General features: G+C 53.4%; 215 protein-coding genes and 2 pseudogenes (2 of these 217 only partly in view). 133 read left to right on the forward strand and 84 right to left on the reverse strand.

What is annotated here, in order from left to right; translation table 11 throughout:
• The 3 genes from IPM31_11430 to IPM31_11440 form a co-directional block, all read right to left on the reverse strand.
• Positions 1-807, reverse strand: the 5' portion of a protein-coding gene (locus IPM31_11430; GenBank protein ID MBK9007591.1) for an aminopeptidase. 432 nt of this gene lie to the left of the window's left edge; the window shows 807 of its 1,239 coding nt (coding positions 1-807); its start codon is at positions 805-807; its stop codon lies beyond the left edge, outside the window.
• A 208-nt stretch (positions 808-1,015) separates the two neighbouring features.
• On the reverse strand, positions 1,016-2,278 hold the full coding sequence (locus tag IPM31_11435) for an aminopeptidase (GenBank protein MBK9007592.1): 1,263 nt from the start codon (positions 2,276-2,278) through the stop codon (positions 1,016-1,018).
• 46 nt (positions 2,279-2,324) lie between these two features.
• Entirely contained in the window at positions 2,325-3,341 is a 1,017-nt protein-coding gene (locus IPM31_11440; protein ID MBK9007593.1) for an IS110 family transposase, read from the reverse strand.
• 327 nt (positions 3,342-3,668) lie between these two features.
• On the opposite strand from IPM31_11440, the gene IPM31_11445 reads away from it, so the two are divergent.
• A complete protein-coding gene (locus IPM31_11445) occupies positions 3,669-4,799 on the forward strand; it encodes a hypothetical protein (GenBank protein ID MBK9007594.1) in 1,131 nt (376 codons plus the stop codon).
• A 1-nt stretch (position 4,800) separates the two neighbouring features.
• Here the strand turns inward: IPM31_11445 and IPM31_11450 are convergent, their stop codons facing one another.
• Positions 4,801-7,074: a GAF domain-containing protein gene (locus IPM31_11450; GenBank protein ID MBK9007595.1), complete on the reverse strand. Its 2,274-nt coding sequence runs from the start codon at positions 7,072-7,074 to the stop codon at positions 4,801-4,803.
• Between the two features lie 47 nt (positions 7,075-7,121).
• Between IPM31_11450 and IPM31_11455 the strand changes: the two genes are divergently transcribed.
• Positions 7,122-9,983, forward strand: coding sequence for an alpha-amylase (locus IPM31_11455; GenBank protein MBK9007596.1), 2,862 nt, complete (start codon positions 7,122-7,124; stop codon positions 9,981-9,983).
• 9 nt (positions 9,984-9,992) lie between these two features.
• On the opposite strand, the gene IPM31_11460 is transcribed toward IPM31_11455, so the two are convergent.
• The 5 genes from IPM31_11460 to IPM31_11480 all read right to left on the reverse strand — a co-directional run bounded on the left by IPM31_11460 (position 9,993) and on the right by IPM31_11480 (position 15,042).
• Entirely contained in the window at positions 9,993-10,340 is a 348-nt protein-coding gene (locus IPM31_11460; protein ID MBK9007597.1) for a DUF5615 family PIN-like protein, read from the reverse strand.
• The gene (locus IPM31_11465; GenBank protein ID MBK9007598.1) at positions 10,340-10,651 is read right to left on the reverse strand and encodes a DUF433 domain-containing protein; all 312 of its coding nucleotides are present in this window, start codon (positions 10,649-10,651) and stop codon (positions 10,340-10,342) included. The genes IPM31_11460 and IPM31_11465 overlap by 1 nt, the downstream gene beginning before the upstream one ends.
• Before the next feature lie 162 nt (positions 10,652-10,813).
• Entirely contained in the window at positions 10,814-12,520 is a 1,707-nt protein-coding gene (locus IPM31_11470) for a caspase family protein (GenBank protein ID MBK9007599.1), read from the reverse strand.
• Positions 12,521-12,544: 24 nt separating this feature from the next.
• A complete protein-coding gene (locus tag IPM31_11475; GenBank protein ID MBK9007600.1) occupies positions 12,545-14,677 on the reverse strand; it encodes a caspase family protein in 2,133 nt (710 codons plus the stop codon).
• Positions 14,674-15,042: a hypothetical protein gene (locus IPM31_11480; GenBank protein MBK9007601.1), complete on the reverse strand. Its 369-nt coding sequence runs from the start codon at positions 15,040-15,042 to the stop codon at positions 14,674-14,676. Before IPM31_11480 ends, IPM31_11475 begins: the two co-directional genes overlap by 4 nt.
• 126 nt (positions 15,043-15,168) lie before the next feature.
• Here IPM31_11480 and IPM31_11485 point away from each other — a divergent pair, with 126 nt between their 5' ends.
• Positions 15,169-15,450 carry a BrnA antitoxin family protein gene (locus IPM31_11485; protein MBK9007602.1) on the forward strand — a complete coding sequence of 94 codons (282 nt, stop codon included), beginning with the start codon at positions 15,169-15,171 and terminating at the stop codon, positions 15,448-15,450.
• Between the two features lie 18 nt (positions 15,451-15,468).
• Here IPM31_11485 and IPM31_11490 read toward each other — a convergent pair whose 3' ends face one another.
• A complete protein-coding gene (locus tag IPM31_11490; protein MBK9007603.1) occupies positions 15,469-15,852 on the reverse strand; it encodes a PilZ domain-containing protein in 384 nt (127 codons plus the stop codon).
• A gap of 134 nt (positions 15,853-15,986) precedes the next feature.
• Here IPM31_11490 and IPM31_11495 point away from each other — a divergent pair, with 134 nt between their 5' ends.
• The 10 genes from IPM31_11495 to IPM31_11540 all read left to right on the forward strand — a co-directional run bounded on the left by IPM31_11495 (position 15,987) and on the right by IPM31_11540 (position 23,296).
• Positions 15,987-16,724 (forward strand): PIG-L family deacetylase, encoded by a 738-nt coding sequence (locus IPM31_11495; GenBank protein ID MBK9007604.1) that lies wholly within the window; start codon positions 15,987-15,989, stop codon positions 16,722-16,724.
• A 135-nt stretch (positions 16,725-16,859) separates the two neighbouring features.
• Positions 16,860-17,330 carry a transcription elongation factor GreA gene (gene greA, locus IPM31_11500; GenBank protein MBK9007605.1) on the forward strand — a complete coding sequence of 157 codons (471 nt, stop codon included), beginning with the start codon at positions 16,860-16,862 and terminating at the stop codon, positions 17,328-17,330.
• Positions 17,331-17,517: 187 nt separating this feature from the next.
• Positions 17,518-19,035 (forward strand): lysine--tRNA ligase, encoded by a 1,518-nt coding sequence (gene lysS / locus IPM31_11505; protein ID MBK9007606.1) that lies wholly within the window; start codon positions 17,518-17,520, stop codon positions 19,033-19,035.
• Between the two features lie 238 nt (positions 19,036-19,273).
• Positions 19,274-19,762 (forward strand): hypothetical protein, encoded by a 489-nt coding sequence (locus IPM31_11510; GenBank protein ID MBK9007607.1) that lies wholly within the window; start codon positions 19,274-19,276, stop codon positions 19,760-19,762.
• Entirely contained in the window at positions 19,762-20,145 is a 384-nt protein-coding gene (locus IPM31_11515) for a DUF3054 domain-containing protein (GenBank protein MBK9007608.1), read from the forward strand. The genes IPM31_11510 and IPM31_11515 overlap by 1 nt, the downstream gene beginning before the upstream one ends.
• A gap of 103 nt (positions 20,146-20,248) precedes the next feature.
• Positions 20,249-20,857 (forward strand): sigma-70 family RNA polymerase sigma factor, encoded by a 609-nt coding sequence (locus IPM31_11520; GenBank protein ID MBK9007609.1) that lies wholly within the window; start codon positions 20,249-20,251, stop codon positions 20,855-20,857.
• Complete coding sequence (locus tag IPM31_11525; GenBank protein ID MBK9007610.1) at positions 20,854-21,579, forward strand: hypothetical protein; 726 nt, start codon at positions 20,854-20,856, stop codon at positions 21,577-21,579. The genes IPM31_11520 and IPM31_11525 overlap by 4 nt, the downstream gene beginning before the upstream one ends.
• 34 nt (positions 21,580-21,613) lie before the next feature.
• Positions 21,614-22,108, forward strand: a complete 495-nt coding sequence (locus IPM31_11530) for an NUDIX hydrolase (protein ID MBK9007611.1) — start codon at positions 21,614-21,616, stop codon at positions 22,106-22,108.
• The gene (amrB, locus tag IPM31_11535) at positions 22,101-22,925 is read left to right on the forward strand and encodes an AmmeMemoRadiSam system protein B (protein MBK9007612.1); all 825 of its coding nucleotides are present in this window, start codon (positions 22,101-22,103) and stop codon (positions 22,923-22,925) included. Before IPM31_11530 ends, amrB begins: the two co-directional genes overlap by 8 nt.
• A 41-nt stretch (positions 22,926-22,966) precedes the next feature.
• Positions 22,967-23,296, forward strand: coding sequence for a DUF433 domain-containing protein (locus IPM31_11540; protein ID MBK9007613.1), 330 nt, complete (start codon positions 22,967-22,969; stop codon positions 23,294-23,296).
• 7 nt (positions 23,297-23,303) lie between these two features.
• Here the strand turns inward: IPM31_11540 and IPM31_11545 are convergent, their stop codons facing one another.
• From IPM31_11545 to IPM31_11555, 3 genes are read right to left on the reverse strand one after another with little or no spacing between them, the layout of a single operon-like run.
• Positions 23,304-24,485, reverse strand: coding sequence for a CfrBI family restriction endonuclease (locus IPM31_11545; GenBank protein MBK9007614.1), 1,182 nt, complete (start codon positions 24,483-24,485; stop codon positions 23,304-23,306).
• Between the two features lie 8 nt (positions 24,486-24,493).
• Positions 24,494-25,684, reverse strand: a complete 1,191-nt coding sequence (locus IPM31_11550) for a site-specific DNA-methyltransferase (GenBank protein ID MBK9007615.1) — start codon at positions 25,682-25,684, stop codon at positions 24,494-24,496.
• A 4-nt stretch (positions 25,685-25,688) separates the two neighbouring features.
• On the reverse strand, positions 25,689-25,904 hold the full coding sequence (locus tag IPM31_11555) for a DUF2283 domain-containing protein (protein ID MBK9007616.1): 216 nt from the start codon (positions 25,902-25,904) through the stop codon (positions 25,689-25,691).
• 79 nt (positions 25,905-25,983) lie between these two features.
• Between IPM31_11555 and priA the strand changes: the two genes are divergently transcribed.
• The 3 genes from priA (at position 25,984) to IPM31_11570 (ending at position 30,191) form a co-directional block, all read left to right on the forward strand.
• Positions 25,984-28,440, forward strand: a complete 2,457-nt coding sequence (priA, locus tag IPM31_11560; protein ID MBK9007617.1) for a primosomal protein N' — start codon at positions 25,984-25,986, stop codon at positions 28,438-28,440.
• Positions 28,441-28,616: 176 nt separating this feature from the next.
• The gene (locus IPM31_11565; GenBank protein ID MBK9007618.1) at positions 28,617-29,528 is read left to right on the forward strand and encodes a hypothetical protein; all 912 of its coding nucleotides are present in this window, start codon (positions 28,617-28,619) and stop codon (positions 29,526-29,528) included.
• A gap of 156 nt (positions 29,529-29,684) precedes the next feature.
• Positions 29,685-30,191, forward strand: a complete 507-nt coding sequence (locus IPM31_11570; protein MBK9007619.1) for a phosphoribosyltransferase — start codon at positions 29,685-29,687, stop codon at positions 30,189-30,191.
• 192 nt (positions 30,192-30,383) lie between these two features.
• On the opposite strand, the gene IPM31_11575 is transcribed toward IPM31_11570, so the two are convergent.
• From IPM31_11575 to IPM31_11590, 4 genes are all read right to left on the reverse strand, one after another.
• Entirely contained in the window at positions 30,384-30,830 is a 447-nt protein-coding gene (locus IPM31_11575; GenBank protein ID MBK9007620.1) for a hypothetical protein, read from the reverse strand.
• A 214-nt stretch (positions 30,831-31,044) separates the two neighbouring features.
• Positions 31,045-31,491 carry a copper chaperone PCu(A)C gene (locus IPM31_11580; protein ID MBK9007621.1) on the reverse strand — a complete coding sequence of 149 codons (447 nt, stop codon included), beginning with the start codon at positions 31,489-31,491 and terminating at the stop codon, positions 31,045-31,047.
• A gap of 21 nt (positions 31,492-31,512) precedes the next feature.
• A complete protein-coding gene (locus tag IPM31_11585; GenBank protein ID MBK9007622.1) occupies positions 31,513-32,679 on the reverse strand; it encodes a glycosyltransferase in 1,167 nt (388 codons plus the stop codon).
• 9 nt (positions 32,680-32,688) lie between these two features.
• On the reverse strand, positions 32,689-35,313 hold the full coding sequence (locus IPM31_11590; GenBank protein MBK9007623.1) for an SMC family ATPase: 2,625 nt from the start codon (positions 35,311-35,313) through the stop codon (positions 32,689-32,691).
• 134 nt (positions 35,314-35,447) lie between these two features.
• Between IPM31_11590 and IPM31_11595 the strand changes: the two genes are divergently transcribed.
• The 6 genes from IPM31_11595 to IPM31_11620 all read left to right on the forward strand — a co-directional run bounded on the left by IPM31_11595 (position 35,448) and on the right by IPM31_11620 (position 40,598).
• Complete coding sequence (locus tag IPM31_11595; protein ID MBK9007624.1) at positions 35,448-35,945, forward strand: hypothetical protein; 498 nt, start codon at positions 35,448-35,450, stop codon at positions 35,943-35,945.
• Positions 35,942-37,003, forward strand: coding sequence for a M42 family peptidase (locus IPM31_11600; protein ID MBK9007625.1), 1,062 nt, complete (start codon positions 35,942-35,944; stop codon positions 37,001-37,003). The genes IPM31_11595 and IPM31_11600 overlap by 4 nt, the downstream gene beginning before the upstream one ends.
• 99 nt (positions 37,004-37,102) lie before the next feature.
• Positions 37,103-38,152 (forward strand): M42 family peptidase, encoded by a 1,050-nt coding sequence (locus IPM31_11605; GenBank protein ID MBK9007626.1) that lies wholly within the window; start codon positions 37,103-37,105, stop codon positions 38,150-38,152.
• Between the two features lie 135 nt (positions 38,153-38,287).
• Complete coding sequence (locus tag IPM31_11610; GenBank protein ID MBK9007627.1) at positions 38,288-39,019, forward strand: Type 1 glutamine amidotransferase-like domain-containing protein; 732 nt, start codon at positions 38,288-38,290, stop codon at positions 39,017-39,019.
• A 105-nt stretch (positions 39,020-39,124) separates the two neighbouring features.
• Positions 39,125-40,132 carry a M42 family metallopeptidase gene (locus IPM31_11615; protein MBK9007628.1) on the forward strand — a complete coding sequence of 336 codons (1,008 nt, stop codon included), beginning with the start codon at positions 39,125-39,127 and terminating at the stop codon, positions 40,130-40,132.
• A gap of 1 nt (position 40,133) precedes the next feature.
• Complete coding sequence (locus tag IPM31_11620; protein MBK9007629.1) at positions 40,134-40,598, forward strand: hypothetical protein; 465 nt, start codon at positions 40,134-40,136, stop codon at positions 40,596-40,598.
• 250 nt (positions 40,599-40,848) lie between these two features.
• Here IPM31_11620 and IPM31_11625 read toward each other — a convergent pair whose 3' ends face one another.
• Positions 40,849-41,382 carry a DUF456 domain-containing protein gene (locus tag IPM31_11625; GenBank protein MBK9007630.1) on the reverse strand — a complete coding sequence of 178 codons (534 nt, stop codon included), beginning with the start codon at positions 41,380-41,382 and terminating at the stop codon, positions 40,849-40,851.
• A 41-nt stretch (positions 41,383-41,423) separates the two neighbouring features.
• Entirely contained in the window at positions 41,424-42,692 is a 1,269-nt protein-coding gene (gene serS / locus IPM31_11630) for a serine--tRNA ligase (GenBank protein ID MBK9007631.1), read from the reverse strand.
• Between the two features lie 589 nt (positions 42,693-43,281).
• Between serS and IPM31_11635 the strand changes: the two genes are divergently transcribed.
• Together IPM31_11635 and IPM31_11640 are read left to right on the forward strand one after the other, a co-directional pair.
• Positions 43,282-43,959 carry a response regulator transcription factor gene (locus IPM31_11635; GenBank protein MBK9007632.1) on the forward strand — a complete coding sequence of 226 codons (678 nt, stop codon included), beginning with the start codon at positions 43,282-43,284 and terminating at the stop codon, positions 43,957-43,959.
• A 110-nt stretch (positions 43,960-44,069) separates the two neighbouring features.
• Positions 44,070-45,434, forward strand: a complete 1,365-nt coding sequence (locus IPM31_11640) for a HAMP domain-containing histidine kinase (GenBank protein ID MBK9007633.1) — start codon at positions 44,070-44,072, stop codon at positions 45,432-45,434.
• A gap of 28 nt (positions 45,435-45,462) precedes the next feature.
• On the opposite strand, the gene IPM31_11645 is transcribed toward IPM31_11640, so the two are convergent.
• The 7 genes from IPM31_11645 to IPM31_11675 all read right to left on the reverse strand — a co-directional run bounded on the left by IPM31_11645 (position 45,463) and on the right by IPM31_11675 (position 52,057).
• Positions 45,463-46,179, reverse strand: coding sequence for a transglycosylase SLT domain-containing protein (locus IPM31_11645; GenBank protein MBK9007634.1), 717 nt, complete (start codon positions 46,177-46,179; stop codon positions 45,463-45,465).
• Positions 46,180-46,271: 92 nt separating this feature from the next.
• Positions 46,272-47,045 (reverse strand): hypothetical protein, encoded by a 774-nt coding sequence (locus IPM31_11650; GenBank protein MBK9007635.1) that lies wholly within the window; start codon positions 47,043-47,045, stop codon positions 46,272-46,274.
• Positions 47,046-47,107: 62 nt separating this feature from the next.
• Positions 47,108-47,386 (reverse strand): hypothetical protein, encoded by a 279-nt coding sequence (locus IPM31_11655; protein ID MBK9007636.1) that lies wholly within the window; start codon positions 47,384-47,386, stop codon positions 47,108-47,110.
• 19 nt (positions 47,387-47,405) lie between these two features.
• Positions 47,406-47,531, reverse strand: a complete 126-nt coding sequence (locus IPM31_11660) for a BrnT family toxin (GenBank protein ID MBK9007637.1) — start codon at positions 47,529-47,531, stop codon at positions 47,406-47,408.
• A gap of 104 nt (positions 47,532-47,635) precedes the next feature.
• Complete coding sequence (locus IPM31_11665; GenBank protein ID MBK9007638.1) at positions 47,636-48,556, reverse strand: pseudouridine-5'-phosphate glycosidase; 921 nt, start codon at positions 48,554-48,556, stop codon at positions 47,636-47,638.
• A gap of 115 nt (positions 48,557-48,671) precedes the next feature.
• On the reverse strand, positions 48,672-50,408 hold the full coding sequence (locus tag IPM31_11670; protein MBK9007639.1) for a hypothetical protein: 1,737 nt from the start codon (positions 50,406-50,408) through the stop codon (positions 48,672-48,674).
• Entirely contained in the window at positions 50,405-52,057 is a 1,653-nt protein-coding gene (locus tag IPM31_11675) for a hypothetical protein (GenBank protein MBK9007640.1), read from the reverse strand. Before IPM31_11675 ends, IPM31_11670 begins: the two co-directional genes overlap by 4 nt.
• A gap of 64 nt (positions 52,058-52,121) precedes the next feature.
• Here IPM31_11675 and IPM31_11680 point away from each other — a divergent pair, with 64 nt between their 5' ends.
• From IPM31_11680 to IPM31_11705, 6 genes are all read left to right on the forward strand, one after another.
• Positions 52,122-52,796 carry a PHP domain-containing protein gene (locus IPM31_11680; protein ID MBK9007641.1) on the forward strand — a complete coding sequence of 225 codons (675 nt, stop codon included), beginning with the start codon at positions 52,122-52,124 and terminating at the stop codon, positions 52,794-52,796.
• Positions 52,797-52,877: 81 nt separating this feature from the next.
• Complete coding sequence (locus IPM31_11685) at positions 52,878-53,090, forward strand: cold-shock protein (protein MBK9007642.1); 213 nt, start codon at positions 52,878-52,880, stop codon at positions 53,088-53,090.
• Between the two features lie 513 nt (positions 53,091-53,603).
• A complete protein-coding gene (locus IPM31_11690) occupies positions 53,604-53,870 on the forward strand; it encodes a 4Fe-4S dicluster domain-containing protein (protein ID MBK9007643.1) in 267 nt (88 codons plus the stop codon).
• Entirely contained in the window at positions 53,867-55,165 is a 1,299-nt protein-coding gene (locus IPM31_11695; protein ID MBK9007644.1) for an NAD(P)/FAD-dependent oxidoreductase, read from the forward strand. The genes IPM31_11690 and IPM31_11695 overlap by 4 nt, the downstream gene beginning before the upstream one ends.
• A gap of 18 nt (positions 55,166-55,183) precedes the next feature.
• Entirely contained in the window at positions 55,184-55,738 is a 555-nt protein-coding gene (locus tag IPM31_11700) for a hypothetical protein (GenBank protein MBK9007645.1), read from the forward strand.
• Between the two features lie 10 nt (positions 55,739-55,748).
• A complete protein-coding gene (locus IPM31_11705; protein MBK9007646.1) occupies positions 55,749-57,011 on the forward strand; it encodes a cytochrome c3 family protein in 1,263 nt (420 codons plus the stop codon).
• 80 nt (positions 57,012-57,091) lie between these two features.
• Here the strand turns inward: IPM31_11705 and IPM31_11710 are convergent, their stop codons facing one another.
• Together IPM31_11710 and IPM31_11715 are read right to left on the reverse strand one after the other, a co-directional pair.
• Positions 57,092-58,357, reverse strand: coding sequence for an MFS transporter (locus IPM31_11710; GenBank protein ID MBK9007647.1), 1,266 nt, complete (start codon positions 58,355-58,357; stop codon positions 57,092-57,094).
• A gap of 11 nt (positions 58,358-58,368) precedes the next feature.
• Positions 58,369-58,755 (reverse strand): CopG family transcriptional regulator, encoded by a 387-nt coding sequence (locus IPM31_11715; GenBank protein ID MBK9007648.1) that lies wholly within the window; start codon positions 58,753-58,755, stop codon positions 58,369-58,371.
• Positions 58,756-58,874: 119 nt separating this feature from the next.
• Between IPM31_11715 and ggt the strand changes: the two genes are divergently transcribed.
• Positions 58,875-60,545: a gamma-glutamyltransferase gene (gene ggt, locus IPM31_11720; protein MBK9007649.1), complete on the forward strand. Its 1,671-nt coding sequence runs from the start codon at positions 58,875-58,877 to the stop codon at positions 60,543-60,545.
• Between the two features lie 4 nt (positions 60,546-60,549).
• Here ggt and IPM31_11725 read toward each other — a convergent pair whose 3' ends face one another.
• Together IPM31_11725 and IPM31_11730 are read right to left on the reverse strand one after the other, a co-directional pair.
• Positions 60,550-62,040: a hypothetical protein gene (locus IPM31_11725; GenBank protein MBK9007650.1), complete on the reverse strand. Its 1,491-nt coding sequence runs from the start codon at positions 62,038-62,040 to the stop codon at positions 60,550-60,552.
• 7 nt (positions 62,041-62,047) lie between these two features.
• Positions 62,048-62,299, reverse strand: a complete 252-nt coding sequence (locus tag IPM31_11730; GenBank protein MBK9007651.1) for a cytochrome b5 — start codon at positions 62,297-62,299, stop codon at positions 62,048-62,050.
• A gap of 77 nt (positions 62,300-62,376) precedes the next feature.
• Between IPM31_11730 and IPM31_11735 the strand changes: the two genes are divergently transcribed.
• Positions 62,377-64,494 carry an SH3 domain-containing protein gene (locus tag IPM31_11735; protein MBK9007652.1) on the forward strand — a complete coding sequence of 706 codons (2,118 nt, stop codon included), beginning with the start codon at positions 62,377-62,379 and terminating at the stop codon, positions 64,492-64,494.
• Positions 64,495-64,793: 299 nt separating this feature from the next.
• Here IPM31_11735 and IPM31_11740 read toward each other — a convergent pair whose 3' ends face one another.
• The 3 genes from IPM31_11740 to IPM31_11750 are packed head-to-tail and all read right to left on the reverse strand — an operon-like array spanning position 64,794 to position 67,511.
• A complete protein-coding gene (locus tag IPM31_11740; protein MBK9007653.1) occupies positions 64,794-66,464 on the reverse strand; it encodes a DUF3048 C-terminal domain-containing protein in 1,671 nt (556 codons plus the stop codon).
• The gene (locus tag IPM31_11745; GenBank protein MBK9007654.1) at positions 66,445-66,930 is read right to left on the reverse strand and encodes an HIT domain-containing protein; all 486 of its coding nucleotides are present in this window, start codon (positions 66,928-66,930) and stop codon (positions 66,445-66,447) included. The genes IPM31_11740 and IPM31_11745 overlap by 20 nt, the downstream gene beginning before the upstream one ends.
• Positions 66,927-67,511, reverse strand: coding sequence for a DUF2726 domain-containing protein (locus tag IPM31_11750; protein MBK9007655.1), 585 nt, complete (start codon positions 67,509-67,511; stop codon positions 66,927-66,929). The genes IPM31_11745 and IPM31_11750 overlap by 4 nt, the downstream gene beginning before the upstream one ends.
• 113 nt (positions 67,512-67,624) lie before the next feature.
• Here IPM31_11750 and xseA point away from each other — a divergent pair, with 113 nt between their 5' ends.
• From xseA to IPM31_11765, 3 genes are all read left to right on the forward strand, one after another.
• The gene (xseA, locus tag IPM31_11755; GenBank protein ID MBK9007656.1) at positions 67,625-68,839 is read left to right on the forward strand and encodes an exodeoxyribonuclease VII large subunit; all 1,215 of its coding nucleotides are present in this window, start codon (positions 67,625-67,627) and stop codon (positions 68,837-68,839) included.
• Between the two features lie 136 nt (positions 68,840-68,975).
• Positions 68,976-69,227: an exodeoxyribonuclease VII small subunit gene (locus IPM31_11760; protein MBK9007657.1), complete on the forward strand. Its 252-nt coding sequence runs from the start codon at positions 68,976-68,978 to the stop codon at positions 69,225-69,227.
• Between the two features lie 2 nt (positions 69,228-69,229).
• Positions 69,230-69,676, forward strand: a complete 447-nt coding sequence (locus IPM31_11765; GenBank protein MBK9007658.1) for a divergent PAP2 family protein — start codon at positions 69,230-69,232, stop codon at positions 69,674-69,676.
• A 4-nt stretch (positions 69,677-69,680) separates the two neighbouring features.
• On the opposite strand, the gene murJ is transcribed toward IPM31_11765, so the two are convergent.
• Positions 69,681-71,297, reverse strand: a complete 1,617-nt coding sequence (murJ, locus tag IPM31_11770) for a murein biosynthesis integral membrane protein MurJ (GenBank protein MBK9007659.1) — start codon at positions 71,295-71,297, stop codon at positions 69,681-69,683.
• 147 nt (positions 71,298-71,444) lie between these two features.
• Between murJ and IPM31_11775 the strand changes: the two genes are divergently transcribed.
• The gene (locus IPM31_11775) at positions 71,445-72,536 is read left to right on the forward strand and encodes a DUF2652 domain-containing protein (protein MBK9007660.1); all 1,092 of its coding nucleotides are present in this window, start codon (positions 71,445-71,447) and stop codon (positions 72,534-72,536) included.
• The gene (locus IPM31_11780) at positions 72,520-73,623 is read left to right on the forward strand and encodes a DUF1669 domain-containing protein (GenBank protein ID MBK9007661.1); all 1,104 of its coding nucleotides are present in this window, start codon (positions 72,520-72,522) and stop codon (positions 73,621-73,623) included. Before IPM31_11775 ends, IPM31_11780 begins: the two co-directional genes overlap by 17 nt.
• A 44-nt stretch (positions 73,624-73,667) precedes the next feature.
• Here the strand turns inward: IPM31_11780 and IPM31_11785 are convergent, their stop codons facing one another.
• From IPM31_11785 to IPM31_11795, 3 genes are all read right to left on the reverse strand, one after another.
• Positions 73,668-75,023, reverse strand: a complete 1,356-nt coding sequence (locus tag IPM31_11785; protein MBK9007662.1) for a hypothetical protein — start codon at positions 75,021-75,023, stop codon at positions 73,668-73,670.
• 251 nt (positions 75,024-75,274) lie between these two features.
• The gene (gene pepF, locus IPM31_11790) at positions 75,275-77,080 is read right to left on the reverse strand and encodes an oligoendopeptidase F (GenBank protein MBK9007663.1); all 1,806 of its coding nucleotides are present in this window, start codon (positions 77,078-77,080) and stop codon (positions 75,275-75,277) included.
• A 470-nt stretch (positions 77,081-77,550) separates the two neighbouring features.
• Positions 77,551-79,083: a PAS domain-containing protein gene (locus IPM31_11795; GenBank protein MBK9007664.1), complete on the reverse strand. Its 1,533-nt coding sequence runs from the start codon at positions 79,081-79,083 to the stop codon at positions 77,551-77,553.
• A gap of 433 nt (positions 79,084-79,516) precedes the next feature.
• On the opposite strand from IPM31_11795, the gene IPM31_11800 reads away from it, so the two are divergent.
• Complete coding sequence (locus tag IPM31_11800) at positions 79,517-85,462, forward strand: sortase (GenBank protein MBK9007665.1); 5,946 nt, start codon at positions 79,517-79,519, stop codon at positions 85,460-85,462.
• 96 nt (positions 85,463-85,558) lie between these two features.
• Complete coding sequence (locus IPM31_11805; protein ID MBK9007666.1) at positions 85,559-92,905, forward strand: sortase; 7,347 nt, start codon at positions 85,559-85,561, stop codon at positions 92,903-92,905.
• Positions 92,906-93,079: 174 nt separating this feature from the next.
• On the opposite strand, the gene IPM31_11810 is transcribed toward IPM31_11805, so the two are convergent.
• The 3 genes from IPM31_11810 to IPM31_11820 form a co-directional block, all read right to left on the reverse strand.
• Positions 93,080-93,442 carry a hypothetical protein gene (locus tag IPM31_11810; GenBank protein ID MBK9007667.1) on the reverse strand — a complete coding sequence of 121 codons (363 nt, stop codon included), beginning with the start codon at positions 93,440-93,442 and terminating at the stop codon, positions 93,080-93,082.
• Between the two features lie 107 nt (positions 93,443-93,549).
• Entirely contained in the window at positions 93,550-93,966 is a 417-nt protein-coding gene (locus IPM31_11815; GenBank protein ID MBK9007668.1) for a nitroreductase family deazaflavin-dependent oxidoreductase, read from the reverse strand.
• A gap of 81 nt (positions 93,967-94,047) precedes the next feature.
• The gene (locus tag IPM31_11820) at positions 94,048-94,626 is read right to left on the reverse strand and encodes a GAF domain-containing protein (protein MBK9007669.1); all 579 of its coding nucleotides are present in this window, start codon (positions 94,624-94,626) and stop codon (positions 94,048-94,050) included.
• Positions 94,627-94,734: 108 nt separating this feature from the next.
• Between IPM31_11820 and ftcD the strand changes: the two genes are divergently transcribed.
• The 3 genes from ftcD (at position 94,735) to IPM31_11835 (ending at position 98,062) form a co-directional block, all read left to right on the forward strand.
• Positions 94,735-96,267, forward strand: coding sequence for a glutamate formimidoyltransferase (gene ftcD / locus IPM31_11825; GenBank protein ID MBK9007670.1), 1,533 nt, complete (start codon positions 94,735-94,737; stop codon positions 96,265-96,267).
• A 253-nt stretch (positions 96,268-96,520) separates the two neighbouring features.
• A complete protein-coding gene (locus IPM31_11830; protein ID MBK9007671.1) occupies positions 96,521-97,402 on the forward strand; it encodes a M23 family metallopeptidase in 882 nt (293 codons plus the stop codon).
• 105 nt (positions 97,403-97,507) lie between these two features.
• The gene (locus IPM31_11835; GenBank protein ID MBK9007672.1) at positions 97,508-98,062 is read left to right on the forward strand and encodes a dCTP deaminase; all 555 of its coding nucleotides are present in this window, start codon (positions 97,508-97,510) and stop codon (positions 98,060-98,062) included.
• 128 nt (positions 98,063-98,190) lie between these two features.
• Here IPM31_11835 and IPM31_11840 read toward each other — a convergent pair whose 3' ends face one another.
• Positions 98,191-99,003: an MFS transporter gene (locus tag IPM31_11840; GenBank protein ID MBK9007673.1), complete on the reverse strand. Its 813-nt coding sequence runs from the start codon at positions 99,001-99,003 to the stop codon at positions 98,191-98,193.
• 1,108 nt (positions 99,004-100,111) lie between these two features.
• Between IPM31_11840 and IPM31_11845 the strand changes: the two genes are divergently transcribed.
• From IPM31_11845 to mazG, 39 genes and pseudogenes are all read left to right on the forward strand, one after another.
• The gene (locus IPM31_11845; protein ID MBK9007674.1) at positions 100,112-104,017 is read left to right on the forward strand and encodes a DNA-directed RNA polymerase subunit beta; all 3,906 of its coding nucleotides are present in this window, start codon (positions 100,112-100,114) and stop codon (positions 104,015-104,017) included.
• 165 nt (positions 104,018-104,182) lie between these two features.
• Positions 104,183-104,599: a 30S ribosomal protein S12 gene (gene rpsL, locus IPM31_11850; protein MBK9007675.1), complete on the forward strand. Its 417-nt coding sequence runs from the start codon at positions 104,183-104,185 to the stop codon at positions 104,597-104,599.
• Between the two features lie 19 nt (positions 104,600-104,618).
• A complete protein-coding gene (rpsG, locus tag IPM31_11855; GenBank protein MBK9007676.1) occupies positions 104,619-105,086 on the forward strand; it encodes a 30S ribosomal protein S7 in 468 nt (155 codons plus the stop codon).
• 38 nt (positions 105,087-105,124) lie between these two features.
• The gene (fusA, locus tag IPM31_11860; protein ID MBK9007677.1) at positions 105,125-107,200 is read left to right on the forward strand and encodes an elongation factor G; all 2,076 of its coding nucleotides are present in this window, start codon (positions 105,125-105,127) and stop codon (positions 107,198-107,200) included.
• Positions 107,201-107,226: 26 nt separating this feature from the next.
• Positions 107,227-108,430: pseudogene (gene tuf / locus IPM31_11865) on the forward strand (elongation factor Tu).
• An 8-nt stretch (positions 108,431-108,438) separates the two neighbouring features.
• Complete coding sequence (gene rpsJ / locus IPM31_11870) at positions 108,439-108,747, forward strand: 30S ribosomal protein S10 (protein ID MBK9007678.1); 309 nt, start codon at positions 108,439-108,441, stop codon at positions 108,745-108,747.
• Between the two features lie 196 nt (positions 108,748-108,943).
• Positions 108,944-109,570: a 50S ribosomal protein L3 gene (gene rplC / locus IPM31_11875; GenBank protein ID MBK9007679.1), complete on the forward strand. Its 627-nt coding sequence runs from the start codon at positions 108,944-108,946 to the stop codon at positions 109,568-109,570.
• A gap of 19 nt (positions 109,571-109,589) precedes the next feature.
• Positions 109,590-110,219, forward strand: coding sequence for a 50S ribosomal protein L4 (gene rplD / locus IPM31_11880; GenBank protein ID MBK9007680.1), 630 nt, complete (start codon positions 109,590-109,592; stop codon positions 110,217-110,219).
• Positions 110,220-110,228: 9 nt separating this feature from the next.
• On the forward strand, positions 110,229-110,531 hold the full coding sequence (gene rplW / locus IPM31_11885) for a 50S ribosomal protein L23 (GenBank protein ID MBK9007681.1): 303 nt from the start codon (positions 110,229-110,231) through the stop codon (positions 110,529-110,531).
• Positions 110,531-111,367 carry a 50S ribosomal protein L2 gene (rplB, locus tag IPM31_11890; GenBank protein MBK9007682.1) on the forward strand — a complete coding sequence of 279 codons (837 nt, stop codon included), beginning with the start codon at positions 110,531-110,533 and terminating at the stop codon, positions 111,365-111,367. Before rplW ends, rplB begins: the two co-directional genes overlap by 1 nt.
• 16 nt (positions 111,368-111,383) lie before the next feature.
• A complete protein-coding gene (gene rpsS, locus IPM31_11895; GenBank protein ID MBK9007683.1) occupies positions 111,384-111,671 on the forward strand; it encodes a 30S ribosomal protein S19 in 288 nt (95 codons plus the stop codon).
• 12 nt (positions 111,672-111,683) lie between these two features.
• Positions 111,684-112,037 (forward strand): 50S ribosomal protein L22, encoded by a 354-nt coding sequence (gene rplV / locus IPM31_11900; protein ID MBK9007684.1) that lies wholly within the window; start codon positions 111,684-111,686, stop codon positions 112,035-112,037.
• Positions 112,038-112,046: 9 nt separating this feature from the next.
• Positions 112,047-112,796, forward strand: coding sequence for a 30S ribosomal protein S3 (rpsC, locus tag IPM31_11905; GenBank protein ID MBK9007685.1), 750 nt, complete (start codon positions 112,047-112,049; stop codon positions 112,794-112,796).
• 32 nt (positions 112,797-112,828) lie between these two features.
• Entirely contained in the window at positions 112,829-113,251 is a 423-nt protein-coding gene (rplP, locus tag IPM31_11910) for a 50S ribosomal protein L16 (protein ID MBK9007686.1), read from the forward strand.
• On the forward strand, positions 113,248-113,469 hold the full coding sequence (gene rpmC, locus IPM31_11915) for a 50S ribosomal protein L29 (protein MBK9007687.1): 222 nt from the start codon (positions 113,248-113,250) through the stop codon (positions 113,467-113,469). Before rplP ends, rpmC begins: the two co-directional genes overlap by 4 nt.
• Positions 113,466-113,753 (forward strand): 30S ribosomal protein S17, encoded by a 288-nt coding sequence (rpsQ, locus tag IPM31_11920; GenBank protein ID MBK9007688.1) that lies wholly within the window; start codon positions 113,466-113,468, stop codon positions 113,751-113,753. The genes rpmC and rpsQ overlap by 4 nt, the downstream gene beginning before the upstream one ends.
• 3 nt (positions 113,754-113,756) lie before the next feature.
• Positions 113,757-114,128: a 50S ribosomal protein L14 gene (rplN, locus tag IPM31_11925; GenBank protein ID MBK9007689.1), complete on the forward strand. Its 372-nt coding sequence runs from the start codon at positions 113,757-113,759 to the stop codon at positions 114,126-114,128.
• 18 nt (positions 114,129-114,146) lie between these two features.
• On the forward strand, positions 114,147-114,485 hold the full coding sequence (gene rplX / locus IPM31_11930) for a 50S ribosomal protein L24 (protein ID MBK9007690.1): 339 nt from the start codon (positions 114,147-114,149) through the stop codon (positions 114,483-114,485).
• Between the two features lie 18 nt (positions 114,486-114,503).
• A complete protein-coding gene (gene rplE / locus IPM31_11935) occupies positions 114,504-115,052 on the forward strand; it encodes a 50S ribosomal protein L5 (GenBank protein MBK9007691.1) in 549 nt (182 codons plus the stop codon).
• Positions 115,053-115,055: 3 nt separating this feature from the next.
• Positions 115,056-115,238: a type Z 30S ribosomal protein S14 gene (locus tag IPM31_11940; protein ID MBK9007692.1), complete on the forward strand. Its 183-nt coding sequence runs from the start codon at positions 115,056-115,058 to the stop codon at positions 115,236-115,238.
• Between the two features lie 13 nt (positions 115,239-115,251).
• Positions 115,252-115,665, forward strand: a complete 414-nt coding sequence (gene rpsH, locus IPM31_11945; protein ID MBK9007693.1) for a 30S ribosomal protein S8 — start codon at positions 115,252-115,254, stop codon at positions 115,663-115,665.
• 14 nt (positions 115,666-115,679) lie between these two features.
• A complete protein-coding gene (gene rplF / locus IPM31_11950) occupies positions 115,680-116,228 on the forward strand; it encodes a 50S ribosomal protein L6 (GenBank protein MBK9007694.1) in 549 nt (182 codons plus the stop codon).
• A 3-nt stretch (positions 116,229-116,231) separates the two neighbouring features.
• Complete coding sequence (locus tag IPM31_11955; protein MBK9007695.1) at positions 116,232-116,597, forward strand: 50S ribosomal protein L18; 366 nt, start codon at positions 116,232-116,234, stop codon at positions 116,595-116,597.
• Positions 116,598-116,612: 15 nt separating this feature from the next.
• Positions 116,613-117,158: a 30S ribosomal protein S5 gene (gene rpsE / locus IPM31_11960; protein MBK9007696.1), complete on the forward strand. Its 546-nt coding sequence runs from the start codon at positions 116,613-116,615 to the stop codon at positions 117,156-117,158.
• A complete protein-coding gene (gene rpmD, locus IPM31_11965) occupies positions 117,151-117,354 on the forward strand; it encodes a 50S ribosomal protein L30 (GenBank protein ID MBK9007697.1) in 204 nt (67 codons plus the stop codon). The genes rpsE and rpmD overlap by 8 nt, the downstream gene beginning before the upstream one ends.
• Before the next feature lie 3 nt (positions 117,355-117,357).
• A complete protein-coding gene (gene rplO / locus IPM31_11970; GenBank protein ID MBK9007698.1) occupies positions 117,358-117,822 on the forward strand; it encodes a 50S ribosomal protein L15 in 465 nt (154 codons plus the stop codon).
• A 16-nt stretch (positions 117,823-117,838) separates the two neighbouring features.
• A complete protein-coding gene (gene secY, locus IPM31_11975; protein ID MBK9007699.1) occupies positions 117,839-119,212 on the forward strand; it encodes a preprotein translocase subunit SecY in 1,374 nt (457 codons plus the stop codon).
• A 14-nt stretch (positions 119,213-119,226) separates the two neighbouring features.
• Entirely contained in the window at positions 119,227-119,883 is a 657-nt protein-coding gene (locus IPM31_11980) for an adenylate kinase (protein MBK9007700.1), read from the forward strand.
• Positions 119,880-120,650 (forward strand): type I methionyl aminopeptidase, encoded by a 771-nt coding sequence (gene map / locus IPM31_11985; GenBank protein MBK9007701.1) that lies wholly within the window; start codon positions 119,880-119,882, stop codon positions 120,648-120,650. Before IPM31_11980 ends, map begins: the two co-directional genes overlap by 4 nt.
• A gap of 89 nt (positions 120,651-120,739) precedes the next feature.
• On the forward strand, positions 120,740-120,853 hold the full coding sequence (gene rpmJ, locus IPM31_11990; GenBank protein MBK9007702.1) for a 50S ribosomal protein L36: 114 nt from the start codon (positions 120,740-120,742) through the stop codon (positions 120,851-120,853).
• An 8-nt stretch (positions 120,854-120,861) separates the two neighbouring features.
• Complete coding sequence (rpsM, locus tag IPM31_11995) at positions 120,862-121,248, forward strand: 30S ribosomal protein S13 (protein ID MBK9007703.1); 387 nt, start codon at positions 120,862-120,864, stop codon at positions 121,246-121,248.
• A gap of 15 nt (positions 121,249-121,263) precedes the next feature.
• Positions 121,264-121,668: a 30S ribosomal protein S11 gene (gene rpsK, locus IPM31_12000; GenBank protein ID MBK9007704.1), complete on the forward strand. Its 405-nt coding sequence runs from the start codon at positions 121,264-121,266 to the stop codon at positions 121,666-121,668.
• A gap of 24 nt (positions 121,669-121,692) precedes the next feature.
• Positions 121,693-122,343, forward strand: coding sequence for a 30S ribosomal protein S4 (gene rpsD / locus IPM31_12005; protein MBK9007705.1), 651 nt, complete (start codon positions 121,693-121,695; stop codon positions 122,341-122,343).
• 80 nt (positions 122,344-122,423) lie between these two features.
• Positions 122,424-123,374: a DNA-directed RNA polymerase subunit alpha gene (locus IPM31_12010; GenBank protein MBK9007706.1), complete on the forward strand. Its 951-nt coding sequence runs from the start codon at positions 122,424-122,426 to the stop codon at positions 123,372-123,374.
• A gap of 6 nt (positions 123,375-123,380) precedes the next feature.
• Positions 123,381-123,758: a 50S ribosomal protein L17 gene (gene rplQ / locus IPM31_12015; GenBank protein MBK9007707.1), complete on the forward strand. Its 378-nt coding sequence runs from the start codon at positions 123,381-123,383 to the stop codon at positions 123,756-123,758.
• Between the two features lie 71 nt (positions 123,759-123,829).
• A complete protein-coding gene (gene truA, locus IPM31_12020) occupies positions 123,830-124,585 on the forward strand; it encodes a tRNA pseudouridine(38-40) synthase TruA (GenBank protein MBK9007708.1) in 756 nt (251 codons plus the stop codon).
• A gap of 169 nt (positions 124,586-124,754) precedes the next feature.
• A complete protein-coding gene (gene rplM / locus IPM31_12025; GenBank protein MBK9007709.1) occupies positions 124,755-125,195 on the forward strand; it encodes a 50S ribosomal protein L13 in 441 nt (146 codons plus the stop codon).
• Between the two features lie 17 nt (positions 125,196-125,212).
• A complete protein-coding gene (gene rpsI / locus IPM31_12030; GenBank protein MBK9007710.1) occupies positions 125,213-125,608 on the forward strand; it encodes a 30S ribosomal protein S9 in 396 nt (131 codons plus the stop codon).
• Between the two features lie 262 nt (positions 125,609-125,870).
• The gene (gene mazG / locus IPM31_12035; protein MBK9007711.1) at positions 125,871-126,980 is read left to right on the forward strand and encodes a nucleoside triphosphate pyrophosphohydrolase; all 1,110 of its coding nucleotides are present in this window, start codon (positions 125,871-125,873) and stop codon (positions 126,978-126,980) included.
• A gap of 98 nt (positions 126,981-127,078) precedes the next feature.
• On the opposite strand, the gene IPM31_12040 is transcribed toward mazG, so the two are convergent.
• The 4 genes from IPM31_12040 to IPM31_12055 form a co-directional block, all read right to left on the reverse strand.
• Complete coding sequence (locus IPM31_12040) at positions 127,079-129,586, reverse strand: DEAD/DEAH box helicase (protein MBK9007712.1); 2,508 nt, start codon at positions 129,584-129,586, stop codon at positions 127,079-127,081.
• 399 nt (positions 129,587-129,985) lie between these two features.
• Complete coding sequence (locus IPM31_12045; GenBank protein MBK9007713.1) at positions 129,986-130,318, reverse strand: SCP2 sterol-binding domain-containing protein; 333 nt, start codon at positions 130,316-130,318, stop codon at positions 129,986-129,988.
• 200 nt (positions 130,319-130,518) lie between these two features.
• Positions 130,519-131,055: a GNAT family N-acetyltransferase gene (locus IPM31_12050; protein ID MBK9007714.1), complete on the reverse strand. Its 537-nt coding sequence runs from the start codon at positions 131,053-131,055 to the stop codon at positions 130,519-130,521.
• Complete coding sequence (locus IPM31_12055) at positions 131,043-131,651, reverse strand: hypothetical protein (protein MBK9007715.1); 609 nt, start codon at positions 131,649-131,651, stop codon at positions 131,043-131,045. The genes IPM31_12050 and IPM31_12055 overlap by 13 nt, the downstream gene beginning before the upstream one ends.
• 67 nt (positions 131,652-131,718) lie before the next feature.
• On the opposite strand from IPM31_12055, the gene IPM31_12060 reads away from it, so the two are divergent.
• The gene (locus IPM31_12060; GenBank protein ID MBK9007716.1) at positions 131,719-132,687 is read left to right on the forward strand and encodes a hypothetical protein; all 969 of its coding nucleotides are present in this window, start codon (positions 131,719-131,721) and stop codon (positions 132,685-132,687) included.
• A gap of 248 nt (positions 132,688-132,935) precedes the next feature.
• Here the strand turns inward: IPM31_12060 and nrfD are convergent, their stop codons facing one another.
• The 11 genes from nrfD to IPM31_12115 all read right to left on the reverse strand — a co-directional run bounded on the left by nrfD (position 132,936) and on the right by IPM31_12115 (position 142,957).
• Positions 132,936-134,201 (reverse strand): polysulfide reductase NrfD, encoded by a 1,266-nt coding sequence (nrfD, locus tag IPM31_12065; protein ID MBK9007717.1) that lies wholly within the window; start codon positions 134,199-134,201, stop codon positions 132,936-132,938.
• Between the two features lie 2 nt (positions 134,202-134,203).
• Positions 134,204-135,040: a 4Fe-4S dicluster domain-containing protein gene (locus IPM31_12070; protein ID MBK9007718.1), complete on the reverse strand. Its 837-nt coding sequence runs from the start codon at positions 135,038-135,040 to the stop codon at positions 134,204-134,206.
• A 36-nt stretch (positions 135,041-135,076) separates the two neighbouring features.
• The gene (locus IPM31_12075; protein MBK9007719.1) at positions 135,077-135,898 is read right to left on the reverse strand and encodes a cytochrome c3 family protein; all 822 of its coding nucleotides are present in this window, start codon (positions 135,896-135,898) and stop codon (positions 135,077-135,079) included.
• A gap of 183 nt (positions 135,899-136,081) precedes the next feature.
• The gene (locus IPM31_12080) at positions 136,082-138,265 is read right to left on the reverse strand and encodes a cytochrome c3 family protein (protein ID MBK9007720.1); all 2,184 of its coding nucleotides are present in this window, start codon (positions 138,263-138,265) and stop codon (positions 136,082-136,084) included.
• A 182-nt stretch (positions 138,266-138,447) separates the two neighbouring features.
• Entirely contained in the window at positions 138,448-138,717 is a 270-nt protein-coding gene (locus tag IPM31_12085; protein MBK9007721.1) for a DUF411 domain-containing protein, read from the reverse strand.
• Between the two features lie 282 nt (positions 138,718-138,999).
• Positions 139,000-139,914 carry a prenyltransferase gene (locus IPM31_12090; protein ID MBK9007722.1) on the reverse strand — a complete coding sequence of 305 codons (915 nt, stop codon included), beginning with the start codon at positions 139,912-139,914 and terminating at the stop codon, positions 139,000-139,002.
• Between the two features lie 3 nt (positions 139,915-139,917).
• A complete protein-coding gene (locus IPM31_12095) occupies positions 139,918-140,685 on the reverse strand; it encodes a methyltransferase domain-containing protein (GenBank protein MBK9007723.1) in 768 nt (255 codons plus the stop codon).
• A gap of 27 nt (positions 140,686-140,712) precedes the next feature.
• Positions 140,713-141,084 carry a hypothetical protein gene (locus tag IPM31_12100; GenBank protein MBK9007724.1) on the reverse strand — a complete coding sequence of 124 codons (372 nt, stop codon included), beginning with the start codon at positions 141,082-141,084 and terminating at the stop codon, positions 140,713-140,715.
• Positions 141,085-141,091: 7 nt separating this feature from the next.
• The gene (locus IPM31_12105; GenBank protein MBK9007725.1) at positions 141,092-141,421 is read right to left on the reverse strand and encodes a hypothetical protein; all 330 of its coding nucleotides are present in this window, start codon (positions 141,419-141,421) and stop codon (positions 141,092-141,094) included.
• A 102-nt stretch (positions 141,422-141,523) separates the two neighbouring features.
• Positions 141,524-142,537, reverse strand: coding sequence for a prenyltransferase (locus IPM31_12110; GenBank protein MBK9007726.1), 1,014 nt, complete (start codon positions 142,535-142,537; stop codon positions 141,524-141,526).
• 21 nt (positions 142,538-142,558) lie between these two features.
• Entirely contained in the window at positions 142,559-142,957 is a 399-nt protein-coding gene (locus IPM31_12115) for an Rrf2 family transcriptional regulator (protein ID MBK9007727.1), read from the reverse strand.
• Positions 142,958-143,201: 244 nt separating this feature from the next.
• Here IPM31_12115 and IPM31_12120 point away from each other — a divergent pair, with 244 nt between their 5' ends.
• From IPM31_12120 to IPM31_12195, 16 genes are all read left to right on the forward strand, one after another.
• Positions 143,202-143,471 (forward strand): metal-sensitive transcriptional regulator, encoded by a 270-nt coding sequence (locus IPM31_12120; GenBank protein ID MBK9007728.1) that lies wholly within the window; start codon positions 143,202-143,204, stop codon positions 143,469-143,471.
• Between the two features lie 31 nt (positions 143,472-143,502).
• A complete protein-coding gene (locus IPM31_12125) occupies positions 143,503-143,919 on the forward strand; it encodes a cupredoxin domain-containing protein (GenBank protein ID MBK9007729.1) in 417 nt (138 codons plus the stop codon).
• A gap of 23 nt (positions 143,920-143,942) precedes the next feature.
• Positions 143,943-144,161, forward strand: a complete 219-nt coding sequence (locus tag IPM31_12130; GenBank protein MBK9007730.1) for a copper ion binding protein — start codon at positions 143,943-143,945, stop codon at positions 144,159-144,161.
• A gap of 218 nt (positions 144,162-144,379) precedes the next feature.
• Positions 144,380-146,491 (forward strand): copper-translocating P-type ATPase, encoded by a 2,112-nt coding sequence (locus IPM31_12135; GenBank protein ID MBK9007731.1) that lies wholly within the window; start codon positions 144,380-144,382, stop codon positions 146,489-146,491.
• Positions 146,492-146,626: 135 nt separating this feature from the next.
• The gene (locus IPM31_12140; GenBank protein ID MBK9007732.1) at positions 146,627-146,818 is read left to right on the forward strand and encodes a YHS domain-containing protein; all 192 of its coding nucleotides are present in this window, start codon (positions 146,627-146,629) and stop codon (positions 146,816-146,818) included.
• Between the two features lie 38 nt (positions 146,819-146,856).
• On the forward strand, positions 146,857-147,060 hold the full coding sequence (locus IPM31_12145) for a hypothetical protein (protein ID MBK9007733.1): 204 nt from the start codon (positions 146,857-146,859) through the stop codon (positions 147,058-147,060).
• 22 nt (positions 147,061-147,082) lie between these two features.
• Positions 147,083-149,530, forward strand: a complete 2,448-nt coding sequence (locus IPM31_12150; protein MBK9007734.1) for a copper-translocating P-type ATPase — start codon at positions 147,083-147,085, stop codon at positions 149,528-149,530.
• Between the two features lie 49 nt (positions 149,531-149,579).
• The gene (locus tag IPM31_12155; protein ID MBK9007735.1) at positions 149,580-149,963 is read left to right on the forward strand and encodes a DUF2203 domain-containing protein; all 384 of its coding nucleotides are present in this window, start codon (positions 149,580-149,582) and stop codon (positions 149,961-149,963) included.
• Positions 149,964-150,022: 59 nt separating this feature from the next.
• Complete coding sequence (gene rarD / locus IPM31_12160; protein MBK9007736.1) at positions 150,023-150,919, forward strand: EamA family transporter RarD; 897 nt, start codon at positions 150,023-150,025, stop codon at positions 150,917-150,919.
• Positions 150,920-151,017: 98 nt separating this feature from the next.
• Positions 151,018-153,075 carry a PAS domain S-box protein gene (locus IPM31_12165; protein MBK9007737.1) on the forward strand — a complete coding sequence of 686 codons (2,058 nt, stop codon included), beginning with the start codon at positions 151,018-151,020 and terminating at the stop codon, positions 153,073-153,075.
• 3 nt (positions 153,076-153,078) lie between these two features.
• Positions 153,079-154,779, forward strand: coding sequence for a PAS domain S-box protein (locus IPM31_12170; protein ID MBK9007738.1), 1,701 nt, complete (start codon positions 153,079-153,081; stop codon positions 154,777-154,779).
• A 284-nt stretch (positions 154,780-155,063) separates the two neighbouring features.
• Positions 155,064-156,305, forward strand: a complete 1,242-nt coding sequence (locus IPM31_12175) for a sugar phosphate isomerase/epimerase (GenBank protein ID MBK9007739.1) — start codon at positions 155,064-155,066, stop codon at positions 156,303-156,305.
• 69 nt (positions 156,306-156,374) lie between these two features.
• Positions 156,375-156,854 (forward strand): S-ribosylhomocysteine lyase, encoded by a 480-nt coding sequence (locus tag IPM31_12180; protein MBK9007740.1) that lies wholly within the window; start codon positions 156,375-156,377, stop codon positions 156,852-156,854.
• Positions 156,855-156,867: 13 nt separating this feature from the next.
• Positions 156,868-157,995 (forward strand): sedoheptulose 7-phosphate cyclase, encoded by a 1,128-nt coding sequence (locus IPM31_12185; protein MBK9007741.1) that lies wholly within the window; start codon positions 156,868-156,870, stop codon positions 157,993-157,995.
• On the forward strand, positions 157,982-158,698 hold the full coding sequence (gene ubiG, locus IPM31_12190; protein ID MBK9007742.1) for a bifunctional 2-polyprenyl-6-hydroxyphenol methylase/3-demethylubiquinol 3-O-methyltransferase UbiG: 717 nt from the start codon (positions 157,982-157,984) through the stop codon (positions 158,696-158,698). Before IPM31_12185 ends, ubiG begins: the two co-directional genes overlap by 14 nt.
• Positions 158,699-158,723: 25 nt before the next feature.
• Positions 158,724-159,620, forward strand: coding sequence for a UbiA family prenyltransferase (locus IPM31_12195; GenBank protein ID MBK9007743.1), 897 nt, complete (start codon positions 158,724-158,726; stop codon positions 159,618-159,620).
• Positions 159,621-159,683: 63 nt separating this feature from the next.
• Here the strand turns inward: IPM31_12195 and IPM31_12200 are convergent, their stop codons facing one another.
• Positions 159,684-160,325 carry a class I SAM-dependent methyltransferase gene (locus tag IPM31_12200; GenBank protein MBK9007744.1) on the reverse strand — a complete coding sequence of 214 codons (642 nt, stop codon included), beginning with the start codon at positions 160,323-160,325 and terminating at the stop codon, positions 159,684-159,686.
• Positions 160,326-160,571: 246 nt separating this feature from the next.
• Here IPM31_12200 and IPM31_12205 point away from each other — a divergent pair, with 246 nt between their 5' ends.
• Positions 160,572-161,627 carry a prenyltransferase gene (locus IPM31_12205; GenBank protein MBK9007745.1) on the forward strand — a complete coding sequence of 352 codons (1,056 nt, stop codon included), beginning with the start codon at positions 160,572-160,574 and terminating at the stop codon, positions 161,625-161,627.
• 3 nt (positions 161,628-161,630) lie between these two features.
• Here the strand turns inward: IPM31_12205 and IPM31_12210 are convergent, their stop codons facing one another.
• Together IPM31_12210 and IPM31_12215 are read right to left on the reverse strand one after the other, a co-directional pair.
• Entirely contained in the window at positions 161,631-162,476 is an 846-nt protein-coding gene (locus IPM31_12210) for a hypothetical protein (protein ID MBK9007746.1), read from the reverse strand.
• Positions 162,458-162,709 (reverse strand): hypothetical protein, encoded by a 252-nt coding sequence (locus IPM31_12215; GenBank protein ID MBK9007747.1) that lies wholly within the window; start codon positions 162,707-162,709, stop codon positions 162,458-162,460. Before IPM31_12215 ends, IPM31_12210 begins: the two co-directional genes overlap by 19 nt.
• Before the next feature lie 54 nt (positions 162,710-162,763).
• Between IPM31_12215 and IPM31_12220 the strand changes: the two genes are divergently transcribed.
• Positions 162,764-163,651, forward strand: a complete 888-nt coding sequence (locus IPM31_12220; protein ID MBK9007748.1) for a hypothetical protein — start codon at positions 162,764-162,766, stop codon at positions 163,649-163,651.
• A 136-nt stretch (positions 163,652-163,787) separates the two neighbouring features.
• On the opposite strand, the gene IPM31_12225 is transcribed toward IPM31_12220, so the two are convergent.
• The 3 genes and pseudogenes from IPM31_12225 to IPM31_12235 all read right to left on the reverse strand — a co-directional run bounded on the left by IPM31_12225 (position 163,788) and on the right by IPM31_12235 (position 167,992).
• Positions 163,788-164,687, reverse strand: coding sequence for an ABC transporter permease (locus IPM31_12225; GenBank protein ID MBK9007749.1), 900 nt, complete (start codon positions 164,685-164,687; stop codon positions 163,788-163,790).
• Between the two features lie 334 nt (positions 164,688-165,021).
• Positions 165,022-166,058, reverse strand: a pseudogene (locus IPM31_12230) (ABC transporter permease).
• Between the two features lie 191 nt (positions 166,059-166,249).
• Positions 166,250-167,992 carry a peptide ABC transporter substrate-binding protein gene (locus IPM31_12235; GenBank protein ID MBK9007750.1) on the reverse strand — a complete coding sequence of 581 codons (1,743 nt, stop codon included), beginning with the start codon at positions 167,990-167,992 and terminating at the stop codon, positions 166,250-166,252.
• Between the two features lie 195 nt (positions 167,993-168,187).
• Between IPM31_12235 and mtnA the strand changes: the two genes are divergently transcribed.
• The 4 genes from mtnA to ahcY all read left to right on the forward strand — a co-directional run bounded on the left by mtnA (position 168,188) and on the right by ahcY (position 172,592).
• Positions 168,188-169,237 carry an S-methyl-5-thioribose-1-phosphate isomerase gene (gene mtnA, locus IPM31_12240; GenBank protein MBK9007751.1) on the forward strand — a complete coding sequence of 350 codons (1,050 nt, stop codon included), beginning with the start codon at positions 168,188-168,190 and terminating at the stop codon, positions 169,235-169,237.
• A complete protein-coding gene (locus IPM31_12245; GenBank protein ID MBK9007752.1) occupies positions 169,237-169,998 on the forward strand; it encodes a site-2 protease family protein in 762 nt (253 codons plus the stop codon). The genes mtnA and IPM31_12245 overlap by 1 nt, the downstream gene beginning before the upstream one ends.
• Positions 169,999-170,161: 163 nt before the next feature.
• Positions 170,162-171,115, forward strand: coding sequence for a carbohydrate kinase family protein (locus IPM31_12250; protein MBK9007753.1), 954 nt, complete (start codon positions 170,162-170,164; stop codon positions 171,113-171,115).
• 145 nt (positions 171,116-171,260) lie between these two features.
• Entirely contained in the window at positions 171,261-172,592 is a 1,332-nt protein-coding gene (ahcY, locus tag IPM31_12255) for an adenosylhomocysteinase (protein ID MBK9007754.1), read from the forward strand.
• A gap of 73 nt (positions 172,593-172,665) precedes the next feature.
• Here ahcY and IPM31_12260 read toward each other — a convergent pair whose 3' ends face one another.
• Positions 172,666-178,353 carry a BMP family ABC transporter substrate-binding protein gene (locus IPM31_12260; protein MBK9007755.1) on the reverse strand — a complete coding sequence of 1,896 codons (5,688 nt, stop codon included), beginning with the start codon at positions 178,351-178,353 and terminating at the stop codon, positions 172,666-172,668.
• 312 nt (positions 178,354-178,665) lie between these two features.
• Here IPM31_12260 and IPM31_12265 point away from each other — a divergent pair, with 312 nt between their 5' ends.
• Together IPM31_12265 and IPM31_12270 are read left to right on the forward strand one after the other, a co-directional pair.
• On the forward strand, positions 178,666-179,058 hold the full coding sequence (locus IPM31_12265; GenBank protein MBK9007756.1) for a hypothetical protein: 393 nt from the start codon (positions 178,666-178,668) through the stop codon (positions 179,056-179,058).
• 30 nt (positions 179,059-179,088) lie between these two features.
• The gene (locus IPM31_12270) at positions 179,089-179,889 is read left to right on the forward strand and encodes a hypothetical protein (protein MBK9007757.1); all 801 of its coding nucleotides are present in this window, start codon (positions 179,089-179,091) and stop codon (positions 179,887-179,889) included.
• Between the two features lie 153 nt (positions 179,890-180,042).
• Here IPM31_12270 and IPM31_12275 read toward each other — a convergent pair whose 3' ends face one another.
• Complete coding sequence (locus IPM31_12275) at positions 180,043-180,510, reverse strand: hypothetical protein (protein MBK9007758.1); 468 nt, start codon at positions 180,508-180,510, stop codon at positions 180,043-180,045.
• Between IPM31_12275 and IPM31_12280 the strand changes: the two genes are divergently transcribed.
• Entirely contained in the window at positions 180,490-180,933 is a 444-nt protein-coding gene (locus IPM31_12280; protein MBK9007759.1) for an adenosylhomocysteinase, read from the forward strand. The genes IPM31_12275 and IPM31_12280 overlap by 21 nt on opposite strands.
• A gap of 114 nt (positions 180,934-181,047) precedes the next feature.
• Here the strand turns inward: IPM31_12280 and IPM31_12285 are convergent, their stop codons facing one another.
• The 3 genes from IPM31_12285 to eno form a co-directional block, all read right to left on the reverse strand.
• On the reverse strand, positions 181,048-181,431 hold the full coding sequence (locus IPM31_12285) for a transposase (protein ID MBK9007760.1): 384 nt from the start codon (positions 181,429-181,431) through the stop codon (positions 181,048-181,050).
• A gap of 645 nt (positions 181,432-182,076) precedes the next feature.
• Positions 182,077-182,328, reverse strand: a complete 252-nt coding sequence (locus IPM31_12290) for a YgiT-type zinc finger protein (protein MBK9007761.1) — start codon at positions 182,326-182,328, stop codon at positions 182,077-182,079.
• A gap of 26 nt (positions 182,329-182,354) precedes the next feature.
• A complete protein-coding gene (eno, locus tag IPM31_12295; GenBank protein MBK9007762.1) occupies positions 182,355-183,653 on the reverse strand; it encodes a phosphopyruvate hydratase in 1,299 nt (432 codons plus the stop codon).
• Between the two features lie 152 nt (positions 183,654-183,805).
• On the opposite strand from eno, the gene IPM31_12300 reads away from it, so the two are divergent.
• The 3 genes from IPM31_12300 to IPM31_12310 all read left to right on the forward strand — a co-directional run bounded on the left by IPM31_12300 (position 183,806) and on the right by IPM31_12310 (position 187,823).
• The gene (locus tag IPM31_12300) at positions 183,806-184,498 is read left to right on the forward strand and encodes a 1-acyl-sn-glycerol-3-phosphate acyltransferase (GenBank protein MBK9007763.1); all 693 of its coding nucleotides are present in this window, start codon (positions 183,806-183,808) and stop codon (positions 184,496-184,498) included.
• Positions 184,499-184,582: 84 nt separating this feature from the next.
• Entirely contained in the window at positions 184,583-185,335 is a 753-nt protein-coding gene (locus IPM31_12305; GenBank protein MBK9007764.1) for a LysM peptidoglycan-binding domain-containing protein, read from the forward strand.
• Between the two features lie 475 nt (positions 185,336-185,810).
• Positions 185,811-187,823 (forward strand): alpha/beta fold hydrolase, encoded by a 2,013-nt coding sequence (locus IPM31_12310; protein MBK9007765.1) that lies wholly within the window; start codon positions 185,811-185,813, stop codon positions 187,821-187,823.
• Between the two features lie 157 nt (positions 187,824-187,980).
• Here the strand turns inward: IPM31_12310 and IPM31_12315 are convergent, their stop codons facing one another.
• Complete coding sequence (locus IPM31_12315; protein MBK9007766.1) at positions 187,981-190,788, reverse strand: pyruvate, phosphate dikinase; 2,808 nt, start codon at positions 190,786-190,788, stop codon at positions 187,981-187,983.
• 160 nt (positions 190,789-190,948) lie between these two features.
• On the opposite strand from IPM31_12315, the gene IPM31_12320 reads away from it, so the two are divergent.
• Positions 190,949-191,362 carry a response regulator gene (locus tag IPM31_12320; GenBank protein MBK9007767.1) on the forward strand — a complete coding sequence of 138 codons (414 nt, stop codon included), beginning with the start codon at positions 190,949-190,951 and terminating at the stop codon, positions 191,360-191,362.
• Positions 191,363-191,600: 238 nt separating this feature from the next.
• Here IPM31_12320 and IPM31_12325 read toward each other — a convergent pair whose 3' ends face one another.
• The 4 genes from IPM31_12325 to hpt all read right to left on the reverse strand — a co-directional run bounded on the left by IPM31_12325 (position 191,601) and on the right by hpt (position 195,449).
• Positions 191,601-192,365, reverse strand: a complete 765-nt coding sequence (locus IPM31_12325; GenBank protein ID MBK9007768.1) for an alpha/beta hydrolase — start codon at positions 192,363-192,365, stop codon at positions 191,601-191,603.
• Between the two features lie 159 nt (positions 192,366-192,524).
• Entirely contained in the window at positions 192,525-193,058 is a 534-nt protein-coding gene (locus IPM31_12330) for a ribonuclease H-like domain-containing protein (protein MBK9007769.1), read from the reverse strand.
• A 107-nt stretch (positions 193,059-193,165) separates the two neighbouring features.
• Positions 193,166-194,818: an HD domain-containing protein gene (locus IPM31_12335; protein MBK9007770.1), complete on the reverse strand. Its 1,653-nt coding sequence runs from the start codon at positions 194,816-194,818 to the stop codon at positions 193,166-193,168.
• Positions 194,819-194,891: 73 nt separating this feature from the next.
• A complete protein-coding gene (hpt, locus tag IPM31_12340; protein ID MBK9007771.1) occupies positions 194,892-195,449 on the reverse strand; it encodes a hypoxanthine phosphoribosyltransferase in 558 nt (185 codons plus the stop codon).
• A gap of 119 nt (positions 195,450-195,568) precedes the next feature.
• Between hpt and IPM31_12345 the strand changes: the two genes are divergently transcribed.
• Positions 195,569-196,432 carry an NgoFVII family restriction endonuclease gene (locus tag IPM31_12345; protein ID MBK9007772.1) on the forward strand — a complete coding sequence of 288 codons (864 nt, stop codon included), beginning with the start codon at positions 195,569-195,571 and terminating at the stop codon, positions 196,430-196,432.
• A gap of 319 nt (positions 196,433-196,751) precedes the next feature.
• Here the strand turns inward: IPM31_12345 and IPM31_12350 are convergent, their stop codons facing one another.
• From IPM31_12350 to rplU, 4 genes are all read right to left on the reverse strand, one after another.
• Positions 196,752-197,321, reverse strand: coding sequence for a thymidine kinase (locus IPM31_12350; GenBank protein ID MBK9007773.1), 570 nt, complete (start codon positions 197,319-197,321; stop codon positions 196,752-196,754).
• Between the two features lie 433 nt (positions 197,322-197,754).
• Positions 197,755-198,222 (reverse strand): 50S ribosomal protein L31, encoded by a 468-nt coding sequence (rpmE, locus tag IPM31_12355; GenBank protein MBK9007774.1) that lies wholly within the window; start codon positions 198,220-198,222, stop codon positions 197,755-197,757.
• 1 nt (position 198,223) lies between these two features.
• Entirely contained in the window at positions 198,224-198,484 is a 261-nt protein-coding gene (rpmA, locus tag IPM31_12360) for a 50S ribosomal protein L27 (GenBank protein ID MBK9007775.1), read from the reverse strand.
• Positions 198,485-198,493: 9 nt separating this feature from the next.
• Positions 198,494-199,000: a 50S ribosomal protein L21 gene (gene rplU, locus IPM31_12365; GenBank protein MBK9007776.1), complete on the reverse strand. Its 507-nt coding sequence runs from the start codon at positions 198,998-199,000 to the stop codon at positions 198,494-198,496.
• Between the two features lie 471 nt (positions 199,001-199,471).
• Between rplU and IPM31_12370 the strand changes: the two genes are divergently transcribed.
• A complete protein-coding gene (locus tag IPM31_12370) occupies positions 199,472-200,131 on the forward strand; it encodes a transposase (GenBank protein MBK9007777.1) in 660 nt (219 codons plus the stop codon).
• A 5-nt stretch (positions 200,132-200,136) separates the two neighbouring features.
• Positions 200,137-200,475 (forward strand): transposase, encoded by a 339-nt coding sequence (locus IPM31_12375; protein MBK9007778.1) that lies wholly within the window; start codon positions 200,137-200,139, stop codon positions 200,473-200,475.
• Positions 200,476-200,519: 44 nt separating this feature from the next.
• Here the strand turns inward: IPM31_12375 and IPM31_12380 are convergent, their stop codons facing one another.
• Positions 200,520-200,990, reverse strand: coding sequence for a hypothetical protein (locus IPM31_12380; protein MBK9007779.1), 471 nt, complete (start codon positions 200,988-200,990; stop codon positions 200,520-200,522).
• A gap of 186 nt (positions 200,991-201,176) precedes the next feature.
• Between IPM31_12380 and IPM31_12385 the strand changes: the two genes are divergently transcribed.
• The 7 genes from IPM31_12385 (at position 201,177) to IPM31_12415 (ending at position 209,604) form a co-directional block, all read left to right on the forward strand.
• Positions 201,177-201,848 (forward strand): dienelactone hydrolase family protein, encoded by a 672-nt coding sequence (locus IPM31_12385; protein ID MBK9007780.1) that lies wholly within the window; start codon positions 201,177-201,179, stop codon positions 201,846-201,848.
• A 165-nt stretch (positions 201,849-202,013) separates the two neighbouring features.
• A complete protein-coding gene (locus IPM31_12390) occupies positions 202,014-204,089 on the forward strand; it encodes a hypothetical protein (protein ID MBK9007781.1) in 2,076 nt (691 codons plus the stop codon).
• Positions 204,090-204,245: 156 nt separating this feature from the next.
• Positions 204,246-205,154, forward strand: coding sequence for a hypothetical protein (locus IPM31_12395; GenBank protein ID MBK9007782.1), 909 nt, complete (start codon positions 204,246-204,248; stop codon positions 205,152-205,154).
• Between the two features lie 166 nt (positions 205,155-205,320).
• Positions 205,321-206,184 (forward strand): hypothetical protein, encoded by an 864-nt coding sequence (locus IPM31_12400; GenBank protein MBK9007783.1) that lies wholly within the window; start codon positions 205,321-205,323, stop codon positions 206,182-206,184.
• A complete protein-coding gene (locus tag IPM31_12405; protein ID MBK9007784.1) occupies positions 206,153-206,701 on the forward strand; it encodes a hypothetical protein in 549 nt (182 codons plus the stop codon). The genes IPM31_12400 and IPM31_12405 overlap by 32 nt, the downstream gene beginning before the upstream one ends.
• 1 nt (position 206,702) lies before the next feature.
• The gene (locus tag IPM31_12410; GenBank protein MBK9007785.1) at positions 206,703-209,180 is read left to right on the forward strand and encodes an ATP-dependent helicase; all 2,478 of its coding nucleotides are present in this window, start codon (positions 206,703-206,705) and stop codon (positions 209,178-209,180) included.
• Positions 209,181-209,277: 97 nt separating this feature from the next.
• Positions 209,278-209,604 (forward strand): hypothetical protein, encoded by a 327-nt coding sequence (locus IPM31_12415; GenBank protein ID MBK9007786.1) that lies wholly within the window; start codon positions 209,278-209,280, stop codon positions 209,602-209,604.
• Between the two features lie 56 nt (positions 209,605-209,660).
• On the opposite strand, the gene IPM31_12420 is transcribed toward IPM31_12415, so the two are convergent.
• On the reverse strand, positions 209,661-209,897 hold the full coding sequence (locus IPM31_12420) for a type II toxin-antitoxin system MqsA family antitoxin (protein ID MBK9007787.1): 237 nt from the start codon (positions 209,895-209,897) through the stop codon (positions 209,661-209,663).
• Positions 209,894-210,217, reverse strand: coding sequence for a DUF4258 domain-containing protein (locus IPM31_12425; protein ID MBK9007788.1), 324 nt, complete (start codon positions 210,215-210,217; stop codon positions 209,894-209,896). Before IPM31_12425 ends, IPM31_12420 begins: the two co-directional genes overlap by 4 nt.
• Positions 210,218-210,617: 400 nt before the next feature.
• On the opposite strand from IPM31_12425, the gene IPM31_12430 reads away from it, so the two are divergent.
• The 3 genes from IPM31_12430 (at position 210,618) to IPM31_12440 (ending at position 212,893) form a co-directional block, all read left to right on the forward strand.
• Positions 210,618-210,854, forward strand: a complete 237-nt coding sequence (locus IPM31_12430) for a hypothetical protein (GenBank protein ID MBK9007789.1) — start codon at positions 210,618-210,620, stop codon at positions 210,852-210,854.
• A 147-nt stretch (positions 210,855-211,001) separates the two neighbouring features.
• Entirely contained in the window at positions 211,002-211,814 is an 813-nt protein-coding gene (locus IPM31_12435) for a hypothetical protein (GenBank protein ID MBK9007790.1), read from the forward strand.
• Positions 211,815-212,065: 251 nt separating this feature from the next.
• A complete protein-coding gene (locus IPM31_12440; protein MBK9007791.1) occupies positions 212,066-212,893 on the forward strand; it encodes a DUF1186 domain-containing protein in 828 nt (275 codons plus the stop codon).
• A 161-nt stretch (positions 212,894-213,054) separates the two neighbouring features.
• Here IPM31_12440 and IPM31_12445 read toward each other — a convergent pair whose 3' ends face one another.
• Genes IPM31_12445 through IPM31_12455 form a run of 3 tightly spaced genes read right to left on the reverse strand, consistent with a single transcriptional unit; the run spans position 213,055 to position 213,741 of the window.
• Positions 213,055-213,282, reverse strand: a complete 228-nt coding sequence (locus IPM31_12445; protein MBK9007792.1) for a DUF2283 domain-containing protein — start codon at positions 213,280-213,282, stop codon at positions 213,055-213,057.
• 7 nt (positions 213,283-213,289) lie between these two features.
• Positions 213,290-213,523 (reverse strand): type II toxin-antitoxin system HicA family toxin, encoded by a 234-nt coding sequence (locus IPM31_12450; GenBank protein ID MBK9007793.1) that lies wholly within the window; start codon positions 213,521-213,523, stop codon positions 213,290-213,292.
• Complete coding sequence (locus IPM31_12455; GenBank protein ID MBK9007794.1) at positions 213,520-213,741, reverse strand: type II toxin-antitoxin system HicB family antitoxin; 222 nt, start codon at positions 213,739-213,741, stop codon at positions 213,520-213,522. The genes IPM31_12450 and IPM31_12455 overlap by 4 nt, the downstream gene beginning before the upstream one ends.
• A gap of 103 nt (positions 213,742-213,844) precedes the next feature.
• Here IPM31_12455 and IPM31_12460 point away from each other — a divergent pair, with 103 nt between their 5' ends.
• A complete protein-coding gene (locus IPM31_12460) occupies positions 213,845-214,504 on the forward strand; it encodes an MBL fold metallo-hydrolase (protein MBK9007795.1) in 660 nt (219 codons plus the stop codon).
• Here IPM31_12460 and IPM31_12465 read toward each other — a convergent pair.
• Positions 214,498-215,550, reverse strand: a complete 1,053-nt coding sequence (locus IPM31_12465; GenBank protein MBK9007796.1) for an IS110 family transposase — start codon at positions 215,548-215,550, stop codon at positions 214,498-214,500. The genes IPM31_12460 and IPM31_12465 overlap by 7 nt on opposite strands.
• Positions 215,551-215,857: 307 nt before the next feature.
• On the opposite strand from IPM31_12465, the gene IPM31_12470 reads away from it, so the two are divergent.
• The 3 genes from IPM31_12470 (at position 215,858) to mutY (ending at position 219,757) form a co-directional block, all read left to right on the forward strand.
• Positions 215,858-216,175 carry a hypothetical protein gene (locus tag IPM31_12470; GenBank protein ID MBK9007797.1) on the forward strand — a complete coding sequence of 106 codons (318 nt, stop codon included), beginning with the start codon at positions 215,858-215,860 and terminating at the stop codon, positions 216,173-216,175.
• The gene (locus tag IPM31_12475; GenBank protein MBK9007798.1) at positions 216,176-218,614 is read left to right on the forward strand and encodes a hypothetical protein; all 2,439 of its coding nucleotides are present in this window, start codon (positions 216,176-216,178) and stop codon (positions 218,612-218,614) included. It abuts the gene before it with no gap.
• Between the two features lie 72 nt (positions 218,615-218,686).
• Complete coding sequence (mutY, locus tag IPM31_12480; protein ID MBK9007799.1) at positions 218,687-219,757, forward strand: A/G-specific adenine glycosylase; 1,071 nt, start codon at positions 218,687-218,689, stop codon at positions 219,755-219,757.
• 18 nt (positions 219,758-219,775) lie between these two features.
• Here the strand turns inward: mutY and IPM31_12485 are convergent, their stop codons facing one another.
• On the reverse strand, positions 219,776-221,422 hold the full coding sequence (locus IPM31_12485; protein ID MBK9007800.1) for a ribonuclease J: 1,647 nt from the start codon (positions 221,420-221,422) through the stop codon (positions 219,776-219,778).
• A 726-nt stretch (positions 221,423-222,148) separates the two neighbouring features.
• On the opposite strand from IPM31_12485, the gene IPM31_12490 reads away from it, so the two are divergent.
• From IPM31_12490 to IPM31_12510, 5 genes are all read left to right on the forward strand, one after another.
• Entirely contained in the window at positions 222,149-223,690 is a 1,542-nt protein-coding gene (locus tag IPM31_12490) for a hypothetical protein (GenBank protein MBK9007801.1), read from the forward strand.
• A gap of 95 nt (positions 223,691-223,785) precedes the next feature.
• Complete coding sequence (locus IPM31_12495; GenBank protein ID MBK9007802.1) at positions 223,786-226,251, forward strand: alpha/beta fold hydrolase; 2,466 nt, start codon at positions 223,786-223,788, stop codon at positions 226,249-226,251.
• Positions 226,217-227,065: an alpha/beta hydrolase gene (locus tag IPM31_12500; protein MBK9007803.1), complete on the forward strand. Its 849-nt coding sequence runs from the start codon at positions 226,217-226,219 to the stop codon at positions 227,063-227,065. The genes IPM31_12495 and IPM31_12500 overlap by 35 nt, the downstream gene beginning before the upstream one ends.
• Before the next feature lie 471 nt (positions 227,066-227,536).
• Positions 227,537-227,986, forward strand: a complete 450-nt coding sequence (gene nrdR, locus IPM31_12505) for a transcriptional repressor NrdR (protein ID MBK9007804.1) — start codon at positions 227,537-227,539, stop codon at positions 227,984-227,986.
• Positions 227,987-228,207: 221 nt separating this feature from the next.
• Positions 228,208-230,686 carry the 5' portion of an adenosylcobalamin-dependent ribonucleoside-diphosphate reductase gene (locus IPM31_12510; GenBank protein MBK9007805.1) on the forward strand. It continues 1,466 nt past the right edge of the window, so the window shows 2,479 of its 3,945 coding nt (coding positions 1-2,479); its start codon is at positions 228,208-228,210; its stop codon lies beyond the right edge, outside the window.

Genomic DNA, 230,686 nt, shown 5'->3' on the forward strand with positions numbered 1-230,686 from the left:
CGGCATCGTGGACGCGACGGTTCCGTCCACTTGATCTTTGTGCGGCGTGGTGAACACTTCCTCGGTGGGGAGGTTGGGGATGCCCGTGATCCCGTTTTTGAATTCGGCTTGCGCTCCCTGCCAGAGATGTTGTTCGGGCAAGCCGATGGTCAAGTCCGTGCCGGGAGATTGATAATGCAGAGCCGTGAATTTTTGAGCGTTCAGATAATTACGATACTTTTTGAGTTTCTCGACGTGTTCCTGCCACGCGGCGACCGGGTCCGCTTCGTAGATTCGACAACTGGCGAAGATCTCCGCCCATAATTTTTCCACCGCTTCTTTCGCAGGGACGGCTGGGAACACCTTCCGCGCCCACGCCGGTGACGCGGTTGCCACCACGCACCAGTTGGTCGTGTTTTCATACTTGCGGAGCGGTTCGAACTTTTCCGCGGATGCTTTGCGATTCTTCGCGATCAACTCCGGGTCAATGCCTGCCAGCAATTCGGGATCGGAGGAATGGATGGCGAGTTCCGCGTCCATGCGTTCGTAATATTCCTCGTAGCGCGTCAGCATCCAATTAGGCACTTCGGTCAGCGACTCATGGTCGGCATGTTCAAAACGGATGCGGGCGATGCGCTCGTCCGTGTAGATCGGCTCGACGTAAACCGCGCCAGCCTTGTACGCGCTTTCGGCTACTTTGCGCATCAATGGCGCGTCTTCAAGGATTCCGCGCAGGAGCAGGCGTTGTCCCTTGCGGAGGTTGAGTCCGATGCGGACAACGACATCGGCGTATTTTGAGAGCAGTTGATCGAATTCTGATTCTGTCATGGAAATCCCTTTTGAACCGCGAAGAAAACCTTTTTGAACCGCTAAGCGCGCGAAGGTCGCTAAGAAAAATCTTTGCGTTCTTAGCGCTCTTCGCGGTTAATTTTTTATCCTTTTTGAACCGCGAAGAAAACCTTTTTGAACCGCTAAGCGCGCAAAGGTCGCTAAGAAAAATCTTTGCGTTCTTAGCGCCCTTCGCGGTTAATTGATTTTACGCCTCGAACGCCCACTCGCCCGATCGCATCACAGGTTCGCGCGCGCCGTCGTCTTTGATCCCGTCAATGTCCATGTGCGGCGAGCCGATCATGAAATCCACGTGGTTGAGGCTGACGTTGCCTCCAGCGGCGATAAATTCCTCGTCGGTCAACTCAGCCCCACCCGTGAGCGTGAAGCGGTAGGCGCGTCCGATGGCGATGTGACAGGAGGCGTTCTCGTCGAAGAGCGTGTTGTAAAAAAGATGACCGCGTTTGCCGATGGGCGAGGTCGCGTTGACCAGCGCCACCTCGCCGAGCCGCGTTGAGCCTTCGTCGGTGTCCACCAGTTTTTGCAGGAGGGCTTGATTCTTTTTCGCGTTCACTTTCACGATGCGCCCGTTCTCGAACGTGACGCTGAAATCTTCGATGAGGCTTCCGCCGTAACTGAGCGGGAAGGTCGCGGCGACGGTTCCCTCCGCGCGGTTGCGATCGGGCAGTGTGAAGATTTCTTCGGTGGGCATGTTGGCGGTGAAGATCACGCCGTTCTCCGCCATCGCCTGCGCGCCGCCCCAAATGTGACCGTAGGGCAAGCCGAGGGTGAAGTCGGTGCCGGGACCTTTGTAATGAAGCGCGGAATATTTTTTTGCTTGCATGTACTTGGCGCGGGCTTTCAAGTTTTTGATGTGCGCTTCCCACGCGGCGACCGGGTCAGGGAGGGTGGCGCGAGTCGTCTCGAAGATGGCTTGCCATAATTTTTCTTCCGCTTCCTCTGGCTTGAGGTCGGGGAAAACTTTCGCCGCCCACGCCGGGCTCCCCGAAGCGACCACGCACCAGTTGATCGCGTTGCGGCTGACTTGCGCTCCGATCGCATTGTAATGACTCAAATGAGTTTTTTGCATTGCCGCGATTCGTTCGGAATCCAGACCAGCAAGCGCGTCGGGATCGTTGGCATAAACCGAAAGCAACGCGTCGCCGTTCTTGATCATGTTCATCGTGGCGTCAACGATATGATTCGAATACTCGTCGAACGAATCGACGGGCGCGTGTTGCAAGCGGAGGCGGAGCATTTCCTCGTCGCCCCAAATGACCTCCACATATTTCGCGCCTGCGGCATACGCGGCTTTCGTCACCGCATAGACGAACTCTCGCCCCGCAGGCGGCACTCCGCGCGAGGTGGCATTGGTGATGATGAGCCGCTGTCCCTTGCGCAGGTTCAGCCCCACGCGCACCACCGCTTCGGCATATTTTTCAAGCAATTCCTGGTGTTGTTTTGATGGCATGGCATCTCCCTTTTATAACCATGTCATTCTGAATACTATGAAGCCGTCAAGGTTTTTTGAAAAACCAGGGGATTGACAGCAACATAGTTGGGAAGGTAGGGTTGTTGCGAGCGGACGACAGCACAAGCAATCTTGAGGATCTTGTTTTGGATGTTGTTGAGGACCAGTTTTTTGTGCTTGCCATCCGCGACTTTGCGGTAAAAGTATTGCTGAAACTGCTTTTGTGCGTACGCACGGAGCAGGCCGCCAGATAAAGGAGTTTGCGTAACTTTGGAGGTCCAAAGTGTCGTGAAGTTGGAGCCGAGTAGACGGAAGAGCCACTTTCATGCTTGATCGGGCAGATGCCGATGAAAGCCGCCAAACTTCTTGGATCGAGTGTTTCCTGCATGAGGATCAGTAAGTGAGCGGCGAGTTGCAGCCCGATGCCAGGCACCGTCATGAGCAAGAGCAGGGTCTGTTTGAAGGTTGGATCGCTTTCAATCAAACGACGGATTTCCTTATCGATCTCTTTGATGGACTTGGTAATCTGCTCGATCATGTTCTGGTGAGAGTGCTTGGCAAGTTCAGACGAGACCTTCTTGCGGTGGATCGCGTGCAAGGCGTTCTTATGTCCCGTCAACTGTACCGAAAAGTGCTGGCGCGTGGTCAACAGTAGCTTGACTTGCTCCAAAATCTCGGCTCTCGGTTTCCACAAGGAGAGTTTGTCCGCATAGCGGCAGGCATACTCGGCGATATACTGGCAGTCCAGTTCATCGGTTTTGGAAGCGTTCACAGGAAACTTGCGCTGGATGTTCAACGGCGGTTCGACCGCCACCGAATAACCACTGGCATATAGGAAGTATGCCAAGCCTTCACTATAGACGCCTGTCGCTTCCATACACACCACGGTGCTTTCGGTCTTCAGGTTGTGTTCCTGCAACCAGCCGAGAAAGGAGACGAAACCATTTTCGTCATTCTCGAATTTCGTTGGTTTGACCGTGACTTTCCAAGGCTGTGTTCCAACACTGGCCATGAAAGAAGCGGATGCAATATCGACACCTACAAAGGATACAAATGTTGTCATTCTGAACCTCTTTTGGACTTGGGTATTGGGTTTGCCAACTTGTGAACGTGCATTCTCCATTACTAGCCTTTCAGGCTTGAATACCGATCGCATAGTTCACAACAAGGGCTGGGTCTGCTTCAGAATTTGAGTTTGACTCGGCGTTTGCCTCGTGAGCGGCTCTAGACTTGTTCAGCCCTTGTTTGGCAACTCCAATACTACTTCAAGTCTAATGGAGCGGAGCGAAGAATCTCCTCATATCACAGGAGACCCTTCACTATGTTCAGGATGACATTTGATTTTTCGCAAGTATAGCACGAACGCTATGATGGATTTATACTTGGCGGCATGCTCACCATCGAACAAGTGGATACAAACAACAAACGGCAAGTAAAACGTTTCGTGGAGTTTTATTACGACCTCTACCGCGATTGCAAACAATGGGTGCCGCCTCTTTTTCTCGACGCCTACCTGCCTCTCAATCGCAAGAAACATCCCTTCTTCAGCCACTCCGAAGCGGATTTCTTCCTCGCCGTTCGCGACGGCGAAGTGGTGGGACGAATCTGCGCCGCGAATAACAAGCCCTTCAACGACTATCACAAGACGAAGAAAGCGCACTTCTACGCCTTCGATTCCATTGACGACCTTGAGGTTGCCCGCGCCCTCTTCGACTCGGTCCGCGCCTGGGCAAAAGAGCGCGGACTCGACACGCTGATCGGTCCAAAGGGACTCTCTCCGTTCGACGGCTATGGGATTCAGATCGAAGGCTTCGAGCATCGCCAGATGATGACGATGATGAATTACAACTACGATTACTATCCCAAACTGATGGAATCTCTCGGCTTCGAAAAAGAAGTGGATTTTGTTTCGTGCTACCTGCCCGCTCACCAGTTCAAAATTCCCGAACGAGTCGAAAGCATCGCCAAACGCGTGATCGAACGCGGCGCGTTGACAGTTAAAAAGTTCAAGAGCAAGCGCGAGTTGATCAAATGGGCGCCGCGCATCGGCGAAGCATATAACAAGGCGTTCATCCACAACTGGGAGTATTATCCGTTCTCGCCCGGCGACATCCAATACGCGGTGGATAACATTTTCCTCGTCGCTGATCCGCGCCTCATCAAAGTTATTTTGGATGGCGAAAAGATCGTCGGCTTCCTCTTCGCCTTCCCCGATGTCTCCGCCGCGTTTCAACGCGCGAAGGGAAAACTCTTCCCGTTCGGCATCTTCGACCTTCTGCTCGAAATGAAACGCACGAAAACGGTCTCAGGCAACGGCATGGGCATCCTGCCGGAATATCAGGGACGAGGCGGAAATGCTTTGCTGTATTACGAAATGGGGAAAACAGTCTTGGGCTTCAACCAGTTCGAAAACGTCGAAATGACTCAGGTGGCTGAAACCACCGAACAAATGCGCGCCGATTTGAAGAACTTGAATGGGGTGGAGTACAAAAATCACCGGGTCTATCGCAAGGCGATTTGAGTTACCCCAGTTGCAATTTCACTTCATTCCCCATCACAACTGTTTTTTCGCCGCTATCGAAAACGCCTAGAGGCAGGATCACGTGGAATTGACTGCCGGGGAAATTTTCCTCATCGTAGCCTTTGCTCTCCACCCAGATGCGCCCGCCATGCGCCTCGACAATGCCTTTGGATAATGCCAATCCCAGCCCGGCGCCGCTCCCTTTGAAGCGCGACTTGCTCGTGGAATGTTTGAGCAGTTCGCCGGGTTGATAAAACTTGCTGAAAATGATCTCGCGCGAATCGGGATCTACGCCCACGCCGGTGTCGCTGACCACGATCTCGAGTCCGCCGTTGGGCATGTCTGCCGTACTGGGGGAGATTTGCCGCGCCTCGATGTTGATCTTCCCTTGATCTGGCGTGAATTTGATGGCATTAGTCAGCAGGTGCTGAAAAAGCTTGAGCAGAAGGTTTGGGTCTGCCTTGACCATGGGCAGGTTGGGAATGTCCAGTGTCAGTGTTTGTTCGCGTTCCTTGAGCGATTTTTCGGAGCCGTTCACCACGTTGCGGATCAAATCGCCGGTATCCACCGAAGTGAGGTGGAGTTGCAGAGTGCGCGAGTCGATTTGCGCGATATCGAACATCGAGTCCATGATCTCGTGCAGGCGTTTCGTGCCTTTGGAAATATTTTTCAACATGGAATGGCTGGGCAAAGGCAGGGAGGTATCTTCGAGCAGCATTTCGGTGTAGCCGATGATCGTTGTCAGCGGGGTGCGGAGTTCGTGCGAGGCGATGCTGATGAAATCGGATTTGGTCTGGTCGAGGCGCTCGAGGTCGCGGTTGGCTTTATCGAGGTTGCGATATGCCTGCCGCAGTTCGGTGTTGACCACCACCAGGTTATCGACGAGACGGGCGTTTTCGAGCGCCACCGCCGTCTGGTTCGATAACGCCGAAAGGGTGACGAGGTCTTCTTCCGTATAGCGCGTGCCGCTGATCTTTGCGCCGAGGGCAAACAGCCCGATCCACTCGCGCTTGGAAAAGATCGGGAGATACACCTCCGCTTCGAGATGATTGAACCATTCCCGCTCGGGCTGAGAAACCGACCGAAAAGCCGGGAGCAGGTCCAAGTCGTATTGAAGAAGCGGGCGGCCCTCCACCACGAGGTATTTCGTCACCGGGTGTTCGCTTCCCAGTGTGGTGATCCGAATCTGCCGCTCGCCCTTGTTGCGGACGGCTCGCAGGCGGTAATTCTTCTCGCCGTTCGGCGTGATATCGGGATCTACAAGAAAGAGGAAGCCGCGCGAAATGTCCATCGCCTCGATGATGAGCCCCACGGCGACATTGGCGAGCCTCTGCATATCGAGGATGTTGCTGATCTGTTCGCTGTAGGCGTGGAGCGTGCGGCTGGCGTCGTATTCCTGCAAGTTGAACCAGTTGTTGACGAGCCGCCGCACGCTGGTCAGCAACGGGGTGAAGATCAACGCCAACACAAGCGCGATCCCCGCGCCGACGACGAGCGGGTTGTAATTCGGCAGAGCATTGAACACCGATTGCGAGGCAGTCGCGCCAGCGACATAAAAGATCAGGATCACCAACGTGGTGATAACGTACGTAAGCACCCGCCGCGCAACATTCCGCAAGTCTGGCGGATCGTGGGTAACAATGATGAGCGCGCCGAGCATAGCCGCGCACAAACGCGCCGGGTTGCCGGGTATGGGCATCCCGAAAAACAGCAAACCATCGTTGAGCGCAATCAGCAGAAACGCCGGCGTCCAGTAATTCAGGCGGTTGCGGAGCAGGGGCTGGCGCGAGCGGTCATGCGCAATACGCACAACCACAAAAGCCCCAGCAGTAAATACCAACCAGCCATACCCTGCCCAGATCGACGCGAGCCGGTCGAAGGTGACAACGAGCGCGCCGTTCGTCCAAACCACTTCGCCGAAACGGAACAGGTTGAAGAGGATGGCAAAAAAGCCAAGCAGCCAGACGCCTCCCACGATCAGCCAGTTGCGAGAATTCCGTCGCACAAAATACAGGATGGCGATCAGGGCAATGAAGGAAAGGATGAATGCGCCGAACGCCTGCAGGTCGATTGCGCTCCGTTCGCCGAGCGCCAATTGCCCCCCGCGTATCAGTCCCTCTACAACGGTCAGGAGCAGGTTGATGATAACGTATACCGAAAAGAATACGGCGGCGGTCTCTTGCCCGGCGCGCTTGCGTAACAACAACGAAAGCACAGGCAGGTGCAATGCCGCTGCGATCATCAATAAGACCATCTCGAAAATTTGGGGTGACATTGAGCAAAAGTATACTCGAAATCATTTTTCGAGGTTATCATTGCCCCATGCGCCTAACAAAACTGTCGCGTGATCATTATCATTTTTCATCGGATTTCTTCCGCGACGACGGCCGCGTCCACTTTGGGGATTTCTCCTCCGCGCGGAAGTTTGCGGCGCAGGCAACAGCGCTTCGTTCGGACCCTCTGCCTGCTTCAGACCTTTATGCTTTATCCCTCATTGACGAGGCTTTGCGCGCCCTCGTGAAGCGGTTCGCCCCTCCGCCGGTGATGAACACAGCGGTCAACTCTGCGAGCGAGCAAGTCGGTGAGGATTCAATTGACCGCACGCAAAAAAAATTCGTCGCAGAGTTTCCGCCTGAAAGCGTGTATCTCGGCGAGCAACAAGTTGATGACTATCTCGCCAAACTCACGAACGGACGAGTCAAGTCGGTCGAAGAGTTGATCTACGTCTTCACGCACAACGCCAACCCGGCAGTGAGTCCCATGCTCGAACTCGTGGACGATGCTCCGCTTGAACCGACCGCTTACAAGAATCTGATCGCCGCGCTCGATTCGTTCTTTGCCCAAATTGTAAAAGATAACGCGAATATTCCAGGCTCGACCGAATCGTTGTTTGAAATCCTGCGCGCGCCTGCCGAAGCCTTCCCTGATTCGCTTGAAGGGCAGTTGCAGTTCATCCTCGAAAAGTGGGGCGGACTACTCGGCGACGAGTTTGTCTCTCGTCTCTTGCGCGGCATGGACTTTTTACGCGAAGAGACTCTCCGTCATCACCTCGCTCACGGCGATTTCAAAGCGGATATCCCCGTCGCAACCTATTCGGGCGGCGACTATGCCGAATACGAAAGATACAGTCCCGACAAAGACTGGATGCCGCGATTAATCCTCATCGCGAAAAATTCCTATGTGTGGCTCGAACAACTCTCGCGCAAGTATGGTCGCTGGATAAAAACTCTCGACCAAATCCCCGATGAAGAACTCGACATTCTCCGTGATCGCGGCTTCACGGGTTTGTGGCTCATCGGTCTGTGGGCACGGAGCCGCGCCAGTCAACGAATCAAACAACGCATGGGCGATGCGGACGCAGTCGCTTCGGCGTATTCACTTTATTCGTATGATATTGCCGAAGACCTCGGAGGCTGGGGAGCATTGGAGAATTTGCGAACTCGCGCGTGGCAGAGAGGTATTCGCCTGTCCGCCGATATGGTCCCCAATCACATGGGCATCGACTCGAAGTGGGTGAGCGAGCATCCCGATTGGTTCCTGTCGCTTCCGTATTCGCCATATCCTTCGTATTCGTTCAAATCCGAAAATTTGTCCGACGATATTCGCGTGGGAATTTATCTCGAAGATCATTACTACAACAAGACCGATGCGGCGGTCGTCTTTCAACGCCGCGACCATTTTACGGGCGACGTGCGTTACATCTATCACGGCAACGACGGCACGTCCTTTCCGTGGAACGACACAGCGCAACTCGATTACACCAAAGCCGAAGTGCGCGAGGCGATCATCCAAACCATTTTGCATGTGGCGCGCAATTTTCCCGTCATCCGTTTCGACGCGGCGATGACGTTGGCGAAGAAACACATTCAACGATTATGGTTCCCCGAACCCGGCTCAGGCGGCGCGATCCCCTCACGGGCAGAGCGAGGCATGACGAGGTCCGAATTTGACGCGTTGATCCCGCAGGAGTTTTGGCGCGAGGTCGTGGACCGTGTCGCGGCGGAAGTCCCAGACACGCTACTCCTCGCCGAAGCGTTTTGGCTGCTCGAGGGATATTTCGTCCGCACGCTGGGGATGCACCGCGTGTACAACTCCGCGTTCATGCACATGCTGCGCGACGAAGACAACGCCAAATATCGCGCCGCGATCAAGAACACGCTGGAGTTCGACCCGCAAATTCTCAAGCGGTACGTCAACTTCATGAACAACCCCGATGAAAAAACCGCCATCGAACAATTCGGCGACGGCGATAAATATTTTGGGATCGCAACTGTGCTGTCCACGTTGCCTGGCTTGCCGATGTTCGGGCACGGACAGGTTGAAGGCTTCCGCGAAAAATATGGGATGGAGTTTCGCAAACCGAAATGGGATGAGACACCGAATGACGCGCTCATCGCTGGTCACGATTGGAAGATCTTCCCGCTTCTTCACCGCCGCTATCTGTTCGCCGACGTGGAAAATTTCTTCCTCTTCGACCTCTTCACCGCCAGCGGTCACGTGGACGAAAATGTTTTTGCCTACTCAAACATATTTCAAGATGAACGCGGACTCGTCCTCTATCACAACCGCTTCGCCGACACCAAAGGCTGGATCAAAACCTGCGCCGCCTATCTCGATAAGTCTACTGGCGACTTGCGCCAAAAATCTTTAGCCGAAGCGCTGGGACTTCCATTCGAAGGCTACGTTATTTTCAAAGATTACGTTACACACTTGGAATACATCCGCTCATGTGAAGAACTTTGGAGCAAGGGACTGTACGTTGAACTGCACGCGTACCAGCATCACGTGTTTATGGATTTTCAGTTCGTGGAAAGTGGCGAGTGGAAAGTGATTTGCGACGCGTTGAATGGCGCGGGCGTGGAGTCTATGTCCGCGAAGTGGGAGGAGATGTTTGGCGTGAAGGATGAAGGTGGAAGGATGAAGGATGAAGAAAGAGGAAAGAAGAAAGAATCCGCGAAGGTGAAGAAACCGAGGAAGAAAGTAGAGAATGGAAAGAAGGCGAAAGCTAGTAAGACTAAATCCGCCGCGAAAAAGTTAGTGAAGAAAAAGGCGGTTGTCAAGAAGAAGCTTGTGGCGAAGAAGGCTATGGCGAAGAAATCTTCTGCGAAGGCGAGTAAGTCAACGCCGAAATCAGTGAAACAGGTTCTGAAGAAAGCAGTGAAGAAAAAATCAAAGAGTAAATAACTCTGCGTGTTACAGCGGCAGAAATACAACTTGATTTTTCAAATCTTCCGTTTCCCCACTTTTGGCGATAATTTCAAGGTCATGGATACAAAGTCCTATCGTCACCCTCAATTGATGCCCATAAATCACGCCTGAAAATTCAATCCCCTCCCGTTGACATTTCGCCGCCTCTGTTAGCAAGTCGTCGTCTTGTGTGAATAAGACCCGCCCCAATTCGTTTACTCGTTTCAGTAATTCATCATCGTCGAGTTGGTCGGCGCCATCCTCATGCGCCGTAACCACATCTACGCCCCGCAAACGCAAACCAACCGTGATCGCTATTGGAACATGGTGATCCATGTATAGCGACACAGTCATTAGATCAGCCCTTTGTCCTTCAGTCGTTTAATTAATGGCGAGGCGGGAGTTGATTTCTGAACTTTGTCAACTTTTTCGATTCGCTTTTCAATGTCGCCATCCAATTCGTCGCGATGATCCCAATAATACGCGAGCGCGGAATAGATCTGCCCCAGCGTCAATTGCGGGAACTGGATGTGCAATTCCTCCGCGCTCCAGCCATATGCTGCCTGCGCAAGGACGAGTTCCACCACCTTCATTGTTGTCCCTGAAATGAGAGGCACACGTGAGTCGCTCAAAACTACATGCTCGTAACGGGTTTCTGCTAACATGGCTAACTCCTGCCCCAATCATACACGATTTTTAGTGAACAGCTCTCTTCCTTTGATCCGTACGCATGCGGTCAATTGCGCCAGACCGGGGTCGGTGTATTCCGTGTTGCCGATGATGAGTGCGAATTTTCCGCTCAATTTATCCTTTTGATGCTACACGGATCATTTCAGGTTTCTAAAAGTAATTTCCTTGTAATTATCAAGGGTGATGATACCTTGATTTGCCTGCACATAAAAAATCCAGTCCGACTCAATCCATGTCGAGTCTTTTTCCTCTCGAAGAAATAGAATATCCGATGGGTTAGCTGGATCCCAAACAGCCACAACAAACTGCGCATCTGTTATAATTGCCATTAATAGCGAATACCCCGTATCTGCATTGAGCGAAATATTCCCTGACAGAGGGGTACTTTGAATGAGTTGATCCCCATCATACTCGTTTGTCAGAATAGAGTTGTCGCCGATGAAAATGCCAAACCGTCTGTACGATTCGTTGCCAAAATCGCCCTGCTCGAAAAACGCTTCAAAAAGCGCATCGTTTGTATATTTGAAATCAACGATAATTCCCTCGCCGTCCTTAAAGTTCTTTTTCCGAGAAACCCCGTCCCAGTTTTCAGTGCCGATGATTTCCAATACACCGTTGTTAATTGCTCCACCGGAAAAAGTTGAACCCGTTACAAGAGGATTATCAAAACCATCAAAATATGAAACTTCTGAATTAATCAAGGATTCCAAGAGGTGGGGGTATGCTGGAAAATTTTGGATGATAGGACTTACGACCGCGGTAGGTGTTTGAAAATTTCCTTCGCTAGGAATGGGTGTGACGGAAACCGAGTCTGTGCTCGTTTGGGGTGGGGATGCAAATAATGAGAATATTCTATTACTGACCCAAAGCGCGCTGATTGCGAAACCGCAAAGTATTAGGAAAATTCCTGTTGGTATTACCCATGACTTGCTTGATGTTGATTTTTTGGATGATAAGCGGAGAGATTCAGATTCGCTAATTCTTGATTCAAGTTCCTCTTTCTCCTGTAACAATTTTTCCTGCCTGCTCTGTATCATTTTCAATCGTTCATGATGCAGGACTCGAAGTTCTTCGGTCCGTGTCTTTTTGTCGCCAACGGGAACATATTGCCGAAGAATGATTTCACCTTGTTCCTTGTATGACCATTTTCCCGGTGTCTGTTTTGTGGTTATGTTGAGAACTTGCTCATAAGCAAAATCGTACAATTCGTCAACAGTGATGTTCCCGTCGCGGTTTCTGTCGGCTTCGCCTTCAAGCCCCCGGATAAGAAAATGGGTGAACAGCGAATTTTCCGTTTCGCCGATGGCCTTGTCTCCTTCCCATGCGAACTGGGTGGAGTCGCTAGCTGTCAAAACTACACGACCATACCCATTCCCTTCAAAAGCGGATGATGTCCCAATACTTGCGCCGGTAGCTGCTTTTGTCCCTTGTTGGAACGCGCCGCTATTGCAGCAGTCAAGGATGAGTACTTGCCGTTTGGAACGACTTTGGTCCATGGACTCTCGTACATAGTCTGATTTAATCGCCGTAGATCTCAAACGAGAACGATTTGTATTTTTTACCGCAAGATACAACGAACCATACTCGTCTCGTACGCCATGACCTGAAAAATATAGCACAAGCAAATCATCTGGTCTTTTAAGATAATAGAGACTGTCAATCGCTTCACGGATTGCAGACTCTGTTTGATTGAATAAAACATTGACTTCATCGAATTTACAAAGACTTTTGTCCTTCAACACGCGCGCAAAATCCTCCGTGTCCTTGCCCGGCGCGGTCAGTTGCGCCAGACCGGGGTCGGTATATTCCGTGTTGCCGATGATGAGGGCGAATTTTCCGCTCATGGGTTCCTCAGGGCAAATATTTCATTACTTGATTACTTTTAGCCAATACAAAATTCTAGAAAGTAAAGCGCCTGCTGGAAGGCCGTACACACCTCCAAATGCAAGCAAGTCATATGGCAAAGATCCTTCTTGACTCTTGGCAATACCTACAACAATGAAACCGCCGATCATCAATGGGATAGTCCATCTGTGTGGAAACGCTATTAATCCAGCCAGACCGCAAGCGACTAACAAGATAATGTGTGGAACATCTAAATAAAAGGTGGAATATGCGTAGGCAAAGTTGTAGGTGGTTTCATTGACTATCCCGTATATTATTCCGAACAATATTCCAAGGATTAATCCAACCAGTACGCCTAGTAGGCTTCGTCCCTTCCATGAAAGAAGAAATACCTTGTGTTTCTCTATGAATTCAGCGATGGTCCATTTGCCTGCGAACTCTTCTTGTGCTGTTTCTTTAGGTGCTTTTAGAAGTTGCCGACCCAAAACGTAACCGCCGATTGCGCCCGAAATTGCCCAGGCGAGTCCCCATCCAGCCGCTTTGCCGATGTAATAATTGAACAAAAACCCATCAGCATAATAAATCCACTTACCGATTGTCCAGCCGACCGCGCTTGAAATTGCCCAGAACAATATCAACCACAGCATGTCTTTCCAACGCGAGCGTAATTTTTCAATACCAAGCGTGCCCGCCAACGCGATCAGAATCCCGATCGTATCTCCAACTACCGCAATGGGCGCCGCCGTGATCATGCTCGTATCTGCCCAACCGATTATCCCGCCGATGACCCAGATAAAAGTTACCAGATAAATATTTTTCTCGCTGGGAAGGATATCTCGGGCTCGCAGGATAATTGTAGTTACGTAGCCACCGATCCCCCAACTGACGATACCGACCAATGGCGTGCTGAATTCGTCCACTGCCCAGAAAACTGTCCTACTAATCGCCCCGGCAACGACCCAGCCCAAAGTGATCCATAAGATCGCTTGCTGATTCGAAATGGATGAGTTTATTATCTCAGGCTCAGGCTTCGAAAGTTCTTTCTTGGCATCAAGGATTCGTGCCACTGATGGTTTGACTTTTTCCTTCTCCAGACGTTCCGCTTCCATGACGCGTTTGTGGATGACGTTCTGCGCCTCTTCCGTTATTCTGTCTGATTCTTCATCTTTGGCTTTTTTCTCGCCCTCGCGCACGGACTCCAACGCCCCCGCCGCCGCACGCTGGACTTGACGGCTGTCATCCTCTTCGGCGATTCTTTCCAACGCCTCTCGCGCGGATCGTGCCAGCCCAAGATTTTTTCCGTTCAATAATTTCGTCAGTTGTTGCACCGCGCCGAGACGAATATCTGAAAATGGATTCTCAATCGAGTCCAACAGGGGAGTGGGCAACGGCACCGACTTGATCTCTTCGACGGATATATTTTGGCGAAGAATGATCTCGCCCTGTTGCTTGCTCGAAAACTTCGACGGGGTTTGTTTCGGTGTCGCATGTTTTACTTTTTCATACGCGTAATCGTACAACTCATCAACAGTGATTCTTCCATCGCCGTCTATATCTGCTTCGCCTTCGAGTCCCTCGACGAGGAAGTGAGTGAAAAGCGAGTTGTCCGTCTCACCAATGACTCTATCGCCTTCCCATGCGAATTGAGTCGAGTCGCTGGCGGTGAGAATGATGCGACCATATCCGCCCTCGAACGCGGTTGCCGTGCCAACGCTCACGCCCGTCGCGGCTTTTGTCCCTTGCTGGAACGCGCCGCTGTTGCAACAATCCAAAACGAGGACTTGCCGCCTCGACCGCGATTGATCCATCACCTCGCGGATGTAGTCAGACTTGATCGCCGTTGATCTCAATCGTGAACGGATCGTATTTTTGACCGCCAGATACAACGAACCAAGTTCATCTCGCACACCGTGACCCGAAAAATACAAAACGAGTAAATCATCGGGTTTCTTTTGGTCGAAGAATTCGTCAATCGCTTCGATAATGGAAGAGGAAACCTGATTCAGCAAAACTTTTACATCGTCAAACTCGCAGAGACCTTTGTCCTTCAACACGCGCGCAAAATCTTCCGCGTCCTTGCCGGGCGCGGTGAGTTGAGCCAACCCCGGGTCGGCGTAGTCCGTGTTGCCGATGACCAAGGCGTATTTGGCGCTCATTTTTTCTTGCTTTTCTTTTGGAACGTGGAGAGAAACTTATCGAATTCTTCGGGCGAGCCTTCGAACTCAAACCCCTTGCCCTTGAACTTCACCGTGCGACCCTGTCCGCGCATGACCCAGGCTTGCACCATCGCGATCAGACTCGGCGCGGCGGCGGGCAACACTTCCAGCGCCAACATGCCGACGGTCACCAAATCGCCTTTGGTTCCCTTCGGGGCGGCTCCCGAGGAGACTAAATCTGCCGACAGTGCGTCACTTCCCCTCAATTCGTTCAGCAAATTTCGGGTGATTTCGTCGAGGTCTTCTTCGCTTATATTCTTCGCGCCGACTTCGATCTCAAATTTGATTGGCTGGTCAGTCGTCATATGGGCTCCACCTGTAAGCTTGAATTCCGACACCGATGCTCCAATTATAGGCTAAAATCCATTAATTGAAACACTCAAATTTTGGTAAGGTTGTTCAGAGGAGCAGGCAAGCAAAGAGAATATTCGATGTACAAGCAACTTCCTAAATTCAAGAACGAGGAAGAAGAGCGCCGATTTTGGGCTAAAAATGATTCCAGCGATCTGATCGATTGGAAGAAGGCTCAACGCGCCGTTTTCCCCAATCTGAAGCCCACCTTGAAATCTATTTCTTTGCGCCTGCCCGAATCGATGATCGCTGAACTGCGCCAACTGGCGAATGAACGCGACGTGCCATATCAATCATTGATCAAGCATTTTCTTCGGGAAAGCATCAATAACGAATATTCGGTGAAGAGACCGAAAGCATAACTCCCCCAGAGTGTAAACTTACCCTACTTCGGGGCGAGGCGGATAGTTCGGCGATTCGCGGCGGAACTCGTAATTTTCCATCACGGCTTCGATGATGCGTTTCTGTTCGTCGGTCACAAGCTCGAACTCAAACCCGATGTTGAAGAATTCAGGGCTGAGGTCTTGTTGGCACCACGCAACGCGGACCGGCAAAGCCATGCGCGTGGCAGAGACATTCGGCAATTCGGGTAGTTGGATCGAGGCGGTCAATTTTGTGTCCAGCGGCATTGGCTCGTCGCCGATCACCATTGCCCCCAGCAGGTTCAGGTCGCCGAGGTAGCCGATGAGCCTGCCTTCGTATAGATCGAAGACCTGCGAATACGACATCAAATTCTTGCGCGGTTGTTTGCGTCTCTCTTGCATGGGGGTAGTGTACTTGAACTAACTTCAACAGACATTGCACTCGCATCTTAAATTTATCGGGCAGGCCGTCCCCCAGGTTTCACCGCGCGCGACAACACCTCCCTAAAAACCTGCGGGACTGTTAAAATTGAATTATGCGATGGATATACCTTTCCCCTCACCTTGACGACGCCGTCTTTTCCGCGGGCGGTTTGATCTACGAACAAACTCAAGCAGGCGTCCCAGTTGAAATCTGGACGATCATGTGCGGCGACCCGCGCCTCACCGAGTATTCTCAATTCGCGCAAAGGCTTCACCAAATTTGGGGATTCTCCTCCGCGGAAGAAACTGTCCGCAAGCGGCGGATGGAAGATACGCTCGCCGCCTCCATCGTCGGCGCGAAGGCGATCCACTTCGATTTTCTCGATTGCATCTACCGCCGCGACAAAAATGGGGATTGGCTTTACCCCTCTGAAATCTTCGGCGCGATTCACCCAGCGGATGCGGATTACCCCGCGCAGATCGCCTCTGCCATTTCCGCCCGCCTCAACCCCGACGATGTGCTGGTCTGCCAACTTGGGCTTGGCTCGCACGTCGACCACGTGCTCGTGCGGCAAGCCGCGGAACTTTTGGGCAAACCCCTCCGTTATGACATTGACGTTCCATACTGGTGCTACAAACCACACGAACTGGAGGCAAAAGCGGCTGGGATGGTCGAGGAAACTGTCAGGATAACTGAACCCAGCCTCACCCGTTGGATCGAAGCGTCGCTCGCTTATACATCCCAATTTCCCGCGCTCGGAGACCAGTTCGATACCCCCGAAAACGTGACCAAATCCATCCGAAATTACTGGGCTGAGCGGCAGGGAATCCGTTTATTGCAATATGATTAGACCGTTGCGACGTACTTGTATTGCCTAAAAAACCATGATATAGTATGCCCGCTTTTTGGGAAACACCAACTGAATCGGCTCTCCCTTGCTTTGTCCCGCGATGCGGGACAAAATTCATAATAGCAGGAATTAAAGATGCCTAACAACAATTTCTTAACTAAAGAAGGTTACCAGAAGCTTCAAGACGAATTGGATTATTTGCGAACCGCCAAACGGCAGGAAGTCGCCAATCGTCTGCACGAAGCCATGGAAGGTGGGGAACTCATTGAAAATGCCGAATACGAAGCCGCCAAGAACGAGCAGGCTTTCGTGGAAGGGCGCATTCAGGAACTCGATTTGTTGCTCGCCACCGCCAAGATCATCGAGGATAACGGCAAGAAAAAAGGCGACGTGGTGCACCTCGGTTCGAAGGTGACGATCAAAGAGGGCAACTTCGAGGCGGAGACGTTTGCCATCGTCGGCGCGGCGGAAGCCAACCCGCGCGAGGGGAAGATCTCGAACGAGTCGCCCATCGGGAAAGCCATCTTGAATCGCAAGGTGGGCGATATTGTCAAAGTCGAAACGCCCGGCGGCACATATAATGTTAAAATCCTGAAAGTCGGATAGACTCAGGAGCGACAGAAACACAATGCCCCGCGTCTTTCGCGGGGTTTTTTTTATTTATTGACCGCGAAAACCTTAGCCACGGATTTCACGAATTTACGCGGATTTTATTAATAAATCAGTGATAATCCGCGAAATCCGTGGCAGAGAATTTGATCGACTCGCGCGTGGTGTAAAATCAGGAATCATTATGACCGAATATACCCAACTCGAAAAAGTCCGTTTGCAGAAACTTGAGGAGCTACGCGCTGAGGGCTTGGAGCCGTTCCCCACGCGCGCCAAGCGGACGCACCTCAGCGCGGAAGCGATTGCCGAATTTGAATCTGCTGAAAAAGATGGCAAGGAAGTCCGAGCCGTGCTCGCGGGTCGCATCCGCGCGATGCGGACGATGGGCAAAATTTCGTTCGCGCACATCGAGGACGGCGCGGGCAAAGTGCAGTTATTCCTCCGCGCAAACGAAGTGGGCAAAGAGCGACTCGACCTTTTCAACAAGATGTTCGACCTCGGCGACTTCGTTCAAGCGGAGGGGGTGATGTTCCGCACAAAAAGCGGAGAGGTCACGCTTCACGTCCACGATTTTCATTTGCTCGCCAAAGCGGTGAGTCCGTTACCCGCCGCAAAGGACGAGACTCTCGAAGATGGGACCGTTGTCCGTCATGCCGCGTTGGAGCATCCCGAATTGCGCGCGCGACAACGTTACGCAGACCTGGCGGTGAATCCCGATGTCCGCGAGACGTTCCGCAAACGCGCGGCGATCATTAAGTCGTTGCGCGAATTTTTGGATGGCAAAGGTTTTCTCGAAGTCGAGACTCCAATCCTCCAACCGTTGTACGGCGGAGCGGCGGCGCGTCCGTTCGTGACACATCACAACGAACTCGAACAAGATATGTATCTACGCATCTCGTTCGAGTTATATTTGAAACGACTGCTCGTCGGCAACTTGGAAAAAGTCTACGAGATCGGGCGCGACTTCCGCAACGAAGGAGTCTCGTTCAAGCACAACCCCGAATTTACGCAACTCGAATTCTATTGGGCATACGCGGACTATCTGCAAGTGATGGAACTGACCGAGCAAATGGTTTCGTTCACGGCTCAGCAAGTCCTTGGCACGATGAAGATCAAGTACAAAGAAAATGAAATTGATTTAACCCCGCCATGGAAACGACTCGAAATGCGCGAGGGCATTAAACAAACCAGCGGCATAGACATTGCCGAGCATAAATCCGCTGAGGAGTTGTTCAAGGCGATCAAAGCGAAGCACCCGAACAAGACTCCCGATCCGAAAGCGACGCGCGGCAAGTTGATCGACTTCCTGCTCAGCGATTTCCTCGAACCCACGTTAATCCAGCCGACGTTCTTGTACAACTATCCGCGCGATATTTCCCCGCTGGCGAAGTCCATCCCTGGCGATGCGCTGACTGTCGAGCGGTTCGAGGGATACGTCGCGGGTTTCGAGTTGTGCAACGCCTTCACCGAGTTGAACGATCCGCTCGATCAGGAACAACGCTTCGTCGAAATGGGACGCGATTACGCGGAGGGCGACGACGAGAAACATCCGCTCGATGAGGATTACCTCCGCGCCATGCGCTACGGTATGCCTCCCAACGGCGGATTTGGCATGGGCGTGGATCGTCTCGCCATGTTGCTGCTCGACAAACATTCCATCCGCGAGGTGCTGTTGTTCCCCGCGTTGAGGAAGGAAGAATAGCAAAGAGCTTAAACACGAAGGACACAAAGTACACAAAGTGGAAAAGTGTGAATTTCACAAAGATTTCCTTCGTGATCTTGGTGTCCTTTGTGTTGAAAAAGGTTTTTCGTTAAAAATAGGAGAGCATGTTTATAGCTTACCTTACGCAGAACGTCCCGTAGGATTGGTTGAATCAATGGAGTTCTGCGAGAAAACCTGCGGGACGGTGCGTAACATCAGTTTATAAAAGGAGTTCACCATGCCAAACCTACAACCTCACCAAGCGCAAAAGATCCACGAACTGATCGACGCCAGCCAGATTCTCATGGCGATCCAAGTCTACCGCGAAGCGACGGGCGTCAGCCTTGCGGAGGCAAAACAAGCGGTGGAACAAATGGCACGGATGGAAGCGGCAAGACCTCCCTCCGATTCGCGCAACTTCGACAATCCCGTGCTTGAAAGTAAGATTCGGTCATTGCTCGGCAAAGGGAAGAAGATCGAAGCGGTAAAGATCTACCGCGAAGAATATGGTGTCGGATTAAAAGAAGCAAAAGACGCGGTGGATCGCATCGAAGCCACCATGCCACGCGATTCGGGAAGCAACATGCCTTATGAATCCGCGATTGGGAATGATCCGTTCGCTAGAGACGATGGAAGCGGCAAGAATGTTGTCTTGCTCTTTGCGGCGATTTTGGGAGTGATTGCCTGTGGAATAGCGGTTGTTGTATTTTTACTCGGAGGAAGTTAATGTCAAAAAAGATGTTGTTCATTAGCGACGCTGTCGCCATTGCGCTGGTCACGTTTGCGGGATTTGCCTTTCACGGCGAGACAGACGCATCCATCCTGCCGCGTTTTCTGTTGAGTTATGTTCCGCTCACCGTTGCGTGGTTCATCATCGCCCCGCTGCTTGGACTATACCAACCAGAGATCACATCCAACCCCAAACAACTGTGGCGACCCGCGCTGGCGATGATCTTCGCCGCGCCGCTCGCGGCTCTCTCGCGCGCCAACATCCTCGGCTCGATGGTGATTCCCGTTTTTGCAAACGTCCTCGCCGCCACATCCGCGTTGGGGATGGTAGTGTGGCGGGGGATTTATCTTTTTATGAAAACAAAAAGGGCGGACACGTAGGTCTACCCCTACTTTCCACTTTCCTCTTTCTTCTTTCCCGTCCCGAAATGATAAAATAATCTCGACGCTAATCGTAAATCGTCAATCTGAAATCGTAAATCGTATGAACGAACAAGCCCTCATCACCGACGCGCAAGGCGGAAACCTCGACGCCTTCAACACGCTCATCTTGCATTATCAAGACAGCGTGTTCAACACCGCCCTCCGCATCCTCGGCGACGAAGACCAAGCCGCCGACGCCTCGCAAGAGGCGTTCATCTCCGCGTTCAAAAGCATCGCATCGTTTCGCGGCGGATCGTTCAAAGCGTGGCTCATGCGCACCGTCACCAACGCGTGCTACGACGAACTGCGCCGACAAAAACGCCGACCCACAACTCCGCTCGAACCCGACACCAACGACGGCGACGAAATGGATTCCCCGCGCTGGCTCGCCGACCCGAACATGACTCCCGCACAGCAAGCCGAAGCCGACGAAGTCGAACACGCGATCCAGCACTGCCTCGATAACCTCCCGCTCGAATTCAAAACTGTCGTCGTAATGGCAGACATTCAAGGCATGGACTACACCGAAGTCGCCGCCACCGTTCGCGTGCCGCTCGGCACCATCAAGAGTCGCCTCGCCCGCGCACGCTTAAGATTACGTGAGTGCCTGCAAGGCTTCGCGGAACTTTTGCCCGCATCGTATCGTCTTGAAAGCGGTGTTGCACAATGAATGACCGCGATCTCGAACTCCTCTCTTCTTATTTAGATGGACAACTGACTCCATCCGATTCAGCGCGACTGGAATCACGCCTCAAATCCGACGGGGGACTTGCCTCAACCCTCGACGATTTACGCGCCGCCCGAACCCTTCTCCGCCAACTCCCCAAGCGACGCGCTCCTCGCAACTTCACGCTCACGCGCAAAATGGTGGGATTGAATCCGCCGCTTCCGCGTTCGTATCCCGCGTTTCGATTCGCGACAGTCGTTGCCACATTATTGTTCTTCTTCACATTTGGAATCAACACATTCGCTCCACAACTCGCGCAGATTTCCCCATTTGGAACGGGAGGCGGCGCGCCAGAAATTTTTTCCGCCGCACCCGCCGCCGCGACAGAAGCGCCCGTGTTTGCTGAAGCCGCCGCGACCGAAGCGCCAGCGACCGAAGCCCCAGCCGCGACGGAAGCTCCTCTTCAATCTTCATCCGATCTTGCGCCTCTGCCAACCATGATGCCTTCATTGGAAGATTCTGCGCGCGTGGCGGAAACCCCGATGACAAAGATCGGAGAGGCAGAGAATGCTGGGGATGTGGATCAGCCTCAAGTCGCGAATGAACCGACGCGTCCCGCGCCGATCATTCCATCCATGTGGCAATCCGCGTTTGCAGTGATCGCAATCCTGAGCGCATCCTTGATGGCGTTATTACGTCGAAGCGCGTCCAATCGTTGGAAGTAAATATGGAGTTGGACAGCTTGCTGTCCGATTTTTTATGTCAACCTCCGAATTCAATTTCTGCCCGCGTTGTGGCGCGTCGGTGATGCCCGTCGAAAAGTTTGGACGTGTGCGCCCCGTTTGCCCGCAATGCGGGTGGATTCATTATGTAGACCCGAAGGTCGCCGCGGCGGCGTTGATCGTGGATGATGGGCGCGTGCTGTTGGTGCGGCGCGTCAACGAACCGCATCGCGGACTGTGGACTCTGCCCGCAGGGTTTGTGGACGGCGGCGAAGACCCAGCCGAAGCGGCGGCGCGTGAATGTTTGGAAGAGACAGGCTTGCGCGTGCGCGTGACGCGCGTGTTCGACATCGTGTCGGGGCGCGAGCATCCGCGCGGCGCGGACTTTGTCATCGTGTATGTTGCCGAAGTTCTCGGCGGCGACATGAAACCCGACGACGACGCGGATGCGGTTGAGTGGTTCGATAAAACTAATTTGCCGCCGCTCGCTTTTCGCGCGACTCAAAAAGTGCTACAATCTTTTTATGCTTGATGTTCGCCCGTCTCCGATCGCTGGGACTTGGTATGAGGGGAATGCAAAGAATTTGGCTCGTGTCGTTGATGAATATTTGAATAACGCGCAATTGCCTGAGTTGAATGGGGAGGTGGTGGCAGTCATCGCGCCGCACGCGGGGCATCGCTATTCGGGCGCGGTGGCTGGGTTTGGATTCGCAACAGTTCGAAATTTGCAATTCGATTTAGTTGTGGTCATTTCTCCATTCCATAACTTATCAAATTATCCATTGCTCACAACCACCCACGACGCGTATGGTACTCCGCTTGGAAATATTGAAGTGGATAAATCCGCGCTGGCGGAGTTATCTTCGCATCTCGATATTCCCATCACTCCAATTCGCGCCGATAAAGAACATTCGCTTGAAATTGAACTTCCATTTTTACAACGTGCATTGACAGGTGAATTCAAACTCTTGCCCATCATGATCCGCGCGCAAGAAGTAGATGTGGCAAAGAAACTCGGTCTTGCGCTTGCACAAGTTTTGAGAAACAAAAACGCTCTGCTCGTCGCCTCCACCGACCTCTCCCACTTTTACGACCAAACCACCGCGAACATGCTCGACGCCGAAATGCTCAAGCGGTTCGAGTCGTTCGACCCCGAATCCATTTTTGAAGCGGAACACACAGGCAAAGCCTTCGCCTGCGGACATGCCGCCGTCGCCGCCGCGTTGTGGGCATCGCGCGAGTTGGGCGCGAACAAAGTGCAAATTTTACGTCACGCCACCTCAGGCGATGTGACGGGAGATTTCACGTCCGTTGTGGGGTATGGGGCGGGGGTGGTTTTGAAGGGATAACTCTCTGTGCTATACTTGCAAACGAAGAAAGACGAGTCGAAATGGCAACCGCAACATTTACTGGAACCATCCCATTGAAAGTTGATAAAGACGGCGTGATCCGCGTCAGCAAAACGCGCGTGACACTGGATACAATCGTTGCCGCGTTTCTCGAAGGCTTGACCGCCGAAGAGATCGCGGTTCAGTATCCCGTTGTCCCCTTGGCAGATGTGTACTCTGTGATCGGTTATTACCTGCATCAGAAAAGCAAAGTTCAGGAGTATCTCAAACGCCGCGAAAAATTTGCCCTAGAAGTGCGGAAACAAAATGAAGAACGCTTCAATCAATCAGGGATTCGAGAGCGGTTGTTAGCGAGACGACAAACAATTTGATGGATTATCATTCGTAATCTGAATTTTCATCAAATAAGTTGTATTGTTCTTGCTCTTCTTTTATAAATTGTCCCCCAAAATTTTTTGATAATCCTATAAACTGTTCCAGTGGAACTTTTCGAATTGCTTTGCGCAGATGTTTCTCCACTTCATTGTCGTTCATACGAAGTAGATCGTGTCTGAATCCAATAGTTTTGTTTAATACTTGGGCAACTTGCTTGGGCCAATAGCCCGCACTCATCTGAATGATTGTCCCTTGCACCTCTTCAGCCATGCGTTCTATTCTGCTGTTTGCTCCGATGCGGTCAACAAGAATGATAGTTGCCATAAAAAATTTTGAGCGACCCAATGAAATTTCTCTTTCAAAGCGTGTTACCTTGTCTAAAGAGATTTCAGGATTTCCTCTCCCAATGAAGCCAATGTCAAATCGTACGCCTTTACCTAATTCGTAGAGCAACGTTGCGTCACTTTCTCGTTTTTCATTTCTTGAAGAAAGCCAAAATACTTTTTCGTACTCTTGTGGGGGAGGCGTAGTGTGTTTGAAGCCTAAAATATGAAGAAGAGAGCCAAGTACCAATTTCTCAAATAGTTTGCCATAAGCAGATTTTTCTGACCCGCGAATTGCAAGTGTTTGCGCTCCGATGGTATTCAGAAGGTAGGTCATCCAAAGCCAATTGATTTGAGCTTTTTGATTTCCATTGATTGTAATTTCGCCACGCAGTGATCCCTTCTCTGTTTTTCTTGTGCCGATAACTTCGTCGCAAATCTGAATATATCTATCCCTGTATTCTGCAATTGCCTCGGGATCATCCCTCAAAACATTTTGAAATGCTTTATCCGTCAACCCAAGAATCCATTGAGCCAGCCATCTTTCGGCTTTGGATAAATTCCCTTTAGAAAGAATGTCAGTAGCGATTTTCGGAAGCTGATTGATAAAGTCTTTGGAGTTTGCCGAACCTCTAATAAATAATTCCATTGTTGCTAAATTCAATGTGGCGATTCTGCGCCGCGTCAACGCTTCGGTTGAATCTCGCAAGTTCTTACCTGTGAGAATATCTAGCACAACACCGCGAACAACGTCCAAGCCTATTTGCTCAACAAGTTGACTTCCGCTTGCTGATAGTAAGTCTAAATCAGCAGGCGAGATTAAGTCAGTTAGGGCATTTAGCGGTTTTTTGTTTTTAGGCATGTAAACCCTCAAAATAACATATTGCCAGAGTCAATTGGTGCGCAGTTGATCGTATGAATTTGCTTTGCTTCTTTACCAAGCCAAGATTTTGCTTCTTCTTGAATAATTGAAATATATTTTGGATTTTGTTCAAGTAATACAAATCGTCGGTGAAGTTTGACGGCGGCTTTTCCGACTGTGCCAATTCCAGCAAACGGGTCAAGTACGACGTCGCCTTTGAATGAATAATATTTGATTACCCTTTCTGCCAATTCGACGGGAAAAATGGCAGGGTGTCTGTGATCATGAGCGGGAGTGATCTTCCAAATATTAGTGCGATCATAACCATCGCCAACTTTTGACGCTTTCACAGTTTCTTTGTCTGGATGAGCGCGGATATTCCAATCAATTAGTTTTTCGGTATGCTTTCGGTATACCAAAATGTATTCTGTGACGGGAACAGGTTTGTATTGCAATGGATTTCTATCCGCTGCAAATCTCCTGCCGCGACCTGTTGCCCAGCCCGCGCCTTCTGGTTTTTCCCAAACGATATCGTCAATAAAGTCATAGCCTTCGTCGATGAATAATCTGTGCATATCAAAAGGCACCGCAATTCTGCGCGAGGCTTCATTGCGGCTTGCTCGACGTACAAGCACGGGGGAAATGTTCATTACAAAGAAACATCCTTCTGCCAAAACCCGATGCGCGTTTTGAATGACCTTTCGGATTTTTAGAAGATATTCTTCGTAAGTAACATAGTCGGTGTATTCTGGACGGGCATTGTAATAAGGCGGCGAAGTGAAAATTAAGTTAACGCTGCCTGCTGGAAGTTCTTGCAATAACTCTTCGCTGTCGCCCTGTGCGATTGTATTTCTCAGAGATGACAAAACGTAGCTACCATTTTGTTTCTTTGATTTAGTTTTTTTATGACCGTTTCGTCCGAGTAGACGTGATTCAAGAACTTCTGTGTTTGTGGATTTGTCTTCAACGATTAAAGAAGTATAGGCGTCAATTACCACTTCGCCAATTCGGTCATTTGATGTTTTCCCCACAAGCGGTACGCGCCAAATGTGATAACGATCGTCAACCTCTGGTAAACCAAAATCAATTGCTTTTTCTAATTTTGCTCGTTCAAGCCAAAAAGTAGCAACCTTCTTGGCAGATTTTACGTCCAAAACATTGTATTTTCTTTTTGTGGCAACCGTAGATTTCGTAAGCATGAATTTATTTTACCATTGGAGAACTTGCAGGAATGTGTTGATAAAGCAATTCATCCATTTCCGCAAACTTGTCAGCGTGTTCGATGGTAATGCTGACAATAAACCCTTGATCGTCAAGATCAATGTAGAGATTTTCGTTTAATTCCCAAGTCTCAACAGATGGATTTTTGGACAATTCCACTATTGCTGTGTCTGTTGCTTCAAAGTGCTTGATACGCATAGTCTTTGCCTAGTACTGAGCATACAGCCAAACCCTTCTTCCCGCAAGACTCCTGAAATTTCAAGATAAAATCATGTCAATGACCTCCTTCGTTCAAATCGTCATCAACGTGCCAGCCATTGCGGGAGTGTTCGATTATGTCGTACCCCAATCCCTCGTGGGGATGGTGGGAGTTGGGCATTTGGTCATCGTCCCATTTGGCAAACAGACCGTGCAGGGAGTTGTCTTCCGCTTCATTGACCAGCCGTCTGTGCGCGATGTGAAAGAGGTCATCGAACTCGTTGACCCTGAGCCAGTTTTGACTCAAGCGCAGATCGCGTTGGCGGAGGCGATGGCAGAGTCCACACTCGCGCCGTTGGCGGCGGTGGTGGGATTGTTTTTGCCAGTGGGGTTAAGTCAACAAGTGGATACGCTTTACGATTTACGATTGTCGATTAACGATTTACGATTACCCGAGGGGAGTGGGATTAGCCCGAAGACTCAACGATTGACAATTGAAGATCGGTTGTTGAATCTGTTGCGAGTTAGAGGCTCATTGCGCGGACGTCAAATTGACACTCACTTCTCCAAAGTGGACTGGCGCAAGACGGCGGGATTTCTCGTGAGAAAAGGCGTGTTGTCGGCGCGGTCTGTGTTGCCGCCGCCGAGGGTGAGATCAAAGTTCATTCGCGTTGCCCAGCTTGCAGTCACACCAGAAGAAGCGGAAGTTGAGATGCCGACTCTGGGGATGAAGCAGACGCTCGCGCGTAGGCAGTCCGCGTTGCGATTCTTGATCCAGCAACCCGACGCGATCAACGTCTCGTGGGTGTACGCCGAAAGCGGATGCAATCTCGCCGACTTGCAAGAACTCGAAGAGCGCGGCTTGATTCGATTGTTCGAGAGCGAAGTGTTTCGTGATCCGTTGGAGAAAACAGGTAAACAGGTAAACAAGGAAACAAGTACACAAGTAATTGAACTTACACCTGAGCAGAGCTCTTCACTCAACGAAATCACAAAAGCAATACGCAGTACGCAATACGAAGTATTTCTTTTACATGGCGTCACAGGTTCAGGTAAAACAGAAATTTATTTACGCGCCGCTGAAGACGTGGTGAAGCGCGGAGGACAAGTGATCGTGCTTGTGCCTGAGATCGCGCTCACACCGCAGACCGTGCGACGATTCTTGAATCGATTCCCTGGGCAAGTGGGGCTTGTCCATTCGAAACTTTCGGAGGGCGAGCGATATGACACGTGGCGTCGCGCGCGCGCGGGCAAGCTCAAGGTCATCATCGGCGCGAGAAGCGCGCTCTTCGCGCCTCTGCCGAACATCGGTCTCATCGTTGCGGATGAATGTCACGACTCGTCGTTCCATCAAGCCGAGCCGCCGTTCTATCACGCGGTGGACGTGGCGCAGACGTACGCGCGTCTCTGCGGCGCGGTGTGTGTGCTAGGCTCTGCCACGCCGACAATTGAACAGCGATTCAAATCCGAAACGAATCAACTTCATAAATTGGATTTACCCAAACGCATCGTCGAATCAGGATTGCCTCCCGTCCACATCGTGGACATGCGCGACGAATTGAAAGCGGGTCAACGCGGGATCTTCAGTCGGCTTCTGCTTCGTGAACTTGAGTCCACGCTTCAGCGCGGCGAACAGGCGATCCTCTTCCTCAACCGACGCGGGACTTCAACGTACGTATTCTGCCGCGATTGCGGACATGTGTTGAAGTGTCCCAACTGCGACACGCCGCTGACATTTCACACGGAAGATAAAGAACGATTGCTCTGTCACCACTGCGGATACGAACGCGGCAAGCCGAAGACTTGTCCGCAGTGTGGAGGGAAACAGATCCGCGAGTTTGGGCTCGGCAGTGAAAAGGTTGAAGCGGAAGTCAACGCGTTGTTCCCCAAAGCACGGACTCTGCGCTGGGACTGGGACACGACACGCCAAAAAGACGCGCACGAAATGATCCTCACACACTTTGCGAATCACAAAGCGGATGTGTTGGTCGGCACGCAAATGCTCGCCAAAGGATTGGACTTGCCGATGGTCACTCTTGTCGGCATCGTGCTTGCGGATGTGGGTCTGCATCTGCCTGATCCGTTCGCGGCGGAACGAGTCTTTCAAGTGTTGACTCAAGTGGCAGGGCGCGCGGGTCGCGGTGAACGCGGCGGGAAAGTTGTCTTGCAAACGTTTGACCCTGCGAATCAAGTCATCCAGTCTGCGGCGGGGCATGACGTGGACGGCTTTTATCAGCACGAGTTGGAGAATCGCAAGCGGCTAGGCTATCCTCCGTTCGCGCGTCTGGTGCGACTCGAATTCAGGAGCGACGACCAAGCGTCGGCTGAGAAAGAAGCGAAACGTGTTGCGGAGAAGTTGTCCATCGTCCATCGTCCATCGTCTAACGTCATTGGACCCGTCCCGTGTTTCTTTTCCAAAGTGGCGGGGTTGTATAGGTGGCAGATCATCCTGCGCGGATCGAATCCAAAAGAATTGTTGCGCGACGTAAAACTCGACGGTTGGCGCATAGAAGTTGATCCGATTAGTTTGCTATAATCAATTTAAATTCGGTGGTCGAGTAGCCCTGAGCGAAGCGTAGCGAAGCGTAGCGAAGACGAAGGGCGTATCGAGACCACCATGCTAGCAAGAATAATTTTGTGACTTGTTGGTCTCGGTACGCCGCGAAGAACAAAAGCGCGGCTACTCGACCAACGAGGTTTAGAGGAGACATAATGCAAGCATTTTCACGTGGTTGGTCGTTTCTCAAACAAGCCTGGGCGATGGCGTTCAAAGATAAAGATTTATTGAAGCCGTCAATTTACGCGTTGATCGTTGGGATGATCGTTTCGGTCATCGGTATCATCCCCATCATCGGCGTGGCGTTCCTGCTCGGCGATTCGCAATTCGGGCAGATTATCATAGGCATTCTCGGCTTGTTGATGATCTTTGTACAATACGTCATCACATATATTTTCTCGGCGATGACCGTGTACTTGATCTACGGCTATCTCGCCGAAGGCGACGGTCGCATGGATCATGCGTGGGCAATTGTGCGCCGCGACTTCTTCGACATTCTCTCGCTCGCGCTGGTGTCCACACTCGTGACGTGGTTCCGCAACGCCACGCGCAACAACCGAGGGCGCAATAATTTATTTGCCAGCCTCGCCACTGGACTCTTGCGTTCGCTCGGCGGCGTGTTGGAAGCGTTGTGGCTCGAAACGTCGTATCTCGTTTTGCCCGCGATGGTCATTGACGATCTGAACTTGAAGAACGGTTTACAACGCATCTGGAACATCACCAAACAAAACTTATTGTTGATCGGCATCGGCTTCGTCGGCATCCGCTGGGTGACGGGACTGATCGGCTTCCTCCTCGGCTTCGGCGGATTCATCATCGCGCTCGCCATCGGCGGCGGAGCAGTGTACGCGACTGGCGGTTTCGGCGTTGTTTCAATTGTGGCAATCGCTGTCGGCGTGTTCATCTTCTTTGCGCTCGTGATGATCGCAAGCGTCATCACTTCATATACAAACGCCGCGTATCACACCTGCCTCTATCTCTGGGCGCGCGAAGCCGAGAAAGCGCAAGTTGCTGGGCAGGATATTCATGTCGCCGCGCCCGCGCCTCTTGCGGCTGTTTTGGGCTAGTTTCCGCGCTGAGCGGAGTGAGACCATGTTTTTTGGTCGAACGCAGTCGAAGCGCATACATCAACAATTGAAAGTTGGAATCACACGTGCCCTTCGACTTCGTTCCTCGTGGCGCTTTGCGCCACTCGTCACTCTGCTCAGGGCGAAAATAAAAATATGCAACCCGAACCTCGACGCGAATTAATTTCATGGGATGAAGTGGATCGTCTCATTGACCATCTCATCCCGCAATTCAAACGCGAATTCACCGCGATGGTCATCATCACGCGCGGCGGCATCGTCCCTGCGGGCATGCTTGCCGAAGCGATGGACATCACGCACGTCCTCACCGCGGCGGTAGACTTCCCCGCGCAACTCGCCAAAGAAAAATCCATCATGGCGTGGCCCGAGTTCATCCAATTCCCCGCCGACGAAAAAATGCGCGGTCGCCCAACTCTCATCGTGGACGACATCTGGGGATCGGGTCGCACCATCACCGCGGTCAAGAATCGCGTCTCTGCCGCGGGCGGCTTCCCCGAAACGTGCGTCCTGCATTTCAACCCGTATCGAAACCTGTTCGGCAACAATCGCCCCGATTACTACGCCGCCGTCACCGACGCCTACATCGTCTACCCGTGGGAAGTGGATCGGGGAACGGATCAAGTTTTGCTCGGAGAAATATAACCATGATCGTTCAGCAGTTGAACTGCTGAACGATCGAAATGGGATAACAAAAAATCCCCGAAAATTCATCGGGGATTTTTTGTCGCTTCCTTCTCGACGGGACGGCTGATTCAGTTTCCTGATTCCTTTTCGCCGCCCCATCCGATCTGTGTAGCCAGCGTCCTCTAACGCTGGCGATTGTTTATCCAACCGTTACGGCAACGCCTCGAAACCTGAGATGCTGTAATACATTTCCTCATCAGCGATTTGCTGACTGATATCAATAGCCACCTCCGCAGGGAAGCCGTACGTCGCATCATACGTCACGTTGACCGAGTCCGCGCCTTCTTTGATTGCCGCGTCGATCTCTGCAAAGAGCAGGTCTATCGTCGCGTGAGGCGCGAAGAACGCATAATTCGGATCGGTGTCAAGCACGAGAGTTCCGTCCGCGGTCGCCATGTGAACGATCTGACCGTCTTTCACTTCAACAGTCAACGGCATCTGGTCGCGGAACGCGCAGAAACAGCTGATGTTCAACTCGAAACGATAATGCGTGATGTTGGCATCCTCCCATTTTTGCTGGTTGCGCGAGAGTTCGCTCCCGCCAGCCGAGCAAGCCACTAGAATAAAAGCGAGTACGATAAGAATTAACTTTTTCATTTTGTCTCCTTGTCCAGAAGGACGACGGTGTATGAAAAAATGTTCCTCGAAATGACGTGAGTTCAATCCCGAAGGGATGGCAGGATTGTTGAACATGACCCGAGTCGCCATCAAATCCCGAAGGGATGACATACCTTCACGAAAAACCCATGACACCCCTTCGGGGTTAGACCGCCTATTTTGTGCTCTACCATCATTTCACTCCTTCGGAGTTTCAACCATCATGCCCGCCATGCTCATCTGCCCCTTCTTGCACGGGGACGTGTAGAACAATATCCTCGCTGTTCTTGAAGTGCAAAACGACCTCCACCATATCTCCTACTTTCGCCTCTTCCTTGAGACCCACCAACATCACATGCAAGCCGCCCGACGCAAACTCCACATCCTCGCCCGAAACCAGCGGCACCGACTCGACCATCCGCATCTGCATCACATCGCCCGCCATGCTCGTCTCGTGGATCTCCACCGCCGCCGCGATCTCCGTCGAAACGCCGACCAGTTCATCGTCCGCCGAATAATTGTGGATCACAAAATACAACGCGCTGTTTCCGCCCTGTGGGGCGGACCTTATCCACGCGTCGCGAATCTCAATCCCCTCCTTAGGCGCGCAGGCGGCAACCAACAGAAAAATACTGAACAGCACGATCGACTTTTTTTTCATTTTAGATTCCTTTTCGTTGAATTATTTGAGTTGGGCATAATGCCTTCCGCGCCAACTGACGCCTTTGCCCGAAAGCGTCAGCCATGCGGATGCGATCATCATCGCGGCGAAGATGCCCGCGCCAAGAGGTGTGGAGAGCGAATAGAGCGGAGAAATTCCCATTTGACTCGCCGCCCATCCGCGCGCGATCAGAATCGCACCCCAAAGGGTCAGCGCTTCGGTGAGAACGATCAGCGCGATCAATCCGCCGCCGTTAATCATCCATAGCAACCCCAATCCCAGCCAGATCGGTAGGAGTAACGCCGCCATCAACGCCAGCGACGCTCCAATGACTCCGAGCCACATCAAGACAGGTTGACCGCGAAGCCCGAGGTACATATTCTTTGTCCAGCCTTCCCACATGGAACTTAACGATGTGTACATTCGTGTGCTAATGAGCGCAGTCCCGTCGGCAAGCGCGAGACGATCCCCGCTCCACTTGACGCGCTCCGCCAGAGCTTGATCTTCGACGATCTGGTCGCGCACGCTGGCATGCCCGCCGATTTTCTCGTAGACCTCGCGGCGGATGAGGATGAATTGTCCGCTGGCGATGGCGTCTTTGTAAGTCGGGTCGTTTACTTTGCGCGGATTAAAACCGACCGACAGCGCGGTGACCACAATGGGCATAACGGCTTTCTCCCAAAACGATCCCATGATCTGACGGTGAAGCGTGGTAAACAAATCCGCTTGAACCTCCATCGCTTTGACGTAGCAGGAGGAGAGCGCTTGCGGCGAAAGAAAAGTGTCCGCGTCTACGAAGCATAGCCACTCGCCTCGCGCCGACGTGGAGGCTTGGTGCAAGGCGTGAGGTTTGCCGACCCAGCCCGAAGGGAGGTCCGACCCGCTGATGGGGTGGAGGCGTGAATCGAGGGTGGCGAGTTCCGCCAAAATGCGAGGAGTCGCGTCGGTAGAGCGATCATCCAGAACGATAATCTCGAAGTTTGGATAATTCTGCATGAGCGCCGATTCGACGCACACCCGGATATTCTGCTCCTCGTTCCGCGCGGGAATGCAGATCGAAATGAGCGGCGCGTTTTGCGGAGGCGACGCGGGTTTGACGATGATGTCAATGCGGGAATGGCTGTGCAGCCAATAGACTACGACAATTCCCCCGATGCAAAAAACTGATGAAAGGACAAGATAGATCATAGCGGGCGGTTAAATAATTTGTAACGTCGAACCTCGTTCGGTCTTCTCGACCTCGATTCTCGTCGGAAACGCGTCCTTCAATTCTTCGAGATGTGTGATGACGAGAATCTTGGCAAAATCATTCTTCACCAGATTGATCGCCTCGACCAACCGCTGACGTCCCAGCGTGTCTTGCGAGCCGAAGCCCTCGTCAATGACCAGCGTTTGCAAGCGCGCGCCCTTCCGCTGGGCAAGGATTTCCGACAGCGCGAGCCGAATCGCAAAGTTGACGCGGAACGCCTCGCCGCCCGAGTACATCTCATAACTGCGGATGCCCGCCGCATCGCTGATCTGAATATCGAGCGTTTCCCTCAAATCCTCGCGCTTCTTATCTTTGTATTCCGACTGCGTCACAAACCGAATGGACATGTTCCCATCGGATAGACGATCTAGCAACTCGTTTGCCTTCTCTTCGATCTGCGGCAATGCCTGCTCGATCAACAAGGCGGGGACTCCGTTCTTGCCGAAGGCTTGTTCGAGCGTCCGATGCCGCGCGATCTGCTTTTGGAATTCTTCGCGCTCTTTTTCATAGTTCGCTTTGCGCGCGCGTTGACTCTTCAACACATCCACGCGTTGTTGCGCCCCGCCGAGTTCGCCCCGCGCGCGGTTTTCCTCTTCACGTAATCGGAACAACTCGCGCTCCGCTTCATCGAGATTCGGCGCGCCCGCTTCCGCCTCTTTCAAAGCCAACGATGCAGCATCGTATTGCTTTTGCCCCTCCTCAACTTCATCTCTCCACTTTCTACTTTCCTCATTCAGATTCGCAATCTCACCCTCGATCTGCCTGTTCACTTCCTTCGCCGAGCCGAGTTCGCGATATTCATTCTCCACTTCTCTTAATTCTCGTTCTTTTCCTCGCGCTTCATCGTGCGCCGACGCGTCGTAGCCAAGTTTGGCTAATTCCTTATCCAGTTTGGCGAGTTGCTTTTGTTCATCCACCGCGAACTTGCCGCCATCCAATGCTTTCTCCACATCCTTCAACCGCTTCCTGCCAGTGGATTCCCAATCTTTTGCCAACGATTGCAACCGTTCCAATCGCTCAGTGAGTTGCGAGATTTCGCTTGCATATTTCACGCGCTCGTTTTCGGCGGAGCCAAGGGAAGTAATTTGTAATTCGTAATTGGTAATTTGTTCGGCAAGGTCAGCCGCTTCTTTTTGATTCGCGCGATACGCGTCACCTTTTTGTTTGCCGTCTTCTTCCAACTGCTTAAGCGTGGACTTGCGATGTTCCTTGCTCAACTCCTGCCCGCATAAAGGGCAAGTCGCGCCGTCTGCCGATTTGAGCGTTTCGATTCGATCTTTCAACGTATTCATGTCCGCTTTGAGCGAATCGTTTTCCACTTTCAACGCGGCTTGCCTCTCGCGTCCCGCGTTGCGTTCGCTTTCAATCTTGGCGCGTTCATTGACCTTTGCCTCCGATTCGCCCAACAGTTTTTGAGTTTTCTCGATCCCGCTTTTCAACTCACTGTTCACTGATAACTGATTACCGATCTCCTCTTCCTCCACCGCCAACGACCGTCGCTCCTCCTCCAACTTCGCCTTTTCGACCGAAATTCTTTCCTGCAACGGCGCGCGCTCTTTTTGATGATCGTGAAACTCTGCCGCAGTCTTCTCCCAATTCTCTAATTCTTTCCGCGCTTTTTGCCACGCCTTATATTCCGCTTCGATTTCCTTTGCGCGATTCACAAGGTCGGCATACGAGGCGCGATCCGATTCTTTCTCAGCGAGTCGACTCTCCAACGATGCGAGAGCCGCGCGTGAGCGTTCGAGTCCCGCCGCGAGCGTGGAGGTCATCTTGCGTTGCTCCTCCACCAGCGCCGCGTTCCGTTTTAGATTTTGCATCACGGATTCTTGCGCCTCCCTCGCCGCCGACAATTGTTTCAGCGACGATTGAAGTTCCCCCAGCCGAATCTTTCGCGCCTCCTCTTCGGCGAGTTCCGCGTCGATCTCCGCCACACGTCCGTCAATGATTTCGACCTCCGATTCAATTGCCTTGCGTTTCTCGGCGGCGCGATTTTTATATTCATCCCAAATTTCAAGCCCAAGGATGTTGCTCAGCACTTCCTTGCGTTTGCTCGCGTTCTGTTGCGTGAACTGATCCGCCTTCCCCTGCAAAAAAAATGACGCGTTGACGAACGTCTCGTAATCCAACCGCAGCGTCTGTTCGATCCGCGCCTGCGTGTCGCGCGTTGTCTTTTCGGTGAGAGGTTTCCATGTCCCGTTGACCATGGACGATTGACCTTTGACATTTGACTTCCCTTCTTGGTCTATCGTCCATCGTCCATCGTCCAGTATCTGAAACTCCAATACCGTACTCTTTCCTCTCGGCAACGACCGTTGCACGCGATAGGTGTTGTCTTCATGCTTGAACGTGAGGATCACCTCGGCGGCTTTCACATCCGCGTGCAGGTTGATCACGTCACTGCTTTTGCCGCGCGCCTCGCCGAACAGACTCCACGTGATTGCATCCAACAGCGACGACTTCCCCGCGCCGTTGTGCCCGGAGATGCACGCAAGATCGAACGAGTTGAAATCCAATTCAACGGGATCGCGATAAGAAAGAAAACCTGAGATGCGGAGATGGAGGGGGATCATTGTTGACGAAGTTTCTTTGTCGCAGAGAACACAGAGACCATTGAGTTATTAAAATTTTTTCTCAAAGAACTCTGCGATCTCTGTGGCTAAAGTGAGTAATTTGCCTTATGATGATAGATTATAATCGAACCACCATGTTCGAAGCCTCCGACAAGATCGCCCAGCGCCGTTTGACTCTGATCATCATCACGCTTGCCACGCTTCCATGTTATTGCGTAGGGTGGATTGCCATGCTGGCGGCGCCCAATTCGAGCATCACGCTGACGCCGACCATCAGTTCTACAGCCGCTAATAACCTAACCGCAACGGGCACGCTTCAAATTACGCCTGCCACTACCACAGCGCCAAATATAATTTCACCGACAGTCACAGACACCCCAACACCGACAGGCACGCCAACCTCCACAGTCACCCCTACATTGTCATTCACACCGTTCCAGCCCGCTAGCCTCACGCCATCGTTCACGCTTACTTCATCCCGCACGCCGTCGCCTACCCCAAGCGTCACATTCACGTTTACTTCCACATTCATTGCTACAAGCACAGACACGTTCACATTTACTCCATCACCGACACAGTCCACGCCAACGAACACATCCACGCCTTCATTGACTCCCTTCCCAACGCCATGACCGATATTCTTCCATTCCTAAAAACATTAATCTCCTCTTCGGGAATCTCAGGCAATGAGACTCCTGTTGCGAAACTCATCGAAGAAAAGTGGCGCCCGCTCGTGGACGAAACGCGCCTCAGCCGCGTCGGCTCACTGCATGGACTCAAACGCGGTTCAGGCAAGAAACATCCCTCGATCATGATCGCCACACACATGGACGCGATCGGCATGAGGGTGAGTCACATCGTGGATGGATTCCTCCGCATCACCAACGTGGGCGGGATCGATGTGCATGTGTTACCGGGCGCGGAAGTAACGATTCACGCCTCGAGTGGGGCTGACTTGCCTGCGGTCATCGCGATGCCCCCTTCGAGATTGCTCCCCGAATCCGCTGGCGACGGCGCGCTCGAGATCGGCTACCTGCTCGTGGACACGGGTTTGACTCCGCGCGAGGTGGAGAGAAAAGTCAAAGTGGGCGACCTGGTCTCCTTCGCGAATGAACCGATGGAACTCGCTGGCGACATCCTCTCAGGGCACACAGTTGACAATCGCGCCTCCGTCGCCGCGTTGACAGTCTGCCTGGAGGAGTTGCAATCGAAGCCGCACGTGTGGGATGTGTGGGCAGTGGCAACCGTGCAGGAAGAGACGAGTTATCTCGGCGCGTACACGTCTGCGTTTGAGATTCGACCGCAAATTGCGATTGCTGTGGACGGCACATTCGCCAAAGGACCCGGAGCGAACGGTTGGCAGACTCACACGATGGGCAAAGGTGTGGGCTTGTGTCTCGGACCGAACATACACCCGTTCTTGCACAAGAAACTCAAAGAACTCGCCGAGCGACTCGAGATCCCATGGTTTTTCGATGTTACCGCCGGTCACTCAGGCACTGATGCCTACCCGATGCAAGTCACCGCCGAAGGGATTCCCACCGCGCTGGTCGAGTTCCCCATCCGTTACATGCACACGCCTGTGGAGTCTGTCGCCGTCAAAGACATCCAACGCGCGGGGCGCTTGCTCGCCGAATTTATTTCTTCGCTTGAAGAAAATTTTGTAGAAACAATAACTTGGGACGATTAAATATGAGGCGGGAGCAGTTCAACTGCTCCCGCAACTAATAATCATTTCTCTAATCATCTAATCATCTAATTCTCCACTCCTCTAATCCTCTGAATCCCAATGCCAACCTCCCCAACCCCTCCCTTCAAACTGCTCGAAAAACTTTGCAACGTCATCGCGGTCTCTGGCGATGAAAGCGAAGTGCGCAAGATCGTCCTCGATGAGATAAAAGACTACGCGGACGATGTTCGAGTGGACGCGCTAGGCAGCGTCCTTGCGACCAGGTTGGGGCGGGGAGCGAAGCGTGTGAAAGTCATGCTCGACGCGCACATGGACGAGGTCGGCTTGATGATCGTCGCTGAGGATGGCGAAGGCATCTATCGTTTTGAAGAGATTGGCGGCATCGATCCGCGGCATCTTGTGGGCAAGCAGGTGTATGTCGGCAAAGAGCGCGCGCCCGGCGTGATCGGCGGCAAGCCCATCCATTTGATGGAGTCGGGTGAGCGCACGCGCAAAGTTCCCATCGACGCGCTGCGCATTGATCTCGGACTCGCGGGCAAAGCGAAGGTTGGCGATCGCGCGGGCTTTGCGACGAAGTTTCGCCGCGTGGGTCCTTCGATCATGGCGAAGGCGCTTGATAACCGCATCGGCGTTGCCACATTGATCGAGTTGTTCAAACACGCGCCGTCGAACATTGATCTGTGCGCGGCATTCACGGTGCAAGAGGAGATCGGTCTGCGCGGCGCGAAAGTCACGGCGCAATATTTCAATCCCGATCTTGCGATTGCAATTGACTCGACGCCTGCGAACGATCTGCCCAATTTTGACGGGAACGAAAACACGACCTACAACACCAAACTCGGACTCGGTCCCGCGATTTATGTTGCGGACGGTTCGACTCTTCACGACCCTCGGCTGGTTCGCTTTCTTCAAACGGTCGCGGCGTCTGCAAAGATTCCATATCAACTCCGCCAGCCCGGAGGAGGCGGCACAGACTCCGCCGCGATCCAGCGCGCGCTCGCGGGAATCCCGACAGTTTCCGTTTCTGTGCCGCATCGCTACACTCATTCGCCCGTCAGCCTCTCGCGCGTGGACGATTGGAAGAACACTCTGGCGTTGTTGCACACGGCATTGAAGAAGATTACGGTGGATCTGATTGGGAAAAGGTGAACGCAAAATGTATACAGGTACACACGTAAACAGGTACACAAGGCAAAAGATGTGTTGCGTTTTGCAACGCCGTGTTTACGTGTTTCCTTGTTTACGTGTTTACTTGTCTCCGTGTCTACCACCCAAAGAGCGCCCATGAACGGACTCATCGCCCTCGTCGGCGCTGGTGAATATCTGCCTGTGATGGAAGAGGTGGATCGCTATCTGCTGTCTAGCGTCAACTCGAAAACACCGCGCGTCGTTTGTCTTCCCACCGCGGCAGGGCAGGAAGGCGACGAGAGCGTCAACCGCTGGTCGCGCATGGGAATGGAACACTTCCAAAAACTCGGCGCGGATGCGCAGGCTCTCCGCATCATTGACAAAGAGTCCGCGAACGATCCGCAATTTGACTCGGCATTGGAAAACGCGGATTTCATTTATTTCTCTGGCGGCAATCCGCTTTACTTGTTTCAAACCATGCAAGGCTCGCGCGCATGGGCGTCCATGAAAAAAGCGTGGAGCAAGGGAGCGGTCTACGCGGGCTGTTCGGCGGGAGCGATGATCCTCTCGAAGCGCGTGCCGAGTTTTCGATTAGCTCAAAACGTGGATGGGTTTGGCGTCATCCCCGCGCAGTTCATTCTTCCGCATTTCGATGAGATGCCGCTCGTGTTCAAGCCAATGATCTTTGCCTTGCGAAAGGGACTCAAGAAAGGCGAGCGCATGCTCGGCGTGGATGAAAACACCGCCCTCGTCGGCGCCCTTCGACTGCGGTCTTCGACCTCCGCTCAGGGCGGCGAATGGAAAGTGATGGGTCGCGGCACAGTCCACCTCATCACCCGCGACAAAGACAAAGTTTTCAAAGTCGGCGAAACCGTGCCGCTCAACTAATTCTCTAATTCTCGAATCCTTCAACTTCGCTCAGGACAAGTCTCCAGTCTCCAATCTCTAATTACCAATTACCAATAACTCAATTCCCTCCCCAAGGAACTCTCCATGAAACCTCTCCTCAAACAACTCACCGAAATCTTCGGACCATCGGGTTACGAAGAGAATATCCGCAAGTTGGTGCGCGCGGAAGTGAAGCCGCTCGCCGACGAGATCAAGGTGGACGCGCTTGGCAACCTCATCGCGCGGAAACGCCCGTCGAAATACACCAAAGACACAAAGAAAATCATGATCGCCGCGCACATGGACGAGATCGGGCTGATGGTGAGTCACATTGATGAGAACGGCTTCGCGCGCTTTTCGAACATCGGCGGGGTGTTTGGGCGGTATGTGCTGGGAGGGCGAGTCCGCTTTTTGAATGGCACGGCAGGCGTCATCGGGTTCGATCGTTTTGACAAAATGAACGAAGTCCCCCCGCTGGATAAAATCTATATTGACGTGGGCGCGACAAGCAAAAAAGATTGTCCCGTGAAAGTCGGCGATGTCGCCGCGTTTGACCGTTCGTTTGTCGAGATGGGAGATCGTCTCGTTGCTAAATCCATGGATGATCGCGTGGGCGTGTTGGTTGCGATTGAGACGCTGCGAGCGTTAAAGTCCACGCCGCATGATGTGTATTTCGTGTTCACCACGCAAGAGGAAGTTGGCACGCGCGGGGCGGGGACATCCGCATTCGGCATTGACCCCGACCTCGGCATCGCGGTGGATGTCACTGCCGCGGCGGACACGCCCAACGCGCTCAAAATGGAAATGAAGTTGGGCAAGGGTCCATGCGTCAAATTTCAAGACGGGGGCATGATCGCTGATCCGCGCGTGGTGAAGTGGATGATCCGCACGGCGGAGAAAAGCAAGATCCCATATCAGCGCGAAGTCCTATTATTCGGTTCGACCGACGCGCGCGCCATGCAACTCACGCGCGCGGGCGTGCCTGCGGGTTGTCTCTCCATCCCTGTGCGTTATGTTCATTCGCCATCCGAAATGGTGGACTATAACGATGTGCAGAATTCCGTCAAGTTGTTGACGGCTCTTCTGCGCGCGAAAGTTGAGTTGAGTGGATAAGATGTCTGATTGGAAACGAACAACAAAAGAGTTGGGATTCGAAAACCTGCGCCCCGAGTTATTGCAGGCAATTAACGGACACATCGAGAAATACAACCTCGGCGAAATTTTATCCGATGCGTTGATGTGCGTTCAAACGGATTCAGAAAAGATCAAAAAGGGATTGTTCGGCGGGGCGGAGGTGGTCTACGCGGGCGCGGTCGTCACTCCGCGCTGGCTGGTGTGGGCGACAAGCGGGACCAAGACCCAAACTTCCGCCTCGTCTGCCCAGTTGAACGATGTGACGATCCAGGATTATGCCGAATCGTCGTTTGCAAACATGATTCCCGATTCGGGACTCAACGTCAGCGGCAGGTTTACCGACGCGTCTGACGACGGGTTAATCTTCATCGGCTTGGACGACAACGCGGCAGGGGCGAAGTTCAAAGAGATCGCGCTTCAAACCGCGCAGGAAGCAAAGCGATAATCAGTGGACTATGAAAATAGTTCTCGACGCGGTTGCGCTGCGTCGAGGCAGGCGGCGCGATGCGCCAAGCCAATCGAGCTGTCGCCTGAACTTTCGTGAAGCGCTGATCATGAATATGGCAGAACTTACGCAGTTGGCGGGCAGTTGTACTGCCGCCGCCGCAGTGCAACTACGGCGCAGCAGGTTCAACTTCGTAAATCCCATATGGAAATCCGCGACAATCCGTGAAATCTGAGGCGATGGTTTGTTTTCACACCCAAGCCCACAGCATCCATAAACCAAGAATCAAAACTCCGATTCCGAAGCGAGCGGCGAACGACCAGCCCCAGCCGACCATGTACGCTTTGGTCGATTCGATGGCGGCCGTTTTATCGCGCAGTCTGTAATATTCCAAGCCGAACAACGCGAGCGGAGCGCTTGCCAGACCAACGATGGGGGTGAGGAACAAACTTGCGACGAGACTTGCCGCGAACGCCAGCAGGATCGAACTCCACGGCACGAACTTGTCGCGCATTTTACGGGCGATGATAATGTTGTCCACGATGTTGCCTGCGATCATCAGGAGGGTGATGACGGCGAACAAGACCCAATCCCAAAACGTCATGCGTTGCGCCACGCTTTGTAGGAGCGCATACACCAGAGTGGCGAGCCACATCACGGTGATGCCCGGGAAGATCGGAATGATCAAGCCTAGCAGCCCGATTATTAAGACGGCAAGTGTTAGCCAGTCAACAATAAAAATCCATGCGACTTGAAAGAAAGAGACTAATTCGGGAGGAAGCATATTCATTCCAGTAGGGGCGGGGTCGCCCCGCCCCTACAAAATTATTCGATCACATCCACGCCGCCCATCCACGGGCGCAGAACTTCAGGGATGCGGATCGAACCGTCGGCTTGCTGGTTGTTTTCCATCACGGCGATCATCGTGCGCGGCAGACCGAGACCCGATCCGTTCAATGTGTGGAGCAAACGCGCTTTGCCGCCATCGGCGGGACGATACTTTATATTCGCGCGTCGCGCCTGAAAGTCGCGCACATTCGAGACCGATGACACTTCCAGCCACTCATTGCATCCCGCCGCCCAGACTTCGATGTCGTACGTGATCGCCGAACCGAATCCCAGATCGCCTGTGCAGAGTTGTTTGACGCGATAGGTGAGTCCCAACGCGGCGCAAGTCGCTTCGGCGTCCTCACGCATTTTTTCAAGCAACGCATCCGACTTTTCGGGTTTGGCGTACATATACATTTCCACTTTATCGAATTGATGTCCGCGTTTGATACCGCGCACATCGCGTCCCGCGCTCATTTTCTCGCGGCGGAAACATGGCGTGTATCCCGTGTACAGCAACGGCAATTGCGCCTCATCGAGAATCTCATCCATGTGCATGCCCGTCAACGGAACTTCGGCGGTCGGCACAAAATACAAATCCTCTTCGTGGTCTTTGTATAAATTGTCGGCGAACTTCGGCAGTTGACCCGCGCCAAACACGGTTTCCGTTTTCACCATGAACGGCAAATATTTTTCGGTGTAGCCTTGCCGAATGTGCAAATCCAACATGAACGCGATCAACGCGCGTTGCAATCGCGCGCCCGCGCCGCTCAACACATAAAAGCGCGAACCCGTGATCTTCGTGCCGCGTTCAAAGTCAATGACGCCGAGCGCGGGACCCAAATCCCAGTGCGCTTTCGGCTCGAAATCAAATTCGGGGAGTTGACCAACTGTGCGGAGGACCACGTTTTCTTCTTCGGATGCGCCTATCGGCGTCCGTTCATCCGGGACGTTGGGCAGGGCGCTCGTTAGCCGCGTTAACTCCCCTTCGACCTCTGCCACCTCCTTGTCGAGCGCGGCGATTTTGTCGCCCACCTCGCGCATCGCAACAATTTTCTTTTCGCGTTCCGCCGCGTCTTTCATTTTGCCGATCTCTTTCGAGACGGTGTTGCGCTCAGCCTTTAACTGCTCCACTTCGGTGAGCAGGGCGCGGCGTTTTTCATCGAGTTGAAGAATCTCCTCGATGGACGATGAATCCATTTGGCGGTTCTTCAACGCCGCGCGGATAACGTCTGGTTTTTCGCGGATCAAATTCAGGTCTAACATGTTGCACCTCCGAGTGCAGAGAATAAAATACGCCCCCGTCCATGTGCAGGACGAAGGGGCGTTTCGTGGTGCCACCTGCTTTTACCTTCCCCCTCCGCCGTTGGCGCCTCCCCCAAATTCGAAGGGGAGTTTTTCTGCCATCCCAAATTCAAATTTCGAATTTGGGGAGGAGGGTGGGGGTCTTGGATCCGCGATAACGGGCGGAGACCGATTCTCTTACGATTGATCGTAGTAGCGACTTTAGTCGCTCTGATGACGACTGAAGTCGTCACTACAATAAATCCCTGCGAGAACAACGTGGTGAAGTGGATTTCGTCATCTGCCCGACCGTCTTGCACTGTTGGTCGAGTAGGCGAGTTCTTCGCCATATCGAGACCCGACGGCTCTCTGAACGGTTCGATGAGTACTTGTCTTCACGCTGTCTTGTTGGCACGATTATACGCGTCGAGATTGTGTTGTCAATGGCTTGGAAGAGAAATGCCGAAGCGTTGGTGAAGTTCGCGCGGGCGAATCAAATTTCCCGTCGAGGGCGAAGCGTGGATTGAATCCGCATGTCAAATTATGGTATATTCTGTTTAGGAGTATCGTCATGAATGAACGAATTCTGATCATCGAAGACGACCAGCAGATTCTCAAATTGCTTCAACGCGGACTCGCGTATGAAGGCTACACAGTGGACTCAGCGACCGATGGGCGGATGGGGCTGATCCTTGCGCGCGACCACACGCCCGATCTTGTGATCCTCGATTGGATGTTGCCCGGCATGGATGGGCTGGAAGTGTGCCATCGTTTGCGCACGGGCGGTTCGATCCCGATTTTGATGTTGACGGCGAAAGATACCGTGCAGGATCGCATTCAAGGCTTGGACGCGGGCGCGGATGATTACATGGTCAAGCCGTTCAATTTGGATGAACTCCTTGCGCGTGTGCGGGCATTGTTGCGCCGAACGCAGCCGGAGCGAATCCCTGTGCTGAAGTTCGCCGATCTTTCGCTCGATACCGGCACGCGCCAAGCCTCGCGCGGAAATCGTACGATCTCGTTGACGGCGAAAGAATACGAACTGCTTGAATTGTTCCTGCGCCACCCGAAACAAGTGTTGACGCGCGAAGTGATCTTCGATCGCGTGTGGGGTTATGACTTCGGCGGTGAGAGCAATGTGCTGGAAGTGTACATCCGTTACCTGCGACAGAAGTTGGAGAGTGATGGGGAAGTCCGTCTCATCCATACTGTGCGCGGGGTGGGGTATGTAATGCGGGAAAATCCGTGATGCAAATGGGCAAATAAGCAAGTGAGCAAATGAGCAAATGAGCAAGTAGGCAAATGAGCAAGTTTGCAGATCTTCAACCGTCAATCCAAAATCGTAAATCGTAAATCGAAATGTCTCTCCGCCTTCGCCTGACCTTGTTATATGCGATCGTTACAGGCGGGATTTTGCTTGTCTTTGGCGCAACGGTGATTTTTGTTTTTAAAGCCGTTCTGGTCGACCAGGTCGATCGTACGCTGGAGAACGCGGTAGATTTAATCGTCAGCGGAATCAACGTCGGCGACCTGGACGAGCTCGAAGGCAAACTCGAATCGGTTGAACTGCGTTCGGATGTCTACGTGCAGATGTGGGACCTTGGCGGCGCCGCGCAGACCGGCTTGCGTACATTGGAAGGATTCACTGACCAACGCCCGTTTTACCCCGCCGGTTTGCGCATCGAAACCCCGAGCTATCGGTATGTGCAGGCAGGGATGGTTCACTTGCGCGTGGTTAGTGTTCCGCTCGAACTGAATGAACGCCGTATAGGCACACTTCAACTTGCCGTGAGTCTGGATGTGGTCGATGCGGCGCGTATAGGGTTGGAAAAAATCCTCGGAGTGATCTGGATCGTTGCGGTTCTGATTTCGGCAAATGTCGCCTGGTTGACGCTTGGAGAAACCCTTCGCCCTTTGAAATCTATAACGCTGGCGGCAGAACAGATCAACCGCGCCGACGATCTCTCGCGCCGCATCCCGTATGATGGTCCCCCTGATGAAATCGGGGGGCTGGTGGATTCGTTCAATCAAACGCTCGAACGTATCGAGGTGTTGTTCACCTCGCAACAACGCCTGCTGGCAGATGTGAGTCACGAACTCCGCACGCCGCTTACGGTCATCAAAGGTAACGCGGATTTGATGCGCCGCATGAAAAGCCTCGACGAAGAATCGCTGACCAGCATAGACCAGGAAGCAGGTCGCCTCTCTCGCCTTGTGGGCGGTTTGCTTTTGCTGGCACAGGCTGAGTCGGGCAAGCTCGCGCTCGTCGAAAAGCCAGTCGAACTCGATTTGCTCGTCACCGAGGTCTTTCAAGAAATGAGTGTGCTGGCTGGCAACAAAGTCCGTTTGCATCTCAATGAGATTGATCAAGTCATCGTCAAAGGCGACCGCGACCGGCTGAAACAAGTCTTCATCAACCTTGTGGCGAACGCGATTCAATACACGCCAACCGGGGGCGAGGTCTTCATCAGCCTCGAAAAAATAAAAGATCAGGCGCGCATCATCTGCCGCGACACGGGCCCGGGCATTCCAGCGGAGGACTTACCTCACATCTTCGAGCGTTTCTATCGCGCCGAAAAATCGCGCACGCGCGGCAGGAGCACCGGCTTTGGGCTTGGGCTTTCCATCGCCAATTGGATCGTCGAACGTCACGGGGGCAGGATCGAAGTCAATTCAAAAGACGGGCAAGGCACGGCATTTGCAATTTGGTTGCCGGTGATGTAGTCGCTTGGTCTTCTGGTCTCTTCGTCGGCTAGTTGTCAATTCCTAATCTCTGCGCGGCTTGGCGGCATAACCCCGCTCCATAATTTTGATACCACTCATCGAGCGTTAAGCTGGATGAAAACCCGCTTCGCGCATCGGTGTAAATTGGTCCGCCATAGCGGACATATCTCTGCGTCTCGGCATGCCACGTCCACTCGCCGCGATGGATCACGCCGATGCCTCCATTGTAGCCAGCCAGCGCAAGGCGCGGATCGCCGTTGGCGGTTTGAAGCGAACGCGCGAGGTATTCGAGTCCGCGCAGGGCGTTGGTCTCGGTGTCGAATCCGTTTTCGCCGTAGTGGAAGTGGAACGGCATCACTTGGAAGAGTCCCATCGCGCCGGAACGCGAGAGCGCGTTTGGGTCGCCGCACGATTCGATCTGCATCACGGTGGCGACCAGATTGGGGTCAAGGGAAGAAGCGTTTGCCCAGCGGACGATGTTGTTGCCCCAGTATTGGACTTCCCGCGTGAAGATGGGGGAGAGTCCGCTTGAAGAGGTTGAAAAGGTCGACGCGATTGAAACAGGCTGAACGATGGGCGAAGCGGAGGTTTGAATCGGCATGTTCGACGCGAGCGCGGCAAGCAGGCACGCGATCAGAATCACCGCGAGAGGCGGCAAGGCATAAAAAGACAAACAGCCGCCGGCATCGTGATCTGCCGCGGCTGTTTGCCGGTCGTCGTATGGTTGTGAGCGAGCGCGGGGCATAGTGGGTTCCTTTAATTTTGAGTAGGGACCCGAGCTCGAAATGAGTTCGGATTATTCAGTTGTCATTGCCTCGCCTTGAGTGAGGTCGAGAGTTAAGCGTTGTAATTGCGGTCGTTGGAAGGCTCATTGACCGAGTGATACGTCGGCTCAGCCCGCATGAATGAAGTTTGTTGCGCGGGTTTCGGCGCGGGACGATAGGATTGATTTTGCGTGGTCTGCACCGGGCGGTTCAAACTGGACGCGGGGCGAAGAATCGGTTGTCCCTGATTCGCCGGGCGATAGGTTTGCTGTTGGGCGGGTCGCGCGTAGTTGTTTCGTTCCGAGGCTGAGCGCTCGGCGGTGGTGAACATGCGGTCTCCGGCGAGCGAGAATGAACCGATGATCAACACGCGGATGAGCAGGATCATCGCGGCGACGAAGATCGGCACAACTTTCGTCATGGTCTCGTTGCTGATGACCGCTCCGCCCGACGCGCTGGTGTGATTGACGATGGCAACCGACACGCCCCACCATGTGAGAATCGCGTTGAAGCCAGCCGCCAACAGCCACGCGCCGAAGAGGTAATACACTTCTTTCGGTTCGTCGGCTCCTTGTTCCGGCGTGAAGACGCGGGCGATGCCGGCAAAGTCGATGCCGCAGAATGCGATGGCGAGAATAGTCGCCCATTGCAAGCCGCCGAAGGAAAGGTCGCCCAGAATATCCCGTAGGGCGAAGCGTGTGGCGTTGAAGTTGGAAACCTCGAAAGCGAGCAGAGCCACGAGGATGATCATCCCCCAAGCCGCGCCGCGGTTGAAGCGCCGTCCGTGCGTGAGATCGCGGAACAAGGCGCGCAGTCCATCCCCTGAATTTCTTCGATACGTAGTCATCTCGACCTCCTTTGTCGAATGGGTGACAATTGGGTCGAGTTTAGAACACTTGTTCTAAATTGTCAAGGGCGAGACGATGCGGTGATTTTACGGGATGCGCGTAGAGCGCCGCGCTTTTTCGGCGCAATGGCGATCAAGGTCCGCAATGCTTTATTCACCGATTCTGCATCGGGGAAATATTCGCGCACATCAGGCTCAAGAAGGATTGCCCCTTCCTCCAGCTTGAAATTCTGGACGATGGTTGTTCCATCTTCTTTGTGAATGACAACGGAATGCCCCTGGCGGTACGCTTCCGCGTGCTTACCGCGGACTCCGCCGGTGAAATCATATTCCCCGCGCATCTCGCCGATTTTTTTTGATTTATTTGGTTTGTTCTTCATAGGTAATCGAAAGAGGGTCTCCAAAAACAGATTTCGCTTCCTCAAAACTGACCGTATGTTTCTTGATATTAATTTTGGCTTTCTCTTCATCCCATTCAAAGAACATCGCCATACTTCGTTTCCTCGACGATTACTTACCTGTAAAGATTATACCTCGCGCTTCGATCGGTAAAAATTCCTCTCGGTGATTGTATCGAGTAATTGCCGTCATCACGCCACTTTCCGCCGCTCGCTCGCGCGCCACGCGCGGGCGATGTGCGCCGCCAGCCTAGCGTTGTTCAACAGCAACGCCAAATTTGCTTTCATTGATTTCCCTTTCGTCAACTCATTGATGCGCTTAAGGAGAAACGGTGTAACTTCCTTCCCGTGGATGCCTTTTTCCTGCGCTTCTTTGGATGCCTTCTCGATCAACGGTTCCATCTCGGACTTGGAAATTGCCTCCGCCTTCGGAATCGGATTCGCCACCAGAACCGCGCTCGTCATACCCGCGTTCCAATGCGCCTTCGCAAACTCGATCACATCTTCCGGCGTGTCAACCTGCGCGCTAACGTCCAGCCCGCTTTCGCGCGAGTAGAACGCGGGGAAGTCATCCGTTCCGTAGCCAACGACCGGCACCCCGTTCGTTTCCAGATATTCCAATGTGGCAGGCAGATCAAGGATCGCTTTTGCTCCCGCGCAGACAACGATCATGGGGATGGTCGCCAACGCTTGCAGATCAGCTGAAATGTCGAAAGAGGATTCGCGGTGCACGCCTCCGATTCCGCCGGTGGCGAAGACTTTGATCCCCGCGTGTTTACATGCGAGCATCGTCCCGGCGACGGTTGTGCCTCCGCAAGCCTCTTCTGTGATCACCGTCGCAAAATCGCGCGGACCCACTTTGTAGGTGTCTTTCTCGTCGGCGAGTCTTTTCAGTTCAGCGCTACTCAAACCAATATGCAATTCGCCGTCCAAAAACGCGATTGTGGCTGGCGTGGCGCCTTCCTCCTGCACGGCGGTTTCCATATCTTGCGCGAGTTCCAAATTTTGCGGACTCGGCAAGCCGTGTGTGATCACCGTCGACTCGAGCGCGACGATGGGCAAACCCGCCCGGTGGGCTCGGCTTACGTTGGCTGAATATTTTTTTTCTTCCATGATGTTTGTCCTTTGATTGACTGAAAGTACGCGCCGTTCTGAAGGCTTGGGCAAAACCCCAACCTGATTCACGAAAACCTTCGGGGCGTTCCGCTTAAGGCGAGTTATTGATTGCTCATCCCAGCGGGAGAGGGTCGTCTCCCTGATTGCCATCATCGGGCGACGGGGGAGGGTCGTCTCCCTGATTGCCATCATCGGGCGGCGGGGGAGGGTCGTCTCCCTGATTGCCATCATCGGGCGGCGGGGGAGGATCGTCTCTAACGCGGAAAATAAAACGATTCAAGTGCTGTATCGCTTCGACAATCGAGTTGGGCGGCGTTTCGCCTTTGTTGATCCAGGTTTCGCTGGCTTGAATTAAAAACTTGCGATAATCTTTCAATACAATGAACATGACCGGGTTTGACGCGCGGGTTTTGCCCATCGCCTGCTCGCACGAAGCGATCGGGATCTCTTGGATCAACCCTGCTACTTTATCCGACGATGTTTCGCGGCTCAATCCTTCGAGCGATTTGGTTGAGTCTAGTCCGTTGGACTCGATGAATATTTTCCAAGCGTCGATGTGCTCTCTGATAACCTTTTCAACTTGCGACGCCCAGGTGCCGACGCCGATCCAGTGCAGTTTGACGCCGCGCCGTTTCGCAAGGGTGGCAAATTCATTTTCCAGTTCCGTGAATAATCGTGTGATCTTTGGTCGTGGAACGAACGTGGGCGCTTCGGGCAATGAGCCGGCCTCCGGCGGGGATTCTCCTCTTGGCGTTAAACCCCGCATAAGTTGCGAGATTGCCTCTTCGCGTTTTGTTGCCAGGTCCACTTCAGGGATGCCGAAATTCGCCAGATACTCGGTCAGGTTTCGTTGCGCCATGAATTTGCCTAACTCGCTATGAATCAGGCTGGTCATATTTTTCACCCAATCTGGCTCGAAAACGGACGGTCGGTCAACATCGTTCGTTACCTTGGAAGTGGCTTTATATACGAGGGTATTCACTGCCTCGTCTGTATATGAGTATGGCAGATCGGCTTTGTCTCTGCTGTCCTCCTCCGCGCGATCGACGCTAAAGGCAATTCGAACGTCCGTCGCCGAAATGGGAATTCCGTCTTTACTTCGGCTCGCCACCGATTTATATTTTTCGCCCATATCACGGAACTCGACAAAATGCTCGCGCAGGTTGAAAGCCTCCCTGAAACGTTCAAACCCTTCGATATTCGCCTGGCTCTTTTTCTCTTTGCCGGTCGGTCCGATCACGCGCGGCGTGCCGTCGGGGAGTTCGAACACGACAACCGTATCCAACTCCACCACCACCTTGCCCGGTCCCCCAATGAGAAAATTGGCTGATTTTATGCTCTCATCGGCGATTGCGCCGCCTTTGAATCGAATCGTCTCGTCACTGCCGCCCAGCGCAACTTCGCGGATATGCCGACGCGCAACCGAAACAACGTCCAGATTGAAAATATCTGCCAGGTAGATGGCGGCAATTTGAATAGATATAAAATACGGAGCAAGCAGGAGAGGAATCAAGCGGAGGTTGCGAGGATCGATGAGCACTTGAATTAAAAACAACAACAGATTTCCGAAAGGGTTTCCGATATAGGTTGCTCGATATGTGGAGTTGAGCGTATAAATTAATACATCCTGGAGGCGCGCCCACCATTCGATTAGGGAGTAATTGAAGAGACTGAGTGAAAACCCGCTGAAGAAGAATAAAAACACGAATGCCCAGAAACGCCGACTGGCGGCGCGGGACGAGAGCGCGAAGAACCGGTTCAGGAACGCATTGGCAAGCCGGGTCAATCCCTCGCGGAAGAGTCGATATTCGCTTCGCAAGGCGGATTCAGGCGCGTTTATTTCGTTCATCGCCCGTTGACCTCGATCCAACGCAGGATGTCTTCGAGATACAGTAACTCGGTTTCCATTTTTCGGCGTATGCCATCCGATCGAATGATCATGGAGCGCGTGCGTTTCAGCAGGGTTTTTAGCGTATTTTTCATATCAGGGGGAGGCGCCTGCATGATTCCCTCGCTGAGCCATTTTCCATAGTCCTGGATCGCCCGGTCTTGCGCGGCTGATTCGTGAAGTTCGCGCTTCCTGTTGATTCGTTTTTGCTCCCCTTTTGCGTATTTTAGCCAGTCAGCCTGCCATTTGCCGATGATGGTTTGATCCACAGCGTCGTTTAACCTAGGATTGCTGATGCTGACGCTGATCACTTTCAACCCGCGCTCCTGCAGTCGTTTAAATTCCCGACTCAACTCCGGGGGGTGACCTTCGATCCAAACGCCATGTTGATCGAAGAATTCTACAAATTCCTGCGTCAACCGCGCCTTGACCATTTCATTGATCGCCTGTAAGGCAGTTTTCTGGGTCGCTTTCTTTTCCTGCGAGGGCGGTTGGGGAGGAGTGACAGGCGGTTGTTTTTTCGGCGGAATTGACGGCTGTTTTTCCACCATGGATATCAGCTTTGCAATACCCCGGTTTGCCGCGCGCAAAATTCGCGCCAGCGCGATTTGGAATGATTCGCGTCGGCTTTTCATTTGAATCGCCCGTGTGAGCGGGTCAATTTCTTCTTCTGTGGGCATGATGGGCGCTTCATAAGGCGGCGGCATCTCGACGCGCGGTTCGAAGAACTGATTCAATGTGAACTTGGAGGCATACTCGCGCCATATATCCACTGCGAGCACGGCAGGCAGTTGATTCCACGCCACGCGGTACCGGGGCGATTCCGGGTTGTAATTTGGGTTAATACTCTCGCCCATGATCGCCTTGCGAATGGCTTCCTGATCCGCTTTTTCATTTTTCTTATCTTTTGGGGTCACGCCGGTGCGATACCCGAATCGCGAGCCGGGTTGTCCTTCCTCCGGAAAGCCTGTGTCGATGCGGAAGGTCACCGAAATATTTGGGACAATCTCGATCCCATCTCGCGTCAATGCGCTGACTTGCATGCGCCGGTCTTGGATCTGTTTATATTCCTCATCCGATTGCGCTTCTGATTTCTCGGCGAACGGTTTTTCCTGAGCGTTAGGTCCTACCGCATGATTTTGAATATGTAAATCTACTGTGCCGGCAATGGTTTCTTTTTTGCCGATGAAGTGAAAACCCGGTCCCAGCGTCCGTTGGATCTTTGTTGCGGTTCGAGTGACCGCCGCGCTGGCTGAATCGAGCCACAGAACTCCTTTGCCTTTCCGCTCTTCCTCCCCCGCTTCTTTTTCCTGTTTGCCATTTTTGATAAATATGGCTGGTCCTTTGCCCCCGACGAGACGGCTAAGCACGCGGGTGAAAATTCTCCAACGGTCGCCGGTTTTGGTTAGCGGTAGGACGAATTGCGAGAAGAACGCCATCCACATGAATAAAAGGATGGGAAATAAACAAAAAGCATCGATCAGGATTCGCACCTGGTTGAATTGAAATCCCCCCGCTCGAACGATCTCCCACAGATAGGCTATTACGAGGATAAACAACCATACAAAGATAAAAAACCACGGTCTTTTATAGATCGGAGTATCGCCCATAGGTTTGAATTTTATTCCAAAACCTCTCAAATCGCCACTGACTCGGTGCGGTAAAATGAGGGATATGTTACGTGTTGAATTTCACTGTCATACCAATGCCTCGAAGGATTCGCTGACGCGCCCGCGCGATTTGGTGGAGGCGTGCCGGCGCAAGGGGATCGATCGCGTCGTCGTCACCGATCACAACTCGATCGCGGGGGCGCGGGCGGCTCAGGCGCTGGACCCGGAACTGGTCATCGTGGGGGAGGAGATTTTCACCACCAAAGGAGAGATCCTTGCGGCGTTCGTGACCGAGGAGATTCCCGCCGGGTTGACTCCGCAAGAGACGATTCGACGGCTGAAGGAGCAGGGCGCGTTCATCAGCGTGTCGCATCCGTTTGATGAATTTCGCCCGGGCGGTTGGGCGGAGGAGGATTTGCTTGAAATTTTGCCGCACGTAGATGCGATCGAAGTGTATAACTCGCGGTGCAGAAATCCGCGCTTCAACCGCGAGGCGCGAGAGTTTGCCGCGAAGCACAACATCGCTGGCACGGTTGGCTCGGACGCGCACGCGGCGTTCGAGGTGGGGAGAAGCCTGCTGAGGCTGGAGCAGTTTGAAGGTCCGGAGGGGATGCGGAAGGTCATCCGCAATGCCCAGTTCGAGACGCGTTGGTCGCCTCCGTGGTTTCATCTTGCCTCGCGGTTTGCCGTCCTCCGAAAGGGGCTGAATCCGAGTCTTGACATGAAAAATCAGGCGTGATAATCTTGCGCTCGCGTGTCCGGCTCGCCGTGAAAGCGAAGGCGGCTGGGCATAAATTTTCTAAGCAGGAGATGTTGTACGATGTCAGAACGATTTGTTGGTACGGTCAAGTGGTTCAATGCCACCAAGGGCTACGGCTTTATCGGCCGTGACAATGGCGAGGATGTGTTTGTTCATTTCAGCGCCATTCAGTCCGATGGCTACCGCAAGTTGGAAGCCGAGCAGAAAGTGGAGTTCTCTGTGGAGGACGGTCCCAAAGGTCTGCAGGCCGCCAACGTGGTGCCTGTCTCGTAAGACGGTCGGCTTGCCGACGTAAGTTTTGCGAACCGAACAGGGTTGTCGTGAGACAGCCCTGTTTTTATTTAATCAGGACTTACGCAGTTGGCGGCAGTTCGATTTGCCAAGCAAATCGTGCCGCCGCCGCAGTGCAAATGCGGCGCAACAGTTCAACCGCAGAAATCCTATTTAACGCCAATAATGGATAACAGAATCATGTCATGCTGAGGGGCGATTTTTGCCCCGAAGCATCTCGGAAAGGCTCATTCGAGACCCTTCGGTCGCTGAAAACCGATCCCTCAGGGTGACATAACGGTAGTTTTGGTTTATCCATTATTCACGTTATTGATCACGACTTACGCAGTTCAAAATCTTTTGCCGCGAATTTCGAGAATTCACGCGAATTGTTTAAAAAATTAGCGATACTTCGTGTAATTCGCGGCTTGTTCTTAGGAGTTTGCGTAAGTCCTGTTTATGACTTAATGATGACATTCGTCGTTTGCTTCAGGCATATAATTTTGTCGTAAAAATATGGCGATTCTAAGTATCTTTCAGCAACGTGCGAGCAAACACACCGTTCTCGCGTCGGGGTATGTGGTTCCTGACCCTGCGCGTTGTGTACAGTGCGGAATTTGCACTTATAACTGCCCTGTCGGTATTGATGTGCGCGCTCACGCCTGGCGCGGCGAACCCGTGATCCACAACCACTGCCTGACGTGCGGCGAGTGCGTGATGCGTTGCCCGCGCGGGTCGCTCCGTTTCGAGAAGACGGATCTGTTCGCGAAGAGGAAGCCATGAAGTATGCGATTGTTGGGTCTGGCGTATCGGGTATCGCGGCAATTGAGGCGATCCGTTCTGTGGACCGTTCGGGTGAGGTTGTGATGATCGGCGACGACCCTCACGGGTTTTATTCGCGCCCCGGTCTTGCGTATTATTTGACCGGCGAACTTCACGACAAAGCTCTATATCCGCGTACGTCGGATGAATACCGCCAGATGAACTTTCGATATGTGAAAGGGCGTGTAAAGGGTGTTCTGCGCGAGGCGCGCGTTCTGGAGTTGGAGAATCAGACTTCCATTCCTTATGACCGGTTGTTGATCGCAACCGGGGCGCAGGCGTTACCTTTGGAGATGCCCGGCGCGAATCTTGAAGGCGTTTTTAAACTCGATCACATGGAAGACGCGAAGCGTATTTTGAAACACGCCCGCCGCGGCAGGATGGCTGTTGTGATCGGCGGAGGAATCACCGCTCTGGAGTTGGTGGAAGGATTGCTCGCGCGGGGTATGAATGTCCATTATTTATTGCGCGGCGATAGATATTGGAGCGGCGTGCTCGATGAACACGAATCAAAGATTGTCGAGGCGCGTCTTCAAGTGGAGGGGGTGACGCTGCATCACCACGCCGAAGTAATCGAGGTAATGGGAAAGAAGAATCGGGCGATCGGCGCGCGCTTGCTCGATGGCAGAACGTTGAAATGCGACATGGTCGCCTACGCGATCGGGATTCGTCCGCGTTTGGAGTTGGCGAGGCAGGCTGGGCTGGCGGTTGACCGGGGTATTCTCGTCAATGAGTTTATGCAGACCAACGACCCTTATATCTTTGCGGCGGGCGATGTGGCGCAAGTGTACGATCCGGTTGTTGGGCGGTCTGTATTGGATAGTTTGTGGGGACCCGCTCGTCAGCAAGGATACGCGGCAGGATTAAACATGGCGGGCAAGACAAGCGCGTATGTCAAAGCGTCTCCCTTCAATGTGACTCGTTTGGCGGGTCTGACGACAACGATCATCGGCGCGGTGGGAGGCGGTCATGACGAAGACCTGGTCGGCATTGCCCGCGGCGACAGCGAAACGTGGCGCAGTCTGCCGGATGCGCTGGTGGCTCAGAGCGGCTTTGACGTGAATCACTTGCGCTTGATGGTCGGCGAACAACGATTGCTCGGCGCGGTGGTAATGGGAGACCAGACACTTTCATACCCGCTCCAGAAAATCGTATCGGAAAGAATAGACATTTCCTCGATCCGTGAAAAATTGCTGGCGGCGGATGCGCGCATCGGGGATGTGGTCGTTGAGTTTTGGGCGGGTTTGAGGAATTAGAAAGTCTTTGGAGGATGTATGCTTCGCGGCAACAAAGAATTATGGCTGGCATTTCTGGCAATGATCCTGATTACTGGGGTTTATGCGTTGGTCGTCCTGTTAACGCGAGAAATTCCGCCCGCGGGTGATTTGTTCGGTCACGGCATCGGAATCGTCGGCTTCGTCTTGATGATGCTGACAGAGACGTTATACAGCCTCCGCAAGCGGAGCCGCAGTGTGAAGTGGGGGAGGATGTCTGCATGGCTTCAATTCCATATTTTTACCGGGATCGTGGGACCGTATATGGTTCTGCTCCATACCTCCTGGAAATTCAACGGCATCGCGGGCGCCACAACGTTGTTGACCATCATCATCGTCGTCAGCGGATTTATCGGACGTTATGTTTTCACCCGCATCCCGCGCACCATGGACGGGTTGGAGATCGAAGGCACGCTCTCACAGGAGGCTCTCAAGCAAGCGCGTCGTCTTTTGGCGCTCTGGCATACCGTTCATATCCCCATCGGCATCGCGTTGTTCATTTCGGCGTTCGTCCATATCGGCGCGGCGTTATATTACGCCACCCTGCTAAAGTAGCGGAGGAAATATGCAAACCAAACGTTTGGGTTGCCTATCAGGAAGCGGCATCATCGCCGCGCTCATCACCACGTTCCTCATTGTTGGATACGTCTACGCTCGCGGCGGTTTGCTGTACAGCCCCGGCGAGTTGAACGCGCAACGCGGGGAGATGTTGGGCGGCGTCACGTCTCACGCGGAGACCGGCGGGGATTGCCAGACCTGTCACACTGCGCCTTGGGAACGCGCCACCATGGCAGACCGTTGTCTGGATTGCCATAGCGATCTTTCGGGACAACTGCAAGATTTTACTTCGCTTCACGGACGGATGATGAAAGATGCCGCCGCCATCACGTGCCGCAATTGTCATCCCGAACATCGCGGCGCCGACGCGTCGTTGACCGTGATGGACGAAATCACTTTTCCGCATGAAGCGCTCGGCTACTCGTTGAAGGGTCACCAGTTCACCGCGGCGCGAAAAGCCTTCACTTGTTCCGATTGCCATGCCGACGATATTTCCCAATTCGATTTGCAGACGTGCGATACTTGTCATCGTCAAATTGATTCGGCTTTCACCGACACGCACGTAGCAAGTTGGGGCGGCGATTGCTTGGCGTGTCATGACGGCGTGGATACCTACGGAAGCGACTTCGATCATAATATTTTCGTATTCCCGCTCGACGGCAAGCACGCGGATATTGCCTGCGCCGACTGTCACGCGAACGCGCGGACGATTGCGGATTTACAAACCGCTTCGCAAGACTGCGCGGCTTGTCACCAAGCCGAGGACGTTCACGCCGGGCAATTTGGCGCAGACTGCGGCTCCTGTCACACGCCCTCCGATTGGAAGGATGCGACCTTCGATCATTCGCGCAGTGACTTCCCGCTGACGGGCGCGCATCAACAAGTGGAATGCGAGCAATGCCACGTCAACGACCAGTTTGCGGGAACGCCCAGCGCGTGCGTTGCCTGTCATGCCGATCCTGTTTTTCACTTGGGGCTATTTGGCACAGACTGCGCGGCTTGTCACACCACCACGGCGTGGACGCCCGCCACGTTCAATGAACCACACACCTTCCCGTTGAATCATGGCGATGGCGGCACAGTCTCATGCGCCACTTGTCACCCAAGCGCTTTTACAACCTATACCTGTTATGGTTGTCATGAACACAACGAACCCAAAATACGCTCGAAGCACATCGAGGAAGGCATCTCCGATTTCCAGAACTGCATGGAGTGCCACCCGACGGGACAAGAGCATGAGGGAGGCGAACGCAAGGAGGGGGATAATTGAGAAAACCGAATCAAGCCGAACCCCCCGTTGCTGACGCAGTTCAACTGCGTCAGCAACGGGGGGTTTTGTCCAATGGAATTTTATTCAGCCACAGGAGTCAACACGGCTTCGCGGTCGTTCTCGATGTTCATGATCGCGGGGATGAAGAACCCGATGACCGTCATCAGAACACAGACCGCGCCGCCGAAGATGAACCAGAAGCGGATCCCAAGGAGATCGGCGATGGGACCCGAGACCAGCAGGCTGAGCGGCATCATGGCGGTCGCGCCCGCGCCGAGGAGCGAAAAGACTCGCCCTTGTTTATCGGGCGCCACCGTGGATTGAAGGATCGCCATCAGCGGTCCGTTGGCAAAGACTTGCGTGAACCCGATGATGAAGTTGGCGGTGAGCAGAAGATAGAATTTGTCTGCTGGCACGAACCCGATCAGGACGCATCCGACGCCGATGCCGATGATGCCGCTGAACGAGGTGATGATGCGGCGTTTGAATCCACCCCAGATGCCGAGCAAGATGCCGCCCGCGATCATGCCGACGCCGAACAATGCTTCGCTCCAACCGAGTTCTTGCGCGCCGCCGTTGAAAACTTTCGTAACCACGAGAGGCAGGAGCGCGGAACTTGGAGTGATCATAAAATTCAAGATCATCGCAAGAATGGTCAAGCCGAGCAATCCGCGCCAGCGCACAACGTAATGAAAACCTTCCCTCAAATCTTCCCAATACGTGGACGGTTTTTGAATCGCGTCGCGGGCAGGTTGCGGCACAGGGATAAATAACAAAGGCAGGATCGCAAGGGCGGCGGTCGCAATATCAATGAGCAAAACATTTTGCGTCGAGAACGCCTCGATCAACAACGCGCCAAGCGGAGGCGCGGCAATGCCGACCAGACCTTGAAGCAATTGATTCGCGCCGGATAATTGCGCGAGATATTTATCGGGAACCATCAGCGAGGTAGAAGCGGTCATGGCGGGCGAATGAAATGCCGTGCCAAACGAACGGATGAACATGATCACGTAGATGTGCCAAACTTGAACTTGCCCAGTAGCGAACAGATAAAACAGGAACGCGGTTGAAAGCGCGATGCTCCCGTCTGCTACGATCATGATCAAGCGGCGGTTCCAACGGTCAACCAACGCGCCGATGAACGGGCCAAAAACGATCTGAGGCAACAGCGCCACCAACGTGGCGGTCGCCAGCACGGTGGCGGAGCCAGTCTCTTTCGTCAGCCACCACACGAGCGCGAATTGAACCAAAGCCGAACCAAACAATGAGAACGCCTGCCCGGTCCAAATGGTGAAGAAGCGCGGCGCCCAGTTTTGCGGGATGGATCTTGACCCGTTGTTCTCCATGAAATGATCTCCTATTTGATCCTGTCTGCCAACGCGGTTTTCACCTTATCGGATGCCTGAAACATTCCGCGCACCTGAATTGATTCAATGACCTCCCGCGCCAGATTGGGCGAAATGTCGCTCGCCAAATGAAGAAGCCCTAATACTTTGATGATGACTTTCTCGCCTTTGGCTTTTTTCTGCTCCAGATCGCCTCGATCATACGTGAGGACGCCAATCACATACGAGTTCCGCGTGATGGACTGCTGAATTTCAAAATTGTGTTTCTCCAATTGCGAGCGGATCGCCGTGCGGATAAAGTCCGTCCGGTTGGAATACAAGCCCTCCTGAACCATGAGGTCTATCTTCCCCAAATCCACGGCGCTCATGTTGATGGTGATTTTTTCGGTCTCTGCCATAACATCTCCTTGCCATCCACATGGATGGTATATGGATGATTTTATGCAGAAAGCGGGAATTGTCAAGATAAAACACAAGGGAATTTGCTACAATCAACCATCCCATATCGAGGCAAAAAATGCAAAACTTCACTTTTCATTCACAAAGATCTTCGGTCTATGGTCGCAATGGCATCGTCGCAACCTCGCAACCTCTCGCCACCGCCGCTGGTTTGGAAATCCTTGCGAAGGGAGGCAACGCGGCAGATGCGGCTGTGGCGGCGGGTGCGGCGCTCAACGTGACCGAACCAACCTCCACTGGGATTGGCGGCGACATGTTCGCCCTCTATTTTTCTGCGGATACGAAACGAGTCACCGCCCTCAACGGATCGGGACGCGCTCCCTCCGCCCTTACGCTTGATCGGCTAAAGACCAGCGGATTCGAATCTTCGATTCCCCCGTTCCATCCATACACGGTGACTGTCCCCGGCGCGTGCGCGGGCTGGTTCGATCTGATTCACAAACACGGCTCGCTCTCGATGTCTGAGATTCTCGCGCCCGCGATTCGACTCGCCAGCGAAGGCTTTCCCGTCGCGCCGATCACATCCTATTTTTGGGGACGCGGCGTACAACGTCAACTCGCCTCCGCGCCAAACGGACAAGAGTTAACCATTGACGGACGCGGACCCAACGCGGGGGAAATTTTCCGCAATCCTGGTTTGGCGAAAACATTTGAAACCATCGCGCGCGAAGGGACGTCAGCGTTTTATCAAGGCGAGATTGCCGAAGCCATCGTCGCTGTGTTGAAAGATGCGGGCGGGTGCATGACAATGGACGATCTCGCGTCGCACACCTCCACGTGGGAAGAACCGATCTCGGTGGATTATCGCGGCTATCGCGTCTATGAATGTCCGCCCAATGGACAGGGTATCACCGCGTTGATCGCCTTGAACATCCTCGAAGGATTTGATCTCGCTTCACTTGAATCTCTCTCCGTTGAAAAGATGCACCTGATGATCGAAGCGATGCGTCTCGCCTTTGCCGATGCGAGTTGGTATGTGACAGACCCGAAGTTTTCAAATATCCCCATCAAAGAATTATTATCTAAAGAATACGCCAACGAACGCCGCAAACTAATCAACACGCAGTCCGCGATACGCAATATCGAACGCGGCGTTCCCGTCTCCTCCTCCGACACCGTCTACCTCAGCGTCGTGGATAAATTCGGCAACGCCTGCTCGTTCATCAACAGCAACTACATGGGATTCGGCACAGGCATCGTCCCAAAAGGCTGGGGCTTCACGCTTCAAAATCGCGGACACAACTTCAGCCTCGACCCAAATCACCCCAACGCCCTCGCCCCGCGCAAGCGACCGTATCACACAATTATCCCTGCGATGGTCACAAGACTCCCTTCTCCCTCAGGGAGAAGGGCTGGGGATGAGGGTGAAAACGAGTCCGAGACTCTCTACGCTTCCTACGGCGTCATGGGCGGATTCATGCAACCGCAAGGACACGTGCAAGTGTTATCCGCGTTGGTGGATGATGGACTGAATCCCCAGTCCGCGCTGGATCGTCCGCGCTTTTGCATTGACGTGGACGAATCAGGCGGGCGCGTTGCTATCGAAGAGGGGATTCCAGAAGGGACATTCGCTGGTTTGCAAAAAATGGGACACCCCGTGTATTCGGTCACTGGCTACGAGCGCGCCTTGTTCGGCAGGGGACAGGTCATTCTCCGCGACGCAGAATCAGGCGTCCTGTGCGGCGGAAGCGATCCGCGCGCGGATGGGTACGCGGGGGCGTTGGCATAGCCAGCTATTCTTCTCTCACAACGCAACTCCTCATGGACTTCCAGACCGGATTGGCATCGTTCATAAAAGACTCCGCCGCCCGGTAGAGTCGCATTTCGATTTGCATGTCGCGCAGAGTTGCCCGTTCTTGCGGCGTGTAGCCTTCGTATTGATACGGCAAAAAGTTATCGGGGTGTTTGGCTGTTAACAACATTTCACCCTCAATGGCGGGATCTGGTTTTGGCGGAACCTCAAATCGCTTGATGTATTCGGCAATGTAACCGTTGTTTTGGCAGAGCGTAGGTGCGCCGAAGATCAGTCGTTTTTCCGAGAATTGGAAATCGGGATACATTGCCTGCGCTGTCTCGGCAAAGTCTCGCGGATACGTTAGAGAGAAGGGTTTCTGATAATTCCACGCGGCTTGTATCACGAGGGCAACCAAGATTCCCTTGACGAGTTTATCGCCGAAGGAAAAACCCTTTTTCAGCTGTACTAGCCCGCCAGCGGCGAGAAGAATTAAGAATGGCATCATCTGCCGCGCCAGCCTGCCGTACACAACGAACGAATGCAAAAACACGGAAGGGATCAGTAAACACAGATACATAAAAATGATGGCGACAACCCAGAGTCCCATCTGTCTGGATGAATAAATGGCAAAGCCTGAAAGCAGAAACAGGAGGATGAACAGCCAATGCTCGGCATGCCAGAAATATTCAAAAGGAAGGCTCCAGCCTTCTTCGAAACTCCCCTGGCTGACAGTGGTTGAAAAGACGCGATATTCGGCGAGCAGGTTGGTCTCCGCGAGCGAGGCAAGCAGGAAGAGCAGGATTGCAGGAAGAGCGAATCCAACCGCGGTTAATGATGCCTTGCGGATCAGGTTACTGGGTTTGCGGTTGCTTCGAAAAACATGGATGAACATCCCAACTCCCGTCAATGCCCAGTATCCGTTGTAGGTGATGAAGCAGAGAAATGCCAATGCGCCGCAAAGCAAGGATGCTTTTCGCGAAGGCTTTTCCGTCAGCGCGATGAACATAGCGAGCAAGCCAAAGGTCATGGCGCTGTCGTACGGAAGAAGATGCCGTGAGAAATACAACAGCGACATACTGGACGCGGCGAAAAAGAGCGCGAATAGCGATTCTTGTTGGGTTGCGCCTGCCTGTTGTGAGATTTTGTAGATCAGAAAAAGATTCAAAACGGAGAATAGGCTGAAGAACAACGCCGGCAAGACGAGGCTTTCGAACGTCAGTCGTTCGAGAAACGCGGGGATGATTCCGATAAGTTTGAACCCGAGGTGCTCGGGAGCGGTGAACAATTGCGCGAATGCCGAAGACGAATCCCCGGCAAGCAATAAATCGACAAATGCCCGCGATGTTTCGTATCGTCCTTCATCTGAAAAATAATATTGCCCGCCGCGTAGGACGAGAACCCATCGCGCGACGATGGAAATTAACAAAATAACCGGCGCGCTCCAGAGGCGATTCGGCACAATCGTGCCCATGGAACTGGAATCCCGCATAGTCCGTCTAACTTTCCAACCTGCCGACCGCTTTCACGCATGGACGGATAAACACATCCTCCTCGTGAGGCGCGTCGGGGAGTTCGCTGGTGAGGTCTTGCCCGGGGAAGTGCAAGTTTTCATGCAGATCGAGCCGCCATTTCGGGCAATCGGTCACATCGTACACGACGCCCTTGTACGCGATAAATTTTCGCGCGCCGCGTTCGCCGTTTTGTTTGCGTAGTTCGCGGGTGGGTATGACGCGCTCGGGAATATCCATATAACGATTATAAAGGGTTTTGAATCGCGCCTCTTCGCTGGTAAAATGTCTGTGCACTATCGACTGAGGAGTCATACATGGCAAATCTCATTGGACCAGATGTCAGTTTCTATCAGGACGCCGAAACCACCCCGCAGGGAATCAATTTTGTAAAGATGAAGCAAACAGCGGGGTATGTCATCATTCGCTCCGGGCAGAATGTGTGGGTCGATTCCGATTTCAGAACCAACTGGACCGGCGCCAAAGGCGCGGGCTTGCCGCGCGGCTCCTATTGGTTTTACGACAGCCGCGCCAACCCGACTGACCAGGCAGACCTGTGGTATTCCACGTTCGATGGCGACCTCGGCGAACTGCCCTTATTTGCCGATTTTGAAGAAGCCTACGGCGGCGCATACACCGGCTGGAAACACTGGAAAACATTTTTAGAACGGATCAAATCGCGCGTTGGCAACCATGAGATCGGAATTTACACCGCGTATTATTATTGGGTGCGGAACGCGCCCAACGCAACCACCGACGCCGCCAACCTAGCCTATTTCAAGCAATATCCCCTGTGGGTTGCGAACTATGGCGTGACCACGCCGCTTGTGCCAAAACCCTGGGATGCCAACGGCTGGACGTTCTGGCAATTCACCGACAGCGGCGACGGAGATTTATATGGCGTGGAAAGTTCGCGCATCGACTTGAACTATTTCAACGGCGATCTTGCCGCCTTCAACACGCGATTCAAACTCGGAACGCCTCCTCCTCCGCCTCCGGGTCCGGTGTGGTACAAGGTTACCGCCTCAGCCCTCAACGTGCGTTCCGGTCCCGGTACCACGTTTGGCGTTATCGGGTTATTGAAACAGGATGAAGTGGTGGAAGGACTCGCCATTTCCGCCGATGGGGCGTGGGCGAAGATTCGGCGCGAGTCGGATGGACTCGTGGGCTGGGCTTCGCGTCAATATCTGATCGTGACATCCGCTCCTCCACCTCCGCCGCCTCCGCCGGGGGACGAGGAGTGGTTCAAGGTCACCGCTTCGGCATTGAACATGCGCGAAGGACCAGGCACGGAATACCGCTCACTGGGTCTGGTATATCGCAATGAAGTTGTGCAACGGCTCGACACCTCGGACGACGGCAAGTGGTATCAGGTCAAGCGGTCGTACGATGGGTTTACCGGTTGGGCGTCGAAAGATTATCTGGAAGCGACTACCGCGCCTCCGCCTGTTTCAGAAGAAAAGTATGACTGGTATCAAGTGACCGCGACCACGCTCAATGTTCGCGAGGGACCCTCGTCGTCATTTAAAGTAATCGGCTATCTGACGAAGGGCGAAACTGTGAAATCGCTGGAGATTTCAACCAGCGGCTGGCATAAGATCGAAAAAGTGGATGGGTTTACCGGTTGGGCTTCCGGACAGTTCCTGAACAACGTGGGGAAAACGCCCGCCACAGCGATGCAGAAGTTGTTCAAAGGCGTGTTGTATTATCGCAAGACGCGCTCCACTCCGCGACGCCTGGTCTCTCACACGCTGGTGCTCGACCTGAAAGGGGCGACGTTCGAGTTCCTTGTCACGCCGCCGCTTCGAGCCACCGAGCCGTTCTTATGCACTCAAACCACCTCGAAGTTCCTTGAGAAGAACAAGTTGCACATCGCCATCAACGCGGACGGTTTTTACACGCTCGACCCCGCCGCTTATCCTCCCGCAACGTATTGCGCGGGCGGCGGCGAGCCGGCCAAACTTGTGGGCATGGCGGCTTCACGCGGCAAGCAATATTCCACAAAAGCGCCGGGCCGCCCGATCATGTACATTAGTCAGAAGAATGTGGTTACATTCGACAAATTAACAGGCGGCGCATTCAATGCGATCACCGGCGACCGCTATTTGGTGACGAAAGGTAAAAAGGTTGCATCGCTTGAATCCAACAGCATGGATCCGCGCACGGCGATCGGCGTCAGTCAGAATGGCCGTTACCTCGTGATCGTGGTGGTGGATGGGCGTGAATTCAGCGAAGGCGCCACCTTCCCTGAATTGGCTGACCTGTTGCTGGCGCATAGCGTCTACACGGGCGTCGCGCTGGATGGCGGCGGCTCATCGGCGATGATCGTCAAAGGCGCGGACGGAAAACCGCGCGCGGCGAACAAGTTGATGAACGATAATATCCCCGGTAATGAAAGAGAAGTCGGCAACCATCTCGGCGCGTTCATTAAATAGAAGCGCGAAGCAGGCGTCTTTGCGATCTCTCTTCAATGGTTCGAAACTTTTGCACGAGATCGAATATACTTTCTTCCTGACGACCTTGCGCAATGGTTTTGGGGATGCAGTTAAACGTTGATTGACGCTGATTCGGAAAGAACAATCTGCGTGTTCAGCGTTCATCTGCGTCTCGATTTTGAACGCGTCAGGTAATCAATTTTCTACTTTTAGAACTTACGCAGGTGAACCTGTTGCGCCGTAGTTGCACTGCGGCGGCGGCAGTACAACTGCCCGCCAACTGCGTCAGTCCTGCTTTGTTATTTCGCCCCTTCAGGTTGCGCGAATCGCAACAACCATTCGCTAGAGAATTCTTCCGTCACCGTTGTCTCAGGCGTGACGACGATCACCCATGTTTGACCAAATTTGAGCGGGAATAATTTATCCTCACCCGCATACAAAAACCGAATCGGCTTGCGAACGCCCGTTTGAATTTCCTCTTCGCTGAGTTCGGTGCTCCAGCGGATGTCGTATCGCAATCCATCGCGGAATAGAATCGCGTCGCCCGTTAGGTTTGCCTCGAGATGAATATCCAAATTGGTGGGGGAAACAACATCGTGTTTCGCAAACAGAACGACCACGTTCTCGAATTGCAGTTGGCGATTCGTCAAACGATCCACTTCGGGATGCAGGATGCCCGCTGTGTCTGAACTTGCATCATCCACCGATCGCCAGTAACTTTGCGAGAGCGCGTCGTATTCCCAGCCCGATTGATTCAAATAAGCGATGAATACATGCAGTTCATCGGCAATCATTCCTCCCGCGGGCGGCTCCTCTGAAAATGTGTTGCTCGTGTAATCAATGGTAATCTTTGGCTCTTTGTAATTTCGCGCAACGGCGGGCAGGTTGTCAATTCCATACATATATCCGCCGCCCTGAATATCATGCGTCACCAGCACGCACTGCGGAAGTTCCGTCAACACTTCGGGCGAGGCGAGCGCGTAGATCAGGCATGAGTTGGTAAACATCGCCGCGATGTCTGCGTACACGAGTCGCCCCGAGCGGATCGGTCCGATCTTGGGTTCGGGGAGAGTCGTCGAAGATGGGAGAATGTCGCTGGACTGAATCAAGCCGACGTCCAGAGAAAGAAGCGTGGATTCGACGTTCACCGCGTCGCTCCACCCCGAGGCTGGATCCACATCGGAATCCCGACTCTCATCCCCGACATGTTTCTGCGCGAACTCCAACTGCGGGGGATTCGCAACCGCGATGTGATATGTGCCCGCGCTCACGTTGAATCCATAATAGCCGTTGCTGTCGGTCGTCGTTTGTTGGAGCAGGTTGAGATTCGCGTCGTAGAGGTTGACGCACACGCCGCCGACGCCGCGTTCCCACGCGTCTTGCATGTTGTTTTGATTCGCATCGAGCCATGCGCGGTTGCCGAGGATGAAATTTGTCTGCGTGAAAATTTCGCGGCGCGTATCGCATCCGCCAGTGACGGGCGATTCGGGCGCGGGGAATTCGCCATAAAAAGTTGTGAGGAACCGCGTCGCGCCTTCGGTGATGTAGATCTCGAACACGAGCGGCGAAAACGACAAGCCCGCCTGCGGCCGCGCGGTGACGGGGAAATGCGAGATCGATACGAGTAGCGCGGGAAGTTCGAGCAGTGACGGGTCTTGCACGTGCAAGCCCGTGAGCGGATTGATGAGTTGCGGAGGTTCGATGGTTTGTGTCGGCGGCGGGGGAGAGGTTGGCTCGAGGGTGTTCGTTGGCGCGGGTTGTGTTGCGGTGGTGGGTGCGCAACTGACGAGGAGGAGAAAAAATACTATGAGCCAATGCAGGTGACTGTCACTTCGTAAGTGACAGTCACCTGAAGCAGGGGCGACCCGCCAATGCCAAACGTGACGATTGTTAGTGTTTGTACGATGCTGTGTATGACGCGCGGGAAGCCCAGACGGGTCGCCCCTACTGTTACAATTTCTCAAACTCATTCTTCACGCGCTCATACGTTGATTCAAGTTCCTCAGGCAGCACCCGCGTTTCCCCCACTGTTGACATGAAGTTCGTGTCGCCCTTCCAGCGCGGCACGATGTGGATGTGGACGTGTTCCTTCACGCCCGCGCCCGCCGCTTCGCCGATGTTCACGCCGACGTTGAATCCCTGCGGGTGGTAGATGTTTTTCAACGCGGTCGTACAGCGCGAAGTCAACTCGATCATTTCGGCGCGGGTCGCTGAATCCAACTCTTCGAGATTTGGCTTATGGACGAAGGGGATGACCATCAAATGTCCGCTCGTGTAGGGATAGCGGTTGAGGATCACAAACGCCCGCTCGCCGCGATACGCGATGAGGTTCTCCGCGCTGTCTTCCATCGCTTGCGCAATGCAAAACACACAGCCTTCTGCTTTGTCGTGATTTTCGATGTATTCCATACGCCACGGTGACCAGAGGTGATTCATTGGGAAATGAAAGAAATCCTTTCCTGTATCTGTTTTCTTAACTCGGTTGGGTCGTACTTTTCTTGTACTTTCATTCGAATAAATGGTAGCCCAATCGCCCTAAATGTTTCATCTTTAAACCTATCACGTTCCGCGTTATAGTATATTTTGTGACTACTGTCATCAAGTTCTATAACAAGTATTGGCTCAATGTTGTTTCTGCTACAAAGTAAAAAGTCAACGTGTTTGCACATAATTTGATTCTCGTGAAATTTACGATTCTCAGGTTCGTTTCTAAGGGTGATGAAATCTCCCATTCGCACCTTCATAAGTATGGTGTATTTATCCTCAACTGCCTGCCGCAGAGATTCCAGCAAGACTTTTTCTCGATATGTAATTACATATTGTTTTTTCTTATATGCTGGCTGGTCGTGGCTTGAGATGCCCAACTCTACTGGTCTTGCTACATCGCGTTTTTCTTCCCGTTCCAGTGTTTGGGAAGGCGTTTCTTGATTATCTCCAATAAGCGAATCTATGAATTCGCGAATTGCTAAAAGAATATTTCGAAGAGCCATGAAAAACTTTTCAAAAAACTTACCCATTTCTACCTCTTTGGATTTGAGCTATAGCCATTATAGGCTAAAAAATCTAACAACCCTGAGTTTTTCATCCTTCATCCTTCCTAATTCATCCTTTTTCGATTATCCTCCCACCAATGCAACCGTCCCTTTTCCCCGCTCAAACGCCGCAAACATTCACTGTTTCCAAACTGACATTCCATATCCGCAAATTGTTGGAGGAGAACGAGATTCTTCAAGATGTGTGGGTGCAGGGAGAGATCTCGAATCTCTCGCGTCCCGCGTCGGGACATGTGTACTTCACTCTCAAGGATGCCAACGCTTCGTTGAAGTGTGTGATGTGGAAGACCAGCGCGGCGCGACTCAACCTTGCGATGCGCGACGGCATGGAAGTGGAAGTCCATGGCAAGATCGGCATCTACGAACCGCAAGGGCAATATCAACTCTACGCGGATCAGATCCGCCCTGTGGGGGAGGGCGCGCTATACCAAGAGTTCATGCGCCTCAAAGCGCAACTCGAAGCCGAGGGATTGTTCGACCCTGAACGCAAACGTTCCATCCCTGAACTGCCGCGCAAGATTGGGATCGTCACCTCCGCAACAGGCGCGGCATTGCGCGATATGCTCAACACACTGCGTAGACGTTTGCCGCTCGTTGAAGTCGTCCTCGCCCCCTCACCCGTGCAGGGAAACGAAGCTCCTCCCGCCCTCGTCAAAGCCATCAATTCTCCAATTCTCCAATCCTCCGATGTAATTATCCTCGCCCGCGGCGGCGGCTCCATTGAAGATCTCTGGGCATTCAACGACGAACGCGTCGTCCGCGCGGTAGCCGCGTCGAGTGTGCCGATCATTTCGGGCGTCGGTCACGAAACGGACTTCACCCTCTGCGATTTCGCCGCCGACCTCCGCGCCCCAACTCCCACCGCCGCCGCGGAACTCGCAACCCAGATCACGATCCAAGACCTAGCCGCCACAATCTCCAATCTCAATTCTCTAATTCTCACCCACACACTAACAACCCTCTCCTCAAAACAATTCTCTCTAAACTCACTTGCCTCCCAACTCCGCTATCTTTCTCCCTCGCGCCTCATCCAATCAGAATCCCAGCGCGTGGATGAATTATCTCGCCGCGCGTCTTCGTCCGCGTTCAATCGTATAATTTTGGAAAGCAAACACCTCGAAGGGACTCGCAAACGACTCGAAGCGTTGAGTCCGCTGGCGGTGTTGGCGCGCGGATATGCCGTGGTGACGCGAAAAGACGATGGCAGTGTTGTATCCCGCGTTGCGCAGGCGAGTGATGAAATGAAAGTTAGAGTCAGTGATGGAGAGTTTGAAGTCAAACACTCGCCCTGAGCGGAGAGACTGAGTGTAAGTCGAAGTCTCGTAGACGAAGGGCGCTATCAGGCAAACAAATATTTGAATCAAATTGCGCTTCGTCTGCGGGACGGAGAAGCGCCGTCCCTCCGCTCAGCGCGGAAAAGGAATAACTATGCCAAAAGCATCAACCAAGAAATCAGAAAGACCTGTGGAAGAATTAACCTACGAAGAAGCGCTGGCTGAACTTGAAGGGATCGTCGAAACGCTGGAAGGGGAGCAGAGTCAACTCGATGAGGCGATCAAACTTTTTGAGCGCGGGCAGGCTCTGGCGGCGCGATGTGGCGTCTTGCTCGAGGCGGCGCAACTCAAAGTGAAGCAAGTCGCGGGCGACGATGTGTCCGCGTTCGAGGAAGAGTCTGAATGAGTGTGTTGGATATTTTGCAAAACAAAGCGCTGATCGCGGGTCTCATCGCATGGATACTCGCGCAGATCATCAAATTGCCGCTCGATTTTTTTCGCACGCGCAAATGGAACTGGTCGTTGATGCTCACGACAGGCGGGATGCCGAGTTCGCATTCATCGTTGATGACCGCCACGACTCTCGCAATCGGTTTGTATCACGGCTTTGCGAATCCATTGTTCGCGTTGGGCGTTGCCATCACGATGATCGTCACGTACGACGCGGCGGGCGTGCGCCAGCAGGCGGGCATCCACGCGCAACGCATCAACGTGTTGTTCGATGAATTGTTGAAGGGGCACATCTTCAGCGAAAAAGATTTGCGCGAAGTGATCGGTCACACGCCGCTCGAAGTGGCGGGCGGAATTTTATTGGGCATCATCGTCGCGACGAGTCAGTGGATGATCTGGAAATGAAATGTCATTGCGAGGAGGGCGCAGTCCGACGAAGCCGCGAAAGCGTCCTCATTACAGCCCTAATTACAATTTGGATTTCTGGGACTTTGAGAATCGTTACCCCCGCCACATAAATGACTCCCCCAAGCGCGACCCCTCCCAACGCGACAAGCCAACGCGTCTGACCTAGGGTGGACTGGGTCCACACCTCTAAGCCGATTCCCATCCCCAGCGCCGCCAGCGCGACTCTCCACGCGCTGTTTGCGATTGCCTTGCCTTCAATTCCATTCAACCGTTTTCGCATGAAGATGAACAACGCGATTGCCTCAAGCGCGGTGGCGAGTGAATTTGCGAGCGCAAGTCCGCCAAGCGGAAACCATCCAATTGACGCGAAATATTTTGAAAATAAGATACTGAACACCACATTGAGTCCCATCGCGATCGTGCCGATGATGACGGGGGTCTTTGTGTCTTGCTGTGCATAGAAGGCGCGCGTCAACACCTCCATAATGGAGTGACCGACGAGTCCCGCCGCGAACCAGAGCAATGCCCACGCTACGAGTTGAACATCGCGCGAATCGAATTCGCCGCGTTGATAAAGGAATGAGATCAACGGCCCGCGCAAGAGGATGAGTCCCACACTGGCGGGGACAGCCATCAACAAGATTCCGCGAAGCGATGCGGCAAGCGAGGCGCGCATCTCGTCTATTTTGCCGAGCGCGTGCTGTGCAGAAAAAGTTGGCATGGCGGCAATCGCAACCGATTGAGCAATCGCGGCTTGCGCCATGAGCATCAATGAGAATGCGTATGTGAGGCTGGCGACACTGCCTGCTTCCATTGTAGAGGCGAGATTCGTGTTGACCCAAAAGTTGAGTTGAACGACGGCGACGCCGAGGAGGCGGGGGAGCATGAGGAGGAGGACATTGCGAACATGAGAGTTAGTAAGACCAAGGGACCAGTAATCAGTGATCAGTAATTGGCGTTCAGTGAGGAGTTTCCATATGGATGGAATTTGTACGACGAGATATAAAACCGCGCCGATGACGACTCCCCAAGCAAGTCCATAAATTCCCATTGAGGGCGCGAGGAAGATTGCGCCGAAGATGATGCCGAGTTGGTACATGGCGGGAGTGAGCGCGGGGATGAGAAAGATTTGATGCGCGTTGAGGATGCCGACGATTAATCCACCCAAGCCGAATAGGACGGCTGAAATCAATTGAATGCGAAGAAGTGATACCGTGAGCGAAAAAAGTTGAGGGTCAGTAGAGAGTCCAGGGGCGAGGGCGAAGCGGACAACTTGAGGGGCGAACAAGGCTATTAATGCCGCGAGCAGGCTGAGGGTGAGAGTGACCGTGTTCGCAAGCGCGGAGGCGAGTCGCCATGCCGAATCCGTATCCTCTTTGGCGAGCAGTCCAGTAAACGTCGGAATGAATGCCGAGCCAAGCGCGCCGCCCGCGACGAGGAGGAAGAGAGTCTCGCTGACGCGGTTCGCGGCGAAGAACGCGTCGAGTTCGGGCGAGGCGCCGAATGTGTCCGCGACGAGGATGCCGCGAGCGAGTCCCGCGAGTTGACCGAAGAGGATCGCGAACATCACCGTCCCCGCGGCGCGCGCGATCTGTTTGTTTGCGTTGGAAGTTGTCACGAGCGGAGATTATAAACGACCCCCTCCCAGCCTCCCCCAAATTCCGCAGAAAAAGTTTGAATGATTATTCATAATTCGCAAGCGGAATTTGGGGGAGGTGCCGCTTCAGCGGCGGTGGGGGTCGGGGTCGGGATTATAATCATGCTTATGAGCGTAGTGACCCAACACGGATATTTGGTCATCGCCGATATTTCGGGATACACATCGTTCCTCGCGGGAACGGAGTTGGAACATTCGCACGAAATACTTTCTGACCTGCTCGAGACAATCTGCGAAAAGATCGAAACGGTTTTGACGTTGCACAAGTTGGAAGGTGACGCCGTGTTCGCGTACATCCCCGAATCAAGGATCACGCGCGGCGAGACGATCCTTGAGTTGATGGAATCAACATATGTGACGTTTCGGGACAAGCAAGTTTCAATGAAGCGCGCAACGACCTGTACGTGCAATGCGTGCCGCAACATCCCAACGCTCGACCTGAAATTCATCGCGCATCACGGCGATTATGTGATCCAACAAGTGCGAGACATCCGCGAGATGGTTGGCACGGATGTCAATCTCACGCATCGGTTGTTGAAGAATCATGTCACTGAATCTACGGGTTGGCGGGCGTACATGCTGATCACTGAACGATGCCTCGACCATTTGAATTTGAATCTTGAGAACACGCATGTGCAGATGGAAGAGTACGAACATTTAGGCGATGTGAAAACCTACAACATTGACTTGCATCAGCGATACAAAGAACTCACAGAAACGCGCCGCATCTTGATTGACGAAAAAGATGCGGACGTGATCGTACGCATTGACTTCCCCACGCCTCCCGCCGTGACGTGGGAATGGATGCAAGACCCGCTCAAGCGCAACTTATGGATGCAGGGTCATGTCAAATGGAGTGTCGGCGATAGACCGCGCGGGCGCGCGGGCAGAGGCGCAAGCAATCATTGCGCGCATGGAAAAAACACCAGCACCGAAGTGACTCTCGATTGGCGTCCATTCGAATACTCCACCATTGATTCGTTTGAGAATGGACAGAAAAAGATGTCTGAGACAATTCGGCTGGAAGCGCTGCCCGACGGCGGGACGCGTGTCCACGATGCGATGGTGATGTATCTACCGCTCCCGCGCTTTCTGCGGCGTCCTCTCGTGCGCTTTCTTTTACTGCGTCAAATGCATTACGACCAATTCCTGAAAAATGCCGTGCAAATGGCTGGGGATGAGCATGCAAAAGATTCGTAGTTTGCTTTGTGTCATATGCTTGTTGATCTCTTCTTGCGGATCATCTACATCAACTCCCAACATCGAGATCACCGAAACATCGACTCCCTCAACCGAACTCACGCCCATTGACTTGCAAACAGGCTACGGCGTGAAAGGCTCGTGGTTCGAGTTATATTTCACCGATCCCGTTGACCCGTTCTCGTCGCAAGGCACGGGCGGCGTGGATGTGCCGCTCGTCGCGGCGATTGACGCGGCGCGGCTGAGCGTTGACGTTGCCGCGTACAGCCTCACGTTGAACAGCGTCCGCAATGCGTTGTTGAACGCGCACGATCGCGGCGTGACGATCCGCATGGTGATGGAGTCCACGAACATGGATTCGTCCGATGTGGAAAAGTTGCTCGAAGCGGGCATCCCGATCATCGGCGATAAACAAGATGGCTTGATGCACGACAAGTTCATGGTGATCGACAAGTCCGAAGTGTGGCTTGGCTCGATGAACTTCACCGACTCGGGCGCGTACGACGACGACAATAGTTTGATGCGCATCCTCTCCACGAAGATGGCGGAGAACTACACAAAAGAATTTGATGAAATGTTTCTGGATAACCGCTTCGGCGAAAACACAACTCCCGAAACGCCTCATCCCACACTGACGATTGATTCGACGCGCGTGGACACTTTTTTCTCCCCCGACGACGGCGTGCAGAGTCAAGTGGCGGCTGTGTTGAGCGGCGCGGAGGAAAGCATCTACTTCCTTGCCTTTTCGTTCACATCGAATGACCTCGGCGACATCGTCCGCGAAAAAGCGGAGGATGGACTCACCGTGAAAGGCGTGATGGATGAAGAGCAAATCTCATCGAATCAGGGAACGGAGTTCGATCCGTTCAAGCAAGCGGGGATGGATGTCCGCATTGACGGCATCGAAGGGCAGATGCACCACAAAGTATTCATCATTGATGAGTCCATTGTGGTGATTGGCTCCTACAACTTTTCGCAAAGCGCCGAAACGCGCAACGACGAAAACCTGCTTATCATTTATAACGAAGCGATAGCCCAGCAATTTTTGATGGAGTTTGAACGCGTGTGGAAAGTTGCTCACGATTAAAAAATAAAGACCTCACAGGTCTGCAAGACCTGTGAGGTCTTCTGTCACATATTCTGTTTCATCGAAAACTTCAACGCGGTCTTGTAGATCGCGTTAATTTTCTCGCCCAGCGCCTTCGCTTCGGGATTGCCTTGTTCTGCGGCTTGATCCACTTGCCCGACCAGTCCGATCAATGCTTGCATGAACTGGTCATTGACCATCGCCTTGTTCGCTTCCAACATGTTTTCGACAGCCGCCTCATCGGGCGCGTCGAGCAATTGTTCAACGAGCGCCACTTCGGGCGGAGTCGAAACTTCGCGTAGCACTTCCACCATCTTTTGCAGTTTGCCCATGCGCGTGTAATCGTTTTTCTCAGACGCCTGCCGCAACATTTGATTCACCAAGTCAACTGAATCTTGTGTGAAGCCGTCGAGATTATCGCGCACGGCTTTGACAATATCCTCCTGCGCAAGAAGCGACTCGACAAACTCTTGCGCCTGTTTGTAACGCGCTTCGATCTGCTTATCCATCTCATCCGTGTATTGAAGCAACTTCTCGCGGATCGATTCGAGTCGCGCCTTTTCATCGCCGCTCGCCTTGTCGATTTTTTCGGTGAGCAGTTGGAAGAATTGATAATCCATTCCCTGCCGCGCCAAGGTGACGTAGCCGCGCAGACGCGCGTCATTCGGGGACTCTAAGACGAAGTCCAGCAGTTTTTCGCGCGTGAGACTTTGCCCCGCCTCTTGCAGGGACTTTTGGGCTGTCTCCAGTTCCCCAACCGACTCGCGCAACCCGCGCCCGAACTCGGTCTCGTCGAGCAGTTGACGTTGCACATCCGCGAGTTGTTTGCCGATGGTGTCCTGTCCGCTTTGCATTGCTCCCTGCGCGAGACGGCTGAACAGCGCGAAGAATTGCTCATCGAACAACGCGCTGTTTTGTTTGATGATCTCGCTCCGCACATCCGCCGAACTGGCTTGGATGAGTCGCTCGACGATCTGCACGCGATCTTGTTGCGCCTTGAGCATCTCAGGCGTGACGCCATCCTTGCCGAGAATCACTTTGATCATTGACTCGTACGTCAAGTTGGGGGAGGGATTGAGCAGATACCCTTTCCGCTTTTCGGCGGGCAGACTATCCGTGATCTTCTTGATGAGCGGACCGATGATCTTCTCCTGCTCGTTCAGCGGCACGTTCAACTCAGGCGGGAAGAAGGTGAGGAGCAATTCTTTGTCGTTGTCGTGATAGACGATCGGCGTGGCGAGTCGTCCCTGAAACCCGCAATGCGGACAACGCGCCATATTTGAAACGCCGCCCAGCAGTCGCTGTTTGGCTTGCGGGTCTTGCGTCACATCAAAGAGTTGTTCAACGTTCGCCGCGATCATCTGGCGGCAATTAGGACATGCGATTTGTGTTTGAGGCATTCTACGATTTTCCGATTTCCGATTTTAGATTTACGATTTTTATTATAGTCGGTGGTTGAGTAGTTCCGAGTGACAGCGAGGAACGTATCGAAACCACCGAGTTCGATTCAAGCGTTTTATTTTCAAGTTACTGCTGGTTTTGATACGTCCCGCGATGCTTCGTCTTCGCTACCGCTCCGCTCAGCGCGCGCGGGACTACTCAACCAGCGAACTATCTAACTATAAAACTACCCAACTACAAAACTATCTAACTACCCAACCAACTCCTCAAGCCGATCAATATAACTCTCCATCACAGCAAACGTCTCCTCCACTGGCTTGGGCGATGCGAGATCAACGCCTGCTTTTTTCAACACATCCAGCGGATACAGTGATGAACCTGATTTCAAGAAGCCGAGATAATCTTGCGCCGCGTTCGGCTCACCGCGCAGGATTCGTCCCGCGAGGGCGTGGGCGCCAGAAATGCCCGTCGCGTACGAGTAGACATAGTAGTCCGAGAAAAGATGCGCGAATGTAGACCAGATCATGCCGACGCGCGGGCGATCCACTTTCACTTTGGGACCGAATCCCTCCGCGAAGAGATCCGCCATCAGTTCCTGCATCGAGTCGGCGGTCAGCGCTTCGCCGCGTTCGACGCGTTGATGAGTCTCTAACTCGAAGCGCGCCAGAGTCGGCATCTGGAAGAAGTAGCGGAAGAAGTTGTGTCCCACCGCTTCTTCGATCAACGCGATCAACAAGTTTTTATCTTTCACCGTCTTGAGCAAGTGACCGCGCATCATCGCCTGATTGAAATTCGACGCGACCTCCGCTACGAACAGCGAGTAATTGTTGTACACGCGCGGTTGGTTTTGACCCGTGAGGTACGAGTGCATCGAGTGACCGAGTTCGTGGGCGAGCGTGCTCATGCTTCCCACTTCATCGGTGTACGACATCATAATGAAGGGATGCGTGTCGGGCGCGATGCCCCATGAGAACGCGCCGTTCTGTTTGCCTTTGTTCGGGTAAATATCCACCCAGCGGTCTTTGAGACAACCCTGCCGCAACACATCCACATATTCTTTGCCGAGCGGCGCGAGACTTTCAGAAATGAGATCGACCGCTTTGGTGTACGGAACTTTCGGCTTGCTTTTGACGATCGGCGCCCACATATCGTAATACGTCACGTCGCGCAGACCTAACGCCTTGCGGCGCAATTCAAAGTAGCGATGCCACACAGGCAATTTCTTTTTGAACGTGTTGATCAGGTTATGAAAAACCGATTCGGGGATGTTGAGTCCGAACAGCGAGGCTTGCAGAGACGTGTCGAACTTCCGCGCGCGCATGTTGAAGATATTGTTCTTGATCGAAGTGTTGAGGTTCGCCGCGAGCGTGTTTCTGAATTCGAGATGTTTGTCCATGTAACTCTCGAACGCGCTCTGCCGCACTTTGCGATCTGGATGTTCCAATAAGGCAAGACTCCCCTGCGTCACCTCGAACTTCCTGCCCTTCTTGTCTTTCGCGGGCGCGAATTTGAAATCGGCATTCACCAACATGCTCGAACTATTTTGCGCGCCGCTGAACGGGTCGCCGACCATGCCGAGCAATTCTTCCACTTCGCCCGAACGCACATGCGCCTGTTGTCGGAACAAATCTTCAAAACTGTGCCGATACACCGCAAGTTTTTCGTTGCCCTTCATCCACTCGTCGAGTTTGGCTTTTCCCATCGCGATCAATTCGGGATTAACAAAAGAAAGCCCGCCAAAGACTTGTCCCCCCACGCCTTGCGCCTTGCCAAACAACGCCGCAGATTTTTGATTCGTCGTATCCACCGAATACGAAAACCCCGCATACATAAAAATTTTATACGTGCGGTTCGCCAGCGCCTCCACCGCGCGCATCCCCTCGAGCAACACGTCCGCGCTTTCGCCGAGCCTGCCCTCGAACTTTTTCACGTTCGGCAAGTCCGCCAAAATCGCGGCAACCTCCGCCTCCCATTCCTTCGCGGATTTAAAAACGCTCTCGGCATTCCACGTAAATTTTTTATTGATCTTGCTTCGAAGAGGGATTGTGTTCGCCATGATTAATTTTCCTTTTCTGGATGTAACCCCGCGTCCTTCTCAGGGTCGGCTTGAGTCGGCTTTCGTTCAAATTTTACCACCCTGACGGTTCCCCTCTCCCAGTAAATAACCTTTGCGTAGTGCGCGTTCAATCCCGAAGGGATGGCAGAATTGTAGAAAATGAACCATTCACCATCAAATCCCGAAGGGATGATATGCCTTCATAGAAAACCCATGACACCCCTTCGGGGTTGGGCGCGTCCGATTTTATGCGCCCTCTATAATCATTTCACTCCTTCGGAGTTGTGACTGCGTAAGATGAATTATTAACTGATGAAATCGATTTGGTTTTCGTAATGCGACATTTATGTCGCTCTTGCGCGAGAACAGCCTAATATGCGAGATAAATCTCGCGTTACGGAGTTAACTGCGTAAGTAAGTTATTAAATTGCAAAGTGTCATTAGGAAAACAAGTTGTAGATGAAAAAGAATTACCTGACTAACGAAAAACAAATCCGCGCCCCTGCATCGGGCTTGGGATCTGCCCAAATCCTCCCGCCGTGCGCCTCGACGATCGCGCGCGCGAGATACAGTCCCAGCCCCGCGCCCTTTGTCTGCTTGACCGCTTTCGTCGAGCGATAGAATCGGTCGAAGATGTGTGGCAAATCTTTTGCATCGATCCCCGCGCCTTCATCGGATACGCAGATCACAACTTGTTCGGGGTACACCGTGCCGCTGATCTTGATCTCGCCTTTCGGCGCATACTTCAAAGAATTGGATACAAGATTAGCAATGACTTGCTCGATGCGTGTTTCATCCGCCAGCACGATGGGGAAATTCTCAGGGAAGTCGGTGACGATAGTGTGATTCTTCGATTGCGTCGAAAATTTCTCGGCGATTCGTTTTGCCAACGCGGGGAGCGAAACATCTGCTCGATTCAGACTCAACCCGCCCGCCTGCAAGCGAGACGCGTCGAGCAGATCATCAACCATCTTGCTCAGGCGGTCTGCCTCCTCTTCGATCACCGCCAGCGAGTCGCTGATCGTGCGCTTGTCCCATTTTGCATCGTCGCGCCGAAGCGTGGACGCGTATCCCTTTATCAACGCGACAGGCGTCCGTAGTTCGTGACTCACTATCGAGATAAACGTTGCTTTGAGTTCATCCGCTGTTCTGAAGTGTGTAATGTCGCGCACGCTGACAATGATGTTGCGAAGTTTCCCATCTGACGAAAGTAATGGGGCGTACGTGACCCCGACTGGCAATGTTGGTGGTAGGTCGCGTTCAAGATCACCCTCCACGTACAACGTTGCATTTGGTGTGAGGGGCCAGCCGTTTGTCATCGCTTCATCCAGTGTCGATCCTTGCGGATCGCCATCCCAACGGATCACATCATTGTGAGGAATGTTCACAAGTTCGGCGTGAGTCTTCCCGTAGATTCGCTCAAAGGCGTCGTTGACGCGCTCGATGGTCAGGTCCGCGTTGAGGATGATGATCCCATCCGCGGCGGAGTCGAGCAGCGCGTCGAGTCGTTGCTTTTCGTACGAGACCTGTCCGTACAGTTGCGCGTTGTACACGGCAATCGCGGCTTGGTCTGCAAAGGATTGTAGGATGACGCGGTCGTTCGGAGTGAATCCACCTTCATAATTTCGGAAAATAAAGATGACACCGATCACCTGTCTGTGGGCAACAAGCGCGAGCGCGGTGCCGTTGAGCAGTCCCATGCTGGCGGTGTACGTCAACTCTTTCAACATGCGGTTGAGTTCCATCACATCCAACTCGCGCATGTCTTCGTCAGCCAGCAGGGGGGTGAGGTAGCTGAGGAAAGCCGGGGCAATCCCATGGGCGGCGGCGACGCGCCAGCCATCCCGTTCTTTGAGCGCGATGATGCCAGCCTGTCCCGCGAGCATTTCAACGGCGATCAGCAAAATCCGCGCGAGGAGTTTTTCGAGGTCGAGTTCTTGCGTAAGCGCGCGCGAGAGTTCGAGGAGGTAGTCGCGCTGTCTGACTCTGAAATCTGGGAGCATTGGGTGATTTTATCACCCCTCTCAAATCACTACTGTAAGAGGTGTGTTGTATCTTTTATGGTAAAGTTTCGTCTTGACGAGCGAACAGATTGTACCTGCTTGGGGAAAGTTTTGGCTGGCACCGAAACATCTCCCTTGCAAACGGGCTTTTTTATACGCAGTTCGCGTTCAATGCTCCGATGCAAGCTGTAGAGTTGATGGTTCAGCCGGTGATTACTCTGTTGTTGTTCACTTCGAAATATGATCTTTGGATTCCACTGCAACGATTTGCTGGCGGCGCTTTTCATTGATCTTGCTCCGACCATCGGCAGAGTGCCGCTTGGGCTGGAGGCGCGAACTTTTCGCTCAGTTGGGAAATTCGTCGCCATTTCTCAAATAGGTAAGATATAATACAAAAATCCGATTCTGTAAGTAATTTGTAAGGTGAGAGAAGATGAACTATCCTATTGCTCGCTCGTTCTCCAAAATCCTGACATTGCTGGTCATATTAGTTTTAGTTTTGGGCGCGCTTGGGACAGGCGTTAAACCCGCCCTGGCGCTTACTACAACTATAGATGATATTCCCGTCGCCGCGGTGTTGATTCCCGACGCGCCCCCAGCGCCGAATTGCACGAATCGGACGATCACCGTCGGCTCGCCGACGCCGATCATTATTGGGGATGTCAACATCGGCTTGAATATTTCCCACCCGCGTCGAAGCGATGCGCGAGCCACCCTAACTTCGCCAGCCGGCACCACAGTTGTTTTGATTTCCGGCGCGGGGTTGGGCAATCCTGTGGTCGCCAGCCCGGATGATTACGATAATTACGATGTGTTGCTCGATGATTCAAGCATCAATTCGTTGTACGACAACGATAACGACGATGTGGCTGCGCCTTTCTACGATCGCAATGCGCGCCCGTTTGAAGCGCTCGTCAACTTCAAAGGCGAAAACGCGGTTGGAAACTGGACTCTCTCACTTTGCGATACCCGGAACGGCGATGTTGGAACCTACAACCGCGCGCAACTCACCATCGTGAGCGCAGATCCGAATACCGTCTCTGGCGTAGTGTTTACAGATTACAACGATAACGGCGTGCGTGAGCAGGGCGATGTGGGCGTGCCGGGCGTAACCATCACAGCGTATAACGCGGCAGGCGCAGTTGTCGCTACCACCACTACGGACGCAAATGGCAATTATTCTTTTGCGGGGATCGCGGACGGCACGCAGTTACGCATTGAATTTACCAACATCCCGTCCAACCTGCGCCCCGGCGCGTTCGGCGTCGATTCGGGAACGACCGTTCAGTTTGTCACCAGCCCCGCCGCGGCAGTGGATATGGGCTTGGCAAAGCCGGATGAGTATTGCCAGAATAACCCCTGGCTCGTTTCGCCTTGCTATATCAATGGAGACCCTCTCGGCGGCGGCACTGCTGGATCGGCAAATGTTTTGATCTCCATCCCCTACGATGCGTATGGGCGCGAAGACAACACCATCGAGAATACGCTTGCCACCGGATCTCAAATCGGCGCCACGTGGGGCTTGGCTTTCCAGCGCGCAACGGGGACGGTCTTCGCCGGGGCGTTGGCAAAACGTCACATGGGTTTGGGACCGAACGGCGCGGGAGCGATTTACTCTCTCGTTTTGAATCCGAACACAGGCGCCGGTTCCGCTCCGACATTGTTTGTTGATCTAGCCACTTTGGGCATTCCCACCGGGGCTGGGTCGTTAGGGTCGAATGCCGCGCGCGGCTTGGGTCCCACCTCATCATTGCCGAATACAGATCCCAACGCCTGGGACGCGGTTGGCAAAGTTTCCATCGGCGATATGGACATGGGCTCGAACGACACTACCCTCTGGGTGATGAATCTTGCCAACCAAACTTTATACGCTATCAACGTTGGCAATCCGCCTGTCACTCCCACAGTCGCCGATCTGACTGCATACCCCATTACTTTGCCGGCGGGAGCGACAGCCTGCCCTGCCGGTGACATTCGTCCGTGGGCGGTGGAAATTTCACGCGGCAACGTCTATGTTGGCGTGGTCTGTTCCGCCGAGAGTACGCAAAACGTGAATAATTTGCGGGCATATGTTTTGAGCATGAGCGAAGCCGCGCCCGGCGCGTTTTCACTTGTTATCGATATTCCCCTGAATTACCCGCGCGGGTTTGTAACCAACCCGGCCTTTGTCGGCAATCCTGTAACCGGCTTCCCGGCGGAGTGGCGCCCCTGGATCCCAACCATGACGTCATTGTGCGCCGCGCCGTGCGCCTCCGTAGCCGACCTGGCGTTTGGGAAGCAAATCATTTACCCGCAACCGGTGCTTTCGGATATCGAGTTCGACGTCAATGGCGATTTGATCCTCGGCTTCATGGACCGTCTCGGGCATCAAACGGGTAATGCCAACTTTGCCACAGCAGACCCATGGGGCACAGTGACTTTGTATAACAAAGATACCTACGCGCCGGCTGTAGTCAACATCCCGGCGACCAACCCGGTGACGACCTATGAAGGCGTATCTGCCGGGGATACGATCCGCTTGTGCAGTAACGGCGGCGGTGGCTTCATCCTCGAAAACAACGCCACATGCGGAAGTGTTACCACGGGCGGAGCCGGTAGCGCCCCGGCGCAAGGTCCGGGCGGAGGCGAATACTACTGGCAGGAAATGCATCCCCCCAGCACCGATCTGAACGGCGGCATCCATCATGAAACCACATTGGGCGGTTTGTTGATGATCCCCGGCACGAACGAGATCGCGGTATCGGTCTTTGATCCATTTGAATTGCGGGCGGGCGGTATTGCCTGGTTCAACAACCTGACCGGTGACCGTTCGCGCGCATACGAAGTGTTTGGCATCGACGCGGGCGGCGGGGCGACTACCTTCGGTAAAGCCGCAGGTTTGGGCGATATCGAAGGCTTCTGCTTTGCCGCTCCCATCGAGATCGGCAACCGCGTCTGGCTGGATGCGGATAACGACGGCATTCAAGATGCGGGAGAAACTCCGCTGGCAGGCGTGACGGTTGAGCTGTATGACCAAAACGGCAACCTGGTTGCAACAACTACGACCGATGCGAATGGAAATTATATTTTCAGTTCGCTGACCACCGGCTTGTTGCCGAATTCGCAATATGAAGTGCGCATTCCGTTGGGACAGCCGGCGTTGAGCGGCTTGACTCTCACCACCAACGACGCGAACGGAAACACAGAAGACCAGCGCGATTCAGATGGAACGCCAGTCGGCACAAATGCCGTGGTGACTGTGACGACCGGCGCGCCCGGCGACAATAATCACACTTACGATTTCGGATTCACCGGCACCTACAGCCTCGGCAACCGCGTGTGGTTGGACGATGGCACAGGCGGCGGTGGCGCTGACAATGGTATCCAGGATGGGGCGGAGGTTGGAATCGCGAACGTCGTGGTGAATCTCTATCGCGACGATAACGGCGACAACATCCCCGATGGACCCATCCTCGCAACAGTGACCACAGACGCCGACGGATATTATCGTTTCGATAATTTGCGCGCGGGCGGTTATGTAGTTGAAATTCCCGCCGCGAACTTCAACTCGGGCAACCCGTTGTTCAGCCTGGCAAGCAGCACACCGGATGAAACCAATCCCAATGTGGACGTCGATCAGACCGACAACGGTATCGGGACGGTACCCGATGTGCTCAATGGCATCCGCAGTAACAACATTGTGCTCGGTCCTCCCGGCCCCGCCGAACCGACCAATGAACCGGATATTCCCACCGGCGGTCCCTTCGCCGGGCAGGGCGCTCCCGATTCGCGCGCCAACATGACCGTCGATTTTGGTTTCGTGCCATCTTACAGCATCGGCAACCGCGTCTGGTTCGACACCGATAACGACAGTGCGCGAGACAACGGCGTGGAAGTGGGCGTGGCGGGCGTGATCGTCGAGTTGTACTCTGTCGACGCGCTTGGCAACTATACGCTTGTTGCCACAACCACCACCGACGCCAACGGCTATTATCGTTTCGACGGACTCCCCGCCGGCGATTACTCGGTCGTCATCCCTGCCGACAACTTCTCACCGGGCGGAGCGGGCAGCGCGTTGGTGGGCTACTGGAGCAGCGCCACAACGATCAATAATAACGGCACAACGAGCGAGACTGTTGCCGCGCCAGCCGATAACGATACCGACGATGATGACAACGGCACGCTTCAAACCGCAGGGACGTTTGCGGGCGCCGTAGTCAGTAGCGTCGTCGCCTTGGGACCCGGTCTTTCCGAGCCAGCCAACGAACTCGACCTTTCACCCACCGGTCAAGGCAACATCGACCAACGCGCCAACATGACCGTGGACTTTGGTTTCTATCGCCTCGAACTGGGTAACCTGGTCTTTGAAGATGTAAATAACAATGGCACGTTCGATGCGGGCGATGTACCTCTGCAAGGCGCGCGCGTGCAACTATTCGCCGCGGACGGTGTGACGGAAATCAATGTTGGTCCCGATGGCATCCTCGGCACGGCAGACGACGCGCCGGGCGGCGTGTTAACTGATGTCAATGGAAACTACCTGTTCAGCGGTTTGCCGCAAGGCGACTATATTGTCCGTGTGACGGGACCTGCCGGGTATACCAGCACGATCGACACATTCGACTCTACCGACAACGCCAACCCCAACATCAACCGCGACAATAACGATAACGGCATCGGCACCGGCGCCGGGGTTGTCTCAAGCGCGATTGTCACGCTTACACCGGGCAACGCGGGCGCGTTGAACAACAATACAGTTACCCAAAACAATGGAACCACGCGCAATCCCACCGTTGACTTTGGGTTTGTGCAGGCAAACAACGGAATTCTGAAAACGGTTAATCCGTCGACTCTCACCATCGGCGAACTGGTAACATATCAGGTGGTGGTGACAATCCCGCCGTCTGTGGCCGGCGCGTACGACAACGCTGTCGTCACCGACACGATGGATCGCGGGCTTGCCCTGTTTGACTGCGTCAGCGTAACCGCCTCGGCGGCTACATTGACAACCAGTGTCGCGCCGGGTGATTTTTCAACGATCTGCGCCAATAACGTGACGACTAACGATACGGGCACAGGTTTGCCGGAAGATATAGATCGCCAGGTTGTTTTCTCGCTGGGCAATATCGTCAACTCCGGTCAAGCCGACGCCACCCTGACCATCACCTACCGCGCCATCGTTCTCGACATTCCATCCAATCGCGGCACGCTCAATAATCAAACGGTTCTCAACAATAGCGCGGTGTTCACCTCCAGCAACGGCACGCTTGGACCGGTGTCGCGCCAGGTGACTCTGATCGAGCCAGACTTGCAGATCGTGAAATCATCGAGCACGAACTTTGTGGCGGCAGGTACACCGGTAGACTTTACGCTGACCATATCTCACACTGCCAACAGTCTCGCCGACGCGTTCGATGTGTTGGTGACAGACCCGATACCGGCCGGGTTGGATTATGTCGCCGGTTCGATCATATGCACTGACGGCGACCAGGATGCCGCGCTCGTGAACTGCGCGTATGATGCGCCAACGAATACGATCATCGGCGAATGGAGCGCTTTCACTCGCCTGCCCACCACAGACCGGTTGATCATCCGCTTCCAGGTAACCGGCAGCGCGACTCTGACACCGGGCACGACCATCACCAATGTAGCCAACGTTCAATGGACCAGCGAGCTTGGTCCGCAGGAAACGCCGGATTCATTCTCCAACCCGCCCAATGGATTTGCCACCGAACGTTTCTACGACCCTGCCAGTCCGAACCCGATCAACACGATCTACGGCGATAGCGATAACCTCGTGTTGAACCCCGTCGGCAACGGCGGAGGTGGCGGGGGCGGGGGCGGTAATACGACCGCAAAGAGCGGCACGGGTCCCTTCATCCTCGTCTCCGGCGGTTTCGGCTTTGCCCCGGATACCGTCACCCCGCTGGATGTTGCCACGAAGCCCACCTACGACTCGTCCAACCTGACCATTAAGATTCCGTCCATCAAGATGTCCGCGCCGATCGTGGGTATGGATTTCAAAGACGGGATGTGGGACGCCTCGTGGTTGCAGAATCAGGCTGGGTGGCTGGAAGAGACCGCCTATCCCACTTGGAGCGGCAACAGCGTCATCAGTGGTCACGTGGTTGGGGCAGACGGCAAACCCGGCGTCTTCTATCGTTTGAAGTATGTGGTTAAAGGCGCGTACGTGTACGTCTATAACTCCGGCTATCTCTATACCTATCAGGTGATCTCCAAAGAGGTTGTCCAGCCGCACTCGGTTGGCGTTCTCGAGCATGCCGATGAGCCCATGCTGACCTTGCTCACCTGCGACCAGTACGATATCAAAACAGGCGCCTACAAACACTGGGTCATGGTCAAAGCCGTGTTGGTGGATGTGACCGCCGCCGATCGGTAATCTGATACTTTAACAAAATGGCTGGCGCGCGCCAGCCATTTTGTGTTAATATTCTTGCACTTCCGTCGCCGGGCGCGCCCGGCTGTGAGGCGTGTTATGAGAACCGCACCCCATGGGTTGGTTATTCGAATACTTTGTTTCGTTTTGTCTTTTGTCTTCCTTTTTAACCCGATGGGGGTGTCTGTTGCGCGCGCATTAACCACCACAGTCAATGATGGGCCGGTCTTTGCTCCAATTACTGATCTCAGTTGCGGCGCTCCGCTGACGCGGAATATCGCCGTTGCCGCGAATGTCGTAATCTCAGATATTAACGTTGGCGTGAATCTTAATCATACCCGCCGCAGTGACGTGCGCGTCACACTCACTTCGCCGGCGGGGACAACGGTCGTCTTGATCTCCGGTGGCGGCTTGGGCGCGCCGACCATCGCCAGCCCGGACGATTACGATAACTACGACATCATGCTGGACGACACGGCGGTTGGCTCGATCTACGATAACAGCAATGACAGCGTCGGCTTTCCTTATTACGATCGACAGACCGCCCCTCCCGGAACATCCGCGCGACCCTATGAATTATTGAGCGCGTTCAAAGGGCAAAATTCTGCGGGAACCTGGGTGTTGCGTATCTGCGATACGAGCGCGGGGCAAACGGGCTTCTACAACCGCGCCCAACTGGTTATCACAAGCGCCAACCCGAACACCGTGAGCGGAAACGTTTTTACCGATTACAACGATAATGGAGTCCGCGGCGCGGGGGATACCGCCGTTGCCGGCATTACCGTCACGGCGTATGACGCGACCGGCGCCGTTGTGGCAAGCGCGGTGACGAATGCCTCCGGGGGATACACGCTCGCCATCCCCAACGGGACGCAAGTCCGCATCGAATTCACGGGGATTCCTGCCGCGCTTCGCCCCGGCGCATTCGGCAGGGACTCGGGAACAACGGTCCAGTTCGTCACCAGTCCCTCTGCCGGTGTAGATTTGGGGTTATCCAAACCGGATGAATACTGCCAGAACAACCCGTTCCTGGTGATGCCTTGTTATGTCAATGGCGATCCATTAGGCGGCGGTTCATCTGGCGCCACCGACGCCATGGTTTCGATACCCAATTCTGCCTATGGGCGCGCGAATAACACGGTTGAACAGATCTTGGCAACCAACGCGCAAATCGGAGCGACCTGGGGCTTGGCGTATCAACGCTCGACCAACACAGTATTTGCCGCCGCGCTGGCAAAGAGACATTCGGGGTTTGGCTCATTGGGCGGCGGCGGAATTTACGCCATTGTCGTAAACCCGGTAACGGGCGCCTCCACATCGGTTTCCACGTTTGTCGATATCGACACCTTCGCCGGCGTGGATGATGGCGCGCTGGATGACACCGCGCGCGGCTTGCCGGCTGTTTCAGCCACCCCCAACAACGATCCAAACGCGTGGGATGCTGTGGGCAAACAAGCGATCGGCGATATGGATATCGGCGCGTCCGACGATACCTTGTGGTTGATCAACCTTACAGACCGTTCACTTTACTCTCTCGATATTGGCATTCCCGCCGTTGCGCCGGCAACCTATAACACGGCAACCGCCATCACTCTTCCCCCCGGCGCGACAGCCTGCGCGGCAAGCGACACGCGCCCGTGGGCGGTGGAAGTGTATCAAGGCAATGTGTATGTGGGCGTGGTGTGTTCGGCTGAGAGCACTCAGAGCGTCAACGACTTGCGCGCGTATATTATTCGCACCAGCGAATCCGCGCCGGGCGCGTGGACGCTGGTGTATGAATTCGCCTTGAATTATCCGCGCGGCGTGGTCAGCGCGGACGCGCCCGGTTACCCGGCAGAATGGCGCCCCTGGTCGAACGTGTTCACCACCCTCTGCGAAGCGCCTTGCGCGCCCGGGCTTTCCTACGGAAATCAATTGATCTATCCCCAGCCGATCCTGTCCGATATCGAATTCGATACAGATGGCGATATGCTCATAGGTTTGATGGATCGCATGGGTCACCAGACCGGCGAGGTCAACTACTCCACCTCCGCGGCAACCACATCGTTCAACTTTTACGATTTTACGACCGGGTACACGATCACTTCGGTGACCATCAACGCCGGCTCCACCTTTGAAGGCACCTCGGCGGGCGATATCTTGCGGGTGTGCAATGTAGCGGGAACTTTTGTGTTGGAGAATAACGCCACCTGCGGAGGCATCACCACCGGCGGGGCAGGGAGCGCGCCCGCGCAAGGACCGGGTGGCGGCGAATATTACTGGCAGGATATGTACGCCGTGTCCGGCGCGCTCAACTCCGGCACCCACAACGAGGTGACATTGGGCGGCTTGGTGCTTATGCCGGGCACCGACGAGATCGCCGTTTCTGTATACGATCCATTCGATATTCGCTCGGGCGGGGTGGCATGGTTCAGCAACCTGACCGGCATGCGCACGCGCGCCTTTGAGTTATTCCCGCGCACCGACAATGCCAGCCTCTTTGGCAAAGCCGCCGGCATCGGCGACGTGGAAGGATTCTGCTACATGGCTCCCATCGAGATCGGGAATCGTCTGTGGATGGAATCGGACGGAGACGGGATTCAAGACCCGGGCGAGTTACCGCTCGCAGGCGTGACCGTGGAACTGTATCAAGGCGGAACTTTGATCGCCACCGCCGTGACCGATGCGAACGGGAGTTATTACTTTAGTTCGGGACCCGGCGCCTCCACCGGCAGTCGCATCTACCTGCTCGACACCCTCGACCCGAATACCACCTACGAGATACGCGTTCCCAATGCGTTGGGCGGGAGCCAGCAAGCCCCGCTTGCCGGGTTGGCGCTCTCCCCGGCAGATGCCGATGCCGATCAGCGCGATTCGGATGGAACCTATAATGGAAACAACGCGGTCATTACGATCACAACGGGAAACGCGGGCGATAATAATCACACCTACGATTTTGGTTTCACACAATCGTATAGTTTGGGCAACCGCGTCTGGTTTGACACGAACAATGACGGCTTGTTGAACAACGCGGAAGTGGGCGTGAGCGGGGTCCGGGTGGAATTATTCCAGGATAACGGCGCAACGCCGGGCGTGTGGGATGCGGGCGACACCTTCCTCTCGTTCGATGCCACCGATGCCGGCGGCTACTATCGGTTTGATAATCTCCCCGCGGGCGACTTTGTGGTTTTGATCCCCGACGATAACTTCCGCGATGTGGGAGTGGGGGATACCGTGCCGGCGAATCCGCTGGCGGGATATTGGAGCAGTCTCACGTCGATGGCGGCGAACGGCGCGATCACCGACGCAACCGCGAACGACCCGGACACAACCGTCCTGGACAGCGACGATAACGGGAGCACAACCCTCACCGGCGCCGCCATCGATTACGTGGCATCTACGGCGGTGACGTTGGGGCCGGGCACATCGGAACCTACGGGCGAGACAGACCCGGTAGCGAATCCTGAAGCGGGCGAGTCGCCGGATAACCGATCCAACCGCACAGTTGACTTCGGCTTTTACCGGGTCGAAATTGGCAACCTCGTCTTTGAAGATGTGAACGGCGATGGCGATTATGATGCGGGAACGGATGCCTTGCTGGCTGGCGCAACGGCGCAATTGTTTGCCTCGGATGGCGTCACTGAGATCCATGTTGGACCGGATGGCATTCTGGGCACAGCCGATGACGCGCCTGGCGGAGTGATTACCGGCGCGAGCGGCGTGTATACCTTCGGCGGGTTGCCCGCCGGCGATTACATCGCGCGCGTCACGCCGCCGGTGGGATTCACCAGCACGGTGGATACTGCCGCGCCTGCCGACACGATCGACCCCGATACGAACACCGACAACAACGATAACGGCATTGGCGTTGCCGGCGGCGCCGTGAATAGCGGGACGCTTACTATGACGCCCGGCGAAGTTGCCGCAAATATCACCGTGACGAACGCAACCGCAACCACATCCGACCCAACGGTGGACTTTGGCTTTGTGCGCGCCTACAGCCTCGGCAACCGCGTTTGGTTCGATACCAACAACAACGGCGCGCTCGATGCCGGCGAACTTGGCATCGATGGCGCGCTGGTCGAGTTATACGCCGCGGATGGAGCGGGCAACCCAACCGGCGCGGCGCTTGCCAATCAAATTACAGCGGGCGGCGGATATTATCGCTTTGATAATCTTGTCGCCGGGGATTATGTGGTCGTCGTCGCGGCGGATAATTTCATCGTCAACGGTTCCAACGACGTGTTGGCTGGTTACTGGTCCTCCGGCACGACTCGCCTCCCGAACGGGGCGCTCAGCGAGCCTGTCGCTCCAGACGCCGACCTTGTTGTCAACGACGCCGACGATAACGGCACGCTTCAAAACGCCGGCGCATTCAACGGGGCAGTCCTCAGCGCGGCGGTCACGTTGGGTCCCGGCTCAGCGGAACCGACCGGCGAGACCGACCTCTCCGGCGGGCAAGGCGCCCTTGATAACCGCGCCGATATGACGGTGGACTTTGGCTTTTACACGATGACTCTTGGAAACCGCGTGTGGGCAGACGCGAACGATGACGGCTTGCTGGGCGTCGAGATCGGCATTAACGGAGTCGATTTAGAATTGCTGTCCGGCGATGGCTTGACGGTCATCGCCACAACCACGACCGCTGGCAATGGCGATTATTCGTTTGCCGGTCTTCCTGCCGGCGATTACATCGTGCGTATTGCCGCGGCAGAATTCAACGTGGGCGGCACGCTCGAAGGGTTGACCTCCAGTTCGGGCGGCGGAATATACGAACCCGCGCCCGATGCGGATGTCGACACGAGCGATAACGACGATAACGGATCGGTCATAGGCGTGTTAGGCGCGGGCGGAGTCATCCAGACTGAGGTGGTCACGCTCACGCCGGGCGCCGAGGCTTCCGCCAACAATGCCACTGGCACAACAGACGAACCGCGCGTCGATCTAGGCGTGGTGACCGTTCCATATAGCCTCGGCAACCGCGTCTGGTTCGATACAGATAACAACAGCGCCATCGACGCGGGCGAAGTTGGGGTGAATGGAGTAACCGTTCAACTTTACGCGGCAGATGGAGCGGGCAATCCCACAGGGGTTGCGCTGGGGACTACCACAACAGCAGGCGGCGGATATTATCGCTTCGATAACCTGATCGCCGGGGATTATGTGGCGGTTCTGCCCGCGAGCAACTTTGCAGGCGGCGGCGCGCTCGAAGGATATTGGAGCAGCGGCACAACGATCAGCGGCGCGGGCGTGATCGGTGAAACAGCCGCCCCGGATGCCGACCTCGTTGTATCGGACACAGACGATAACGGCGCGCGCCAAAATGCCGGCGCGTTCGCTGGGGCGGTGATCAGTTCAGCCGTCACACTTGGACCCGGCTCCACTGAACCAACCGGAGAAACGGATCTGTCCGGGTCGGGTCAGGGCGCGGCGGATAATCGCGCCGATATGACTGTGGATTTCGGCTTTTATCGCCAGCAGTTGGGCAACCTTGTGTTTGAAGACGTGAACATCAACGGCGTGTTCGACGCGGGCGATGTGGCAATCGCAGGCGCGACAGTTCAATTATTTGCCGCAGATGGCGCAACCGAGATCAACGTCGGTCCCGACGGTATTTTGGGAACGGCAGACGATGCGGCAGGCGGCATAATCACCGGCGCGGGCGGAGCGTATCTCTTTAACGGTTTGCCCCAGGGCGATTACATTGCGCGCGTTACACCGCCTGCGGGATACCTCAGCGCCATCGACTCGTTCGACGCCGCCGATTCCACCGACCCCGATGTAAATGCGGACAATAACGATAATGGTATCGGCACAGGTTCGGGCGCGGTTTCGAGCGCGGCGATCACGCTCACGCCGGGGAGCGCCGGCGCGGCATCGAACAACACAGTCACACAGAATAACGGAACCACTTCGAATCCCACACTCGATTTTGGTTTCATTCAACAAGCCAACCCCGGCGGCTTTGCCAAAACACTGCTTTCGAGCAACCAGGCATTTACGATCGACCCGGATGTCGCCATCGGCGAGATCGTTACCTACCGGGTTCAGATCACCATTCCGACCGGAACTTTTAACAACGCGCAGTTGGTGGATACCATGGAGCGCGGTCTTTCGTTCATCGATTGCGCGGCGATCAGCGCCGGAACGTTGATCACTTCCATCGCGGGAGGTTTTGCCGCCATCTGCGCCAACCCAACTGTGGATGATGCCGGCGGCGGAACGCCGGTGGATGTGGGGCGACGCGTCACCTTTAATTTTGGCTTGCTCACCAACCCCGGCGCTCCACAAACCCTGACGATCGACTATCGCGCCGTGATTCTCGATAGCGCGGCGAACGTCTCCGGCGTCGATCTGGACAACAGCGCGGTCTGGAGTTCGGATGCCGGCACAGTGGGTCCGCGCGCAACGACGGTGACCATCGTGGAACCGGATGTGTCGATCCTGAAAACGTCCAGTTCGTCCACTGTGTCTGTTGGTTCTGTGGTCACCCTGACGTTGACGATCAACCATACCGCGGCGAGCGAAACAGACGCGTACGACCTTGTCGTCTCCGATCCGTTGCCGGTGGAACTAGATATGGTTCTCGGCTCATTGGACTGCAACGCCGGCGCTCAACCTGCGGATGTGGGCGCGTGTTTGTACAACGCCGGCACGCGGACGATCTCTGCCGCGTGGAGCAACTTCCAATTGGGCGGCGGCGATGGGCGCATCACGTTTGATGTGACTGTGTTGTCGGCGCCTGCCACGAATGTAGGCACTGTGGCATGGACGAGTCTGCCGGGCGTTCCGCCCAGCCCGGTGGGCAATCCGCCGGGGCAACAGAACAGCAATATATTTTCGACTGAACGCGATTACGACCCCGGCGATCCGATCGATGTCTACGGCGTAAGTTCAACTCTGGTGCTGGGCGCGCCGGGCACCGGTTCATCGAATGCCATCCGGGCAGATATTCCCGCGACCGGCTTTGCCCCGAACGCGGTCACCGACTTGAGCAATGTGCCGCGCGAGTCGTATTCCGAGTTTGCCAACGATATCTGGCTGGAGATCCCCTCGCTCGGCGTGAAGATGAACATCGTCGGCGTGCCGCTCCGCAATGGGGGGTGGAATGTCGCCTGGTTGGGTAAACAGGCTGGGTGGCTGGAAGGAAGCGCTTTCCCAACCTTGCAGGGAAACAGCGTGTTGACCGGTCACGTGGTGTTGGCGAGCGGCTTGCCGGGTCCGTTTGTAAATTTGGGCAAGTTGAAGTATGGCGACCAGGTCATCGTCCATGCCAATGGGCAGAAATACATTTATGAAATTCGCGCGAACCGCGAAGTCAGCCCGAAGGATTCGTCGGTGTTCAAGCACGAGGAACAAACATGGTTGACGCTGGTCACCTGCAAAGATTTCGACGAGAAGACGAATACGTATTTGAAGCGCGTTGTTGCGCGCGCCGTGCTGGTGAAAGTGGAGGCGGAAAAGTAACCGCTTGCAGGTATGAGAGAAACAAACTCGCCAGCGAAACCGATCTTTCGCTGGCGAGTTTGTTTTTTTGGATGCTTTCGTTATTCACTTTGAAATTTGCAGAGATTGGCGTAAAGTAGCGGGCAATAAACCAATGGCGCGTAAGTCTTGGTTAACTCCGTTTGATACGAAGTGTCAATATGCTCCCGAACATTGCCATTCTTCCTCGGGCGTGTAAGCGCAGGTGTTCATGCCAGGACCGAGATAGTGGAAGGAAAAAATGAAACTATCGCCGGTGGAACTGTACGAAAAATCCAACCCGTCAATTTTCTTCGGCGTTTCAGGGATGTAGTCCGGCGTGAGTTCGTCAAGCGTGGCTGGGTAGACGCCATGGTCTGTTTTGTATTCCTCCAGCGCGGCAATGACTGGCTCGCTGAGCGCGTAGCCGCGTTCGGCGGAGTCTCCCACGCCCGGAGGTTCCTCGGTGGGTAGGATGGCGTTGCAGGCGATGGTGAAGACGACGACGGCAATCAATAAAAGAGGGCGAAGAAGTTTCATGTTTTTCTCCGATTGACGAATTTCCGCTCTGTATTTTTTGCCGATGATACCTTAAAACCTCCCAACGAAGTCAGGAGGGAATTGGATTTTACAGAGTTGAAGGAGACTTAATGCTTGCGCTCTAACACGATCACAGGAATGACGCGCTTCGTTTTCTGGCGATAGTCGTTAAAGGCGGGCATCATTTCAGCCATTTTGTTGTAGAGTCGCGTCCGTTCGGGTTCGTCGCTCATCACTTTCGCCTCGGCTTGAAACTTCTCCGTCCCCGCCTCCACAGTGACCGAGGGATGCGCGACGAGGTTGTAATACCAGTCTGGGTTCGTCGGCGCGCCGCCCATGGATGCGATCACCACATAGCGGTCACCGTCTTTCACGTATGCCGCCGGGTTGATACGCGGCTTTTGGCTCTTTGCTCCAGTGGTATGTAAGAGAAGCAATGTTTTCCCTTCAAAATGTCCCCCAACCTTACCTTGATTGGCTCGAAATTCATCAATAATCCCCCGATTCCAATTGTTTGGACTCACATCTGCACCTCGTAAATATAGATTTATATATTTGACGAAGTGCGTGTTTTGATTTTTACCGTTGGTTGTGTATGAGTTGTGTCAGAGATTATCTACACCTAATTTTCCCCTAGATATTGAAGCAATGTGATCTGCCAGAGAGCATAGCTTAACTATTTCTTCTTCCGAAAACTTTGGCTCCACATCGAGATTGATTTCTAGGATCCCGATTATTTTATGATTTGTTTGTATTGGGATAAATAATTCTCCCTGGGTAAGTGGCAACTGAGGACTCCAAAACTTGCCAATTTTCGCTAGGAAATTTCTATTGACAACTTTGCGTTCCATAATTTGATAGCCGAGAATTTCCCCTTTTGCCCAATTTATCAATTGTATTTCATTCGAGTAAACGGCAGTCCCCGCGTGCCATGATTGGTTTTTGCCGTTAACAATCTTGCACTTATGTCCAATTTTCAAAAATGCTTTTCCTGCTTCTCCACTTCCTCCTTTGAAGACCACAAATTTATTATTGGAATCAGATAGGTATATCCCAGCGAAGTAAAAACCTAGTGTCTGGGTAATAACTTCAGCAACATTGTTCCAGTAATTTTCTATACTGGTTTCTTGTTTTACATCAATAAATTGATTGACTACCACATCTATTTTTTCTATATCAAACATAGTTTTCAGTTTCGAAATTATACATTACCTCCCGTAAAAATCTTCTACCCTTTATAATTGCGTCACTAATCCACAACAAACCACCCAACCAACGGACTAACCAACTACATGACTACCCTCATCGAATGCATCCCCAACTTTTCCGAAGCGCGGCGACCTGAAGTGATAGACCAGATCGTCGCCGCCATCCAAGCGGTCAGCGAGGTGAAACTCCTCGACCGCTCCTCCGACCTCGACCACAACCGCACGGTGCTGACTTTTGCAGGTTCGCCCGCAGGCGTGGAGGAAGCCGCGTTCCGCGCGATCAAGACCGCCGCCGAACTCATTGACCTCGACGCGCACACGGGCGAGCATCCACGCATTGGCGCGACGGATGTCTGTCCGTTCGTTCCGCTCAGTGGCGCGACGATGGACGAGTGCGTTGCGATCGCTCAAAGGCTTGGTCAACGCGTCGCGGGCGAACTCAGCCTCCCCGTCTATTTATATGAAGCGGCGGCAACGCGTCCCGAGCGCGCGAATCTCGAAAACATCCGCAAGGGGCAATACGAGGGACTCAAGACCGAAATTGAGTCCGATCCGAATCGCAAACCCGATTATGGTCCGAGCAAACTTCCGAAGGCGGGCGCAACAGTTATCGGCGCGCGCGCTCCGCTGATTGCGTTCAACGTCTATCTCACGAGCGACGATGTGAGCATCGCGAAAAAGATCGCGAAGGCGGTGCGTCATTCATCGGGCGGGCTTCGATATGTGAAAGGTCTCGGCTTGCTCGTGGATGGACGCGCGCAGGTCTCGATGAATCTCACCAACTTTCACGAAACGCCCATCGCGCGCGTGGTCGAGTTCATTCGACGCGAGGCGGGACGATACGGCGTGAACATTCATCACTGCGAACTCGTCGGATTGATTCCGCAAGAAGCGTTGGTGGATGCGGCGGTCTGGTACACCCAATTGGATTCATTCTCTCCCGAACAGATTCTCGAGTCTCGACTCTTTACCTCGTCCTCCGCCGCCGCTTCTCCCCCCCCTCAGCCCGCTTCATTTTTAGACGAGTTAGCGTCCGCCTTGCCCGCGCCTGGAGGCGGATCCGCCGCCGCGTATGCTGGCGCAATGGGCGCCGCGCTGGTCGCGATGGTTTCGGGTCTCACCATCGGGAGAAAAAAATACGCCGAAGTCGAAGCCGAGATGCAAGCCGTGCGCGTGATGGCTGAAAAACTCCGCGCTGAAATGACCCAAGCCGTGGACGACGACGCCGCGTCGTTTGAGGCGGTCATTGGTGCATTCAAATTACCGAAAGAGACTGAAGAACAACAAGTAGCCCGCACTGCCGCGATCCAACGCGCCACGTTGAATGCCGCGCATATCCCTCTTCATTCAGCTGAACGATCCGTCAAGATCATGGAACTCGCGGTCAAGTGCGCCGAGCATGGCAACCTCAACGCCATCAGCGACGCGCTGTCAGGTTTTGCCATGTCGCGCGCATCGCTCACCGCCGCCGCCTACAATGTGCGGATCAACATCCATTCATTGCCAGACAAATCCGCTGGGGATGGATACTTGAGCGAACTCACCGAACTCGAAAAACAAGCAGACACCCTTGAATCGAAAATCCGCAAAGTGATGAAGGAGCGGGGTGGGATTTAGTTAGTGACGTTACGCAAGCAAAGCCGATTTGGCTTCCGTAGCGCGACATTCATGTCGCCCTTTCTCATGAATAACATCAAAATCGAAATACATCTCGCGTCGTAGCATCTATTGCGTAACAACAGAATAGCTACAAAACAATCTATAATCGTTTTACCCCTTCGGGGTTTCTATAGTCCGCATGAGAATTATTTCCAGTTTTCTTTTTTTGATATTCCTCGTATCTTGTTCATCGACTCAAACGGTTGTGCCAGTGGTTAGCGCAACATCAACGATTCAACCTCCTTTCGAACCAACGTCCACTTCTATTCCTCCCACGCGAACAGCAACAGCGCTTCCAACGTCAACACAGACAGCGACTCCAATTCCCTGCAATCCCCTCACCGCCGATTTCTGCATTACCGATGGACATTTCCTCCTCCAGCGACCGATCCACCCTCCTGCGAATGATTCGGTGGAGAGAACGTATCCGTTCGCGTCGACAGGCAACGGGACGCGCGACCCGCATCGCGGCGTGGAGTTTATCAACGAGTTGGGGACTCCTGTCCATGCGGCGGGGGAGGGGGTTGTCGTCTTCGCAGGTCCAGACGAGGTAGCAATTTATTCCCCTTGGACAATTTTTTATGGCAACCTTGTTGTGATTCAACATGACGATGAATTATTCACCTTGTATGCCCACCTGTCCAAAATTGATGTTGCAACAGGCGATCGTGTTGAAGCGGGTGATAAGATCGGCGAAGTGGGGCGCAGTGGCGTGGCGATTGGGAGTCACCTCCATTTTGAAGTCCGCCGTGGGGCTGTGGAGGATTATTTTTCGATGGTCAACCCTGAATTGTGGCTCTTGCCAAGCAAATCAGATTTTGGCGCGTTGGCGATTTCGGTTCAGGATGCGAATTCAACGTTACAAAAAGCGGATATCACTCTCCAGCAGGTTTCTCCCTCGGGCGAAATTCTTGGTTTGATCTACCTTGAAACGTATGATTCAACATTGGCGTTAGGCGAGGAGAATATAGGGATCAACGACCTGTCTGCTGGGCGTTATCGTATTACGTTCATGTATCACGGCGGCCTTTATGAAAGGCGAGTTGAAGTACAATCGGGAAAACTTACGCAGGTTGTGATTGTTGTGAAATAAAATCTAACCCATGTCATTCTGAGCCGCAAAGCGGCGAAGAATCTCCTCGTGGCATTGGAGACCCTTCGCCTAACGGCTCAGGGTGACATCAATTGGAGAATAACTATGGGACTCAAACCCGACCACTGGATTCGCAAGATGGCAAAGGAACAACGCATGATCGAACCGTTTGTTGACAAGCAGGTTCGGCAGGGAGTGATCTCCTACGGCGTTTCGTCGTACGGATACGACATTCGTGTGGCGGATGAATTCATGATCTTCACGAACGTCCACTCGGCGATCGTTGATCCGAAGAACTTCGACCCGAAATCCATGTTCGAGTTCAAAGGCGACGTATGCGTCATCCCGCCGAATTCTTTTGCTTTGGCGCGGACTATTGAATATTTCCGCATTCCACGCAAAGTGTTGACCATCTGTTTGGGCAAATCCACGTATGCGCGGTGCGGGTTGATCGTTAACGTCACGCCGTTTGAGCCAGAGTGGGAAGGCTACGTCACGCTCGAGATCTCGAACACGACCCCGCTCCCTGCGAAGATCTATGCCAACGAGGGCTTGGCGCAAGTCTTGTTTTTTGAGGCGGATGAGGAGTGTGAAGTTTCGTATGCAGACAAGAAGGGGAAGTATCAAGGACAGAAGACGATTGTCCTGCCGAAGTTGTAATAGATGCGATACGCCGCCCCGCAGTTTTTTTTGTATAACACGGCTCAGTCAACCAAACCTGCGGGACGTTCTGAGTAAGGTGCAGTTATAACTTGACGGGCTGAGGAGAAATCCTCAGCCCGTTTTGATTAGTGCGCGCCTTCTCGTTTTGCGTCTTCTATCGCCTTGTCGGTGTTGACGAAGGGCAGGATTGCCAAGCCGACCACGAAGAAGAAGATCAACGCAAGGATGGCGATTCGCAAGTTGCCAAAGATTGTCACTGCGACGCCGAAGACCAACGTCCCCAGCCAGGATGTGCCGCGTTCGCTGATCTCGTAGATCGAGAAAAATTCCGCTTCTTTGTTCTTGGGAATCATCTGGGCGAACAAACTTCGGCTGATCGCCTGTGAGCCGCCGAGGACAAGAGCGATGACGGCTCCAAGAATCATAAACTCCGTCGCGCGCGAGTCGCCTTTCATGCCGCCGTAAGCGTAAATCACAACCGCCGCCCAAATCACAAGGCTGACGATAATGGCGCGCTTGGCTCCGATCCAATTGGCGAGTTTGCCCCAGAACAACGCCCCGAAAAATGCCACGAATTGAATCAACAATATGACAGAGATCAGGGTCGTTTGTCCCAACTCGAGTCCGCCGCGGATCAGAGGCGCGTCGGCAAAGACAGCCGCGACGGCGATCACGGTTTGGATACCGTCGTTATAGATCAAATACGATGTCAGGAATTTGGATGTTTCAGGTGTGGTGCGATACTTGTTACGCAGGAAGCGAACTAACAGGATGATGGGACCAAACAGGGGAACAAAGACCGGCAGAAGCGCGAGGTCCGCATCCAATTGTCCACTGCCGATCAGTTGCGTGATAAAAGGCGTAATCAAGGGCGCCCATATCAATATGAGGAGAGGGGAGAGCAGATAGAAGGCAATGGATTTTGCCGGCACATCCATTGTTTTAGAGAGTTGCTTGAAGGCGACGGTTAATAAATTTTCGCCAGGCGGAATTTCATGGGCGGCATGGCGCGAACGCAACCTTCTCCACGTCACGGTGGAAAAAGCCAGCCACCAAATTCCCGCCGAGGCGAGGTTGATGCGGACCGACATGCTTTCTGAAATCCCGAAACTCTCATGAAGCAGATACAACACCAAGTTGAGGGCGAGCAAGACAAATCCGCCAATGTATCCCAAAGCAAACCCATAAGATGAGACCCGGTCGCGTTCCTCCTCGCTGGCAATATCCGGCAGATATGCGTTGTAGAAAACCAGCGCCGCGCCAAAGGACAGGTTAGCAATGATAAATAGGATCGGACCGAGAGTCCACGTGTCGAGGGTGACAAAGAACATGCCAATTGTCGCCAATGCGCCAATCGTTGCGAAAAGTTGAAGCATTTGCTTGCGGCGATGAGAGTAATCGGCAATGGCGCCCAAAATGGGTAGAAAGCCCGCCTGAAATACAACAGAAAGCGATATGGCAAAAGCGATGACCGCTTCGGGCGCAACTGGAAGGCCGAGGAATTTAACGACCAACGGTTGTCCGCTTGCCTCGGTCCAGGCCGCGCCGGTTCTTGCAAGAAATTCAGATTCCGCAACTGCCGTGGCAAGCCCTCTAACGTACGGTCCCAGAAAAACCGAACCAATTGTGGTGCTGAACGCCGAGTTTGCCCAGTCGTACATTGCCCAGCCAAAAATTTCGCGCCGATCATTTATCGTGGATTGTGCTGTTGTCATTGCGTCCTCCCGGTTTTGAGGTGAGTGTCGTATATCTAAACCCCGTGTAACCTAATCAAGTTGCGAAATATCTTGCTTGTGATAGAATCACCCTAATCGCAATGAGGGAATGGGTTGAAATTCATCTCTTAAATCCCTTGCGTATATCAAACCCTTCATATATAATCAAGTTTTGCTATCCCGCTCATCGCGCGGGATGGCTTCGTGTGTTTACTAACTCTTGAACGCATCCCAAATTTGAATTGCATCTGTTACCCGGCAAGCACTAAATTCAGGGATGAGAGTGGGTACTTCGTAACGGCGCACAGACATATAGCCAGGAGCGAACCAAATGTCTTCCACTTTGCCTCGTAAAACCTACGCCCGTATCCCTGTCAACATCAAACTCCCCAACCTCATCGAAGTCCAATTGGATTCATTCGAACGCCTCAAAAAAGAGGGACTGGGCGACCTCTTCCATGAGGTGTCGCCGATCGAATCGTATAACAAAGGGATGAAGCTGTTTTTTCCCGGTCGGGGACCCGAAGCCAAACAATGGGGCTTAAAATATTGGTTTGGCGATCCCAAACACACCATCGAAGAGTGTGTGGAGCGCGACCTGACCTACGCAAGCCCATTATACGTTTCGGTCTTACTGGCAGGCGCCGATGTGCCTGAGCCGATTAAGCAGGATATCTTTCTTGGCGATTTCCCCGAGATGACCGACAAAGGCACGTTCATTATTAACGGAACGGAACGCGTGGTCGTTTCGCAGTTGATCCGCTCCCCGGGTGTATATTTCGAAGCCCCCACGGATCGCGCGACGGGTCGCCTGCTCGCCATGTCCAAGTTGATTCCAGACCGCGGCGCGTGGATGGAGTTCGAAACCCGAAAATCCGATTACATCATCCTGAAGTTCAACCGCAAACGCACGGTGCCGATTACGGTGTTCCTGCGCGCATTAGCGGCGGTCGATGATGGGATAAAAGATTCGCCGCTCAAACTTGGAACAGATGAAGAGTTGTTGTCGCTATTTCAAGATGTGGACAATAATCCGGAACGTCTATTCCTGCCCTCTACTTTAAAACAGGAACCTGAATGGGACCTTTCCGGCGGACTGACCATCGCCGAAGCGGCGCTCATTGAGTTCTTCAAGAAAATGCGCCCTGGCGATCCTGCCACGCTGGACAATGCCCGGCAGTTCCTCGAGGAGCAGCTATTCGACCAGAGGCATTATGACCTTGAGCGCGTTGGTCGCTATAAATTGAATCAGAAACTCGATCTCAACGTCCCGATTCCGCACCGCACAGTCACCAAGAACGATGTGATTCGGCTCATCCGACGGATGATCCAGATCAATAATGGCGTCGAGCCTGCGGATGACATCGACCACCTCGGTAACCGCCGCGTGAAGACGGTGGGTGAGTTGATCCAAAACAAGCTCCGCATCGGGCTCCGACGTATGGAGCGCGTGATTAAAGAGCGCATGTCCATTCGTGATCAGGAGCAATTATCGCCGGTGACGCTGGTCAATATCCGCCCGGTCGTTGCCGCTCTGCGTGAATTCTTCGGCTCGTCACAGCTTTCTCAGTTTATGGATCAAACCAACCCGCTTGCCGAGTTGCGCCACAAACGCACTCTTTCTGCCTTGGGACCTGGCGGCTTGCGGCGCGAACGCGCTGGTTTCGATGTGCGCGATGTGCATCACTCGCACTATGGCCGCATCTGTCCGATCGAGACGCCTGAGGGTCCAAACATCGGTTTGATCGGCCGCCTTGCGTCGTTTGCGCGGGTGAACGAGTATGGCTTCATTGAAACCCCGTATCGCAAAGTCTTCCGAGTTATGGAAGCGGACGATGAGCGCCTTGAGGGTCGCACCTTGCGTGAAAAAATTGTCGACCCGAAATCGGAAGAAGTGTTGTTCGAGGCTGGCGAAACCATAGATTCGAAGATGATGAAGAAGATCTCCAAGCTGGCGCAGCCGGTGGAGATTGTTCCGTATGTATCAGACCAATTTGATTATCTTTCTGCCGATGCGGAAGACAAATATGTGATTGCCCAGGCGAATGCGCCACTTACAGAGAAAAAAGAATATGTGCGTGAGCGCGTATCCTGCCGATATCACTCCGGTTTTATTTTCTCAGTGCCCGAATCGGTTGATTACATGGATGTTGCGCCCCATCAGGTGGTCGGAATCAGCGCCGCGCTGATTCCGTTTCTTGAGCACGACGACGCCAACCGCGCGTTGATGGGGTCCAATATGCAGGCGCAGGCTGTGCCGCTGGTGCGCCCGGAGGTCCCGCTTGTTTCGACAGGCATGGAATATCACGCCGCGTTGGATTCGGGTCAGGTGGTGGTGGCAGAGGCTGACGGTGAAGTAACGTCGGTAACCGGAAACACGATCACCGTCCGCGAACGAGGCGGAAGTAATCACACGTATCAACTCCGCAAGTATCAACGATCCAATCAATCCACGTGCATTGACCAGCGCCCGGCTGTCGTCAAAGGACAGAAGATCAAGAAGGGCGATATCATCGCTGATTCTTCGTCTACAGAAAGCGGTCAGTTGGCGCTAGGGCAAAATGTGGTGATCGCTTTCCTTTCATGGGAGGGCGGGAATTTTGAAGATGCGATCTTGATCTCTGAACGACTTGTGCAGGAAGACCGCTTCACGTCGGTGCATATTGAAAAATATGAGGTGGAAGCGCGCGATACGAAGCTAGGGCCCGAGGAGATTACCCGCGATATCCCGAATGTCGGCGAGGATGCGATCAAAGATTTAGACGAGAACGGCATCATCCGCATTGGCGCGGAAGTCGGTCCAAACGATATTCTCGTTGGCAAGATCACGCCGAAGGGTGAAAAAGAATTAACCCCGGAGGAGCGGTTGTTGCGAGCGATCTTCGGTGAAAAGTCGCGCGATGTGAAAGACACATCTCTGCGCATGCCGCACGGTGAACGCGGCAAAGTGGTGGATGTGAAAGTGTTCACGCGCGAAGAAAATTCCGATCTATCAGCGGGCGTGGATATGATGGTGCGTGTTTCGGTCGCGCAACGCCGCAAGTTAACCGCGGGCGATAAGATGGCAGGACGACATGGGAATAAAGGTGTCGTCTCGAAAGTAGTGCCTGTGGAGGACATGCCTTTCCTCGAAGACGGCACTCCGGTGGATTTAATTTTGAATCCGCTGGGTGTTCCCGGACGTATGAACATCGGCCAGGTTTTGGAAGTTCATCTGGGCTGGGCGGCGAAGCGGTTGGGGTATCGCGCGGTCACGCCGGTGTTCGACGGCGCATCTGAAGAGGAGATCGAAGCCGAACTCGCCCGCGCCTGGATTATTGATGAGGCTTGGAAGGAAGTGGGAGTGAAAGCGTGGGAATGGATCAAGGAGCAGGAGTATGATCCTGAGTCGATTCAGGACGATGATGAAGTACGGCGCCTCTACCTTGAAGAGTGGCTGAGTAAGCGCAAGTATGATGCCTACGATCTGAACGATGTGGATTATGCTCGCCTTGCCACAGCAACCGAATGGTTACGTGACCGGGATTACGACCCCGATACTATTTTTTATCCGGACGAGATCAACCCGAAAGATCGGACGGAATACAATGATGCGGCAGTGAACGCCTGCTTACGCTTGTGGATCGAAGCCCAGGGTCATGCTGGGCGAGTGGCTGAGGCGCGCTTGATGGATGTTGCTCAGGAGATCGTTAATTCCACGGGTCAGCCGCTGCCGATCCTTGGCAAGCAAACCCTTCGTGATGGTAAAACCGGTATCCCGTATGATCAGCCTGTGACCGTAGGCGTGATGACGGTATTGAAATTACACCACCTTGTTGAAGATAAGGTTCACGCGCGTTCTACCGGTCCATATAGTTTGGTAACGCAACAGCCCCTGGGCGGTAAAGCGCAGTTCGGTGGTCAACGTTTCGGTGAAATGGAAGTGTGGGCGCTTGAAGCGTATGGCGCGGCATATACATTGCAAGAAATGCTGACGGTCAAGTCTGATGATGTGCAGGGACGCGTCAATACATATGAAGCGATCGTCAAGGGCGAGCCGATTGAAGAGCCAAGCATCCCCGCGTCGTTCAGGGTGCTGGTCAAAGAGTTGCAATCGCTGGGGTTGGCAGTGGAAGCTGTTAGCGAAGGCGGTGATGTTGTCAAGTTTGGAAAAGATGAGGAGAAACAGCATCCGCCTCGCATGGATACCGGCTTGCTGGGCATTGGAGACAACTTAACAGCGAAGCGAAAATCTTGACGATTATATTAATAGCGTGATAAAATCTCGCTCCGTTGCCAATTGAAAAAGGCGGCATTACCCCCGCTTGCATGGCATTACCTTGTGAGGCCATCACAGATCGACTTGATGGCCTCATTTTGTGCAAAAAAACTTTGTGAATAATTTTATTATCGGAGGCTGATCGTGCCGACAATCAATCAAATGGTCCGCAAGGGCCGCAAGAGCAAGAAGGCGAAAAGCAAGGCGCCGGCTTTTCAATTCACCTTGAACACTTATAAACAGCGGCGCATCCGCCAGGATAAAGGAGCGCCGCAAAAGCGCGGTGTATGTACGGTCGTTCGTACTATGACGCCGAAGAAGCCGAACTCCGCGCTGCGCAAGATTGCGCGTGTGCGTCTCACAAATGGCTTGGAAGTGACTGCCTATATCCCCGGTGAAGGTCACCAGTTGCAGGAGCACTCCGTGGTTCTTGTCCGCGGAGGTCGTGTAAAGGACTTGCCCGGCGTTCGCTATCACATTGTGCGCGGCTCGCTGGATACGACCGGTGTTGCTAATCGCAAACAGGCGCGTTCCAAGTATGGCGCGAAGCGTCCGAAGTAAACTGATGGAGTAATGACAGATGCGTAGAGCAAAACCTGAAAAACGGGAGATTCTCCCTGATATCCGTTACAACAGCGTCCATGTGCAGACGATGGTTCAACACGTCTTGAAACGCGGTAAAAAGAGCACTGCCATTGGGCTGATCTATGGCGCGATGGATTTGATCAAAGAGCGCACCGAGAAGAATCCAATGGACGTTTTCGACGGCGCTCTTAAAAATGTTTCGCCCGCCATGGAAGTCCGCCCTCGGCGCGTGGGCGGGGCGACATATCAAGTGCCGATGGAAGTTTCGACGGACCGTCGCACCACGCTGGCGATCCGCTGGATTCTGACCGCGGCGCGCGAGCGTTCCGGCAAATCTTTCCCGGACAAACTTGCCGGTGAATTGATCGACGCATTCAACGAAACCGGCGCGGCGATCCGCAAGCGAGACGAAACCCACAAGATGGCGGAAGCTAACCGCGCATTTTCACATTATCGTATTTGAGTGTTTTTGAAATCCTAACAAAAGGTGTTTAACTAAGAATGGCTCGCGAGTATCCGCTTGAGAAATATCGAAATATAGGGATCATTGCCCACATTGACGCCGGGAAAACAACCACGACCGAGCGGATCATGTTCTATACCGGCAAGACTCACCGAATTGGTTCCGTTGACGATGGAACCACGGTGACCGACTGGATGGTGCAGGAACGCGAACGCGGAATTACGATCGTGTCTGCGGCTGTTTCTGCTGAATGGAAAGGCTATCAGTTCAACTTGATCGATACGCCGGGACATATTGACTTCACCGCTGAAGTTCAGCGTTCACTACGCGTCTTGGACGGGGGGGTGGTGGTCTTCGATGCGGTACAAGGCGTCGAGCCCCAAAGTGAAACCGTTTGGCGTCAGGCGGACCGCTACAGCGTGCCGCGGATCTGTTTCGTTAATAAGATGGATCGTGTCGGGGCTTCATATGAGCGCACCATTGACACCATCATTGATCGTCTTGGCGCCAACCCCATCGCAATGCAGATCCCTATCGGATTTGAGGCGACATTCAAAGGCGCCATTGATCTTCTTTCGATGCAAGCAGTCATTTGGGAAGACGATCTCGGTAAAGAGCCAAAAATAACGGATATTCCGGCGGAAATGCAAAAAGACGCCGAGCAAGCCCGCGCAAAAATGGTGGAGAAGATCGCGGAACTCGACGATGAACTGACAATGAAATACCTTGAAGGTCAGGAAATCAGCATTGACGAACTCAAAGCCGCCTTGCGTAAAGGCGTGCTTGCCGTCAAAGCCGCGCCTGTTTTCTGCGGTTCTTCATTAAAGAATAAAGGCGTTCAGGTTCTACTGGATGCCGTAGTTGATTATCTTCCCTCCCCGGCTGATAAGCCGATCGTAACCGTATCGGTTCCCGATGAGCCGGAAAACACTTTTGAGATACCCGCGCAGGATGGTAGCCCGTTGAGCGCGCTGGTATTCAAGATCGTTACCGATCCCTATGTGGGGCGCTTGGCTTATGTTCGTGTGTACTCCGGCGTTGTCAGCCAGGGGCAAACTGTTCAAAACACAACCAAGCGAGGCAAGAAAGAACGTATCGGTCGTTTGATCCGTATGCACGCCGATCGCCGCGAAGATGTGACCGAAATCCGCGCTGGGGATATTGGCGCAGTTCTAGGCTTCAAAGAAAGCTTTACCGGCGATACGCTGTGCGACACGAAAGCCCTCGTTCTTGAAACCATCTCCTTCCCTGAGCCGGTGATTTCGATTGCTGTCGAGCCGAAAAGTTCCTCCGATCAAGAAAAAATGGGAGAAGCTCTTCGTAAACTGGCGGAAGAAGACCCAACACTCCACGTAAATTCGGATGAAGATTCCGGCCAGACTATTCTGCGCGGCATGGGCGAGTTGCATCTCGATATTATTGTAGACCGCCTCCTCCGCGAGTTTAGAGTTCAGGCAAATGTCGGCGCGCCCCGCGTGGCGTTCCGCGAGTCCATCACCAAAGTCGTCAAGGAAGTGGATTACAAATACGCGAAGCAATCCGGTGGTAAAGGTCAATACGGGCATGTCGTATTTTCCCTTGAGCCGGGTGAGCGTGGCAGCGGAATTGTCTTTGAAAATAAGATCGTTGGCGGCGCCATTCCGAAAGAATACATTAACCCGATTGAAAAAGGAATCAAAGAAGCGGCGGATGGCGGCGTGCTTGCCGGTTATCCCGTTGTAGACATCAAAGTGACGTTGTTCGACGGTTCCTTCCACGAAGTCGACTCAAGCGAAATGGCGTTCAAGATGGCGGCGATTTTGGGTTTCAAAGAAGGCGTGCAAAGAGGCAATGCTATTTTGCTCGAGCCGATGATGAAGGTTGAAGTTGTCGTGCCGGAAGAATACCTTGGCGATGTGATGGGACAGATTAATAGCCGCCGAGGGATGATCCAAGGCATGGAAGTCCGTTTGGGCAATGCGCAAGCGGTGCGCGCTATGGTCCCGTTGGCTGAAATGTTCGGCTATGCCACACAACTCCGTTCTGCCACCCAGGGGCGTGGCGTGTTCAATATGGAATTCGATCACTATGCGCCGGTTGCAAAATCGGTCGCGGAAGAAATTTTGAAAGCTTAACTCGTTTTTATATCAAGGAGACTCTTATGGCGAAGGAAAAATACGATCGGAGTAAACCGCATCTGAACGTGGGGACGATGGGGCACATCGACCACGGGAAGACGACATTGACGGCGGCGATCACCAAGGTAGCGGCCTTGGCGATCGGGTCGGGAGAAGTGAAAGCGTACGACCAGATCGACAACGCGCCGGAAGAAAAAGCGCGCGGCATCACGATCAACATTTCGCACGTGGAATACCAGACGGCGAAGCGGCATTATGCGCACGTGGACATGCCGGGGCACCGCGACTACATCAAGAACATGATCACGGGCGCGGCGCAGGTGGACGGGGCGATCCTGGTGGTGGCGGCGCCGGATGGGTCCGATGCCGCAGACGCGGGAACACGTGCTGTTGGCGAGGCAAGTGGAAGTGCCGAGCATCGTGGTGTTTCTCAACAAAGTGGACATGATGAACGACCCCGAGTTGCTGGAGTTGGTGGAGTTGGAGTTGCGCGAACTGCTGAACAGCTACGGCTTCCCGGGCGACACGACGCCGATCGTGCGCGGGTCTGCGAAACAGGCCTTAGACAGCGCCTCGAAGGATCCGAACGCGCCGGAATACGAGAGCATCAAAGAGTTATTGCGGGTGATCGACGAATACATTCCCGAACCCAAGCGTGAGATGGACAAACCGTTCATGATGGCGGTGGAAGACGTGTTCTCGATCAAGGGGCGCGGGACGGTGGTGACGGGACGTGTGGATCGCGGCGTGGCGAAGAAAGGCGACCCCATCGAGATCGTGGGCTTGCGCGAGACCAAGAGTTCGGTCATCACGGGAACGGAAATGTTCCACAAAGAATTGGATGAAGTGGTGGCTGGCGACAATGCGGGCATTCTGCTCAGAGGCATCGAGCGTGAAGACGTGGAGCGCGGGCAGGTGTTAGCCAAGCCGGGCTCGGTGACGCCGCACAAGAAATTTCTGGCGGAAGTGTACGTGCTGAAGAAGGAAGAAGGTGGGCGGCACAAGGCGTTCTTCAGCGGGTATCGCCCGCAGTTCTACATCCGCACGATGGATGTGACGGGCAACATTGAACTGCCGCAAGGCGTCGAGATGGTGATGCCGGGCGACAACGTGAACCTGACCGTGGAACTGATCGTGCCTGTGGCGTTGGAGCAAGGCTCCAAGTTCGCCATCCGCGAAGGCGGCCTCACCGTCGGCGCCGGCGTCGTTACTAAGATCATTGAATAGGCGATGTCATGACGAAACAGAAGATCCGCATCCGTTTGAAGGCGTACGATCATCGCGTCCTTGACTCGACCGCCAAGCGCATTGTCGAAACTGCCGAACGCAGTGGCGCGCATGTTGTTGGTCCCGTGCCCTTGCCAACCAAGACTGAACGGTTTACAATACGGCGCTCGACATTCATAGATAAAGACTCGCACGAGCATTATGAGATCCGCACGCACAACCGCTTGATCGATGTGCTTGACCCGGACTCGAAGACAATCGATATGTTGATGCGCTTGTCATTGCCTGCGGGCGTGGATATCGAAATAAAAATTTAGTTGGTCGTTATACAGAGAGTAGAGACCGGCTCGAATGGAAACTCTACTCTCTCATTTCGCCAGCGCAAGAACGGCGTTGCGCGGGACAACAAAAACCTGTATGTCCCAACAACCCGTTTACTGCGCTGTCCGGAGATGATGCAGCCCAAGCCCGGGCTGACAGTCTCGCAAAATCTTTTGAAGGAGAAAATTGAGCATGTTAAAAGGGCTTATTGGACGGAAGATCGGCATGACCCAGATCTTCGATGAGAAAGGCGTCGCGTATCCTGTGACGATCATCGAAGCTGGGCCATGTTACGTTACGCAGGTCCGCACACAGGATCGGGATGGGTATGCGGCTGTTCAAGTTGGGTTTGAAGAACTTCACCCTAAAAAATTGTCGGCAGGCGCGCTTGGGCATTTGAAGTCGAATGACCTGCCGCCGCTTCGCTTTCTGCGCGAGTTTCGCTCGAAGGAAGCCGCCAGCGTTGGCGACAAACTGACAGTGGATGTTTTCAAAGTCGGCGAAAAAGTAGATGTGATCGGCACAAGCAAAGGCAAAGGATTTGCCGGCGCAGTCAAACGCCATCACTTCGGCGGCGGCAAGAAGACGCACGGTCAATCTGACCGCCATCGCGCTCCCGGTTCGCGTTCATCGGGAACCACCCCCGGGCGCGTGTTCAAAAATGCGCGCGGCGCCGGTCATATGGGGAGTGACCGCGTTACCGTCTCTGCCATGAAAGTGATCATGGTGGATACGGAACGCAACCTGCTTGGCATTCACGGCGCTGTGCCCGGAGGCAAAGGCGGCGTGGTGATGATCAAAGAGGCGCGCAAGCAGTAGGCGCAAAGGATTTGATGAGATGAAAGTAGATGTTTTCAACCTCGAAGGTAAGAAGATTCGCGAAGTGGAACTTCCCTCTGCGATCTTTGAAGCCCCTATTAATGTAGATTTGATGCACCAGGCATACCAGCGCCAGCTGGCAAATGCGCGCCTTGGCACGCACGATACCAAGGTCCGCGGCGAAGTTGTCGGTGGCGGCGCAAAACCTTGGAAACAAAAGGGAACGGGCCGCGCCCGCCAAGGTTCGCGCCGCGCCGCCCAGTGGGTGGGAGGCGGTCGCATCCATACCCCGCATCCGCGCAGTTACGAACAGCGTATGCCCAAGAAAATGAGACAAGCCGCGTTGCGCTCCGCCCTTTCTGTAAAGGCAAAGGAGGCAGGCGTGGTTGTTGTGGATGAACTGACCATTTCCGAACCGAAGACCAAAGTAATGGCGCTCGCGTTGAACAATCTTGTAGGCGATAAGTCTGCCCTGGTTGTTCTACCGCAAAAAGACCAATCCTATGAAGTTGCCATGCGAACGATTGGCAATCTCGACGATGCCAAAGTGTTGCTCGCTGGTTACCTGAATATCCGCGATCTGTTCACCTATGACAAACTCGTGTTGCCTGTGACGGCAATCGATGCCCTGACCGCGAATCTAGGATAGGAGACAGAGATGACCACTGTGTACGATATTTTACGCCGTCCACTCATCACAGAGAAATCGAATTATCTCTCCGGCAAATTGAATCAATATTCATTTGTCGTTGCAGATTTTGCCACGCGCAAGTCCGTGAAGGACGCTGTTGAGACCTTGTACGATGTGAAGGTCGAACGTGTCAACATTATCAACACCTCCGCCAAGCGCGGTCGCAGAATGCGAAGCCGTCGTATGTTGGTTCGTAAAGCCAGCGTCAAGAAAGCGATCGTCACGTTGGCAGAGGGTCAAACCCTGCAAATCTTTGAAGGTGTGCAATAATGCCAGTCAAAAAGTATAAACCCGTAACACCGGGCACCCGCGGGATGACCGGTTACACATTTGACGAGATTACCAAGTCCAAGCCGGAACGCTCGTTATTAGTTCCGCTTCGTAAAAGCGGCGGAAGAAACGCCTACGGCCGCGTGACCGTTCGCCATCGCGGCGGTGGACATCGCCGTTTCATCCGCTTGGTGGATTTTAAACGCGATAAGCGCGGCATTCCCGCCAAGGTGGCGGCGATCGAGTACGATCCCAACCGCACGGCGCGCCTTGCCCTGTTGCATTACATAGATGGCGAAAAACGTTACATTATTGCCCCGCTCGATCTCAAGGTCGGCGATACAGTCATGGCTGGCGCAGGAGCCGAAATCCGTTCCGGCAATTCGCTTCCGATTTCAAATATCCCCGTCGGCACGCTTATCCATAACATCGAAGTCCAGGATGGACGCGGCGGCCAGTTGGTTCGTTCCGCAGGCGGCGCGGCGCAATTACTTGCCAAAGAAGGCGATTTTGCGCAAGTGCGTATGCCATCTGGTGAAGTGCGCTTGATCCGCCAGACTTGTTATGCAACGATCGGTCAGGTTGGCAATCTCGATCACGGCAATGTCAAACTTGGAAAAGCGGGTCGCAAACGCCATAGAGGCATCCGCCCGGCAGTGCGAGGTTCGGCTATGACCCCGCGCGACCATCCCCATGGCGGTGGTGAAGGACGCCAGTCCATTGGTTTACCCGGACCGAAGAGTCCGTGGGGCAAGCCCACCCTGGGTTACAAGACCCGCCGTAACAAGAAGACGAATCAGTATATCGTGCGCCGTCGCTCCAAGACGAGCCGCTAATTGAGTTGAGGTAAGAATGTCACGATCATTGAAAAAGGGACCCTTCGTGGAGCCCAAGTTGTTGAAAAGAATCGAAGCGATGAATCAGAAGAGCGAGAAGAAAGTGATTCGCACCTGGAGCCGCGCCAGTGTGATCTTCCCGCAGATGGTTGGTCATACGATCGCCGTCCATGATGGACGCCGGCATGTGCCGATCTACATCACCGAGAATATGGTTGGTCACCGCCTGGGCGAATTTGCCCCCACGCGCACCTTCCGCGGCCATACCATTGGCGAGAAAGCCGCCACGCCCGCGGCATCATAAGGAATTTGAGTCATGCATGATATTCAAGCACACTTGAAGTTTCTTCCGATGTCTGCGCAAAAGGTGAGGCTGGTCGTCGACCTCGTGCGAGGCAAAGATGCGAACGACGCGCTCGAAATGCTCCGCTTTGTGAACAAAGCCGCGGCATTGCCGGTGCGAAAATTGCTGGCTTCCGCGGTTGCCAATGCGGAAGAAAACCTCGGCATCAGCCGCGACGACCTGTTCGTGGCGCAGATCTTTGCAAACGAGGCTCCCACGCGCAAGTGGAGGCGTTTCGGCGCCCGCGGACGTTTCAAGCCGATTCTTCGCCGCAATTCGCATATCACTGTGGTCCTGCGCGAGCGCGGGGCGTCACCGGAGTCATAAGGAGAAGTTATGGGTCGTAAAGTTCATCCGATTGGAATGCGGCTTGGAATCAATCAGGGTTGGCAGGGGCGCTGGTTCGCTGAAGGCGCCGAATATCGTCAGCACCTGCACCAGGATTTTGCCATTCGCAATCTTTTGCTCGGAATTCCTTCAAAAGGCGGCGCCGCCAAAAGCACAGAAGTCCGTAAATTGCGCAAAGACCTGCCCGACACTGTGAAGAACCGCAAAGCAGGCATCTCCCGGGTGGAAGTAGAACGCTATCCCGGCAAGATCAAGGTTTCGATTCACACCGCCAAGCCCGGTATTTTGATCGGGCGCAAAGGCGAAGGCGTGAAAAAGATCCGCGCGGGGCTGGAAGCGCTGGTTGGGAAAAAGGTCGACCTCGATATCAAAGAGATCGGCTCGCCCGATACCGACGCGATGCTGGTTGCGCACAATATTGCCGACCAACTCGAACGTCGTATCGCTTATCGCCGCGCCATGAAGCGCGCCATTCAGCAAGCCATGAAGCAGGGCGCCGAGGGCATCAAGATCATGGTCGGCGGTCGCTTGGGCGGCGCGGAAATGTCGCGCGATGTCTGGTTGCGCGAGGGACGCGTCCCATTGCAAACCCTGCGTTCGAATGTGGATTTCGCCATCTCTGAGGCGACCACCACATACGGTCAGATCGGTGTAAAAGTCTGGATCTACAAGGGCGAAGCGAAGCCCGAAGTGGAAGAAAAGGTTGAGGCGACTGAAGGCGTGTACGTCAGCCAGTAGCAAATTCAGAGCCGTCTTTTGAGGTAGTGATTATGTTGATGCCAAAACGTGTAAAGTGGCGCAAGCAAATGCGCGGTCGTATGCGAGGGAAAGCCCTGCGCGGCGCGGAAGTCAGTTTCGGCGAGTTCGGCTTACAGGCGCTTGAGCCCGGTTGGGTCACAGCGCGACAGATCGAAGCCGCGCGCCGCACCATCGTCCGCGAGATGAAACGTCGTGGAAAAGTCTGGATTCGCATCTTCCCAGCGAAGCCGTTCACACACAAGCCGCCCGAAACCCGCATGGGTTCCGGTAAAGGGAACGTTGAATATTATGTGGCGGTTGTCAAGCCTGGCCGTATTATGTTCGAAGTGGGCGGTCTGGATTCTGCCACAGCGGTGCAAGCGCTTAAGAATGCGCAATATAAATTCTCGATCAAGACCAAGGTCGTTGCGCGGCACGAAGGAGAGCAGGCATGAAGGCTGTAAAAGCGAAAGATTTGCGTAACGACCAGCCCGGCCAGATCGAAGGCAAACTGACGGATGCGCGCGACGAGCTAATGAAATTGCGGTTCCAGCAGGTAACTGGCCAATTAACCGACACCAGCCGCGTGCGAATCCTGCGCCGCCACATTGCCCGCATGTTGACTATTTTACGCGAGCAAAAAGCCGCGGAACCCAAGGAAGGTGAAGCATGAACAATCGTCGTCGCGTGACTGGTGTGGTTACCAGCAACAAGATGACCAAGACGGTTGTGGTCGAGGTGAAGCGGGTTTTCCGTCATCCCTTGTATCGCAAGGTCGTCCATTCGAGCAAGCGCTTCAAAGCGCATGATGAGATCGGTTGCCAGGTGGGCGACCAGGTCGAATTGGTCGAATCCAAGCCATTGTCTCGGACAAAACGCTGGGTGGTTGAATCCATTGTCAAGCGCGAAGTGCGCACCGCAGATACCGGCGTTGCAGACTTAAAGGCGGAGGAATAAGCCATGATCCAGCACGAATCCCGTCTTAAGGTGGCAGATAACTCCGGCGCGCGCGAACTGCTCGTCATCCACGTGCTGGGCGGCTCCACCCGCAGGTACGGCAGTATCGGCGATGTAGTCGTCGCTTCAGTGAAGTCCGCTTCACCGCAAGGCGGCGTGAAAAAGAGCGAGAAAGTGCGGGCGGTCATCGTCCGTTGTTCGAAGGAATGGCGGCGCGAAGACGGTTCCTACATCAAGTTTGACGATAACGCCGCGGTATTGTTGGACGCCGATGGCGTAAACCCCAAAGGCACGCGCATTTTTGGTCCTGTTGCGCGCGAGTTACGTGAAAAAGGCTTCATGAAGATCGTTTCACTCGCTCCGGAAGTGCTGTAGGTTGGAGGATTAATAAGAATGAAAGTCAAGATTCGCAAAGGCGACACCGTGCAAGTCATCAGCGGGCGCCTCGAAGATAAAGGCAAGCGCGGCGAAGTCATCAACGTGATCCTCGATACGCGCCGCGTGATCGTGCAGGGTGTCAACATCCGCACCAAACACCAGCGGCAAGTGCAGACACAGTCGAACCGCAACATCAACCCCGGGCGGATTCACTTCGAAGGACCGATTCACATCTCAAACGTGATGCTGGTCTGCCCGACGTGCAAGGAACCCACACGGGTCGGCGTCAAACGCGACGAGGATGGCGTGCACCGCATCTGCAAGAACAAAGAATGCCAGGCGATCATCGCCTAGCCGCGGAGTATTTGAAGAATGAATAGATTACAAGAAAAATACAACAGCGACGTTGTTCCCGCACTGCGCAAGTCGTTCGAATTCAAGAACATCATGCAAGTGCCGCGTGTGGATAAGGTCGTGGTAAACATCGGCATGGGCGAGGCAATGGACAACCCCAAAGCCCTCGAAGCCGCCGTCAACGACCTGACAATCATCACCGGGCAAAAACCGATCATGACCAAGGCGCGCAAAAGCATTGCGAACTTCAAACTGCGCGAAGGGCGCCTGATCGGCACCAAGGTTACCTTGCGCGGCGACAAGATGTGGGCGTTCCTCGATCGCTTGATGACAACGGCTCTGCCGCGCGTGCGCGATTTCCGCGGCGTGTCGCCCAACGCCTTCGATGGACGCGGCAATTACACCCTGGGCTTGCGCGACCAGCTGATCTTCCCGGAGATCGAATACGACAAAATCGACAAACTGCGCGGGATGGAAGTCACCATCGTGACCACCGCGAATAATGATAACCAGGCGCGTGCCATGTTGCAATTGCTTGGAATGCCGTTTAGCAAGAAGGAAGCATAATTTATGGCGAAGAAATGTATGCAATATCGAGAGTCCCGACGGGCGCATCAAAGCCAGGTCCGCAACCGCTGTGTGCGTTGCGGCAGACCGCGCGGATATATCCGCCGCTTTGGCTTGTGCCGCATCTGCTTCCGCGAACTCGCGTTGCAGGGGAAAATCCCCGGCGTTGTGAAGTCTTCATGGTAGGCGAGGTGATAGCATGTCTATAAACGACCCAATTGCCGATATGCTCACCCGCGTTCGCAATGCCGTGATGGCAGGGCACGCGCTGGTGGCAATGCCGAACTCCAAGCTCAAACTGGAGATTGCAAAGATCCTCAAGGACGAAGGGTACCTCGAAACGTTCGAGGTAGTGGACGGCGAACCTGCCGCTCACAAGACCTTACGACTCAAGATCAAATATGTGGGCGAACGCCGCGAGAAAAAACCGGTCATTTCCGGACTGGAACGCGTGAGCACGCCCGGACGACGAATTTACACTAAGAAGCAGGACATCCCCTGGGTGCTTTCCGGGATCGGCGTTGCCATCCTCTCGACGCCCAAAGGTGTGATGACCGGCGCGCGCGCCCGACAGCTCGGCGTGGGCGGCGAAATCCTGTGTAAAGTGTGGTAAGGCAGGAGGTTTCAGTGTCTCGTATTGGACGTTTACCCGTGGCGATCCCGGGCGGTGTGCAGGTGACTGTGCAAGGCTCAGATGTGCACGTAAAAGGACCGAAAGGCGAACTCAAACGCGCGTTCTCTCCGCATATTGCGATTACGATGGAGGATGGGCAGGTTGTGGTGAAGCGTAATTCGAATCACCCCGCTGAACGCGCCCTTCACGGCACCACCCGCGCAGTGATTGCAAACATGGTGCGCGGTGTCAGCGCCGGCTTTGAAACGGTGCTTGAAGTGGAAGGCGTGGGATACCGCGCTGAAATGGAAGGAAAGAATCTGGCGCTGTTTGTGGGCTATTCGCACCCAGTCAAGGTGGAACCGCCTGCCGGCATTTCCTTCGAAGTGGATTTGAAAACCCGCCAGATCAAGGTACAGGGATTCGACCGCGAAGTGGTTGGGCAAACCGCCGCTGAAATTCGCGGTGTGCGTCCGCCAGAGCCATATCATGGCAAAGGCATCCGCTATGCGGGTGAACGAGTCCGCCGCAAGGCTGGCAAAGCCGCGAAAGGAGCCAAGTAAGCCATGGCGAATAAATCACGATTGTTGGCGCGAACCCGCCGGCATGCGCGTGTCCGCAAACATATGGCGGGCACAGCTCAACGTCCGCGTTTGAACGTGTTCAAGAGCCTGTCTGCGATTTACGCGCAGGTGATCGACGATAGCGCGGGCCGCACGCTCGCCTCCGCATCCACTGTGGATAAGGACCTGCGCGCGAAAGTAAAAGGCATGAAGAAGTCTGAGCAGGCAAAAATGATCGGGCAGGCGATCGCTGAACGCGCAAAGGGCAAGGGCATCCAGTCCGTTGTGTTCGACCGCGGCGGGTTTCGTTATGTGGGTCGCGTGAAGGCGCTGGCTGACGGCGCGCGCGAAGGCGGCTTGCAGTTTTAGGTTCGTGGAGAACAAATGGCAGAATACAACAAAAATCAACAGGATTTTGAAGCCCAAGACCAATTCGAAGAGCGTGTGATCGAAATTGCGCGCGTAGCGAAAGTGGTGAAAGGCGGACGTCGCTTTCAGTTCCGCGTAACTGTTGTGGTGGGCGACAAGAAGGGAACCATCTCGATGGGCGTGGGTAAGGCGAATGCCGTACCGGACGCGATGCGCAAAGCGTCGACGCGCGCCCGCAAGAAGATGAAAGTTGTCAACCTTTCCGGCACCACCATCCCGCACGAAGTGCTCGGGCGCGTGGCTGGCGCGAAAGTGATGCTCAAGCCCGCTTCGCCTGGCACCGGCGTGATTGCGGCAGGCGGCGTGCGCGCTGTGCTTGAGGTGGCTGGTGTGCGCGACATTCTCACGAAATCACAAGGAAGCGCGAACGTGTTGAACGTGGTGCAAGCCACATTTGACGCGCTCGGTCAGTTACGATCCCCGGCCGAGGAAGCCGCGCGACGCGGCAAGAACGTGAACGATCTCTTGCCGTTCTGGGAGCGGAGGAAGCAACATGCCTAAGAAAGAATCGCAGGGCAAAACCCTTTTTGTGACGTTGGTGAAAAGCCCGATCGGCTATACCAAAGACCAACGCGCCACCGCGCGGGCATTAGGCTTGCGCCGTTTGCAACAAACCATTGAACATAAAGACACCGAAGCCATTCGCGGGATGATCAACAAGATCGTCCACTTGGTTCACGTGGAAGAAGCAGGATAGACGATGAAACTTCATGAATTAGCACCCAACCCGGGTTCCAAAAAGAATCGCAAGCGCGTCGGTCGCGGCATCTCCGCGGGGCAGGGCAAGACAGCCGGTCGCGGCACCAAGGGTCAGGGTTCGCGCTCCGGTGAAGGCGGCAAGATGTATCGCCAGGGCGGCAACCTGCCCTTTTATCGTCGCTTGCCGTTCATGCGCGGTCAGGGATTTACCCCGCTCAATCGCGTCGACTACAACGAAGTGAATCTGGACCAGCTTTCCGCGGCGTTCAAAGCCGATACAGAGGTTACGCCTGAAACGATGACCGAAGCCCATTTATTGCGCGACCCCCGTAACCCGGTGGTAATTTTAGGTCGCGGCGAGATGACCATAGGTCTTAAAGTTCGCGCGCATCGCGTCAGCGCGGGCGCCAAAGCCAAAATCGAAAAAGCAGGCGGCAGTGTGGAACTGATCGCCGCATCCGAGTAGGTATCTGAGGAACTTCATGGCTGAAAAGAACAAACCATCTGCTTGGCGATTTTTGTGGACGTCGGAAGATATCCGCCGGAAATTGCTGATCACGCTTGGAATCCTGTTGATCTTTCGCATCGCCGCAAATGTTCCCGCCCCGGGCGTGGATCGCGCCGCGTTGGAAGCGTTCCTTCAGCAGAGCCGGTCTGGGAACTTTCTCGATTTCCTAAACCTGCTCTCCGGCGGCACGATCTCAAATTTCTCGCTTCTTTCCATGGGTGTGTATCCGTATATCACGGCGCAGATCATCCTGCAATTATTGGTGCCGATCATCCCCGCGTTGCAGAAACGCATGGAAGATAACCCGCGCGAGGGCCGCCAATGGATGGAGAAGTGGACGTATTATCTTGCCGTGCCGATGGCAATGCTTTCGGCAATCGGACAGATCAATATATTCAACTCCATCGCTTCGCAAACCATCATTCCGTTCGGTTTCACGCCCGACCTATGGCTGTCGTCGCTCACTACCTTGCTGGTGATGACCGCCGGCACCATGTTTGCCATCTGGCTCGGCGAGTTGATCTCGGAATACGGTATCCGCGGGCAGGGGCTCTCGCTCATTATCTTTGCCGGCATTGTGTCGCAAATCCCGCAGAACATCCAAGTCATATTATTGGATGAAACCAACCGCTGGATTTTGCTTGGGATCATGATCTTCGTCATCATCCTCACTGTGGTTGCGGTCGTGTACGTCCAACAGGGGCGCCGCAATGTGCCGATCATGTTCGCCCAAAAGGCGCAAGTGTTTCAAGCCATTCAACGCGGACGGACGATCAAGACCCCTCAACCTTTTCTGCCGCTGTTGGTGAACCTCTCCGGCATGATCCCGTTGATCTTTGCAAGCGCCATCCTGCAATTCCCGGCAATCGTGGCGAGTTATTTTGTCACCTCGGAAACCCAATGGGTGGCAAATTTTTCGACAAGCGTTGTGAACTTTTTCAATGCCAGCGGCGCGAACTCATGGGGCTACTGGACGTTATACTTCCTCATGGTCGTTTCCTTTACCTATTTCTACACGACGGTTATTTTCGACCAGCAGAATTACGGTGATAACTTGAAACGCCAACGCATTCAGATCCCCGGTGTGCCGGAAGGCGCGCCGACCCAAAGGTATTTGAGCCGCATTCAAAGCCGCATCACATTACCGGGCGCGCTCTTGCTGGGCGTTGTGGCGATCATGCCGTTCCTCATTCAAGTGGTATATCCACCGGCGAGCAATAACGCCGGGTTGTTCCTGGTGTCATCGTCGGGCTTGTTGATCGTAGTCGGCGTGGTTCGTGATACGGTTGCCAATATCGAATCCGAGCTGAAGAACCGCTACGAAGATATAAAACTTCTAACCAGCTAGAGAAGAGACCTGTCATGCCGACATATATTGTCCTCATCGGACCACCCGGAGTTGGCAAAGGCACGCAGGCAAATCGTTTATCTGAGCGGACAGGGCTTGCCCACATCTCCTCAGGCGATCTCTTCCGTGAGAACATTAAGAACCAAACCGATTTGGGAAAGCTTGCCCAGACCTTCATGAGCAAGGGCGACCTGGTGCCGGATAACGTGACCATTGCGATGATCAAAGACCGCCTCGCTCGTCCCGACTGTGAAACTGGCGCCATCTTGGACGGTTTTCCCCGCACCCCGGCGCAAGCGACCGCGTTGGAAGAAATGCTCCAGACCTTCCACGGGCGGGTGAATGTTGTCCCGCAGATCATTGCTCCGCGCGATGAGTTGATCAGCCGCCTGAGCGGGCGCTGGACCTGCCGCGAGAGCGGTCACATCTTCAACGAGAAGACCAACCCGCCCAAAAGAGCAGGGGTGTGCGATATCGACAGTTCAGAGTTATATCAACGCGATGACGACAAATCGGAAACCGTCACGCGCCGTATCGAAGTGTATATGGAGCAAACAACGCCGTTGATCAAGTATTACCGCGATCACGGCAAGTTGGTAGAAATTAATGGATTACAGGCCATCGATCAAGTGACACAAGATCTGATGGACGCCTTGAAAACCAGATCATGAGTTGGGCTCGCCAAATTCACCTCAAGAGCCAGGCTGAACTGCAGACCATGCGCGCGGCCGGGCGAATCAACGCGGAAGTCTTGGCGACTGTACGAGCACTTTTAAAACCGGGTGTTTCCACCGCCGATCTCAACGCGGCTGCTGAGGATGTGCTGAGGAAACACAAGTGTGTATCGCCGTTCAAAGGTTATGGGCGCCCGCCCTTCCCGACCTCGATCACGGTGAGCATCAACCGCGAACTCGTCCATGGGATCCCGAGTAAGAAACGGATCCTAAAAGAGGGCGACATTGTTTCAATAGATTGCGGAACGGCGCTCAACGGGTTGGTGGCGGATTCGGCTTTGACTGCCGGGGTGGGAGAAATCTCTCCCGAAGCCCGCAACCTGCTGAAAGTCACAGAAGAAGCGTTGGCGTTCGGCATCGAGAAAATGCGCGTGGGCAACCGCACCGGCGACGTGTCTGCGGCGATACAAAAACATGTGGAAAGTAACGGCTATTTCGTCACGCGCGAATACACCGGCCACGGTGTGGGCAGGCAGATGCACGAAGGTCCCCAATTGCCGAACTACGGCAAAGCCGGGACTGGCTTGCCGCTCAAACCGGGCATGACAATAGCCATCGAACCCATGGTCCTGATCGGGACGGAGCAAACACGCGTGCTCCCCGATCACTGGACAGTGGTTTCGGCAGACGGATCATTGACGGCGCACTTCGAGCATTCGGTCGCTGTCACCGAAGGAGACCCCTTAATCCTGACTGTCCCGTGATCCTGCCTGATTCGGCTAGACGAACAAATTACGTGCGTGTATAATCAAAACTTCGGCTGTTTTAAGAAAGTTGTAAGGAGTCAATTGAAATGAAAGTTTCACCATCGATACGGAAGCGCTGCGCCAAATGCAGAGTCATTCGGCGCAAAGGCAGAGTATTTATCATCTGCGAAAATCCTAAACACAAACAACGACAGGGATAGAGTAAACCATGGCGAGAATTGAAGGCGTTGATTTGCCCCGCAATAAGCGGGTAGAAGTAGGTCTGACCTATTTATATGGGATCGGACCGACGCGCGCGCGTAACATCCTTGCCCAGACCAAGGTAAACCCGGACACCCGGGTGAAGGACCTGTCTGAGGCGGATGTGCAAGTGATGCGCGAGTTTATTAGTAAAAATTACAAGGTCGAAGGCGACCTGCGCCGCGAGGTCCAGATGAGCATCAAGCGTCTCATCGAAATTGGCTCGTATCGCGGTTTGCGCCATCGCCGCAACTTGCCTGTCCGCGGCCAGCGTTCGAAGACTAACGCGCGCACCCGCAAAGGCACCAAGAAAACCGTCGCCGGTCGCGGTCGTCGCCGCGGCGCGAAGAAGTAAAGAGGCAGAAGAATTATGGCTCAAAGCGTACGTTCCACGCGCCGTTCGGCTGGCGCCAAGAAAGCCAAGCGCGCCCTGTCGGCTGGACAAGTGCACATCTTTGCATCGTTCAACAACACCATCGTTACCGTCACCGACATGGAAGGCAATACCATTGCATGGGGGAGCGCCGGTTCGGCCGGTTTCAAAGGCTCGCGTAAAAGCACTCCGTTTGCGGCTCGTCTTGCCGCCGAGCAGGCAATCAAAGCCGCGCAACAACTCGGAGTTCAAGAGGTTGAGTTGTATGTGAAGGGACCTGGCCCCGGCCGCGAGAATGCCATCCGCGCGGTGCAAGCGATGGGTCTCAAAGTCCGCTTGATCTCGGATATCACACCGATCCCGCATAACGGTTGTCGCCCGCCCAAAAAGCGACGCGTGTAATCAAGTAAAAGAGGATAGTTATTTATGTCGAAAAATCTTTCTCCGGTATGCAAACTTTGCCGGCGCGAAGGCGAAAAATTGTATCTGAAAGGGGAGCGTTGCTTCACTCCGAAGTGCGCGTTTGAACGTCGCAGTTTTGCCCCGGGTCAGCACGGCAAGACCGGCGGACGCGGCGGTCCCAGCCGCACCGGGCGCGAATCGGATTATCTTCGCCAGTTGCGCGCCAAACAACGCGCCCGCCGCGTGTACGGGGTATTGGAGCGACAATTCCGCCGCTACTTCGAAACAGCCTCCAGCCGCCGCGGTCTGCCGGGTTTGAACCTGCTTCAAATCCTCGAATCCCGGTTGGATAACATCGTCTTCCGCCTCGGGTTCGCCTCCAGTCGCTCGCAAGCCCGCTTATTGGTGACCCATGGTCATTTCACTGTGAACGAACGCCGCACCGATGTGCCCTCCATGCTCCTCAAAGAAGGCGATGTGGTGGCTGTCCGTGGCGGTTCGCGCGCTCTGGCTTACTTCAAAGGGGTTGGCGATCTTGCCGATGCCCGCACATCGCCGAGCTGGCTGAACCGCGATACAAAATCGTTGACCGGTTCGATCCAACGCTTGCCGGACCGTTCCGAGATCGACGGGATCTTGAACGAACAATTGATAGTTGAATACTACTCACGGTAGTAGTTGGTATTGGCGCCGCCCGTTTTCTGGGCGGCAAAAACTGGAATTTATAGAGGTGAACCGTGACGGGTATTACGAATATGGTTATGCCTAAGATCGAGCGCGAGGCTGAGGCTCGAAACTATGGCAAGTTTGTCATCAGCCCACTGGAGCGCGGCTACGGCGTTACGCTGGGAAACGCTCTCCGACGCGTGTTGCTCTCCTCCCTGGAGGGAGCCGCCGTCACCGCGATTCGAATCGCGGATGTGTTGCACGAATTTAGCGAGATCCCCGGTGTGCGCGAGGATGTCATCCAGGTGATGTTGCAGGTTAAGCAGTTGCGCATCAAGCTGGACGGCGTGGATAGCACTCGTATGCACCTCGAAGTGCGCGGCGAAGGGACGGTTACCGCGGCGGATATTATCACCCCCGCAGAGGTGGAGATCGTGAACCCGGAATTATTCCTGTTCACCGTCGATAACCCCAAGACCAAACTCGATCTTGAGTTCACGGTCGAGCGCGGACGCGGCTACTCGCCAGCCAACGAACGAAGCGGGCACATGCCCATCGGCGAACTGCCGATCGACGCCATCTACAGCCCGGTCAAGCGCGTGAACTGGGAAGTAACCTCAGCCCGCGTGGGGCAGAGCACGAACTACGATAAACTGAACCTTGAAATCTGGACGGACGGAACCGTCTCGCCCGAGCGCGCCCTCAGCACAGCGGCGAAATTGGTCATCGACCACCTGCGCTATATCGCCGGCGTCAGCGAGGAAACGCTTACTGTTTCCATCGAAAAAGAAGTGAGCGGGAGCCGCATGAGTAGCGAAGTCGCCGACACCCCGGTCGAATCGCTCGACCTCTCGGTGCGCGTTTTCAATTCGCTCAAACGCACCGGCATCACCACCGTTGGCGATGTGCTCGACCTGCTCGAAAAAGGCGAGAACGCAGTTATGTCCATCCGGAACTTCGGTGAAAAGAGCCTCGATGAACTGCGCGTCAAGATGCAGGAAAAAGGCTACCTCAAAGACGAGAAGAATTCTGCGGAGTAATTTGCAATGCGACATCAAGTATCCGGTTACCGATTGGGTCGTTCGACAGGCGCGCGTACCGCGCTGCGTCGCAACCTGATCAAACAATTTTTTACGCACGAACGCATCCAGACCACAAAAGCGAAAGCCGCCGCCATTCGCGGCGATGCCGAACGCCTCATCACGCTCGCCCGCAACAGCGCGGACGCGACACCTGATCAGAAGGTCCATGCGCGACGACTCGCCATTTCGAAACTTGGCGATAATCAACTCATCAAACGCTTGTTCGACGAAATTGCGCCGCGCTATGCCACTCGCAACGGCGGGTATACCCGCGTGTTGAAGCTCGGTCCGCGCATGGGCGATTCGGCTGAGATGGTGATTTTGGAATTGGTGGAAGAATAAATCGTAGTAACGACTTCAGTCGTTATTCCGTTCGCTCAGCAGTTCAACTGCTGAACGAACGGAGAATGTAAATGGCACGTTACCAATTGACTCTTGCCTACGACGGCACAGACTTCTTCGGAAGCCAGCGGCAGGCAAAGAAACGAACGGTGCAAGGCGAACTTGAAAAGGCTTTGCGCGGACTCGGATGGTCGGATCGTTCGGCGCTCCTCTCGGGGAGGACGGACACCGGCGTTCATGCGACGGGGCAGGTTGCCGTGTGCGACCTCGACTGGACTCACACGGGTGACGAACTCGTCCGCGCGTTGAACGCCAAACTGCCCGGCGACGTTTCGGTGTGGGACGCGCAGATCGTCCGCGATGATTTTCATCCGCGCTTCGACGCAACCTCGCGGACGTATAGTTATCAGTTGTTTTACGATACGTTGCGCAACCCCATCCGTGAACGGTTTGCGTGGAGAGTGAATCACACGCTCGACGATGAACTGCTGAAGCAAGCCTCGCACGCACTGACCGGCACGCACGATTTTTCATCCTTCGGCTCGCCGACAACCCCCAAAGGGACAACGGTGCGGACGGTGAAGAAAGCGCAATGGCATCGGATCGCAAAGGATCAATGGCGGTTCGAAGTGGAAGCGGATGCCTTTTTATACCGCATGGTGCGGCGGCTGGTCTTCGTGCAGGTCGCTGTGGGGCAGGGAAAGATTCGCCCGGACGCGATCGCCGAAAGTTTGGCGAGGCAGGCTGGGAACCGGAAGCGAAGCGCGCTTCCATCTGGTCTCGCTCCCGCGCATGGGCTGACGCTCATCCACGTGAAATATCCGTAAAGGAAAAATGCGTAGTAACGACTTTAGTGTTTGGTGGGGGGGGGGGGGGGGGGGCCCACGAAAACCTTTTCGTGAAGTATCAAGAGTCAATGAAATAGAAATTATCGAAGATTTTGTGTAGCCCGCGTTCTCTAACGCGGATCGAAATAAAGAAACGGAGAAATCGAACGTGTACAAATCGTACTATCCGAAAGCAAGCGAGATTGAGCGCAATTGGGTGATCGTGGACGCCAATGGGCAGACCCTGGGGCGCATCGCCACGCGCATCGCTCACGCTTTGCTTGGTAAAAACAAACCGACCTTCACGCCCGGCGTGGAGATGGGCGACTTCGTGGTGGTGATCAACGCCGAGCGCGTGACCGTGACCGGCACGAAGACCAAATCGAAGATGACCACGAAGGTCTATCACCGCCACTCGAATTACCCCGGCGGCTACAAGGCGATCAGCCTGCGCGACCAACTGCAACAACATCCCGACCGCGTGTTGCGCGAAGCGGTGTGGGGCATGTTGCCGAAGAATCGCATGGGACGCTCGTTGCTCAAGCGGTTGAAAATTTACGCCGGTCCGAATCATCCGCACGGCACAAATAACCCAGTGCCGTTGGCATAACGAAAGAGGAAGAAGAAATGTCTGTTCAATATTATGAAGCAGTTGGCCGCCGCAAGGAAAGCACCGCCCGCGTCCGTTTGATGGACGGCTCGGGAAATTTTGTGGTGAACGAAAAGCAAGCGGCTGTGTACTTCCCGCGCCTCGGCGATTTGCAGGATATTCTGCGCGCGTTCTCTGCCGTTGGGCAGGACGCGAAGAAATACGACATCACCGTGAAGGTGAACGGCGGCGGAACGACCGGTCAAACCGAAGCGGTGCGACTGGGTCTCTCCCGCGCGCTTGTTTCGCTCAACGGCGATTGGGTCTCCGCGTTGCGCAAGCACGGTCTGCTCACCCGCGATGCCCGCATCAAGGAACGCAAGAAGCCGGGTCTGAAGAAAGCCCGCAAGGCGCCGACGTATACGAAGCGCTAATTTGGTAATTGGTAAATAGTAATTGGTAATTTGTGATCCGTAATTCGTGGGATACAATCTGCGAATTACGGATTATGTTTTAAAGGATTACCCGGTGGTTGAGCGCAAGCAGTCGAAACCACAGGTACGCATACAAAATCTTGTAATAAGAATTACTCTGTTTAGTGGTGGTTTCGATACGTCCCGCGATGCTTCGACTTCGCTATCGCTCCGCTCAGCACGCGCGGGACTACTCAACCACCGTTGTTCACAGGAGATTTTCATGGACTTGACCCTCGTCTCTTCCGCCTTCGACGCGCTCCGCATCCCTCCGCCCGCGAGGTTGACCCTGCTCGACGCGTCGACTCTCGCCTCAGCCCACGTGCCGCCGTTCCCGCCGGACATGCCGGCGTTGATCGTTGGAGTCGATTCGAAGGAACTGGCATTGCATGTGAAAGATGTGTTGCTCGCGTTGTACCCGCGTGAGCATGCGATGCAGATTGTAGAAAGTGGAAAGTCGAAAGAGGAAAGAGAATTGGGAGGATTGGAAAGTTTTGATTTCTCTGAATCAACTTGTTTGTATGTTCCCGCGCTTGGCGAAGGGACATCGTTCGAGTCGTTTGCTGAGATCGTGGCTCATCTGCGTGCGCCGAATGGATGTCCCTGGGACAAAGAGCAGACGCATGAGTCGCTGAGGAAACATTTGCTCGAGGAATCCTACGAAGCCATCTCCGCCATTGATTCGGGTGACTTTGGTCACATGCGCGAGGAGTTCGGAGATTTGTTGTTGCAGATCGTTTTGCAATCGCAGATCGCAAACGAAGAGACGCAATTCAATGTTTCGCAAGTGATTCAGGGAATCCATTCGAAGATCGTGCGGCGGCATCCGCATGTGTTTGGGAATCTGAAACTCGATGGAGTGGACGATGTGCTGGCAAATTGGGAGAAACTCAAAGAGCAGGAAAGAGGAGAACTTGCCCTGAGCGATGTCGAAGGGAAGAAAGACAGAAAGGGAATCTTGGATGGCGTACCAATCTCATTGCCCGCGTTGAGTCAGGCGCAGGAATACCAGGATCGCGCCGCGCGTGTGGGTTTCGACTGGCCCGAAATTGACGGCGTGCTGGATAAAGTGAAAGAGGAAATCGAAGAGATCAAGCGTGCTGAAACAGATTTTGAGTTAGCCTCCGAGATCGGCGACTTGTTCTTCGTGCTGGTCAACTTGGCGCGTTGGAAGAAAGTGGATGCCGAGTCGGTGTTGCGGGGGACGAACGCGAAGTTCAAGAAGCGATTCGCGTTCGTGGAGCAAGGCGCGAAAGGGCAGGGACGGAATCTATCCGAGTTGAGTTTGGAGGAGATGGAGTCCCTTTGGCAGGAGGCGAAGGGGAGGGAGTGACTATTGAGTACGAGGCTTCAAATGTACTGAGCCCGTTGAAGAATTGTTCCTACCTAGCTGTTCTCGAGCAACCCATTGCTATCTGGATTTATCAAAAATTACCCATGTACCTCAATAGTATCTCCCATAGCCTCAATAAACTCACTAGGCTGAGTACCTGTCCACACAAAATATAAGTGCCGTTTACAACGACTCATTGCAACTGCAAACAGTCTGAAATCATCTTCACGTTTTTGAGAAAACCAAACTTCGCCTTCGCCTCCCCTGAAATCAGGTAAGTTGTCTCTGCTAGCACCAACAAGTATACATACATCAAATTGCTCACCCTTAACTTGCCTTGCTGTGGTTAGAACAACAGAATTTTTAGGCGGGTGTTTACCTTGACCAGTGAGATGATGAATTTTAATATCCGCTTCTCTCACAACAATCGACTCGATATTTTTTAGTGTGTCATCGTCGAAACATATTATTGCAATTTCTCGAGGGTCTACCCCATTCTCAATGTGTTTTTTTACTAAGGCGGCGGTTGCACGCATCATTCCGGAATCGCTTTGATATCCTTGTGAATTAGGTTTTGGGGATTCGGGAGATTTTGGGTTAGACGTTATTTGCCCCCATAGTGAATTGTAGTCATATACAGGATATGCGGCAATCAATGCTTGTAAAGATGCAAGAATTTGTTTGGAATTGCGGAAATTTACTTCCAATCTTCGGATGTAGAATCTTTCATTGGTGTCATACCCCATTTCGCGTAATGTAGGATAACGCGAGTAAACCATTTGTCCTTCATCATAACACATCATAATATTGCGTTCGTCCTTCACAAGTGCCGCCATTAAATGAATTTGATGTCTGAAAAAATCATGCGCCTCGTCGAGAATTAAATAATCAAAACCTTGTTTCTCCTTGTCAAATTTTTGCCAAACCGTTTGGCTAACTTGGCGGAAGCAGTCATTTACTAAATCGTCTGCGTCTACCATGCGCAATGATTTAAGAGTTGAGTCGTATACTTGATATACTTCCCATACAAATTTTCTGAATTCCTTGTCGGTTTGTCTAACCCATTGGGTAGGCTTTTGTTCGCCAAGATATGCGCTTAAGGATGGGATGCCTTTTGCTTTGATAAATTGCGATATTTCTGTTTCAATTTCTCGCAGGCCGTTTTTAGATCGAGTGTCAAACTCTTTCCAAAGGTTTTCATATTCCTGACTTACCAAAGAATTTTTGGCTTCTTCAATGACTAAGTTGTATAACGCTTCACGTTGCTTGTCCATTCGTTCCGCACGGTACGGAGCAATAGGTTCTATACCGCGGTTGTCTAAGTCTAGAAATTTCTCGCACCATTCCATTAAATTGGTTACGACAAGTTGTTGAGGCTCTGAGCCATTCAAGAAACCTGCTAATCCTAGGGTTAGAAATTGCTGGTAGATTTTTCTTCCTAAATCGCGATTGAAAACGAAAAAACCTAAGCGGAACGGTTCTTCCATCTCTTTTGCATGCTTAAGAAGAGCAGCAGCACGTAGCACGGCGGTTAAAGTCTTTCCCGTGCCGGGTCCACCTTTTAACCTGATCGGTAAAAGTAGAGATTTATTTACAATATCTTTTTGTATTGATGTCAACAATACCTGCCATTTGTCGTAATCGGCGCTATTTGCTTCCCTGGACCCCGATATATTAAGTTCATATTGCGCAATAGAGCCAACTGTTTTTTCGTCTCGCCGTCGTATTTGTGCCAAATGACGACTGTATAACATATCCAGCTTTGTCCATTGACTTTCGTTAAGAATATCAATAAGATTAATTAAGTCATCGTCTTGGCGGCAAGCCATCACGGCTTTGATTTCTTCGGCGGTAGTGATACCAATTTCCTTTAATTGTTCTTTATTAACCCATGTATCAGCAGTTTCAGATGGGGAGATAGGTGGAGGTGGCGTAGATAATCTCCAAGTTAGTGTTGGATGGATTCTGGAATAACGATTGGTTAATGCTGAGTGGAGCCTTTCCCAAGAATCTATTTCTGTTCCTCTGGGTTGTTTGACAGTCTGAGAAACTTTTCCATGAGATGCCCATAACATCGAATCGAACTCGCCAAGAATGACATTTAATCCAATACTACCCAGATCAACCATATGCATTCTTCTGTATTCTGACGGCAAAAAGATAGAAGAAACGCTTCCATAGAACTTGAAATTGTTTGGTCGTTTTTTGGTTGAATCTATAAGTGCTGCGTCGCATAGACCTTTGCAATAACTCTCCCATGCCGTTCCGTTGCCTACCCAACCTCGAATTACATCGTCAGATAACAGTAGGGCTCGAGTTCCTTCGATTGACTTGATCTCACCTGGCTTCACATCTGATTTTTGGAAATCAAGTAGCATAACCACGTCTGCGACACTATCATTGTAGGCAACTTTGAATTCTAATTTTCCGTCCAATATGGTTGAAGAGGTTATGTGCGGTAGTTTTAAAATATCGTTCTTTTCAGGCTCAATCGCAAATTGTATAATTCCTTTTAATGCCAGTCGTGCATTAGCGCGCTCGTTATTTACTCGATGCCATTCATTGTAGCGGTACATGAAGTGTGGGGAAATCCATAAGTATTGCATTTTTATATTCCTTCCTTGGATCATGGTTTTTGCAAAACCATTAGGTGGATCTTATAATGCACCTGTAGATGACGCTAGGGTAAAGCCTAGCATAACAACCTGAATGTAAATTATATATTCGACTCGCAAGAAGTAAATTGCAGAATTCTTTCAATAATTCAAGGAAGATATATGCTTACTTCCTTTTCTTCTTCGCTGAAACCTTTTTCTTCGCCGTTGACTTGCGAACCGTCTTCTTCACCTTCCGTTTGACAGGCTTCCTCTTCACCGTTTTTGATTTCTTGACACTCTTTGTCTTCCGCGCAGGGGATTTCTTCGAGAAGCGTCAGCCATGTTCGCGTGGCGCCTCTATATCGTTTTCGCGCGCTTATGGATACACACTGCGCGGTTCGATGTCGTCTATTTTTCGAAGACGAAATACTTGCCCATACCAAGCGCAACCCCCATGTCGCCGCTCACCTTGACCTTGCCTTTCATGAACGCCATTGTGGCGTCCAACTCGCCGTTGGCGATCTTGATGTAATCCTCCGAGTCCACGGTCATCGTCATTTTTGGGTCTGGGTGCAAACCTTCAACGGATTCGCACTTCTGATCTTTGACGACCACGTACCAGTTGGATGCCTGCGCTCCTGTGAATATGAATTGCACGATCGTGTCCACGCCTTTGGCTTTGTCAGGCTGGAAGGCGGTCAGGATGGTTTCAGTCATCAACTCGCGGACGGTGGGTGGCATGGTCGTTTCTCCTCGATTTCCATAATTTCAACGAAGTATAGCATACGGAATACCTCGGGTTCAGAACTCGCCCGTCTTTTTATGATCATAGAAAGTCGTTGTCCAAGAAAAGACGTCCGCGTAAAATCCGTGTTGGAGAGTTGCGGCTTTGAAGTAGCCATAGATTGGATTTCCGCTTCCTCAACGAACGCGCCTCCCATTTATGCTTTGGCGATTTCTTTCGCCATTAGATATTCGTCGTAGTAATTGCCCTCGTAGCAAATGACGCGCGGATCGGTCCCGTAGGTTTTGAATCCGCACCGTTCATAACAACGGATAGCGGGTTGGTTGGCGGTTACTACCGCGAGTTTGAGAATTTCCACCTTGCGCGATTTCGCCCAGATCGCGCACGAATCGATCAACGAGGCGGCGATGCGAAACCCGCGCCATTCGGGCAGAACATACACGCCCCAAATGCCAGCGCTATGACGGGTTTTCGGGCGATCTCCTCGCTGGATGCCGATCATGCCGACCAAGTTGCCCTCGTGTTCCGCAAAGAACATGATCGAACCCTCGCTTGGTTTCAGGCGACCTTCCCAGTAACTTGTTGGCGCATTCAGGCTTGCAAAGTAGTCGGCGCTGAATGCGGAGGGAGTGTCTTTCAAGGCAAACAGCCTCAGTTCGCGGAATTTTGGAACATCTGCAAAATTGGCGGTTCGAAAAGCGACATTTCCCCTCGGTGTTTCTAATGGTTGCATTGAAATCGCTCCATTGCCATATCGAACAAGGCTTGCGCGTTATCGGCTTGCGGGCTGTACACTTTCCATGCGAACACGCGGTCGCCGCAGTTCCAAGCCGCGGCGGCTCCGTTGGACAACAGCGGAGACGCGGTGGAGGTGATCGGGGTGTAGACCACGTTCATATCGCGAATCAGTTTCACGTCCGGGTTGCCGAAGCGGGTGTCGAGCCCCTCCTCGAGGATTAAGTCCAGTAGGAATTGAGGGTCTGCCGCGCCGGGCGCGAGCTGCCAGATCATCTGGATGAACAGGTTGCCGTTAAAGGCGGCGAGTAACCCTTGCGAGTAACTGCTTGGCGAGACGGGGTTTTGTTGCGCGCTCACATCGTAGAACGCCATATCGAGCGGGTGCCCGATGCAAAATTGATATTCGCAGAATAGACCCGCGAGGCTGAACGCTGTTGGCGATGGATATGGCGTTGGGATGGGTTGCGACGTGTTCGTAGGAATTGCGGATAACGTGGACGCAACCGCAACTTGAATTTGAATATTTGGGTCAGGTTTCGGCGCGCACGCGGTTACAATGAGCGCAAGCGCCAGGATAAACTTATTTCGCATGCTCACGATTATACAGGCAGACGGAACATTCTGGATGACGGTCACGTCCTTTGGTCAAGGAGTTTGAATGAAACGCATCGTGTTACCCATGATTTTGATCTTGATTCTTTCTGCCTGCGCCCCGGCAGGCAAGCCGACACAGCAATCGCTTTTCCCGGAGGAGGATGGACAGGTCGCGCCGACGCCGCAAACGGAATTGACGCTTGCCGAACAGGCGGCGATCTCGCATCTTGCCTCGACGTTGAGCCTGTCACCCGATGAGGTCGGCATTCTCTCAACAGAGGCAGTTGACTGGCCCGATGGCTGTCTCGGTGTTCAACGACCGGGGGTAATGTGCACGGAGGCGATTGTGCCCGGCTATAAAATCATATTGCAGGCTCGCGGTGAACAATACGAATTGCACACGAATAAGAACGGCAGTCAGATCGCGCAAGTTGGCGGGGCGCCGTTTGGTTTGATCGAAGAAGCCATCGTCGCGCAACTTGCTTCCAACCTTGGGCTGGACGCGGACACAATAGTCGTTGTGAGCAGTAAGGATGTCGAGTTTCCCGATTCGTGTCTTGGTGTGTCGATGCAAAATGTTCTGTGCGCCGAAGTGATCACCCCCGGCAAGATCATTGTACTGCAAGCGAACGGACTGGAATTCGAGTATCACATCAGCGAGGAGGGAAACCAAGTTCAGCCCGCCACGCTTGCCCTTACCTGGACGCGAGACGGCGGCATCGCCGGGTTCTGCGATCAGTTGACTGTTTTTCTCTCCGGCGAAGCGTATGGGAGCAATTGCCGCTCAAAGCAACCCGAGGCAACGATGAAAACGATCGGGGAATTGTTAACCGCGAGGGAACAGAAACAATTCTTCGCCTGGGTTATAGAATACGGTCAGGTGAGTTTGGATATGTCGGACCCGGTCATGGCGGCGGACCGGATGGTGGTGACGCTGGAGTTCTTCGGCGCCGGGGGCGATCAGCCAACCTCTGTCGATGAACAGGTAATGCTTGAGTTTGCGCAGTCGTTGTACGCAAATCTTTTCCCGTAGGTGTATGTTCGTATGGTAAAGTTTCCTTTGCGCTTAGTTTGGCAGGCTCGCCGCCACGGCGCTGTGTAATCACCCTCAGTACATAGATCAAACCATGTTGGGGATGCAGTTACACTGCATCCCGCTCGCAGTCGCACTGCGAGCGAACAAACATACGGAACGTTATTAATTTACCGACCCTTAGACATAGATAAAACCGCATCCAAATCGGAGGCGGTTCGATTGGCTATCACCCGGTTTTGCGGGCGTTAATGCGCGGTATCGGGCCCTTTGAAAGGCAAATAGCGCGCGGCAAAACTGAATGCCAACAGCCAGTAACTGACGACCAAGCTGGCAACGGCAAATTCGGGCCAGGTTGGGATATAAGAACTGACGCGGATGATCGGCGTGTAAGGATCATACGTGGGCATGGCGATCAACCCGGCAAAATTATAATTCCAACGAGTGAGAACAGTTGCCGCCATGGGGAAGAGCGAAAACACCATCAGGTATCGGAAGCTTTTAATTGATTTCGCCGAGAACATCGCCGCGCCGGCAATGATCGGAAGCAGAATTTGCCCGATCCAAAACGTCGATGAATACGGCGCGACGGCATTCAATGCTTCGGTTTGCAGGGCGATGTTCACGTCGAATGAATAGTAATAGGTGACCGCCCAATCCCACAGGCGCAGGTAAGTGAGCAACAAGGTTATTCCGCCGGAGAGACGCGCAACGTCATAAAGAATTTCATCCTTGACCAACCCCGGGCGCATCACGCGGAACATGATCACGCCCGTGAAAAACAGGAATGCGACCCCGCCGCTCATGGCGGAAAATACGAATTGAACGGGGGCGCTTTGGTTGAACCACACCCCGCGTCCGTTGAGCACGGAGTAGTATGCGCCGAGCGATGCCTGATGGAGCAGGGAAAGCGTCAACCCGACCACGGCAAGGACAGGCACCAGTTTGTGAAGCCAGTGCGCGAGTTTTTTTGCAAGCTCCACAAGTTTCTTGACGATCGGATATCGCTTATGTAAGGAATGCTCGTAGAAAAATGAATGTTCAACGACCACCGGCAAAATCTCCGCTGAGAGAACGCCAAGGTATAAGATCACGCACATGGTGATTTCCCAAAGCAGGGAGTGGGGTTGCCAGAACACCATTGGGTGCCAAAAGCGGAACGGCTGACCCAGGTCGAACCAGATGACCATGCCGGCGGTGGTATACCCCAGGAAGCCGAGAAGCACAGCCAGTTTTGCCACGATTTCAAACCGTTTGAGCTTCATAAGGTAGACGATCACCCCAAACACAAAAGCGGAACCGCCCAGCGAGATCGAGGCTAGGTCCATCACAACCCATAACCCCCACGGGACTTTATTCGTCAAACCTGTGACATCCAACCCGTCTCGTAGAACAACGAACGCGCCGTACATTCCGAACAAAATCCCCAATGTGAGGAGCCCGATCCAGTATGGGAAGATATCCACGCTTTTCTTGCCGAACCGAAACCTGGGAATGTGAATGTCTGTTTGCATGGCTAGTTTCCTTGGAAGGGATTATCCGTATGCGATTCGGGCGGGATGTAATACACACGCGGCTCTGTGCTGAGTTCCTCCCGCAGGCGCAGAGTGACCGTTGCTTCCGCCAGGGCGACTGAGATTGGGCTGGTCGCGTCGTTCATATCGCCAAAGATGCGCGCGTTGGTGGGGCAGGCAACCACGCAGGCAGGAGTCGCTTGATGGTCGACGCCGGGGACGAGCCCTCGCTCCAATCCCGCATCGATGCGATGCGAGCAGAAAGTGCATTTCTCCACCACGCCGCGAGGACGGTTGGGAACTTCTTGATAACCGAACGTGGGAGATTGCGGGCTGAGTTCGATCGGCTCCTTCCAATTGAACACGCGCGCATCGTATGGACAGGCGACCATGCAGTATCTGCATCCGATGCAACGGTCGTAATCCATTTCCACAATTCCGTCTGGGCGCTTGCGCGTCGCCGCTACAGGACAGGCTTGCACGCAGGGGGCTTCGTCGCAATGCATGCATGGGCGGGAGAGGAAGAATTCTTCGCCAGATCGCGTGGTTTCAGTGGTGACCACGCAGTAACGCATATCGTCTGCGAGATTGTTGACCGCGTTACACGCAAAAGTGCAATATTGGCAACCGATGCACAGGTTGATATCGATGAGCATTCCCCATTGATGACCGGTTCCTTCTCCGCCGCTGGAGGCGCGCGCGGCGGACAGCTTTCTCGCCATGGGAAGTTGGGTCAGCGCGGCGGCTCCCGCCATTGCTCCCGCCAGTTTGAGAAAATCTCGGCGCGAGGTTTTGTTCTCTTCCTCATCGGAAGTTATTTTATCGTCATGCTCGGTCATAGTCGGTCTCCATGAAGTTCGAGGGTGACATTCGTTTTATTCGGAGGGGGATGGCTTGCCCGGTTCTTTGCCGATGAGCGCCCAGGCGATCACGCCGCCAAAGATGAACCCGCCTAACACGTACACCCAGTTAGGCAACGCCACGCCGCCCTTTACGGGTTCTGACGACTCTTCCGCCGTTGTGGCAGGCGCGGGAGGGGTGGCGTCGACCGGGGCTTCGCTGTTCCCTAGCGCCTTGATTTCAAGCCCCGCATCGCGGATCAATTTTGCCTCATGGAGGTTGTTATGGCACGTTTCGCAAGAGGCGACCGAGACGACCATGGTGTGATCGTTTTCCCTTCCCATGTGGCAGTTTTCGCAGGTCAAGCCTGCCGCGAAGTGCGTCGATTCGAGCGTGCTGTCCATTTCGTCTTTGTGGCAGTTCTCGCACACGGTATTCGATCCCTCGGCGAGTTTCATGCCTTGTGAATGTTGTTCATGACAACTGACACAACTCAAACCCATTTGACCGTGTTGGCTGATCGCCATTTGCCCGGCAACATCCTTTTCGGTTACGTTCGAGTGACAGACGATGCATGTGTCGTTTTCTTTCTCGATCGTGAATTTTGCCGTGTCGGGGTGTGTACCCGACGTATCGGCAATTTTATGGCAGACCGTACAACTGACATTTGCCTCGCGGTGCGGGCTATGTTCCCATAGGTTGTACGCCAGATCGTGGCATTCCAGGCATTCGTTCGGGCTTTGCATTGCCGGCTCTACCGCAGAGACGCTCTGGGATGGAACAAAAACCAACGCGGCGAGCGTGACAAACAGAGCAAACGCGCCGGCAAATAAAAAAAAGTATGGGGTTGGTTTCATGGTTTGGCTTCTCCCGTAATTAGGGTGGATTGATCCGAAATTGATGGTACTGGTTATTTGGTTTATGAGTTAGTGTAGACTGTCATAAATATGGACAATGAACGTCATTACAATCTTCTTTGCCTAATGACAAGGCGGCGGTAAGGAAACCCGCCGCCTTGTTGATCTTGTGTTCTGCTATATTTATGGGCGCGTATAAGCGCTGACGTTGCCGCCGAGGTCTTCGATCGAGTCGATCAGGAACTGGATCACAAACTTCGGGTTGTGGGCAAACGCGCCGGGGTCTTTCTGAACGTACTGATAGTTGAACGCGGCTTTGACGAGTCGCGGCGTCCAGGCGGCGTACCCTTGCCCGTCGGCGCCGAAGAAGTACGGGTACGCGTGCGAGTCATACGAGATGATTCCGCCGTGCGCTTCCGAATACACCTGCATCTGGGCGTAGAGCGCTTCGGTCAACGTGGCGATCTCGCCGCTGATCCCTTCCGTCACATCGCCGTCGCCGTCGTAATCCACATCCGTTTCGCGGATGGTAGTCGGGTCGGTGGTGTCGTGGCAGGTTTCGCAAGATTCGACCTTCGGCTCGAGCGCGTGCACATCGTGACAATCCTGGCACTTGTTGGCTTTCCCTTCTTCAGAGGCGTGCAGGTTCATGCCGGCATATTCCTTGCCTTCGTACATGTACGCGCCTTGAACATCAGACCCAAACAGAGTGGCGCCTGCCGCAAAGTAATGGATGTTCTTGAAGCGGATCTTCGCATCCACGGTATCGAGGTCCTTACCACGGAGACTGGCATTCATGCTGGTTGTGGATTCGCGTCCCTGATGGCAGGAGATGCATAAGTTAGAGTCGTCTGGCAGGAAGTTGCCATCGGCATCTTTTCCGCCGTAACTAACCGTCTTGCCGCTGGGGAAGACAACCGAATTGATGGTGTAGCGATCGGGGAAATTCGCTCCATCATGGCAGGTTGAGCAGGCGAAACCATTGCTGGCGGGCGCAGGGCTGAGCCCGACGATGGTTGTTGCGCCGGTCGCGCTGACCATGGTCGACCCGCCCGCCGCGAGGAAATCAGGCAAGCCGGTTGCGGTATGGCACTTCACACAGCCAAATGGGACCACGCCATTCCCTTCTTCTTCGCTATCCCAGTGTCGGAATGCTTCTGTGTTCCCGGCGAAGTGACCGGCGTCGGAACGAGCGAGCGCGCTCACATCGCCGCCCAGATCGGCGATCGAGTCATACATCAATTGGATAATATATTTGCCGCCATGCGCGTACGCGCCGGGGTCTTTCAGCGACACTTGATAGTTGTACGCGGCTTTTAACAAGCGCGGGGTCCAAGTGGAATAAGCGTTCGGGAAAGCGGCTTCTCCTTCATCCACCGCGCCGTTGGCGTTGGTATCGTTGAAGAAGTATGGATAGGAGTGAGAGTCGTACACCAGCGCCGCCCCGGCAGTGTTTGCGGAATACGCCAGGATTTCGGCATACAGAATTTCGCGCAAGCCTTCCACCTCGTAGTACATGCCCTCTTCCACATCGCCGTCGCCATCGTAATCGTTGGCGGAGCTAACCATGCGCACATCTGCCAGATCTTCCACGGTCTTCACGTCCTCATGGCACTCCGCGCAACTTGCCACTTTCACATCCAACGTGTGCGGATCATGACAACCGATGCACGAATCAAAACCTTCGACATGTTGATTCTTCGAGTCGTACGCGAGACCATCGTATTGATAGCCGCCCATCGCCTTGCCGCCATACAGCGTTGCCGCGGCGGCGTAATAGTGAATGTTGCGGAATCCAAATTTTATATCCTTGCCCTGATCGTCTTTGATGGGGGCAACAACGGCATCAGGGTCGGTCGCCGCAAACTTCTCGATCTGCGCGTCCACACTGACTTTCGATTCCTGTCCTTGATGACAGACCATGCAACGCGCATCATCCCCGGCGGTGACCGTCACACCAGAGGGGAAGGTGACCGTTGTCTTAGAGATCGTCGCGGCATTATGGCACGCCACACACTGGATGCCTTGCGCTTCGCTCGCAGGGACGACTGCATCGACCTTAGACAGTTCACTGCCATCCACGCCGAGGAAATCCTCATAGCCTGAAGTTGTATGGCACTTCGCGCACGTGACAGGCACCTCGGCTGGGTCTTCCCCATCCCAATGGCGGAAGGGTTCGCTGGCTACATCCGCATGACCCGATTCTTGCCATTCAACCAAATAGGGCGTCTCTGGTATAAGCGCGGGAATTTCGGTGGGCGCGGGTGGTTCGGTTGGGGCGGCTGTGGGGGTGTTCCCGCAGGCGGCGAGAATCACCCCCAGAATGATGGTCGCTCCGATGGAAATCAGTACGTTCTTCAGTTTCATAGTGGCATCTCCTTTCAATTTTCAATGCGTAGCGTAAGTGTTGCCACATCTCTTTAAAATATTGCAAATACCAATGTGTAGAGAACCTACGTCCTGAATTCTATGTGAGCGCCACATTAAGAGATAGTTAAATTCTTTCCTCTTTACGGTGACAAATGTCATAAAAGAGGTGTCCGAATTCATTATGGGTAACTGGCATACACATCTCGTCTGCCGTCGGCGGTAAACAAGATCACGTCATAGGGTTGAGTTCCAACTCCCGCGGTCTCCATTCCGGGCGAGCCGATGGGCATCCCTGCGACCGCCAAGCCAATGGCGTCGGGTTTTTCGGCGAGCAAGCGGTTAATCTCGGATACTGGGACATGTCCCTCGATCACATAGCCATCCACGATGGCGGTGTGGCATGATTCGAGTTCAGTTGGCACCTGATATTGAGCTTTGACAGGACCCATATCTTGCACATTCTTCACGATCGCGTCAAAGCCGTTCTCTTCGATGTACTGAACCCAGTCGCCACAACAGCCTCAGGTAGGAGAGCGGTATACCGTAATCGGAATTCCGCCTGAATTTTCACTCGCGCACGCGCTCATCAAGAGGGAGAGCGCCGCTAGCAGTATGAACAGTTTTTTCATTTTCAATTCCTTTCTTTGAAAGTCCGTGCCGCAAAGTTCACGTTGCGGTTGCGTATCGAAACAATGAGCAAATCGCGCGATCAGTTTTGTGCTGCGGCTTGCCTACTGGTGAGATAGCAAGAATCCAACGCCAGTTCCAAGCGCAAACAGGACAAATGTAAGCAGTGTGCCAGCCTGCGCGGGGATGATCTGATCGGTTTTCTCCGGGTGGGCAAGCAGGCGTTTCGCGGCTGAGAACGCCGGTACTGCCGCGCTCAATCCCAGCCAGAGGGTGAACGGGAGATCCAAAAACGGCAGAGCCAGCAAAACGACAAATGGGATGGCGACGATTCCCGCAAAGATAAGGCTGGAATTCTTTTTCCCCAGGCGCGCAACAATCGTCCTCTTTCCGGCGCTTTGGTCTGCGTTGTAATCTGGAAATTCGTTGATGAGCAGGAAGGCGCCGATCAGAATTCCAAGCGGGATAGACACGAGGATAACCTCCAAGGAAACTGCGCCACGTTGAACGAGAAACGTTCCCGCGCCAATGATCGGACCATATGTTACCGCGACCGCCAACTCCCCCAATCCGCGATAGGAGAGTTTGAGCGGCGGCGCGTGATAAGAGAACGCCAGCGCGACGCCTATCATTCCGATCCAAAATACTCCCGGCTCGCGCCATAGCGCGATGGATAATCCCGCGAGACTTCCGAGCAGGTAACAAACGAACGCGATACCGATGGTTTGACCTTTTGTCAATAGAGCGTCTACCAGCACGCGCTTGCCGCCAGAGAAAGGAGAGCGGTCTTCCTCTTGCACCGCCTGGTCGTTGCCGCTGTTCCAGTCGAAGATTTCACCGGAGGCGTTCTTTGCCACTTCGATGGCGAAAATTCCCAACACGGTAACAGCCAGCCATCCGAAATGAAGCGGGGCAGTTGCCGCCGCCGCGCACGCCCCCAAAAACATCGAAGCGAACGAGGCGAGCGAAATCTTTGGGTCGGCGAGTCGCCATAATCCCTGCCAGAATGCGGGTTTCATAGGCTATTTGTGAACAACCACGATCTGGTACATGCCGCCAAACATAGTTGCCTTGAAAACATCCACAGGGATAAAATCTTTTGGTAGCCATGCCCCAATCTTGGTCTTCCAGATCTCCAGGGCAAAGGGTTCGAGCATGTTGAACATGATTGGATAGAGATAGCGGAGAGGATTCCACCAAAACGGTTTGTGAAAATCAACGATAACCAGTTTCCCGCCGGGTTTGAGGACGCGCAGCGCTTCGCTTAATGTTTGTTTTCGAACTTCCGCGGGCATTTCATGGAGCAGGAAGAACATCACCGCCTGATCGTATGTTGCGTCTTCCATGGTCAGGTTCGCGGCATTATTTTGGATGTACTGGACAGGCGCGTTGTGAGGCATTTTTCTTCTTATGTTTTCCAATTGGGCGGGGACGACATCCGCAATATCAAGCGAGGCGCCTGCGGCGATACGGTCTGCCAGTTGGGTGGAAAATTCGCCGTAGACCGCGGCGATCTGTAGTGTGCGTCCATGGATTTGATTGCCCAGCGCGTCCAAAGCCCGGTCGCGTAGTTGATCCATATTGCCCAGCAAGATCAAGTTGACGATCCAGGGGTGATCGAAAAATGAGATCGCGTAAGGTCGAACGTAAGCCCACCAGTACGTGTTCTCGAGATAGGCGGGGATTTGGACATTCGCGGGGTAAGGCTGATCCTTATCCTTTGCCCATGAGTCTACAATCCGAGACAGTGTTCTTCCGTTCTTGATGTTCTGGCTGATGGTGGTGTTCATGAGGTTGCTTCTCCTTTAAGAAGTTTGTTATTTTGCAACGCCGCCGATGATTCCAAGAATGCCGACAGCGGAGAGCGCGAGCCAAAATAAGAGCAGGAGGATGTTCAGCGCTTTTCGCGTCGTTGTGACGGACGCGAAGTCGAACAATATCTGTCTCAGCCCGGTGATGCCGTGCGAGAAGGCAAACGCCAGCAGCAGGATATCGTAGACGCGCCAGCCGAGGGTTGCCCAGCGATCCGCGACCAAGCTTAAGTTGACATTTTCAGCGCCAATGATGAGGGTGGTGAATATTGCGTGGAACCAGACCATTGGCGCCAGCAAGATGGCGCTCAGACGCAGGTATTTCCATGCGGCTGTATCGAAGGTGGGTTTGATCCGAAGGCGGCGATTGGTTGTCATAAGTTTGCTAGATGATGTGAAGACCATGTAACGCCATAATGACGGCGGCTGGAAGCCAGAGGAGGATGGCAATGATCCAGGTGGCGCGAACAGAATGAAGGGCGGGATGAGGCGTCCACAAGTCGAGATGAAAAAGGTCGAAGTAGGCGATACGAAATCCATTCACGCCATGAAAGATGACCAGGAATGCCATGATAATTTCAGCGGCAAGCCCGGCGGGGGTTCGCAAACCGCCGTTGAGCGAGTCGTATACGCTTGGCATGTAATGAGCCGTTGATTCAAGCAGGATATGCAGGCTGAGGAAGACCAAAACGCCCAGCCCCGAGATGCGGTGCATGAGGAATGTATAGTGTGATATGCCCCCGTGATAGCGTATGAGCCCTGACACGCCGTTGACAATATTTTTGACCATGCCGAACGTGCCTTTATGGGCGGATGTTTATACGATTAACTTGTGGAGAACCACATCCGCCAAGACGCCGAGAATAAAAAGCGAACCAAACGCGCGGTTATACATAAACGCGAGCGGCGCGAAATACAGGGGCCAGCCGCCCTGACCCTGAGGGAATCCTTCCGGTCGTTCTTCAGGCTTGGGCTTGAGGAACGCCGGGGCAACTTGTTTCAACTTGGGAAGGGCAAACAAGACGATCAGCAGTACCGGTGAAAAAGTACCCGTTGTCACGAGGTAGATGACGATGAAATAGGGGAGGATCATCATTCCCAAAACCGCGTATCGGGAGGCTTTCTCCCCCAGAAGCGACGGCAGGGTGTGAATGCGCTTTTCCCGGTCGGGCATCATTTTGTCGATATGTTTGCCAAAAATGACCGTAGTGACGCCCAGAGCGTAGACCGCGCTGGCGATCGCAATATTCCAATCCCAGATGTGCGTGATGACGAAATATCCTCCGCCCACCATGAGCGGACCCCACACAAGAAAAACGGCGATCTCGCCGAGGGCAATATATTTTAGGGGCCAGGTGTAGAACAATAGGAAGAACGCGCCCGCGCCAAGCAACGCCCAAGTGACTGTGTTGAAGTTGGTTTGCCAGACAAGGTAAAGCCCGCATACGAACGCAAGTAAAACGGTGACGAAAAAATAGGCGAGATGTTGCCGCTGGCTGAGTAACTGGTTTTCGAGGGGATGTGGACCATACATGGTGCGGAAGTAATTGTGACGATCCACGCCGCGCGAATAATCCACATGATCGTTGAGCAGATTGTTACTGGCGTGGGCGAGGACGAGTCCCAACGTGAGGGCAACCCATGCGGAAAGATCGAACGAGTTGGCGCGCCAGGCAAACAGTCCGGCAAGAACCGCCGACATGGCGGTCATCACTAGAACAGCCGCGCGAGTCGAGATCAGCCACTTTGAGAAAATATCCAGACCATCCCATTCCTGCTTGGATACGTTGGGAATTACCGTGAGAGCTTTTCGCCACATTGGGAGGTTCATTGAGCGCTCTGTGATGTCTCGTTAGGGGGTTAATTGAGCGAACGAGGTGTTCTTGAGTTTGGCGACCAATTCATTTTGCGCGTCGCACCACACCGGGCGGATGGGGCAGGTCTCGTCGAACGAACATGCGCCAGATTTTTCCACACACATATTAAGTTGGATCGGGCCGTCGATCGCCTCGATCACTTCCAACAGTGAAATTTGGTCCGGCTCCCGCGCGAGCGTGATGCCGCCCCGGGCGCCCCGGGAAGTGTGCAGTAACCCTGCCACAGAGAGTTGTGAGATGATCTTTGCCAGAAAAGACGGCGGAATTTTCTGTTCCCTGGCAACCTGACTGGTGGCGATCCGTTGATCTTTGCCCGCGCGCGCAAGGTACAAAATAGCTCGCGTGGCGTAGTCGGCTTGGCGGGTGATTTGCATGGTTACCTTCCTTGTTTTGGGCGGGTTGGACAGCGCGGCATTCCGATAATTTGGACATTCAAAATCCTCGATGAAAGTGTATTTTGGAAGGGCGTGTCCGAGAAGTGACAGATGTCATGAATGCGGATGATGATTTTCGCGCCCAAATTCCTTGACGGATTGCCGCTGGCGAAGTATATTCACCCTACCCCCCTGGGGGGGGTAAGACCCAGGCGGAAGCCGCCGTCGGAAATCCGAGGACAACATGGAAAATGAAGCTACAATCCGCCGTTTGAAAACCATCGAAGGGCACCTGCGCGGCGTCATCCGCATGGTGGAGGAGGACGCCTATTGCATTGACGTGATCCGCCAGATCCAGGCGGTGGATGCGGCGTTGAACAAGGTCAGCGCTCAGATTCTGGAGAATCACCTGAACTCATGCGTCATTTCCGCAGTGCAGGGAAACGACAAAAAGGAGCGACAACGCGTTTTGAAAGAAATTACCGAAGTGTTCGAGATGTCTACAAAAGTTTGATGTTTTCCCAACCTTTACAAGGAGTTGAAAGATGCTGAAAAAGATTTTGCCTGCGTTTGTTTTGGTCTTCCTGCTGACGGCTTGCGGAGCCGCGGCTAGCCCGGAGAAAGCGATTACTCTGGAATTGACCGATTTCGCTTTCGGTCCGTCGTCGGTCACGATCCCGGCGGGTCAGCCTGTCAAGATCACTCTCGAGAACAAAGGGCTTGTCGAGCATGATTTTGTCATCGAAACCATAGATGCCTCCATGGAATCCATGCAGGATAACGGCTCTGAAATGCACCACATGGAAGGCGGCGCCTCAGAAGCCGCTGTGCATGCCGCCGTGCAAGCTGGCGGGACTTCCACGCTTGAGATCACCGTTGCAAAACCAGGCACGTATCAATTCTTCTGCTCGGTTCCCGGGCACAAAGAAGCCGGAATGATCGGCGAATTGATCGTCAAATAAAACAAATTCAAGGAGATAAAACCATGACCACAGTTACCTATTCCGTCCCTGCCATGCACTGCGACCACTGCACTCACACCATCGAAATGGAAGTGGGGGAGTTGCAAGGCGTTCAGGCAGTGAAAGCCGATCTGAACACCAAGAAAGTTCAGATCACATTTGATACGCCCGCTAGCGAGCAAAGCATCAAAGCGTTGCTCTCGGAAATTGACTATCCCGCCGAGGGATTGATCACGTTGTAAGAGAGCACTTCTTGTAGAAATCGAAAAAGAGCCTCAGCCACAGAGAACACCGAGTTCGCAGAGATTCTAAAAGAGTTTTCTCAGAGTTCTCTGCGCGCTCTGCCGTCTCGCACCGTCGTGCTCGCGGCACGAATGGTGTGGCAAAGAAGAGTTGAGAACCAGTCCTAAAGAGCAAAATGACAGACCACACCACACATGAGCATCACGACCATTCCCAAATGGAACATGACGCTCATCCCACGCCGAAAGTGGACTCACACGCCGAACACATGACTCATACCCCCGCGCCACAAAGCGGACATGAGATGCATGGCGCACATGCCGCGCATGGAATGAGCAAGGCGGACGAGCACGCAGGTCACGTAGACCACAGCGGACACGAAGACATGTTCCGCACGCGGTTCTGGATTTCGCTGTTGCTGAGCATTCCCGTTTTGCTGTATACGCCTATGCTCCAGATGTGGTTCGGGTTCAGGATGCCTGAGTTCATGGGCAGTCAGTGGGTGGCGGCTGTGTTCGCCGTAGTCGTTTTCGTCTATGGCGGCGTGCCATTCCTTCAAATGGCTGTCCCTGAGATTCGTAATCGCCAGCCTGGCATGATGTTGTTGATCTCACTGGCGATCTCTGTTTCTTTTGTATACAGCCTCGCCGCGTTGTTCTTTAATTTAGGCGAAGGTTTCTTTTGGGAATTGGTCACGCTCATTGACATCATGTTGCTTGGGCATTGGATCGAGATGCGAAGTGTGCGTCAGGCATCTGGCGCGTTGAACGCCTTGGCAAAGTTGATGCCTGATACTGCCGAACACATCATGCCTGATGGCAGTGTTCACACCATGCCAGTCTCTTCGTTGAAGTTGAACGATCTCGTGCTTGTCCGCCCTGGGGCGAGTATCCCTGCCGACGGCGTGGTGGCAGACGGCGAGTCGGATGTGAACGAAGCGATGATCACGGGCGAGTCGCTTCCCGTGAAAAAAGTCGCGGGCGCGAAAGTCATCGCTGGCAGTATCAATCAAGATGGAAGTCTGCGCGTGCGCGTGTCCGCCATCGGAGAACAGACCGCGCTGGCTGGCATCATGCGCTTGGTGCGTGACGCGCAACAAAGTAAATCGAACACGCAAATACTAGCCGATAAAGCCGCGGGTTGGTTGTTCTATCTTGCCATCGGCGTTGCCGCCCTCACTGCTATTTTATGGACGCTCGCATTGGGCTTTGATCTTTTCACGTTGGAGCGCGTCGTCACGGTGTTGGTCATCGCCTGTCCGCACGCGCTGGGGCTGGCTGTCCCGCTGGTCGTGGCGATCAGCACCACGTCCGCGGCGCAGAACGGAATTTTAGTCCGCAACAGATTGGCGCTTGAAGCCGCGCGTGAAATTGATGTCGTCATCTTTGACAAAACTGGCACGCTCACAAAAGGCGAGCAGGGAGTGGTTGCGATCAAAACTAATGGCGTGGATGAAAACCACGCTCTCGCGCTGACTGCGGCTGTGGAGGCGGATTCGGAACACATCATCGCCCGCGCGATTCGCGACGCGGCGAAAGAAAAAAATTTGCATCTGCCCGTCATCTCCGATTTTGAAGCCATCAAAGGACGCGGTATCCGCGCGAAACACAACGGGAAAGATTTGTGGGTGGGCGGTCCGCGTTTGCTGGAGATGCTCAACCTTCAGCCTGATTCGGCGATTTCGGAATTCGCTTCATCCTCAGGGACAAAGGGTCAGACCGTCGTCTACCTGATCGTTGATGGGAAGATTTTCGCCGCCCTCGCGTTGGCGGATGTCATTCGCCCTGAAAGTTATTCGGCGATTCAAAAACTCAATGAGATGAATGTGCAAGTCGCCATGTTGACGGGTGATAGCAAGGATGTTGCCAAATCCGTTGCCGATGAACTTGGCATCAAATTGTATTTTGCCGAAGTGTTGCCCGAACATAAAGACGAGAAAGTGATTGAGTTACAGAAGCAAGGCAAAAAAGTTGCCATGGTCGGTGACGGAGTCAACGACGCGCCCGCCCTCACTCGTGCCGATGTGGGCATCGCCATCGGCAGTGGCACGGATGTGGCTGTCGAGTCGGCGGGAATCATCTTGGTGAAAAGCAACCCGCTGGATGTCGTCAAAATTTTCAAGTTGAGCCGCGCCAGTTACAACAAGATGATTCAAAACCTGATCTGGGCTTCAGGCTACAACATCGTTGCCCTACCTTTAGCCGCTGGAATTCTCGCCTCGGCTGGAATTCTTCTTTCACCAGCCGTAGGCGCGTTGTTGATGTCGGTCAGTACCATCGTCGTGGCGATCAATGCTCAAATGTTGCGGCGCGTTGATTTGTCGCAGTAAAAACTATTAAACCTCTTGCGAAAATCATTCGTAGGTCAGGCTTTTAGCCTGACGCCTTCTAGATTGACAAATGGCGGGTTGAAAACCCGCCCTACAAATTCTTATCCAAGATATGCATTCAAAAGGAGATTCAAAATGACACAACCTTTCGTAGACCCCGTATGCGGTATGGACGTAACGCCCGAATCTGCGGCTGGCACATCCGAATATAAAGGCGTGACGTACTACTTCTGCGCGCCTGGTTGCAAGAGGTCATTCGACAAAGACCCCGAGAAATATTTGAATAAAGGCGAGCAGGCTGAACACCACGACCATTCATCTCATTAGTGTGGTCTGCGTTCTCTAACGCCGACGGACTCAAAATCATGTCAGAACCATTTGATAAACCGCAAGCCGCGAAAGCAAAGACGGTCTGCGGTGGCACGTTGACGGATACCAGCGGTTACCCAAGCGCGATCTATCGCGGTGAGCAAATATATTTTTGTATCCCCGCCTGCCTGCGCGCTTTCGAAAAGAACCCCGACGCTTTTATGGCGGGCGAGATCGAACATCCATTAGATGAAGATTGAACGAAAGAAGATAACAAATAGTATGTCCGACACAAAACAACTCACTCTCCCCATCACAGGCATGACCTGCGCCAACTGCGTTGCGACCGTTGAACGCAACCTCAAGAAACTCGATGGCGTCAACTCGGCGGTTGTCAATCTCTCGTCCGAACGCGCCACTGTGGACTTTGATTCCGCCAAGCTGGGAATCACAGATTTCATTGCCCGAGTCAATCGCGCGGGATACGGCGTGGCGACTGGCGACGCCGAGATCATCATCAAGCGACTCTCCGATGATAACGATGCGCGGCGGCTTGAAAAGTCGCTTGCGAGTCTTGAGGGCGTGCTCGAAGCGCAAGTCAATTATGCAAACGAAAAAGCGCGCGTGCGTTACGTGCCGACAGTGGTGAGTCAGTCTGAGATCCGCGCGGCAATTTCAAAGTCGGGGTTTGAGGCGGTGGAGTTGGGCGGCGAAGCGGAAGATGCCGAAGCCATCGCGCGCGAACATGAGATTCAGGAACAGCGGCGTCTGTTCATCATCGGTTTGATCTTCACGGTCCCGTTGTTTGTTTTTTCGATGCTGCGCGATTTTAATTTCTTCGGGCATTGGGCGCACGAAAGTTGGGTGAACCTAACGATGATGCTCGTTGCCGCGCCTGTTCAATTTTATGTGGGCTGGCAATATTACGTCGGCGCGTACAAGTCACTGCGCAACGGCTCTGCCAACATGGATGTGTTGATCGCGATGGGTTCGTCGGTCGCGTACATCTATTCGGTGTTCATTACATTCGGCGCGATTGCTGGTCACGTGTATTTCGAGACTGCCGCGGTCATCATCACCTTGATTCGACTCGGAAAATTTTTGGAAGCGCGCGCAAAAGGACGCACCTCCGAAGTGATTAAAAAACTGATGGGACTCCGCGCCAAAACAGCCCGCGTCATCCGCGACGGGCAGGAGGCTTCCGTTTCGATTGACGATGTGCGCGTCGGCGACGTGGTCCTCGTCAAACCTGGTGAGACGATTCCCGTGGACGGCGTGGTGATCGAAGGCAAGTCCAGCGTGGACGAGTCCATGCTGACGGGCGAATCGCTTCCCGTTGAAAAGAAGCAAGGCGACGCGGTCATCGGCGCGACGTTGAACAAACTCGGCGCGTTGAAATTTGAAGCGACAAAAGTCGGCAAAGAGACCGCGCTCGCGCGAATCATCAAACTCGTTGAAGACGCGCAAGGGAGCAAGGCTCCGATTCAAAAACTAGCCGATCAAGTTTCGGCAGTATTCGTCCCTGTGGTCATTGGCATTGCTTTACTAACTTTTGCTATTTGGTATTTCGTTGTCCCCCAATTTACCAATTACCAATTCTCTGATTCTCCCTTCACCACGGCGTTGATCAACATGGTTGCCGTTCTCGTCATCGCCTGTCCCTGCGCGATGGGACTTGCCACGCCAACCGCTGTGATGGTGGGAACAGGCAAAGGCGCGGAGTTGGGATTGCTGTTCAAAAACAGCGAAGCGCTCGAACGCGCGGGCAAAGTCAATGTTGTGGTGTTGGATAAAACGGGAACGATCACGAAAGGTCAACCCGCGGTGACGGATATTGTGGTACATGGAAAGTGGAAAGTAGACGAGTTGCTGCGTTTCGCGGCAAGTGTTGAAAAAGGAAGCGAACATCCGCTTGGCGAGGCGATCTGGGCGGAGGCGACGGCTCGGGGGTTGGGTTTGGGCGAAGCGGCTGGGTTTGCGGCAGAGGCTGGGCATGGCGTGCAGGCTGAGGTCGAAGGAAGAAGCGTTGCCGTTGGCAATCTCCGCATGATGAACGCGCGGAACTATCCCTTGAATGGGCTCGAATCCGAAGTCTCTCGTTTGCAAGCCGAAGCGAAGACTGCGATGCTTGTCGCGGTTGACGGACAAGTCGCTGGCGTGATCGCGGTGGCGGATACGCTGAAAGAAAATTCAAAAGACGCGATTGATGATCTTCATCGCATGGGTTTGAAAGTTGCGATGATCACAGGCGACAACCAAAAGACAGCAGAGGCGATTGCCAAGCAAGTCGGAATTGATGAAGTGCTGGCTGAAGTTTTACCTGAAGGAAAATCGTCCGAAGTCAAGAAACTCCAATCGAAAATCGAAAATCGTAAATCTGAAATCGTAAATGTGATCGCCATGGTCGGCGACGGCATCAACGACGCTCCCGCGCTCGCGCAAGCCGATGTTGGAATTGCCATCGGCACTGGAACGGATGTCGCCATCGCCGCCGCGCCTGTCACGTTGATGAGCGGCGACCTGCGCGGCGTGGCGCGCGCCATCTCGCTTTCGCGCAAGACGCTCTCGACGATCAAACAGAATTTATTCTGGGCTTTTTTCTACAACGTGATCCTGATCCCCGCCGCCGCGCTCGGTTGGTTGAATCCCATGCTTGCGGCAGGCGCGATGGCGTTCAGCAGTGTGTTCGTGGTGACGAATAGTTTGCGGTTGCGACGGGCAAACATTTAGATAGAAAGGCGGCGATAAGCCGCCTTTTTGTTTGGTGTATACTCACTCCATGCCACAATACTTTACTGTACAGGAAGCTAATGAAACCTTGAAGATCATCCGCCCGCTGATGGATGAAGTGATGCAAATCCGCCAGCGGATTCTTGCCAACCAGCCTGAAATTTGGTCAGCCGTCGAGAAGTCTGCGGGGAACGGTGGCAACCCCACGTTGAGCAAGATGGTCCTTGAATTTGAAAAATTCGACGCGTTGCTTCATCAGATACTGGATACGGGCGCGCAGATCAAAGATATCAACATCGGCTTGCTCGATTTCTCCGCGCTGAAAGACGGACGCGAAGTGTATTTATGTTGGCAACATGGAGAGGGCGACATTGCCTTCTGGCACGAGATCGAAGACGGGTATGCAGGGCGGCAACCGATTCACTCGTTTTAGTAAGGTCGCGCGTTATAGCCGCATCCGATTCAAACAAATCCATATTGCTCAGGAGAAAAATGAATAAAGGAATTTTGAATGGCATTGTCGCGTATGCGTTGTGGGGGTTCTTCCCGATCTATTGGAAATTGCTCCATGATGTGCCTGCCATTGAATTGCTTGGGCATCGCATTGCGTGGTCATTTTTGTTATTGATCGTTACCATCATGGTCATGCGCCAATGGGATGACTTTCGTTCCGCCTTGAACGCGCGGACATTCCGAATTTATCTCATCGCCGCGATCCTGATCGGCGTCAACTGGTTGACGTATGTGTGGGCGGTCAACGCGGGGTTTATCGTCGAAACCAGTTTGGGCTATTTTATCAATCCCTTGCTGAGTGTGTTGATGGGTGTAATCTTCCTGCGCGAGCGATTACGCTCTGCGCAATGGATTCCCGTCGCGCTTGCCGCGGTAGGGGTGGCGTACCTCGCGTTCGCGTATGGTCGCCTTCCATGGATCGCGCTACTGCTGGCGTTCACTTTTGGATTTTACGGACTGACGAAAAAGCTCGCGCCGCTTGGCTCGGTGTTCGGTCTCACACTCGAAACGGGGATACTTTTTCTGCCCGCGGTTGCTTATCTCGGATGGGCGGAAGTCAATGGAAGCGCGGCATTTTTACACACGGGAACAACTCCCGACCTGCTGATGATCGGCGCGGGCGTGGTGACGACCATCCCGCTGTTGCTGTTTGCCTCCGCCGCGAAGCAGATCCCCCTTTCGATGATCGGCATCTTGCAATATCTCGCGCCGACGATTCAATTCCTGATCGGTGTGTTTGTCTATGACGAACCCTTCGACCAATCACGGCTGATCGGTTTCAGCATTGTGTGGCTTGCCTTAATCGTCTTCTGGGTGGAGAACTATTGGGCTAGCCGCGTTCCGTTGTCTGCGCTTTCCACGGTGAGCGAAAAATAGCCGCGCCGCAGGCTACATAGAGCAGGGGATGTTTGGAAGCCTCCTCGGGTTTAACGATAAAATCGCCGTGTTATACTGCGTGAGGAGGCTTCAGGCACGTGAACACCAGTCGCTTTCGAAAAATCTTTCAACCCCTCTTTGGAACCGATCGGCGGAATTTGACCGCGCGGTTGTTACATTCGATGATCTGGGCGGTGATGATCATCGGCGCGCTGATTCTTCTTTTCGATCTACTCGAGGGGAAAGCATCCTTCGACGCAAGAACGAGCATCATCTTCGGTTTGCTGGTCGAACAATTTCTTCTGCTCCTCCTTTTGAGATTGGGATATGTGAATACCGCCACCAACATCGCCTTGCTCTCGTTGTGGGGCGCGATGACCTACGGGGCATGGTATTCGGATGGCGTGCATGACTTGGCGATTTACGTATACATGCTCGTTATTCTCATTGCCGCCCTGTTGGCAGACTGGCGAATTCCCATTTTCATTGCCGCGATAAGCATCGTCGCGATTTGGGGCATGGCGATTGCCGAGTTGCGCGGAGATTTGGTCCCGCAGATCGATTCGGCGCTGGGTCGCGCGCGTGATCTGACCGCGATCTTTGCCTTCCTGGTTTTTCTCATCTTTTTATTGATCAAAATTCTGCGCGATGATCATGAAAAAACTCAAGAGGATTTTGCGGGCAGGTTGCGCGCGGAAAAAGCGTTGCGCGAAGGCGAGGAACGATTCCGCAGCATTTTTCAATCCAGCCCGATTGCGATCGTTCTGACCAGCCTCAACGAGGGACGGTTGCTCGACGCTAATGCGGCGTATTGGAGGTTAACCGGTTTTATTCCAAGCCAGGCGCTGGGGCGCACCTCTATTGAATTGGGGATTTGGGAGGATGAATCACTGCGGAGAAAATTCGTTACAAAACTGCGCGAGGAGAAAACAATCCACAACCCCGTCTACGAATTTTTTTCCGCCGCAGGCGAGACGAAGATCACAGACGCGTATTATGAGTTGATCGATTTCGATGACAAGCCCGCGATTCTCTCCTTGTTTCTGGATGTCACAAAACAAAAACAGGCTCAAGACGCCCTCTTTCAAAGCGAACGCCGCATGCGCGCCATATTCGACGCAATTCCCGATATGCTCTTCGAGTTACAGCGCGATGGAACGATTTTGCGATTTGTCCCATCCGCGTTGTTCGACCCATTGATGCCGCCTGAGGAATTCCTCGGTAAAAAAGTGTCGGAGGTGCTTCCGCCGCTCGCGGAACAGACGGCATTCGCCATAACTCGCGCGCTGGAATCGGGCCAGGTAAACGCGTTTGAATATCAGATGCCGCAAAGCGGGGAGCGCAAAACGTTCGAAGCCCGGATCATATCCATCGACTCCGATACCGTCATGGCGATGATCCGGGATGTGTCTCTCGTCAAATGGATAGCCACCGAACGTGAAAAACTGATCAACGAACTGGAGGCAAAAAATGCGGAACTCGAACGGTTTGTGTATACCGTCTCGCATGATTTAAAGTCTCCGTTGGTGACCATCGTAGGTTTTTTGGGCTATCTCGAAGAAGATCTCAAGCGCGGCGATATGGAAGTACTGCGGAAGGATGTCCAGCGCATTTACCTCGCCGCGTATAAAATGCAAGACTTGTTGAAAGACCTGCTGGAACTCTCGCGCGTTGGGAGGGCGCTGAATCCTCCACAGATGGTTTCATTCGGAGAACTTGTCGAAGAAGCGCTCGAATTGACCGAAGGAAGCCTGCAGGCGCGCGGCGCGCGAACTTTGATTCAGCCGGACCTGCCGGTTGTATATGGCGACCACCAGCGTTTATTGGAACTTTTGCAGAACCTGATTGACAATGCCGCCAAATATATGGGCGATCAGGTCGACCCGACGATTGAAATTGGGCAGGCTGGGCGCGAAGGCGGCAAGCCGATCCTGTTTGTCCGTGACAATGGAATCGGCATCGCGCCGGAATACCATGAAAAAATCTTTGGTTTGTTCAATAAACTAGACCCGGGCGCCGATGGGACCGGTGTGGGGCTGGCGCTCGCCAAACGAATTGTCGAATTCCACGACGGCAGATTGTGGGTCGAAAGCGAGGCGGGGAAAGGCGCCACGTTCTACTTTACGCTTCCCTCCCAGTCCGAGTCTGCGCGCTAACCCATGTCTCACTCTCCCTTTCGGCGACTGCAAGAAGCATTCATCGAACCTCCTCAGATCGCGGAGGATATTGCGCTCCGTCATAAGTCGCGCCTGCTGAATATCTTTCTATTGATCATGATCGTGATCTTTATGGGCGTGGATGGTTATTACCTCGCCTCTATCCCGGGTTACCAGCCTCCCTGGTATGGGTATGTTTTTCTGGTTGGGTCTTACGTTGTGAATCGCGCTGGTTTCTACCGCGCTTCGGCGTTGTCGATCCTCATTATGTTCCCGGTGGTCATCTTCATCAATATCGTTTCCGGCACGTCCTCATCTCCTGTGACAACCATCTATTATCTGATCCCAGGGCTGATCCTGGCTGGGATATTACTCTCGCTCAAACTAACTATTCTCTTTGCGGTCGTTGAGGCGGCAATCCTGCTTTCCATTCCCTTTGCCGCGCCGCAATCTTTTGCCGATTTTGAATCCATCATTGGGCCTCTCTCCGCTTTTCTCATCAGCGCTGTGCTGGTATTAGTTTCGATCAGCCACCGCAACAGGGTGGAAGCGGAGCGGCAAGAAGAACTGCGTAGAAGCGAAGAACGCTATCGTTTGATCTCGTCGGTCACCTCCGATTATGTGTTCTCCAACATACAGGACGAAAAGGGCGACATCGCGCTTAACTGGGTGGCGGGAGCGTTCGAGCGGATATCGGGCTATACGGTGCAAGAATTCAATGAGCGCGGCGGGTGGGTGGCTACGATCTACCCCGACGATATCGAGAAGGACGCGCGCGATATGGACAAAATTCGCAGGGGCGAAACGGTGATCTCAGAATTGCGGACCGTTCATAAAGACGGCTCGATCCGCTGGGTGAGAAATTATGCTCATCCTGTTTTGGATTCGCAACAAAATACATTGATCGGCATTTATGGCGCGGTTCAGGATGTCACCGAACAAAAGCAGGTTCAACAAGAACGCGAGGACTTGATCAGGGAATTGGAAGCCAAAAATGCCGAACTGGAGCAATTCGCCTACACGGTTTCGCATGACCTGAAAGCGCCGCTTATCACGATCAAAGGTTTCCTCGGTTTTCTCCCCGAAGACGCGCGCTCGGGAAATGTGGAGCGGCTTGAAGGCGATCTCCGGCGCATTGGCGATGCAACGGAGAAAATGCGCAAACTATTGGACGACCTTCTTGAGCTTTCAAGGATTGGGAGGCTGACGAATCCGCCCACTGTCATAGCGCTCAAAGCATTAATTGACGAAACTCTCGGCTTGCTCCAGGGTCGCCTGGCGGAAAGAAAAATCCGTATCACCATTGAGGATGATCTGCCTTTCCTCTATGGAGACCGGAGCCGCCTCTTGGAAGTTCTACAAAACGTATTCGACAACGCGTTGAAATTCATGGGCGATCAATCGAATCCGCAGATTGAAATAGGCGGGCAAAAGGAACCGCAGAATGGGTTTGTAACGATCTTTGTGCGCGATAACGGCATAGGCATTGCGCCGCAATATCATGAGCAGATCTTTGGCTTGTTCAACCGGTTGAATCCAAAGATCGACGGGACAGGCGTGGGCTTGGCGCTTGCCAAGAGGATCGTTGAATTTCATGGCGGCAGAATTTGGGTGGAGAGCCGGGTGGGCGAGGGCGCCACGTTTTACTTCACGCTTCCGCTGGCGGACCAAGCCAGCCCGGCGAGCGAATCGCCCTCATCCTGATGGAAAAGCGGATAATGCCGGGTCGGATTGTATCTATTTTCACAAACGGGAGTATAATCCTTGCGTTTGCAAAGACCGGCTCGCTTCTTCGCGTTGTTAGAAACCCTGGAGTACGAGAAAATCGCTTGTCATAGACGGTCTTCACGAAAGTTCAGGCAACGTGTCGCCTGCCTTGACGCAGTACAACTACGTCAAGAACTTCGTGCAGACGCAGCGCAATTGCGTCAAGAACTTCAGCATCAAGAACTTCACGGTTGGAAACGAGTTGTATTTCGGAGCGCATGATGATCAAACTCAGTTACAGCACCTTTGGGTTAACCAACCTCGATTTTTTGCGCGCCATCGAAGTGGTGGACAAAGCGGGCTACCCCGGCGTGGAACTCTCGTTTCACCGCGACCAATTCAACCCGTTCAACCTGACCGACGACGATCTCGACGCGATCAAGCGGAAGCTCGACTCGCTGGAAGTGACCGCGGCTTGCATGTCCACCGCCTCGCATTTCTTCACGCCGCAGCGTCCGCACGAACCTTCGTTGATGACTCCCGATCTGGCGGGACGCAAACGCCGCATTGAGCTTGTCCGCAGGGGAGTGCATGTTGCCCGCAGGCTGGGCATACCGCTCGTCTCGTTTGGAAGCGGCTTCATCCGCGATGAGCATGTGAGCAACCCGTCTGTCAATCCGCGCGAGTTGCTGGTGGATAGTATCCATCAATGCCTTTCGTCGTTGCGCGACGACGACAACATCACATTGTTGATCGAGCCTGAGCCCGGCATGTACATCGAGACGCTCGAGCAGGGCATGGATCTCGTGGATGAGATCGGTTCATCGCGTTTCCAATTGCACCTCGATCTGAATCATAACTATTGCTCCGAGACGAACTATCTTGAGGCGCTGGGCAAAGCCGCGCCGCGCGCGAAGTTTTTGCACGTGTCCGATTCGCAGGAGGGTTATAACCTAAAGCTGGTGAAGGCGAGTGACGACCTCAAGATGGATTTGAACTTTGCCAAATACCTGATCTACTTCCCCGAGACAGCGGATTATCTTTTAGTTGACCCCGATCACCCGATTTATTTTTACGATGAGCCCCCCGGCGCAAAGCAAAAGAAACTGATCGAAGCGATTCTGGGATCGGTGAACATCTCCGTGCCGCCCGCTTTTGTGGATTACAACAGCCTGTATGCGGGGCAGTCTCCGTTTGAGAGCGAAATTTTCGTCTACCTCATTTCGGTTCCGGGCTTGACTTACGATGTGCTGGAACGCGCTCGCCCGATCATCATCTATTTGCGAAGCACGAAAGACACAAACGGAAAACTTCTGATGGATAAGATGGTCGCCAACACGTTGACGGGCATTGTCCACTTCCACGAGATCCCCGGCGAGGGGACGATGGATTTTGCCGCCACGTTCAAGACCCTCAAAGACAACGGCTTCTCCGGCTATGCCTCGGTGGAGTTGTATCACCATGTGGCGTCGTGGGAAAAAGCGCTCGCGGATAGTTACAAACATTTGTCAAAGTTTGTATAGTACGGCAAACTTCAGTTTGCCTTTGTTTGTATAGTATGGCAAACTCCAGTTTGCCTTTGGAGTATTTTTATGATCAACCTCGAACAACTCGGTTGGGAGACAGCCACCGTCGGCGAACTCGACCATCGCAGATTGAAAGCCCCGCACGTCAAACTGCGCTCTGCGAAACCGGGCGCGGCTGGCGACGTGGTCTATTCGGTGGATTTGCGGATCAACCTGCCGAATTCTGTTTTCCTCTCATCCACCGAAATGCACTCCTTTGAGCATTTCTTATTGTGGGGATTCCAAAAGTATATGCCGCAGAATTTCATCTCCATCGGTTTGATGGGATGCCAGACCGGCTTCTATCTGGTTTTGCTCAATGAAGGACGCTCCGAAGCCGTGATGGATGTGTACGAAAAAATATTAAATGATATCTTGGTTGCCGCCGAAGTCCCTTACGCCAACATCGAACAATGCGGCAATTATAAGAATCACAGCCTCGAGATGGCGCAGGCTCTCGCGCAAAGGGTGTTAGACGCGAAAGCAGACTGGCGTCAGATCGTGTAGAGTTGGGACGAGAATGACCACGCGCAAAGTCACCTATCAACACACAATCGAATACGAGGTGATCAACACCTCGGGCTTGTTCCACCCGCAAAATTGGGCGTTGCTTTCGGTCGGCAAGATCGAAGACGCGCGCCGCTTTGTGGTGGTGGACGCCAACGTGGAAAAATATCACGGCGCCGCCATCCGCGCGTATTTTGATTTTCATCATGTGGATGCGCGTATTGTTATCTTTCCCGGCGGCGAGGAAAACAAGACGCTGGATCACTACCTCGCCCTTGCGCATGAACTCGACCTTTTTCCGATTCATCGCCGCGACGAGCCGATCATTGCCATCGGCGGCGGCGTGCTCACCGACCTGGTGGGCTTCGTGGCGGCGAGTCATCGCCGCGGCGTGCCGTACATCAAAGTACCGACCACGTTGATGGGGTATGTGGACGCCTCCATCGGCATCAAGACCGGCTTTAACTTCAACGGCAACAAGAATCGCCTCGGCGCTTTTCATGCCCCTCAAACTGTTCTGCTCGACAAAACGCTTCTCAAAACCCTTCCGCGCCGTCACCTCCTCAACGGCGTGTGCGAGATCATCAAACTTGCCGTCGTCTGCGATGCCGAATTGTTCGACCTGCTTGAATTGCATGGAGCGCAAAGTGTGGCGTCGCATTTTCAAAATGGAGAAAGCGACGTCCTACTCGACCGCGCCATCACCGGCATGATCAAGGAGTTGGAGCCGAATCTTTTCGAGGCAGAACTTGCCCGCAAGGTGGATTTCGGTCACACCTTCAGCTACGGATTGGAGACGCGGCACGAGGCGAATTTGCTTCACGGCGAGGCAGTGTTGCTTGACATCCTCCTCTCCACGCTGATTGCGCGCGGACGCAACTTGTTGACGGATTCTGACGCAGAACGCATCTTCCGCTTGACGCGCGAGTTGGGCTTCGCTTTCAACGCCTCTATCCTCGACCCCAGCCTGCTTTACTCCTCGTTGATCGAACGCACGTATCATCGTAACGGACTACAGCGCGTTCCCATGCCGCATGGTATTGGCGGCTGTACTTTCCTCAACGATATTAGCGCGACTGAAATTGAATCTGCTGTAAAAATTTTGGAAGATTGGATGACCAAAGAATATGAAATCCTTTGACAATGTTCATCAACGGGAGATCGATCGGTTCGATCACTTCTCCAGTATTTGGTGGGACTTGAAAGGCGAGATGGGCACTTTGCACATCATCAACCCGCTGAGGACGAAGTTCATCATGGAGCAACTCCCCGCGAACCCGAAGATCCTCGACGTGGGATGCGGCGGGGGGATCCTCTCTGAGGCGTTGGCAAAGGCCGGCGCGCGGGTAACAGGCTTAGACTTGTCCGAAGCGTCCGTCGAGGTGGCGAAACGTCACGCGCAGAGTCAGAATCTCCAAATTGATTATCGCTACGAAAGCGTCCAGGATGTGGCGGATCGAGAGGCGGGGACGTTCGACGGCGTCGCTTGTATGGAAATGCTTGAGCATGTGCCGGAGCCGGGCAAAGTGGTGGCGGCATGCGCGAAGGCGCTCAAACCCGGCGGGCAGGCGTTCTTCTCCACGATCAACCGCACGCCCAAAGCGTTTCTGTTTGCCATCGTCATGGGCGAATATGTTCTGCGTCTGTTGGCGCGCGGCACGCATACCTACTCGATGTTGATCCGCCCGAGCGAACTCAAGCAGTGGAACCGCGAGTCGGGGCTTGATTTTGCGCGCCTCGCCAGCCTGATGTACAATCCCATCACGCGCGGCTGGAAGGTTGCGCCGAATAAAGAAGACGTGAACTACATGGCGCATTTTATTAAAAGCAAAAGCGCAAAGTAAACTTTGCGGTACATTGGAGACATACATGAAGCGATTCTTCGCGCTTTCGAGAACTACTCACGGAGTTTTAGACCTCGCCATGCCGGGCTTTGTTGCCTTGTTGTGGTTGGGCGCATTCCCGCCGTTCTGGACCATCGTCCTATCCCTCTTCACCGCCTTCGCGGCTTATACCGCGATCTATGCGCTCAACGACCTCGTTGGGATTGCCGTAGATAAAGAAAAATTCGCAGGCGGCATCAACGCCGGTTATTCGGTCGAGGCTTCCGATTTGCGCTATCCTCTCGCGCGAAACGCCCTCAGCATTCGCCATGGCGCGCTTTGGTTCGCGGGTTGGTTTGTCGTTGCGATGATCGGGGCGTATGTCCTCAATCCCTTTATCGTTGTCATTCTCGCCTCCGCCGCAATCCTCGAAGTGATCTATGTGCTGCTGCTCAAAGTCACGTATCTGCGCACCTTCGTCAGCGGACTCGTCAAATCCAGCGGACCCATCGCCGCCATCTTTGTGGTTGACCCGAACCCCGATCTCTCGAAAGTAGCGCTTGTCTTGATTTGGATTTTCGTATGGGAGATTGGCGGGCAGAACATCCCCGCCGATTGGAACGATACGGCGGAAGACAAACGAGTCAACGCCAAAACGATTCCGCTTCACTTTGGGACGCGGACCGCCGGCGTCATCGTCCTGTTTGCCCTCGCTCTTACCGTGACGTTCAGCCTGATCCTGCCGCGCGTCTCGCCGCTAACCCTCGGCTTGCCCTACCTGCTCGCCTCCGCCTTCGCCGGTCTCATCCTGCTCCTCAAACCCGGCTTCGACCTCTTCCGCCAACAAAGCGAAGGGCGCATGGCGGCAATGCTCTTCGACCGCGCCAGTTTTTATCCCATGGCGCAATTGGCGATCATTGTGGCGTTTGTGATCTTCTTGTAGGCGTCGCGCTCAGAACAATTTCATTTTGAGACGATGGACGATGGTCTATTGTCCATCGTCAAATCACTTCACGCCCTTCAAAAACGCCAGATCTCCAAAGAACGTCAAAAAGTGACCGACGATCTCCGTCTTCAACCCGGGCGCCCCGAAGATTTCAGGAAGTTTTCCGTCAATGTTATCGTTGGCTTCTTCGAACTTGTGCAAAAACGGACCGATCAACTTTCCATACCACGTGCGCGGCTTGCCAAAGTCAATGATGTGTAACTGTCCGCCAGGTTTCAACACACGGAAGACCTCGCTGGCGGTCGTTATTTTGTCTGGCGTTTTCAAGTGATGGATCATAATGCTGGACATCACGCGGTCAAACGACGCATCGGGGTAGGGGAGTTTGTTGGTGAAGCCGACGTCAAACTTCACATGTGCTTTGCGTTCCCCCGATTTGTAGCGCGCCACCTTCAGCATGTCGGAGTCGGCGTCGAGACCCGTCACCTCCGCGCTGGGTTGCGCCTCCTTTGCCATGATCGCCAGCGTCCCTGTGCCGCAACCCAAATCTAAAACCGCTTGACCGGGCTGAATGTTCGCCTGTTGGATCAACAACGATTTATAGCGCGTATCGCGCACGATATATTTTTGAATGAAATCGAAAAACGGCGTGAGAAAGCGATAACTCAGCGCGGGGATGTATTCTTCGTTCGTGTTAGACATTAACTCCTCCAGGTTTTTTCTTGACGGGGTCGAATTGTAACCGATGGCGCATGTTGCGAGTATAATTTTTGAAACCGAAAACGAAAATAGGTTCTTGACGTAGTTCGATTTTCACAGCGAATCGTGTCGCCTGAGCTTTCGTGAAGCACCGACACCAGGAACATCAGCCGAAGTGAGCGCAGTGATTTAGGCTCTTATCTCAAAAGTCTCTGTGAACTCTGCGGCTGTGGAAAAAAGGAGTAACCAATGAACATCAACTTCGCCATGTGGCGCAAAGCCTCTTGGCAACTCATCAAAATGGACAGCAAAAAAGAATGGGACGCGCTCGACGTGGTCTCGAAATGGCTGATCGCCACGCGCTCGGCAGTGACGTTGGTCACCGTCTATTCCTGCGTGATCGCGGGCATCCTCGCCGCGCGCGACGGCTACTTCTCGTGGATTCCCTTCCTCATCGTGACCTTCGGCTTGTTCATCGCGCACGGCACAAACAACCTGCTCAACGATTACACCGATTTCTCACGCGGCGTGGACAAGGATAACTACTTCCGCACGCAATACGGCGTCCATCCGCTTGTGCAGGGATTCTTCACCAAGGCGCAACAGATCCGTTGGTTTTTGGCGAGCGGCTTTCTCGCAACGCTCGCAGGTGTGTACGTCTTTCTGAGCACAGGCTTCAACACAACCGTGATCGGATTATTCGTCTTCGGCGCGATTGCTCTGCTCGCGTACACCTATCCGTTCAAATATTGGGGACTTGGCGAATTTACGATCTTCCTCATTTGGGGTCCCATCATCATCGGCGGCGTGTATTATGTGCTGGCATTGTTCAGCGGACACGAGATCGTCATGTCCAATGTGTGGAGCGCGGTATTGGCGGGCGTGCCGTATGGTCTCGGCGTTGCGAGCATCAACATCGCCAAGCACATTGACAAACACGACGACGACAAAGCCAAAGGCGTCGGCACGTTCCCTGTCCGCGTGGGTGAGGCGTTCGCGCGACGCGCCGATCAAGTCGCCATCGTCCTCATCTATGTTGTCATCGCGTATCTCGTCTTCGTCTCGCGCTATTTCACCCCCGCCATGCTCATCGTCTTTCTCGCGTCCAAAGATGCGTTGAACGCAATCAAGGTTTTGAATCATCCCAAACCCGCGCAAGCCCCTGAACAAGCCCGCGCGTTCTGGCCCGTTTGGTTTTCGGGCTTCGCCTTCCAACACAATCGTCAATTCGGCGGCTACATTTTGCTCGGCTTGATCATTGATGCACTGCTCCGAACATATCTTCCAGCCTTTTGGGTCTTCTAATCTCTAGTCTCCAATCTCCAGTTCTCTAATTTCCAACCACGCGGGTTCGGGGTTTGCCAAAACACCGAACCCGATTTTCCCATCGGGGGTAAACGATGCGTATTGATTATCTATCCAGATGACCAACCCCAGAGGCGGATTCGGACTCACAGCCGACTCAAACACTTGGACGTTATCCACTTCGAGCGACACTCGCTTCTCTCCCCAAGTGAGGCTGTATCTGTGCCATTCGGTATTATCCACGCTGACGGCGACTCCGTCCTCGCCGATGATGCTTCCCAACATTCGACGCGTCATCTTTCGTGAAAACGGAAACGCTATCCCCGCGAGAATCAACAACGGATGAAATGTTGGCGAACGAAATGTTTGCGCCATGAATCCATTTGCCACTCCGCGCTGAGCGGAGGGCTGAGCGTTGGTTGCGAAGCCCGTAGTCGAAGCGTCCTTCGACTGCGTTCGTCGCAACTTACGCTCCTCGCTCCGCTCAGGACGGAAGTCTTTGAAAGATAAATAATTCTCTTTCGACGCGCCGAAGAACCAAACCGCATTCGGTAACGCGGGCATTCGAAACGGATTCCCTCCGAAGCCGAGCGACAACCCAAACGGATCGTTCCATAAGCCGAAGCCCCACGTCCCAGGGATGGAGTCGCTTGAGGTGCGGGCGAGCAGGCTGAGGCGGAGAGGGAAGCGATGCGGGAATCGTCGGCGTGAGAGTCGCGCGTAATCATCCAATTGCGCGTTGCGATATTCGTTTGCATTCCCAGCAGGGATGGAGAGTCGCCAGCCGCGTTCGATCTCGTCCACGCGCGCGTTGGGCGTGATGTGTGGGGTTAACGTCGGTTGAGCCATTTGCGCCCCAGTGTGAACAGACCGATGGCGACCCACACCGCGTTGAGACCTGTGGTGGCGTATGCGCCGAGCGTGAATGTGTAAATGACGAGGAACGCGCCCGCCACGATGTTCATGCCTTGATAGAGCAGTGAATCGCCATCCGCTTTTTTGAGCGAGACCAACGCATAGGCGAGGAGGAAGAGGACGGAACCCGTCCAGCCGAGGATTTGGATGAACAAATGCGGTGACATATATTTTGAATTATAATCTCGAGAATGAGTTCCGAGCTATGATGGGAGTAGAATATGTTTAGGAAGCCTTTGGAATGGTTACAAAGAAATTGGTGGGGAATTACTATTGCTTACCTTATTGTTTTTGTAACGATTTACCTTGCTATTTGGCAACTTGCAGAACCTCTCGGAGTACCCGATGAAATTGAGAAATTCCCGCAATTTGTATCTTCGCGAGTTTTCATTCATCTTCTAATAACTTTTGTAATTGCTGCATACGTAACGCTTTTTCTCGATATAGGACTCAGGCGCATATATTGGCAAGAAATGAACCCTCATTTGTTTGGATTATCCAACACTCAGCGCGTTTTCAGAATCTTGCAACGCTTATATTTTCTACAGGAAGATATAACTATTGGCAAATGGAGGCTGGTTTATACTGTTGATGAAAATGGAAACGATTTTCTTCGCGAAGAACTAGTCGTTATTCCAGTTCGATGTAAGGGTTATTTTTACTATAAAGGCTACAGCATCCCCGACAACGCTCCGAGAGGCTTCACTATGAACGTTTCGGCTAGAAATCCGATTGACGAGACTCCCTTGGATGTCATTGAATTATCTCGAAATGAAGGCAAAATTCGTTACGCTATTTTTCTTGATCACCCTAGTGAAGAAAACCAACTTTCACCCCTAACTATTGAGTGCAAGCGTCTTGGCGAATGGAAGGAACTTATCGAAACTGGAAATGCCCACGGGTCTTTGGGTGTAACTCACGTGACAAGTGAACTCAGTATTGAATTCATTGCCCCAAGAGGTAAAAAGTGGAAAGCATTCCATCGAACCCCTTCGATAGGAGCCTATCGGATAGATTTTTCGGATAACAATTTATCTCGTGTAGTTTGGCAGATATCCGACCTGTCTCCCAGAAAGCTCACATATTCATTATTTCTTGAATCAGACTAATTAAAATTTAGATAGGATATTGTATATGAAAGATGTACTGAAAAAAAGATTATTATTTGTACCAGACGATGATGATGGTGGCGGTCCTCCTCCTCCTCCTTGAGACGGGATGATAAGTAAAACTCCTTAACAAGTTTCACGTCCATTCCCCAACCTTCTCCATCACCTTATATGGATCGAACGCGTCGCGGAGACCGTCGCCGATGTAGTTGACGGAGATGATGGTGAGGAAGATGGCTATGCCTGGGAAGATTGCCAGCCACGGGTATTTGGTGAAGTGATCCTGCGCGGTGTAAATGAGATTGCCCCACGAGGGAGTTGGTTGCTGGATGCCAAAGTTGAGGAAGCTCAAGCCTGCCTCTTGAATGATGGCGTAGCCGAGTTGCAAGGTCGCTTCGACGATGACGACGCCGATCCCATTGGGGAGGATGTGACCGAGCATGATGCGTCCATCGGAGGAGCCGAGGGCGCGCGCGGCTGAGACATAGTCCATTTCGCGCAGGGTGAGGAAGGCGGCGCGGACGAGGCGGGCAAACGTCATCCACGAGAGGATGCCGATGACGAGGCTGATGGTCAACACGCTGTTACGTTGAAAGATGGGGAGTTCCACTTCGCGCAATATCGCCGCGAGCAGGATCAAAACGAGGAAAGATGGCAAAGATAGAAACGCGTCTGTGATGCGCATGAGGACGGTGTCAATTTTGCCGCCGTAGTAGCCAGCCAACGCGCCGACAGGGACTCCGATGAGGAGTGAAATTGCCACAGCGATACCGCCGACGGCTAGCGAGATGCGTCCGCCGTAGAGGATGCGCGTGAGCAGGTCGCGCCCGAGCGCGTCGGTGCCGAGGAGGTATGTGGACGATGGAGGTAAATATTTTTCGGCGAGATTCGATTTTTCAGAATCGAACGGCGAGACGAAAGCGAACACACACACAACGAGGATGATGCTGATGATGACCATACCCACGATCGCGCCGCGATGACGGGTGAAGCGTTTCCAGATGGTGGAGGAGAGGTTGGTAGGTTGGTTGTTCATGAACTATGACGATGGTAGAGTGGCTCTGCTAACCGCAGAATATCACTTATCAGCGAGAAATTTTATTCACTTGCCTCTCACGCTATCAATCCCGAAGGGATGGCAGATTTATAGAAAATGGCGCAAATCACCATCAAACCCTGAAGGGGTGATATGTCCTCATGCAAAATTATGACACCCCTTCGGGGTTGGCAATCCGTATTATGCGAATCGATAATCATTTCACTCCTTCGGAGTTTTAAATGCGCTCTTTGCCAGACTCCGTCCTGAGCGGAGTATCCTTCGTCTTCGTTCGTCGCAACTTACGCTTCTCACTCCGCTCAGGACGGATAACTTATTCATACCTCACCCTCGGGTCGAGGTAGGCATAGAGAACATCAGCAATTAAATTGCAGAGGATGATGAATGCCGCGCCGATGATGAGGACCGCGAGCAATAACGGATAATCGCGGTCAACGGCGGATTGGTAGTAGAGACGTCCCATACCGGGCCATGCAAAAATGGATTCGATCAACACCGCGCCGGTGAAAATATAGGGCAGGTCGAGCGCGAGCAAGGTGACGATGGGAATCAGCGCGTTGCTGAGGGCGTGTTTGAAGATGACGTTACGTTCGGTGAGTCCGCGGGCGCGCGCCGATTTGAGATAGTTCAACGGGAGGATTTCGAGCATGCTCGAACGGAGAAAACGCGAGTACCAGGCGACCCAGCCCAAAGTCCCGGAAGAACCGGGAGAACCAGATGGGCGAGTCGGTCGGAGAGGGAGAATCCGCCGTCTAGGGAGGAGATGCCGCCAGCGGGTAAAAGGGGTTCTCCTGTCCAGGGATTTTTTAACCACGCGTAGAAAATGATGATGAGCAGAAGCCCCAGCCAAAATTCTGGAATGGCTTGACCCGCGAAGGAAAATGTTGTGGCGAAAAAGTCGAAGAGGGAATATTGTTTGATGGCGGAGTAGATGCCGAGCGGGATGGCGATGATGAGCGCGACCAGCATGGTGATGGACATGAGGTAGACGGTGTTGGGAAGGCGCGACGCAATTTCGTCCAGCGCGGGTTTGCGCGTGCGATACGAAAGACCGAAATCGCCGCGCAGGATTCCTTTGCGTGAGCCGGCTTCATCTTTGATGCCATCGCCGTCGGAGTCGATTTTTGTCCAGTCGTTGCCGACGAGCCAGTAGACGTATTGGAGGGGAAGAGGCTGGTCAAGCCCGAACTGTCGTTTGAGTTGTTCGATCCGTTCGGGACGCGGACGCCTGCCAGCATACGCGGTGATGGGTCCGCCGGGCGCGACGTTGACCAGCGTGAAGAGGATCACGCTGAGGAGGAACAGCAAGCCGACCGTTTGAATGAGGCGGCGGAGGATGTATGTAGTCATCTAGTCCGGTAGTTACTTAGTCGCTTAGTTACTTAGTCGCTTAGTCACTTAGTTGCTTAGTCGAATAGTCTGAGAATGTTTAACCGCGAAGCACGCTAAGAGCGCAAAGAAATTAATTCTTCGCGTCCTTCGCGGTCTTCGCGGTTAATGATTTTTTTGATTCTCAATGTCTCCGTGACTCAGCGGCAAAATTATTTCAATGTCCAATCGGCGATATTCCATGTGACCAGATCGTTGACGGTGGACTGCACGCCGACAAGCCGCGCGGAGTAGGCTTCGAGGTTGGGAGTGGTGAAGAGATACACGAGCGGCACATCTTCATTGAGGATGTCTGCGATTTTGCAGAACGTTTCTTTGCGCGAGGCTTCATCGAGCGTGTACGCTTCGTCGATCAGCGCGTCCACTTCGGGATTGTCGTAGCGCATCACGTTGTAGCCGCTACCCGGCACGAGCGCTTCTTGCGAATACAGTTCCCAAATGTAATCGGTGGGGTCAACGCCCGCGTACCCGTCGTCCCAAATGTCAATATCGTAGTTGCCACTTTGTTCGATGCCGCCGTTCTCGGCTTGATCCCACAGGATACTGCCTTCGACGACCGTGATATTCATCTTGATTCCGATGTCGCCGAGTTCTTCCGCGATGAGTTGTTGAGTCAATTCGAGCGGTTCGCCGAATTCAGCATAGGTGATGAATTCCATTTCCATTTTGTAGCCTTCGGGCGCGCCGGTGGAGCAACCGTGACATTCTCGGACTCCATCGCCGTCTGAATCGGTCCAGCCTGCTTTTTCGAGCATCGCTTTTGCGCCTTCAGGATCGAACGCGGGGCGCGGCACATTGCATTGATACGGCGGGCGGAAGAACTCCGTCCATGTGGGGGTGGTCAGCCCGTAGAAAATTTCGGAGGAGATGGTGTCAACATCCACAGCGGAACGAATCGCTTTCCGCACGTTGACGTCAGAAAGGATGGGGTGAGGAGTCGCCACCGGATCCACCGTCCCTTTTGCCGCGAGATTGAAGTACAGCCGCATCACCCAACGGTCGGTCGGACTCAGACTGACCTTTGCTTTTTCCGAACCTTCGAGGTCCTTCGCCGTGTTGGCGTTGATCCACATGTCAATATCCGCATCGCCGTTCAACATCATCGTCTTGCGCACGGCATCGTCAGGGACGATCTGCACGATCACCTGATCGAGGCTGGGTTTCGGCGCGAGATAATAATTGTCGTTCTTGTGGAATGTCATGTGATCGCCCGCGACCCAATCATGCAGCACGAAAGGACCGTCGCTCAACGGTTCGCGTCCGCAGTCCCATGCGAGGAATCCCTGCTCGATGTCGCAGTAATGCGCGGGCCAAATGGCGATCTGCTCGCCGCCGAATTGTGTGAGGTAGCCGGGATAAATGGTGTTGTAGTTGACGACGAAGGAATTCTGGCTCAACTGCTCGACCGAATCAATGTAATCAATGCCGGGAATCCATGTGCCGTTGACTGGATCGGTGATCGCATTCCAAGTGAACAACACATCGTCAGCGGTCACTTGATTGCCGTCCTGCCACAACACATCCTGGCGCATCGTCCATGTGACCGCCATGGTCCCCGCTTCGTCGTCAATCGTCACGCCGCCATTTTCAACAGTGGGTAATTCTGCGGCGAGTTCGGGGAAAACATTTCCGTTCGGGTCAATGTCTGCCATGCCGAGCAGAACGAGTTCCATCACCAGCGCGTCGTAGCCGGTATCCGCGACCATCGGGTTAAACGATGGCGGGTCTTCGCCGATGACAATGGTGATACTTTTTTCCGAACCTGTTTCAGAACCTGTTGGAGAGGCGGGTTCTTCAGTCGCCGTGGGTTGTGATGCTGGTCCGCATGAAACGATTGCCAGCGAGACTATGACCGCGAAGGTCAGAAAGAACAACGCGCGCTTTTTGGTGAACATTGGTCCTCCTGCAAATTTTAAATTTTTTCTCTTGCTTATTTGCCACAGAGAACCCAGAGGTTTTGAGGTTTTCTCTGAGAACTCTGTGATCTCTGTGGCTAAGTTGCTTGCACAAGAGTTTATTTCGCAAACGCCGTATTATTGCACGGATTGTCTGCGATGTTAAGGTTTTTGCAAGACGAATTTACGAGTAAAATGTCCCCCATGAGAACCGTATTCTGGGAAGACAACCAAGTCAAAATGATAGACCAGCGGGTTTTGCCCGCGCGCTTCGAAGTCGCATCGTACAACGATCACAAATCCGTCGCGCAAGCGATTACGGATATGGTCGTACGCGGCGCGCCCGCCATCGGAGCGACTGCCGCTTTCGGACTCGCGCTCGCGGGATTCGAATCCGCTTCCACTTCGACGGGCGACCTGCTCGCCGATTTGGAATCTGCCGCGTCCACGTTGAAGGCTTCGCGTCCCACCGCAGTGAATCTTGCATGGGCGGTGGACAGGGTATTGCGTATTGCGTACTCCGTAAACGGATCGGCGGATGAGTTGCGAGAGGCTGTGTTAAGGGAAGCGCAGAAGATAGCCGATGAAGATGTGGAAATCAACAAGCGCATGGCAGAGCACGGCGCGACGTTAATCAACGACGGCGATACGATCATCCATCACTGCAACACAGGCGCGCTCGCCGCAGTGGACTGGGGGACCGCGCTCGGAGTCATCCGCACCGCGCACGAACAAGGGAAAAAGATTCACGTGTTGGTAGATGAGACTCGTCCGCGCTTGCAGGGAGCGCGTCTCACCGCGTGGGAACTGGAGCAATACAACATCCCCTACGAGATCATCAGCGATAACACGGCGGGCTATTTCCTCAAAGCGGGCAAAGCGCAAAAATGTTTTGTCGGCTCTGATCGCACCGCCGCGAACGGCGACGTGGCAAATAAAATAGGCACGTACATGCTTGCCCTCGCCGCGAAAGACAATGGCGTTCCGTTTTATCCCGTCGTGCCGACTTCCACGATTGACCTCTCGCTTTCACACGGAGATCAAATCCCAATCGAAGAACGCAATCCCGAAGAAGTGCTGGGCTTGGAATTCAAAGGCGAGCGCGTGACGCCGAAGAATGCCAAAGCGCGCAACATCGCCTTCGATGTGACGCCGAATCGTTTGGTCACAGCCATTGTCACTGAGAACGGAATCGCATATCCGCCGTTTGAGGAGAGTTTGAAGAAAGTGGTGTTGGGAAGCTAATGTCCTTTTTTCAACCTACCCCGACGAGCCGTTACGACCTCCGCTTTTCCATTGCAGGCATTCCTGTGCGCGTGCATCCGCTGTTTTGGCTGATTGCGCTCCTGCTGGGCGCTAGCGGCGACCTGCTTCAGATCGTGATTTGGATTCTTGTTGTTTTCGTTTCCATCCTGATCCATGAACTTGGTCACGCATTTGCATTTCGTTGGTATGGTTTGCGTTCGCAAATTTTGCTCCATTTCTCCGGCGGCTTGACCATCCCCGAAATGTCGCCGTGGGGGAGCGGATACGCAAGCGTCGCCATCGGTCCCGTTCAGCAGATTTTGATCTCGCTGGCTGGACCCGGCGCGGGCTTCTTGCTAGCCGGGCTTATTATTGTTGGCGTTCAACTTCTTGGCGGCTCTGTCGCCAACAATAACTTGTTCGGACTCCTGCCATTGCCTACTTCAGCCACCTTGCCGTTTGGCGGGTTCACAATGAGTATTTTCCTTACGATGATGCTGTGGGTTAATGTTTTTTGGGGTTTGATCAACCTTCTGCCCATCTACCCGCTGGATGGCGGTCAGGTGGCGCGCAACATCCTGCTTATGTACGATCCTATCGGGGGCGTGCGCAAATCGCTTTGGCTGTCGGTGATCGCGGGCGGACTCATGGCTTTGGCGGGCTTCGTTTTATTTCACAGCGCGTACACCGCGCTCCTGTTTGGACTCCTCGCGTTCCAAAGTTATCAGGCTTTGCAAAACCGATTTGGAAGCGGGTATTAAATTAGAAATTTGCAATCCTATTTTCTAGACAATCCCAGTCTCACGTGATAAACTTTCGCCCGTTGACATTGGCGTGACGCAACCCGCGTCACGCCTTTTGATGCGAATACCCCACGCTCCTCTCGCCGTCCTCGGCGAAAGGATATACGCCGAGCAGAAATATATGGACATCCTTCTCACCGGTTCAGTTGCCTACGATTACTTGATGACCTTCCCGGGTCTTTTCAAGGAACAAATCCTTCCGGAACGATTGGCTTCGATCAGTCTTTCGTTCCTCGTCGAATCCATGTCGAAACAGCGCGGCGGTATCGCGCCGAACATTGCTTATTCGATGGCGTTGCTTGGGACAACGCCGCGCGTGATGGCAACCGTCGGCGAAGACTTTGGCGAGTATCGTCAATGGCTCGAATCGAAAGGCGTGGACACCTCCTTGATGAAAGTTATCCCCGGCGAGTTCACCGCCTCGTTCTTTGCGACGACGGATAACGTCTCGGCGCAAATTGCCTCGTTCTATCCCGGAGCGATGGCGCGCTCCTCCACGCAGTCGCTGAAAGAGTTGGACAAAAAACCAGATTTGGTGATCGTTTCCCCGTCCGCGCCGGATGCGATGATGAAGTTTCCCGCCGAATGCCGCGAGTTGGGAATCCCGTATTTGTATGACCCGAGTCAACAAGTGCTTCGTCTCGAAGGCGAAGAATTGGCGCGCGATATGGAAGGCGCGCAGTTTTTGTTCTGCAATGATTACGAGTTCGGGTTGATCTCCAAAAAGACGAACTGGAGTTTGGATCAAATTCTTAAGCATGTCAAAGTATTGGTTATCACGCGCGGCAAAGACGGCGCGGACTTGTACGTCAATGGCGATTCGGTGCATATCCCAACCGTCCCTGAGAAAGAGATCGTAGACCCGACCGGGGTCGGCGACGCCTTCCGCGGCGGATTCCTGGCGGGCTATTCGCGCGGCTTCGACTGGAAGTTGTGCGGCGAGATCGGTTCGCTTGCGGCGGTCTATTGTTTGGAGCAGCGCGGTCCGCAAAGCCATTCGTATTCGCGTCAGGAATTTGTGGAACGGTTTCGAAAGCATTTTGAAGATGGCGGGAAGATGGATGGGTTGTTATAAGTAGTTCGTTCCGCAGTTGAACTGCGGAATGAACGATAAAAAAAAACGGAGCGCGGACTTCAGTCCGCCAATTTCCCGAAAGCGGATTGAAATCCGCAATCCAGAATAATGCGGACTCAAGTCCGCAATCCAGAAGGAGCAATAAATGAGTAATTACGATATCAAAGACATCAGCCAAGCCGAGGGCGGACGCCGCCGCATGGATTGGGCGGAGCGCGAGATGCCCGTCCTGCGCCAGATCCGCGAGCGATTCAAAAAGGAGAAGCCGCTCAAGGGTTTGCGCGTGTCGGCATGTTTGCACGTGACGACTGAGACTGCGAACCTCATGGTCGCGTTGCAAGACGGCGGCGCGGACATTGTCCTCACCGCGTCGAACCCGCTCTCCACGCAGGACGATGTCGCCGCGGCGTTGGTGAATCAGTTCGAGATTCCCACGTACGCGATCAAGGGCGAAGACAAGGTCACGTACTTCAAGCACATCCGCGCCGCGCTCGAACACAAACCGCACATGACGATGGACGATGGCGCAGATCTGGTCTCGTCGCTGTTCTTCATCGAGATGGGTCGCTTTGAAAAACTTGAGCCGTCTCTCGCGAGTTGGGCAAAAGGTCTCTCCGACGATGAACGCAAGGAAATGTTGAAAGGCGTGATCGGCGGCACGGAAGAGACAACTACGGGCGTCATCCGTTTGAAGGCGATGGAAAAAGATAACGTGTTGAAGTTCCCCGTCATCGCGGTGAACGATGCGATGACCAAGCACTTCTTCGACAACCGCTACGGCACGGGTCAATCCACCATTGACGGCATCATCCGCGCGACGAATGTTTTGCTCGCGGGCAAAGTGTTCGTTGTGGCAGGCTACGGCTGGTGCGGACGCGGTCTCGCGTCACGCGCGCGCGGCATGGGCGCGCAGGTCGTCGTCACCGAAGTGGACCCGATGAAGGCGCTCGAAGCGGTGATGGACGGGTATCAAGTGATGCCGATGGGCGATGCCGCCAAGCTCGGCGATTTCTTCTGCACGGTCACCGGCGATCTCAACGTCATTGACGAACATCACTTCGCCGCGATGAAAGACGGCGCGATCGTCGCCAATTCAGGTCACTTCAACGTGGAGATCAACATCCCCGCGCTCGAGAAGATGAGCGTTGGCAAACCGAATCTCGTCCGCCCGTTCGTGGATCAATACACGACAAAAGACGGACGCAAGATCAACATCCTCGGCGAAGGACGACTCATCAACCTCGCCTCTGCCGAAGGGCATCCTGCCTCCGTCATGGACATGTCTTTCGCCAACCAGGCTTTGTCGGCCGAATTCATGGCGAAGAATGCGGATAAATTGGAGAAGAAAGTGTATTCTGTCCCTGCTGAGATTGACCACGAGATCGCCCGCCTCAAACTCGAAGCGATGGGCGTGAAGATCGACACGCTCACAGCGGAACAGACTCACTATTTGAATTCGTGGGAAGAGGGAACTTAGTCAGTTGTAAGTGAACAGTGATCAGTAAGCAGTACAGCCTCGCGGACCTTTGGCATCCGCGAGGCTGTTTGTTTTACGGCTTCGTTTGAATCTTTCCCGCGATGATATCCGCTTTGATCTGTTCCAGCTCGGCTTTAACTTCATCGGAGATCAGTGATTCGAATTGGTAGAACGGAGCCAGCCCGACTTCGCCTGTCTGCAATCCGCCGAAATGGATACCGCCTGCAAATTCATTCTCGATGATGGATCTAACGGTTAGTTCCACGGTTGGCGCGTAGTTTTTCAGGATGCTGGTAAGGACGATACCTTGATATTCTGGAAGCCCATCTGCCCAGTCGAAGTCCACGCCGATGAGATATGCCTCTCCATGCGGCATGATTGCCTTGGCGGCTCCCACGCCCGGGTCATAACCTGCCACCGGAAAGACAATATCTGCGCCCTGGTCCAATAACTGTTGCGCGATGTCTCTGCCTTTTTGTTCGCAATTGAAACATCCCGCAAAAATCCCTTCGTGTTTATGCGGATCCCAGCCAAGGACTTCCACATGAGTTCCGTTTTTCTCGTTGAAATATTCCACGCCGAGGGCGAAGCCGTCCATAAAATCGGTTACGGGAGGAAAATCCGCGCCGCCGAAAGTGCCGACCTTGCCGGTTTTCGATTGTGATGCCGCCAGATACCCCGCGAGGAATGCCGCTTGATCGGTTGCGTACAATTGTGTTCTCAGATTGTCCAGCGGCGGATCGAACGGAAATTCAATCACAAGATATTTCTGCTCCGGGTCTTGTTCAGCCGCGGCATAGATGGCATCCGCTATTTCGGACGTGCCAATGATCAGGTCGCAATCGCCGCGCTGGAATTCAGCGATGTGTTTTTGAAAATCGATCATCTCTCCCGATTCAAGAACTTTTAGATCCCAGCCAAACTCCGTATTGGAATTTTGCATGCCTCGAAATATTGCCTCTTCAAAGCCAGCGCCGGTTAGCCCGTTCGTTCCGGTTACCTGACAGACTCTGCCCGAATCGGTTGGAGGGATGGGCGTGGCAGTTGGCGCGCTTGCCGGCGCTCCGCATGCAGACGGGCTTTTATGCAGATACTTTGTACATTCTTCAACAGTTAGCCCTCGCGTGAGGCGAGAATTGGCGAGTGTGATCAGGTCATCCAATTCCAAGAGATAAACATACACGCCGTTATCTTCGCCGATGGCAAGCAGTTTTCCATTGGGGTGGAAGGCGATATCCCACAAACCCAAGCCGCCGCTGACAAAGGTGTTGAGTTGTTTTCCTGTTGTTGCATCCCAAAGCCTGGCAGTGCCGTCGCGGCTGGCGGTGGCTAGGTGTTGCGCGTCTGGACTAAAGGCGATGGACATGACCTGGCTGGCGTGCCCGCTCAACGTCAGGAGTTCTGAACCGGTTTTTACATCCCAGACCTTTGCGGTGTCGTCGAGGCTGGATGTTGCGATTCGCGATCCATCCGGACTGAAGTCAATTGCAGAGGGCGAAGCGGTATGCCCGCGCAGAGTGATGATCGTTTCGCCTGTGACCGAATCAAGGATCTGCACAGTGTTGTTGTAAATGCCCAACGCAAGTAATGTATCATCCGGGCTGAAAGCGGCAGTGCGGACGGCAGCCGGAAAGAACTGGGTATAAATTTCTACGGGAGGAGAAACGGAGACATCCCAAAGAACCGCCTTGTAATCTTCACCGACAGTGATCAGGCGTGTGCCATTGTGATTGAACGCCACTCCATTGACGCGCGCTGTATGTTTTTGTAATTCACCCAGTATCGAACCGCTTGACGGACTCCATATTCGAACAGTGGAATCTTCGTAGGCGACAGCAATTTTTTCTCCGTTGGGGCTGAACGACAGATCGTATACCAGTTTTTCAAGAGAGGGCAGAGCGTGGATGATCTCTCCGGTATTTGTATCCCATACGTTGACCATTCCATTCTCAGCGCTGGTTGCGAGTAGTGTTCCATCCGAGTTGTATGCCAGTTGTCCGTCCGAGGTGGTGGATGTGCGCGAAGAAAATACCTCGCGGCGGATGATGTTCCACACTCGTAAGGTTCCATCGGTACTGCTGGTTGCGAGCCGTGTGCCGTCCGGGCTGAAATCAACTTCGATCACCGGCTCGGTGTGACCGGCAAAGGTTACGATTTCACGTCCCGTTGTAACATCGAAGATCTTTGCGGTGCGGTCTGTACTGGCGGAGGCGATCCATTTGCCGTCCGGGCTGAATTCGAGGTGGTTGATCCCGGCAGTATGAGCGACAATTGTAGATCGTTGCTCGCCGGTCTTAGCGTCCCAAATGATGATGTCAGAATAGCCCGACCCGCCTGTGGTGGCGATCAATTTTGAGTCAGGGTTGAACGCGCCGGTCCCGTCCACGCCTTGCCCGCGCAATTCCATTAGTTGCTTCCCGGTTCCAGCATGCCAGACTCGTGTTGTGCCGTCATCGCCAAACGAAATGACGCGGGTGCCATCCGGACTGAAGTAAACAAAACGAGCGCTGGCAGTATGACCGATGAATTCGACCAACTTTTGTCCCGTCTCTACATCCCAAATGACAGGAACGCCGCCGAAGTCAGAAGTCAGGATGCGTTTACCGTCCGGGCTGTACTCAAATGTGATGCCCTCATAATAGATTCGACTCGTGAGGACGATCTCCTTGCCGGACGGCACATCCCAAAAGTGAATGCCGTCGTCATACCCAGCCGCCACCTTCTTGCTATCCGGGCTAAAGACTGAGAAATAACCGGGCGCTTCAAACACCAATTCACCGGTCCTGGCATCGTATACTTTTGAAAAACCATCGGCTCCAGCCAACAGATATTTTCCATCCGGGCCGACCTCTACGTTCCATGGAAAACCGGGCGCGCTGGCTTGTATCACCATTTCGATCCGCGATGTTTGCACGGCGCGATGCAGGGCATCTTCCGCTTCGATCGTTCTCGACGAATCCAACGCTTCCAACGCCAGCAGCACGCTGAGCTCGGGATCCGCATTGAGATTCAGGATCGAAGCCGCCGCCAACTCACGGGAGGTTGCTTCGCGGTTGGACGCCTGTGCCTGCCGCCCGAACAGGATCGCTGCCGCGCCAAGGATCAACGCGACCACCAATGCGCCTGTCAGATAGACGGCGCGTTTGCGTAATTGTCCTGCTGAATGAGTTTGTTCTTCGGCGCGTTGCCTTTCAGTCTCTGCCAGTTTTTGCGCGGCATCAAGTTCGCGTTGCTGACGCGCGCGTTCTTCTGCGTCGAGCCGATCTCTTTCACGAATACCTGCATCGAGAAATGCGCGGTCGTTCTGTGTGATCGCAATAGTAGTGTTCGCCGCCCAGTTTTCGAATTGTTCCAGCCGCGTTCCAGTGAGCAAAAAGCTCTTATCGTTGTTGGTGTTCAGCCATTCGGTTGCCGCATTCGAGAGTTGTCTTTGTAAGCGGATATCATTTCGGCTTTCTGCAAGCCATTCGCGCAGGTCTGCCCATTCGCGTAAGAGCGCTTCATGCGCCACTTCAACCGTCGCGCCGCGCGAGATCGGGTCGCGGTCAAAAGTCAGCAATCGCGCCTTGCCGTAATGTTCGATCACAGTAGATAGGTGTTGATGATTCACGGAGAGATCGTCTAGTTCCTCACGCAAGACCCTGCGACGCGTGTCTTCTGTCCCTTCGCCCAGTGTAACGAGTCGCAGGAATAACTGCCGTGTTGCCGATCTTCCGGAATCATCGAGACGCGCATAGATCGCCTCCGCGCTCCGACCTAACGCGCCAAGCACGCCGCCGATCTCGCGGTAGGCTTTGTTGGTGAGCATGCGTCCCTCGCGTTTTTCAAATAACTCAGAGAGTGCGTATTGCAATAACGGAAGTGCGCCGGGTTGATTTCCAGCGTCACGAATGATCGTCGAAACGAGTCCCTTTTCCAGTCTGAGACCGACGCGCTGTGTGGGACCGGCAACCGCTTGCTCGACCTCGTCCGCTGTCAATGGCAGGACAAATTCAAAACGCCGATTCATCATCTCGCCGAAATCCACGTAGCGCAGGGGTTTGTCGGTGAAGTCTGCGCGCAAGGTAATGACCACGCGCAGGCGGCTGCGTTCATCCAGCACAGCAGTAGCGATGGCGTCGAGGAACAACGCGCGGTCGGCTTCATCATCGATCAGCGTGAACACTTCTTCGAATTGGTCAATGACGAGAACCAACTCGACTGTTTCATCCGCCGGCAAAATGCGATGAACCGCTCGAAGCAAGCCGCGATTTCCATCTTTCAATTGAGTCAACAAACTTTCGGGAGGGTTAACCGCCACGCGCAATAACGAGGCTTCCAATTCCTCAAATGGATTTTTACCCGGCAGCATGTCCACGATGAACCAGTTCTCAGAACCGGGCAGACCGCCGCGCCTCAATGCGGGAATCAAGCCTGCCCGCACCACCGACGATTTGCCGCTCCCGCTTGGACCGATCACCGCCAGAAAGCGATGTAAGTCTCCGCCCTCGCCGAGCCGTGCCAATAATTGTTGGATCAACGATTCGCGCCCGAAGAAGTTTTCTGAATCTGATTCGCTGAAGGCGCGCAAGCCTTTGAACGGATTGACGATCTCGCCATCGATCTCTTCTTCCTCATAGGCGATCACTGCTGGTTGTAAGCCCGCCGACTTGCCGACGGCATTGTGAAATTCATGCAAGAAAGACAGCGCGTCGGTGTAACGGTCCTCAGGGTCTTTCGCGGTCGCTTTTGCAATGACAGTATCCAACGCGGCGGGAAGCCCAGCCCTGTGCGCCGAAAGCGGGGGCATGGGTGTATTGATGTGTTGTTGGATCAGGTCGAAGGGCGTCGGACCCGCAAATGGGACGGTACCTGTCAACATCTCGTACAGCATCACGCCCAGACAATAAATATCCGTTTGTGGTCGTATCGAAAGCGATTGGATCTGCTCGGGCGACATGTATTGCGGCGAGCCGACCATGGCATCCAGGCTGGTTTGGTTTTCGATATCGGGGTTGCCGAGATTCTTGGCGATCCCAAAATCTGCAAGATAGGTATTCGAATCATCGTCGAGCAAGATATTGGCGGGCTTTAGGTCGCGATGGATGATCCCGATGCGATGGGCTGAATTCAACGCGGAACAGATCTGCTCGAACATTTTGAGCGCGCTTTCAATTGAGATCGCGCCTTGTTCAAGACGGCTCTGAATATTCCCGCCGCGTAAAAGCCGCATCACAAGATATGCCACATTCGGCTCGCGCCAATAATCATAGAGTGGAACGATATGCGGATGTTCGAGCCGCGCCACAAGTTGCGCTTCGGTCTCAAAACGGCGGATGAAATCAGGATGATTTGCATATGCCGGCAGAATGATCTTGACCGCCACTTCCCGTTCCACGTTGGGTTGAACCGCGCGATACACAGTTCCCATGCCGCCCATGCCGATCCGTTCCGCCAGCGCGTACCCGCGGATGGCGCGTCCGGTCAGGTCTTCGCGCCCGATCTCTTCGATGGCTGGGGGAGGCGTCACCGGCGGCAGGTCAGACGCGGCAGGTTTGACAGAGCGCGCCCAGCGGACGAAACCGGCTCTTTCCTCCAGTGGAATTGCCAGCGCCATCGCGAGTCTCTCGGCAATTTGAACGGACGCGCGCAGATCATCTGCCTCGATCTTTCGCAGTGTGATCGCCGCGCAACCAACGCGCCGCGCCAACTCCTCCTGCGTGAGGTCCATCTCGCGGCGCCGTTGCCGAACGTACAAACCGAAGGATTGTTCCTGTTCCATGACTGCTCCTCAGTTAATACCTGATGCTATTAACCGTCCCGCAGGTTCAGTGAAACCCAATGTGTTCTGCAACGAAACCTGCGGGACGTTCTAGGCAAGGTCACATAACAAAAAGTATAGCCGAGCGATGGGTCAAGTACAAGAAGCAAACAAGTTTATATCGTTTTTTATATCGGTCGTGAAATCCGTGTGAAAGTTATATAAAAAGCGATAGGAAGCCAAAAAACCCTTGAAATTGAAATTTCAAAATGTTACAGTGCGGACATGAAATCGCGCGCAAATTTCAAATCGTTCAATTCAAGGAGAATCAAAATGAACAACAAAAAGTTTTCGCTCTTGGTCGCAGTACTGATGCTCGCCATGCTGGTGTTGCAAGCCTGTGCCAGTAAGCCTTCGGCGAACTTTCCTACCGGCAGGTTCGCAAATCCCGAAGCCCCGCTCGAGGGGTTCGATTTCCACGAAGATGGTACATGGAACAACTTCTACTACGGCGCGCATGAAGTCTGGGGAACCTACAGCGTCAAAGGCGACCTGTACATCGAGGAAACGAACAATTTCAACTGCGGCAAATCGCCCATGAGTTTCCGCTACACCTTCGATGGGACGAATCTGCACTTCGAGCTCACCGAAGAAAGCAAGAACGATGAATGTGAGGGCAGGCGGGGCGCATTCGACGGCACGACGTGGGTGCTGGTGGAAGAGTAGTGCCGCAATTCGAAATATTGTTGAGGGATGATGGAATCCAACCATCATCCCTCAATGGGAGAAAATATCATGAGCAAAAAGGAATCTGAAAGCACGCAAACTGGAAAGACTGAAATTAGCATCGCAAAGATCGGGTTGATAACCGCCGTTGCGGTTGCGTTCATCTCTTGTATGGGGACGGTTGCGCTTCCTTTCTTCCAATATCTAACAGAGCAAACGACGCCGACAGTCGAGGTTCAACCAACTGTTGACGAACAGGGAAATAATGATCCTGAACCGACCAGACAATTGACTGTTCAAGTTGAACCAACCATTGCCCCGGCTACCAGTACGCAGTCTCCGCCTACCAGTGCTCCTCTTTCGCCAACTTTAACGCTACCGCCTCCGCCCACGTCAACACCAAAACTCCTTACGTCCGAGAGCTTCGAGGCGGAACATGGAGAAATGAGTAGCGGAGGTTTCCCTGTCCGTGATCAAACAGCAGTATCAGCATCCAATCAAGCATACTGGTTGGGGGCATGGGGAGCTTCTGTAAAGTTCACTATTACCGAAATGGCAGCTGGTCAGTATGAACTAATCATCCGTTATGAAAAATATACGAATAATGCCGAATACCGTGATCCGGGTTATCAAAATTTGTATGTGAATGGCAATCCTAGTCCGATTCTAATAACAACCTTTAAAACTTTTGATGATACAGTGATGAAATGGGCAGATCTTCAGCTCATCGTACGACTTGAGCAGGGAAGAAACACGCTCGTAATAAAAAATGATGTGAGTGATCAGGTGGCAGGAATTGACCGTCTTGTCCTTCGCTGGATAGGTCCGTAATCGATTTGAGACGAATCAAAGACCTCGGAGTTTTCAAAAACCCCGAGGTCTTTTGTAGATCGTAAGTGACTGTCACCTTCAAGGTGACAATCACTTGTAAACCAAACGACCTCGCGGATGCCGAAGGGTCCGCGAGGTCGTTTGGTTATCTATCTAAGGACATTGCTCCACATGCAGGTATTTTTGACATTCAGCCGCGTTGAGGCGACGTGTGATTCGAGTTTGAGCCAATGCCAGAAGTTCCTCGATATCAAGAGTGAATACTCGCACAACCCCATCATTACTTGCGACCACGAGATGAGCGCCGTTATCGGTACTACTGAAAGCAACCCCGTATACTCCTCCTTCACTGCCCGGTAGAGTCAAAATTGCATCGCCCGTCTCAACATCCCATACCTTGGCTGTGTTATCGCCACTGCCTGTTGCAAGGAATTTTCCATCCGGGCTAAACGTAACCGGTCTGAGTTCTGCGCTATGGCCCGTAAGTGTGAGCAATTCCTTGCCGGTAGTTGCATCCCAGATTTTTGCGGTCGAGTCGCTGCTTGCTGTGGCAATCTTTTTCCCGTTGGGGCTATAGGCGATATCAACAACGCCTGACGTATGACCGGCAAGTGTGAACATCACTTCGCCGCGATGAAAGACGGCGCGATCGTCGCCAATTCAGGTCACTTCAACGTGGAGATCAACATCCCCGCGCTTGAGAAGATGAGCGTTGGCAAACCGAATCTTGTCCGCCCGTTCGTGGATCAATACACGACGAAAGACGGACGTAAGATCAACATCCTCGGCGAAGGACGACTCATCAACCTCGCTTCCGCCGAAGGGCATCCTGCTTCCGTCATGGACATGTCTTTCGCCAACCAGGCTTTGTCCGCCGAATTCATGGCGAAGAACGCGGATACGTTGGAGAAGAAAGTCTATTCCGTCCCTGCTGAGATCGATCACGAGATCGCCCGCCTCAAACTCGAAGCCATGGGCGTGAAGATCGATACGCTCACGGCGGAACAGACTCACTATTTGAATTCGTGGGAAGAGGGAACGTAATTCAAAGGATGAATTCAGAAGGATGAAGGATGAAAGCCTCGCAGTGTAAAAATCCGCGAGGCTTTTTTCTTGTTCGTCCAATCCGAAAGCAACGTATCGTTAATTCGTAACAGGTCACGCAGTAGATTCGAGGAACGGCAAAACAGGCTGCCCCAACAAAGCCACTAATTTCTGAAAGGTGCTTTCGCCATGTCGTTTGGCAGTATTCAAGACGGTTGCCAGAGCCGCATAGCCTTGCGCGCCCCAATCGGAGCGGAAACTACCCATGACTTTGCGATGAAAAACGGACGGACGCAAGGCGCGTTCGCAGGCATTGTTGTGGGCCGGCACATCGGAGCGGTGCAGGAAGACGAATAAGGAATCTCGATACTTGCGATAGCGTTTGAGCAGATTGCTACCCAGTCGGCGGAAGGTTCGTTGCAAGAGTTGTTTCAGGCGATTTTCCAGAATGGCTACCTGCCTTGCAAATCCTTCCTTACTCAAAGTAAATCCGAACATTTCTTTGCAAACCTGAACCACCCGTTCGTGTCCCAGGTGATGCTCAGCCCAAACTTCGATAATTTTGCTCGGATTGTCCACCCAGGGACGTTCCGTTTTTTCGTGCCCTGCTTTTGCCCCGACATTCTTACGCCTCTTACGCTTCTTTGACCCATACGGCTTGAAATCCCGCGAAGGCGTTGTGACGAATTTCGTGAATTCGTTCGCTCTCCCTTCAAACGTTCAATTTCTGCCATTAACTCCTGTATGAGCGCGATCAACTCTTCCCGCGATTTTTCCTCGATCCTTGGTCATGTCTGGTATCATGCTCCTCGTAACACCGTTCTTCTATAATAGTCGTGACCTGTTACAAGATTTATAACGGACAAACCGTCCACGAATTTTTCACGAATACCCTGACGGGCACACGTAAACGAATATGAGAGCCGTCCATTCGCCGAAGGTTCGTGGTTTTTATTCGTGGACGGTTTTTACAACTACCATCCACGAATACTTCGACAGGCTCTGGACAGATTTTTCACAATAACCGCCTACACCCTCAACGCCTCCCACCCCGCGTACTTTGCCGTGTCGCCCAACTCCGCTTCGATGCGCGGGGCTATCAAAAGACCTGACGGATGTATCCTTCCATCAGGTCCTTTCCGTTTACGAAAATTCGTAGACTGGCACCAGAATCTTGCGGTCAATATCGCGCCGTCCGCGAACGCTCTCTTCGATGGTTTTTAGCACGTTGGCAGCGTAGTAACGAGTTCCGCATTTGGTGCACACACCGGCGGGGATGTTCTCGATCAAAACATACTCGCCCTTCACCTTGCGATGAAGGGTCACGCGCTTCTCGACGATCTTACCGTTGCAGTATTCGCAGGTCTCGCCTTGCCAGAAATTTTTTGTTTCCATGGTGTGATTATAAGCCCAAAACTTTCTTATCTGATCGCCAACGCATCCCACCCCGCGTACTTCGCCGTATCGCCCAACTCCGCTTCGATTCGGAGCAATTGATTGTATTTCGCCACGCGGTCAGACCGCGCGGGCGCGCCTGTTTTGATCTGACCCGTGTTCAACGCCACCGCGAGATCGGCGATGGTCGTGTCTTCGGTCTCACCCGAGCGGTGACTGGTCACTGCTCGCCAGCCAGCGCGGTGACAGGTTTCAACAGCCTCAATCGTTTCAGTTAACGAGCCGATCTGGTTCACTTTCACGAGCAACGCGTTGGCGGCGTTCTCTTTGATGGCTTTGCGCACACGTTCGGGATTCGTCACCAGCAGGTCATCGCCGACGATCTGAACTTTATCGCCCATCGTCTTCACCATCAACTTCCACGAGTCCCAATCGTCCTGCGCGAGTCCGTCTTCGATGGAAACGATGGGATAGTCCTTTACCCACTTCGCCCAAAACTCGACCATCTCCTCGCCCGTGAGTTTCTTCCCTTCTTTGCGAAGGTTGTATGTTTTCGTATCTTCTTCGTACAGTTCCGATGCGGCGGGGTCTAACGCAATGGCAACATCTTTTCCGCGCCCTGCTTTGAAGCCAGCCTTTTCGATCGCCGCGAGAACCGCTTCGACCGCGTCATCATTTGCTTTGAAGGATGGCGCGTACCCGCCCTCATCGCCGACGAGAGTCGCAAATCCTTTTTCTTTCAACACCGCTTTCAACGCGTGATAAATCTCCGCGCCCCAGCGCAGTCCCTCTGAAAAGGTCGGTGCGCCGAACGGCATCACCATGAACTCCTGCATGTCGGTGGATTGCCACGCCGTATGCGCGCCGCCGTTCAGGATGTTCAACATCGGCACAGGCAGGATGTGCGCGTACACGCCGCCGAGATAACGATACAACGGCAGACCGTACGAATTCGCCGCCGCTTTCGCCACCGCCAGGCTGACTCCCAAAATGGCGTTCGCTCCCAACTTGGATTTGTTCGCAGTCCCGTCGAGAGTCAACAACTCTGTATCGATCGCTTTTTGTTCCGAGGCGTCCCAGCCGAACAACGCGTCCGCGATCACGCCGTTGACGTTTGCCACGGCTTTCGTCACGCCTTTGCCGCCATAACGTTTCTTGTCGCCGTCGCGCATCTCCAGCGCCTCATGCTCGCCCGTCGACGCGCCCGACGGGACCGCCGCGCGTCCCCACGAACCGTCTGCCAGCGTCACTTCCACTTCCACGGTCGGATTGCCGCGTGAATCCAAAATTTCCAATGCAGAAATGCTTTCGATGATAGTGTCCATTTTGTTCTCCAAGTGTTATATCGTTTTGATGGCTCCGACGCGGTTCCGCTGCGTCGGTATCACATTCGTTCGTGATGCGGTTCAACTGCATCACGAACGCGCGCGATTCGATGTGCGCCGCAAGTATAATTCACTTTAGATGTTGGACATTTATGGATACCGCGATTCCTCCCACCATTGATTCTGATTCACGCGCCCGAAAGAAATACTATCTTGAAGAGACTCCCCAGCGCCGCGCCTTGCTCGTCCTTCTGCGGGCGGTCTTTTTCGCCATCATGAAAATGGACGTGACCGGCGCCGACAACCTGCCCAGGGAAGGCGCGGGCATCGTGGTGGCGAATCACGTCACGAATTTCGATGTCTTCCCGATGCAATTTTCACTGCCGCGCCCGATCTTTTTCATGGGCAAAGCCGAGTTGTTCAAGAATCCCATCATGGATGCGGCGTTGCGTAACTTGAGCGCGTTCCCGGTCTCTCGCGGAGATAAAGATATGTGGGCAATGCGCCACGCCTCGAAGGTTCTCAAACAGGGTCAGTGGCTGGGGATGTTCCCCGAAGGGACGCGCTCGAAAGGGAAGGGGTTAAGCGTCGCCAAAACTGGAACAGCCCGAATGGCGATCGAAGCGGGTTGTCCCATCCTCCCGATGGCGATTACTGGCACAGATCAGTTTTTTGGGCGGTTCCCGCGTCGCGCCCTCGTCGAGGTAAACATCCTGCCGCCGCTAGTTGTGAGGGAGAATGAAAGCCCGCTGGCGTTAACCGATCGTTTGATGTTCACGCTGGCGCAGGCATTGCCCGCGTCCATGCGCGGGGTGTATGCAAGCCTGCCGCAGGGGTTTGGCTAGGAGATTTGTGGGAGGCATGCCCGGGTGCGGAACATTTTGCGGGGAACCGGCATCTACTAAATGTCAGAATTCAGAGGAGAAAAAATGAAAACCAAAAAGTTTATCCAATATTTTTTGCTTGCGGCATTGGCGCTTGCCACCTTTGCCTCCACAAGCCCGGCGTTCGCGCAAGGTTGCGGCTCCAGCGTAACTGTTGTCAGCGGTGACACCTTGCGAAAGATCGCCGATCGTTGCGGCACGTCCATCTCAGCCTTGCAACGCGCCAATCCGCACATCGGCTCTGGGAATTTGATCTACCCCGGTCAGGTGTTGCAACTGCCCGGCGCGATCCTCGGCACAGATGGCGGCTACTTCATCTATGTTGTCGCGCGCGGCGATTCGTTGAAAGGTTTGGCGACCCGCTTCGTTACAACGGTTGAGGCGTTGCTTCGCGATAACCCCGAGATCAAGAACGCGAACGTGATCTACGAAGGTCAGTGGATCAAAGTGTACGTGACTGTGACGCCCACTCCGCCGCCCGCCACGCCGCCTCCCTCCAGCGGACAGGTGTACTATGTGCAAAAAGGCGACACCCTGCGGAACATTGCCTCGCGCTGGAGCACAACGGTGGAGGAGATCCTGAAAGTGAATCCGCAACTCACCAACCCGAACCTGATCTACGTCGGGCAGGCGATCAACATCCCGTTGGGCGCGTCCAGTTACATCGTGCAAAAAGGCGACACGTTGAAGATCATCGCCGGTAAGTTCGGCTCCACGGTAGAGACTCTGCTCTGGCTCAACCCGAACATCTCGAACGCCAACCTGATCTACGTTGGGCAAGTGATCAACGTTCGGTAGTCAATCCAAATCGTTTGCGACACAGGCGCGCCGAAAAGCGCGCCTGTGTTATTTTTATTGCGAGCTCCTATTCGTGGATGGCTCACGATCGCGGCACAACGGCTTAAGTCGAACTCATAATGGATAACGGTTACGTGTCACGGCGAGAGGCTTTTCAAAGCATCCCAAAAAAATCCATGATCGCCCGCGGAACTGTCGGTAGATTTCGCCATTGACCGCTTTTGAGGTTTTGCTCTCTACCGTACATGTGCACCGCTAAGTGTCGCCATGACGCCATGCGACACCCGCAAAGAACGCAAAGAAAACCTTTTTAACTTGGCGACCTTAGCGTGCTCTGCGGTAATAATCTTCTCATGTACGGTAGAGAAAGGTTTTGTAACCTTTAGAGTTCAAACATCACTTGCCTATCTCGGATTTTCTCTACTATAATGCCTCATCAGCCCGAAAGATTCAATTTATATTGCGCGGAGGACGCATGAAGTCTCATTTTAATCTGCCCATACAGTTGGCTTTGATCGTTGTGTTGTTGTTCTCGTCCATTGCCGCCGCGCCCTATCAACAAACATTCCAGACTCCCATGGAAGACCTGTTGGATGCGCTTGGCGGCTATGAGTGTTTTGAAGGAAGCGCGTTCACTTGCGTGACCATTGAAGTTCCCCTCGATCATTTCAATCCGTTGGACGCCCGAACGCTGAATGTGACCTTCGCCGTCCTGCCTGCCGCGGGCGCGCGCAAGGGAATGTTCGTCACCGCGACTGGCGGTCCCGGCTACTCCGGTATCTCCTCGGCGGATTCTTACATGTCCGGTTTCGGCGAAGATGTGCTGAATTCGTTCGACATCGTTTTCTTCGACCAGCGTGGCTTGCTGTTCTCCGGCGACCAAACGTGTCCTGATGCCGCCAGCGCGTTTTATCAACGCGATGCGCGCGGCAAAACGCCCCAGCAGGAAGCGGCGTTGAAGCAATCCTCCAGCGCGTTCAGCGCCGGCTGTGTCGGCGAGGTAAGCGACCCCAGCCTCATGCCCTATCTTGGAACGAAGCAAGCGGTCGAAGATTTGGAAATTTTCCGCCAACTCTTGGGCGATGAAAAGTTCTGGCTCTATGGCGAAAGTTACGGAACGCAATACGCGCAGACGTATGCCGCCGCGCACAGCGACCACCTCGCCGGTCTCATCCTCGATGGCACGGTTGACCTCACCCTCGATGGATTTAATTACTACGTGCAACAGACTCAGGCATTCAGCGATGTGCTGACCGCCTCGCTCGAAGCCTGCAACGACGACCCCGCCTGCCGCAAAGATATGCTGGGCGACGCCGTCCGCGGATACGACGCGCTTGCCAAAATCCTAGAGAAACGCAATCTCCATTTCCGTTTTCCGCTTGCCAATGGCAAAGGCGCGTACCGCGCGTTCACACTTGCCAACCTCGAATATGTTGCGGCGAGCCAGGTTTATAGCGAGAGCGATCGCATGATGTTTGTCCGCGCTCTCGCGGCATTCACCTCGAAATTGGATATTCTTCCGCTTGCCCGCCTCCTCTATCTGGATTTGGGGGTTGACCCGCAAACCCTCGACGTAATCCCCGACCCGAGCTATTCCGAAGCGGTGTTCTACGGCGTTGAATGTCAGGATTACGGCTACCCCGGGAATACGCCCGAGGAAAAGGCAAACACCTACCTCGCCACAGTCGATTCATTTGAATTTTCCATCCCGCGTTTGGCTTCGTTGATCTATGCCGACCTGCCCTGCGCCTATTGGCCCAACGCCACCACCGACTTGACCCGCCCGGACTATCTGTTTGCTGAAGACATCCCAACTCTGGTGCTTGGCTCCACAGCCGACCCTGCCACCCCGTATGGCAACGGCGTCAATGTGTATGAGCATCTGGCAGACGCCTACCTCATCACACAGGAACAGGGACCTCACGTCATCTTCGGGCGCGGTAACGCCTGCCCCGATGAGATCGTGGTCGATTTCCTCGTCAACGATGTGACGCCCGCCGAACGCGAAACAACCTGCGAAGGATATCTGGTTGATCCGCACGTTCCGCTCGCGCCGCGCTTTGCCGTCTCGTTTGGAAGTCCGCGCAATGCGTTATCTGCCATGGAGACCGAAATTTACTACCTGCCCGAGTTCTATTACTGGGACGGTTTCACTCCGACCGTTGTCGGTTGTAATTACGGCGGCGCGCTTGGGTATGAATTGAATAACGCCGGCACGCGCGTCAATTTTTCGCTCGATAAATGCGCGTTCGCCTACAACTTCGTGATGACCGGCACCGGCTTCTATAACTTCGAAAACGACCGCTTTGTTTTGAATGTAACCACCACGGGGCGCTGGAAATGCAACTTGAAGTATGACCGCAAAGGCGAGAACATCAAGATCACCGGCAAATGCGACGGGAAGAATATCAACAGCGATAATTTCGACACCGAGCATCTCTGGCACATCTTCCCGAACTTCGAAGAGTTCAATAAGAGCAACAATTGAGACTCGCCTCGAAATTCATTTTTCGAGCGTAGCCACGGATTTCACCGATTTATACAAAAAAGCCAACCCGGTTTGCGGGTTGGCTTTTTTGATCGGCGGATTTAATTCATAATCCGCGAGAATCCGTGCAATCTGTGGCTGAGTCTTTTCCTGTGCCTTATTTTCTTCGAGCCTTTTTGGCTGTGGATTTCTTCTTCGCCGTCTTCTTCACGGTGGCAACTTTCTTCTGCGGACGATACTTCAGCGCCGCGTGTGCCGCCGCGAGACGAGCGATCGGCACGCGGAACGGCGAACACGAAACATAATTGTTGCCGATGATGTGACACCACTCGATGGAACTTGGGTCGCCGCCATGTTCGCCGCAGATACCCACTTCGAGATTCGGGCGCGTTGTCCGCCCTTCGGCGATTGCCCAATCCATGAGTTTGCCCACGCCGCCGCGATCCAGCGACTGGAACGGATTGACTTCGAGGATGCCCTGTTCCTGATACGTGATGAGGAAGTTGCGCTCGGCGTCGTCGCGCGAATAACCGTACGTCATTTGCGTGAGGTCGTTCGTGCCGAACGAGAAGAACTCGGCGTGTGTGGCAACTTCTGCCGCCGTCACTGCCGCGCGGGGGATCTCGATCATCGTCCCGAACTTGTAATCGAACTTCACTTTCTTTTCATCCATCACGGCTTTGGCGATGCGCTCGAGCCGCGGTTGGATCCATTCGAGTTCTTTCACCGTTCCCGTGAGCGGAATCATCACCTCAGGCTTCACCTTGATGCCGCGCTTTGTGCAATCCGCCGAGGCTTCGAAGATGGCGCGGACTTGCATCTCTACGATCTCAGGCATCGAAATGCTGAGGCGCACGCCGCGCAAGCCCATCATCGGGTTCGATTCGTGCAGTCCCTTGATGGCGGCGAGCAAGTCTTCTTTTTCTTTCAACCCAGCGGTTTCATTTTTCACGCGCATCGTGACGACTTCTTCGAGGAGTTTTTCCTCGTCGGGCATGAACTCGTGAAGCGGCGGATCAATTAAACGGATGATGACCGGGTAACCGTCCATTGCTTCAAACAGACCGTCGAAGTCTTTGCGCTGGTGGGGGAGGAGTTTGTTGAGCGCGGCTGTGCGTCCCTCGCTCGTGCCGGAGAGGATCATATCCTGCACGATGGGTAAACGCTCCGGCTCGAAGAACATATGCTCCGTGCGGCAGAGACCAATCCCCACCGCGCCATACGAGCGGGCGCGCTGCGCGTCTTTCGGATAATCGGCGTTCGCCCACACTTGTAATCCGCGCGTGGGGTAGCCGGGGGCTTTCGCTTCGCGCACACCTTTCGTGGCGGAAATTTCATCCGCCCACTTCAGGAGGGTGAGCAATTCAGTTTGCTCTTCAAGTGACGGCGACGTGGTCGGGATTTTTCCGATGAACACTTTACCGGTCGTGCCGTCCACCGAAACCCAATCGCCTTCTTTGACGGTCACATCGCCGACGGTCATCTGTCGTTTTTCAAGATTGATCTTGATCGCCGACGCGCCCACCACGCACGGGATTCCGAACTGACGTGCCACGACCGCCGCGTGTGAAGTGGCTCCGCCCTCGCTGGTCAGCACGCCCTTCGACGCGATCATGCCATGCACATCGTCCGGCTTGGTGAACGGACGCACCATGATCGTATCCTGCTTCTCGTCCTTCGCCATTCGTTCGGCGGTGTCCGCGTCAAAATAGATTTGTCCGACTGCCGCGCCGGGGGAGGCGTTTACGCCCTTCGCAAAGAACTTACCGGACTTCTCGGCATTCTCCATCGCATCGTGATCAAACTGCGGGTGGAGGAGTGAATCCACATTCTCCGGTGTGACGCGCTGGACAGCCTGCTCTTTGGTGATCAAGCCTTCCTTCGCCATATCCACCGCGACCTTGACCGCCGATTTCGCCGTGCGTTTTCCGTTGCGCGTTTGAAGCATCCACAACTTTCCGCGCTCGATGGTGAATTCGACATCCTGCATGTCTTTGTAGTGCTTTTCAAGCCGCGCGGTGATGCCCATGAATTCTTTGTAGGCTTTCGGCATCTGGTCTTTCAAGTGTTCGATCGGGTCCGCGTTACGGATGCCCGCCACCACGTCCTCACCTTGCGCGTTGATGAGATATTCGCCCATCATCTTCTTGTCGCCGGTGGACGGGTTGCGCGTGAACGCCACGCCCGTGGCTGAGTCGTCGCCCATGTTGCCGAAGACCATCGTCACGATGTTGACCGCCGTGCCGAGATCGTCGGGGATGTTCGTCGCGCGGCGATAGTCAATGGCGCGTTTGCCCATCCACGATTCGAACACGGCTTTGATGGCGAACTCCATTTGCTTGTACACATCTTGCGGAAAATCGAAACCGACTTGTTGTTTGAACACCCCTTTGAACACCGCGACCAATTCCTTCCAATCTTCGGCGGTCATTTCAGTGTCAGACTTGTATCCTTTTTTGGCTTTATGCTCCGCCATCGGATGTTCGAAATGTTCGTCGTCGAGGTTAAACACGGTCGCGCCGAACATCTCGATCAGGCGGCGGTACGAGTCCCACGCAAAGCGCGGATTGTTCGTCAGCGTTGCCAAGCCTTCCACCACCTCATCGTTCAAGCCAATGTTGAGGATGGTGTTCATCATGCCCGGCATCGAGAACTTCGCTCCCGAGCGGCACGAAACCAACAGCGGATTTTTCGGGTCGCCGAATTTCTTGCCCGCGCGTTTCTCGGTCACTTTCATTGCATCGAGCGCTTGCTTCCACATCCCCGGCGGAAACGCCCCACGCTGGCGAAACCAGTTACAGGCTTCGGTTGTGACCGTGAATCCCGGCGGCACCGGCACCCCGGCGCGAGTCATGTCGAATAATCCAGCGCCTTTTCCGCCAAGCAGGGCGCGCACATCCTCCCACGAGCCCGCGTATTTTTCGGCTTTCGCCACTTCATCGAATAGATATACCCAGGTTGTCATTCAGTCCTCCAAAATTTTTCTAAATCGGACACAGTTTACCACGAACGAATTAGAACAAAAGTAATGCGTACCGCCGCCGTTTGACACGTCTAACTGATAGCCCATTGCAAAGTGCCAACTCTGTCATTCTTCGATATAATGGGGGCTGATTGGATACACTATGCCGATAAAAATTCTTGTGATCGACGATGATACTGCCGTCACGGACCTGTTGTCGCTTTTGCTAAAATCGCAGGGCTTTGAAGTGGCGGCTACGAATAATAGCAACGACGGATTGAATTTTATCCGTGACGACCGACCCGACTTGGTGGTGCTCGACCTGATGATGCCGGAGATGGACGGGTGGGAGGTCTGTAAATCGGTGCGCGCGTTTAGCCAGGTGCCAATCATCATCCTCTCTGCCCTGAACGACCCTTCGATGATCGCCAGCGTGCTGGACGCCGGCGCAGACGATTACCTCACCAAACCGACTCCCAGCCGCGTGCTGGTGGCGCACATCAACCGATTGATCAAACGGAATGGTACAAACGGCGCACCCGGTCACGGCTTGGTGCCGCAAATGGGGACACCCTGAGCCGCTTCTTTCCCCAGTGGACGCCTGATTCAGTCATCCCCAGCCTTCTCCGCCGGGGATGATTTTTTATACGCTGAGTACCGCAAAGTTCACTTTGCGCTCGCGCATTACCAGGATGCTCGCAACCTAAACGTTGCGGTACAAATTTCTTCACGCCAAATACTTCAACGCCTTAGCCAACTCCAAAAGTTCTTGACGCAGTTGCACTGCGTCAAGGGCAATCCTTTCAGAACGCCGATTATGCCAAGCGCTTCAACGCCTCAGCCGTTTCTTTCACCGCTTCCATCATCGGCAAGTGACCGACGCCTTTCAACTCCACAAAATGCGCCGACGGCACTGCGGATTTCATCTCACGCGCGCGATCCACAGCCACCAACGAATCCGCGTCGCCATGAATAACCACAACAGGGATGTTGAGATCCGCCAGCATTGACGATGTGTCCATCCGTTCTGCCATGGCTCTGAGCGCGCCGATGAACGCGGAGGGTTGTTGTCTCTGCATGATCGCGGTGACTGCGTTTTGGTGTTCCTCGCTCGGCGAAAATTTAGGCTTCATCGCTTCCACCACGCCGCCGATGCCTTTCTCTGCCACCTCCGCCGCGGACTTGTACCGTCCCTCTTTGCGGTCGGGCGGATCGGCAAGCGTCTGCGTCGAGACAAGTCCCAGCCTGCTGACTCGTTCGGGGTACAGTTTTGTGAATGCCAGCGCGATGTACCCTCCCATTGAATGTCCCGCGATCGCGGCTTTCTGTATCCCAAGATGATCGAGCAAACCAGCAATGTCCGACGCGAAGTCGTCCAGCGTGTATTGCGAATCCACCGTGGATGATTCTCCAAATCCGCGCAGGTCGGGCAGGATGAGATCGAACGTCCCTTCGAGCATCGGCGCGACAAAATCCCACGTGTGATGGTCGAGTGGGAATCCATGCAACAGCACAAGCGGAGTCCCTTTGCCGCGGCGTTCGTACGCAAGTTCAATTCCGTTGACGTTTATTTTTTGCATTTTTTCTCCTTGCCTTTCTGTCTCCGAAAGATTTTGAGTGAGGGCGAATGAGCTTCAAAATTTACCGCCAAGAGCGCGAAGAGAGAATTTAATCTTAGCGCTCTTGGCGGGCTTAGCGGTTAAAAAAAATGAGCCAATGATCGACTTCGTCCTGCAAAATCATTTCCAATTCACCGCCACCTTCAACTTGCTTCCCATTTTTGAATAATAATGCACAAACCCGTTATCGCGCCCAAACTCATACACGTGGCGGGTGATGTCCACGTCCGCTTTGCAGTATTCAGCGACCTTGTCCAGTTCGCCATCACGAAACCATTGCACAGATTGCACGCCATCGGCAATTTTCGTCGCGCCGAGGGTCGCCTTCGCCAGCGAATCCAAGCTGAGACGAAAACCGAGCGTGCGATAAATATCCTGCAACATATCCGTCGAGCGGATGGAGCGTAGATTCTCGTTTGGCGCGTATGGCTTGAGCACCTCGTAATCGAAGCTGAGGATGTTGAATCCGATCACGCGGTCGGCAGATTTCAACTCGGCGACCAGAGCCACCGCGTCCTTTTCCCAATACACGGCAAAATCATTCCGCGCCGAGGACCACGTCACGCCGCAGGCGAGAAGTAGTTGCGATGGGTTTCGCCCGCCAACTTCTTCAAATAATTTTTGTGTTTCGAGGTCGAAGAATACGATGTTCATGTTTTTGGACAAGCCCTTTTGAACCACAGAGACACTGAGTCACAGAGTTTATTAAATTGATCTTCTCAGTGTCTCCGTGTCCCAGTGGTTTTCTCTTGGGAATCGGTTCATAGATTGCCGTCCTCTATCAATTTCCGCGCTAGCGACAACGCCTCATCCCGCGTGGAGATTTCGCCGATTGCCTGACCTTCACGGATCGCCTCGAGCAATTGACCGATGATTCTGCCCGCGTCTAAATTGAGTTCCTTCATCAACTCGTTGCCGTCCAGCAAGCGCGGAGGGGCGACGGTCTCTTCGCGTTTCTCCCAATAGTTCTCAAGGAAAATTTTCGCGATCTCCAGTGCGGCATTCCAATTCTCTGTCGTCTGTGTATGGTCGCGTGTGCCGCGCAGGTCGGCAAGACCGAGCAGGATCAAGTCTACGCCTGCTTCGCCTGCGTCGCGGAAGAAGCGGTAAATGGATTTGCGCGTCGGCTCCTTCTTTTTTTCCTCCAACTGCATCGTAAAGAAATGGAAGCGCATGTGGTTGAAGATGATTTTTTTGACGCGCTGAATCTCGTCGTTGCTGAGGTTGAACTTGTGCCCGCGCATAGACGCGACCTTCGCGCCCTGCACATCATGGTCAAAAAAACGGATGCGCCCCGTGTATTCCACAGTCTTGGTGGCTGGCTTCTCGACATCGTGATACAACGCGGCGAAGAACAACGCGGCGCGGACGGAACGATCCGTGTTGAGGGATTCAGTGAAGTGAGATTCAAACCGTTCGCGATATTTTCCAAGTGCGGAAACGAGCGCGTTCAAAAACGGATCTTCCCCGCCTGAACCTGATTCAAGCGCGGCAAGGATCGCTTCGAGGTGACCGAGAACTTTCAGCGTGTGTTCCCATACATCGTACACATGCGGTGGGGATTGTTCGCATCCCTTCATGGCGGAGAGTTCGGGCATCATGTGTGGAAACACGTCCAGCATCTCCAGCGCGCGCATGGACGAGTCGGGTTTCGGTCCCTCAAGGATTTTGAATAACTCGTCGCGTTGACGTTCGGGTGAGACGTTCGGCAACAGAGACGCGGCATCTTTCATCGCGCCGCGTGTGGCGAGGTCAATTTTGAGATCGAACGCCGCGGCGAGACGGACTCCGCGCAAAATGCGGATGGGGTCGTCGGTCAACGAGGTGGAGGAGCAGGCGCGGATGATTTTCGCGCGGATGTCGTCCGCGCCGTTGAGCGGGTCAATGAGGGAGTTGGTTTTCAGATCGTACGCAATGGCGTTGATCGTGAAATCGCGGGCGTGCAGATCGTCTTCGAGAGCTTGTCCTGAGCCTGTCGAAGGATCTCCTCCGCGATAGGTGGCGAAGTCGAGATAGGTGCGTGAGTTGTCATCACCAATAACGATGACGCGTCCCGTGTCGCGTTCTTCGTCGAGGATCATGAAGTTGGCGTCGAGGGCGCGGGCAACGCGTCGGGCGAGGGAAATGCCGCCCGAAGGCACGGCAAAATCAAAGTCCCGTGAGAGGCGGTTGAGGATCATGTCACGTACCGCGCCGCCGACAAGGTAAATATCCTGATCGGGCAGCGCGTCGCGGACTTTTTCCAACAAAGGCGGGGGCGGAAATTTGATCGGCATGTAAATGATTTCGAGTTTTTCTTTGTGACGGGTATTTTGCGCGGCGTGCAATGCCTGCTCAGGCGTTCCACCCTGAGCGATGATCTTGCCGCGAATGCGGGCAACCCAACGACCTGCATAATTTGAATTGTCTTGCATATCTTTCCCCAATCGTAAATCAAAAGCTTGCGCTGAGCAAGTCGAAGCGTCGTAAATCGTAAATCTGAAATCGTCAATCGGAAGGTTTATATTTATTCAAATCCACCACGCCAACGAACGGAAGGTTGCGATAGTATTCGTCGAGGTCGAGACCGTAGCCGAAGACAAATTTATTTGGGATCTCGAAGCCGCGATAATGAATCGGAACTGGAGTTTCGCGTCGTTCGGGCTTATCGAGCAGCGCGCAGACTTTGAGACTACGCGGCTGGCGCACTTGCAGAAGTTCAAGCACCGATGCGATGGTGTTGCCGCTGTCAACAATGTCTTCGACAAGCACCACGTCTTTGTCGCGGATGTCCATTTGCAAATCCATCGCGACGCGCACCGCGCCGCTTGATTCGCGTTTGCCCGCGCCGTACGATGAAACCGCCATGAAGTCCATCATGTGCGGAGATGTGATGTTGCGGCTGAGGTCAACGAGAAATGGCACGCCGCCGCGCAAGATGCACACGAGGAGCAAATTGCCGTCGGGGTAATCCGCGCTGATCTCCGCGCCGAGTTCGGCGATACGGGCTTGGAGGGATTTTTCGTCCACAAGAATTTCGGCGAGGATGTCTTTGTAGTTTTGCATTTTACAACACACTTTGGATCAAAGGATATGAATCATTTCTTCCCAATCAGTAGACTTCTTTATTTTAATGTTTGCGTGTTAAAATTGGAGAACGAGTCCTGAATGAGAGGTGAAGCAACGTGCTAAATTTAATTCGTTCTCCATTCAAATCTACTTTTGAAGAGTTCGCTCAAAGCATTACTTCAGATTGTTTAATTTGCTCGCCATACATAACATTTAACCCCATCAAAATGCTGGCTGAAGCAATTGCAAAAAATAGACCTGATAAAGATGTGAAAATTAGTATTTTGACGGATATTTCATTAAGAACGCTAGTCCAAGGTGCAACTGAAATACAGGCATTGTTATATCTTTTCAAGAATCATTACAATGTCACCGTTGTTTATTTGCCCAAGATCCACGCAAAGGTCTATATTTCGAATAAATCAAGTGCTATTATAACATCCGCCAATTTTACAGATGGCGGCGGGATAAGAAATTTAGAATATGGCATTAAGATAGACAGCCACGACGCTGTCAACAAAATCCAAAATGACATAGATGAATACAAAAAATTGGGTGCTATTGTTACGCCCAACCAATTGGAAGAAATTCAAGCACAAGTCGAGAGCATAAGAAAAATAATTCAGGTTGAACAGAAAACAATTTCCAAAAAACTACGTTTGGAATCAAAAAACCAGCAAAGGATCATTGAAGACAATCTGATACGAGTAAGAGTAAAACACAAAAGTATAAACTCTATTTTTTCTGAAACCCTACTTTACTTGTTGTCTCAAAAACCCATGCCAACTGCAGAGTTGCATTTCCAAGTGAAGGATATTCATACTGATTTATGTGATGACGATGTTGATCGTGTTATTGATGGTAAACACTTCGGAAAACTCTGGAAACATCAAGTTAGAAATGCTCAGGTAACATTGCGGAAAGCAGGTTTAATAGTTTACGATAAGGAGAGGCGCGTATGGTACAGAGTCAAAAATTAGTGGTTCCAATAATTTGCGAGAATGCTCTCTGTCAAAATTTTGGCAAATTGGTTAATCGTGTATATGGGATAAACACAAGCGAAATAGATTTGTTCTATGAAAATTATGACGGCTCGATCGAAGAGGATTATTGTCCGATTTGCGGGGAATTAGGTATAGCAGAAGATCCAATTATGCTAAGATTCTAATAGTTCCAAACAGCTCCGCGGTACTCACATATTCATTTGTTTTCTGAGGTCTGTCTGTTGCCATTCTTCATAATCCGTCTCCAAATCTTGGCAGATTATACCGTCAACTTCGCATAAGATGCTTTATCGCGTTATCTCGGCACTTCGTGATGCTCACGACACCGCGCCTCATACATCTCTGACGCGCCGACGATGACAACGGGATCGTCAAATTTTGCGGGCTTGCCGTTGACCAGTCTCTGCGTGCGCGAGGCTTCGCCGCCGCAGACCATGCAGATCGCGTGGAGTTTATCCACCTCCTCGGCAATGGACATGAGGATCGGCATCGGACCGAACGGTTCGCCACGGAAGTCGGTATCCAACCCCGCCGCGATGACGCGGATTCCGCGTGACGCCAACTCGCGCGAGACGGGGACAACCTCAGGGTCGAAGAACTGCGCCTCGTCAATGCCGACGACGGTTGTATCCGAATCGATCTTGTTGATGATCTCCGTCGCTTTTTCGATGGGAATCGCGTCGAAGTCTGAGCCAGCGTGTGACGTGACCTTTTCCACTGCATAACGAATGTCAATTGCGGGCTTGAATACTTGCACCTTTTGCTTGGCGATCGTCGCGCGGACGAGACGGCGGATTAACTCATCCGTCTTGCCGCTGAACATCGAACCGCAGACTACTTCAATCGAACCGTGACTATGCTTCATTTTTATTATGAACCGCGAAGGTCATTGTTGGACGCAGATAAATGCTGACTAACGCTGACTAAAAAAGAAAAAATCTGCGTTTTTCTGCGCGCTACGCGGTCAGCGTCCCATTTCTTGGATGGAGTCTAATCTTCTTCGCGGTCTTCGCTCCTTCGCGGTAAGTATTTATATAACAAAACAGGCAGACGATTTCGCATCTGCCTGTAAGTTTACCTGAGAATAATCATTCTGCAAGCAATTTGTTTAGGGTAATCGCATTTGAAAATCTCGAGGCTCAAAACACGGTGTTTTGCCTTCGAATCCGCTAATCTGCGCGAATTTTTCCGAGAAAGGTTAGCGTGAATTCGTGAGGATTAGCGGACAAAAAATCCAAATGCGATTGCCCTAGCAATTTGTTTGTGATATTCAGCATATGATCTGCTGAACAACGACGTTACGCCGCCGCTTCGGGAAGTTCGTACCCCAGCGAGCGGAGTTTCTTCTTCGCCGCCGTGAGCGATGCCTGACCGAAACCAGCGATAGCCAACACCGCGTCGTTGCCGCCGTTCAACTTCTCAAGGAACTGACCGACGTTCGTAATTCCCGCCGCCTTCAACGCCTCATTCGCGCGAGCCGCGAGACCCAAATCCTCGATCTGGCGTTCGGGTGAACCCTTCAATTCTTCTTTGACCTTCTGTTGCTCGACATAATTCTGGCGGACAGACAACTTCTTATAGAAGCGATCCACCTGACCTTCGATGTCGAGCAGGCGCGAAGCCTCGCCCGTGAAGAATGGATGGCACTCGGCGCAGATGTCCACGCGGAATTCTTTTTTCGTCGAACCCGTCGTCCATGTGCGGCCGCACGAAGCGCAGGTCACTTTCGCGTCGGGGTAATAAGTTGGATGAATATCAGCCTTCATGTTACGCCTCCGCCTGCGGCACGACGTTGACGCGTTTCTTGCCGCGCACCACATCGAACATCACAACGCCGTTCGCGGTTGCGAACAACGTGTCGTCCTTGCCCGCGTCCACGTTCAAGCCCGGCGCGATCTTCGTGCCGCGCTGGCGCACCAAAATATTTCCAGAAAGCACGAACTGACCCGCGTAACGCTTCACGCCGAGTCTCTGCGCATTTGAATCTCGTCCGTTGCGGGTAGACCCGCCGCCTGTTTTATGTGCCATGGTTACCTCTTACTTCTTCTTTGACTCTGTCTTTTTCGTTGACGACTTCTTTGCGGGAGCCTTTTTTGCGGATGGCTTCGCCGCTTCTTTCGACGGTTTAGCCTGCTTCTCCGCCTTCGGCTTTGTCTCAGCCTCAACCGCTTCGACTTCCACTTCAGCCTGCTTCTCGACCTTCGGCTCTTCCACCTTGCGAGTCTCGCCCGGCTTGCCGATGAAGTCCACCATCAACAACGTGTACTGCTGGCGATGCCCGCCGCGCACGCGGATGCGTTTCTTCGGTCGGTACTTGAAGCGGTCAATTTTCGGACCACGGATGTGATCCATGACCGTGACCTTGACGTTGATGTCGCTCAGGGTGGGGGTGCCGACCACGACCTCGTCGCCGTCTGCCATGAGCAAGACGCGGTCAAGGTCGAATTTGTTTCCCGTTTCAACGGGCAGGCGATCCACTTCGATGGTTCGCCCTTCGACGGCACGGTACTGCTTGCCGCCGCTTTCAACGATTGCAAATCTCATTTTATTCTCCAGTCATTCACTTCGCCGCGCGCCTGCGGATGTCTTTCAATCGTCGCCTGCGAACGGGGAAGCTGGTTAGTTTACACACAACCGCCCCAGCGAATCCAACTGCTGAGGCAGAAGCGGGCAGATTATACATGCGGCTCGGGGATGTGTCAACGGGCGCGCGCATGTCACCCTGAGGGAGCGATAGCGACCGAAGGGTCTCGCACCTGACGGGGGATTCTTCGCTCCCTACGGTCGCTCCATTAGACTTGAAGTAGTATTGGAGTTGCCAAACAAGGGCTGAACAAGTCTAGAGCCGCTCACGAGGCAAACGCCGAGTCAAACTCAAATTCTGAAGCAGACCCAGCCCTTGTTGTGAACTATGCTTGATCAGGTATTCAAGCCTGAAAGGCTAGTAATGGAGAATGCACGTTCACAAGTTGGCAAACCCAATACCCAAGTCCAAAAGAGGTTCAGAATGACAACATTTGTATCCTTTGTAGGTGTCGATATTGCATCCGCTTCTTTCATACCAGTGTTGGAACACAGCCTTGGAAAGTCACGGTCAAACCAACGAAATTCGAGAATGACGAAAATGGTTTCGTCTCCTTTCTCGGCTGGTTGCAGGAACACAACCTGAAGACCGAAAGCACCGTGGTGTGTATGGAAGCGACAGGCGTCTATAGTGAAGGCTTGGCATACTTCCTATATGCCAGTGGTTATTCGGTGGCGGTCGAACCGCCGTTGAACATCCAGCGCAAGTTTCCTGTGAACGCTTCCAAAACCGATGAACTGGACTGCCAGTATATCGCCGAGTATGCCTGCCGCTATGCGGACAAACTCTCCTTGTGGAAACCGAGAGCCGAGATTTTGGAGCAAGTCAAGCTACTGTTGACCACGCGCCAGCACTTTTCGGTACAGTTGACGGGACATAAGAACGCCTTGCACGCGATCCACCGCAAGAAGGTCTCGTCTGAACTTGCCAAGCACTCTCACCAGAACATGATCGAGCAGATTACCAAGTCCATCAAAGAGATCGATAAGGAAATCCGTCGTTTGATTGAAAGCGATCCAACCTTCAAACAGACCCTGCTCTTGCTCATGACGGTGCTGGCATCGGGCTGCAACTCGCCGCTCACTTACTGATCCTCATGCAGGAAACACTCGATCCAAGAAGTTTGGCGGCTTTCATCGGCATCTGCCCGATCAAGCATGAAAGTGGCTCTTCCGTCTACTCGGCTCCAACTTCACGACACTTTGGGCCCAAAGTTACGCAAACTCCTTTATCTGGCGGCTGCTCCGTGCGTACGCACAAAAAGCAGTTTCAGCAATACTTTTACCGCAAAGTCGCGGATGGCAAGCACAAAAACTGGTCCTCAACAACATCCAAAACAAGATCCTCAAGATTGCTTGTGCTGTCGTCCGCTCGCAACAACCCTACCTTCCCAACTATGTTGCTGTCAATCCCCTGGTTTTTCAAAAAACCTTGACGGCTTCATAGTATTCAGAATGACATGCAGAAAGAAGCGGGGTTTTATCCCTTCGGCAAGATCGAAGTGAGAGTCCGCGTCACGCTCTGCAATGCGACCGCGTGTCCCTTGATCTTGTTCACGTCGCCCGTCTTCAAACCCGATTGCACCTCGGTGATCGTCTTCGATGTGGAGGCTTGATTGTCAATGATCTTTTGCGTAATGGCTTCGAGATTGATGAGCAGTTGCAAAATATTTTTCGGGATGATCGGCAAGCCCTTCGCGATGGGGAGCAAGCCGTCGAGGATGTTGTTGGCGATGCCCGCGTATTTCACCGTGAGCGTGTGAAGCGAGCCGATTGAGTTGGTCAGTTCGAGCGCGATCTCCTGAATGGCGTCGATCATGTTCTTGTGGTCTTGGATCATCTTGCCGATGTCGTTGAGCGAGTCGGTGAGTTTGTCTGAAAACTTCACATACGACACGGGCTTGGCTGGCACAACTCCGACTCTTGCAGTGGGTCTGATGGTGGTTGGCATGGGGATCTCCTTGAGGTTGAATTTTCGCAACTATACTTTAATTTGAAGTTGAACACAACTTTAATTCGGCAGTTGAATTTGGTACACTTAACGGGTGGGAACACGATGTGTTCCGTTCAACGCAGATGGCGGCAGTTTTCCGACTGACGCGCCGGAAACAGAATCCACTTCATAAGGATGAAACTCATGAGCGAATTCGTTCAACTTGGCAAAGCGCGGGGATACCTAACGAAACCGGAGGGCGCGGGACCCTTTCCGGCGTTGGTCGTGATTCAAGAATGGTGGGGGTTAGACGCGCAGACGAAATCCATTGCCGATCGTTTTGCAAAAGAAGGCTATCTCGCTTTCGCGCCCGATCTGTATCATGGCGAAATCGCCGAACTTGGCGACAACGATACAGCCGAGGCGCTCTTGCATAAACATGTGCCGCAGTCTCCCGGCGAACTCGCCTCCGCGTTTGACGCGCTGAAAGCCCGCGCCGATTGCTCGGGGAAGGTTGGAAGCGTCGGCTTTTGTTTCGGCGGACACATGTCGCTTGCGCTCAGCGTCTTGCGCCCGGTGGACGCGGTCTGCACGTTTTACGGCGGCGGAATGCAAATGATTTTCGACGACCTGCGCCGCAGTCTCAAAGCGCCTGCGCTCGGTCTCTTCGGCGACGCCGACGAATCGATCCCGGTGGGCACGATAGAAGAGTTCGATAAACTTCTCGATGAAGTCGGCGTGGAGCATGAGGTGGTCGTATACCCAAATTCGGGACACGCCTTCTTCCGCGATAGCGACCCCAGCGTCTATAAACCCGAAGCCGCGAAAGACGCCTGGGAGCGCGCGAAGAAATTCTTCGCAAAACATTTGAATTGAAACCCCGGTACACAACGAAAGCAAGTTCTCGACGCGGTTGCGCTGTGTCGAGGCTGACGCGCCGATGTACCGGCTGTTCACAGATGATTGCAGACCGCCGACACTCGATAGCCAGTCGGCGGTCTTTTCATTGACAGATTATCGCCCTTATCGTACCCTCGCTTCATGCCGACCCTCAACCTGCTTCAACAGCGGATCATTGATTCGCCCCTCGACTCAAAGCTCTTCGTCAGCGGTCCCGCAGGGACGGGCAAAACCACCGCAGGCGTCGAGCGGATGCGTCACTTGCTTGCGCAGGGCGTGCCTGGCGAATCGATTCTCATGCTCACCCCGCAGAGAAGTTTGCAAGAACCATATCTCGATCTGCTCTACAGCCCCGAACGACGCGCGGGCGGCGATGTGACTCCCGCCACGATCGGCGGTTTGGCGCGACGCACGTGCGATCTGTTCTGGCCCCTCGCGGGCGAAGCGGCAGGATTTGCAAACCCGACTCAACCGCCAGTTTTCCTCACACTCGAAACTGCGCAATATTACATGGCGCATCTCGTCCGCCCGTTGTTGGATGAGGGTTATTTTGAATCGGTGACGATAGACCGCAATCGCTTGTATTCCCAAATTATTGACAACCTCAACAAAGCCGCCGTGATCGGTTTTAGTCACACCGAGATCGGATCAAAACTCGACTTGTCGTATTTCGGCGATCCTGCTCAACGCCGCGTTTATCAAGACGCCCAAGATTGCGCGAATCGCTTCCGCCAATATTGCCTTGACCATAACTTGCTCGATTTTTCCCTCCAACTCGAAGTCTTCGCAAACACGATGTGGAAGCAAGACATTGTGAAAGATTACCTCGTCAGAAATTATCGCCACCTGATCTACGACAACGTGGAAGAGGATGGTCCTCGTGCGCATGAGATCATCGCCGAATGGAGCGCGGACTTCGAGTCCGCCTTACTGATTTACGATGAAGGCGCAGGCTTTCGCTTCTTCCTCGGCGCGGACGTGTACACAGGCTTGCAACTGCGCGAAGTGTGCGATGAACAAATCCAATTGCAAGAAAGTTTTGTGATGTCGGAGGGCGTGGCGGAGTTGAGCGATGGGTTGGTAGAGGCGATTGTTCCGAATCTTGAGTCAAAAGTTGAAGGTCACAGGTCATCTGAATCGCTCTCTATTATTCAAGCACGTTTTTACCCTGAACTGCTCGACGCTGTCGTTAACGAAATCCAGTCTCTAGTCTCTAGTCATCTAATCTCTCCCTCTGAAATCGTAGTCCTCGCTCCCTACCTCTCCGACGCCTTGCGCTTCTCCATCACGCACAGGCTCGAAGCGAAAAACATCCCCTGGCGTTCGCATCGTCCATCGCGCTCGTTGAATGAGGAACCCGCTTCCCACGCGTTGATCACGCTTGCCGCGCTGGCGCATCCGCATTGGAACATCCCCCCGCCAAAATTTGACGTGGCGTATGCGCTGATGCAGTCCATTGACGGACTTGACCTCGTCCGCGCGCAGTTGCTGACGGATATTGTCTATCGTCAACGCGACCTGCGGCTTTCGCCGTTTGAAGAGATCAAATCCGATGTTCAGGAGCGAATCACTTACTCAATTGGCAGTCGCTACTCGACGCTTCGAAATTGGATCGAGGAATATCGCGCGTCGAATGTGTTGCCGCTCGATCATTTCTTCCGCAAGATGTTTGGCGAGGTGCTGTCGCAAGTTGGATTCGGTTATCACCGCAACTTTGACTCGGTCCGCGTGGCGGCGAGTTTGGTTGAGTCGGTGAAGAAGTTTCGTTTGGCTTTAGACCTAACAGGTTTTGAAAACCTGTTAGGTCTCGGAAAAGAATACATCCAAATGCTTCACGATGGCGTGATCGCCGCGTCGTATCTCGAAGGCTGGCAGAATGAAGACAAGGACGCGGTTCTCGTCGCGCCCGCGCACACCTTCTTGATGATGAACCGCCCCGTCACGATTCAGTTCTGGCTCGATGCGGGTTCAAGCGGATGGTACGAGCGACTCGCCCAGCCGCTCACGCATCCGTACGTGTTGAGCCGCGAATGGGGAGAGGGTCGCCAGTGGACGGATGCGGATGATGTGCAATACAGCAAAGAGGCGATGGCGCGCTTGGTGTCGGGATTACTTCACCGTTGCCGCGAACGAGTCTATTTGGGAATCTCCGAATTGGGCGAAAGCGGATTTGAAGGACGCGGCGAATTGTTGCGCGCGTTTCAGAAAGTTTTGTGAAAGGTAGGTGACAGTCACTTCGAAAGCGACTGTCACCTTTAGGATACCTAGATGAATAAAAAATATTTGCTCATGACCATTTCGATTCTTCTGTTGGCTTGCAGTATTACTGGAACCCCGACGATTGTTTCTCCCGTTGAACCAAGCCCGACTTCGATCATCCCGCCGATTGATTCAACTTCTACGCCGCCTCCCTCGACGGGCGGACCGACTCTCGCCAACTGTCCGATGTTCCCCGCGAACAATTACTGGAACGCGCGTGTTGACTCGCTTCCCGTCCACCCGCAATCTGATTCGTGGATCGACAGCATCGGTCGCGGCGAAGGCTTCCACATGGACTTCGGCTCGGGCGAGTGGGACGGCGGTCCGATTGGAATCCCATATAACATCGTAACAGCCTCAGCCGTCCCGAAGTTTGAACCGGAGTTTTATTATCCCAAAGAATCCGACCCGGGACCGTATCCGATCCCGGAGAATCCAAATACCGAATGGGGGAGCGATCATCACATTTTGGTTGTGGATACTGAGACGTGCAGGTTATATGAAACATACGACATGAGTTTCGACGGCGGCTTGTGGAGCGGCGGCTCGGGTGCGATCTGGGATCTGAACTCTAACGCCCTGCGCCCCGACACGTGGACTTCTGCCGACGCGGCAGGCTTGCCGATCTTGCCTGGCTTGGTTCGATATGATGAAATTGTCGCGGGAGAAATTAAGCACGCGTTGCGTTTTACAGTTGAAGATACGGCAGGATACATCTGGCCCGCGCGGCATCAGACATCCGATCCGCAAAACGGAATCCCGCCGATGGGCGCGCGTTTCCGCTTGAAAGCGGATTATGACATTTCAGGTTTCCCGCCTGAGATGCAAATCTTGTTGCAGGCGATGAAAACTTATGGCATTGTATTGGCAGATAACGGCTCGAACTGGTACGTCAGCGGCGCGCCCGATGAACGCTGGGACAATGACATGCTCCATTTGTTAGATGTGTTGACGGGCGATGATTTCGAGGTGGTGGATACGTCTGTGTTGATGGTGGATGAGGATTCAGGAGAAGCGAAATGAGTTCCAAGTTTCAGGTTTCAAGTGTCACGTACCCCCTCTCCCTGTGGGAGAGGGTTGGGGTGAGGGAGAAATCCCACCGTGCGGGCAACGGGATGTGCGCCATCATGCCCTGAATGAGTATAAAGTGCTATAAATGACGGTTCAGAGAAAAATCGAGGAGAATGATATGGGTAGTAGATTTCCACCAAGTACGAATCAAAAAAGGTCGCAAAGAAACCTACTCAGGGCATTGTTTACCCATGCTGATTTAAGAAAACGACTTTTTGCAACATTAGCACTTGTAATATTATTTAGATTTTTACTAAACGTTCCTTTACCCGGAATAACGATTACCTCCAATGAGGCGTACGAGAATCTTGGTTCTGGAAATAACCTATATTTATTAGTAGAGTTTATTGGTATGTTATCTGGCGGGTCATTACTTACGCTTTCTGTCCTAGCATTGGGTTTATTTCCTTACAATGCATCCAGTGCTTTGTTGACATTATTAATGCCGCTTCTTCCGTCTTTTCAACGAGAGGTTAAAGAAAATCCTTGGACAGCAAGCCGTATATTTACTCGCTGGAATCTATTTTTAGCCATTCCAATTGCAATTTTAGAATCTTTCTTTTTGTTCTTCCTTATTTCTCCTAATTGCCAAGGAAAGTTTTTCATACTTGAAAACTCAGGAACACAGTCTAGTATCATACTAACTGTGACAACCATATCAATACTTGTAGCGGGTTCATTCTTCGCGGTGTGGATTTCGGAATTAATTAGCCATTACGGTATCAAAGGGCAGGGAAATGCTATTCTGGTAACCAGTAACATTATTGCTGGATTTTCTAGTGAGATCATCAAGCTGGTGAATTCGCAACTCCATGTGGGACCCATTAGTTTTTACTTTGTTCTACTTCTCGGAAGTATATTAATAGTTATTTATCTGTTGTTAGGTCGCCGTAATATACCTGTAGTGTATTTTGAAAAAAAAACAAGAGTTTGTTGGGCTAAGAAGAGGAGTGAAATTTCCGACACCATCTCTACCTCTTAGGTTGACACTAGGACAAGATGGGCTTGTTGGTGGTCATTTGCTTATTGCACTTACTGTATTCTATATGCCTTTGCTTACATGCTCACGCATAAGTTGGTTGAACAATATTGCTTATAAGGCAATCTCGTTTTTCCATGAAAACAATTTGCTATTGGGATTAATTACTTTCTTGGTTGTTGCAATGTTTACTTACTACTATGCCGATGTAGCCTTTAAAAATCAAAATTATGGAGAAGGCCTACGAAAGATGAGAGGCCAAATACCAACGATTAGTTCAAATGCCGTCGCGGGGCGTTATCTTCATGCTGTTAATAAGCGTATCACTTTTGCTCCAGCGGTTTTGTTAGCAACATTGGCAATTGCTCCCTGGCTTTTTGGGATTATAACAAGTGTTTCCATATCTTTCCTAGATGGAGAGAAGCTGATCATAATTGTTTCTACAATAGTGGCATCTTATTCTTTTATTGAGGCAGACTTACAGTTACATAGTTATCAAGAAAGTTTAATTGTAGGCTAATATGCTCTTTACCCCTCGTCCCTCCCAACAACAAATCCTCCTCTACGATGGCGGAAGGCTTGGCATTGCCGCTGTCCCTGGCGCGGGGAAGACGCACATTCTCTCGGCGTTGGCGGCGAAGATTATTCAAAGCGGCACGCTTCAAGATGAACAAGAAGTGCTGATTGTTACACTGGTAAATTCAGCGGTGGACAATTTCAAGAATCGTCTCGAAAGTTTTTTTGATAACAAACTTGCATCATTATACAAATATCGCGTGCGCACATTGCATGGGCTGGCGCATGACATTGTCCGCGAGAAGCCTGCGAGCGTGGGGCTCGAAAATCGTTTCAGCATCATTGACGAGCGTGAGGCGGGTTTCATCCGCCGCGAGTCGGTCAATGCGTGGCTGGCGAATCACTCACTGGATGAATACCTCGACCCCGCGCTTGATCAATCGAAAACGGATTGGGTCAAACGTCAGCAACTACCTGATCTTTTGGATTCCCTCGCCTTAGCATTTATCCGCTCCTCGAAAGATCGCCTCATCACTCCCGAAAGCCTGCGTACCAAACTCGACTCTTCTCCCACGCCTCTGCCTCTCGCCGAACTCGGCTGGAGCATCTACGCGGACTACCAACGCGCCCTCGTCTATCGCGGCGCAGTGGATTTCGACGATTTAATTCGTCTCGCGTTGACCTTGCTCGAAAACGACGAAGAGTATCTCGCGCGTCTTCAATATCGCTATCCGTTTATTTTGGAGGATGAAGCGCAGGATTCGAGTCGGACGCAGGAGAGGATACTTTCACTATTAAGTGGCGGCTTCCTCCCTGAGCGGAGCCGTAGCGATAGCGGAGGCGCAGACGAAGGGCATATTGTTGGCGACCTCGCGCTTCGACTGCGCTCCTCGGAGAACACTCGTCGCTCCGCTCAGCGCGGAGAGTTGGAAGGGAATTGGGTCCGCGTCGGCGACCCGAACCAAGCCATCTTTGAGACGTTTACAACTGCCTCGCCTGAACTTTTGCGCGCGTTCATTCAGAACAACCCAAGTGTAGACATGCCCGAGTCGGGACGGTCACAGCCGTCTATTTTGGCGTTGGCGAATCATCTCATTGACTGGGTGATGGAGTCGCATCCCATCCCTGAAGCGCGGACGGCGTTGTCGGTGCCGCATATTGTCCCTGTGCCTGAGGATGACCCGCAACAGAATCCGCCCGACGACCCTGAGGCGATCAAGTTCATCAGCAAGAAATACACGCCCGACGAAGAGCTCGAAGCGGTGGTCAAATCGGTGAAGGGATATGTTGACTCGATCTGGGATTTCCCCGATGACGATAAGCCGACGATTGCGATCCTTGTCCCGCGCAACCAACGCGGCGTGGATGTGGTCAATGCGTTGCGGCAAAAGGGAATCGAGCCGATAGAGTTAATTTCAAGCACATCCGAAACACGCGCGGCGGCGGGGTCGTTGAGTTATTTGTTGGCGTATTTGGCTGATCCGAGTTCTGCGAAGAAGTTGTCGAAGGCGTATGAGGTGTGGAGGAGAGACTGGCGTGAAGGCATGTCGTTGCGAGCGCAAGTTGCGAAGCAATCTCCTGAAGATGAGGAGAATGCTGAAAACGAGGGGGTTGCTTCGACGGAAGAGCATCGTCTCGCAACGACATCTGGTGGCGAGGAGATTGCTTCGTCGCAACAAACACTCCTCGCAATGACATCGACTCTTCTGCGCAAGATGGTTGATGTGGAAAACTTCGTCGCGCCGCAAAATGCCGACGACTGGCTGTCAGCCGTAAGGGCGAATGAAGCGGAGCAAGTCATCCAAGAGTTAAACGCGTTCCGAGTCGTCATCCAGAGATGGTTGAGCGCGGTGACGCTTCCGATCGATCAGTTGGTGTTGACGCTGGCGCAGGATGTGTTCAGCGAGGCGTCGGATCTGGCGCTGGCGCATAAACTCGCGCTGGTGTTGCGGAGCGCGGCGGACGATCACGCGGATTGGCGACTGCCTGAGTTGACGGCGGAACTGGCGGTGATCGCGAAGAATGAACGGCGCTTCATCGGGTTCTCGTCGGACGATTCGGGCTTTGACCCCGAACGCCATCGCGGACGGGTGGTGGTGACGACGATGCACAAGGCGAAGGGACTGGAGTGGGACCGCGTCTATTTGATGTCGGTCAATAATTATGACTTCCCATCGGCGATGCCAAATGACCGTTTTATTTCAGAGCGTTGGTTCGTGCGGAGCGGGTTGGACTTGACGGCGGAGGCGTTGGCGCAGTTGAGCGCGTTAGAGTCGCGGGGCGAATACGACTGGTACGAAGAAGGCGCGGCGACGATGCGCTCGCGGCTGGATTACGTGAAGGAACGCCTGCGCCTGTTGTATGTGGGCATCACGCGCGCGAAGCGGGAGTTGATCGTCACGTGGAATTCAGGTCGGCAGGGGGATGCGACGCCGTCCCTGGGGTTGAGTGAGTTGATGGGGTGGCGGGAGGGGAAAGGATGAAGTCGGAAGGATGAAGGATGAATTGGCACCCCGAGTCGAATTCATTCGACTTTTATGAACTGAGGAAGGACTTCAGTCCGCCGATTCGGAAGAAACCATGAAAAAATTTTTAGGCACGTGGAATATCATCGAAATGGACGAGTGGGATGCAATGTACCTGCACATGGAAACGCAAGCCTATATCAGGGTGGATCGAAAAGGCTATGGCGAATTTCATTTTGGGCTTGTCCAAGCGAGCATTCACGGAGAAATGGAAGAGTTCGGCGGCGAAAAACGGTTCTCTTTCACATTTGAGGGAAACGATGAGGGTGAATTATTGTCTGGTGACGGCTGGCTTAAAGTGATTGACGAAAATTTGTTACAAGGGTTTATCCGATTCCATTCTGGAGATAGTTCGTTGCTCAAAGCAGAGCGAAGGAAATGAAAAATGGATTCGAAGAACAAAAAAACTCGGAGAATTCGTCTCCGAGTTTTGGTTTCTTACGCGGGCATATAGGCGGTCACTTCCACTTGTCTGTGACGTTTGCGCGCGTCATTGACGGTTATTTCAAGGCGCTCGGCGGTTTCGTCGGCGATCCAGTCTGTGCCGCATTGTTCACAAACGAGGGCTGGCACATTGCGGACAACAACCACCCCGAAGCCGAGATCAACAGTGAACGTGGTTGTGCCTTTTACTTTTGACCCACCACAAATGGGACAGGTATTTTTGGCGCTCATGGTTTCCTCCGAGTTCGATAGTCCGATTCAAATATATCCAGACTGGGTTCGTAGGCGGTGATGACGGCAACTTCTCCGTCAGGTTCGAGGGACAAGACAACATGAATGGGGCGTTTCTTATCCCAGCCAAACATCAACACGGTCGGCTTTGGGCGGTCGGCAGAATAATCCTCGATGACTTCGCCGTTCGATGCGATGTCCAAAACGATAGCGCGACTCAAATCGCGTTCCAGCATCCGCTCGAGGGCGTGTCTGCGCCAGATAATCTTTCGCTGGAGAATTGATTTACGAAGTTGGGCAATATCGAATATCTCAGACACAATTTGATTTTACCAGATGGTGGTGATTGAATCAGTGTGTTGGTTTGACCTCACCCAGATAAACACGATTTTTGCCATGTCAGCTTGCCTCTCTCCCTTGGGAGAGGGCGTTGAGTTGACTTCTTTTCTGGCTGATGATGTTGTTGAGTTTCCAAGGAAAAGTTTTGTTTGAGGATGTCTGGGCTTCTCTCTTGGGGAGACTCCGCGATGGGCGTTTTCAATTCTGCAATTCACCCCCGAAATTATTGAATCTCATTCATCTTGTAGTACAATCAGCATTGAAAGAGTTTGACAATTTTGTTCCTGTCTGTGCCATGGGGAAGGGATGGTCATCAAGAAACGAAATCTCGAAAACTCCAAACTGAGTCCGCTTTATTTTTTACTCTCTATGGAGACCCGCATGCGCAATCCGAAAACAAAATTCGACCTGCAATGGAAAGTGTTCCGCAGTCGTTCCACTGAATGGTGGAGTCTGCTAGCTGAGCATGACCTGAAAAAAATTGACAAGGCAGACGACAAGCAGAATCGATTCGTCACCCTGCTTCAAGTCAAATATGGGTATACCCGTCAGCAAGCGCAGGAGGAGATCAACAACCGCTGGATGGCGTTTTACATGGCGAGAAAAGTCGCTGGGTAATAACTTACGGCTAAAATAAAATGAAAGCGGTCTCGGATGCGCATCCGAGACCGCTTTATGTTTCTACTGGTAGAGGAAGTTGGGCTATATCATCAAGTGGTCTGGAAAATTTGGCTTGCCAATTGAAAATGCCGTTATACTTCGGTCATGGAAAAAGCGGAACTTGCGATTGCCGCTAAGAAACTTGCCCGCCTAGGTGCGGACTTTCAAGTAACCGTTATCACCGATAGGGATGATGAAATTACGCTCGGCAATTCCGCACAGAAAGCAGGGACATGGTCGCTCGCTGAATTAGATAAACTGCACGCCTCGATTTCCTTGCTGGCGAATGCGTTTGGCGGAAGCGAAAATCTCCTCAACAATGTAGGAAACGTCACCGTGAAAAAAGGAAGCATCGGCTCGCACGGCGGGGAAGCCTTGCATGGACAAGTCACGTTTTCCAACACCGGTTCATTCACCTCATGGACAGTCGTCCACGAATTTGCTCACATCTGGGATGAGCGCAGCGGCTGGGAGTTATCCCGTCAACTCGAACGATATACCGGCGGGCACACCTCTCGATTTTTCTCGTGGGCGAAAAAGTTTTTCAGGCTTGCCGATCTAAACGGCTTCGTCAAAGCGGAGGAACCCGGCAAACGCGGACGCAAACCCGGCTGCAACGCGCGCGGCTACTTCTACGGCGACAAACCCAGCGGCTCGAACTGGGCATTCAACCGCGTGGAAGATTTCGCCGAGTCGGTGGCAATGTACGTTGGCTGGGGAAACGACAACCCCTTGCGCGAACAGGCACACGCAAGAATCTCCCGCTACGAACTCGCGGACGGTGAGATTGATCCGTACTTTCGGATGAAGGATAACTGGGCAGAGTACAAGAAGTACTTTTATCCCGAAGGCGGGGATTACTCGAAGACGAAGAGGTGGATGTTTGTGGAGGAGAAGGTGAAGATGGAAGGGTTGTAAATTTTCTTGATGAGTTTATTCTTGCCCATCCTGTATCATTCTCTGTATTCGAGGTGTGAAATCTAGAAGTCTCAATAACAGATGTTACGCAGTTAAAGTCAGTTTAGTTTTTGCAATGCGACATTCATGTCGCTCTTGTGCAAGAACGACTGGGAAAGCGACACGCTTCGCGGTCTCGCATTATGACCTCTAGTGCGTAAGGCGAGTCAATAAAAAATTAATGTATTGCAACAATATCCGATGGAAAAGCCATGACAAACTCCTATACCCAACCGGTCTCGGAACTTCTAAAACTTGGGAGGCCAGAACGCCCCTGGCTTGATTATTCAACTTTGGGTTTCACTCACGAAGATATTCCAGAGTTGCTTCGACTTGTCAAAGATAACAATCTCCGCTATCTCGACCTGCCTGAAGACTTTCCTGAAGATGAAGATTTGCCAGACTGGTACGGGCAAATTCACGCCTGGCGCGCGTTGGCTCAACTCAAAGTTGAAGAAGCGATTCCCGCCGTGCTTGGAATCCTCCGCCAAATTGACGAAGACGATGACGATTGGTTAACCTCCGATGCGCGTCTCGTCTTTGGTACGTTGGGTCCGGTCGCTATCGAACCATTGAAGAGATTTCTGGCGGATGAGAATAACCCCATGTATGCTCGCGTGGAAGCAAGCATGTCGCTAGTCGAAATCGGGAACCGCTACCCCGAAGAACGCGTGCGCTGTATTCAAGGCATTACGGTGGTTCTTGAGAAATACGAAACCAACGACGAAGAGTTTAATGGCTTCCTCGTCAGCAGGTTGATCGACGCGAAGGCAGTAGAGCAAATCGAATTAATCAAGGGGGCGTTTGAAGCAAACGCGGTGGATGAATTTATCAACGGTGACGTGGAGGATGTTCAGATTGAGCTAGGCTTGCTCGAAAAACGGATCACGCCTGAGCGGCCATTGCGTTTTGGCAATTTTCCTTTGGCGGCCGATGTGCGTGTCGAGATGGCGTCTAAATCGCGTCAGACGGAACATAAACAAAAAAACAAGCGCAAACAGGAAAAGAAATCGCGCAAGAAAAATCGCAAGCGAAGATGATACCCATCCCGACCTGACTTTAACCAGCCTCTCTCTTCATCGAAATCACCTGGTACGGACATTCTTGTTTCCGCCTCACCGAGCGCAACACGGGAATGGCGACTTCAGAAGACGTGTAAAATTGAAAAACGTCCGACGAATTTTCGTCGGACGTTTTGTTTCTACACTTTCGCGCCTGCGATGTGCAAGTCGGCAAGGGGCAGGGAAGTTGTCTCCAGCCGTGAGAGGTCAACAATCTTGCTGGCGCGGTCAATGTCAATGCCGACGATATTGCCTTGCGCGTCAAAATCCACCACAACGCCCGGGGCGACTTCTTGTGAATCGGAACTGGTCTTTGCGGAAAGATCGATGTAAAGCGAATCGGTTTCAGGGTAGTAGTTGAATTTCATATTCAACCTAAAGTTCTTCAAGTAATTCCACAAACTCATCAGGAGAAACGGAGACTTCCCGCAGTATCTCGCGCATAAGTGGCCGAGCAATATCCCTGTGTCCATGATTGGGGAGCGTGGTAGTTCTGCCGTCAGTGTGGCGATAGAAAACGTGACTCCCCTTCTGGCGCACAGCAGCAAACCCAAGCCGACGGAGGATTTTGTCCATCGTCTTGAAATTTGCCATTGGCAGTTTGCTCATACGGCAACTTCTACCTGCTGCGTACCAACGAAATGAAAAGTTGCATCGGCAAGTTCCGGGTTTTCTTCAAGGCACAATTCCAATACTTCCTGTAAATTGCGCTGTAATTCATCCAGAGTCTCGGCTTGGGTGTGCGCGCCCGGCACGTTGGGTATGATGCCTACATATAATTTGCTATCATCGTCGTACTCCACAAAAGCGGTAAATGTTTTTTTCATTGTTGCTCCTGTTGCCAAAAGAATTATACCATTTGGAAATCCAACGATTATTCTCCCAGCCCTGCGGCTTGCATTATAATTCCCCCTCGGAGACCTCTCATACATGGAAATCACCTGGTACGGACATTCTTGTTTCCGCCTCACCGAGCGCAACTATGCGACGGTGGTGACGGATCCATTCGACAACAAATCCATCGGCTATTCGGCGCTCAAACTCAAATCGGATATCGTCACGGTCAGCCACGACGCGCCCGGTCACAACAACGTGGACGCGGTCAAAGGCGCGTCGCATGTCATTGATGGCGCGGGCGAATTCGAGATCGGCGGCGTCTTCGTCACCGGCGTGTCAACCGACGGCGGCGGGGCTGGCAAGAAGAAGGGCAAAGGCTCGCCCAACAACACCATCTACGTTTTCGATTACGATGGCATCACCGTCGCGCATCTCGGCGACCTCAAGCAAACGCCGACTCAATCCGAGATCGAATCGCTTGGCACGATCAACGTCGCGCTCGTCCCCGTCGGCGGGGGAGGCGGACTCAACGCGGCGAAAGCGGCGGAGGTCATCAGCCTCATCGAGCCGAATCTTGTTATCCCGATGCACTATTCCACTCCGGCAGTCAAACTCTCGCTTGACTCGCTCAGCAAGTTTGTCAAAGAGATGGGACTGTCGAAGCCGGAGACCCAGCCGTCCCTGAAGGTGACGCGCTCCGCTCTCCCCAGCGAAACCCACGTCGTCGTGTTGGAATATCAGGCGAGTCAATAAAGCCATGTCATTCTGAATACTATGAAGCCGTCAAGGTTTTTTGAAAAACCAGGGGATTGACAGCAACATAGTTGGGAAGGTAGGGTTGTTGCGAGCGGACGACAGCACAAGCAATCTTGAGGATCTTGTTTTGGATGTTGTTGAGGACCAGTTTTTGTGCTTGCCATCCGCGACTTTGCGGTAAAAGTATTGCTGAAACTGCTTTTGTGAGTACGCACGGAGCAGGCCGCCAGATAAAGGAGTTTGCGTAACTTTGGAGGTCCAAAGTGTCGTGAAGTTGGAGCCGAGTAGACGGAAGAGCCACTTTCATGCTTGATCGGGCAGATGCCGATGAAAGCCGCCAAACTTCTTGGATCGAGTGTTTCCTGCATGAGGATCAGTAAGTGAGCGGCGAGTTGCAGCCCGATGCCAGGCACCGTCATGAGCAAGAGCAGGGTCTGTTTGAAGGTTGGATCGCTTTCAATCAAACGACGGATTTCCTTATCGATCTCTTTGATGGACTTGGTAATCTGCTCGATCATGTTCTGGTGAGAGTGCTTGGCAAGTTCAGACGAGACCTTCTTGCGGTGGATCGCGTGCAAGGCGTTCTTATGTCCCGTCAACTGTACCGAAAAGTGCTGGCGCGTGGTCAACAGTAGCTTGACTTGCTCCAAAATCTCGGCTCTCGGTTTCCACAAGGAGAGTTTGTCCGCATAGCGGCAGGCATACTCGGCGATATACTGGCAGTCCAGTTCATCGGTTTTGGAAGCGTTCACAGGAAACTTGCGCTGGATGTTCAACGGCGGTTCGACCGCCACCGAATAACCACTGGCATATAGGAAGTATGCCAAGCCTTCACTATAGACGCCTGTCGCTTCCATACACACCACGGTGCTTTCGGTCTTCAGGTTGTGTTCCTGCAACCAGCCGAGAAAGGAGACGAAACCATTTTCGTCATTCTCGAATTTCGTTGGTTTGACCGTGACTTTCCAAGGCTGTGTTCCAACACTGGCCATGAAAGAAGCGGATGCAATATCGACACCTACAAAGGATACAAATGTTGTCATTCTGAACCTCTTTTGGACTTGGGTATTGGGTTTGCCAACTTGTGAACGTGCATTCTCCATTACTAGCCTTTCAGGCTTGAATACTGATCAAGCATAGTTCACAACAAGGGCTGGGTCTGCTTCAGAATTTGAGTTTGACTCGGCGTTTGCCTCGTGAGCGGCTCTAGACTTGTTCAGCCCTTGTTTGGCAACTCCAATACTACTTCAAGTCTAATGGAGCGACCGTAGGGAGCGAAGAATCTCCTCGCCACGAGCAAGACTCTTCGTCGCCTAAATGCGGCTCCTCAGAGTGACATAAAAGGAAACAATGGCAGTTAAAGTTTTGATGACATGGGACATCGCCGGCGACCGCGATCAGGAATATTTCGAATTCATCATCGGCGAATTTATTCCCGGCGTGCAGCGCCTCGGCTTGCAACCCGCCGAAGCGTGGGCGACCATCTACGGCTCGTACCCGCAAATTCAAGTCGGCTTGCTCGCCGCAGACATGGTCGAAGCGCGGCGCGTCATCGATTCGCCCGACTGGGCGATCTTGCAGGATAAACTCTTCGGCTACGTCAAAAATTTTTCATACAAAGTTGTGCAAGCGCGCAGTGGATTTCAATTCTATTCGCCGAACAATTAAATGAAATCGCGTTGGTTCTATTTTTTATGCTCAATCGAGGGCGCGGTCGCACTGGTCGCGCTCCTTTTGATTCCATCCGAAGGCGCGAGTCTTTCACCCGCGCGACTCGCCCTCAGCGCCATCATTTTTTCTTTGATGCTGATGTCGGCATGGTTCGCCTTTCGCCCGCCTCAACTTGATCGCCTCGCGCGGACCTCTCTCATCCTCCTCGTCACGCTTCTCTCTCTGACGTTCAGCCTGATCCTGTTTCTTTTGCGTTATCTCAACCCCGAAGCTTTTCTCCCGCTCTACACGCGACTCAGTCCGCTATTGTGGTATCTGCTCGCGCTCTCGATTCAATTCGCCCTCTACCTCCTCCACCTCAAAAACGGATTCCACCTCGACGCGCTCAAACAAAACAAACCAATCTTTGTTGCTTCATTTGCCGTTTTTGCTCTTTTGCTCCTCTTGCTCCTATTTGTCTCCCTCTCCAAACTCGGCATCACCAAAGACACCGCCTACTGGGGCGAACCCGGCGTCCCGATTCTTGGCTGGCAATTCCTCCTCTCCATCCTCCTCGGCGCCACCATCCTCATTTACCAATTACGCAATTACACAATTACCAATTACCAATTACCAATTACAAAATTCTCCAATTCTCCAATTCTCAATTTTCTTCTACCCCTCGCTATCTACCTCACCGCCTCCACCCTCTGGCTCTCCGTTCCAGTTGATTCGCTGAAAAACAGTTTCTACGCGCCCATCACGCCTCCATATACAACTCCCTTCCCATATTCCGACGCGGGATTTTACGACTACCTCTCTCAATCCCTGCTCATCGGCACGGACTATCTCGGCAACATCGCACCGCGTCCCTTGTATGTGACCTTCCTCGCCGCGCTCCATTTTCTGTTCGGGCAGGACTACGTCAAAGTCATCGCCGCGCAGACGTTGGTGTTCGCGTTGTTCCCCGTTGCGTTGTATTTTCTCGGAGCGAAACTCCACTCCCGCGCCGCCGGTGTGACGGTCGCCCTCTTCGCCATCTTCCGCGAGCTCACCACGCTGTGGATCTCCTCCAACACGCGCACCGCCAGTACGAAGATGTTCATCACCGATTTCGCCACCTCGATGGGGATCGCATTCGTGATGCTCGTCGTCATCCGTTGGCTTGAACGCCGCGACATGAAGTCGGCGATCATCGCAGGCGGATCGTTCGGGCTATTGCTGTTGCTCCGCACGCAATCGCTGATCTCCTTGCCATTTGTCTTCATCCTTGCATTCTTTGCTTATCAAAGAAAGATGAAAAATTGGTTCCTCGCTTGCGTCACCTTTGGCTTGGTGATGACCGCGACCATTACGCCGTGGCTGATTCACAATTATCGAATCGTCGGTCAATTCGCTTTCGACGATCCTTCGCAGATGGCGGTCATTTTTTCGCAATATTCCTTTGAAGGGAATTTGGATATCAGCCAGTTCGATTTTGAAAAGGAAAGCCTCGGGAATCGCCTGCTCACGTTCACGCTTGAAAACCCCGGCTTCGTGGCTGGCTTCGTGACGAATCACTTCCTCAACACCGAGATCGGCGGATTGCTCTCTTTGCCCCTCATCGAACCCTTCAACGGACTCCGCGCCCCGGTCAATTTATATTGGATCGAGTGGAACGGGACTCTCGAATGGTATAACTTCGCGCTGGTCATTTTCTATCTCGCGGTCATCGCCATCGGCATTGGCGCATCGTGGAGTCGCTTCAAATGGGCCGGGTTGACTCCGCTGGCGTTCAGCGTTGGCTACGCATTAGCGAACGGCATCTCGCGCTTTTCCTCGTGGCGATATAACCTGCCCATTGACTGGATCGTCTACTTCTACTTCGGCATCGGCGCGATTGAAATTTTGGTTTGGTTTGCGTCTCTTTTTGGGGCGAATGTTTCAAATCTAAAAGTTCTTGACGCAGTTGCACTGAGTCAAAGTGAGCGGCGTGATATACCAAGTAAATCAAAACATGCTATTCTTATCGTCGCATTTGTTTTGGCTGGTTCACTTCCCTGGCTTGCGGAAGGGATCGCCCAGCCGCGTTACACGTCAACAGCCGATGAATTGAAAACGCGGGTAATTCTCCAAGACTCGTCTGTGGAAGAATTTTTATCTCAGCCAAATTCTATAATTCTCGAAGGTGAGTTGCTTTATCCGCGCTTCTTCCGCCGCAATGACGGGATTTTTTCCACAACCCCATGGGCGATCTACTCCGTCCGTGATTTTTCGCGGCTTGGGTTTATTGTCTTGAACACCGGCGCTCATAGTGTCATCTTCCCCGCAGACCAGCCCGTCAAATTGACTCACGGCGCGGATGTGATCGTGGTCGGATGCCAACGCGCAAATTACATCGAAGCGCGTTGGCTTTTCTTCCCTAAATTGGATGAGGCGTATCAAGCGGAAGCATTAAACGAATCGTGTAATCCATAATATGCCTGACTCTGTGGTTTCGATACGCCCTTCGCTAGTGCTTCGGGCTACTCAACCACCATTTGTTTCCAAATGCCCCATTTCTCCACTCACCTCTTAAACTGGTACCACAAAAACAAACGGACTCTCCCATGGCGCGGACATCGTAATCCCTACGCCGTGTGGGTCTCCGAGATCATGCTCCAGCAAACGCGGGTGGAGACGGTGATTCCCTATTTCAAAAAATGGATGAAGTTGTTTCCGAATGTACGCGCGTTGGCAAAGGCCTCCGAGCGGGAGGTGTTGAACGCGTGGGAGGGACTCGGCTATTACAGCCGCGCGCGAAACTTCCACAAAGCCGCGAAGATCGTGGTTGATGAATATGGCGGGAAACTTCCGCGCGATGTGGATGAACTGTGGAAATTACCGGGCATTGGACGCTATACGGCAGGCGCGTTGGCTTCGATTATCTTCGGCATAGACGAGCCTGCGCTCGATGGCAACTTGAAACGAGTCTATGCGCGGCTGTTCGATGTGAAGAGGCCCGTCAATTCAACGGAGGGGGAGAAATTACTCTGGAAAATCGCATACGAGAATTTACCCAAAGGCAGAGCGGCGGATTTCAACCAAGCTTTGATGGATTTAGGCGCGACAGTTTGTGTGCCGAAGAACCCGCGCTGTGAAGTTTGTCCGCTGGCGAGGGATTGCAAAGCGAAGGCGCGAGGTGTTCAGCATTTGCGACCGGTGAAGGTGGCGAAGAAAATTGTGCCGCATTACGTCCACGCGGCGGCGGTGATTGTGGAGCGAATTGCTAATTCGCTCTACGTGTTGCTAGCGCAACGCCCATCGAAAGGATTGCTCGCCGGGATGTGGGAATTCCCCAGCGCGCGAGTCGAAGGCGACGCGGCTGGGGAGGTCGAGTCCGCTCTGAGGGCGGCATACAGGTTGAAGGTCAGAATGAAGCGAGGTCTATATCCCCTTGCAGTTGTGGAGCATACGTATTCGCATTTCAAAGTCACCGTCTACGCGTTTCGATGTGATGTATCGTCAAAAGCGATGGGCGAAAATTTGAAATGGATTCGGTTGAAAGATTTGGGGAAGTATCCGATGGGGAAAGTTGATCGGGCGATTGCGAGGAAAGTAAAAAGTGACAGTCACTTTTGAAGTGACTGTCACTTTGTTTTAATTCGCTCTACTCAGGGTAACCAACACCATCGGTCTGCGCTTGGTCTCTTCATACAGATACGAGCGCACCGCGTTGGCGATGTCTTTTTCGCTTTCCCAGCCGCCGTTGTTGACCACGTCCATGATGTGTTTGCGGACTTCGGGCAAAAGTTCTTCGGCGTCTTCAGGCGAGACGAAACCGCGCGTGATGATCTCGGGGTCGTGCAAAAGCCGCCCGTTGAGTTTGTCCACGCTGATGTCAATGAGGAAGATGCCGGCGCGCGCGAGTTTTTCGCGTTCGCGCATCACGCCGAAATCAATTTCGCCGACCGAGTCGCCGTCTACGAACACGTAGCCGCCGGGGATGCGTTCGCCGAGCGTGAGTTTTCCACCCGCCAACACAACGATCTGACCATTCTCGACGACCATCACATTTTCTTCTTCCACGCCGACTTCGACCGCGAGTTTTCCGTGTCGTCTGAGGTGACGCAGTTCGCCGTGAATGGGGATGAAGTGCTTCGGTCGAACGAGGCTGATGAGGAGTTTTTGTTCCTCCTGCGAGGCGTGACCCGACACGTGAACCGGCGCAATCGCGTCGTAGATAACTTCCGCGCCTCGATGCATCAGGCGGTTGATCGTGCGGCTGATGGTCTCTTCGTTGCCGGGGATGGGATGCGACGACAGCACAACCGTGTCGCCTTGTTTCAGGTCGAATTGACGGTTCGTTCCGGCGGCGAGCCGTCCCACAATGGACGACGGTTCGCCCTGCGAGCCGGTGCACATGATCGCCACTTTATGATCCTGCATTTTCAATGCCTGATCGATCGGCACGATGATCTCATCGGGGATTTCCAAATAGCCTAATTTGCGGGCGATCTTCACGTTGTCCACCATGCTCGGACCGGCGAAGGTCATCTTGCGTCCGTGTTTGGCGGCGGCGTCTGCCACTTGTTGCACGCGCGAGATGAGCGATGCGAACGTGGCGACGATGACTCGTCCCTGCGCTTCGGCGAACACTTTGTCGAACGCGGGCCCGATCACTTTTTCAGAGGGAGTCCAACCGGGGCGTTCGGCGTTGGTCGAATCCGAAAGCAGTACATCCACGCCGCGTTGCGAAAATTCTGCCAGTTTGGCGTAGTCGGTGGGCCAGCCGTCCACAGGAGTTTGATCGAATTTGAAATCGCTCATGTGCACTACAAGCCCGGCGGGCGTGGTGATGCCCAGCGCCACCGCGTCGGGAATCGAATGGCAGACGTGGAAGAACTCCACTTTGAAGGGTCCGATCTCGATCGAGCCGCCCGCTTCCACTTCATTCAAGTCCGCTTTGGCAGAGGCGTTGTTGCGCGCGAGTTTGCCCTCGATCAAGCCGAGGGTGAGCGGCGTCGCGTAAAGCGGCGCGTTGATGTCATTGAGCAGATGATGGATCGCGCCGATGTGGTCTTCGTGTCCATGCGTGATGACGATACCGATCACGTTGCCCGCCCTGCCGCGCAAATATTCGTAATCGGGGACGATGTAGTCTATCCCGATCATGTCGTTGGAGGGGAACATGATGCCCGCGTCTACGACCAGAATCTTATTCTGGAATTCGTAGGCGGTCATGTTCTTGCCTACTTCCCCGAGACCCCCCAGGGGAATGATCTTCAATTTTCCTTGCTTACTCATACAATATGTTTATCCTTGTTTGTTAAATTTTTTATCCGCCATTGGCGGTAAAGGTCATAAAAAAATGACCCTCGCTGACTTGCTCGCGAGGGATTGTGGATCACATGCGATTGTCTTTTACACAAACTGCCACCCTTGGCAGTGCTACCAGTCAACTTCAATGGCGGGAAGTATAGCAGGGCGGATGGGATTTGTAAAGCGGGGATTCGCGGACACTCGACCACCGCGTCTTTCGCAGGGGAGGGTTGATTCAGTTTTCCCCGGCATTTTCTCCGCTTCAACACCGCCCGACGATCAACCGTCGGGCTATTCATACGAAGCCCCCTCAAGGGGACTCCTGATTCTGAGCGCGATACGTTGCGAGCAAGCATAATGGTATTTCGTAACGACTCTATTCGCCAATTCGTAGTGGCCGCCGACAAAGTACGTGGTGGTTGATCCATTTCTCATGGTTTAGGATGGATTTTACCCGCTTCCCGTCGCCGCCGTGGACTTACCCTGAATTTTCGATTGACATTCACTTTTGCCTCATGTAAACTCCCTGCATGGATATAGACCTCGACCTCTATCGTCACGAAGTCCGCGTTTGGATTAACCTTGCATGGTGGGTGATTGGCAAGAGTTTGTGTAAATCAGCGTTTGTTCTTCACCCTCAAACAGAATCGTTTTCGCATCGGTAAGTACAAGAAGATAGTTTTGTGCGCTACGAGTTCATAAGGAGTGTATATGCGTATCCGAGTAGTAATTTCGGGAATCGTTGGCGGAATGGTCGTATCCCTAGTTTCCATTCTGTTCTCCTCGATCCTCGAAAATCTCGATAGAGGGATCAGAACTGTTCCGACGAGCGAATCTCCATCGTGGATCAATCTTTTCGGAGTTGGCGTACCCTACTTGTTAGTTTTTGTTTGCGGGTGGATCGCGGCGCGCTGGAATTGGAGTCGCACATGGAACGCCGCCTTCCTCTCAGGTGCAGGGAGTGGACTGATTGCTGGCGCATTGTATTTTTATTTCAGCGGAGTGACCTTTAATGCTACAGATAGCCAGATTACATTTCTCGCCCGAGTTGGAACCGGCGCTCACGTTGCCGAATTTGAAACCATATTCACTACCCTTTTTCGTTCCGTTATCGACACCTTGTTGTTTCCAGAAGGTTACGATTCAGTAGAATACTTTAATTCGATCGGCGATATTTCCTTGCTTAGCCAATTTGTTCAGAGCGTATCTTTACCGTCTCAATTTTGTTTTGCTAGCTTGAGTGGCGGGGCTTTTTGTGGCGCGCTCGGTGGTTTGGCATCTGTTTTGGTTGATCGCGATGACGTGTGGGGTAGTTCAGTTCCCGCGTATGACCCATGGTTGTTTCGTCTCTCTGCCTATTTCCTCATTCTGAATGGACTCCTAGTCACATTGATAACCGTTAGTGTCGCCACATTATTAGATGGCGCTATTGTGCAATGGGCAAAAGATGTGAATTGGGGTCTGTCAAAGCCCCCTTCATGGCTTGATATATTTTTTTGGATTCACTTCCTTGTCGTCTCAGCGATTTCAGGAATATTTACAACCTTGACGCCTTCGCTGATGTCTATAGCTTTAGGGCGGGCGGTTGATTTGGTGGAGATCCTTTTCGCCCTTACTTGGGGATGGACATTGCGTGATTGGATACTGGAACGAAAACGTTCGATATTATCTGGGTTGTGGACATTGCTAACTTTGGCTAGCATGTTTTACTGGATCGTAAACGACGCGTTGAGTAAGCCTTCAAATATCCTTGGCGAAATTAATGACTTTGGGGTCTTTGTGCCCTTTCGAGGCGAGATGATTGACGTGTTTCCTTTGTTCCAAATACTAGCACACCTGTTTGTTTTAGGTGTTGCCGTTCTTATCGGCTGGAATATCAAGCGTACGCCCAAAACCGAATGGGCTTCATATCGTTTTGGAGATCGCCTCGGCTATCTCTTGACTTGCGCAATTCTTGGTGGTGTGCAAATGATGACCGGAATCGTTATTTATGCAATCCCGATTATATTAATCATCATCACGGGCGATATGCATTTTAGGGATATGGACGCGAAACTCCTGTCTACCATCCAAGAGCAGATTTTTCTGTTGCGGGATAATCGAATAATGTTTTTACTCATTACCACCGGCGTAATTTTCTCCGTTATTGTGATTAACCTAATACTTGCATTGCTTTTCCTGTGGGTTACTGTTTTTTTTCGAAACCTGTTCAGACCTCGAAAGAGGGTTTCTAGCATTTCGAACTCTGCGTGACATCTCCGAACGGGCATGATGATAAGTTGTGCTACTTAAAGTGCGAGGCCTTTTGCCAAATTGACATACCCTCCCTCCTCATGTAAACTCTCTGTATGGACATTGACCTCGACCTCTATCGTCACGAAGTCCGCGTTTCGACGAATCCGCTGGTGAGGCTATCGGCGATTGACATTTCGCCCGATCATCCCCAGCGGACGTTTGTTTTCATCCACGGGTTTGGGGGACAGGCGAGTCAGTGGCGCAACCAACTGCAAAAATTCGCAGTAGATAACCGCGTTATCGCGCTCGACTTGCGCGGGCACGGACTCTCCGATAAACCAACCAGCGGATACGACATGCCGCAGATCATCGAAGATGTGGAAACCGCGCTGACACTTCTCAATGTAAAAGGGAAGTTTGTTTTAGTGGGACATTCCTTCGGCGGAGCGATAGTCACTGAATATGCGTTGAAAAATCCGAGCCGGGTCGAGCGGTTGATTCTGATCGCCACAGCGGGTCAATACAAGTTGCGGACTTTGTATCGCTCTGTGTTGAGTCTGCCAGTTTCTGTTTTGCGTTGGCTTGCGCCTCTAACTCGATCTTGGCTCCATGCTGCGCCGTACGCGCTCAAACGATTCTACGGGGACAACATGTCGAAGTGGATGGGCTGGGATCGCTTCGCCGCGCTTGAGGTTCCCACGCTGGTGATTCGCGGTCACCGCGACCGGGTGTTCGAGCGTCCATTTTTCGAGAGGGTGCCCGTGTCTATTCCGGGGGCGGAAGATGCCGACATCGGCGTATCAGGTCACATGGTCATGTTAGAGCGGCGCGAGGCGGTGAACCGCGCGATGGAGCGATTCCTCGCCGGCGAAGGTCAGCGTTCGTGGCGGGTATCCAATAGCCGTCCGTTAAAAAACAGTGGGCGCGAGTTGCTGTTGAAGACGCGCCCATGGCTGGAAAATTACGAGCGGGGCGTGCCATACACCGTCAGCGTGCCGAATATCCCGTTGCATCATTTATTGCGCTCGGCGGTGCGGCGTTTTCCGAATCGCCCCGCGATTTATTTTGAGGGGAGTCGTTTATCGTATCGGCGATTGAATCACGAGGCGAATCGTTTCGCTAACGCGTTGCTTTCGCTCGGAGTTGGCAAAGGCGCGCGCGTGGTGTTGTTATTGCCGAACGTGCCGCAAATGGTGATCGGATTTTACGGCGCGATGAAAGCTGGCGCGACGGCAGTGTTGTTGCCGCCGGTGATCGAGCCTGATGAAATTGTGCGGCAGGTAAAAGATTCGGATGCCAGCGTTCTTGTCACACTTTCGATGTGGGCGGGGCTTGCCAAACAGATTCAAGAGGGGAGCGGCGTGCCGCATGTGGTGTTGACCGACCCCGCCGATTATTTGTCCCTGCCGAAGTATTTGATCTCCTCGTGGCGCAATCGCGGTTACGGTTTGCGCAACTCGCTGAGATGGAAAGATTGGCTCGGCGGAAACAGCAACAAATCACCGACAGTTGAAGTCTCGCCGGATGATCTGGCTGTGATCCAGTACACCGGCGGGACGACCGCGCAATCGAAGGGCGTGATGTTGTCGCATCGCAATCTCGTGGCGAACGCCTTGCAGACACGTCACTGGCTTCCCGAAGCGCGCGAAGGCAAAGAACGATTCTTGTGCGTCGTTCCGATCTTTCACAGTTACGGCTTGACCACGGCGATGAATGTGCCGATCAGCGTCGGCGCGGCGATGATCCTCAAAGCGCAATTCCAAGTATTGGATGTGTTGAAAGCCATCAAACGCTACAAGCCGACCATCTTCCCCGGCGTGCCAAACATGTACCGCGCCATCAATAGTTTCCGCGGCGTGCGCAAGTTTGGCATCCAATCCATCAATTATTGCATCAGCGGTTCGGAGCCGTTGCACGTTGAAGTGCAGGAGGCGTTCGAGAAATTGACGAAGAGTCGCCTGGTGGAGGGATACGGCTTGACCGAAACATCGCCGGTGACGCACGCGAATCCGTTGGGAGAAAAACGAAGGGTCGGCACGATCGGCGTTCCGCTTCCATCCACAGAGGCAAAAGTATTGGACCTCTCGCAAAAAAATAAAGAAGTGAAGCAAGGTCACATCGGCGAACTCGCCGTGCGCGGTCCGCAAGTGATGATGGGATATTGGAAAGATACGAAAGCGACGAAAGAAGTTTTAGCCGAGGATGGCTGGTTACTCACCGGCGACATCGCGCAAGTAGACGAAGACGGATACACCCGCATCATCGCGCGCAAAGCAGATATGTGGTACCCGCATCAACACAAGAAACAACCCGCCTTCCCGCGCGACGTGGAAGAAGTGATTTATGAAATCCCGCAAATTAAAGAGGTGGCAGTTACCGCAGTGGCGGGCAATCCGTTTGCGTTCGTCATCGCCGGGCAAGAACGCCCCACGCCGGCGGCGGTGATGGCATATTGCAAACGCAGACTGCCCGCGCATCTCGTTCCGCGTTTTGTGATCTTTATGGATGAATTCCCAAAATCCTATATCGGCAAAGTGTTGCGGCGTGAATTGGCTCGGAGATATGAAAAGCACGCCTGAAATCGAAATCCCTACAACTGCAAATTATGTCCAACAGGGGAGCGGCTCGCCGGTCATTTTGATTCACGGTGTCGCCGCGTCGCTTCACGATTGGGACGAGTTGACTCCCGAACTCGCGCAGAACGGATACGCTTCATACGCGCTCGACCTGCTCGGTCATGGCGACAGCCCCAAACCCGATTCGCGTTCGTATCATGTTGAGTGGCTCTTTGAACATTTTTCAAAATGGATGACGTCGCTTCGACTGACCGAACCCGCGATCCTCGTCGGACATTCACTCGGCGGATTCATCGCGCTGGAGTACGCGCGCCGCTTCCCAACGCGGACGGGCGGCTTGGTCCTCGTTAGTCCGTTTTATTCGCGCCTTCAACTTCCTCTCCTCCTGCGCCGCTCGTACAGCAGTATCGGCTTGCGGAAAATCATCCTCAAGCGGACGCCCGCATGGCTCTTCCGCCTCATCGTGGATGTGACCAGCGTGGCGATGGGTCACAGCACGGGTGCGTTACATTCCCTGCCGGAACATATCCGCGCGCAGACTGCGTTGGATTACACACGCACCGCGCCGGGCGTGTATCACATCCCCAATGAAATTTCCGATAGCGCTGAAACGTTGTCCCATATCAATGTCCCAACCTTGGTTGTGTGGGGCGACCGCGATAAAACGCTCGCGCCAGAATCTTTCCCGAAGTTGGTCGAAGCCATGCCGCGCGCTGTTGGAAAGTCAATCCATGCCGGGCATGTGCCGCATCAATCCAACGCAGAGGAGTTTAATCCGATGGTGTTGGAATTTTTGAAGTCGACTCGATTCTCGTAATGCGACATTTATGTCGCTCTTGCGCAAGAACAGATTAAAACGCGAGATATGGAAATTAACAAATAAATGCCGTAATCGTGTAGTTGGCGTTCTCTAACGCCAACGGGCGCGTAAGACTCCTTTGGCGCGCGCTCTGCATGGATTGCGAGATTATTTTCTCAAAATTCATAATCTCGCGTTACCGAATTAACTGTGCAAGGCGAGTTAATGAAATGGAAGCGCTGAGATCGTCGGTGGGGAAGAGAGTCGAGGAGACTGAAGCAACTCTCCCTGCGAGAAGAAGCGGCGTCGGCATCCGCATTTTGAATCCGCTGATATTTGTCACGATATTTTAAGGTCATGCCTCTTGAATTGAAAAATCGGTTGTGCTAGAATTCGGCATGAAAACAACCAAATGTATGGGGATTGAGAGCCTTTACGCCCATATTTGGCGGCAACAAATGTTCTAAAAATCGGAGAGTTTATTCATTCATGCGGTGCCCATACTGCCAACATCACGACTCTAAAGTGCTAGATACCTCCCATGACAACCACGGAGGCATCCGCCGCCGCCGAGAATGTTTCAAATGCGGACAGCGCTTTAGCACGTACGAGCGTCCCATCCTTGCGACGCCGCTTCTGGTGAAACAGGATGGCACGCGCGAGGAGTTTGATCGCGAAAAACTGGCGCGCGGCGTCCGCATCTCGTGCGCCAAGCGACCCGTCTCCGCCGCCGACATCGAGCGTATGATCGGGCAAGTCGAATCTCAGTTACAGAAAATGGGCAAATCGGAAGTTTCCTCCCGCATTGTTGGCGACCTTGTGATGAAAGGTCTGAAAGAGTTGGATCAGATCGCGTACATCCGTTATGCGATCGTGTATCTCGGGCTGGATGATCTCCAGTCCATTCGCAACGAAATCAATCATTTACTCGAAGGCTAATTTACCGACAACCATCATTCCGCAGTGGGCGGAGTGTCAATGGTTGTCGGATTTTTGTCTCGATTAATTCCGTGCTGAGCGAAGCGACCCTGAGCGAAGCGAAGGGGAGCGCAGTCGAAGCACATGTATCTGGCAAGTCCATCCTTCGACTGCGAACCTCGCAACGAGCGCTCGGTTCTCCGCTCAGGATGGAAATAACTATACTTTGAGGAGAGTGCGTCATGGCTACCAAAGCAGTCACGAAAACCGAGCAAGTCAAAAATGGGTTGCTTCCCACGCCGCCCATGCCGAAGGGGTTGCCCCAGGCGAACCTCACCGACAACGCGCGGCAAGTGTTGATGAAGCGCTACGTCCGCCGCGGGGACGATGGCAAGCCCGCCGAAACGGTCGAGGAGATGTTTTGGCGCGTGGCATATCATGTGGCAAAAGTCGAAGCGCTGTGGGACGCCGACATTCAAGAGCGGACGATCCAGTACTATCATTTATTATCCAGCAAGAAATTTTTTCCGAACTCTCCAACGTTTACAGGCGCGGGGACTCCGCTTGGTCAACTCGCGGCGTGTTTCGTACTTCCGATCACCGATGATATGGGACGTCACTCTGCGGGCATTTTCCAAACTCTGCGCGACGCGGCATTGATCCAACAGACAGGCGGCGGGAACGGATTCTCGTTCTCGCGTCTACGTCCGCATGGCGCGATGGTGCAGACTTCGGCTGGTCAGGCGACGGGACCTGTGGGATTCCTCCGCGTGTACGATCATGCGTTTGGAGAGATTGCGCAGGGCGGTTGTTTATTGCCTGAAACATTGGTGTTCACGAATAAAGGTTTGTTGCGCTTGGATGAGATCGTTGATGAAAATAAAAACGGCTGGCAGGAACATCAACTCACTGTGCCGACAGATGAAGGCGTCAAAGCATCTCCGCGCGGATACAACAATGGAGTAGCCGATGTAATGCGTGTTCACACACGCGAAGGCTTGAGCATCACAGGCACACCGAATCACAAAGTAAAAGTGATGACGGATAACGGTCCCCAATGGAAAGAGATTCAAGATTTAACGAAAGGTGACTGGATCGTCGTCCGCACGGGCGAGCATACAGGCGCGTTGCAATCTTTGAAGAAGCCGACGCAGAAACATGGAAATCAGGTGATGCCCGAACTGCCGTCCATGCTGGATGAAGAATTTGCCTTCTTCTTGGGTTATCTGGCAGGCGATGGATTTGTGGCGCAAGGCGAACAGGATCATCGCGTGGGCGTTAGCGTGGCTCACTCTTCCTACTTGATGGAAGAAATGCCGATGATTCTGGAGCGGCTGTTCAACGTCAATGTTCACCGAATGCAGAAGCCGAATGACAAGTCGGTTACGTTTGTGATGGACAATCGCGCCCTCAAAGACTTCTTGTTGATGAATGGACTCGGCAAGCAAACAAGCCGTAACGTGTCTGTCCCGCGTTTGATTCGTCAATCTCCTGCGAACATCGTCGGCGCGTACTTGCGCGGACTGTTCGAAGCGGATGGCACATTGGTACACGGCTATCCTTCATTGACAACCTCCTCGGCGCGACTGACGCGAGAAGTGTCCACGTTGTTGATCGGTCTCGGTTGCCCTGTGGGCATCCGCACAGTTTCTGCTGGCTTGGATCGTTGGGGCGATTCCGAAACGCATCAAGTAAAGATCGTCTCGACGGTTGGCTTGCAGGCATGGCGCGAAAAGATCGGGTGCGACCAGCGCTCACGATTTGTCTCTGCCTACGCATGGGAGAGCGACCAACGGCGCGAGAGTTCGTATGTGTTGCCTAACCCCGCTTATTGGTTGCAACCCGTTTTGGATTCGATCACACTCGAACAGATTGACGCCAAAGGACGCGGCAGGAATATCAACTTCCGAAGCACCGAGCCGCGCTTGCGCCGCCAGTTGTTACGATACATGCGCGATGAACGAAACCTGACCCGCTCGGGCTACGATTTGCTCAAGACCGAATATTTCGATGTGTTTGAGAACGCGCCTTCTGCGGATAATTTCTGGTTTGTGGAAGTTGGCGGAGTCGAATCGGCGGGCAAGTCGCTGACGCTTGACCTTGAAGTGAATGACAACCACACCTATCTTGCTTATGGCATGGTAACTCACAACACGCGTCGCGGCGCGAACATGGCGGTCCTGCGCGTGGATCATCCCGATGTGGAAGATTTCATCACCTGCAAGATCAACGAAAATCAAATTACAAACTTCAACATCTCGGTCGGCATCACGGACGCGTTCATGCGCGCGATGAAGAACGATGAGGAATGGGAGTTGCGATTCCCTGATTTGAAAGAGATGAAGCAAAAAGGATTCAGCGGTACGCTCGAACAAGCCGAAACCGCGGGGATCACGATCCACACGTATAAAAAAGTGAAAGCGCGCGAGCTGTTCGATAAGATCGTCAAGCAGGCGCATCACAACGGCGAGCCTGGCGTGTTGTTCCTCGACGCGGCGAATCGGAGCAATCCCGTTCCGCATTTGTATCCGCTGGAGGCGACAAACCCCTGCGGTGAGCAATGGCTTGGACCTTACGAGAACTGCTGTCTCGGTTCCGTGAATCTCAATGAGCACTGCGGACCCGATGGAACAGTTGATTGGGAATTGTTGCGCGAGAGTGTTGTGACTGCCACGCGTTTCCTCGATGATGTCGTCGAAGCGAATGCGTATGTGCCTGCTG

This window comes from Candidatus Defluviilinea gracilis, assembly GCA_016716235.1.
GTDB classification, from domain to species: Bacteria; Chloroflexota; Anaerolineae; order Anaerolineales; family Villigracilaceae; genus Defluviilinea; species Defluviilinea gracilis.

Bases quoted from the DNA above. Each gene is read 5' to 3' on its own strand.
- IPM31_11435 (MBK9007592.1), bottom strand. From the start codon at position 2,278: ATGCCATCAAAACAACACCAGGAATTGCTTGAAAAATATGCCGAAGCG.
- IPM31_11440 (MBK9007593.1), bottom strand. From the start codon at position 3,341: ATGACAACATTTGTATCCTTTGTAGGTGTCGATATTGCATCCGCTTCT.
- IPM31_11445 (MBK9007594.1), top strand. From the start codon at position 3,669: ATGCTCACCATCGAACAAGTGGATACAAACAACAAACGGCAAGTAAAA.
- IPM31_11450 (MBK9007595.1), bottom strand. From the start codon at position 7,074: ATGTCACCCCAAATTTTCGAGATGGTCTTATTGATGATCGCAGCGGCA.
- IPM31_11455 (MBK9007596.1), top strand. From the start codon at position 7,122: ATGCGCCTAACAAAACTGTCGCGTGATCATTATCATTTTTCATCGGAT.
- IPM31_11460 (MBK9007597.1), bottom strand. From the start codon at position 10,340: ATGACTGTGTCGCTATACATGGATCACCATGTTCCAATAGCGATCACG.
- IPM31_11465 (MBK9007598.1), bottom strand. From the start codon at position 10,651: ATGTTAGCAGAAACCCGTTACGAGCATGTAGTTTTGAGCGACTCACGT.
- IPM31_11470 (MBK9007599.1), bottom strand. From the start codon at position 12,520: ATGAGCGGAAAATTCGCCCTCATCATCGGCAACACGGAATATACCGAC.
- IPM31_11475 (MBK9007600.1), bottom strand. From the start codon at position 14,677: ATGAGCGCCAAATACGCCTTGGTCATCGGCAACACGGACTACGCCGAC.
- IPM31_11480 (MBK9007601.1), bottom strand. From the start codon at position 15,042: ATGACGACTGACCAGCCAATCAAATTTGAGATCGAAGTCGGCGCGAAG.
- IPM31_11485 (MBK9007602.1), top strand. From the start codon at position 15,169: ATGTACAAGCAACTTCCTAAATTCAAGAACGAGGAAGAAGAGCGCCGA.
- IPM31_11490 (MBK9007603.1), bottom strand. From the start codon at position 15,852: ATGCAAGAGAGACGCAAACAACCGCGCAAGAATTTGATGTCGTATTCG.
- IPM31_11495 (MBK9007604.1), top strand. From the start codon at position 15,987: ATGCGATGGATATACCTTTCCCCTCACCTTGACGACGCCGTCTTTTCC.
- greA (MBK9007605.1), top strand. From the start codon at position 16,860: ATGCCTAACAACAATTTCTTAACTAAAGAAGGTTACCAGAAGCTTCAA.
- lysS (MBK9007606.1), top strand. From the start codon at position 17,518: ATGACCGAATATACCCAACTCGAAAAAGTCCGTTTGCAGAAACTTGAG.
- IPM31_11510 (MBK9007607.1), top strand. From the start codon at position 19,274: ATGCCAAACCTACAACCTCACCAAGCGCAAAAGATCCACGAACTGATC.
- IPM31_11515 (MBK9007608.1), top strand. From the start codon at position 19,762: ATGTCAAAAAAGATGTTGTTCATTAGCGACGCTGTCGCCATTGCGCTG.
- IPM31_11520 (MBK9007609.1), top strand. From the start codon at position 20,249: ATGAACGAACAAGCCCTCATCACCGACGCGCAAGGCGGAAACCTCGAC.
- IPM31_11525 (MBK9007610.1), top strand. From the start codon at position 20,854: ATGAATGACCGCGATCTCGAACTCCTCTCTTCTTATTTAGATGGACAA.
- IPM31_11530 (MBK9007611.1), top strand. From the start codon at position 21,614: ATGTCAACCTCCGAATTCAATTTCTGCCCGCGTTGTGGCGCGTCGGTG.
- amrB (MBK9007612.1), top strand. From the start codon at position 22,101: ATGCTTGATGTTCGCCCGTCTCCGATCGCTGGGACTTGGTATGAGGGG.
- IPM31_11540 (MBK9007613.1), top strand. From the start codon at position 22,967: ATGGCAACCGCAACATTTACTGGAACCATCCCATTGAAAGTTGATAAA.
- IPM31_11545 (MBK9007614.1), bottom strand. From the start codon at position 24,485: ATGCCTAAAAACAAAAAACCGCTAAATGCCCTAACTGACTTAATCTCG.
- IPM31_11550 (MBK9007615.1), bottom strand. From the start codon at position 25,684: ATGCTTACGAAATCTACGGTTGCCACAAAAAGAAAATACAATGTTTTG.
- IPM31_11555 (MBK9007616.1), bottom strand. From the start codon at position 25,904: ATGCGTATCAAGCACTTTGAAGCAACAGACACAGCAATAGTGGAATTG.
- priA (MBK9007617.1), top strand. From the start codon at position 25,984: ATGACCTCCTTCGTTCAAATCGTCATCAACGTGCCAGCCATTGCGGGA.
- IPM31_11565 (MBK9007618.1), top strand. From the start codon at position 28,617: ATGCAAGCATTTTCACGTGGTTGGTCGTTTCTCAAACAAGCCTGGGCG.
- IPM31_11570 (MBK9007619.1), top strand. From the start codon at position 29,685: ATGCAACCCGAACCTCGACGCGAATTAATTTCATGGGATGAAGTGGAT.
- IPM31_11575 (MBK9007620.1), bottom strand. From the start codon at position 30,830: ATGAAAAAGTTAATTCTTATCGTACTCGCTTTTATTCTAGTGGCTTGC.
- IPM31_11580 (MBK9007621.1), bottom strand. From the start codon at position 31,491: ATGAAAAAAAAGTCGATCGTGCTGTTCAGTATTTTTCTGTTGGTTGCC.
- IPM31_11585 (MBK9007622.1), bottom strand. From the start codon at position 32,679: ATGATCTATCTTGTCCTTTCATCAGTTTTTTGCATCGGGGGAATTGTC.
- IPM31_11590 (MBK9007623.1), bottom strand. From the start codon at position 35,313: ATGATCCCCCTCCATCTCCGCATCTCAGGTTTTCTTTCTTATCGCGAT.
- IPM31_11595 (MBK9007624.1), top strand. From the start codon at position 35,448: ATGTTCGAAGCCTCCGACAAGATCGCCCAGCGCCGTTTGACTCTGATC.
- IPM31_11600 (MBK9007625.1), top strand. From the start codon at position 35,942: ATGACCGATATTCTTCCATTCCTAAAAACATTAATCTCCTCTTCGGGA.
- IPM31_11605 (MBK9007626.1), top strand. From the start codon at position 37,103: ATGCCAACCTCCCCAACCCCTCCCTTCAAACTGCTCGAAAAACTTTGC.
- IPM31_11610 (MBK9007627.1), top strand. From the start codon at position 38,288: ATGAACGGACTCATCGCCCTCGTCGGCGCTGGTGAATATCTGCCTGTG.
- IPM31_11615 (MBK9007628.1), top strand. From the start codon at position 39,125: ATGAAACCTCTCCTCAAACAACTCACCGAAATCTTCGGACCATCGGGT.
- IPM31_11620 (MBK9007629.1), top strand. From the start codon at position 40,134: ATGTCTGATTGGAAACGAACAACAAAAGAGTTGGGATTCGAAAACCTG.
- IPM31_11625 (MBK9007630.1), bottom strand. From the start codon at position 41,382: ATGCTTCCTCCCGAATTAGTCTCTTTCTTTCAAGTCGCATGGATTTTT.
- serS (MBK9007631.1), bottom strand. From the start codon at position 42,692: ATGTTAGACCTGAATTTGATCCGCGAAAAACCAGACGTTATCCGCGCG.
- IPM31_11635 (MBK9007632.1), top strand. From the start codon at position 43,282: ATGAATGAACGAATTCTGATCATCGAAGACGACCAGCAGATTCTCAAA.
- IPM31_11640 (MBK9007633.1), top strand. From the start codon at position 44,070: ATGTCTCTCCGCCTTCGCCTGACCTTGTTATATGCGATCGTTACAGGC.
- IPM31_11645 (MBK9007634.1), bottom strand. From the start codon at position 46,179: ATGCCCCGCGCTCGCTCACAACCATACGACGACCGGCAAACAGCCGCG.
- IPM31_11650 (MBK9007635.1), bottom strand. From the start codon at position 47,045: ATGACTACGTATCGAAGAAATTCAGGGGATGGACTGCGCGCCTTGTTC.
- IPM31_11655 (MBK9007636.1), bottom strand. From the start codon at position 47,386: ATGCGCGGGGAATATGATTTCACCGGCGGAGTCCGCGGTAAGCACGCG.
- IPM31_11660 (MBK9007637.1), bottom strand. From the start codon at position 47,531: ATGTTCTTTGAATGGGATGAAGAGAAAGCCAAAATTAATATCAAGAAA.
- IPM31_11665 (MBK9007638.1), bottom strand. From the start codon at position 48,556: ATGGAAGAAAAAAAATATTCAGCCAACGTAAGCCGAGCCCACCGGGCG.
- IPM31_11670 (MBK9007639.1), bottom strand. From the start codon at position 50,408: ATGAACGAAATAAACGCGCCTGAATCCGCCTTGCGAAGCGAATATCGA.
- IPM31_11675 (MBK9007640.1), bottom strand. From the start codon at position 52,057: ATGGGCGATACTCCGATCTATAAAAGACCGTGGTTTTTTATCTTTGTA.
- IPM31_11680 (MBK9007641.1), top strand. From the start codon at position 52,122: ATGTTACGTGTTGAATTTCACTGTCATACCAATGCCTCGAAGGATTCG.
- IPM31_11685 (MBK9007642.1), top strand. From the start codon at position 52,878: ATGTCAGAACGATTTGTTGGTACGGTCAAGTGGTTCAATGCCACCAAG.
- IPM31_11690 (MBK9007643.1), top strand. From the start codon at position 53,604: ATGGCGATTCTAAGTATCTTTCAGCAACGTGCGAGCAAACACACCGTT.
- IPM31_11695 (MBK9007644.1), top strand. From the start codon at position 53,867: ATGAAGTATGCGATTGTTGGGTCTGGCGTATCGGGTATCGCGGCAATT.
- IPM31_11700 (MBK9007645.1), top strand. From the start codon at position 55,184: ATGCTTCGCGGCAACAAAGAATTATGGCTGGCATTTCTGGCAATGATC.
- IPM31_11705 (MBK9007646.1), top strand. From the start codon at position 55,749: ATGCAAACCAAACGTTTGGGTTGCCTATCAGGAAGCGGCATCATCGCC.
- IPM31_11710 (MBK9007647.1), bottom strand. From the start codon at position 58,357: ATGGAGAACAACGGGTCAAGATCCATCCCGCAAAACTGGGCGCCGCGC.
- IPM31_11715 (MBK9007648.1), bottom strand. From the start codon at position 58,755: ATGGCAGAGACCGAAAAAATCACCATCAACATGAGCGCCGTGGATTTG.
- ggt (MBK9007649.1), top strand. From the start codon at position 58,875: ATGCAAAACTTCACTTTTCATTCACAAAGATCTTCGGTCTATGGTCGC.
- IPM31_11725 (MBK9007650.1), bottom strand. From the start codon at position 62,040: ATGCGGGATTCCAGTTCCATGGGCACGATTGTGCCGAATCGCCTCTGG.
- IPM31_11730 (MBK9007651.1), bottom strand. From the start codon at position 62,299: ATGGATATTCCCGAGCGCGTCATACCCACCCGCGAACTACGCAAACAA.
- IPM31_11735 (MBK9007652.1), top strand. From the start codon at position 62,377: ATGGCAAATCTCATTGGACCAGATGTCAGTTTCTATCAGGACGCCGAA.
- IPM31_11740 (MBK9007653.1), bottom strand. From the start codon at position 66,464: ATGAGTTTGAGAAATTGTAACAGTAGGGGCGACCCGTCTGGGCTTCCC.
- IPM31_11745 (MBK9007654.1), bottom strand. From the start codon at position 66,930: ATGAATCACCTCTGGTCACCGTGGCGTATGGAATACATCGAAAATCAC.
- IPM31_11750 (MBK9007655.1), bottom strand. From the start codon at position 67,511: ATGGGTAAGTTTTTTGAAAAGTTTTTCATGGCTCTTCGAAATATTCTT.
- xseA (MBK9007656.1), top strand. From the start codon at position 67,625: ATGCAACCGTCCCTTTTCCCCGCTCAAACGCCGCAAACATTCACTGTT.
- IPM31_11760 (MBK9007657.1), top strand. From the start codon at position 68,976: ATGCCAAAAGCATCAACCAAGAAATCAGAAAGACCTGTGGAAGAATTA.
- IPM31_11775 (MBK9007660.1), top strand. From the start codon at position 71,445: ATGAGCGTAGTGACCCAACACGGATATTTGGTCATCGCCGATATTTCG.
- IPM31_11780 (MBK9007661.1), top strand. From the start codon at position 72,520: ATGCAAAAGATTCGTAGTTTGCTTTGTGTCATATGCTTGTTGATCTCT.
- IPM31_11785 (MBK9007662.1), bottom strand. From the start codon at position 75,023: ATGCCTCAAACACAAATCGCATGTCCTAATTGCCGCCAGATGATCGCG.
- pepF (MBK9007663.1), bottom strand. From the start codon at position 77,080: ATGGCGAACACAATCCCTCTTCGAAGCAAGATCAATAAAAAATTTACG.
- IPM31_11795 (MBK9007664.1), bottom strand. From the start codon at position 79,083: ATGCTCCCAGATTTCAGAGTCAGACAGCGCGACTACCTCCTCGAACTC.
- IPM31_11800 (MBK9007665.1), top strand. From the start codon at position 79,517: ATGAACTATCCTATTGCTCGCTCGTTCTCCAAAATCCTGACATTGCTG.
- IPM31_11805 (MBK9007666.1), top strand. From the start codon at position 85,559: ATGAGAACCGCACCCCATGGGTTGGTTATTCGAATACTTTGTTTCGTT.
- IPM31_11810 (MBK9007667.1), bottom strand. From the start codon at position 93,442: ATGAAACTTCTTCGCCCTCTTTTATTGATTGCCGTCGTCGTCTTCACC.
- IPM31_11820 (MBK9007669.1), bottom strand. From the start codon at position 94,626: ATGTTTGATATAGAAAAAATAGATGTGGTAGTCAATCAATTTATTGAT.
- ftcD (MBK9007670.1), top strand. From the start codon at position 94,735: ATGACTACCCTCATCGAATGCATCCCCAACTTTTCCGAAGCGCGGCGA.
- IPM31_11835 (MBK9007672.1), top strand. From the start codon at position 97,508: ATGGGACTCAAACCCGACCACTGGATTCGCAAGATGGCAAAGGAACAA.
- IPM31_11840 (MBK9007673.1), bottom strand. From the start codon at position 99,003: ATGGATGTGCCGGCAAAATCCATTGCCTTCTATCTGCTCTCCCCTCTC.
- IPM31_11845 (MBK9007674.1), top strand. From the start codon at position 100,112: ATGTCTTCCACTTTGCCTCGTAAAACCTACGCCCGTATCCCTGTCAAC.
- rpsG (MBK9007676.1), top strand. From the start codon at position 104,619: ATGCGTAGAGCAAAACCTGAAAAACGGGAGATTCTCCCTGATATCCGT.
- fusA (MBK9007677.1), top strand. From the start codon at position 105,125: ATGGCTCGCGAGTATCCGCTTGAGAAATATCGAAATATAGGGATCATT.
- rpsJ (MBK9007678.1), top strand. From the start codon at position 108,439: ATGACGAAACAGAAGATCCGCATCCGTTTGAAGGCGTACGATCATCGC.
- rplC (MBK9007679.1), top strand. From the start codon at position 108,944: ATGTTAAAAGGGCTTATTGGACGGAAGATCGGCATGACCCAGATCTTC.
- rplD (MBK9007680.1), top strand. From the start codon at position 109,590: ATGAAAGTAGATGTTTTCAACCTCGAAGGTAAGAAGATTCGCGAAGTG.
- rplW (MBK9007681.1), top strand. From the start codon at position 110,229: ATGACCACTGTGTACGATATTTTACGCCGTCCACTCATCACAGAGAAA.
- rplB (MBK9007682.1), top strand. From the start codon at position 110,531: ATGCCAGTCAAAAAGTATAAACCCGTAACACCGGGCACCCGCGGGATG.
- rpsS (MBK9007683.1), top strand. From the start codon at position 111,384: ATGTCACGATCATTGAAAAAGGGACCCTTCGTGGAGCCCAAGTTGTTG.
- rplV (MBK9007684.1), top strand. From the start codon at position 111,684: ATGCATGATATTCAAGCACACTTGAAGTTTCTTCCGATGTCTGCGCAA.
- rpsC (MBK9007685.1), top strand. From the start codon at position 112,047: ATGGGTCGTAAAGTTCATCCGATTGGAATGCGGCTTGGAATCAATCAG.
- rplP (MBK9007686.1), top strand. From the start codon at position 112,829: ATGTTGATGCCAAAACGTGTAAAGTGGCGCAAGCAAATGCGCGGTCGT.
- rpmC (MBK9007687.1), top strand. From the start codon at position 113,248: ATGAAGGCTGTAAAAGCGAAAGATTTGCGTAACGACCAGCCCGGCCAG.
- rpsQ (MBK9007688.1), top strand. From the start codon at position 113,466: ATGAACAATCGTCGTCGCGTGACTGGTGTGGTTACCAGCAACAAGATG.
- rplN (MBK9007689.1), top strand. From the start codon at position 113,757: ATGATCCAGCACGAATCCCGTCTTAAGGTGGCAGATAACTCCGGCGCG.
- rplX (MBK9007690.1), top strand. From the start codon at position 114,147: ATGAAAGTCAAGATTCGCAAAGGCGACACCGTGCAAGTCATCAGCGGG.
- rplE (MBK9007691.1), top strand. From the start codon at position 114,504: ATGAATAGATTACAAGAAAAATACAACAGCGACGTTGTTCCCGCACTG.
- IPM31_11940 (MBK9007692.1), top strand. From the start codon at position 115,056: ATGGCGAAGAAATGTATGCAATATCGAGAGTCCCGACGGGCGCATCAA.
- rpsH (MBK9007693.1), top strand. From the start codon at position 115,252: ATGTCTATAAACGACCCAATTGCCGATATGCTCACCCGCGTTCGCAAT.
- IPM31_11955 (MBK9007695.1), top strand. From the start codon at position 116,232: ATGGCGAATAAATCACGATTGTTGGCGCGAACCCGCCGGCATGCGCGT.
- rpsE (MBK9007696.1), top strand. From the start codon at position 116,613: ATGGCAGAATACAACAAAAATCAACAGGATTTTGAAGCCCAAGACCAA.
- rpmD (MBK9007697.1), top strand. From the start codon at position 117,151: ATGCCTAAGAAAGAATCGCAGGGCAAAACCCTTTTTGTGACGTTGGTG.
- rplO (MBK9007698.1), top strand. From the start codon at position 117,358: ATGAAACTTCATGAATTAGCACCCAACCCGGGTTCCAAAAAGAATCGC.
- secY (MBK9007699.1), top strand. From the start codon at position 117,839: ATGGCTGAAAAGAACAAACCATCTGCTTGGCGATTTTTGTGGACGTCG.
- IPM31_11980 (MBK9007700.1), top strand. From the start codon at position 119,227: ATGCCGACATATATTGTCCTCATCGGACCACCCGGAGTTGGCAAAGGC.
- map (MBK9007701.1), top strand. From the start codon at position 119,880: ATGAGTTGGGCTCGCCAAATTCACCTCAAGAGCCAGGCTGAACTGCAG.
- rpmJ (MBK9007702.1), top strand. From the start codon at position 120,740: ATGAAAGTTTCACCATCGATACGGAAGCGCTGCGCCAAATGCAGAGTC.
- rpsM (MBK9007703.1), top strand. From the start codon at position 120,862: ATGGCGAGAATTGAAGGCGTTGATTTGCCCCGCAATAAGCGGGTAGAA.
- rpsK (MBK9007704.1), top strand. From the start codon at position 121,264: ATGGCTCAAAGCGTACGTTCCACGCGCCGTTCGGCTGGCGCCAAGAAA.
- rpsD (MBK9007705.1), top strand. From the start codon at position 121,693: ATGTCGAAAAATCTTTCTCCGGTATGCAAACTTTGCCGGCGCGAAGGC.
- IPM31_12010 (MBK9007706.1), top strand. From the start codon at position 122,424: ATGGTTATGCCTAAGATCGAGCGCGAGGCTGAGGCTCGAAACTATGGC.
- rplQ (MBK9007707.1), top strand. From the start codon at position 123,381: ATGCGACATCAAGTATCCGGTTACCGATTGGGTCGTTCGACAGGCGCG.
- truA (MBK9007708.1), top strand. From the start codon at position 123,830: ATGGCACGTTACCAATTGACTCTTGCCTACGACGGCACAGACTTCTTC.
- rpsI (MBK9007710.1), top strand. From the start codon at position 125,213: ATGTCTGTTCAATATTATGAAGCAGTTGGCCGCCGCAAGGAAAGCACC.
- mazG (MBK9007711.1), top strand. From the start codon at position 125,871: ATGGACTTGACCCTCGTCTCTTCCGCCTTCGACGCGCTCCGCATCCCT.
- IPM31_12040 (MBK9007712.1), bottom strand. From the start codon at position 129,586: ATGCAATACTTATGGATTTCCCCACACTTCATGTACCGCTACAATGAA.
- IPM31_12045 (MBK9007713.1), bottom strand. From the start codon at position 130,318: ATGCCACCCACCGTCCGCGAGTTGATGACTGAAACCATCCTGACCGCC.
- IPM31_12050 (MBK9007714.1), bottom strand. From the start codon at position 131,055: ATGCAACCATTAGAAACACCGAGGGGAAATGTCGCTTTTCGAACCGCC.
- IPM31_12055 (MBK9007715.1), bottom strand. From the start codon at position 131,651: ATGCGAAATAAGTTTATCCTGGCGCTTGCGCTCATTGTAACCGCGTGC.
- IPM31_12060 (MBK9007716.1), top strand. From the start codon at position 131,719: ATGAAACGCATCGTGTTACCCATGATTTTGATCTTGATTCTTTCTGCC.
- nrfD (MBK9007717.1), bottom strand. From the start codon at position 134,201: ATGCAAACAGACATTCACATTCCCAGGTTTCGGTTCGGCAAGAAAAGC.
- IPM31_12070 (MBK9007718.1), bottom strand. From the start codon at position 135,040: ATGACCGAGCATGACGATAAAATAACTTCCGATGAGGAAGAGAACAAA.
- IPM31_12075 (MBK9007719.1), bottom strand. From the start codon at position 135,898: ATGAAACCAACCCCATACTTTTTTTTATTTGCCGGCGCGTTTGCTCTG.
- IPM31_12080 (MBK9007720.1), bottom strand. From the start codon at position 138,265: ATGAAACTGAAGAACGTACTGATTTCCATCGGAGCGACCATCATTCTG.
- IPM31_12085 (MBK9007721.1), bottom strand. From the start codon at position 138,717: ATGGGTCCTGTCAAAGCTCAATATCAGGTGCCAACTGAACTCGAATCA.
- IPM31_12090 (MBK9007722.1), bottom strand. From the start codon at position 139,914: ATGAAACCCGCATTCTGGCAGGGATTATGGCGACTCGCCGACCCAAAG.
- IPM31_12095 (MBK9007723.1), bottom strand. From the start codon at position 140,685: ATGAACACCACCATCAGCCAGAACATCAAGAACGGAAGAACACTGTCT.
- IPM31_12100 (MBK9007724.1), bottom strand. From the start codon at position 141,084: ATGACAACCAATCGCCGCCTTCGGATCAAACCCACCTTCGATACAGCC.
- IPM31_12105 (MBK9007725.1), bottom strand. From the start codon at position 141,421: ATGCACCGCATCTCGGGGCTGGGCGTTTTGGTCTTCCTCAGCCTGCAT.
- IPM31_12110 (MBK9007726.1), bottom strand. From the start codon at position 142,537: ATGAACCTCCCAATGTGGCGAAAAGCTCTCACGGTAATTCCCAACGTA.
- IPM31_12115 (MBK9007727.1), bottom strand. From the start codon at position 142,957: ATGCAAATCACCCGCCAAGCCGACTACGCCACGCGAGCTATTTTGTAC.
- IPM31_12120 (MBK9007728.1), top strand. From the start codon at position 143,202: ATGGAAAATGAAGCTACAATCCGCCGTTTGAAAACCATCGAAGGGCAC.
- IPM31_12125 (MBK9007729.1), top strand. From the start codon at position 143,503: ATGCTGAAAAAGATTTTGCCTGCGTTTGTTTTGGTCTTCCTGCTGACG.
- IPM31_12130 (MBK9007730.1), top strand. From the start codon at position 143,943: ATGACCACAGTTACCTATTCCGTCCCTGCCATGCACTGCGACCACTGC.
- IPM31_12135 (MBK9007731.1), top strand. From the start codon at position 144,380: ATGGAACATGACGCTCATCCCACGCCGAAAGTGGACTCACACGCCGAA.
- IPM31_12140 (MBK9007732.1), top strand. From the start codon at position 146,627: ATGACACAACCTTTCGTAGACCCCGTATGCGGTATGGACGTAACGCCC.
- IPM31_12145 (MBK9007733.1), top strand. From the start codon at position 146,857: ATGTCAGAACCATTTGATAAACCGCAAGCCGCGAAAGCAAAGACGGTC.
- IPM31_12150 (MBK9007734.1), top strand. From the start codon at position 147,083: ATGTCCGACACAAAACAACTCACTCTCCCCATCACAGGCATGACCTGC.
- IPM31_12155 (MBK9007735.1), top strand. From the start codon at position 149,580: ATGCCACAATACTTTACTGTACAGGAAGCTAATGAAACCTTGAAGATC.
- rarD (MBK9007736.1), top strand. From the start codon at position 150,023: ATGAATAAAGGAATTTTGAATGGCATTGTCGCGTATGCGTTGTGGGGG.
- IPM31_12170 (MBK9007738.1), top strand. From the start codon at position 153,079: ATGTCTCACTCTCCCTTTCGGCGACTGCAAGAAGCATTCATCGAACCT.
- IPM31_12175 (MBK9007739.1), top strand. From the start codon at position 155,064: ATGATCAAACTCAGTTACAGCACCTTTGGGTTAACCAACCTCGATTTT.
- IPM31_12180 (MBK9007740.1), top strand. From the start codon at position 156,375: ATGATCAACCTCGAACAACTCGGTTGGGAGACAGCCACCGTCGGCGAA.
- IPM31_12185 (MBK9007741.1), top strand. From the start codon at position 156,868: ATGACCACGCGCAAAGTCACCTATCAACACACAATCGAATACGAGGTG.
- ubiG (MBK9007742.1), top strand. From the start codon at position 157,982: ATGAAATCCTTTGACAATGTTCATCAACGGGAGATCGATCGGTTCGAT.
- IPM31_12195 (MBK9007743.1), top strand. From the start codon at position 158,724: ATGAAGCGATTCTTCGCGCTTTCGAGAACTACTCACGGAGTTTTAGAC.
- IPM31_12200 (MBK9007744.1), bottom strand. From the start codon at position 160,325: ATGTCTAACACGAACGAAGAATACATCCCCGCGCTGAGTTATCGCTTT.
- IPM31_12205 (MBK9007745.1), top strand. From the start codon at position 160,572: ATGAACATCAACTTCGCCATGTGGCGCAAAGCCTCTTGGCAACTCATC.
- IPM31_12210 (MBK9007746.1), bottom strand. From the start codon at position 162,476: ATGGCTCAACCGACGTTAACCCCACACATCACGCCCAACGCGCGCGTG.
- IPM31_12215 (MBK9007747.1), bottom strand. From the start codon at position 162,709: ATGTCACCGCATTTGTTCATCCAAATCCTCGGCTGGACGGGTTCCGTC.
- IPM31_12220 (MBK9007748.1), top strand. From the start codon at position 162,764: ATGTTTAGGAAGCCTTTGGAATGGTTACAAAGAAATTGGTGGGGAATT.
- IPM31_12225 (MBK9007749.1), bottom strand. From the start codon at position 164,687: ATGAACAACCAACCTACCAACCTCTCCTCCACCATCTGGAAACGCTTC.
- IPM31_12235 (MBK9007750.1), bottom strand. From the start codon at position 167,992: ATGTTCACCAAAAAGCGCGCGTTGTTCTTTCTGACCTTCGCGGTCATA.
- mtnA (MBK9007751.1), top strand. From the start codon at position 168,188: ATGTCCCCCATGAGAACCGTATTCTGGGAAGACAACCAAGTCAAAATG.
- IPM31_12245 (MBK9007752.1), top strand. From the start codon at position 169,237: ATGTCCTTTTTTCAACCTACCCCGACGAGCCGTTACGACCTCCGCTTT.
- IPM31_12250 (MBK9007753.1), top strand. From the start codon at position 170,162: ATGGACATCCTTCTCACCGGTTCAGTTGCCTACGATTACTTGATGACC.
- ahcY (MBK9007754.1), top strand. From the start codon at position 171,261: ATGAGTAATTACGATATCAAAGACATCAGCCAAGCCGAGGGCGGACGC.
- IPM31_12260 (MBK9007755.1), bottom strand. From the start codon at position 178,353: ATGGAACAGGAACAATCCTTCGGTTTGTACGTTCGGCAACGGCGCCGC.
- IPM31_12265 (MBK9007756.1), top strand. From the start codon at position 178,666: ATGAACAACAAAAAGTTTTCGCTCTTGGTCGCAGTACTGATGCTCGCC.
- IPM31_12270 (MBK9007757.1), top strand. From the start codon at position 179,089: ATGGAATCCAACCATCATCCCTCAATGGGAGAAAATATCATGAGCAAA.
- IPM31_12280 (MBK9007759.1), top strand. From the start codon at position 180,490: ATGACCGGCAAGTGTGAACATCACTTCGCCGCGATGAAAGACGGCGCG.
- IPM31_12275 (MBK9007758.1), bottom strand. From the start codon at position 180,510: ATGTTCACACTTGCCGGTCATACGTCAGGCGTTGTTGATATCGCCTAT.
- IPM31_12285 (MBK9007760.1), bottom strand. From the start codon at position 181,431: ATGTTCGGATTTACTTTGAGTAAGGAAGGATTTGCAAGGCAGGTAGCC.
- IPM31_12290 (MBK9007761.1), bottom strand. From the start codon at position 182,328: ATGGAAACAAAAAATTTCTGGCAAGGCGAGACCTGCGAATACTGCAAC.
- eno (MBK9007762.1), bottom strand. From the start codon at position 183,653: ATGGACACTATCATCGAAAGCATTTCTGCATTGGAAATTTTGGATTCA.
- IPM31_12300 (MBK9007763.1), top strand. From the start codon at position 183,806: ATGGATACCGCGATTCCTCCCACCATTGATTCTGATTCACGCGCCCGA.
- IPM31_12305 (MBK9007764.1), top strand. From the start codon at position 184,583: ATGAAAACCAAAAAGTTTATCCAATATTTTTTGCTTGCGGCATTGGCG.
- IPM31_12310 (MBK9007765.1), top strand. From the start codon at position 185,811: ATGAAGTCTCATTTTAATCTGCCCATACAGTTGGCTTTGATCGTTGTG.
- IPM31_12315 (MBK9007766.1), bottom strand. From the start codon at position 190,788: ATGACAACCTGGGTATATCTATTCGATGAAGTGGCGAAAGCCGAAAAA.
- IPM31_12320 (MBK9007767.1), top strand. From the start codon at position 190,949: ATGCCGATAAAAATTCTTGTGATCGACGATGATACTGCCGTCACGGAC.
- IPM31_12325 (MBK9007768.1), bottom strand. From the start codon at position 192,365: ATGCAAAAAATAAACGTCAACGGAATTGAACTTGCGTACGAACGCCGC.
- IPM31_12330 (MBK9007769.1), bottom strand. From the start codon at position 193,058: ATGAACATCGTATTCTTCGACCTCGAAACACAAAAATTATTTGAAGAA.
- IPM31_12335 (MBK9007770.1), bottom strand. From the start codon at position 194,818: ATGCAAGACAATTCAAATTATGCAGGTCGTTGGGTTGCCCGCATTCGC.
- hpt (MBK9007771.1), bottom strand. From the start codon at position 195,449: ATGCAAAACTACAAAGACATCCTCGCCGAAATTCTTGTGGACGAAAAA.
- IPM31_12350 (MBK9007773.1), bottom strand. From the start codon at position 197,321: ATGAAGCATAGTCACGGTTCGATTGAAGTAGTCTGCGGTTCGATGTTC.
- rpmE (MBK9007774.1), bottom strand. From the start codon at position 198,222: ATGAAGGCTGATATTCATCCAACTTATTACCCCGACGCGAAAGTGACC.
- rpmA (MBK9007775.1), bottom strand. From the start codon at position 198,484: ATGGCACATAAAACAGGCGGCGGGTCTACCCGCAACGGACGAGATTCA.
- rplU (MBK9007776.1), bottom strand. From the start codon at position 199,000: ATGAGATTTGCAATCGTTGAAAGCGGCGGCAAGCAGTACCGTGCCGTC.
- IPM31_12375 (MBK9007778.1), top strand. From the start codon at position 200,137: ATGCAGGAAACACTCGATCCAAGAAGTTTGGCGGCTTTCATCGGCATC.
- IPM31_12380 (MBK9007779.1), bottom strand. From the start codon at position 200,990: ATGCCAACCACCATCAGACCCACTGCAAGAGTCGGAGTTGTGCCAGCC.
- IPM31_12385 (MBK9007780.1), top strand. From the start codon at position 201,177: ATGAGCGAATTCGTTCAACTTGGCAAAGCGCGGGGATACCTAACGAAA.
- IPM31_12390 (MBK9007781.1), top strand. From the start codon at position 202,014: ATGCCGACCCTCAACCTGCTTCAACAGCGGATCATTGATTCGCCCCTC.
- IPM31_12400 (MBK9007783.1), top strand. From the start codon at position 205,321: ATGGGTAGTAGATTTCCACCAAGTACGAATCAAAAAAGGTCGCAAAGA.
- IPM31_12410 (MBK9007785.1), top strand. From the start codon at position 206,703: ATGCTCTTTACCCCTCGTCCCTCCCAACAACAAATCCTCCTCTACGAT.
- IPM31_12415 (MBK9007786.1), top strand. From the start codon at position 209,278: ATGAAAAAATTTTTAGGCACGTGGAATATCATCGAAATGGACGAGTGG.
- IPM31_12420 (MBK9007787.1), bottom strand. From the start codon at position 209,897: ATGAGCGCCAAAAATACCTGTCCCATTTGTGGTGGGTCAAAAGTAAAA.
- IPM31_12430 (MBK9007789.1), top strand. From the start codon at position 210,618: ATGCGCAATCCGAAAACAAAATTCGACCTGCAATGGAAAGTGTTCCGC.
- IPM31_12435 (MBK9007790.1), top strand. From the start codon at position 211,002: ATGGAAAAAGCGGAACTTGCGATTGCCGCTAAGAAACTTGCCCGCCTA.
- IPM31_12440 (MBK9007791.1), top strand. From the start codon at position 212,066: ATGACAAACTCCTATACCCAACCGGTCTCGGAACTTCTAAAACTTGGG.
- IPM31_12445 (MBK9007792.1), bottom strand. From the start codon at position 213,282: ATGAAATTCAACTACTACCCTGAAACCGATTCGCTTTACATCGATCTT.
- IPM31_12450 (MBK9007793.1), bottom strand. From the start codon at position 213,523: ATGAGCAAACTGCCAATGGCAAATTTCAAGACGATGGACAAAATCCTC.
- IPM31_12455 (MBK9007794.1), bottom strand. From the start codon at position 213,741: ATGAAAAAAACATTTACCGCTTTTGTGGAGTACGACGATGATAGCAAA.
- IPM31_12460 (MBK9007795.1), top strand. From the start codon at position 213,845: ATGGAAATCACCTGGTACGGACATTCTTGTTTCCGCCTCACCGAGCGC.
- IPM31_12465 (MBK9007796.1), bottom strand. From the start codon at position 215,550: ATGACAACATTTGTATCCTTTGTAGGTGTCGATATTGCATCCGCTTCT.
- IPM31_12470 (MBK9007797.1), top strand. From the start codon at position 215,858: ATGGCAGTTAAAGTTTTGATGACATGGGACATCGCCGGCGACCGCGAT.
- IPM31_12475 (MBK9007798.1), top strand. From the start codon at position 216,176: ATGAAATCGCGTTGGTTCTATTTTTTATGCTCAATCGAGGGCGCGGTC.
- mutY (MBK9007799.1), top strand. From the start codon at position 218,687: ATGCCCCATTTCTCCACTCACCTCTTAAACTGGTACCACAAAAACAAA.
- IPM31_12485 (MBK9007800.1), bottom strand. From the start codon at position 221,422: ATGAGTAAGCAAGGAAAATTGAAGATCATTCCCCTGGGGGGTCTCGGG.
- IPM31_12490 (MBK9007801.1), top strand. From the start codon at position 222,149: ATGCGTATCCGAGTAGTAATTTCGGGAATCGTTGGCGGAATGGTCGTA.
- IPM31_12495 (MBK9007802.1), top strand. From the start codon at position 223,786: ATGGACATTGACCTCGACCTCTATCGTCACGAAGTCCGCGTTTCGACG.
- nrdR (MBK9007804.1), top strand. From the start codon at position 227,537: ATGCGGTGCCCATACTGCCAACATCACGACTCTAAAGTGCTAGATACC.